The 224933-nt window shown below is 75.4% G+C and carries 200 protein-coding genes, 1 tRNA gene, 4 pseudogenes and 1 riboswitch (1 of these 206 running past the window's edge); of the genes and pseudogenes, 121 read left to right on the forward strand and 84 right to left on the reverse strand.

Annotated elements, in window-relative coordinates:
* Positions 1-411 precede the first annotated feature (411 nt).
* From ACFY0O_RS11955 to ACFY0O_RS11970, 4 genes are all read left to right on the forward strand, one after another.
* Positions 412-1554 carry an amidase domain-containing protein gene (locus ACFY0O_RS11955; RefSeq protein ID WP_388945869.1) on the forward strand — a complete coding sequence of 381 codons (1143 nt, stop codon included), beginning with the start codon at positions 412-414 and terminating at the stop codon, positions 1552-1554.
* Between the two features lie 259 nt (positions 1555-1813).
* The gene (locus ACFY0O_RS11960; protein ID WP_388945871.1) at positions 1814-3229 is read left to right on the forward strand and encodes a family 2B encapsulin nanocompartment shell protein; all 1416 of its coding nucleotides are present in this window, start codon (positions 1814-1816) and stop codon (positions 3227-3229) included.
* 105 nt (positions 3230-3334) lie between these two features.
* On the forward strand, positions 3335-4675 hold the full coding sequence (locus ACFY0O_RS11965) for a family 2 encapsulin nanocompartment cargo protein terpene cyclase (RefSeq protein WP_388945874.1): 1341 nt from the start codon (positions 3335-3337) through the stop codon (positions 4673-4675).
* Positions 4676-4692: 17 nt separating this feature from the next.
* Complete coding sequence (locus ACFY0O_RS11970; RefSeq protein WP_358897363.1) at positions 4693-5562, forward strand: geranyl diphosphate 2-C-methyltransferase; 870 nt, start codon at positions 4693-4695, stop codon at positions 5560-5562.
* A gap of 97 nt (positions 5563-5659) precedes the next feature.
* Here ACFY0O_RS11970 and ACFY0O_RS11975 read toward each other — a convergent pair whose 3' ends face one another.
* The 11 genes from ACFY0O_RS11975 to ACFY0O_RS12025 all read right to left on the reverse strand — a co-directional run bounded on the left by ACFY0O_RS11975 (position 5660) and on the right by ACFY0O_RS12025 (position 17319).
* Complete coding sequence (locus ACFY0O_RS11975) at positions 5660-6754, reverse strand: M20 family metallopeptidase (RefSeq protein ID WP_358897381.1); 1095 nt, start codon at positions 6752-6754, stop codon at positions 5660-5662.
* A 74-nt stretch (positions 6755-6828) separates the two neighbouring features.
* Entirely contained in the window at positions 6829-7947 is a 1119-nt protein-coding gene (locus ACFY0O_RS11980) for an LLM class flavin-dependent oxidoreductase (protein ID WP_388945878.1), read from the reverse strand.
* Positions 7948-8003: 56 nt separating this feature from the next.
* The gene (locus tag ACFY0O_RS11985; RefSeq protein ID WP_388945880.1) at positions 8004-9374 is read right to left on the reverse strand and encodes an NtaA/DmoA family FMN-dependent monooxygenase; all 1371 of its coding nucleotides are present in this window, start codon (positions 9372-9374) and stop codon (positions 8004-8006) included.
* Positions 9375-9394: 20 nt separating this feature from the next.
* Positions 9395-10513: an LLM class flavin-dependent oxidoreductase gene (locus tag ACFY0O_RS11990; RefSeq protein WP_388945883.1), complete on the reverse strand. Its 1119-nt coding sequence runs from the start codon at positions 10511-10513 to the stop codon at positions 9395-9397.
* Between the two features lie 115 nt (positions 10514-10628).
* Positions 10629-11939 carry an MDR family MFS transporter gene (locus tag ACFY0O_RS11995; RefSeq protein ID WP_388945886.1) on the reverse strand — a complete coding sequence of 437 codons (1311 nt, stop codon included), beginning with the start codon at positions 11937-11939 and terminating at the stop codon, positions 10629-10631.
* On the reverse strand, positions 11939-13033 hold the full coding sequence (locus tag ACFY0O_RS12000; protein WP_388945889.1) for a PLP-dependent cysteine synthase family protein: 1095 nt from the start codon (positions 13031-13033) through the stop codon (positions 11939-11941). Before ACFY0O_RS12000 ends, ACFY0O_RS11995 begins: the two co-directional genes overlap by 1 nt.
* Positions 13034-13668: 635 nt before the next feature.
* Positions 13669-14205, reverse strand: coding sequence for a hypothetical protein (locus ACFY0O_RS12005; protein ID WP_388945891.1), 537 nt, complete (start codon positions 14203-14205; stop codon positions 13669-13671).
* Between the two features lie 88 nt (positions 14206-14293).
* Positions 14294-14809: a universal stress protein gene (locus tag ACFY0O_RS12010; protein ID WP_388945894.1), complete on the reverse strand. Its 516-nt coding sequence runs from the start codon at positions 14807-14809 to the stop codon at positions 14294-14296.
* Positions 14810-14977: 168 nt separating this feature from the next.
* A complete protein-coding gene (locus ACFY0O_RS12015) occupies positions 14978-15115 on the reverse strand; it encodes a hypothetical protein (RefSeq protein ID WP_388945897.1) in 138 nt (45 codons plus the stop codon).
* Positions 15116-15197: 82 nt separating this feature from the next.
* Entirely contained in the window at positions 15198-16571 is a 1374-nt protein-coding gene (locus ACFY0O_RS12020) for an ATP-binding protein (RefSeq protein ID WP_388946691.1), read from the reverse strand.
* A 70-nt stretch (positions 16572-16641) separates the two neighbouring features.
* Positions 16642-17319: a response regulator transcription factor gene (locus ACFY0O_RS12025; protein WP_388945900.1), complete on the reverse strand. Its 678-nt coding sequence runs from the start codon at positions 17317-17319 to the stop codon at positions 16642-16644.
* 137 nt (positions 17320-17456) lie between these two features.
* On the opposite strand from ACFY0O_RS12025, the gene ACFY0O_RS12030 reads away from it, so the two are divergent.
* The 3 genes from ACFY0O_RS12030 (at position 17457) to ACFY0O_RS12040 (ending at position 21314) form a co-directional block, all read left to right on the forward strand.
* On the forward strand, positions 17457-18095 hold the full coding sequence (locus ACFY0O_RS12030) for a hypothetical protein (RefSeq protein WP_388945903.1): 639 nt from the start codon (positions 17457-17459) through the stop codon (positions 18093-18095).
* Between the two features lie 237 nt (positions 18096-18332).
* Positions 18333-20426: a SpoIIE family protein phosphatase gene (locus ACFY0O_RS12035; RefSeq protein ID WP_388945906.1), complete on the forward strand. Its 2094-nt coding sequence runs from the start codon at positions 18333-18335 to the stop codon at positions 20424-20426.
* A 9-nt stretch (positions 20427-20435) separates the two neighbouring features.
* Entirely contained in the window at positions 20436-21314 is an 879-nt protein-coding gene (locus ACFY0O_RS12040) for an FAD binding domain-containing protein (RefSeq protein ID WP_388945909.1), read from the forward strand.
* Here the strand turns inward: ACFY0O_RS12040 and ACFY0O_RS12045 are convergent.
* On the reverse strand, positions 21311-23014 hold the full coding sequence (locus ACFY0O_RS12045) for an AMP-binding protein (protein ID WP_388945912.1): 1704 nt from the start codon (positions 23012-23014) through the stop codon (positions 21311-21313). The two genes, ACFY0O_RS12040 and ACFY0O_RS12045, sit on opposite strands and share 4 nt — an antisense overlap.
* A gap of 96 nt (positions 23015-23110) precedes the next feature.
* Here ACFY0O_RS12045 and ACFY0O_RS12050 point away from each other — a divergent pair, with 96 nt between their 5' ends.
* The 4 genes from ACFY0O_RS12050 to ACFY0O_RS12065 all read left to right on the forward strand — a co-directional run bounded on the left by ACFY0O_RS12050 (position 23111) and on the right by ACFY0O_RS12065 (position 26971).
* The gene (locus ACFY0O_RS12050; protein ID WP_388945914.1) at positions 23111-23737 is read left to right on the forward strand and encodes an alpha-ketoglutarate-dependent dioxygenase AlkB; all 627 of its coding nucleotides are present in this window, start codon (positions 23111-23113) and stop codon (positions 23735-23737) included.
* 4 nt (positions 23738-23741) lie between these two features.
* The gene (locus tag ACFY0O_RS12055; protein WP_388945917.1) at positions 23742-24695 is read left to right on the forward strand and encodes a tellurite resistance/C4-dicarboxylate transporter family protein; all 954 of its coding nucleotides are present in this window, start codon (positions 23742-23744) and stop codon (positions 24693-24695) included.
* Between the two features lie 124 nt (positions 24696-24819).
* Complete coding sequence (locus tag ACFY0O_RS12060) at positions 24820-26037, forward strand: RNA ligase (RefSeq protein WP_388945920.1); 1218 nt, start codon at positions 24820-24822, stop codon at positions 26035-26037.
* Between the two features lie 4 nt (positions 26038-26041).
* The gene (locus ACFY0O_RS12065) at positions 26042-26971 is read left to right on the forward strand and encodes an AAA family ATPase (RefSeq protein WP_388945923.1); all 930 of its coding nucleotides are present in this window, start codon (positions 26042-26044) and stop codon (positions 26969-26971) included.
* Between the two features lie 83 nt (positions 26972-27054).
* Here ACFY0O_RS12065 and ACFY0O_RS12070 read toward each other — a convergent pair whose 3' ends face one another.
* Positions 27055-27567 carry a hypothetical protein gene (locus ACFY0O_RS12070; RefSeq protein WP_388945926.1) on the reverse strand — a complete coding sequence of 171 codons (513 nt, stop codon included), beginning with the start codon at positions 27565-27567 and terminating at the stop codon, positions 27055-27057.
* Positions 27568-27795: 228 nt separating this feature from the next.
* Here ACFY0O_RS12070 and ACFY0O_RS12075 point away from each other — a divergent pair, with 228 nt between their 5' ends.
* Together ACFY0O_RS12075 and ACFY0O_RS12080 are read left to right on the forward strand one after the other, a co-directional pair.
* A complete protein-coding gene (locus ACFY0O_RS12075) occupies positions 27796-28170 on the forward strand; it encodes a YbjQ family protein (RefSeq protein WP_388945929.1) in 375 nt (124 codons plus the stop codon).
* Between the two features lie 151 nt (positions 28171-28321).
* Complete coding sequence (locus ACFY0O_RS12080; RefSeq protein WP_388945931.1) at positions 28322-31768, forward strand: endo-alpha-N-acetylgalactosaminidase family protein; 3447 nt, start codon at positions 28322-28324, stop codon at positions 31766-31768.
* A 23-nt stretch (positions 31769-31791) separates the two neighbouring features.
* Here ACFY0O_RS12080 and ACFY0O_RS12085 read toward each other — a convergent pair whose 3' ends face one another.
* Entirely contained in the window at positions 31792-32391 is a 600-nt protein-coding gene (locus ACFY0O_RS12085) for a short chain dehydrogenase (RefSeq protein WP_388945933.1), read from the reverse strand.
* Positions 32392-32504: 113 nt separating this feature from the next.
* Here ACFY0O_RS12085 and ACFY0O_RS12090 point away from each other — a divergent pair, with 113 nt between their 5' ends.
* Positions 32505-33371 (forward strand): LysR family transcriptional regulator, encoded by an 867-nt coding sequence (locus ACFY0O_RS12090; protein ID WP_388945936.1) that lies wholly within the window; start codon positions 32505-32507, stop codon positions 33369-33371.
* Positions 33372-33471: 100 nt separating this feature from the next.
* Positions 33472-34107 carry a class I SAM-dependent methyltransferase gene (locus ACFY0O_RS12095; RefSeq protein ID WP_388945939.1) on the forward strand — a complete coding sequence of 212 codons (636 nt, stop codon included), beginning with the start codon at positions 33472-33474 and terminating at the stop codon, positions 34105-34107.
* Here the strand turns inward: ACFY0O_RS12095 and ACFY0O_RS12100 are convergent.
* Together ACFY0O_RS12100 and ACFY0O_RS12105 are read right to left on the reverse strand one after the other, a co-directional pair.
* A pseudogene (locus tag ACFY0O_RS12100) lies at positions 34102-34911 on the reverse strand (helix-turn-helix domain-containing protein); the annotation flags it as partial. The gene ACFY0O_RS12095 and the pseudogene ACFY0O_RS12100 sit on opposite strands and share 6 nt — an antisense overlap.
* Before the next feature lie 246 nt (positions 34912-35157).
* Positions 35158-36114, reverse strand: coding sequence for a DMT family transporter (locus tag ACFY0O_RS12105; RefSeq protein ID WP_388945942.1), 957 nt, complete (start codon positions 36112-36114; stop codon positions 35158-35160).
* Between the two features lie 29 nt (positions 36115-36143).
* Between ACFY0O_RS12105 and ACFY0O_RS12110 the strand changes: the two genes are divergently transcribed.
* From ACFY0O_RS12110 to ACFY0O_RS12130, 5 genes are all read left to right on the forward strand, one after another.
* A complete protein-coding gene (locus ACFY0O_RS12110) occupies positions 36144-37625 on the forward strand; it encodes a PLP-dependent aminotransferase family protein (protein ID WP_388945945.1) in 1482 nt (493 codons plus the stop codon).
* Positions 37626-37924: 299 nt separating this feature from the next.
* Positions 37925-38836, forward strand: a complete 912-nt coding sequence (locus tag ACFY0O_RS12115; protein WP_388945947.1) for a nitroreductase/quinone reductase family protein — start codon at positions 37925-37927, stop codon at positions 38834-38836.
* A 112-nt stretch (positions 38837-38948) separates the two neighbouring features.
* A complete protein-coding gene (locus ACFY0O_RS12120; RefSeq protein ID WP_388945950.1) occupies positions 38949-39428 on the forward strand; it encodes an LAETG motif-containing sortase-dependent surface protein in 480 nt (159 codons plus the stop codon).
* A gap of 8 nt (positions 39429-39436) precedes the next feature.
* Positions 39437-40099, forward strand: a complete 663-nt coding sequence (locus ACFY0O_RS12125; RefSeq protein WP_388945953.1) for an RNA polymerase sigma factor — start codon at positions 39437-39439, stop codon at positions 40097-40099.
* Positions 40096-40599: a hypothetical protein gene (locus ACFY0O_RS12130; protein ID WP_388945956.1), complete on the forward strand. Its 504-nt coding sequence runs from the start codon at positions 40096-40098 to the stop codon at positions 40597-40599. Before ACFY0O_RS12125 ends, ACFY0O_RS12130 begins: the two co-directional genes overlap by 4 nt.
* A 7-nt stretch (positions 40600-40606) precedes the next feature.
* Here ACFY0O_RS12130 and ACFY0O_RS12135 read toward each other — a convergent pair whose 3' ends face one another.
* Both ACFY0O_RS12135 and ACFY0O_RS12140 read right to left on the reverse strand, forming a co-directional pair.
* A complete protein-coding gene (locus tag ACFY0O_RS12135) occupies positions 40607-41620 on the reverse strand; it encodes a DUF2278 family protein (protein WP_388945959.1) in 1014 nt (337 codons plus the stop codon).
* A 118-nt stretch (positions 41621-41738) separates the two neighbouring features.
* Entirely contained in the window at positions 41739-42191 is a 453-nt protein-coding gene (locus ACFY0O_RS12140) for a MarR family winged helix-turn-helix transcriptional regulator (protein WP_388945962.1), read from the reverse strand.
* 193 nt (positions 42192-42384) lie between these two features.
* Between ACFY0O_RS12140 and ACFY0O_RS12145 the strand changes: the two genes are divergently transcribed.
* The 4 genes from ACFY0O_RS12145 (at position 42385) to ACFY0O_RS12160 (ending at position 46607) form a co-directional block, all read left to right on the forward strand.
* Positions 42385-43605: an MFS transporter gene (locus tag ACFY0O_RS12145; RefSeq protein WP_388945965.1), complete on the forward strand. Its 1221-nt coding sequence runs from the start codon at positions 42385-42387 to the stop codon at positions 43603-43605.
* Between the two features lie 74 nt (positions 43606-43679).
* On the forward strand, positions 43680-44123 hold the full coding sequence (locus tag ACFY0O_RS12150) for a heme-binding protein (RefSeq protein WP_388945967.1): 444 nt from the start codon (positions 43680-43682) through the stop codon (positions 44121-44123).
* An 87-nt stretch (positions 44124-44210) separates the two neighbouring features.
* Positions 44211-45848: a family 20 glycosylhydrolase gene (locus ACFY0O_RS12155; protein WP_388945970.1), complete on the forward strand. Its 1638-nt coding sequence runs from the start codon at positions 44211-44213 to the stop codon at positions 45846-45848.
* A gap of 165 nt (positions 45849-46013) precedes the next feature.
* Complete coding sequence (locus tag ACFY0O_RS12160) at positions 46014-46607, forward strand: hypothetical protein (RefSeq protein ID WP_388945972.1); 594 nt, start codon at positions 46014-46016, stop codon at positions 46605-46607.
* Positions 46608-46628: 21 nt separating this feature from the next.
* Here the strand turns inward: ACFY0O_RS12160 and ACFY0O_RS12165 are convergent, their stop codons facing one another.
* Positions 46629-47444 (reverse strand): endonuclease, encoded by an 816-nt coding sequence (locus tag ACFY0O_RS12165; protein WP_344157577.1) that lies wholly within the window; start codon positions 47442-47444, stop codon positions 46629-46631.
* Positions 47445-47661: 217 nt separating this feature from the next.
* Between ACFY0O_RS12165 and ACFY0O_RS12170 the strand changes: the two genes are divergently transcribed.
* Complete coding sequence (locus tag ACFY0O_RS12170) at positions 47662-48228, forward strand: DJ-1/PfpI family protein (protein WP_388945975.1); 567 nt, start codon at positions 47662-47664, stop codon at positions 48226-48228.
* A gap of 59 nt (positions 48229-48287) precedes the next feature.
* Here ACFY0O_RS12170 and ACFY0O_RS12175 read toward each other — a convergent pair whose 3' ends face one another.
* Complete coding sequence (locus tag ACFY0O_RS12175; RefSeq protein WP_388945978.1) at positions 48288-49100, reverse strand: glutamate ABC transporter substrate-binding protein; 813 nt, start codon at positions 49098-49100, stop codon at positions 48288-48290.
* Between the two features lie 219 nt (positions 49101-49319).
* Here ACFY0O_RS12175 and ACFY0O_RS12180 point away from each other — a divergent pair, with 219 nt between their 5' ends.
* From ACFY0O_RS12180 to ACFY0O_RS12210, 7 genes are all read left to right on the forward strand, one after another.
* Positions 49320-50432 carry a hypothetical protein gene (locus ACFY0O_RS12180; protein ID WP_388945980.1) on the forward strand — a complete coding sequence of 371 codons (1113 nt, stop codon included), beginning with the start codon at positions 49320-49322 and terminating at the stop codon, positions 50430-50432.
* A gap of 75 nt (positions 50433-50507) precedes the next feature.
* A tRNA-Arg gene (locus tag ACFY0O_RS12185) sits at positions 50508-50580 on the forward strand.
* Positions 50581-50691: 111 nt separating this feature from the next.
* On the forward strand, positions 50692-51843 hold the full coding sequence (locus ACFY0O_RS12190) for a gala protein (RefSeq protein ID WP_388945983.1): 1152 nt from the start codon (positions 50692-50694) through the stop codon (positions 51841-51843).
* The gene (locus tag ACFY0O_RS12195) at positions 51840-53678 is read left to right on the forward strand and encodes an ankyrin repeat domain-containing protein (protein WP_388945986.1); all 1839 of its coding nucleotides are present in this window, start codon (positions 51840-51842) and stop codon (positions 53676-53678) included. The genes ACFY0O_RS12190 and ACFY0O_RS12195 overlap by 4 nt, the downstream gene beginning before the upstream one ends.
* Positions 53675-54874: an AAA family ATPase gene (locus tag ACFY0O_RS12200; RefSeq protein WP_388945989.1), complete on the forward strand. Its 1200-nt coding sequence runs from the start codon at positions 53675-53677 to the stop codon at positions 54872-54874. The genes ACFY0O_RS12195 and ACFY0O_RS12200 overlap by 4 nt, the downstream gene beginning before the upstream one ends.
* Positions 54875-54876: 2 nt before the next feature.
* The gene (locus ACFY0O_RS12205) at positions 54877-56082 is read left to right on the forward strand and encodes a VWA-like domain-containing protein (protein WP_388945992.1); all 1206 of its coding nucleotides are present in this window, start codon (positions 54877-54879) and stop codon (positions 56080-56082) included.
* A 119-nt stretch (positions 56083-56201) separates the two neighbouring features.
* Complete coding sequence (locus tag ACFY0O_RS12210) at positions 56202-56744, forward strand: TerD family protein (protein ID WP_388945994.1); 543 nt, start codon at positions 56202-56204, stop codon at positions 56742-56744.
* Positions 56745-56884: 140 nt separating this feature from the next.
* Here ACFY0O_RS12210 and ACFY0O_RS12215 read toward each other — a convergent pair whose 3' ends face one another.
* On the reverse strand, positions 56885-57514 hold the full coding sequence (locus tag ACFY0O_RS12215; protein WP_358893211.1) for a TetR/AcrR family transcriptional regulator: 630 nt from the start codon (positions 57512-57514) through the stop codon (positions 56885-56887).
* 184 nt (positions 57515-57698) lie between these two features.
* On the opposite strand from ACFY0O_RS12215, the gene ACFY0O_RS12220 reads away from it, so the two are divergent.
* The 4 genes from ACFY0O_RS12220 to ACFY0O_RS12235 all read left to right on the forward strand — a co-directional run bounded on the left by ACFY0O_RS12220 (position 57699) and on the right by ACFY0O_RS12235 (position 60255).
* Complete coding sequence (locus ACFY0O_RS12220; RefSeq protein WP_388945997.1) at positions 57699-58748, forward strand: phosphatase PAP2 family protein; 1050 nt, start codon at positions 57699-57701, stop codon at positions 58746-58748.
* Complete coding sequence (locus ACFY0O_RS12225; protein ID WP_388946000.1) at positions 58745-59617, forward strand: DMT family transporter; 873 nt, start codon at positions 58745-58747, stop codon at positions 59615-59617. Before ACFY0O_RS12220 ends, ACFY0O_RS12225 begins: the two co-directional genes overlap by 4 nt.
* Positions 59614-59919, forward strand: coding sequence for a hypothetical protein (locus tag ACFY0O_RS12230; protein ID WP_388946003.1), 306 nt, complete (start codon positions 59614-59616; stop codon positions 59917-59919). The genes ACFY0O_RS12225 and ACFY0O_RS12230 overlap by 4 nt, the downstream gene beginning before the upstream one ends.
* Before the next feature lie 69 nt (positions 59920-59988).
* The gene (locus tag ACFY0O_RS12235; protein ID WP_388946006.1) at positions 59989-60255 is read left to right on the forward strand and encodes a GlsB/YeaQ/YmgE family stress response membrane protein; all 267 of its coding nucleotides are present in this window, start codon (positions 59989-59991) and stop codon (positions 60253-60255) included.
* Positions 60256-60258: 3 nt separating this feature from the next.
* On the opposite strand, the gene ACFY0O_RS12240 is transcribed toward ACFY0O_RS12235, so the two are convergent.
* Together ACFY0O_RS12240 and ACFY0O_RS12245 are read right to left on the reverse strand one after the other, a co-directional pair.
* Positions 60259-61044 carry a DUF2182 domain-containing protein gene (locus ACFY0O_RS12240; protein WP_388946009.1) on the reverse strand — a complete coding sequence of 262 codons (786 nt, stop codon included), beginning with the start codon at positions 61042-61044 and terminating at the stop codon, positions 60259-60261.
* The gene (locus tag ACFY0O_RS12245) at positions 61045-61650 is read right to left on the reverse strand and encodes a DUF1326 domain-containing protein (RefSeq protein ID WP_388946012.1); all 606 of its coding nucleotides are present in this window, start codon (positions 61648-61650) and stop codon (positions 61045-61047) included.
* A gap of 166 nt (positions 61651-61816) precedes the next feature.
* Between ACFY0O_RS12245 and rraA the strand changes: the two genes are divergently transcribed.
* From rraA to nadE, 7 genes are all read left to right on the forward strand, one after another.
* Positions 61817-62326: a ribonuclease E activity regulator RraA gene (gene rraA, locus ACFY0O_RS12250; protein WP_388946014.1), complete on the forward strand. Its 510-nt coding sequence runs from the start codon at positions 61817-61819 to the stop codon at positions 62324-62326.
* Between the two features lie 86 nt (positions 62327-62412).
* Positions 62413-64056, forward strand: coding sequence for a peptide-N4-asparagine amidase (locus ACFY0O_RS12255; protein WP_388946017.1), 1644 nt, complete (start codon positions 62413-62415; stop codon positions 64054-64056).
* A 27-nt stretch (positions 64057-64083) separates the two neighbouring features.
* Positions 64084-65751, forward strand: coding sequence for a serine/threonine-protein kinase (locus ACFY0O_RS12260; protein WP_388946020.1), 1668 nt, complete (start codon positions 64084-64086; stop codon positions 65749-65751).
* Between the two features lie 59 nt (positions 65752-65810).
* Positions 65811-66722, forward strand: coding sequence for a phytoene/squalene synthase family protein (locus ACFY0O_RS12265; protein ID WP_388946023.1), 912 nt, complete (start codon positions 65811-65813; stop codon positions 66720-66722).
* Between the two features lie 157 nt (positions 66723-66879).
* Complete coding sequence (locus tag ACFY0O_RS12270) at positions 66880-68106, forward strand: sensor histidine kinase (protein WP_388946693.1); 1227 nt, start codon at positions 66880-66882, stop codon at positions 68104-68106.
* On the forward strand, positions 68103-68708 hold the full coding sequence (locus ACFY0O_RS12275) for a response regulator (RefSeq protein WP_388946026.1): 606 nt from the start codon (positions 68103-68105) through the stop codon (positions 68706-68708). Before ACFY0O_RS12270 ends, ACFY0O_RS12275 begins: the two co-directional genes overlap by 4 nt.
* Before the next feature lie 124 nt (positions 68709-68832).
* Positions 68833-69681, forward strand: coding sequence for an ammonia-dependent NAD(+) synthetase (nadE, locus tag ACFY0O_RS12280; protein ID WP_388946029.1), 849 nt, complete (start codon positions 68833-68835; stop codon positions 69679-69681).
* 7 nt (positions 69682-69688) lie between these two features.
* Here nadE and ACFY0O_RS12285 read toward each other — a convergent pair whose 3' ends face one another.
* Together ACFY0O_RS12285 and ACFY0O_RS12290 are read right to left on the reverse strand one after the other, a co-directional pair.
* The gene (locus ACFY0O_RS12285) at positions 69689-70465 is read right to left on the reverse strand and encodes a transglycosylase SLT domain-containing protein (RefSeq protein ID WP_388946032.1); all 777 of its coding nucleotides are present in this window, start codon (positions 70463-70465) and stop codon (positions 69689-69691) included.
* 393 nt (positions 70466-70858) lie between these two features.
* Complete coding sequence (locus ACFY0O_RS12290; RefSeq protein ID WP_388946034.1) at positions 70859-71830, reverse strand: dihydrodipicolinate synthase family protein; 972 nt, start codon at positions 71828-71830, stop codon at positions 70859-70861.
* Positions 71831-71901: 71 nt separating this feature from the next.
* Between ACFY0O_RS12290 and ACFY0O_RS12295 the strand changes: the two genes are divergently transcribed.
* The 4 genes from ACFY0O_RS12295 (at position 71902) to ACFY0O_RS12310 (ending at position 76294) form a co-directional block, all read left to right on the forward strand.
* Positions 71902-72912 carry a LysR substrate-binding domain-containing protein gene (locus ACFY0O_RS12295; protein WP_388946037.1) on the forward strand — a complete coding sequence of 337 codons (1011 nt, stop codon included), beginning with the start codon at positions 71902-71904 and terminating at the stop codon, positions 72910-72912.
* Between the two features lie 82 nt (positions 72913-72994).
* On the forward strand, positions 72995-74080 hold the full coding sequence (locus ACFY0O_RS12300) for an S-(hydroxymethyl)mycothiol dehydrogenase (protein ID WP_358893228.1): 1086 nt from the start codon (positions 72995-72997) through the stop codon (positions 74078-74080).
* Positions 74081-74196: 116 nt separating this feature from the next.
* Complete coding sequence (locus ACFY0O_RS12305; RefSeq protein ID WP_388946039.1) at positions 74197-75510, forward strand: alpha/beta fold hydrolase; 1314 nt, start codon at positions 74197-74199, stop codon at positions 75508-75510.
* 19 nt (positions 75511-75529) lie between these two features.
* Positions 75530-76294 carry a PIG-L deacetylase family protein gene (locus tag ACFY0O_RS12310; protein WP_388946042.1) on the forward strand — a complete coding sequence of 255 codons (765 nt, stop codon included), beginning with the start codon at positions 75530-75532 and terminating at the stop codon, positions 76292-76294.
* 111 nt (positions 76295-76405) lie between these two features.
* On the opposite strand, the gene ACFY0O_RS12315 is transcribed toward ACFY0O_RS12310, so the two are convergent.
* Complete coding sequence (locus tag ACFY0O_RS12315; protein ID WP_388946045.1) at positions 76406-77026, reverse strand: SMI1/KNR4 family protein; 621 nt, start codon at positions 77024-77026, stop codon at positions 76406-76408.
* 30 nt (positions 77027-77056) lie between these two features.
* The gene (locus ACFY0O_RS12320; RefSeq protein ID WP_388946047.1) at positions 77057-78190 is read right to left on the reverse strand and encodes a hypothetical protein; all 1134 of its coding nucleotides are present in this window, start codon (positions 78188-78190) and stop codon (positions 77057-77059) included.
* A gap of 297 nt (positions 78191-78487) precedes the next feature.
* Here ACFY0O_RS12320 and ACFY0O_RS12325 point away from each other — a divergent pair, with 297 nt between their 5' ends.
* From ACFY0O_RS12325 to ACFY0O_RS12345, 5 genes are all read left to right on the forward strand, one after another.
* Positions 78488-79474: an NADPH:quinone oxidoreductase family protein gene (locus ACFY0O_RS12325; protein WP_388946049.1), complete on the forward strand. Its 987-nt coding sequence runs from the start codon at positions 78488-78490 to the stop codon at positions 79472-79474.
* On the forward strand, positions 79471-80661 hold the full coding sequence (locus ACFY0O_RS12330; protein ID WP_388946051.1) for an acyl-CoA dehydrogenase family protein: 1191 nt from the start codon (positions 79471-79473) through the stop codon (positions 80659-80661). The genes ACFY0O_RS12325 and ACFY0O_RS12330 overlap by 4 nt, the downstream gene beginning before the upstream one ends.
* Entirely contained in the window at positions 80658-81806 is a 1149-nt protein-coding gene (locus ACFY0O_RS12335) for an acyl-CoA dehydrogenase family protein (RefSeq protein ID WP_388946054.1), read from the forward strand. Before ACFY0O_RS12330 ends, ACFY0O_RS12335 begins: the two co-directional genes overlap by 4 nt.
* Positions 81807-81957: 151 nt before the next feature.
* The gene (locus ACFY0O_RS12340) at positions 81958-82326 is read left to right on the forward strand and encodes a tyrosinase family oxidase copper chaperone (RefSeq protein WP_388946057.1); all 369 of its coding nucleotides are present in this window, start codon (positions 81958-81960) and stop codon (positions 82324-82326) included.
* Between the two features lie 27 nt (positions 82327-82353).
* Entirely contained in the window at positions 82354-83217 is an 864-nt protein-coding gene (locus ACFY0O_RS12345) for a tyrosinase family protein (protein ID WP_388946060.1), read from the forward strand.
* Positions 83218-83277: 60 nt separating this feature from the next.
* Here the strand turns inward: ACFY0O_RS12345 and ACFY0O_RS12350 are convergent, their stop codons facing one another.
* Positions 83278-83565: a chaplin gene (locus ACFY0O_RS12350; RefSeq protein WP_388946062.1), complete on the reverse strand. Its 288-nt coding sequence runs from the start codon at positions 83563-83565 to the stop codon at positions 83278-83280.
* Between the two features lie 94 nt (positions 83566-83659).
* Positions 83660-83983: a hypothetical protein gene (locus ACFY0O_RS12355; protein ID WP_388946065.1), complete on the reverse strand. Its 324-nt coding sequence runs from the start codon at positions 83981-83983 to the stop codon at positions 83660-83662.
* A 143-nt stretch (positions 83984-84126) separates the two neighbouring features.
* On the opposite strand from ACFY0O_RS12355, the gene ACFY0O_RS12360 reads away from it, so the two are divergent.
* Positions 84127-85581 carry a carboxylesterase/lipase family protein gene (locus ACFY0O_RS12360; RefSeq protein ID WP_388946067.1) on the forward strand — a complete coding sequence of 485 codons (1455 nt, stop codon included), beginning with the start codon at positions 84127-84129 and terminating at the stop codon, positions 85579-85581.
* On the opposite strand, the gene ACFY0O_RS12365 is transcribed toward ACFY0O_RS12360, so the two are convergent.
* A complete protein-coding gene (locus ACFY0O_RS12365; RefSeq protein ID WP_388946070.1) occupies positions 85559-86977 on the reverse strand; it encodes an alpha/beta hydrolase in 1419 nt (472 codons plus the stop codon). The genes ACFY0O_RS12360 and ACFY0O_RS12365 overlap by 23 nt on opposite strands.
* Positions 86978-87243: 266 nt before the next feature.
* Here ACFY0O_RS12365 and ACFY0O_RS12370 point away from each other — a divergent pair, with 266 nt between their 5' ends.
* The 3 genes from ACFY0O_RS12370 to ACFY0O_RS12380 are packed head-to-tail and all read left to right on the forward strand — an operon-like array spanning position 87244 to position 90475.
* Complete coding sequence (locus tag ACFY0O_RS12370) at positions 87244-88125, forward strand: alkaline phosphatase family protein (RefSeq protein ID WP_388946072.1); 882 nt, start codon at positions 87244-87246, stop codon at positions 88123-88125.
* Positions 88126-88127: 2 nt separating this feature from the next.
* Positions 88128-89390: an MFS transporter gene (locus ACFY0O_RS12375; protein WP_388946075.1), complete on the forward strand. Its 1263-nt coding sequence runs from the start codon at positions 88128-88130 to the stop codon at positions 89388-89390.
* A gap of 56 nt (positions 89391-89446) precedes the next feature.
* Positions 89447-90475, forward strand: a complete 1029-nt coding sequence (locus tag ACFY0O_RS12380) for a TolB family protein (RefSeq protein ID WP_388946077.1) — start codon at positions 89447-89449, stop codon at positions 90473-90475.
* A gap of 93 nt (positions 90476-90568) precedes the next feature.
* On the opposite strand, the gene ACFY0O_RS12385 is transcribed toward ACFY0O_RS12380, so the two are convergent.
* Positions 90569-91255 carry a GNAT family N-acetyltransferase gene (locus ACFY0O_RS12385; protein ID WP_388946080.1) on the reverse strand — a complete coding sequence of 229 codons (687 nt, stop codon included), beginning with the start codon at positions 91253-91255 and terminating at the stop codon, positions 90569-90571.
* Between the two features lie 140 nt (positions 91256-91395).
* Here ACFY0O_RS12385 and ACFY0O_RS12390 point away from each other — a divergent pair, with 140 nt between their 5' ends.
* The 3 genes from ACFY0O_RS12390 (at position 91396) to ACFY0O_RS12400 (ending at position 94287) form a co-directional block, all read left to right on the forward strand.
* On the forward strand, positions 91396-92202 hold the full coding sequence (locus ACFY0O_RS12390; protein WP_388946082.1) for an alpha/beta fold hydrolase: 807 nt from the start codon (positions 91396-91398) through the stop codon (positions 92200-92202).
* 107 nt (positions 92203-92309) lie between these two features.
* Positions 92310-93563 carry an MFS transporter gene (locus ACFY0O_RS12395; RefSeq protein WP_388946085.1) on the forward strand — a complete coding sequence of 418 codons (1254 nt, stop codon included), beginning with the start codon at positions 92310-92312 and terminating at the stop codon, positions 93561-93563.
* A 46-nt stretch (positions 93564-93609) separates the two neighbouring features.
* Positions 93610-94287, forward strand: coding sequence for a (2Fe-2S)-binding protein (locus tag ACFY0O_RS12400; RefSeq protein WP_388946088.1), 678 nt, complete (start codon positions 93610-93612; stop codon positions 94285-94287).
* A gap of 53 nt (positions 94288-94340) precedes the next feature.
* On the opposite strand, the gene ACFY0O_RS12405 is transcribed toward ACFY0O_RS12400, so the two are convergent.
* Together ACFY0O_RS12405 and ACFY0O_RS12410 are read right to left on the reverse strand one after the other, a co-directional pair.
* Positions 94341-96110 carry a S8 family serine peptidase gene (locus tag ACFY0O_RS12405; protein WP_388946091.1) on the reverse strand — a complete coding sequence of 590 codons (1770 nt, stop codon included), beginning with the start codon at positions 96108-96110 and terminating at the stop codon, positions 94341-94343.
* A gap of 374 nt (positions 96111-96484) precedes the next feature.
* Positions 96485-97852, reverse strand: coding sequence for a cation:dicarboxylate symporter family transporter (locus tag ACFY0O_RS12410; protein ID WP_388946095.1), 1368 nt, complete (start codon positions 97850-97852; stop codon positions 96485-96487).
* A 156-nt stretch (positions 97853-98008) separates the two neighbouring features.
* Here ACFY0O_RS12410 and ACFY0O_RS12415 point away from each other — a divergent pair, with 156 nt between their 5' ends.
* Positions 98009-99838 (forward strand): ATP-binding protein, encoded by a 1830-nt coding sequence (locus ACFY0O_RS12415; protein ID WP_388946695.1) that lies wholly within the window; start codon positions 98009-98011, stop codon positions 99836-99838.
* Positions 99835-100539, forward strand: coding sequence for a response regulator (locus ACFY0O_RS12420; RefSeq protein WP_388946098.1), 705 nt, complete (start codon positions 99835-99837; stop codon positions 100537-100539). Before ACFY0O_RS12415 ends, ACFY0O_RS12420 begins: the two co-directional genes overlap by 4 nt.
* Here ACFY0O_RS12420 and ACFY0O_RS12425 read toward each other — a convergent pair.
* Both ACFY0O_RS12425 and ACFY0O_RS12430 read right to left on the reverse strand, forming a co-directional pair.
* Complete coding sequence (locus ACFY0O_RS12425; protein WP_388946100.1) at positions 100494-101342, reverse strand: tyrosinase family protein; 849 nt, start codon at positions 101340-101342, stop codon at positions 100494-100496. The genes ACFY0O_RS12420 and ACFY0O_RS12425 overlap by 46 nt on opposite strands.
* Positions 101342-101737, reverse strand: coding sequence for a tyrosinase family oxidase copper chaperone (locus ACFY0O_RS12430; protein WP_388946103.1), 396 nt, complete (start codon positions 101735-101737; stop codon positions 101342-101344). Before ACFY0O_RS12430 ends, ACFY0O_RS12425 begins: the two co-directional genes overlap by 1 nt.
* A 297-nt stretch (positions 101738-102034) precedes the next feature.
* Here ACFY0O_RS12430 and ACFY0O_RS12435 point away from each other — a divergent pair, with 297 nt between their 5' ends.
* Positions 102035-103426, forward strand: a complete 1392-nt coding sequence (locus ACFY0O_RS12435) for a glutamate decarboxylase (RefSeq protein ID WP_388946106.1) — start codon at positions 102035-102037, stop codon at positions 103424-103426.
* 235 nt (positions 103427-103661) lie between these two features.
* Here the strand turns inward: ACFY0O_RS12435 and ACFY0O_RS12440 are convergent, their stop codons facing one another.
* Complete coding sequence (locus ACFY0O_RS12440; RefSeq protein WP_388946108.1) at positions 103662-106118, reverse strand: Helicase associated domain protein; 2457 nt, start codon at positions 106116-106118, stop codon at positions 103662-103664.
* A 97-nt stretch (positions 106119-106215) separates the two neighbouring features.
* Positions 106216-107883 carry a sigma-70 family RNA polymerase sigma factor gene (locus ACFY0O_RS12445; RefSeq protein WP_388946111.1) on the reverse strand — a complete coding sequence of 556 codons (1668 nt, stop codon included), beginning with the start codon at positions 107881-107883 and terminating at the stop codon, positions 106216-106218.
* Between the two features lie 209 nt (positions 107884-108092).
* Between ACFY0O_RS12445 and ACFY0O_RS12450 the strand changes: the two genes are divergently transcribed.
* Positions 108093-109187: a hypothetical protein gene (locus tag ACFY0O_RS12450; RefSeq protein WP_388946114.1), complete on the forward strand. Its 1095-nt coding sequence runs from the start codon at positions 108093-108095 to the stop codon at positions 109185-109187.
* Positions 109184-110248, forward strand: coding sequence for a PfkB family carbohydrate kinase (locus ACFY0O_RS12455; protein ID WP_388946117.1), 1065 nt, complete (start codon positions 109184-109186; stop codon positions 110246-110248). Before ACFY0O_RS12450 ends, ACFY0O_RS12455 begins: the two co-directional genes overlap by 4 nt.
* Here ACFY0O_RS12455 and ACFY0O_RS12460 read toward each other — a convergent pair.
* Positions 110157-111419: a serpin family protein gene (locus ACFY0O_RS12460; protein ID WP_388946120.1), complete on the reverse strand. Its 1263-nt coding sequence runs from the start codon at positions 111417-111419 to the stop codon at positions 110157-110159. The genes ACFY0O_RS12455 and ACFY0O_RS12460 overlap by 92 nt on opposite strands.
* A gap of 178 nt (positions 111420-111597) precedes the next feature.
* Between ACFY0O_RS12460 and ACFY0O_RS12465 the strand changes: the two genes are divergently transcribed.
* Together ACFY0O_RS12465 and ACFY0O_RS12470 are read left to right on the forward strand one after the other, a co-directional pair.
* Complete coding sequence (locus ACFY0O_RS12465; RefSeq protein WP_388946124.1) at positions 111598-112680, forward strand: dihydrodipicolinate reductase; 1083 nt, start codon at positions 111598-111600, stop codon at positions 112678-112680.
* Entirely contained in the window at positions 112677-113156 is a 480-nt protein-coding gene (locus ACFY0O_RS12470; protein ID WP_388946127.1) for a carboxymuconolactone decarboxylase family protein, read from the forward strand. Before ACFY0O_RS12465 ends, ACFY0O_RS12470 begins: the two co-directional genes overlap by 4 nt.
* 67 nt (positions 113157-113223) lie before the next feature.
* Here the strand turns inward: ACFY0O_RS12470 and ACFY0O_RS12475 are convergent, their stop codons facing one another.
* A complete protein-coding gene (locus ACFY0O_RS12475) occupies positions 113224-114879 on the reverse strand; it encodes a GMC oxidoreductase (protein WP_388946130.1) in 1656 nt (551 codons plus the stop codon).
* Positions 114880-114994: 115 nt separating this feature from the next.
* Complete coding sequence (locus tag ACFY0O_RS12480; protein WP_388946133.1) at positions 114995-115504, reverse strand: DUF4352 domain-containing protein; 510 nt, start codon at positions 115502-115504, stop codon at positions 114995-114997.
* 120 nt (positions 115505-115624) lie between these two features.
* A riboswitch (cobalamin riboswitch) is annotated at positions 115625-115763 on the forward strand.
* A gap of 42 nt (positions 115764-115805) precedes the next feature.
* On the opposite strand from ACFY0O_RS12480, the gene ACFY0O_RS12485 reads away from it, so the two are divergent.
* The 3 genes from ACFY0O_RS12485 to ACFY0O_RS12495 are packed head-to-tail and all read left to right on the forward strand — an operon-like array spanning position 115806 to position 118632.
* The gene (locus ACFY0O_RS12485; protein ID WP_388946135.1) at positions 115806-116795 is read left to right on the forward strand and encodes an ABC transporter substrate-binding protein; all 990 of its coding nucleotides are present in this window, start codon (positions 115806-115808) and stop codon (positions 116793-116795) included.
* Positions 116792-117817, forward strand: coding sequence for a FecCD family ABC transporter permease (locus ACFY0O_RS12490; RefSeq protein WP_388946138.1), 1026 nt, complete (start codon positions 116792-116794; stop codon positions 117815-117817). Before ACFY0O_RS12485 ends, ACFY0O_RS12490 begins: the two co-directional genes overlap by 4 nt.
* Positions 117814-118632 (forward strand): ABC transporter ATP-binding protein, encoded by an 819-nt coding sequence (locus ACFY0O_RS12495; RefSeq protein ID WP_388946141.1) that lies wholly within the window; start codon positions 117814-117816, stop codon positions 118630-118632. Before ACFY0O_RS12490 ends, ACFY0O_RS12495 begins: the two co-directional genes overlap by 4 nt.
* Positions 118633-118686: 54 nt before the next feature.
* Here ACFY0O_RS12495 and ACFY0O_RS12500 read toward each other — a convergent pair whose 3' ends face one another.
* The 5 genes from ACFY0O_RS12500 to ACFY0O_RS12520 all read right to left on the reverse strand — a co-directional run bounded on the left by ACFY0O_RS12500 (position 118687) and on the right by ACFY0O_RS12520 (position 124042).
* Positions 118687-119067 carry a VOC family protein gene (locus tag ACFY0O_RS12500; protein WP_388946144.1) on the reverse strand — a complete coding sequence of 127 codons (381 nt, stop codon included), beginning with the start codon at positions 119065-119067 and terminating at the stop codon, positions 118687-118689.
* A gap of 133 nt (positions 119068-119200) precedes the next feature.
* Positions 119201-120811 carry a N,N-dimethylformamidase beta subunit family domain-containing protein gene (locus tag ACFY0O_RS12505; RefSeq protein WP_388946147.1) on the reverse strand — a complete coding sequence of 537 codons (1611 nt, stop codon included), beginning with the start codon at positions 120809-120811 and terminating at the stop codon, positions 119201-119203.
* Positions 120812-120897: 86 nt separating this feature from the next.
* Entirely contained in the window at positions 120898-121737 is an 840-nt protein-coding gene (locus tag ACFY0O_RS12510; protein ID WP_388946150.1) for a sugar phosphate isomerase/epimerase family protein, read from the reverse strand.
* Complete coding sequence (locus ACFY0O_RS12515; RefSeq protein ID WP_388946155.1) at positions 121734-122891, reverse strand: dihydrodipicolinate synthase family protein; 1158 nt, start codon at positions 122889-122891, stop codon at positions 121734-121736. The genes ACFY0O_RS12510 and ACFY0O_RS12515 overlap by 4 nt, the downstream gene beginning before the upstream one ends.
* Entirely contained in the window at positions 122888-124042 is a 1155-nt protein-coding gene (locus ACFY0O_RS12520) for a Gfo/Idh/MocA family protein (protein ID WP_388946158.1), read from the reverse strand. Before ACFY0O_RS12520 ends, ACFY0O_RS12515 begins: the two co-directional genes overlap by 4 nt.
* Before the next feature lie 203 nt (positions 124043-124245).
* On the opposite strand from ACFY0O_RS12520, the gene ACFY0O_RS12525 reads away from it, so the two are divergent.
* Together ACFY0O_RS12525 and ACFY0O_RS12530 are read left to right on the forward strand one after the other, a co-directional pair.
* On the forward strand, positions 124246-125322 hold the full coding sequence (locus ACFY0O_RS12525; RefSeq protein ID WP_388946161.1) for a LacI family DNA-binding transcriptional regulator: 1077 nt from the start codon (positions 124246-124248) through the stop codon (positions 125320-125322).
* Positions 125319-126119, forward strand: a complete 801-nt coding sequence (locus tag ACFY0O_RS12530; RefSeq protein WP_388946164.1) for a sugar phosphate isomerase/epimerase family protein — start codon at positions 125319-125321, stop codon at positions 126117-126119. The genes ACFY0O_RS12525 and ACFY0O_RS12530 overlap by 4 nt, the downstream gene beginning before the upstream one ends.
* Here the strand turns inward: ACFY0O_RS12530 and ACFY0O_RS12535 are convergent.
* The 4 genes from ACFY0O_RS12535 to ACFY0O_RS12550 all read right to left on the reverse strand — a co-directional run bounded on the left by ACFY0O_RS12535 (position 126107) and on the right by ACFY0O_RS12550 (position 129606).
* Positions 126107-127093, reverse strand: coding sequence for a hydroxyacid dehydrogenase (locus tag ACFY0O_RS12535; RefSeq protein ID WP_388946697.1), 987 nt, complete (start codon positions 127091-127093; stop codon positions 126107-126109). The genes ACFY0O_RS12530 and ACFY0O_RS12535 overlap by 13 nt on opposite strands.
* 922 nt (positions 127094-128015) lie before the next feature.
* Positions 128016-128315: a hypothetical protein gene (locus ACFY0O_RS12540; RefSeq protein ID WP_388946167.1), complete on the reverse strand. Its 300-nt coding sequence runs from the start codon at positions 128313-128315 to the stop codon at positions 128016-128018.
* Positions 128316-128648: 333 nt separating this feature from the next.
* Positions 128649-129107 (reverse strand): hypothetical protein, encoded by a 459-nt coding sequence (locus ACFY0O_RS12545; protein ID WP_388946170.1) that lies wholly within the window; start codon positions 129105-129107, stop codon positions 128649-128651.
* Between the two features lie 7 nt (positions 129108-129114).
* Positions 129115-129606 carry a hypothetical protein gene (locus ACFY0O_RS12550; protein ID WP_388946171.1) on the reverse strand — a complete coding sequence of 164 codons (492 nt, stop codon included), beginning with the start codon at positions 129604-129606 and terminating at the stop codon, positions 129115-129117.
* A 310-nt stretch (positions 129607-129916) separates the two neighbouring features.
* Here ACFY0O_RS12550 and ACFY0O_RS12555 point away from each other — a divergent pair.
* The 5 genes and pseudogenes from ACFY0O_RS12555 to ACFY0O_RS12575 all read left to right on the forward strand — a co-directional run.
* Positions 129917-130288 (forward strand): annotated as a pseudogene (locus ACFY0O_RS12555) (DUF6000 family protein); the annotation flags it as partial.
* A gap of 77 nt (positions 130289-130365) precedes the next feature.
* Positions 130366-130551, forward strand: a complete 186-nt coding sequence (locus ACFY0O_RS12560) for a DUF6000 family protein (RefSeq protein WP_388946698.1) — start codon at positions 130366-130368, stop codon at positions 130549-130551.
* 157 nt (positions 130552-130708) lie between these two features.
* Complete coding sequence (locus ACFY0O_RS12565; protein ID WP_388946700.1) at positions 130709-131884, forward strand: glycosyltransferase; 1176 nt, start codon at positions 130709-130711, stop codon at positions 131882-131884.
* Positions 131885-132058: 174 nt separating this feature from the next.
* Complete coding sequence (locus tag ACFY0O_RS12570; protein WP_388946173.1) at positions 132059-133009, forward strand: aldo/keto reductase; 951 nt, start codon at positions 132059-132061, stop codon at positions 133007-133009.
* Positions 133006-133974 (forward strand): D-2-hydroxyacid dehydrogenase family protein, encoded by a 969-nt coding sequence (locus ACFY0O_RS12575; RefSeq protein WP_388946176.1) that lies wholly within the window; start codon positions 133006-133008, stop codon positions 133972-133974. Before ACFY0O_RS12570 ends, ACFY0O_RS12575 begins: the two co-directional genes overlap by 4 nt.
* A 56-nt stretch (positions 133975-134030) precedes the next feature.
* Here ACFY0O_RS12575 and ACFY0O_RS12580 read toward each other — a convergent pair whose 3' ends face one another.
* Both ACFY0O_RS12580 and ACFY0O_RS12585 read right to left on the reverse strand, forming a co-directional pair.
* A complete protein-coding gene (locus ACFY0O_RS12580) occupies positions 134031-134912 on the reverse strand; it encodes an ABC transporter permease (RefSeq protein WP_358893274.1) in 882 nt (293 codons plus the stop codon).
* Positions 134909-137623: an alpha/beta fold hydrolase gene (locus ACFY0O_RS12585; RefSeq protein ID WP_388946177.1), complete on the reverse strand. Its 2715-nt coding sequence runs from the start codon at positions 137621-137623 to the stop codon at positions 134909-134911. Before ACFY0O_RS12585 ends, ACFY0O_RS12580 begins: the two co-directional genes overlap by 4 nt.
* Positions 137624-137770: 147 nt before the next feature.
* On the opposite strand from ACFY0O_RS12585, the gene ACFY0O_RS12590 reads away from it, so the two are divergent.
* The 3 genes from ACFY0O_RS12590 to ACFY0O_RS12600 all read left to right on the forward strand — a co-directional run bounded on the left by ACFY0O_RS12590 (position 137771) and on the right by ACFY0O_RS12600 (position 140281).
* Positions 137771-139333 carry an ATP-dependent DNA ligase gene (locus tag ACFY0O_RS12590; RefSeq protein ID WP_388946180.1) on the forward strand — a complete coding sequence of 521 codons (1563 nt, stop codon included), beginning with the start codon at positions 137771-137773 and terminating at the stop codon, positions 139331-139333.
* A gap of 41 nt (positions 139334-139374) precedes the next feature.
* A complete protein-coding gene (locus ACFY0O_RS12595; RefSeq protein WP_388946183.1) occupies positions 139375-140046 on the forward strand; it encodes a helix-turn-helix domain-containing protein in 672 nt (223 codons plus the stop codon).
* Between the two features lie 67 nt (positions 140047-140113).
* The gene (locus tag ACFY0O_RS12600; protein ID WP_388946186.1) at positions 140114-140281 is read left to right on the forward strand and encodes a DUF6126 family protein; all 168 of its coding nucleotides are present in this window, start codon (positions 140114-140116) and stop codon (positions 140279-140281) included.
* A 64-nt stretch (positions 140282-140345) separates the two neighbouring features.
* Here ACFY0O_RS12600 and ACFY0O_RS12605 read toward each other — a convergent pair.
* The 3 genes and pseudogenes from ACFY0O_RS12605 to ACFY0O_RS12615 all read right to left on the reverse strand — a co-directional run.
* Positions 140346-140579: pseudogene (locus ACFY0O_RS12605) on the reverse strand (DUF6629 family protein); the annotation flags it as partial.
* 97 nt (positions 140580-140676) lie between these two features.
* Positions 140677-140892: pseudogene (locus ACFY0O_RS12610) on the reverse strand (DUF6629 family protein); the annotation flags it as partial.
* 15 nt (positions 140893-140907) lie between these two features.
* Positions 140908-142470: an MFS transporter gene (locus tag ACFY0O_RS12615; protein WP_388946187.1), complete on the reverse strand. Its 1563-nt coding sequence runs from the start codon at positions 142468-142470 to the stop codon at positions 140908-140910.
* Positions 142471-142705: 235 nt separating this feature from the next.
* Between ACFY0O_RS12615 and ACFY0O_RS12620 the strand changes: the two genes are divergently transcribed.
* From ACFY0O_RS12620 to ACFY0O_RS12630, 3 genes are all read left to right on the forward strand, one after another.
* On the forward strand, positions 142706-143473 hold the full coding sequence (locus ACFY0O_RS12620) for a hypothetical protein (protein ID WP_388946190.1): 768 nt from the start codon (positions 142706-142708) through the stop codon (positions 143471-143473).
* A gap of 86 nt (positions 143474-143559) precedes the next feature.
* The gene (locus ACFY0O_RS12625; protein WP_388946192.1) at positions 143560-144300 is read left to right on the forward strand and encodes a hypothetical protein; all 741 of its coding nucleotides are present in this window, start codon (positions 143560-143562) and stop codon (positions 144298-144300) included.
* Positions 144297-144545, forward strand: coding sequence for a hypothetical protein (locus ACFY0O_RS12630; RefSeq protein WP_358893282.1), 249 nt, complete (start codon positions 144297-144299; stop codon positions 144543-144545). The genes ACFY0O_RS12625 and ACFY0O_RS12630 overlap by 4 nt, the downstream gene beginning before the upstream one ends.
* 80 nt (positions 144546-144625) lie before the next feature.
* Here ACFY0O_RS12630 and ACFY0O_RS12635 read toward each other — a convergent pair whose 3' ends face one another.
* Both ACFY0O_RS12635 and ACFY0O_RS12640 read right to left on the reverse strand, forming a co-directional pair.
* A complete protein-coding gene (locus ACFY0O_RS12635) occupies positions 144626-145129 on the reverse strand; it encodes a gluconokinase (RefSeq protein WP_388946702.1) in 504 nt (167 codons plus the stop codon).
* Between the two features lie 105 nt (positions 145130-145234).
* Complete coding sequence (locus ACFY0O_RS12640; protein ID WP_388946195.1) at positions 145235-147136, reverse strand: ABC transporter ATP-binding protein; 1902 nt, start codon at positions 147134-147136, stop codon at positions 145235-145237.
* 146 nt (positions 147137-147282) lie between these two features.
* Between ACFY0O_RS12640 and ACFY0O_RS12645 the strand changes: the two genes are divergently transcribed.
* A complete protein-coding gene (locus tag ACFY0O_RS12645) occupies positions 147283-149283 on the forward strand; it encodes an AMP-binding protein (RefSeq protein WP_388946197.1) in 2001 nt (666 codons plus the stop codon).
* A gap of 18 nt (positions 149284-149301) precedes the next feature.
* Here ACFY0O_RS12645 and ACFY0O_RS12650 read toward each other — a convergent pair whose 3' ends face one another.
* Positions 149302-151107, reverse strand: coding sequence for a GNAT family N-acetyltransferase (locus tag ACFY0O_RS12650; protein ID WP_388946200.1), 1806 nt, complete (start codon positions 151105-151107; stop codon positions 149302-149304).
* A 106-nt stretch (positions 151108-151213) separates the two neighbouring features.
* Between ACFY0O_RS12650 and ACFY0O_RS12655 the strand changes: the two genes are divergently transcribed.
* A complete protein-coding gene (locus ACFY0O_RS12655; RefSeq protein ID WP_358893286.1) occupies positions 151214-151636 on the forward strand; it encodes a DUF350 domain-containing protein in 423 nt (140 codons plus the stop codon).
* 11 nt (positions 151637-151647) lie between these two features.
* Here ACFY0O_RS12655 and ACFY0O_RS12660 read toward each other — a convergent pair whose 3' ends face one another.
* The 3 genes from ACFY0O_RS12660 to ACFY0O_RS12670 form a co-directional block, all read right to left on the reverse strand.
* Positions 151648-152871 carry an acyltransferase gene (locus tag ACFY0O_RS12660; RefSeq protein ID WP_388946203.1) on the reverse strand — a complete coding sequence of 408 codons (1224 nt, stop codon included), beginning with the start codon at positions 152869-152871 and terminating at the stop codon, positions 151648-151650.
* Positions 152872-153053: 182 nt separating this feature from the next.
* The gene (locus ACFY0O_RS12665) at positions 153054-153734 is read right to left on the reverse strand and encodes a response regulator (protein WP_388946206.1); all 681 of its coding nucleotides are present in this window, start codon (positions 153732-153734) and stop codon (positions 153054-153056) included.
* On the reverse strand, positions 153731-155131 hold the full coding sequence (locus ACFY0O_RS12670) for a sensor histidine kinase (protein ID WP_388946209.1): 1401 nt from the start codon (positions 155129-155131) through the stop codon (positions 153731-153733). The genes ACFY0O_RS12665 and ACFY0O_RS12670 overlap by 4 nt, the downstream gene beginning before the upstream one ends.
* A gap of 106 nt (positions 155132-155237) precedes the next feature.
* Here ACFY0O_RS12670 and ACFY0O_RS12675 point away from each other — a divergent pair, with 106 nt between their 5' ends.
* Together ACFY0O_RS12675 and ACFY0O_RS12680 are read left to right on the forward strand one after the other, a co-directional pair.
* Positions 155238-156179 carry an AEC family transporter gene (locus ACFY0O_RS12675; protein ID WP_388946211.1) on the forward strand — a complete coding sequence of 314 codons (942 nt, stop codon included), beginning with the start codon at positions 155238-155240 and terminating at the stop codon, positions 156177-156179.
* A gap of 49 nt (positions 156180-156228) precedes the next feature.
* On the forward strand, positions 156229-156624 hold the full coding sequence (locus tag ACFY0O_RS12680) for a hypothetical protein (protein ID WP_388946214.1): 396 nt from the start codon (positions 156229-156231) through the stop codon (positions 156622-156624).
* Here ACFY0O_RS12680 and ACFY0O_RS12685 read toward each other — a convergent pair.
* The 4 genes from ACFY0O_RS12685 to ACFY0O_RS12700 form a co-directional block, all read right to left on the reverse strand.
* On the reverse strand, positions 156578-157744 hold the full coding sequence (locus ACFY0O_RS12685) for a trypsin-like peptidase domain-containing protein (RefSeq protein ID WP_388946216.1): 1167 nt from the start codon (positions 157742-157744) through the stop codon (positions 156578-156580). The two genes, ACFY0O_RS12680 and ACFY0O_RS12685, sit on opposite strands and share 47 nt — an antisense overlap.
* A 100-nt stretch (positions 157745-157844) precedes the next feature.
* Entirely contained in the window at positions 157845-159389 is a 1545-nt protein-coding gene (locus tag ACFY0O_RS12690) for an FAD-binding oxidoreductase (RefSeq protein WP_388946219.1), read from the reverse strand.
* Positions 159390-159502: 113 nt separating this feature from the next.
* The gene (locus tag ACFY0O_RS12695; RefSeq protein ID WP_388946221.1) at positions 159503-160114 is read right to left on the reverse strand and encodes a class I SAM-dependent methyltransferase; all 612 of its coding nucleotides are present in this window, start codon (positions 160112-160114) and stop codon (positions 159503-159505) included.
* A gap of 44 nt (positions 160115-160158) precedes the next feature.
* The gene (locus ACFY0O_RS12700; RefSeq protein WP_388946704.1) at positions 160159-161727 is read right to left on the reverse strand and encodes an IucA/IucC family protein; all 1569 of its coding nucleotides are present in this window, start codon (positions 161725-161727) and stop codon (positions 160159-160161) included.
* Positions 161728-161881: 154 nt separating this feature from the next.
* Here ACFY0O_RS12700 and ACFY0O_RS12705 point away from each other — a divergent pair, with 154 nt between their 5' ends.
* Both ACFY0O_RS12705 and ACFY0O_RS12710 read left to right on the forward strand, forming a co-directional pair.
* Positions 161882-163417, forward strand: coding sequence for an IucA/IucC family protein (locus ACFY0O_RS12705; protein WP_388946224.1), 1536 nt, complete (start codon positions 161882-161884; stop codon positions 163415-163417).
* Positions 163418-163571: 154 nt separating this feature from the next.
* Positions 163572-164363 (forward strand): GntR family transcriptional regulator, encoded by a 792-nt coding sequence (locus tag ACFY0O_RS12710; RefSeq protein ID WP_388946227.1) that lies wholly within the window; start codon positions 163572-163574, stop codon positions 164361-164363.
* 38 nt (positions 164364-164401) lie between these two features.
* On the opposite strand, the gene ACFY0O_RS12715 is transcribed toward ACFY0O_RS12710, so the two are convergent.
* Positions 164402-166603 carry an MMPL family transporter gene (locus tag ACFY0O_RS12715; RefSeq protein WP_388946230.1) on the reverse strand — a complete coding sequence of 734 codons (2202 nt, stop codon included), beginning with the start codon at positions 166601-166603 and terminating at the stop codon, positions 164402-164404.
* A gap of 280 nt (positions 166604-166883) precedes the next feature.
* Here ACFY0O_RS12715 and ACFY0O_RS12720 point away from each other — a divergent pair, with 280 nt between their 5' ends.
* From ACFY0O_RS12720 to ACFY0O_RS12735, 4 genes are all read left to right on the forward strand, one after another.
* Positions 166884-168092, forward strand: a complete 1209-nt coding sequence (locus tag ACFY0O_RS12720) for a sensor histidine kinase (protein ID WP_388946233.1) — start codon at positions 166884-166886, stop codon at positions 168090-168092.
* Positions 168089-168757 carry a response regulator gene (locus ACFY0O_RS12725; RefSeq protein WP_388946235.1) on the forward strand — a complete coding sequence of 223 codons (669 nt, stop codon included), beginning with the start codon at positions 168089-168091 and terminating at the stop codon, positions 168755-168757. Before ACFY0O_RS12720 ends, ACFY0O_RS12725 begins: the two co-directional genes overlap by 4 nt.
* Before the next feature lie 138 nt (positions 168758-168895).
* Positions 168896-169198: a hypothetical protein gene (locus tag ACFY0O_RS12730; RefSeq protein WP_388946238.1), complete on the forward strand. Its 303-nt coding sequence runs from the start codon at positions 168896-168898 to the stop codon at positions 169196-169198.
* Positions 169198-169539: a hypothetical protein gene (locus ACFY0O_RS12735; RefSeq protein WP_388946241.1), complete on the forward strand. Its 342-nt coding sequence runs from the start codon at positions 169198-169200 to the stop codon at positions 169537-169539. Before ACFY0O_RS12730 ends, ACFY0O_RS12735 begins: the two co-directional genes overlap by 1 nt.
* Positions 169540-169546: 7 nt before the next feature.
* Here the strand turns inward: ACFY0O_RS12735 and ACFY0O_RS12740 are convergent, their stop codons facing one another.
* The gene (locus ACFY0O_RS12740; RefSeq protein WP_358893301.1) at positions 169547-170284 is read right to left on the reverse strand and encodes a hypothetical protein; all 738 of its coding nucleotides are present in this window, start codon (positions 170282-170284) and stop codon (positions 169547-169549) included.
* 61 nt (positions 170285-170345) lie between these two features.
* Positions 170346-171653: an MFS transporter gene (locus ACFY0O_RS12745; protein ID WP_388946705.1), complete on the reverse strand. Its 1308-nt coding sequence runs from the start codon at positions 171651-171653 to the stop codon at positions 170346-170348.
* 128 nt (positions 171654-171781) lie between these two features.
* Here ACFY0O_RS12745 and ACFY0O_RS12750 point away from each other — a divergent pair, with 128 nt between their 5' ends.
* Complete coding sequence (locus ACFY0O_RS12750; protein WP_388946244.1) at positions 171782-172879, forward strand: AI-2E family transporter; 1098 nt, start codon at positions 171782-171784, stop codon at positions 172877-172879.
* 42 nt (positions 172880-172921) lie between these two features.
* The gene (locus tag ACFY0O_RS12755; protein ID WP_388946246.1) at positions 172922-173167 is read left to right on the forward strand and encodes a DUF6158 family protein; all 246 of its coding nucleotides are present in this window, start codon (positions 172922-172924) and stop codon (positions 173165-173167) included.
* 86 nt (positions 173168-173253) lie between these two features.
* On the opposite strand, the gene ACFY0O_RS12760 is transcribed toward ACFY0O_RS12755, so the two are convergent.
* Complete coding sequence (locus ACFY0O_RS12760) at positions 173254-174588, reverse strand: tetratricopeptide repeat protein (RefSeq protein WP_388946249.1); 1335 nt, start codon at positions 174586-174588, stop codon at positions 173254-173256.
* Between the two features lie 161 nt (positions 174589-174749).
* On the opposite strand from ACFY0O_RS12760, the gene ACFY0O_RS12765 reads away from it, so the two are divergent.
* Positions 174750-176105, forward strand: a complete 1356-nt coding sequence (locus ACFY0O_RS12765) for a M64 family metallopeptidase (protein WP_388946252.1) — start codon at positions 174750-174752, stop codon at positions 176103-176105.
* Between the two features lie 374 nt (positions 176106-176479).
* Complete coding sequence (locus ACFY0O_RS12770) at positions 176480-177805, forward strand: hypothetical protein (RefSeq protein ID WP_388946255.1); 1326 nt, start codon at positions 176480-176482, stop codon at positions 177803-177805.
* A 356-nt stretch (positions 177806-178161) separates the two neighbouring features.
* Here the strand turns inward: ACFY0O_RS12770 and ACFY0O_RS12775 are convergent, their stop codons facing one another.
* From ACFY0O_RS12775 to ACFY0O_RS12785, 3 genes are read right to left on the reverse strand one after another with little or no spacing between them, the layout of a single operon-like run.
* Entirely contained in the window at positions 178162-179202 is a 1041-nt protein-coding gene (locus tag ACFY0O_RS12775) for an NAD(P)/FAD-dependent oxidoreductase (protein ID WP_388946258.1), read from the reverse strand.
* Positions 179199-179732: an isoprenylcysteine carboxyl methyltransferase family protein gene (locus ACFY0O_RS12780; protein ID WP_388946707.1), complete on the reverse strand. Its 534-nt coding sequence runs from the start codon at positions 179730-179732 to the stop codon at positions 179199-179201. Before ACFY0O_RS12780 ends, ACFY0O_RS12775 begins: the two co-directional genes overlap by 4 nt.
* Before the next feature lie 52 nt (positions 179733-179784).
* The gene (locus ACFY0O_RS12785) at positions 179785-180867 is read right to left on the reverse strand and encodes a type III polyketide synthase (protein ID WP_388946261.1); all 1083 of its coding nucleotides are present in this window, start codon (positions 180865-180867) and stop codon (positions 179785-179787) included.
* Between the two features lie 89 nt (positions 180868-180956).
* Here ACFY0O_RS12785 and ACFY0O_RS12790 point away from each other — a divergent pair, with 89 nt between their 5' ends.
* On the forward strand, positions 180957-181811 hold the full coding sequence (locus tag ACFY0O_RS12790; RefSeq protein ID WP_388946264.1) for a UbiA family prenyltransferase: 855 nt from the start codon (positions 180957-180959) through the stop codon (positions 181809-181811).
* A gap of 23 nt (positions 181812-181834) precedes the next feature.
* Here ACFY0O_RS12790 and ACFY0O_RS12795 read toward each other — a convergent pair whose 3' ends face one another.
* Entirely contained in the window at positions 181835-182872 is a 1038-nt protein-coding gene (locus tag ACFY0O_RS12795) for a PHP domain-containing protein (protein ID WP_388946266.1), read from the reverse strand.
* Between the two features lie 102 nt (positions 182873-182974).
* Between ACFY0O_RS12795 and ACFY0O_RS12800 the strand changes: the two genes are divergently transcribed.
* Positions 182975-183397: a YjbQ family protein gene (locus ACFY0O_RS12800; protein ID WP_388946268.1), complete on the forward strand. Its 423-nt coding sequence runs from the start codon at positions 182975-182977 to the stop codon at positions 183395-183397.
* A 44-nt stretch (positions 183398-183441) separates the two neighbouring features.
* Here ACFY0O_RS12800 and ACFY0O_RS12805 read toward each other — a convergent pair whose 3' ends face one another.
* Together ACFY0O_RS12805 and ACFY0O_RS12810 are read right to left on the reverse strand one after the other, a co-directional pair.
* Positions 183442-184200, reverse strand: a complete 759-nt coding sequence (locus ACFY0O_RS12805) for a VOC family protein (protein WP_388946708.1) — start codon at positions 184198-184200, stop codon at positions 183442-183444.
* 106 nt (positions 184201-184306) lie between these two features.
* Positions 184307-184858 carry an HPP family protein gene (locus tag ACFY0O_RS12810; RefSeq protein WP_388946271.1) on the reverse strand — a complete coding sequence of 184 codons (552 nt, stop codon included), beginning with the start codon at positions 184856-184858 and terminating at the stop codon, positions 184307-184309.
* Positions 184859-185134: 276 nt separating this feature from the next.
* On the opposite strand from ACFY0O_RS12810, the gene ACFY0O_RS12815 reads away from it, so the two are divergent.
* Positions 185135-185629 (forward strand): hypothetical protein, encoded by a 495-nt coding sequence (locus ACFY0O_RS12815; protein WP_388946273.1) that lies wholly within the window; start codon positions 185135-185137, stop codon positions 185627-185629.
* 16 nt (positions 185630-185645) lie between these two features.
* Positions 185646-186620 (forward strand): N-acetylglucosamine kinase, encoded by a 975-nt coding sequence (locus ACFY0O_RS12820; RefSeq protein ID WP_388946275.1) that lies wholly within the window; start codon positions 185646-185648, stop codon positions 186618-186620.
* Positions 186621-186787: 167 nt separating this feature from the next.
* Here ACFY0O_RS12820 and ACFY0O_RS12825 read toward each other — a convergent pair whose 3' ends face one another.
* Positions 186788-187201: a peptidase inhibitor family I36 protein gene (locus ACFY0O_RS12825; RefSeq protein WP_388946277.1), complete on the reverse strand. Its 414-nt coding sequence runs from the start codon at positions 187199-187201 to the stop codon at positions 186788-186790.
* A complete protein-coding gene (locus ACFY0O_RS12830) occupies positions 187194-188162 on the reverse strand; it encodes a hypothetical protein (RefSeq protein ID WP_388946280.1) in 969 nt (322 codons plus the stop codon). Before ACFY0O_RS12830 ends, ACFY0O_RS12825 begins: the two co-directional genes overlap by 8 nt.
* Positions 188163-188330: 168 nt before the next feature.
* Here ACFY0O_RS12830 and ACFY0O_RS12835 point away from each other — a divergent pair, with 168 nt between their 5' ends.
* The 4 genes from ACFY0O_RS12835 to ACFY0O_RS12850 all read left to right on the forward strand — a co-directional run bounded on the left by ACFY0O_RS12835 (position 188331) and on the right by ACFY0O_RS12850 (position 194326).
* A complete protein-coding gene (locus ACFY0O_RS12835; protein WP_388946282.1) occupies positions 188331-191201 on the forward strand; it encodes a hypothetical protein in 2871 nt (956 codons plus the stop codon).
* Between the two features lie 42 nt (positions 191202-191243).
* Entirely contained in the window at positions 191244-192209 is a 966-nt protein-coding gene (locus tag ACFY0O_RS12840) for an isopenicillin N synthase family dioxygenase (protein ID WP_388946285.1), read from the forward strand.
* A gap of 63 nt (positions 192210-192272) precedes the next feature.
* Positions 192273-192806, forward strand: coding sequence for a GNAT family N-acetyltransferase (locus ACFY0O_RS12845; protein WP_388946288.1), 534 nt, complete (start codon positions 192273-192275; stop codon positions 192804-192806).
* A 158-nt stretch (positions 192807-192964) separates the two neighbouring features.
* Complete coding sequence (locus tag ACFY0O_RS12850) at positions 192965-194326, forward strand: FAD-dependent oxidoreductase (protein ID WP_388946290.1); 1362 nt, start codon at positions 192965-192967, stop codon at positions 194324-194326.
* A gap of 75 nt (positions 194327-194401) precedes the next feature.
* Here ACFY0O_RS12850 and ACFY0O_RS12855 read toward each other — a convergent pair whose 3' ends face one another.
* On the reverse strand, positions 194402-194863 hold the full coding sequence (locus ACFY0O_RS12855; RefSeq protein ID WP_388946292.1) for a hypothetical protein: 462 nt from the start codon (positions 194861-194863) through the stop codon (positions 194402-194404).
* Between the two features lie 223 nt (positions 194864-195086).
* Here ACFY0O_RS12855 and ACFY0O_RS12860 point away from each other — a divergent pair, with 223 nt between their 5' ends.
* The 10 genes from ACFY0O_RS12860 to ACFY0O_RS12905 all read left to right on the forward strand — a co-directional run bounded on the left by ACFY0O_RS12860 (position 195087) and on the right by ACFY0O_RS12905 (position 208098).
* A complete protein-coding gene (locus tag ACFY0O_RS12860; protein WP_388946295.1) occupies positions 195087-195749 on the forward strand; it encodes an NADPH-dependent F420 reductase in 663 nt (220 codons plus the stop codon).
* A gap of 109 nt (positions 195750-195858) precedes the next feature.
* Entirely contained in the window at positions 195859-197382 is a 1524-nt protein-coding gene (locus tag ACFY0O_RS12865) for a VWA domain-containing protein (RefSeq protein ID WP_388946709.1), read from the forward strand.
* Between the two features lie 110 nt (positions 197383-197492).
* On the forward strand, positions 197493-199268 hold the full coding sequence (locus ACFY0O_RS12870) for a glycosyl hydrolase family 18 protein (RefSeq protein ID WP_388946298.1): 1776 nt from the start codon (positions 197493-197495) through the stop codon (positions 199266-199268).
* 34 nt (positions 199269-199302) lie between these two features.
* Complete coding sequence (locus ACFY0O_RS12875; protein ID WP_388946301.1) at positions 199303-199899, forward strand: HutD family protein; 597 nt, start codon at positions 199303-199305, stop codon at positions 199897-199899.
* Positions 199900-199976: 77 nt separating this feature from the next.
* The gene (locus ACFY0O_RS12880) at positions 199977-200750 is read left to right on the forward strand and encodes a carbonic anhydrase (protein WP_388946304.1); all 774 of its coding nucleotides are present in this window, start codon (positions 199977-199979) and stop codon (positions 200748-200750) included.
* Positions 200751-200827: 77 nt separating this feature from the next.
* Complete coding sequence (locus ACFY0O_RS12885; RefSeq protein WP_388946307.1) at positions 200828-201700, forward strand: RNA polymerase sigma-70 factor; 873 nt, start codon at positions 200828-200830, stop codon at positions 201698-201700.
* An 85-nt stretch (positions 201701-201785) separates the two neighbouring features.
* On the forward strand, positions 201786-203057 hold the full coding sequence (locus ACFY0O_RS12890) for an SGNH/GDSL hydrolase family protein (RefSeq protein WP_388946310.1): 1272 nt from the start codon (positions 201786-201788) through the stop codon (positions 203055-203057).
* 159 nt (positions 203058-203216) lie between these two features.
* Positions 203217-204176: a PLP-dependent cysteine synthase family protein gene (locus ACFY0O_RS12895; RefSeq protein ID WP_388946312.1), complete on the forward strand. Its 960-nt coding sequence runs from the start codon at positions 203217-203219 to the stop codon at positions 204174-204176.
* A gap of 98 nt (positions 204177-204274) precedes the next feature.
* The gene (locus ACFY0O_RS12900) at positions 204275-206833 is read left to right on the forward strand and encodes an ATP-grasp domain-containing protein (RefSeq protein WP_388946315.1); all 2559 of its coding nucleotides are present in this window, start codon (positions 204275-204277) and stop codon (positions 206831-206833) included.
* Positions 206830-208098 carry an MFS transporter gene (locus ACFY0O_RS12905; RefSeq protein ID WP_358893330.1) on the forward strand — a complete coding sequence of 423 codons (1269 nt, stop codon included), beginning with the start codon at positions 206830-206832 and terminating at the stop codon, positions 208096-208098. The genes ACFY0O_RS12900 and ACFY0O_RS12905 overlap by 4 nt, the downstream gene beginning before the upstream one ends.
* Positions 208099-208182: 84 nt before the next feature.
* On the opposite strand, the gene ACFY0O_RS12910 is transcribed toward ACFY0O_RS12905, so the two are convergent.
* The 3 genes from ACFY0O_RS12910 to ACFY0O_RS12920 all read right to left on the reverse strand — a co-directional run bounded on the left by ACFY0O_RS12910 (position 208183) and on the right by ACFY0O_RS12920 (position 210118).
* A complete protein-coding gene (locus tag ACFY0O_RS12910; RefSeq protein WP_388946318.1) occupies positions 208183-209085 on the reverse strand; it encodes a carbonic anhydrase in 903 nt (300 codons plus the stop codon).
* 140 nt (positions 209086-209225) lie between these two features.
* Positions 209226-209456: a DUF6296 family protein gene (locus tag ACFY0O_RS12915; RefSeq protein ID WP_388946321.1), complete on the reverse strand. Its 231-nt coding sequence runs from the start codon at positions 209454-209456 to the stop codon at positions 209226-209228.
* Between the two features lie 32 nt (positions 209457-209488).
* A complete protein-coding gene (locus tag ACFY0O_RS12920) occupies positions 209489-210118 on the reverse strand; it encodes a hypothetical protein (protein WP_388946323.1) in 630 nt (209 codons plus the stop codon).
* A gap of 190 nt (positions 210119-210308) precedes the next feature.
* On the opposite strand from ACFY0O_RS12920, the gene ACFY0O_RS12925 reads away from it, so the two are divergent.
* Positions 210309-210956, forward strand: coding sequence for a MerR family transcriptional regulator (locus tag ACFY0O_RS12925; protein WP_388946326.1), 648 nt, complete (start codon positions 210309-210311; stop codon positions 210954-210956).
* Between the two features lie 39 nt (positions 210957-210995).
* On the opposite strand, the gene ACFY0O_RS12930 is transcribed toward ACFY0O_RS12925, so the two are convergent.
* Positions 210996-211616: an L-threonylcarbamoyladenylate synthase gene (locus ACFY0O_RS12930; RefSeq protein WP_388946329.1), complete on the reverse strand. Its 621-nt coding sequence runs from the start codon at positions 211614-211616 to the stop codon at positions 210996-210998.
* Between the two features lie 176 nt (positions 211617-211792).
* Between ACFY0O_RS12930 and ACFY0O_RS12935 the strand changes: the two genes are divergently transcribed.
* Genes ACFY0O_RS12935 through ACFY0O_RS12945 form a run of 3 tightly spaced genes read left to right on the forward strand, consistent with a single transcriptional unit; the run spans position 211793 to position 215735 of the window.
* Complete coding sequence (locus ACFY0O_RS12935) at positions 211793-213235, forward strand: Ig-like domain-containing protein (RefSeq protein WP_388946711.1); 1443 nt, start codon at positions 211793-211795, stop codon at positions 213233-213235.
* Positions 213232-214545 carry an MFS transporter gene (locus ACFY0O_RS12940; RefSeq protein WP_388946331.1) on the forward strand — a complete coding sequence of 438 codons (1314 nt, stop codon included), beginning with the start codon at positions 213232-213234 and terminating at the stop codon, positions 214543-214545. The genes ACFY0O_RS12935 and ACFY0O_RS12940 overlap by 4 nt, the downstream gene beginning before the upstream one ends.
* A complete protein-coding gene (locus ACFY0O_RS12945) occupies positions 214542-215735 on the forward strand; it encodes an anhydro-N-acetylmuramic acid kinase (RefSeq protein WP_388946332.1) in 1194 nt (397 codons plus the stop codon). The genes ACFY0O_RS12940 and ACFY0O_RS12945 overlap by 4 nt, the downstream gene beginning before the upstream one ends.
* 38 nt (positions 215736-215773) lie before the next feature.
* Here ACFY0O_RS12945 and ACFY0O_RS12950 read toward each other — a convergent pair whose 3' ends face one another.
* The 3 genes from ACFY0O_RS12950 to ACFY0O_RS12960 form a co-directional block, all read right to left on the reverse strand.
* Positions 215774-216559: an SDR family oxidoreductase gene (locus ACFY0O_RS12950; protein ID WP_388946335.1), complete on the reverse strand. Its 786-nt coding sequence runs from the start codon at positions 216557-216559 to the stop codon at positions 215774-215776.
* A gap of 79 nt (positions 216560-216638) precedes the next feature.
* Entirely contained in the window at positions 216639-217217 is a 579-nt protein-coding gene (locus tag ACFY0O_RS12955; RefSeq protein WP_388946338.1) for a TetR/AcrR family transcriptional regulator, read from the reverse strand.
* A 33-nt stretch (positions 217218-217250) separates the two neighbouring features.
* Entirely contained in the window at positions 217251-219158 is a 1908-nt protein-coding gene (locus ACFY0O_RS12960) for a hypothetical protein (RefSeq protein ID WP_388946340.1), read from the reverse strand.
* A gap of 291 nt (positions 219159-219449) precedes the next feature.
* Here ACFY0O_RS12960 and ACFY0O_RS12965 point away from each other — a divergent pair, with 291 nt between their 5' ends.
* From ACFY0O_RS12965 to ACFY0O_RS12975, 3 genes are all read left to right on the forward strand, one after another.
* Entirely contained in the window at positions 219450-220919 is a 1470-nt protein-coding gene (locus tag ACFY0O_RS12965) for a multicopper oxidase family protein (protein ID WP_388946342.1), read from the forward strand.
* Positions 220920-221066: 147 nt separating this feature from the next.
* On the forward strand, positions 221067-224264 hold the full coding sequence (locus tag ACFY0O_RS12970) for an amidohydrolase family protein (RefSeq protein ID WP_388946344.1): 3198 nt from the start codon (positions 221067-221069) through the stop codon (positions 224262-224264).
* A 63-nt stretch (positions 224265-224327) separates the two neighbouring features.
* A protein-coding gene (locus tag ACFY0O_RS12975) for an alpha/beta hydrolase (protein ID WP_388946347.1) crosses the window boundary here: on the forward strand, positions 224328-224933 show its start. The gene runs 909 nt beyond the window's last position; the window shows 606 of its 1515 coding nt (coding positions 1-606); its start codon is at positions 224328-224330; its stop codon lies beyond the right edge, outside the window.

The raw sequence follows: 224933 nt of genomic DNA on the forward strand, positions 1-224933 counted from the left end.
GGACCGGCGCGAGCGCCCGCAGCCGCCCCGCTCCCGCGCGGCGGCGCCGGCGCGCCCCCGACCCGCTCCTGCGGCCCGCCGAGGCCGCTGCGCCGGGGTCCGCGGGCGCGCGTCTGCCCCGAGACCGCCCTCTTCCGCCCGTATCGTGCCTGGCCACTGCGGATGCTCCCTCTTCCGTGCTTTCCCGGACACCCTAGATGCATTTGCTGTGAGCCGTTCCAGGTGCCCACGGCCGGCGCCCCCCGGGCCCGAGTGCCCTTCCGCCGTGCCGAAGCGGAGTAGGAGGGCTGTGCCGCCGAGCGGTTCCTACCGGGCATCCGGTGACAAAGCGGAACGCGGCGAATCGGTCGGCTAGTTGTGCGAAAATTCCGTCCTCCCGGTCTGTGTGGACCGGGTGACAAGGGGAAAACAGTGATACCTAAGAGGTTCAGGCCCGCCGCCATCGCGGCCCTGACCGTGGCCCTGGCGTCCGGGGGCTTCTTCGCCTACTCGGCGAACGCCGTCTCCGGCCCCGTAGCGGCCGACCAGGCCACCACCGATGCCTTCGGCCGCCTCGCGGACGACGTGCTCTCGCAGCGCACCCAGGCACTCGTCGACGGCCAGACCGTGCGCCACGGCCACGGCCAGGGGGGCAAGAAGAAGGCCCGCATGTCGGACGGGCTGAAGAAGGAACAGGACACGGCGATCCAGTCGCTGCGCGACCGCAAGACCCGGCTGGCGCAGCTGGGCGAGGTCTACAGCGGCGCCGACACCAAGGTGACCGTCGACCGCGCCACGGTGACCGGGGGCAAGGCGACCGTCCAGGTCACCGAGCAGACCACGCTCACCTACAAGAAGGTGCGCGGGGACGAGCCGTCCACGACGGACTTCACGACCCGCTACGAGCTCAGCCTCACCGGCAAGAAGGGCGGTGACTGGGAGCTCCAGACGATCAAGTCCCAGGAGAACGGCCCCGTCGCGGTCAACGAGCCCGTCGCCGCCAAGGCGGCCGTCGTCACGGACGACGGCAACCAGTACCCGGACGGGACGCCCGCGGCCACCACGTACCCGGCCACGGCCAAGCCCAAGACGCTGACCGGCGGCGCGTACAACTACACCGCCATGGCGCAGTACGCGGAGAAGTACTGGAGCAACTACAACCCGGCGTACCGCAAGTTCAGCGGCAACGGCGGCGACTGCACCAACTTCATCAGCCAGGCACTGAACGCGGGCGGATGGAAGCCGGTACCGGGCACCTCGACGGACTACCGCAACTGGTGGTACGACGGCAGCCGCCAGTCGGATTCCTGGGTCGGAGCCAACGAGTGGGCCTGGTTCACGCTCTCCAACCAGCGGGCGGCCAACCTGGCCAACGTGTACCAGCTGGACGTCGGCGACATCCTGCAGGCGGACTTCAACCGGGACGGGTCCAAGGACCACTCCATGATGGTGACGTACCGCAGCAAGGCCGGAATGCCTTACCTGACGTACCACTCCACCAACACGTACCGGAAGTCGCTCGCGAGCATCCTGGCTTCTTACCCGAGCGCCAAGTACTTCGCGTACCGCACCTGACGGACTGCCCCGACGGGCACTCCCGGGCCCCTCCCGCCGCGCGACCAGCGCGGAGGGAGGGGCCTTTTTTCGCGCCCGCGGCCGAAACCATGCTGGTCGGTGCCGCAAACATCCCGCCGAGAAAGATCACTGCATCGAAGTAATGCCCAGGGCATTTCAAGGTCCACTGGGCGAAGCGGCCGTTACTGTTCCTCAGGATCTGGACGGATTCCCGGATATTCATCCCCTTTTTCCGGTATTACGAAGGAGAGCTCGTCCGATGACCATCGACACCAGCCCCGAAGCGCAGCTGCAGGAGCCTCCCCAGCAGCAGAGCCTCAGCACGGCCGCCGCCCGCAACCTTGCCACCACCACCAAGTCCGCCCCGCAGATGCAGGAGATCACCTCCCGGTGGCTGCTGCGGATGCTCCCCTGGGTGGAGACCAAGGGCGGCACCTACCGGGTCAACCGCCGGCTGAGCTACACCGTCGGCGACGGCAGCATCGACTTCGTCCAGGACGGCGCCAGCGTCCGGGTGATCCCCCAGGAGCTCGGCGAACTCGCCCTGCTGCGCGGCTTCGACGACGTCCAGGTACTGACCGCCATCGCCGACCGCTGCGTCCAGCGCGACTTCCGGGCCGGCGAGGTCCTCGTCGAACGCGGCACCCCCGCCGACCAGATCCACCTCATCGCCCACGGCCGCATCAGCCAGACCTCCGTCGGCAAGTACGGCGACGAGGTCGCGGTCGCCGTCCTCGCCGACGGCGAGCGCTTCGGCGAGAACGCCCTCCTCGACGCCGACGCCACCTGGGACTACACCGCCACCGCCGACACCCCCGGCACCCTGCTCACGCTCTCCCGCGCCGAGTTCGCCGCCGTCCTGGCCCAGGCGCCCCACCTCCAGGAACACATCCGGAAGTTCAGCTCCCTCCCGCTCCAGCGGCAGAACCGCCACGGCGAGGCCGAGATCGCCATGTCCGCCGGCCACACCGGCGAGGCCGAACTCCCCGGCGCCTTCGTCGACTACGAGCTCAACCCCCGCGAGTACGAACTCTCCGTCGCGCAGACCGTCCTGCGCGTCCACACCAGGGTCGCCGACCTCTACAACGGGCCGCACAACCAGACCGAGGAACAGCTCAGGCTCACCATCGAGGCGCTGCGCGAGCGCCAGGAGCACGAGCTGATCAACAACCGGGAGTTCGGCCTGCTCCACAACGCCGACTTCAAGCAGCGCATCCAGACCCACTCCGGCCCGCCCACCCCGGACGACCTCGACGAGCTCCTGTGCCGCCGCCGCGGCACCCGCTTCCTCTTCGCCCACCCGAAGACGATCGCGGCGATCGGGCGCGAGTTCAACGCGCGCGGCCTCTACCCGGACCACGTCGACCTCGGCGGACAGCAGGTGCCGGCCTGGCGCGGGGTCCCGATCCTGCCCTGCAACAAGATCCCGATCACCAAGGAGAACACCAGCTCCATCCTGGCGATGCGCCCGGGCGAGGACAACCAGGGCGTCATCGGCCTGCGCCAGACCGGCCTGCCGGAGGAGTACGAGCCGGGCCTGTCCGTGCGCTTCATGGGGATCGACGAGCGGTCGATCATCTCCTACCTGGTCTCCACCTACTACTCCGCCGCGATCCTCGTGCCCGACGCGCTCGGCGTGCTGGAGAACGTGCAGATCGCCCGCAGGCGCGACTAGTACCTGCCGCCGCCCGAGGCCACGACGGCCCGAACCTTCCCGGGGCCGACCCCGCGCGCCCGGGAGCCGGGCCGGCCCAGACCCCACCCCACCAAGGAGCCACGGATGCCCGATCCCGGGCCTTCCCCCTTGCAGCCGGGCCCGCCCGCACCGGCGGCCCGCTTCGGGGCCCCGGCCCTCGCCGACGCCCTCGCACCCGTCCGCGCCGACGGCGCCGCAGCGGCCGCCGCCGTCCTCGCACGGGCCCTGCCCTCCCGGCCGGTGCTGCCCTTCGGCACCGCCCCGGCGCCCGAGGCCCAGGCCCCCGACCCGCCCGCGCCCGCCGAGGCCGCCCACTCGCCGGCCGCCCTGGAACGGATCCTGCGCGGCCCCGCCGGCCTGGGCACGGAGGCCCTGCACTGGGCCCGGCCCGCGCCGCCCCCGGCCACGGCCGAGGCCCCCGCCGCGCCGGAGCCCCCCGCCCCGGCGGAGATGCGGCCGATCCCCGGCCTCTACCACCACCCGGTACCCGAGCCCGACCCCGTCCGCGTGGCGGAGCTCAGCCGCCGGATCAAGGCGTGGGCCGTGGACGAGGTCCAGGCGTTCCCCGCGGAGTGGGAGGACCAGTTCGACGGCTTCTCCGTCAGCCGCTACATGGTCGCCTGCCACCCCGACGCGCCCACCCTCGACCACCTGATGCTCGCCGCCCGGCTGATGGTCGCCGAGAACGTCGTGGACGACGCCTACTGCGAGGACGGGGCCACCGGCCCCGACGTCGGCGGACTGCTGCTGATGGCGCACACCGCCCTCGACCCGGTCCACACCACGCAGGAGTACCGGCCGGCGTGGGAGGAGTCCCTCTCCTCCGACGCCGCCCGCCGCTCCTACCACTCGGCCATGGGGTACTTCACCCGCCTCGCCACCCCCGCCCAGGCGGACCGCTTCCGGCACGACATGTCCCGGCTGCACATGGGGTACCTCGCCGAGGCGGCCTGGGACGCCACGGAGTACGTCCCGGAGGTGTGGGAGTACCTGGCGATGCGCCAGTTCAACAACTTCCGCCCCTGCCCCACGATCACCGACAGCGTCGGCGGCTACGAACTCCCGGCGGAGCTCCACGCGCTGCCCGCCATGCAGCGGGTCATCGCACTCGCCGGCAACGCCACCACCCTCTCCAACGACCTCTACTCGTACATGAAGGAACTCAAGAGCCCCGGCAAGCACCTGAACCTGCCGGTGGTCCTGGCCGAGAAGGAGGGCCTCTCCGACAAGGAGGCCTACCTCAAGGCGGTCGAGGTCCACAACGAGCTGATGCACGAGTTCGAGGCCGAGTCCGCCGCGCTCACCGCGGCCTGTCCCGACCCGCGCGTGGCCCGCTTCCTGAAGGGCGTGGCCGCCTGGGTCGACGGCAACCACTACTGGCACGCCTCCAACACCTACCGATACACCCTGCCCGATTTCTGGTAAACGAGGGGACCTGTTCCATGACCAGCACCGTCAGCACCACCCCGTTCATCCCCGCTCCCGCGACGCCCTACCAGGGCGACATCGCCCGCTACTGGAACGAGGAGGCCAGGCCCGTCAACCTGCGCCTCGGCGACGTCGACGGCCTTTACCACCACCACTACGGCATCGGCGCCGTCGACCACGCGGCCCTCGGGGACACCGCGGACAGCGAGTACGAGAAGAAGCTGGTCGCCGAACTGCACCGGCTGGAATCGGCGCAGGCCGAACTCCTCCTGGACCACCTCGGCACCATCGGCCGCGACGACACGCTCGTGGACGCCGGCTGCGGCCGCGGCGGCTCCATGGTCATGGCCCACCAGCGCTTCGGCTGCAAGGTCGAGGGCGTCACGCTCTCCGCCAAGCAGGCCGAATTCGGCAACAACCGCGCCCGGGAACTCGGCATTGAGGAATCGGTTCACTCCCGGGTCTGCAACATGCTCGACATGCCCTTCGAGACCGGTCAGGCCGCCGGTTCCTGGAACAACGAGTCCAGCATGTACGTGGACCTGCACGACCTGATGGCCGAGCACTCCCGCGTCCTCGCCGTCGGCGGCCGCTACGTCACCATCACCGGCTGCTGGAACCCGCGTTACGGCCAGCCCTCGAAGTGGGTCTCCCAGATCAACGCCCACTTCGAGTGCAACATCCACTCCCGCCGCGAGTACCTGCGCGCCATGGCCGACAACCGCCTCGTGCCCCAGGCCGTGATCGACCTGACCCCCGACACCCTCCCCTACTGGGAGCTGCGGGCCACCTCCTCCCTGGTCACCGGGATCGAGGAGGCGTTCATCGAGTCCTACCGGGACGGGTCCTTCCAGTACGTCCTGATCGCCGCCGACCGCGTCTGACCCGCCGGCCCCGCAGGCGGCCGCCGACAGCCGACCGACGGCCGCCGCACACGGACGCCGGGCCCGTCACCGACGGGTCCGGCGTCAACACGCGAGATCAGCCGTCGCGCAGCGCGGCCACCAGGCCCGCGACGAGGTGAGCCCGCTCGGCCATGGAGTCGATCAGCACGTACTCGTGGTCGGCGTGGGCGCCGCCGCCGACCGCGCCCAGGCCGTCCAGCGTCGGAACGCCCAGCGCGGCGGTGAAGTTGCCGTCGCTGCCGCCGCCCACCGCCCGGCCCTCGATCCCGGGCAGCAGCCGCTGCGCCACGGCGAACAGCCCGGCCGCCGCCGACTCGGGCATCGGCGGGCGGGTGATCGACCCCTCCACCGTGATCCGCGCCCCGGGCAGGTGCGGGGCCAGCGCCGCGAACGCGGACTCCACGCGCTCGCGCTCCTCGTCCGACTCCACGCGGACGTCCACCACGACGGTGGCCTCCGCGGGGACGACGTTCTCCAGGGTGCCCGCGGCGGCCACCGTCGGGGTGACGGTGGTACCGGCCGCGGGGCGGCCGAACGCCGCGATGGCCAGCACCTGGTGGGCCGCCTCGACCAGGGCGTTGACCCCGGCCGCCGGCTCCAGACCGGCGTGGGAGGCCCGGCCGGCGATCGACACCCGGAAGGCGCCGCAGCCCTTGCGTCCCGTCTTGAGGCCCCCGCCGTCGGCGGCGCCCTCCAGCACCAGCACGGCGCCGCAGGCCAGGGCGCGCTCCTCCAGCAGGGCCCGGGAGGAACGGGAGCCGACCTCCTCGTCCGCGGTCATCAGGATCTCGACGCCCGACCGGTCGGCCAGCGTCGCCAGTCCGTGGACCGCCTGCACGATCCCGCCCAGCATGTCGAACACCCCGGGGCCGGTCACCCGGTCGCCGGCGACGGTGAACGGCCGCCGCTCCAGGGTGCCCAGCGGGAACACCGTGTCGTGGTGGCCCAGGATCAGCACCCTCGGCTCGCCGCCGCCCGACCAGTGGACGTGCGGACCGGCCTCGCTCTCGACCAGCACCGCGTGGCCGCCCAGACGGTGCTCGATGACCCCCGCGACGGCTTTCGCCGACGCCGCGAGGGCCTCCACCTCACGGGACGGGGACTCGACCTCCACGAGCGTGCGCAGGTCCTCGATCATCGCGTCGACGCTCACCCCGGCGTCCGTCTGCATCGTCACGTGGCACAGGGTAGCCCTCCGTGCGCGGCGGCGGAGATCCGGTCCGGGACCCGGACGGGGCCCGGACCTCAGCGGCGGCTCCACTCCCGTGCCAGCAGACGGTACGAGCGGACCCGGTCGGCGTGGTCGTGCGTGATCGTGGTGATCAGCAACTCGTCGGCCCCGGTGGCCTCCTGGAGCCGTTCGAGGTGGTCGGCCACGGTCTCCGGCGCGCCCACGAACCGCGTCTCCACCCGGTCGGCGACCAGCGCGTGGTCGTCCGCCGACCAGTCGGCGGTCAGCGCGCGCGCCTGTTCGGGGGTGGGGAAGGGGATGGCGCCCTCGGCGGTGCGGATGCTGCGCACCCAGGGCGCGTACCCGGCGGCCAGCTCCCGCGCCCCGGCGTCGTCGGGGGCCACGACCACGTCGGCCGAGACGCTCACGTACGGCCGGTCCAACCGCGCCGACGGCTTGAACGCGGCCCGGTAGGCCTCCACGGCCTCCAGCACGGTCGCGGGGGTGACGTGGTAGTTCGCCGCGAAGGGCAGGCCGTGCCGGCCGGCGGTCTCCGCGCTCTGCCCGCCGCTGCTGCCCAGGATCCACACCTCCACCGCGGCGCCCGCACCGGGCACGGGGCGTACCGCGATCCCCTCGGCGGAGCGGTAGTCGCCGCGCAGCAGCGCGAGCACGTCCTCGACCTGCTCCGCGTAGTCCTGCGGGCGGGCCCCCGGCAGGTTCAGCAGCCGCTGCCGGAGCGCCACCGCCGGGTGGCCGGCCAGCCCGGCGAAGGAGAAGCGCGGGGGGATCCGCAGACCGTTCGGGGTGTACCCCACGAAGGGCTCGGAGCCGGCCGGACGGGGCTCCGGGGCGCCCGCCGAGCGCCCCAGGCCCAGGTCGAGGCGGCCCGGGTGGAGGGCGTCGACCAGGCCGAACTCCTCCACCGTGGACAGCGCGGTGCGGTGCCCGAGCTGGACGGCGCCCGAGCCGAGCCGGATCGAGGAGGTGGCGGAGGCCGTCAGCGCGAGGAGCACCGCCGGGGAGGTCCCCGCGACACCGGGGTTGAGGTGGTGCTCGGCGAACCAGTAGCGGGCGTAGCCGAACCGCTCGGTCTGCCGGGCCAGGTCGACGCTGTGGTGCAGGGCGTCGGCGGCGGAGGAGCCGGAGGGGACCGGGACGAGGTCGAGGACCCCGAGGGGGACGCGGTGCACGGGCGGGGTCTCCTTGCGGGCGGGGTGACGAGGGGCCGGGGTCGGGGCCGGGGAACTCATGGAGCGACGGCCTCCGGCAGGCCGAGGCCGAGGTGTTCGCGCAGGGTGGTGCCCTCGTACTCGGTGCGGAAGACCCCGCGTTCCCGCAGCAGCGGGACGACGGTGTCGGCGAAGCCCTCCAGCCCGTCCGGGGTCAGGTGCGGGACCAGGATGAACCCGTCGGCGGCGTCCGCCTGGACCAGCTCGTCGATCGAGGCGGCGACCGTGGCGGGCGAGCCGACGAAGGTCTGCCGGGCGGTGGTCTCGATGACCAGCTCCCGGATGGAGAGGCCCTTGGCCTCGGCGAGCTCCCGCCACTTCCGGGCGGTGGCCAGGGGGTCCCGGTACATCCGTACGCTCGCCCGGCCCAGCGCGACGGTGTTCTCGCCGGGCTCGGGGTCGACCTCGGGCAGCGGCCCGTCGGGATCGTAGCCGGACAGGTCCCGGTTCCATACCTGCTCCAGGTGGGCGATCGCGGTGGCCCCGCTGACCTGGAGGCGGCGTACCTCGTGGGCGAGTTCGCGGGCCTCCGCGTCGGTGTCGCCGAGGACGAAGGTGGCGGCGGGCAGGATCAGCAGCTGCTCGGGGCGGCGGCCGTACCGGGCGAGGCGCCGCTTGACGTCGGAGTGGAAGGCGCGGCCCTCCTCCAGGGTCCCGTACCGGCTGAAGATCGCGTCCGCGTGGGCGGCGGCGAACTCCCGGCCCTCGTCGGAGTCGCCCGCCTGGAAGACCACCGGCCGCCCCTGGGGGCCGCGCGGCACGTTGAACCGGCCCGCGATGTCGAAGTGCTGTCCCCGGTGCGCGAAGGCCCCGGCCCGGGCGTCGCGCAGGAAGGCGCCGGTGGCGGGGTCGGCGGCGATCTCGGTGCCGTCCCAGGAGTCGAACAGCTCGGTGGCGGTGGCCAGGAACTCCCGGGCGCGGGTGTAGCGGTCCTCGCGGGGCAGGAAGCCGCCGCGCCGGAAGTTCTCGCCGGTGAAGGCGTCCCAGGAGGTGACCACGTTCCAGGCGGCGCGGCCCTCGGACAGGTGGTCGAGGGTGGCGAACTGGCGGGCCACCTCGTAGGGCTCGTTGAAGGTGGAGCTGATGGTGCCGGTCAGGCCGATCCGGTCGGTGACGGCCGCCAGCGCGGCGAGGACGGTGAAGGTGTCGGGCCGGCCGGCCACGTCCAGGTCGTGGATCCTCCCGCCCTGCTCGCGCAGGCGCAGTCCCTCGGCGAGGAAGAGGAAGTCGAACCCGGCCCGTTCCGCGGTCTTGGCGAAGCGCACGAAGGAGTCGAACTCGATGTGGCTGCCGGCCGCCGGGTCGCTCCACACGGTGGTGTTGTTGACCCCGGGGAAGTGGGCCGCGAGGTGGATCCGCTTGCTGCGCTCGCGCGGTCGGGTGCTCATGGTGTCCTTCCGTGAACGCGTCAGGCGGGGGTGGTGGCGTACCGGTTGGCCGGGCGGTCCAGGCCCAGCAGTCCGCGCAGCGAGGGGGCCCCGTACGCGCTGCGGAAGGCGCCCCGCCCGCGGAGTTCGGGCACCAGGCCGCGGGTGATCAGCGGGAGGTCGTGGGCGACGACGGCCGGCCGCAGCCGGAACCCGGTCAGGCCCTCCGCCCGCCACCGCAGCAGCAGGTCGGCGAGGCCGGCCGGGGTTCCCGTGAAGACGGCCGCGTCGGTGGGGGCCGGCTGCCCGGCGAGCGCGTCGAGGCGCGCCCGGCGGGCGGCGGCCGCCGGGGCGTGTCCGTCCAGGAAGACGGTGAGGTCGGCGAAGACGTGCGGCGAGCGCGCGGCGTCCACCGCCGCACGGGCCTCCTCCGGGTCGCGCGGCGTGACGTACACCAGGTCCACGGGCCCGTGGCCGGGGGCCACCGCGCCCGCGGACGCCGTGACCAGGGGCTGGCCCTGCGGCGGCCGCGGGGTGATCGACGGGCCCCGGACGCGGAAGTGGGGCCCGACGAAGTCGACGTGGTGCAGTTTGGCCCGGTCGAGGAACCGGCCCGTGGCCACGTCGCGGATCTCGGCGTCGTCCTCCCAGCTGTCCCACAGCCTGCGGACCACCTCCACGTGGTCGGCGGCCTCCCCGGCCAGCTCGCCCACCGGGACCGGGAAGCTCCGGCGTCCGAAGTGCGCCGCCTCGTGCGCCAGGGCGGAGGTCTGCACGCGCAGCCCCGCCCGGCCCCGGCTGACGTGGTCGAGGGTGGCGATGGCCTTGGAGACGTGGAAGGGCTCGGTGTGGGTGGCCGTCACGCTCGGGACCAGCCCGATGTGCCGGGTCAGCGGGGCCACCCGGGCGGCGGTGAGGACCGCGTCCAGCCGCCCGCGCACCTGGTCGGTGCGCTCGTCGGGGGCGGCCGCCGCGGCGGACTGGAGGGCCAGGGAGTCCTCGAAGGTGACGAAGTCGAGCAGTCCCGCCTCGGCCTCGGTGACGAGGTCGGCCCAGTACCGGGCCGTGAACAGTTCCGCCGGACGGGCACCCGGCTCGCGCCAGGCCGCCGGATGCCAGCCGGCGCCGTCGAGGGCGACGGCGAGGTGCAGTTCGGACATGCCCACGACGCTACGCGGACGGTGTGTACCGTACAACGACCGTGGTGTTGCAGGCATTTGACGGCTTTGTTGCACCCGTGCCCCGGCAGGGGAGCCTGCCGGGGCACGGACGGCCTCAGGCGCTCACGGTCTCCCGGGGCAGCGGCCCCGGCGCGGGCGCGGCCAGGCGGCCCGTGCGGTGCAGCCCGTACAGCGCGGCCGTGCAGCCGAGCCCGAGGGCGAACAGCGCCAGCCAGGGCAGCGCCGACATCCCCGCCGCGCGGGCCGCGTCCAGCGCCGCCCCCGTCAGCAGGTTCCCCAGCGCGATGCCCACCCCGCAGACGGTGTTGTACAGCCCGTAGTGCGTGGCGACCAGGCGGTCCCCGGAGAGGCGGACGATGGTGTCCATCTCGAAGGGGTAGGCGATCATCGTCCCCACCGCCAGCAGCAGCGCCGACAGCGCCGGCGGCACCGCGGCCAGCAGCCGCGTGGCCGTCACCGACTCCGCCGCCGGCAGCGCCGTCGCGGCCAGCAGCGGAAGGAAGGCCGCGCCCATCGCGAACAACCCCCAGGCCAGGGCCCGTCCGGGCTCCATCCTGGCCTTGCACCAGGCCGTGACCCGGGTCTGGAAGAGGATCGTGCTCAGCCCCGAGACGGCGAACAGCACCGCGACCGCCGCCGTGCCGAAGCGGCCCTCGCCACCGATGCGGCGGACCTCCAGCGGCAGCGCCATGTACACCTGGAAGCTCATCACGTACGAGCCGATCATCGCCACGGAGAACAGCAGGAACGGCCGGTTGCGCAGGATCCCGCGCCACTGCGCCAGCACCCCTTCGCGCTGCTCCGGGGCGGGCCGCTCCGGGGAGTCCGCGCCGCGCCGCTGCGGCAGGGCCCGGATCTGCACCAGGCTCAGCACCGCGAAGATCCCGGCCGCCACCAGGCAGGTGACGCGGAAGTCCACGCCCGTCAGCACCATGCCGACCAGCGGGCCCAGCAGGATCCCGGCCTGGTAGAAGACGTTGAACAGGGCGAAGGCCTCCACCCGGCGCTCGCCCGCGTCGGCCGCCAGGTAGGCGCGGCTGGCCGGGTTGAACAGGGCTCCGGCGAGGCCCGTCGCGGCGGAGGCGGCGATCAGCGCGGGCACGGAGTCCACCAGGCCGAGCGTGGCGAACCCGGCGACGCGCAGCACCAGCCCGGCGACGATCATCGGCTTGTAGCCGAGCCGGTCGGCGAGGGTGCCGCCGATCAGGAACATGCCCTGCTGGCTGAAGTTGCGGACGCCGAGGATCAGCCCGACCGTCCAGCCCGCCAGCCCGAGCGGGCCGGCCAGATGGGTGGCCAGGTAGGGCATGAGCATGTAGAAGCCGAGGTTGATGGTGAACTGGTTCACCATCAGCAGCCGCACGCTGCGCTCGTACGTGCGGACCTGCGCGAGGGTGCCCTTCATCAGGCGGACACCTTTGCGGCGGCCAGGGTGAGCGGGTCGACCACGGCGGTGCAGCGGGTCCACCGCGTGACCTCCTTCTCGTCCAGCCGCCCGATCGTGTCGGGCTCCGGGGCCGGCGGGGAGTCGAGCAGGCCGTGGGCGGCGCAGTAGTCGTCGTCGTAGACGGTGCCGAGGTAGCGCTGGGGGCCGTCGGGGAAGACGGCCGCGATCCGGGTCTCCGGGGGCAGGGTGCGGGCCAGCCAACCGGCGACCAGGGCGACCGCGCCGACGCTCCAGCCGCCGGTCGCGTAGTGGGAGGAGGCCAGCTCGCGGCAGGTCCACACCGCCTCGCCCGGGGCGACCCAGTGGACCTCGGAGAACTGCTCGTAGGCCACGTTGCGGGGGTAGATGCTGGAGCCCAGTCCGCGCATCAGGCGGGTGCGGGCGGGCTGGCCGAAGATGGTGGACCCGACGGTGTCGACGCCCACCACCTTGAGCTCCGGGTAGAGCTGGCGCAGGACGCGCGAGAGGCCCGCCGAATGGCCGCCGGTGCCGACGCTGCACACCAGGACGTCGATGTGGCCCAGTTCGGCGGCCAGTTCGAGGGCGAGGGGGGTGTAGGCGGTGGTGTTGTCCGGGTTGTTGTACTGGTCCGGGCACCAGGAGCCGGGATGCCTGCCCAGCAGTTCGGTGACCCGGTCCCGGCGCGCCTGCTGCCAGCCGCCCGTGGGGTGGGGCTCGGAGACGACGTCGACCCGGGCCCCGTACGCGGTCAGCAGCCGGGTCATCGACGGTTCCAGGCCGGGGTCGGTGACCAGGGTGACGGGGTGTCCGTAGACCATGCCGGCCAGCGCCAGGCCGAGGCCCAGGGTGCCGCTGGTGGACTCGATGACGCGGGCTCCGGGCTCCAGGTCCCCCCGGGCGCGGGCGCGTTCGACCATGTGCAGGCCGGGGCGGTCCTTGATGCCGCCGGGGTTGAAGCCCTCCAGCTTCGCCCAGAAGCCGCGCCCGGCGGGGGACAGGGGCTCGGAGACGCGCAGCAGGGGGGTGTTGCCGACCAGTCCGGACAGGGTGGTGCGGACGGGAGGGGTGACGTCGGTGGCCGAAGAATGCATGGTTCCGCTCTCGTGTGGTGGGGCGTCGGAGGTGGCTCTCGGGAAGAGTCGTGCCGTGGCAGGGCGGGGTTCCCCGCAGGGTGTGCGTCGGGCCCCGCGCCCGGGCGTACGGGAGCGGCCTAGAGCCGCCATCGACAGACGGCGGTCAGGACGGAACGTCCGGAGCGGGCCCGGGCGGGCCCCGCGGCGGCGGGGGTACCGGGCCCCGGGACCGCCTGGTACCGGGCCGCCGCGGCGGTCGGGGCGGTGCCGGAGCGGGTGGGAGGGGCCGGGTCGGAGGGGGAGCAGCCGAAGCCGTGGGCCGGGTCGGGGTGCGGGTGTCCTGCAGCGCCCGTGGGCGCGGTCTGGAGCACGGCTCGAGCGGCTGACGAGCCGTCCGCGACGTGCGGATCCGCCGGGGAGGCGCAGGAGGGGGCGGTGCACAGCAGGACGGCGAGCAGGGGGACGAGCAGCGCCCTGAGGCGGGTCGTAACAGGATGAAACGGGCGCGGTCGGGGGTGGGTGGGCACAGTTCCTCCGTGCGGCGGGCGCCCCTCGGCCCGGGACGGGCGGGAGCGGCGGCGGGGATCGCTGGGGGACGGCTCCCGTGCGGCACGGCTCTGCGTGCGGGGGTGCCGGCGGCGTGATCCCGGGCCCTATACGCGCAGGACGGCGGAGCTTCCCGTGAGCGGCGGGGCGGCGCCGGCGGGGGACGCGGCCACACGGTCCGTACCGGGGCCGGTGGGAGCGGCCGCCGGGGCGCAGTGCGCGAGGGGGGCCGCCGGGGCGGTCGGGGCGTCGACGGCGTGGGCGGTCCGGGGCGGCAGGGGCGCGCACTCGTGCACCGGGTGCGCGGGGTCGTGCCGCCCGACGGCGGCCCCGCCGACGCCGGCCGGGGCCGAGGGCGTGCGGCTGGTTCGAGGCGCGTCGGCCCGGAGAGCGGGCCCGGTCGTCGTCGCGGTGCCGGACGGCGGTGTGGCGGCGGGGCTCGTGGTGTCGCCCGGGCCCGCCAGGTGGGCCGGGGCCGTGACGGCGGCCAGGACGCCGGCGGTGGAGTGGTCGGTCGTGCTGTGGGAGCCGCCCGTGCCGTGGGCGCAGACCAGGGCCAGGAGCAGCAGGGCCAGCCCGAGCAGCTGCGCCAGGCCCGCGCGGGAGCGGGCCCGCGGAGTGCGGGGGGACCGGGCTGTGACCACGGCGTGATCCTAGCGTTCCCGCCGCGTGATGACCGGACGCGAATCGGACAATCCCCGACCGGGTTCCGGCGGGGCCGGGCCCCGCGCGTCAGGGGTGCAGTTCCCGCGCGTCCAGCGGGATCCGCCAGGCGTTGCGCCGCCGTACGGCGTGCAGTTCGGCCTCCAGCGGGCTCGGGGGCACGGTGAGGACGGGGCAGGGCGCGTGCGCCAGGCAGTACCGGGCCACCGACGGGCGCAGGGCGCCCAGCAGTCCGCCGCGCCCTCCGGCGCCGACCACCAGCAGGTCCTCCGCGTCCCGTACGGCGTCGACCAGCGCGGCCCCCGGAAGGCCCCGTACCACCTGCCCCGCCAGGGTGACGCCCGGTCCACCCGGGCCGAAGGCGGCGTCCAGGGCCTCGCGCAGCCGCTCGACCGCCGCCGCCCGGCACTCGGGGAAGGGGGAGCACACGCAGGAGGTACGGCTGCCCAGGCCCCCGCCCGGAGCCTGCCAGGCCAGCACCGCCCACAGCTCCGCACCCCGCAGCCGGGCCTCGGCCGCGGCCCGGTGCAGTGCCGTCAGACTCCCCGGCCCGCCGCTCACTCCCGCCACCACGCGTCGCCGCACCGCCGCTCCTCCCCAGCCGCCCGCCCGCCGGGATCCGGCGGGCCGTGTCCGGGTTCCATTCAACGGCAGGCCCGGCCCGACGGGCCGTCAGCGGCCCGTATGGAACCGGGCCCGGGGCGTCAGGATCCCGTCAGGAGGCCGGGGAGCATCCCCCTCGGGCCGGCCGGCTCAGGCCGGCTCCGGGGTGGCGCGCACCAGGACGAGGGAGCCCTCGTAGGCGGCCCGCGTCCGCAGGCGGCCGTGGCGGGCGTCCCAGGCGCCGGAGGCCAGGTCGCCGCGCAGCCGCTCGTCGAAGCGTTCCCGCACCCCGTCGTCGACGAAGCTCCACGCCGAGCAGGCCTGGCGGGCGGCGGGGGTCCTGCCCGCCCCCGCGCGGTGGGCTGCCCCGTCAGTCCGTCGCGGCGCCCGGCGGGAGGGCCGGGAGGCGCAGGACCAGGCGGGCGCCCGCGGCTGAGGGCTCGGCCGTGAGCGTACCGCCGTGGTGGGCGGCCAGGTCGCGGGCGATGGCCAGACCGAGGCCGGCGCCGCCGTGGTCACGGCTGCGGGCGTCGTCGAGCCGGGTGAACCGTTCGAAGACCCGCTCCCGGTCGGCGGACGGGATACCGGGGCCGTCGTCGCGGACCTCCAGGACGGCGGTCCGCGCCTGGGGCGGGCCCGAGGTGCGCAGCGCGAGCTCGACCCGTCCGGAGGCGAACCGCTGGGCGTTGTCCAGCAGGTTGGTCACCACCCGGTTCAGCCACAGTTCGCTGCCCTCCACCACGACCCCGTCCGGGGCGTGGACGCGCACGGGGACCCGGTCGCCCAGCCGCGCCTCCACCGCGTCCCGTACCAGGGCGCCCAGGTCCAGCCGGACGGAGGCCGCGGGCTGGGCGGCGTCGAGCCGGGCGAGCAGCAGCAGGTCGGAGCAGAGCCGCTCCAGCCGGTCGGTGTCCTCCAGCGCCCCGCTGATCAGCTCCGGCCACAGCTCGGGGTCGCGCACCGCCAGGGCCACCTCAAGCTGGGTGCGGAGCACGGTCAGCGGGCTGCGCAGTTCGTGCGAGGCGTCGGCGATGAACTGGCGCTGGCGGATCCCGGAGGACTCCAGCCGGTCCAGGGTGGTGTTCATCGTCCGGGCCAGCCGGGCCACCTCGTCCCCGGTCGGCGGCACCGGGACCCGGCGGTGCAGGTCGCGGTCGCTGATCTCGGCGACCTCCGCGCGGATCGCCTCGACGGGCCGCAGCGCGCGGCCGGTGACCCGCCAGGTCACCAGGGCCACGAGCGCCAGCAGCAGCGGCCCGCCGACGACCAGCGCGGCGGTGGTGGTGTCGTCGGCGGCGTCCACGTCCCGCAGCGAGGTCCCGACGTAGACGGACACCAGCCCGTCGGGCGTCTGGGTGGTCACCTGCACCACCCGCTGGCGGTGCTCGCCGCCGAGCGGGCGGATCCGCCAGGTGTGGAACACCGTGCCGGGGCGCTGGGCCCCGGCGGCGGGCCCCAGCGCGGGCAGGCCCGCCAGGTTGGGGGTCGCGCGCAGCACCCGGCCCCGGGCGTTGACCACCTGGACGAAGTCGGCCCCGTGCAGCGGCGCCCGCATCCGGTCGAGGCGGCCGCCCGCCGCGAGCTGCGCGACCGCCACCGCCTGCTCCTCGGCGTCGCGCTCGGCGTTGCGCAGCATGCCGGCCCGGAGCAGCCCGAGCAGCGCCACGGAGGCCACGGCCAGCGCGACGGCCACCACCGCGACGGCGCCCGCGGTGGCCCGCGCGCGGACCGTGACGGGCCGCAGCCGGCGCAGGCGCGACCACAGCCGGTGCGGCAGGGCCTTCAGGGAGCGGGGGGCGCGCCCCGCCGGGAGCTCAGCCACCGTCGGCCGCCAGCCGGTACCCGACGCCCCGCACGGTCTCCAGGGCGGACCGGCCGAAGGGGGCGTCGATCTTCCGGCGTACCGCGCTGACGTGCACCTCGACCACGTTCGGATCGCCGTCGAAGGCGCTGTCCCACACCTGTTCGAGGATCTCCCGCTTGGGCACCACCTCGCCGGGGCGCCGGGCCAGGTACTCCAGCACCGCGAACTCCCTGGCCGTCAGCCGTATCTCCGTCTCGCCCCGCGAGCACAGGTGGCGGGCCGGGTCCAGCAGGAGGTCGCCGAGGAGGAGGGTCTGCGGGCCGCGCCGGCCGGTGCGGCGGCCCAGGGCGCGCAGCCGGGCGACCAGGACCAGGTAGGAGAACGGCTTGGAGAGGAAGTCGTCGGCGCCGGTGTCGAGGGCCTCCGCCTCGTCGTACTCGCCGTCCTTGGCGGTGAGCATCAGGATGCCGGCCTCGTTGCCGGCCGCGCGCAGCCGGGCGCACACCCGGTAGCCGTTGAGGCCGGGCAGCATGATGTCGAGCACGATCAGGTCGTAGTCGTGCTCGCAGGCCATCCACAGCCCCTGCGGGCCGTCGTGGGCCACGTCCACCGAGAAGCCCTCGGACCGCAGGCCCCGCTGCAGGGCCGCGGCCAGCCGCCTCTCGTCCTCCACCACCAGTACGCGCATGCCGACCAGGGTCTCAGGCCCGGCGGGCGGATTGCTGAAGAGGTCTTCAGCGGGCTTCAGGTGGGCTTCAGCATCACCTCGGCAGGCTCTGCGACGAGCCGGGTGCGGTGCCCGGCGGTCTTCCGAGGAGTCCCGCCATGTCAGAGTCCTTCCCGCAGCCCGAGCAGCACCCCGAGTCGCAGCCCGAGCCGCAGCCCGAGGCCGGGGCCGGTGAGGGCACGGCCGGGCGCAAGGGCCGCCTGGCCCGGGTGTCCCGCGTGGTGCCCCGTGGCGCGGGCGCGCGCTGGGCGGTGGCCGGGGCGGCCGCCGCGGTGATCGTGGGTGGCGGGGCCGCGGCCGTGGCGGTCGCGGGCCACCACCACGGCCACGGCGGGCCGATGGCGAAGGACGGCCGCCCGGGCTGGTCCGTGCCCGACCACGAGGGCGGTCACGGCGGCGGCCACGGCGGTCACGGCGGTCGCGGCGCCCAGGGCGAGCGTCCCCACCCGAAGAACCCGAAGGTGCGCGACGGCGCCGCCGGCGTGGACGGGGAGTTCGGGAAGAAGGGCGCGGCGGCCCCCGCCCCGCTGCCCGCCCTGCCGATCGACCAGGCCGCGCAGAAGGCCGCGGCGGCCGTACCCGGTGGCAAGGTGGAGGCCCTGCGCGCCGTCCCGCAGCAGGGCGGCGGCAGCTCCTGGCGTGCCGTGGTCCTCGGCCCGGACGGCGTCCGCCACGCGGTGACCCTCTCCGGCACCGACGGCACCCCCACCGCGAACACCCCCCTCACCAAGGGCTGACCGGGCCCGCCCAGGCCCGCCCCGCCCACGCTGCCGTGGTTCCGGCCGCCGCGGCCCGGGGCGCCGTGGGGCCGGGCACGGCCGGGCCCCCGTCCGCCCCGCCCCCCAGGACCGCGCGACGTATCGGTGTCCGCGCGCCCCGGGGGCCGGTGGGGCCGGGGGCGCGCAGAATGAAGGAGGTCCTCCGCCGCGCCGGCGGTCGGCCACTCGGCGTGCCCCGGGCAGAGGAGGCCACTCGTGCCGTCGGACCAGCCGGGGGGCGCGCGGGCACCCGGGCCGATCCGGTCCGAGCCGGGGTCGCTGCTGGAGCACGTGGCCGTCGCCGTCCTCGGCCTGGACGCGGCCGGACGGGTCCGCTACTGGGGCCCGGGCGCGCAGGACCTCTTCGGGTACGAGGCCGCGGCCGCGCTGGCCCGGCCCGCCGCCGCCCTTTTCCCCGTGCCGCCCGAGGGGCCCGGCCCCGCCGAGCGGCTGGTCGAGCGGGCCCTGGCCCTGGGCTACTGGCGGGTCCGGCTGCCCGTCCTGCACCGGGACGGCACCGTCGTGGACTGCGGGTTCCGCGTCTTCCCCGTCACCGGCTCCGACGGCCCCGAGGGCACGGTGGTCATGGCCCTGGCCAGCAGGAGCGAGGAACTCGACCGGGTCAAGACCAACCTCGCCTTCCTCGACGCCCTCTTCGAGACCTGCCCCATCGGCCTGGTGATGCTCGACGAGGAGCTGCGCTACGTCCACCTCAACCAGGCCCTGGCCGACATGGACGGCATCCCCGTCGCCGACCACCTCGGCCGCGACACCGCCGAGATCATGATCACCGCCGACGGCGGCGAGTTCCGGCGGATGCTGCGCGCCGTCGCCGACGAGGGCCGCCCGCTGGTCGGCGTCCTCATCGGGATGCGCACGCCCGGCCGTCCCGACGTGGACCAGGTGCGCTCCGTCAGCCTCTTCCCGCTCAGCGGCGCGGCCGGCAGCCGGCCCGGGGTCGGCGGCCTGCTGGTCGACGTCACCGACCGCGAACGGGCCCTGCTGGAGGCAACCGCCGCCCGCCGGCGCCTGGCCCTGCTGGACCGGGCCGGCGCCCGCATCGGCACCACCCTCGACCTCGGCACCACCGCCCGCGAGCTCGTCGACGTGGTCATGCCGGAGTTCTGCGACGGCTCCGTCGTCGAGCTGGTCGAATGGATGTACCCCTCCGAGGCCTTCGATCCCGCCCTGCCCCTGATCACCCGCCGGATCGCCTCCGGCACCGTGCTGCCGCCGCCCGCCGCCGAGCTGCTCGCCGCCCTGGACCGGGTGACGTACCCGCCGGGCTCCAGCATCCACCGGATGCTGAGCACCGGCCGCCCGCTGTGCGTCCGCGTCGACGAGGAGTTCGCGGCCCGGACCGTCGGCCACCGGGACCTCGCCCGCCAGCTCCTCGACAGCGGCGTGGGCTACGTCCTCATCACCCCGCTCATCGCCCGCGGCCACGTCCAGGGCATCACCGTCTTCGGCCGTTCCGCCGCCCGCCCCGCCTTCACCGACCAGGACCTCGGCCTCGCCGGCGAACTCGCCTCCCGCGCCGCCCTGTGCCTGGACAACGCCCGCCTCTACAGCCGGGTCCAGGACATCTCCCTCACCCTCCAGCGGGCCCTGCTGCCCACCGCCCCGGACGCGACCGCGCACGTGCGCGTCGCCCACCGCTACCTGCCCGCCAGCCGCGCCACCGAGGTCGGCGGCGACTGGTACGACGTGATCGCCCTGCCCGACGGCCGGGTGGCCCTGGTCGTCGGCGACGTCATGGGACACGGGGTGCCGGCCGCCGCCTCCATGGGCCGGCTGCGCATCACCGCCCGCGCCCTGGCCCGGCACAGCCCCGAGCCGGAGGGGCTGCTCGCCGAACTGGACGCGGCCGCCCAGGACGCCGGCATCGAGCTGGCCACCTGCCTCTACGCCGTCTACGACCCCCGCACCGGCTCGGCCCGCGTCGCCAACGCCGGCCACCCCCCGCCGCTGGTGCGCCACCCCGACGGCACCGTCGAAACCCTCGGGGACGTCCTCGGCGTCCCGCTCGGGGTCGGCGGCGTCTCCTTTCGCTCCACCCGGACCGAACTGCCCGACGGGGCCGTCCTGGCCCTCTACACCGACGGCCTCGTCGAGGCGCGCGGCCAGGACATCGACGCGGGCCTCGACGCCCTGCGCGCCGAACTGGCCCGGGCGTCCGGGCCCCTGGAACACGAGGCCGACCGCATCCTGGCGGCCCTGCTGCCCGACGGGGCGACCGACGACACCGTCCTCGTCCTCGCCCGGCTCCGCCGGGCCCGCGACGGGGACGCCGAGCCGTACGAGGATTGAGAGGCGGACATGGAATTCCTACGCCCCGCGGACTGGCGGGAGGCGCTGGAGGCCAAGGCGGAGCACCCGTCGGCCGTGCCCATCGCCGGCGGCACCGACGTGATGGTCGAGATCAACTTCGACCACCGCCGGCCCGAGTACCTCATGGACCTCAACCGGATCGCCCTGCTCCACGAATGGGAGACCGACGGGGACGCGGTCCGCCTGGGCGCCTCCGTCCCCTACACCCGGATCATCGAGCAGCTCCGCGGCCCCCTGCCCGGTCTCGCGCTCGCCTCGCGCACCGTGGCCTCCCCGCAGATCCGCAACCGCGGCAGCGTCGGCGGCAACCTGGGCTGCGCCTCGCCCGCCGGGGACGCCCACCCCGCGCTGCTCGCCGCCGGCGCCGAGGTCGAGGCCGAGTCCGTGCGCGGCACCCGGACGATCCCGATCGACGCGTTCTACACCGGGGTCAAACGCAACGCCCTCGCCCCCGACGAGCTGATCAAGACCGTCCGCGTCCCCGTCGCAGACGGCCCCCAGCAGTTCTCCAAGGTGGGCACCCGCAACGCGATGGTCATCGCCGTGTGCGCCTTCGGCCTCGCCCTGCACCCGCGCACCCGCTCGGTCCGCACCGGCATCGGCTCGGCCGCCCCCACCCCCGTCCGGGCCCGCGCCGCCGAGGAGTTCCTGGACGCGGTGCTGGCGGAGGAGGGCCTGTGGGACTCCCGCGCGGCCCTCGCCCCCTCGGTGGTGCAGCGGTTCGGCGACCTCGCCGCCGCCTCCTGCAACCCCATCGACGACGTCCGCGGCACCGCGCGCTACCGCCGCCACGCGGTCGGCGTCATGGCCCGCCGCCAACTCCGGTGGACCTGGGAGGAGTTCCGCACCGGTCAGGACCGGTCCTAGACCCCTTCCGGGGCCCCTTCCAGCAGTCGGGCGGCCATCGCGCGCATCTCCACCTTGCGGATCTTGCCCGTGACGGTCATGGGGAACTCGTCCACCACGTGCACGTAGCGCGGGATCTTGAAGTGGGCGAGCCGGCCGGCGCAGTACGCGCGCACCGACTCGGCGGTCAGCGGCTCGGCCCCCTCTCGCATGCGCACCCAGGCCATCAGCTCCTCCCCGTACTTGGCGTCGGGGACGCCGATGACCTGGACGTCCAGGACGTCCGGGTGGGCGTGGAGGAACTCCTCGATCTCGCGCGGGTAGAGGTTCTCGCCGCCCCGGATCACCATGTCCTTGATCCGTCCGGTGATGCTCAGGTAGCCGTCCGCGTCCATCACCGCGAGGTCGCCGGTGTGCATCCAGCCCTCCCGGTCCACGGCCTCGGCGGTCTTGTCCGGCTCCCCCCAGTAGCCGATCATCACCGAGTAGCCCCGGGTGCACAGCTCGCCGGGGGTGCCCCGGGGGACCGTCCGGCCGGTCTGCGGATCCACCACCTTGACCTCCAGGTGCGGGCCCACCCGTCCGACGGTGGAGACCCGCCGCTCGACCGAGTCGTCCGCGCGGGTCTGGGTGGACACCGGCGAGGTCTCCGTCATGCCGTAGCAGATGGACACCCCGGTCATCCCCATCCGCTCGATGACCTCGTTCATCACCTCCACCGGGCAGGGCGAGCCCGCCATGATCCCCGTCCGCAGGCTCGACAGGTCGTACCCGTCGAAGCCGGGCGCGGCCAGCTCGGCGATGAACATGGTCGGCACCCCGTACAGCGAGGTGCACGCCTCGGCCTCGACCGCCGCCAGGGTGGCCGCCGGGTCGAAGGCCGGGGCCGGGATCACCATCGCCGCGCCGTGGCTCGTGCAGGCCAGGGCGCCCATGACCATGCCGAAGCAGTGGTAGAAGGGCACCGGCACGCACACCCGGTCCGCCTCGGTGTAGCCGCACAGCTCGCCCACGAAGAAGCCGTTGTTGAGGATGTTGCGGTGGGAGAGGGTGGCGCCCTTGGGGAAGCCGGTGGTGCCCGAGGTGTACTGGATGTTGATCGGGTCGTCCGGGTGCAGGGCGGCCGCGGCGCGCGCCAGCAGCGCGGGATCGCCCCGGCGCCCCCCTTCCAGCAGCGACTCCCACTGCGGCCCGTCGAACAGGACCGTGAACTCCAGGTCGGGGCAGCGCGGCCGGACCTCCTCGACCATCCCCGCGTAGTCGGAGGTCCTGAAGCGCTCCGCCGCGACCAGCAGCCGCGTCCCGGACTGGTTCAGCACGTACTCCAGCTCGTGCGAGCGGTACGCCGGGTTGACCGTGACCAGGATGGCCCCGATCTTCGCGGTGGCGTACTGCACGAGCGTCCACTCGGCGCGGTTGGGCGCCCAGATGCCGACGCGGTCCCCCTGGACGATCCCGAGGTCCAGCAGCCCGAGGGCGAGGGCGTCCACGTCGGCGGCCAGCTCGCGGTACGTCCAGCGGCGGCCCGCCGCCACGTCCACGAGGGCGTCGCGGCCGGGGAAGCGCCGCGCCGTCCGGTCGAGGTTGTCCCCGATGGTCTCCTCCAGGAGCGGGACCTCCGTGCTCCCGGAAGCAGAACTCGACGCGACGGACACACGTACCTCCTGGGCGGATGGCCGGGATGGCGGGAGCGCCCGGCTGGTGGCCCGGCGCCCGCCCATGATCGCCTCCCCGGGCCCGTCCCGCCAGAGCCCCGCCCCGGTATTCACCCACCGGTAAATCGAGCACCCGTTCGAACAGGGGAGTAGGCTGGAACCATGCACGCACTCCAGGGCTCCCTCTTCGACCAGACCGACGAGATCCGCCTCGGCCCCCTCTCGCCGCTGGAGCGCACCGAGCTCGGGGCCGGGGCCTGGGTCGACCGGCTCCCCGGCTGGCTGACCGGAGCCGACGCCCTGTTCGAACACCTCGCCGCCGAGGTGCCCTGGCGCGCCGAGCGGCGCCGGATGTACGAACGCGAGGTGGCGGTCCCCCGGATGCTGGCCTTCTACGGGGCCGGCGAACCCCTCCCGCACCCCGTCCTCACCGAGGCCCGCGAGGCCCTCGGCGCGCACTACGCCCCCGAGCTCGGCGAACCCTTCGTCACCGCCGGGCTCTGCCTCTACCGCGACGGCCGCGACAGCGTCGCCTGGCACGGGGACCGCAACGGCCGCTCCGCCACCGAGGACACCCTCGTCGCGATCCTCTCCGTCGGCGACCCCCGCGACCTCGTCCTGCGCCCCCGCGACGGCGGCCCCACCCTGCTGCGCCTGCCGCTCGGCCACGGCGACCTCGTCGTGATGGGCGGCTCCTGCCAGCGCACCATGGAGCACGCCGTCCCCAAGACGGCACGCGCCGTCGGCCCCCGCATCAGCGTCCAGTTCCGCACCCGCGGCGTACTGTGACCCCATGCGCCGGAGCCCCCTGCGGAACCGGTGGGCCGCCCTCCCGCCCGCCGCGGGCGGGGCCGTCATGGCCGCCGGGATCCTCTCCGTCGGCCTGGACCTGACCGGCCACAGCCTGCTCTCCCTCATCGCGCTGGCCGTCTCCTGCGCCCTCTGGCTGCTCCTGGCCGCCGACTTCGCCGTCCGGCTCGCGACCGACCGCCGCCGCTTCCGCGCCGAGGCCGACACCCCGGCCGCCCTCACCGCCGTCGCCGCCACCACCGTCCTCGGCACCCGCCTCTGCCAGCTCGGCCGGCCCGACGCGGCCGCCGCCCTGCTGGTCCTGGCCGCCCTGGTGTGGCCCGGACTGCTCCTGTCCGTCGTCCGGCACTGGCGGCGCCGGATGCCCGGCGTGGTCTTCCTCGGCTGCGTCGCCACCCAGGGCCTCGCCGTCCTCGCGGCCGCCCTGGCCACCGTCCACGGCCTCGACTGGCTCGCCCGCGCCGCGCTGGCCTGCTTCTGCCTGGGCGTCCTGCTGTACGTCCTCGCCCTGCGGCACTTCGACTTCCGCGAGGTGCTCCGGGGGGCGGGCGACCACTGGGTCGCGGGCGGCTCCCTGGCCATCACCGCCCTCGCCGGGGCGAAGCTCACGGCCTCGCCCGCCGGATCCGCCGCACCGGTGCACACGGCCCTGCGCGCCGCCACCCTGACCGCGCTCGGCCTCTCCCTCCTCTGGTACGCCGTCCTGCTCACCGCAGAGCTCCGCAGCCCCCGCCCCCGCTACGACATCCGGCGCTGGTCCACCGTCTTCCCCCTCGGCATGACCGCCACCGCCTGCCTCACCACCGCCGCCGCCACCGGCCCCGCACGGCTGCGCCCGCTGGGGGAGGTGCTGCTGTGGATCGCCGTCGCGGCCTGGGCCCTCACGTCCGCCGCCTTCCTGCTCTCCCGCCGCCCGGGCCGCCGCGGACCCGTCTGACCCCGTGCCCCGCCGGCCCGCCGCCGTGTCACAGCCCCGCTACAGGCCGGTGACCAGTCGTAATTGAGTACCGGGCCGCCCTTCCCGCCGGTGAGAATGATCCGACTCGAACCGGGAGGAACCCATGAGCCAGGACCGCCTGACTCTCCATGACCTGCTGCCCGCACAGGCACTGGCGCAAGCCGTCGACGCCGGGCACGTGACCCGCAAGCGGCACCCCGAACTGCCGCTGTCCATCTACACGTACACGCGCGCCGCGCAGTACGAGCGGGTCTGGAACCAGGTCACCGTGCGCTGCCGCGGCCTCGTCGCCGACGACGCCACGGGAGCCGTCGTCGCGCTGCCGCTGCCGAAGTTCTTCAACGTCGGCGAGCACGTGTCGGGCCAGCCGTACGCCCCCGCCCTCCCCGACGAGCCGTTCGAGGTCTACGACAAGGTCGACGGCAGCCTCGCCGTCGTCTTCCACTACGCGGGCCGCTGGCACGTCGCCTCCAAGGGCTCCTTCGTCAGCACCCAGGCCACCTGGGCGCAGCGCCACCTCGACGCGTGCGACACCACGGCCCTCGTCCCCGGCACCACCTACCTCGCGGAGATCCTGTACCCGCAGAACCGGATCGTCGTCGACTACGGCGACCGCCGGGACCTCGTGCTGCTGGCCGCCTTCGAGCTGACCGGCGCCGAGGTGCCGCTGGCCGAGGCCGCCGCGCACTGGTCGGGCATCGGATCCGTGGTGAAGGTGTGGCCGGCCATGCCGCTGCCCGAACTCCTCGCGCTCACCGAGTCCAACACCCTGCCCGGCGGGGACCAGGCCACCGGCATGGACGCCGAGGGCTTCGTCCTGCGCTTCGCCTCCGGCGTCCGCGCCAAGGCCAAGCTCTCCGAGTACGTGCGCCTGCACAAGCTGCTCACCGGCGTCACCGAGCGGGACGTCTGGCGAAGCCACGGCATACAGCGCTTCGCCGGGACCGCCGCCAAGCGCCTGGCGCAGGGCCTGGGCCTGTCCCTGGCCGAACTCGGCGGCATCCGCTCCCGGGGCGGCCGACCCCTGGACGCGCTGCTGGAGCAGGTGCCCGACGAGTTCGACACCTGGGTGCGCGAGGTGATCGCGGGCCTGGAGGAGGAGTTCGAGCGCCGGGAACGGGAGATCGACGACACCTACAAGCGGTTCGAGCACCTGGCCGGCGACCGGGCCGCCTTCGCCCGGGCCGTGCGCGAGGTGCCCGACGGCGACCTGCGGGGCGCCCTGTTCATGCGACTGGACGGCCGCACCACCGAGCTCGTCACCTGGCGGGCCGTCCGGCCGGCGACGGCCGATCCCTTCACCACCGACGAGGAGAACTGACACCGTGTCCGAAGAGTCCGAACTCCCCGTGGTCCACGTCATGACGGGGTTGCCGGCCTCGGGCAAGACCACCGCGGCCCGCGCCCTCCAGGCCGAGGCCGGCGGCCGGATCCGCCGGGTCAACCTCGACGACCTGCGGGCCATGCTCGACGTGCCCGACCCCGAGCGGGGCCGCTCGTACAAGCGTGAGCAGACCGTGCTCGCCGTCCAGGACGCGGCGGTCGTGGCGGCCGTCGCCGACGGCTTCGACGTGGTCGTCGACAACACCCACCTGACCTCGCACATCCCCAAGCGGCTCAAGGCGGCGGTGGCCGGCCGGGCCACCTTCGTCGTGCACGACTTCACCGACGTGCCCGTGGAGGAGTGCCTGCGCCGGGACGCCGCGCGGGAGCGGCCGGTGGGCGAGGAGATCATCCGGATCCTGGCCGACAAGCACGCCAAGGCCCGCAAGGGCGGCTGGCGGCTGACCGCGGAATGGCTCAACGACCAGCCCCAGGTGCGGCCGTACGTCGCGGACCCGGCACTGCCGGACGCCGTGATGTGCGACATCGACGGGACGCTCGCCCTCACCGGGGACCGCGGCCCGTACGACTTCTCACGCTGCGAGATCGACCTGCTCAACGCGCCGGTACGGCACGCCCTGGACGCCTTCCGGCGCGGCGGCGACCGGATCGTGCTGCTGTCGGGGCGCGGCGAGGAGCACCGGCCGCAGACCGAGTCCTGGCTGCGGGCGCACGAAGTGCCCTACGACGAGCTGTGGATGCGCGCGGCGGGCGACACGCGCCGCGACGACGTGGTCAAGGCCGAGCTGTTCGACGCGCACGTGCGCGAGCGCTACGCGGTCCGGGTGTCGCTCGACGACCGGGACCGGGTGGTGGCCGTCTGGCGCCGCATGGGCCTGCCCACCTGGCAGGTGAACTACGGGGACTTCTGACCCCCGGAGCACGGCCCGCCGCCGCGCACGCCGGTACGGGAGCGGCGGGCGCGGCGGCGGGGAGGGGCTCAGCGGCTGCGGTGTCAGTCGCGGCACCAGCGGACGCGGTTGAGGTCCTTGACGTAGCGGGCCGAGACCCAGTCGTGCTCGTAGCCGTCGCGGTCCCTGCCGTCGCGGGCCTTCTTGCGGCCCTCGCCGTCGCCGCCGTCCCCCCAGTCGCCGCGGTCGTCGCGGTCGTCGTCACCGGGGTCGATGAGGTACCAGATGTCGTTCCCGGCGACGTTCTCGCCGCGGGTCTTGCACTCCAGGGCGAGGGTCTCGCCCGGGTACACCTTGTACTGCAGGTGCGAGTGGGTGGTCGGCCTGCTGCGCACGCTCAGCGGGCCGCGCGAGACGACCTTGCCCACGGAGTAGCGGTGCTTGCCGTAGTCGTCCTCGTCGTAGTCGTGGCCGTCCCTCCCGTCCTTGGGAGCGTGGTACCGGGCCGCGCCCTGGGCCGCCGGGCCCTGGTCCGCGACGGCGGCACCCCCGCCGACCAGGCCGAGCGCCAGGCTTCCGGCGGCCAGGGCGAGGATGGTCCTGGTGGACTTGGGCATGAGCGGCTCCTCTGGAAAGACTGCCGTCCGGCCGCGTTGCGCGCCGGGCGCGGCGGCCCGGCGGCCGCCAGGGACGACTATGACGAGGGGGGCCTGCGGGGCTCCCGGCGGCGCGCCGCTGTTTAGCCCGATATGCCCAATCCGTTCCGCTGGTGTGCGGCCGGCCGGCGTCGGGGCGCGCAGGTCCAGCGGATGCGGGCGGCCGCGCCCGGCGCCACAGTGGGGCGCATGGGTATCGAAGACTACGGAGGCGGCCCCGGCGCCCGGGAGACCGGTGTCCTGGTCGTCACGACCAACGACGTCCCCGGCTACCGGGTCGAGCAGGTCATCGGGGAGGTGTTCGGGCTCACCGTGCGCTCCCGCCACCTCGGCAGCCAGATCGGCGCCGGCCTGAAGTCCATGATCGGAGGCGAGCTCAAGGGCCTCACCAAGACCCTGGTGCAGACCCGCAACCAGGCCATGGACCGGCTCATCGAACAGGCCACGGCGCGCGGCGCCAACGCGGTGCTGATGATGCGCTTCGACGTCACGGACGCGGCCGACGTGGGCACCGAGGTGTGCGCGTACGGAACGGCCGTCGTCCTGGTCCCCGCCGGGGGCTGATCGGTAAGTCCAGGAGGCGGCGGCGCTTTGTCCATGGGCCCGGACGCCCGGGGTCCGCAAGCTGGCAGGCCAGTGAGCGGACCGCCGCGCTCCGGAGGGAGTCGTGCGGTCCCCCCGTACGTGCCAGGAAGCGCCGACTCCCGGAGGCCCGATGCGCACCCCCCTCTGGCCGGCCGCAGCCGCGGTCGCCGGTCTCCTCGCCGCCCTCTGCGCGCCCGGCCCCGCCGCGGCGGTCCCGGCCGCCGCCGCGCCCGTCACGATCGCCTCGGCCGAGCTGTCCGTCCGCGTGGACCCGGCCTTCCCCCGCGTCGTCGACTACACCCGGCGCGCCACCGGGGACGTGCTCCACGGCAACGAGGACCCCCTGAGCACCGTCCTCGTCAACGGCACCGCGTTCACCCCCGCCGTCACCTCCGTCCCCTCCGCCTCCGGCGTGGACTACACGATGGCCTTCTCCGGGGTGACCGTCCGGTCCCGGATCTCGGTGACGGGCCCGGTCGTCGAGTTCCGGGTCACCGCCGTCGAGGACACCCCCGCCCTGCGCGTGCACAGCTTCGAGATACCCGAGCACACCCTCGTCAGCGTCCGCAGCGACCAGCCCGGCGCCGCGCTGGCCACCGCGACCATGCACACCGCCACCACCGGCACCGGGGACACCTTCACCCCGGTCACCGCGTCCACCCCGGTGGACCCCGCCGCCAGGACCGTGATGTACGGGCTCCTGAACACCGGACGGCTGGCCGCCGCCATCGACTCCAACGCCCTCTACGACACCCCCTCCGGCGGCACCGCCCGCGAGAACGGGCGGATCGGCGAACGGGTGACCGACCACGGCACCTACCGCCGGGCCGGCCTGTGGAGCGGAGCCTGGCTCTACCGGGCCCAGGGCGCCGCCGACACCGACACCGAACCCCTGCCCTACGTCCGGGTCGCGATCACGGCCGACCGCAACGCCGACTCCGTGGTCGACTGGCAGGACGCCGCCGTGGCCTACCGGGACATCTGGACCCCGCCCACCGGCTGGCAGGACACCGCCCGCCGGGTCGTCCAGCGGATCCCGTTCAACTTCGCCTCCCAGGCCACCCACCCCTTCGACCGGACCCTCGACGAGACCAAGCGGGTCAGCCTCGCCACCGACGGCCTCGGCCAGTTCGTCCTGCTGAAGGGGTACGCCTCCGAGGGCCACGACTCGGCCCACATGGACTACAAGAACATCGGCGCCAAACTCGGCGGCGCCCAGGGCCTGAACGCCCTCACCACCGCCGGCCACGCCTGGAACGCGGACTTCGGCGTACACATCAACGCCACCGAGGAGTACCCCGTCTCCGCCACCTTCGACCCCGCCCACCAGAGCGGCGGCCTCGGCTGGGACTGGCTCGACCAGTCGTACTACGTCGACACCCGCAAGGACGGCCAGTCGGGGGAGCGGCTGAAGCGCCTGGCAGACCTCAAGGCCGCCGCGCCCGGCCTCGACTTCCTCTACGTCGACGTCTGGTACGGCGACGGCTACGTCTCGCGCAAGCTCCAGCGCGAAGTGGCCGGCCTCGGGCTCCAGCTCGCCACCGAGTTCCCCGACACCCTCACCGAGCAGTCCCTCTGGCACCACTGGGCGGCCGACGTCGACTACGGCGGCAGCGACCTCAAGGGCGTGAACTCCACCATCGCCCGGTTCATCGCCAACCACGCCAAGGACGACTGGATCGCCCGCCACCCCCTCCTCGGCGGCGCCGAACTCACCGCCTACGAGGGCTGGCAGGGCAAGGCGGACTACCCCGCCTTCCTGAACACCACCTTCGGCACCGACCTGCCGACCAAGTACCTCCAGCAGTCCCCGATCGTGAAGTGGACCACCGACACCGTCACCCTCGCCGACGGCACCACGGTCACCGGCGCGGGGGGCACCCGCCGCATCACCACCGCCGGCCGCACCGTCCTCGACGGCCCCGCCTACCTGCTCCCGCGCGACGGCAAGCTCTACCACTGGAACGACACCGGCGGCCCCACCACCTGGACCCTGCCCGACGGCTGGCGGACACCCACCCTCCACCGCCTCACCGACACCGGCCGGCAGCTCGTCGGCCCCCTGACCGTCGGCCCCGGCAACCGGGTCACCATCGACGCCGCCGCCCGGACGGCGTACGTGGTCACCGACGGCGCCGCCCCCGCGCAGCCCGACCCCCGCTGGGGCGAGGGCACCCCGGTCGCGGACCCCTCCTTCAACGCCGGGAACCTCGCCGCCTGGACCGTCACCGGGACCGGAGCCGCCGTCACCCGCAACGACCGCGGGCAGAGCGAGCTCACCTTCGCCCCGCAGACCGCCCCGACCGTCTCCCAGCGCCTCACCGGCCTGGCCCCCGGCACCTACGCGGCCTCCGTGTGGGTCTCCACCCCGGCCGGCCGCACCACCACCCTCGCCGTCACCCCGGCGGGCGCCGCCGACGCGGAGTCCGTGTACGCGGACTCCTCCCCGCTGACCGACGGCCTGGGCGGCAGCGAGAAGAACGGCACCACCATGCAGCGGATGAAGGTCCTCTTCGACGTACCGGCGGGACAGACCACCGCCCTCCTCGCCCTGTCCGCCGCCACCGGCCCCGGCACGGTCCGGCTGGACGACGTACGCGTGGTGCGCTCCGCCCGCACCCCGCTGGGCGGGCACACCTACGCCGAGGACTTCGAGAACGTGGACGCCGGCTGGGGCCCCTTCGCCTTCGGCGGCGCCGGCGGACAGGCCACCGACCCGCGCACGCACATCGCCCAGCGCAACGCCCCCTACACCCAGGCCGGCTGGAACGGAAAGCTCGTCGACGACGTGATCGGCGGGCAGAACTCCCTCAAATCGCACGAGGAACGCCCCGGCCTGGTCTACCGCACCCTCCCGCAGACCCTCCGGTTCACCCCGGGCCACGCGTACCGGGTCGGCTTCCGCTACGAGAACGGCTTCGCCGGGGACTACCGGTTCGTCACCGGCTCGGGCACGGCCGAGACCGCCACGGCCCTCGGCCAGGCCCGGACGGCCACCGCCTTCACCCAGACCTTCACCGCCGGCGCCGACGCCTGGATCGGCATCCGCAAGGTCAGCGCGGAGAGCTCCCACAACGAGGCCGACCTCATCCTGGACGACCTCACCGTGGACGACCTCGGCCCGGCCGGAGGCGGTGAACTCCTCGTCCCGCAGAACAAGATGAGGGTCAGCGCCGTCGACAGCCAGGAGACGGCGGGGGAGGACGGCAGCGCCGCGAACGTCCTCGACGGCAAGGCCGCCACCCTCTGGCACACCCAGTGGTACGCGGCCACCGCACCGATGCCGCACGAGATCACCCTCGACCTCGGCGCCTCCTACCGCGTCTCGGCCCTGCACGTCCTGCCCCGCCAGACGCAGAGCAACGGGCGCATCGCCGACTACCAGGTGTTCACCTCCGCCGACGGGGTCACCTGGGGCCCGGCCGCCGCCTCCGGGACCTGGCCCGACGGCACCGCCCCGCAGGACGCCGCCTTCGCCCCCCGGGCCGCCCGCTACGTCAAGCTCCGGGCCACGCGGGAGGTGAACGGGAACCCCTGGACCTCGGTGGCCGAACTCAACGTCGGCTACCGCCCCTGACGCCCCCGGGGTCCCGGTACCGCTCAGTGGATCCGGTATACCTGGCCCGTCTGCGCCCCCTCGACCGACCGGACGTAGGCCGTCGCCGCGCGGGCCGCGGGGACGGCCTCCATCCCGGCGAAGAAGGGGCCGTAGGCGGGCAGGGACTCCTCGACCACCGTCGGGCTCACCACGTTGATCCGCTGCGGCGGCAGCTCGACCGCCGCCGCGCGCACGAAGGCCTCGACCGCGCCGTTCGCCGCCGAGGCGGCCGCCCCGGCCACGATCGGCTGCTCCGTGAGGATGCCGCTGATCAGCGTGAACGAGCCGGTCGGGGCCACGTGGCGGGCGCCCTGGCGGACCAGCTCGATCTGGCTCAGCGCCTTGCCGCGCAGCGTCGCCGCGAAGTCGTCGGCGGTCAGCTCGGACAGCGGGCGGAACACCGCGTCACCGGCCGCGACCGCCACCGCGTCCAGCGGGCCCGCCTGGGCGTACAGGCGGGCCACCTGCTCCGGGTCCGTGACGTCGGCCACCAGGTCGCCGCCGGAGCGGCCCACTCCGAGCACCTCGTGCCCGCGCGCCGCGAGCGCCTTGTGCACCGCGGTGCCCAGCGTGCCGCCCGCGCCGACCAGCAGAATCCTCATCCCGACCTCCGGAGATCCCTCGTCCGGGGGAACCTCCCCCGGACACCCCCGACGTTATGGACCGCGGCGGCCGTCCGGAAATGCCGTCTGGGCAGCGACTATGCTCCCCAGGCATGGACGATGTGGAACTGCGGCACCTCAGGGCGCTGGACGCGGTCGCCGAAGCGGGCACGGTCACCGCCGCGGCGGCCCGCCTGCACATGACACAGCCCGCCCTCTCCCGGACCCTGGCCCAGCTGGAGGCCCGCGTCGGCGTCCCGCTCGTGGACCGCTCCCCGCGGCACCTGGCCCTCACCCAGGCCGGCACCACCCTGCTCGGACACGGCCGCGCCATCCTCTCCCACCTCGACGCCGCCCTCGCCGACACCCGGGCGGTCTCCCGCCCGTTGCGGCTCGGCTACACCTGCGCCGTGCTCGGGCAGCAGACCGTACCGCTGCTGCGCACCTGGCGCCGGACCCACCCGGGCACCCCGCTCGACGTGGTCCGGCGTGACAACGGCACCGCCGGCCTGGCCACCGGCGAGACCGACGTCGCCGTGCTGCGCACCCTCCCCGACGACCCCCGCCTCCGCAGTGAGGCCCTCTACACCGAGGACCGGGTGGCCGCACTGCCCGACGACCACCCGCTCGCCGGCCGGGACGCCGTCCTGCTGGCCGAGCTCACCGCCGCCCCACAACTGCCCCTGGTCGTATGGCCCGAGGCCGGCACCGCCTCACCGGAGCTGTGGCCGCCGCAGGCCCGCCCCGCCCGGACCGTGGAGGTCGGCAACGTCGACGAGTGGCTGAACCTCATCGCCACCGGCGGCGCCTTCGGCGTCGCGACGGCCGGCACCGCCGAGAGCCACGGCCACCCGGGCGTCCGCTTCCTCCCCGTCTCCGACGCCCCGCCCGCCACCGTCTACGTGTCCTACCCGCACCACCCCACGCACCCGGGGACCCCCGAGTTCCTCACGGCGGTCCGGGAGGCCGTATCCGGCTGAGCCCCGTTCGGCGTTCACGGTACGCGCGGCCCGCGCGGGGGGCATCCTGCGCCCAGAGGCCCGGAGCACCGGGGGACGACGACGAGAGGCAGGCCGCACGATGACCGGTCGCAAGACCGCCGCAGAGGTGTTCGACGCGCTCGCGGGGCGCTACGAGGAGGCGTTCGGGACCATCCCCGCCCAGCGGGAGGCCCTGGAATGGCTCACCCGCCGACTGCCCCGCGGGGCCCGCGTCCTCGACGTCGGCAGCGGCACCGGACGCCCCACCGCCGAGACGCTGGCCCGCGCGGGATACGCCGTGACCGGCATCGACGTCTCGGCGGAGATGGTCGCCCTCGCCCGTACCCGGGTCCCCGGCGCCCGCTTCGAACAGGCCGACGTCCGCAGCTACGCACCGCCCGGCCCCGGCGGCTTCGACGCGGTCTGCGCCTTCTTCCCGCTGCTGATGATGGACCGTCGGGAGATCGCCGCCTCACTGGAGCGGATGGCCTCCTGGACCGCGCCCGGCGGCTACCTCCTCGTCGCCACCGTCCCCGGCGACATCGACGCCCTCGACATCGAGTTCATGGGCCACCCGGTCACCGTCAGCAGCCTCTCCGCCGAGGAGTACCGGCACCGGATCGAGGCGGCCGGGCTGGAGGTCCTGCACCACGAGACCTCCCTCTACCACCCCTCCGGCGGGCTCGCCGACCCCGAGGAGCACCTCTTCTGCCACGCCCGACGGCCCGCGGCCTGAGACCCGCAGCGCCTGCTGGGCACGGAACCGCACCGGGGCCATGCCCACCCGGCGGCTGAACAGCCGGCTGAAGTAGGCGGGGTCCTCGTACCCGACCCGGCGGGCTATGCCCGCCACCGGCAGATCGGTCCGGGCCAACAGTTCCTTGGCCCGGCTCACCCGGATTCCGAGCAGGTACTCCTTGACCCCCTCCCCGGTGCTGCGCCGCACCGCCGCGCGCAGCTCCGGCAGCGGCATGCCCAGCCGGGCCGCGTGCCCGGCCACCGGGATCGGCAGCAGCGCGTCCCGGGCCAGCGCGTCCACCACCGCCTCACCGCGGCGGGACACCTCGGCCCGGGCGTAGCGCAGCGCCACCAGCAGCGCGTGCACCTGCGCCGCGGCCTCCACCTCCAGCAGCGGCCCGCCGCGCCGGGCGGCCCGCACGATGCCGTCGACCACGTGGCGCACCCCGGTGGTCCCGCTCAGCGGGACCACCGGCCGGTCCGGGGTGATGTAGCCGAGGTCGGTGTACGCGGCGACGGCGGCGCCCGTGAAGTCGACGAAGCACTCGTCCCAGCCGCCCTCCGGGTCGGGGGCGTAGTGGTGCTCGACCCCCGGCACCAGCCACAGCAGGGCGGGCGCGGCCACCGGGCGCGGCGGCCGCCCGCCGTGGCCGAACCAGCCGCGGCCGCGGCTGAGGACGACGGCCACGTGGTGGCCGAGGACCCGGGGCCCGACGGTCGGCAGCGCCCCCTGCTGCACGCCCACCCCCAGGCAGACCAGGCCGAGCCGGCGGTGGACCGGGGCGGGGGAGAAGTACCGCATCCAGCTGCTGTACGCGGGCTGCGGGGCCGGGGGAGTGCGCGGCGGCGTCGGCATCTGCGGATTGTGATCCACCCCGCCGCCCCCGACAAGAGCCCCCCGCGGCGGCCGCGCCGACCGGCCCCCCGCGCAGCCCCCGATCCGGCCCCTGGCCGTGGCACAGGAGCCGCCCGGTGCCCAAGTCCGGCGCCCGCCCGAGGTGGGCCCCGGCCCGGGGTTCCGGCGCCGGCCTGGGGCGTCGGCACCTCCTCAAGGCCCTTCCGGCTCCGGGGCGTTGCGCAGGCCCGCCGTCAGGCCGGTGATCACCACCGCCAGGCCCAGCCATACCGCCGGGCCCGGTACCCCGTCGCCCGTCAGCGCCCCCGCCCCGGCCGCCGCGAGCGGCGCGACCCCCGTCAGCAGGCCCGCCCGGCCGGAGCCCACGGCCGCCACCGTGCGGTACCAGAGCAGGAAGGCCACCGCGGTGACCAGGACCGCGAGGTAGCCCACCGCCGCCCACTGCGCCGCCCCCAGCTCCGTCACCGCCGACGGCGGCTCCGTGAACACCGCCAGCCCCGCCAGCATCACCGCCCCCATCCACACCGCGTGCACGGACACCCCCCACGCCCCGTGCCTGCCCAGCACCGGCACCGCGAGCAGGGTGAACCCCGCCTCGCAGGCCAGCGCCAGCGCGGCCCAGCCCACCCCGGCGGCATCCGTGCGCCCGCCCCCCTCGACCAGCACCGCCCCGGCGACCACCACCGGCGCCGCCAGCAGCACCCGGCGGCTGGGCCGACGCCCCTCCAGCAGCGGACCGACCACCCCGAGCAGCACCGGAACGGAGGCCACGGCGACCGCGATCACCGCCGGCTCGGCATGCGCGACCCCCCGGACCACGGCCACGTTGAACAGCACCAGCCCGGTCGCCGCAACCCCCGCCAGCCACAGCCACTCCCGCCCCCGGGGCCGCGGCAGCGGGACCCCGGCGGCCCGGGCCAGCAGGACGAGGATCAGCGCCGCGGCCGCGTAGCGCACCGCCTGGGCGGTGAACAGCGGGGCCTCGGCCAGCGACCGCGAGACGGTGACGCTGCCGCCGACCAGGACCATGCCGGCCACACCGGGCGCCAGATCGCGGACCGGGCCGGGGACGGAGACACGGACGCGGGCGGCCACGGGGGCCGCCGCGGCGGGGCGTGCGGGGGAGGCGGACGTGCTCATACGGCTCATACGGACCAGCCTGGCGGCACAATGGTCCGGTGAGCAGGTCCAAAGAACCACCCCGGAACAGGTCCATAACGGCCCCGGACCACCAGGCCGGCTCCGACTTCCTCCAGCTCGACATCGGCCGGGCCCCCGCCGGCGGCCGCACGGAGTGGCTGGCCGGCCGGCTGCGCGCCGCCATCGCCGACGGCACCCTGCCCGTCGGCAGCCGGCTGCCCGCCAGCCGGGTCCTCGCCGCCGAACTGCGCGTCTCCCGCGGCCTGGTGACGGAGGCCTACCAGCGGCTCGCCGAGACCGGCCAGGTGGCCGGCCGCGGCCGGGGCGGGACGGTGGTCGTCGCCGCCCCGCCGGCCGCCCCCGCCGCCCCGGCCGCCCCCGCCCCGCGCGGCGGCCCGGTCGACGCACTGCGCGCCCTGCCCTGCCGGATCGACCTCTCGCCCGGCGTGCCCGACCTCACCGCCTTCCCCCGCACCGCCTGGCTCCAGGCCGAGCGGCAGGTGCTCGCCGCCCTCACCGCCGCCGACTTCGGCTACGGGGACCCGCAGGGCGCGCCCGCCCTGCGCGCGGCCGTCGCCGGATGGCTGGCCCGCAACCGGGGCGTGCGGGCCGACCCCGGCGAGGTGGTGGTCGTCGCCGGGGTCGCCCAGGCCCTCTGGCTGCTCGCGGGGGTCCTGCCCGGCGCGGGCGTGCTCCGGGTGGCGGTGGAGGACCCCGGCTCGCTCGGGGCCCGGCAGCAGCTGGAGCACGGCGGGCTGGACACCGTGGGGGTGCCGGTGGACGCGGCGGGCCTCGACGTGGCCGCGCTGCGGGCGAGCGGCGCCGGGGCGGTCCTGCTGACCCCGGCGCACCAGTTCCCGACCGGGGTGGTGCTCGACGGCGAGCGCCGCCGGGAGCTGCTGGCCTGGGCGGCGGACGGCGGGCTCGTCCTGGAGGACGACTACGACGCCGAACACCGCTACGACCGCGCCCCCGTGCCCGCGCTGCGGGCCCTGGCGCCGGAGTCGGTCGCCTACGCGGGCAGCGTCTCCAAACTGCTCGCGCCCGCGCTGCGGCTGGGCTGGCTGCTGGCCCCGCGCCGGCTGCGCGACGAGGTGGTGGAGGCCAAGCGCCACGCCGACCTCGGCAACCCGGTCCTGGCCCAGCTCGTGCTCGCCCGGCTGATGGACTCGGGCGAACTGGAACGCCACCTGCGCTTCGTCCGCCGACGCCACCGCCGCCGCAGGGACGCCATGCTCGGCGCGATCGCCCGCCACCTCCCCGGCGCCCGCGTGCACGGCGCGGCGGCGGGCCTGCACCTGATGGTCACCTTCGACGGCGCGGACTTCCCCGACACGGACCTGGCCACCGCCGCACTCGCCCTCGGAGTCAAGGCCCACCCCCTGTCCTGGCACCGGCTCACCCCCGGCCCGCCCGGCCTGATCCTCGGCTACGCGGCCGGCCCCGCCGCCGAGACCGAGGAGGGCGTCGCGCTGCTGGGCCGGGCCCTGCGCACCCTCACCCAAGATCATCGGCGTTGACACGGCCGCGCCGGACGCGTCTAATGGCGGACGGTGTCGCGTGACTCCGGCCAAAGAGCAGTGGGCCGGCCGGAGATCGGGCGAAACACCCTTCACTTCAGGGGACCGCCATGAACAGGCCATCCACACCCCGTAGTTGACCCGGAGCCCGAGCCGTACGCACGGCTCCCGCTCCGCGCTCCGGCCGCCGCGCCGCAGCGCCCCTTCTTCCCCGCGCACCCGCGCGTTCCCGCGTACGCCGCTCCGACGCCCCCAACGGGCGTCGACCGGCGTGCCCAGCCCTGCCTGGAGACCCACCCGTGCCCACGCCCACGTCCTTCAACCAGTCCGTCATCGAGGAGTTCCGGACCCGCCGGGGCAAGGTCGGCGGCCCCTTCGAAGGCGCCGACCTGCTCCTGCTGACCACCACCGGCGCCCGCTCCGGCGCCCCGCACACCACCCCGCTCGGCTACGTCCGCCACGGCGACGCCCTGCTGGTGGTGGCCTCCAACCTCGGGGCGCCCAGCCACCCCGCCTGGTACCACAACCTCCTCGCCCACCCCCAGGTGCGCGTGGAACTCGGCGCCGACGCCTTCGAGGCCCTCGCCGTCCCCGCCGAAGGGGCCCGGCGTGCGGAACTCTTCGCGGAGGTCCTGCGCACGGCCCCCGGATTCGCCGAGTACCAGGCGCGTACCGACCGCCTCCTGCCCGTCGTGGTCCTGGATTCCGCCGCCCCCGACGGATGGCGGTCCCCGGGCGAGGTCCGCACCCTGGCCGACAAGATCCTGGAGGTCCACACCTGGCTGCGGGCACAGCTCGGCCACGTGAGCGCCGAGACCGAGGCCCACTTCGCGGCCCGCGCCGCCCACACCGGGCCGGGCCGGCCGCCCGCGCCCGGGCTCGGGCTCCAGATACGCCAGCGCTGCCTGGCCTTCTGCCAGGCCCTCGCCTTCCACCACGCGGGCGAGGACGGGCACGTCTTCCCCGCGACCCTCGCCCACCACCCGCACCTGGCGGACACCTTCGAGCGGCTGCGCGAGGAGCACCGCACGGTCGCCCGGATCCAGGAGGAGCTGGTCACCCTGCTGGCCGGGCTGGAGATCGCCGATCCCGAGCGGTTCCGCGCCCGACTGGCCCGGATGACGGCCGAGCTGACGGCCCACCTCGACCACGAGGAGGAGACCCTGCTGTCCCTGCTGGCCGAGGTTCCGTGGCCGCCGCCGCGCCCCTGACGGACGGCGCGGAAAGTTTTTCGGGAGCGGCGGCAACCGATCGGCCCGTCGCGCGTCGTGCGGGGGTGAAGGGCGGAGTTCCGCGTCCTCGAACCGACCGTGGAGATGCACCGTGAAGAACCTGAAGCGCGTTCCCCAGTCCGCCCGCCGGGCGGCCGCCGTCGCTGCCGCCGCCGGGGCGGTCGTCGCCCTCGGCGGGCCGGCCTTCGCCGCGCAGGGGGCTTCCGCCACGCCCGCCCCGCCCTCCGCCTCCGCGGCGCCGCACCCGGTCCCCTCGCAGCCGGCCAACGGGCAGCCCACCGCGGTGCCTTCGCACCCCGGCGGCAGCGCCACGCCCAGCCCGGCCCCGACCCACCCGGGCGGCGGCAAGCCCTCGGCCGTGCCGTCCCTGCCGCCGGGCGCCACCCCCAGCCCGTCCGTCTCGCAGCCCGGCAGCCCCCAGCCGTCGGCGGCGCCCGCCTCCGGTGAGGGCTCCGAGCTCGCGCATACTGGGTCCTCGGCGACCACCGTCGCCCTCGGCGCCGGAGCGGCCGGGCTCGTCGCCGTGGGCGCCGGAGCCCTCTACACCGTGCGGCGCCGCGCCGGCAACTGAGGAACCCCGTGCTCGTACTCGCACCGTCCGCCGGCCCCGCCGTGCCCGCATCCCCTCGGGCACGCCGGGGCTGGTGGCGGTGGCTCACCCGCCGCGACACCCCCGCCCCGCCGGCCGGCCCCGGCGCGCGCCCCCACCCGTACACCTACGGCACGGCCGGCCGGGACCCGGGCGACACCGCCCCCGCGCCGACCGTGACCGAGCTGTACCACGCCCACCGGCTGTCCATGGTCCGGCTCGCGGTGCTCCTCGTCGACGACCTGGGCACCGCCGAGGACGTGGTCCAGGACGCCTTCACCGCCCTCTACCGCCGCTACGGGGAGCAGATCGCGGAGGTGGACAACGCCCTCGGCTACCTGCGCACCGCCGTGGTCAACACCGCGCGCTCCGTGCTGCGCCGCCGCCGCACCGCCCGCGCCTGGGTCCCCCCGGTCACGGCCGACGTGCCCTCCGCCGAGGCCTCCGTCGTCCTGGACGAGGCCCACCGCGAGGTCCTGGCGGCGCTGGGCCGGCTGACCCCGCGCCGCCGCCAGGTGCTGGTGCTCCGGTACTGGGCCGACCTCAGCGAGGCGGAGATCGCCGAGACCCTCGGCATCAGCCGGGGCTCGGTGAAGTCGAACGCCAGCCGCGCCCTGGACGCGCTGGAACGGATTCTGGAAGGACGGGTATGACCGCCGAACGCGCCGTGGAGCGCCGGCTCCGGGAGGCCCTGGAGGCGCGGGCCGAGGAGGTGACCGTGCGCTCGCTGCGCCCGGCCGACCCGCCCGGCCCGCACCGCGCGGCGCGCCGGGTCCGGCTGCGCCGCTCGGCCTGGGCCTTCGCGGGGCTGTCCGGGCTGGCGGCGGCGGCCCTGGCCGGCTACCTGGTCCTGGGCCCCGACGAGGCGCCGGTCCGTCCGGTCCCGCCCGCCGCGCCGCCGGAGCTCACCCCGGTCCCGACACCGACCCCGAGCCCGCCGTCGGGCCCGTCGCCCTCGGCGGTGCCGTCGGTGCCGCCGTCGCAGAGCCCGGGCCCCCGCCTGACGCCGACCCCGAGTCCGGCGCCGCCCTCGGGCCGTCCGGCCCGGCCGACTCCGCCGGCCACGCACGGCCCGGCCCAGGGCTCGGCCGTGCCCTCCCGGGCCTCCGGCGGGCCGACGGCGTTTCCGAGCCCGCCGCCCTCGAAGGGGTAGCGGGCGGTCAGAAGGTGATCGTCCGGCCCTCGGCGGAAGCCTGCCGGGCGGTGTAGGCCACGCCGTGCACCTTGAGGCCCGAGGGGTCCAGGAGGGTGATGGTGCCGCCCTGGTCGCCGAGCCGGAAACCGCCGCCCTCGCCGGCGTCGACGGTGAGCGTGGCGCCCGCCCCCAGCTTCCGGGCGGGCAGCGGGAGCGGGTGCCCGCCCTCGTCGGTCAGGCGCCAGCCGGTGAGGTCCAGCGGGACGGCGGAGGTGTTCAGCAGCGTCACGGTCCCCGCCCGCGGCGCCGGTCCGCCCGGGTTGACCAGGGCGGCGATGACCGTCAGGGGTGCCTCGGCGCCGGCCAGCCGCTCCGGGGAGCCGGGGATCGCGTGGCCGGTGACGGGGTCGGTGTGCCACTTCTGGGACTGGAAGGCGAGGAACACCGCGACCCACCGGTCCTCGGCGGGCAGGTGGAAGAGCAGACCGCCGTCCTGCCAGACCCCGTCCTGCGGCTCGAACCCCTTGCTGTTGCCCTGGTTCATGTGGATCTCGTGCACGCCGTCGGAGGGCTGGAAGCCGAACTCCGAGTCCTTCTTGCCGGGCTCGGGGCCGAAGCGGTCCCCGAAGACGTACAGGGCGATGGCGTGGTCCGCGATCGCGCGCTGGACGTAGTGGTCGAACAGGTCGGACAGGTCGTTGTCGACACCCGGGAGGTCCGGGGGCAGCACCCGCATGGCGGCGGGGTCGAAGAGGTTGCCGCGGACGAAGTCGAGGGCCGCGCCGCCCGCCTGGCCGTCCAGGTGCTTCCAGCCGCTGCCCGCCGCCGGGAGCCGCTGCGTCAGCGGATGGCGGAAGTCGTCCACGACCACGTACATCAGCTCGTGCGGCGCGACCTTGGAGCGGACGTTGACGGCGGCCCGGTAGTGGGTTCCGGCGTCGTCGAGGAGGTGCACCTCGTAGTGCGGTGAGTTGGTGCCTCCCTCACGATGCCGTTCGACGGCCCGCGCGGCCAGCACTCCGTAGTTCCCCAGGGGCATGCGCCATCCTCCAACACGCTCGGTTCGCCGGACCGCTCCTCAGCCTCGCAGCCGGGCCGCGCGCGCCGTAAGCCGCCGACCGGACGAAAGCCCGGCGGCGGGCGGGCGCGCAGGCCCGCTAGGCGCGCAGGTTCTCGACCGCGGTGACCAGCGGGGCCAGCTCCGGGCGGCCGGCCGCCTCGTCGAGGGCCTCGCGCAGGGCGGCGGCGTTGGTGGGACGGGCCTGGGCCAGGAGGTCCAGGCCCGCCTGGCTGACGTCGGTGTAGATGCCGCGCCGGTCGGTGTCGCACAGGTAGCGGTTGAGCAGGCCGCGGTCCTCCAGCCGGCTGACCAGCCGGGTCGTCGCGCTCTGGCTGAGCACCACGGACTCGGCGACCTGGTGCATCCGCAGGTGGCCGCCCGGACCGTCGTGCTGGCGGCTGAGCACGTCCAGCAGGGAGTACTCGCGCACGCTCAGCCCGTGGCCCGCCTGGAGGGCCCGCTCCAGGTGCGCCTCGATCCGGCCGTGGAGGAGGGAGAGGGCGCACCAGCCCTGGGCGAGGGGGATCGGGGCGCTGTCCGTGGCCGTCATGGGGTCCTCCGTCGTCAAGCCGTACGCGTACCGCGTGCGCGTGCGCGTACCGCCCAGGATAGGCGACCCGCGCAATAGCCCGCGTTTGCATTTATCCCGCGTCTGCAATTAATGTGGACGACTGTAAACGGCCGACACAAGATCCTGGCCGGTTTCCCCCAACTGTCCCCCCCACCCCGAAAGGCCGCACGTCATGCCTCTCGCGCTCCTCGCCCTCGCCATCGGAGCCTTCGGGATCGGCACCACCGAGTTCGTGATCATGGGCCTGCTACCCGAGGTCGCCGCCGGGTACGGCGTCTCGATCCCGACCGCGGGCCTCCTCGTCACCGGGTACGCCCTCGGCGTCGTCCTCGGGGCCCCGGTGATGACCGTCCTCGGCACGCGCGTCCCCCGCAAGCGGATGCTGATGCTGCTCATGGCCCTGTTCGTCGCCGGCAACGTGCTCTCCGCGCTCGCCCCCGCCTTCGGGGTGATGCTCGCGGGCCGGGTCGTCGCCTCCCTCGCCCACGGAGCCTTCTTCGGGATCGGGGCGGTCGTCGCCGCCGGACTCGTGGCGCCCGAGCGCAAGGCCGGAGCCATCGCCATGATGTTCACCGGCCTGACCGTGGCCAACGTGGTCGGCGTCCCGCTCGGCACCCTCGTCGGCCAGCACCTCGGCTGGCGCGTCACCTTCCTGGTCGTCGCCGCCCTCGGCGTCCTCGGCCTGCTCGGCATCGCCCGCCTGGTCCCCGAACTGCCCCGCCCCGAGGGCGTACGGATCCGCCACGAACTGGCCGCCTTCCGCAACGTCCAGGTGCTGCTGGCCATGGCCATGACCGTCCTCGGCTTCGGCGGCGTCTTCGCGGCGATCACCTACATCACCCCGATGCTCACGAACGTCGCCGGCTTCGCCGACACCTCCGTCACCTGGCTGCTGGTCCTCTTCGGCCTGGGCATGGTCGCCGGCAACCTCGTCGGGGGCCGCTTCGCCGACCGGGCCCTGATGCCGATGCTGTACGTCTCCCTCGGCGCCCTGTCCCTGGTCCTGGCCGCCTTCACCCTCACCGCCCACAGCAAGGCGGGCGCCGCCGTCACCGTCGCCCTCATCGGCGCCCTCGGCTTCGCGACCGTCCCGCCGCTGCAGAAGCGGGTCCTCGACCAGGCCTCCGGAGCCCCCACGCTGGCCTCCGCCGTCAACATCGGCGCCTTCAACCTGGGCAACGCCCTCGCCGCCTGGCTCGGCGGCCTGGTCATCAGCGCCGGCTTCGGCTGGACCGCACCCAACTGGGTCGGTGCCGCCCTCGCCGCCTCCGCCCTGGTCCTGGCCCTCGTCTCCGGCGCGCTGGAACGCCGTACGCACCGCCGCGCGGCGGCCGGGAGCCGCGTCGTAGCGGCCGGAGCCCCCTCGGCCACCCCCGCACCCGCCCACCACTGACCCGCACGATCCCCGGAATCCCCCGGATCCCCCCGGATCCCCCTTCGATCCCCCCGCAACAGGAGCGCACCGCAATGTCCCGTACCACCACCCGGACCGCCATCTCCCCGCTGACCACCGAGGACGCCGAACTGCTCGTCACCGCGGCCCGCACCGCCGCCGAGGCGGCCGGGGTCGCCGTCAGCGTCACCGTCCTGGACGCGGGCGGCCACCCGCTGGCCTTCCGCCGCGACGACCGGGCCGTCCTGATCTCCGGCGAGACCAGCACCCGCAAGGCCTACACGGCCCTCCAGCTCAACGCCCCCACCGCCGCCCTGACCGAGGCCGTCCTGCCCGGCGGCCCCTTCCACTCCCTGCCCACCGCCCTCGACCGGCCGCTGCTGTTCATCGCGGGCGGCCTCCCGGTCCACCGCGACGGCCACCTCGTCGGAGCCGTGGGCATCGGCGGCGGCGCCCCCGAGCAGGACCACGGCTTCGGCGAGGCCGCCCTGGAGGTCCTGTCCCGCGCCCTCGCCTGACTCCGCCGGGCCCGGGGCATCCCCCCTCCGCTCCGGGTCGCGCACACGGCTCCCCCGTGCCAACTTGGTACGGGGGACCGGTGCATCATGCGGAAGACGAACAGAAGGCTCCGAAGAGGACGGACCATCGCGACGGCAGCGGCCGCCGCCCTGGTCTCCTTCGCCGTACCGGCGTGCTCCGCCGGGGCCGAGGAGCACGGCGCCGCTCCCAGCACCACCGCCCCGCGGGGCGCCACGAGCCCGGCCGCCGGCACCTCCGCCACCCCGACCCCGCCGCCGGCCTCCTCGTACCCGCTGTCCACCGCCCCGCGCACCGTCCCGTCCGTACGGGAGCACACGCCCGCCCAGGGCCCCGGCTGGAAGCCCACCCCCGCCGCGCGGGTCCTCGTCGCACCGGCCGACAGCGCCGCCCTCGCCGACGAGGGCCGGCTGCTGGCCGGTGAACTCCACCTCGGGTACGCCGAATCGGACCAGCAGGGGCCCGGCGACGTACGGCTCGCCCTCGGCGCGAAGGGCTCCGGCCCGCCCGAGTCGTACACCCTCACCGTCGAAGGCGGCCGGGTCACCGTCACCGGCCCCGACGAGGCGGGCGTCTTCTACGGCACGCGCACCCTCAAACAGGAGATACGCGGCGCCGGTTCGGCCCCCGAGGGCACGGTGAAGGACGCCCCGGCCAAACCGCAGCGCGGGCTCAACCTCGACATCGCCCGCAAGAACTTCACCCCCGCCTGGATAGAGGACCGGCTGCGCGAGATGGCCGACCTCAAACTCAACCAGCTCGGCCTGCACTTCTCCGACGACCAGGCCTTCCGGATCGAGTCGGACACCCACCCCGAGATCGTCTCCACCCCGCACCTCACCAAGGTCGACGTACGGGAGATCACCGCCCTCGCCGCCCGGCTGCACATCGCGGTCGTCCCCGAGATCGACTCGCCCGGCCACCTCGGCGCCGTCCTGCGCGCCCACCCGGAGCTCCAGCTGCGCGACGCGGCGGGCCGGGCCGTCAAGGGAGCGGTGGACATATCCAACCCGGCGTCGGCGAAGCTGGTGGACGACCTGCTGCGCGAGTTCCTGCCGCTGTTCCCCGCCGGGTTCTGGCACCTGGGCGCCGACGAGTACCAGGCACTCGTCGTCAGTGACCCGCAGGCCTCCTTCCCGCAGCTCGCGAAGGCCGCGCGGGCCCGCTACGGGGCCACGGCCCGGGTACGGGACCTGGCGACCGGCTGGCTGAACGACCGGGCGGCGGTGGTCCGTCCCTCGGGCAAGGCCCTCAAGGCGTGGAACGACGGGATCTTCAAGGGCGGGGTCGCCCAGGCCGCCCCGGACATCCAGGCCGAGTACTGGACCGGCAAGGAGAACGGAGTCCGGCCCCCGGCGGAGTACCTGGCCGCCGGCCGCAAGGTGGTCAACCTCAACGACGAGTACCTCTACTACGTGCTCGGCGAGCCGAACCAGTTCACCTACCCCACCGGCAGGCGGATCTACGAACAGTGGACCCCGCTCGTCCTGCACGGCACCGCCGCCGTCCCGGCCTCGTACGACGCCCAGATCCTCGGCGCCCGCCTCGCCGTCTGGTGCGACCTGGCCGCCTCGCAGACCCCGGCCCAGGTGGCCGCCGGCATCCGGATGCCCCTGGCCGCGCTCTCCCAGAAGCTCTGGGACCCGCGCCCGCCGCAGGCGCCCTGGACCGGGTTCCAGGCCCTCGCCCAGCGGCTGGCCCCCTGACCGGCGCCCGCTGAGCGGTCACGCGCGTCCGGCGCGCGGGGCCGGAGGTCCGCGCTCCGCAACAAGCCGATCCCGGCCCGGTGACGAATCCCTTCCGGCCGTCGCCCGGCCGGATCCCGGCGGCTACGGTCTGCGCGACGGCGGAACTCGCAGAGGGAGCGGACCATGAGAGCGGTACGGGGGCAGACGGCCATGGCCGTCCTCGCGGTGTGCGGGATGCTGGCGCTGAGCGCCTGTCAGAACGGTGACGACCCGGCCGCCGCGCCGGACGCCAAGCCCAGCGCGGCCGCACCGGCGGGGCCCACCGCCACGACCGCCGTGCCGGCCCCCTCGAAGACCGGGGCGGCGCCCAAGCCCTCGCCTACCGCCACCCCGCCGGGGAAGGTACCGCCCACGCCGGCCCCGCCCTCCGGGACACCCTGCGGCCCGGACGGCAGGAAGCCTGTCGCGCCCGACACGATCGCCGTGCAGCGCTACACGCCCGAGGGCGGTATGACCAGCCTCATCGTCCAGCACGGCACGTACGGCTGCCCCGGTCGCTTCGAACCGGCGGGCCCGTGGACGTACATCCCGATCTCGGAGACCGCCGAGATCACCGCGACGGCGCCGATCCTGCCCTCGGAGGTGATGGGCAAGCCCATCTCCACCAGCGAGCTGACCGGCTGGCTGGACACCCACCCGGACAAGGGCCTCCCCTTCCGCTACCACCTGAACGCGGAAGGGGTCATCGACACCCTCAACGAGATCTACGTCAAGTAGCCGCCGAGCCCACCGGGGCGTCTACCAGATGGAGTTGACCCACTCCGGGTGGTCGATGAACGGGTTGCGGTTGTGCTGGTAGGTGTCGAAGATGACCTGGTTGCGCCGCTTCTCGAAGGCGTCCGGCGGGTCCATCTGGTTCCACTGCTTCAGCAGGCTGATCCGGCCGAAGAGGGGCGCCGTGCCGTTGTTGACCTTGTCGTTCATCTCCAGGTCGGGGAAGCCGTCGCCGCCCTCGTAGCGCACGGCCATGTAGAGCAGCATGCGCGCGACGTCGCCCTTGACCGCGTCCCGCGGTTCGAAGGAGTCGGCGTCGGTGTAGCTGCCGGGGGCCTCGGCGACCGGGCTGCCGCCCATGTCGAAGTCCTTGTTGCCGCGGGTGCTGTTGACCGTGACGTCCTCGGGACGCAGGTGGTGCAGGTCGGTGCCGGGGCCGGTGGCCGTGCCGAAGTCGCCGTGGCTCTTGGCCCAGACGTGCTCGCGGTTCCAGTCGTCGACGCCGCCGCCGTTGGTGTTCTTGGACTGGGAGCGGCCCGAGTACACCAGGATGACGTTGTTCGGGTTGGCGGGGTCCTGGTCGGTGACCTTCAGGGCGTTCCACACGCCGTCGTACGTCACCGTGGACTGGTTCTTGATGATGTCGTGCAGCGCCGTCTTCAGCGCGGCGCCGGTCTTGCCCGCGGCGGGCGCGTAGTAGTCGTCGACGCTGGTCGCGGCGGCCGCGGCGCGGGGAGCCGCCGCCGTCCGCTGGGGGCCCGCCGTGGCGGTGGCCGGTATGAGGAACAGCGCGGCGGCCGCGAGACCGGCGGCCCAGGGGGCCGTACGGGAGATTCTCATGACGTGGGGGATACCTCTCCACAAGCACCGTCCCCGCCCTGGCAGTTGGCGGGGTGTCGGGTGGCGAAGCGAGGCTCACATTGTCATGTATCGAACAGGTTAAAACCATGTGTCGGACAGGCGCGCGGCGGGGTTTCCCGGATCGCGGCGCTGGGCACGGTAGGCGGTGCCCCGAACGGCCCGGCCGGCCGTCGACAGCGCCCCCCTGGAGCAGCCCATGCCAGTGAAGATCCTCATCGTGACCGGCGACGCCGCGGAGTCCCTGGAGGTCCTCTACCCCTACCAGCGGCTCCGGGAGGAGGGGTACGAGGTCCACATCGCGGCCCCCGCGCGCAAGAAGCTGCGCTTCGTCGTACACGACTTCGAGGAGGGCTTCGACACCTACACCGAGAAGCCCGGCTACACCTGGCCCGCCGACCTCGCCTTCGCCGAGGTGGTCCCCGAGGAGTACGCGGCCGTGGTCGTCCCCGGCGGGCGCGCCCCGGAGTACCTGCGCAACGACCCCGAGGTGCGCCGGATCCTGGCCGCCTTCGCCGGGGCCGACAAGCCCATCGCCCAGATCTGCCACGGCCCGCTGATCACCGCCGCGAGCGGGGCCCTCGGCGGGCGGACGGTCACCGCGTATCCGGCGCTCGAACTCGACATGCGGGCCGCCGGCGCCGAGTTCCGGGACTCCGAGGCCGTGGTCGACGGCACCCTGGTCTCCGCCAGGGCCTGGCCCGACCACTCCGCCTGGATGCGGGAGTTCCTGACGGTGCTGCGCGCCAAGGCGCCGCTGGCGTAGGCGCGCGGGCAGGCGCGAGGGGCCCCGCCGGATCCGGCGGGGCCCCTCGCGCCTGGGTGTCAGCTGCCCGTGGTGACGCGCGGGGCCGGTTCGTACTTGTAGTTCGCCTGGCCGAAGTTCTTCTTCACGGCCGCCTCCCAGGAGCCGTCCGAGACCATCTTGGTGAGCGCCGCGTTGATCTTCTTCTGGAGCGCGGAGTCGCCCTTCTTGAGGCCGATGCCGTAGTTCTCGTTGCTCAGGTTCAGCCCGACCAGCTTGAACTTGCCCTCGTTGCCCTTGCGGGCCGCGTACCCGGCGAGGATGGAGTTGTCGGTGGTCATGGCGTCCACCAGGTTGTCCTGGAGGGCGACCAGGCACTCCGAGTACCCGCCGAGCTCCAGCACGCCCGCCTTCGGGGCCAGCTTGCTGCGCACGTTCTCCGCGGAGGTGGAGCCGCTCACCGAGCACAGCCGCTTGGTGTTGAGGTCCTCGGGCTTGGTGATCGTGTTGTCGTCGGCGCGGACCAGCAGGTCCTGGTGGGCGACGAAGTAGGGGCCCGCGAAGTCGACCTGGGCGCGGCGCTTGTCGTTGATCGTGTAGCTGGCCGCGACGAACTTGACCTCGTTGTACTGGATCAGCAGTTCCCGGTCGTTGCTGTAGACCTGCTTGAACTCGATCTCGTTCGCCTTGTACCCGAGCTCCTTGGCGACGTACGTGGCCACGTCGACGTCGAAGCCGGTGAACGTGCCGTCGGGCTCGCGCATGCCGATGCCCGGCTGGTCGAACTTGATGCCGACCGAGATCGGTTCCTTCTTGGCTTCACCGCCACAGCCGGAGGCGGTGGCGGCGAGGGCGATCACTGCGGCGACCGCGCCGGCCTTGGGAACCTTCATGTGCTGCTCTTTCCTGGGGGAACGCGGAACCACGGGGAAGCTCGCGGAAGCGTGGGGGGACGTGCGGAACCGCGGAGGCGCGAGGGCACGTGTATGAGGAAGCTAGGAGGGTGACGGGCGCAGCGTCACTGCATCTGAGGAAAACTTGAGGATAACGATCCGGTTCCGCCGCAGATCCTGCGGCGGAACCGGATCGGAGCCGAAGAAGGGGGCCGGTGTATGGCAGCGGGCGGGACGACGGGCGCGGCGCGGGTCGAGGGGAACACCCTGTTGCTCGGCGACGGGGTGCGTATCAGGTTCATTCGGACACTTCGCCTCCCGGAGTCGGGGACCCACGCGCTCCCGCCGGGGCTCGGGGAGTTCCCGCTGCGCCGGGTCGAGGACTATCCGGACACGGTCCCCGCGGAGTGGCGGGCCAAGGGCGGCGTGATGCTGCCGGTGTACCTGCGCGAGGCGATGTGGCTGGCCTTCGGCGGCTCGACGGAGCCGGCCGCGCTGCAGGTCGGGGTCGGCAAGGTGTGCGCCGTCTCGGGCAGGCCGTGGACGGGTCGGCTGGCGCGCGACCCGCAGAACTACGTGGTGCTGCCCCGTCAGCCCTGGCTCGACGGGATCAACTCGGGCGACGGGACGGTCCGCCAGTTCGTCGCCGTCCCGCTCGGCCTCGGCGCCACCGTCGAGGGACAGGTCACCGGCGAGGAAACCACGGGCGGGGTGCAGCTCCAGGCGTTCCCGCTGGAGCCGGACGCCCTGGCCGCCTGGCGCGAAGCCAACCGCCCGCGCCCCGACCGCCCCCGCTTCGGCGGGGCGCCGCCCGCGCCCGGATCGGCGCCCGACGCCTACGGGGCCGCGCCGACCGGCGGCTACGGGTTCCCGCCGCCCGCGCCGATGGCGATGGCCGCCCCGGGCGCCGCGCCGGCCCCGCCCCCCGCCCGGCGGCCCGCCGCCCCGGCGATGGGGCTCGGCGTCGGCGGGTCGATGCGCCAGGAGGTGTACCGCGACGACCGGAAGCCCTCCGCCTGGGCGGACACCCCGGCCGCACGGGTCTTCGTCCACCTGGTCACGCCGCCCGAGTGGCGCCGCATCACGGGCGAGGACGCCCCGCCCTCGCCCGTGGACCGGGCCGTCTACAGCAAGGCGGGGCTGCCCTGGTACGACTACTACGACGAAAGCGGAACCGACCTGCCGGCCGCCGGACCGCTGGAGCAGGTCAAGCCGGTGGGCGACTGGCTCGGCGAGGACCACACGCCCTGGGCGCCCCCGGCGCCGGGCCAGGTCAAGCACCTCGGCAACGCGCCGCGTCCCGGTGACCCGGTGCAGGACGGCGACTGGTAGCCGAGCGGCGGAGCGGCCGGACAATTCAAACTGGTGATCGATTTTCGGCCGTCCGGCCGCTATGATCACCGCAGCAAGGCCGTAGCGCAGAGGTCGTCGCGCCCAAGCATCGAGCTGGAGGACGTCGGTTCGAATCCGACCGGTCTTGCGCCTCTCTTTCCCGCCATGACGGCACGGCGCGCACCGCCGTGCCGTCATGGCGGTCGTACCCCAAGTTGCTCGGTCGCCGGAAGCCGGCGAAGGAACCGGTGGAGTGGTGATGACACGGCCGACGCCCGTACGGTGCCCCGCGATCGAGCACCCGGACCTGCCGCTCGCCGACCCGGCGGCCCTGGACCCGCTGCTCGCCCGCCTCGCACAGGACCACCCCGTCGAGACCGACGAGACCTTCCCCCTCGGCACCCTGCGCGCCGACGGCCGCGTCGACCTGTGCAAGCAGGGCCTCGGCCCCGCCGGAGCCGCCCGGCTGCTGCCCGCGGCCACCGCCTCCCCGCACGCCGCGCACCTCCTGCTCGGCACCAACTCCATCGCCGACGAGGGCGCCCGCACCCTCGCCGCCGCCCTCACCGCGGCCGGCCCCCAGCACGGGCTGCACACCCTCTACCTCGGCTGCAACCGCATCGGCCCCGACGGCCTCCTCGCCCTCGCCGCGGCCCTCGCCGAGGACACCGGCGTCCGCGCCCTCTGGCTCAAGCGGAACCCGCTGCACGAGGACGGCGCCCGGACCCTCGCCGCCCTGCTGCGCCGCAACACCGCGCTGCGCACCCTCGACCTGGTCAACACCGGCGTCACCGCCGACGGCGTACGCCTCCTCCTGGACGCCCTGCGCACCCGCGAGACCCCCCTGGAGCGGATCTACCTCGGCGGCAACGGCCTCACCGCCGAAGCGGCCCCGCTGCTCGCCGCCCTGATCCGCGACGCCGGGGTCCGCGAGCTGTACGTCCCCGCCAACCACCTCGGCGACGAGGGCGCCGCGGTCCTCGCGGCCGCCGCCGCCGCAGCCGGCCCCGCCCGCCCGGTGCGCCTGGGCCTGGGCGGCAACGGCATCGGCGTGGCCGGAGCCCGCGCCCTGGCCGACGCCCTCGGCGGAATCGAGTCCCTCGACCTCGGCCGGGTCCTGTCGGAGCGCAGCCTCGGCTCCACCGGCAACGCCACCGGCGACGAGGGCGCGTACGCCCTGGCCGACGCCCTGCCCGGCAGCCCGCTTCGCCGCCTCGAACTGCGCCACACCGGCATCACCGGCCGCGGCGCGAAGCGCCTGCTGGCCGCCCTGCCCGAGGACAGCCCCCTGGAACACGTCGGCCTCGGCCCCGGCACCCCCCGCCGCCTCAAGCGCTCCTTCGCCGAGCGGCTGCCCCCCGCCCGTCCCGGCCACCCCGACCTGCGGGCGATCGGCAGCGTGTACCGGTGAGCGCGGCCGGCGAGCGCCCCCTCGCAGACCTGCCGCCCGGCGCCCTGCCCGACGCGGACGCCGCCTCCTGGCAGCGCGTCCGCCGCTACGCCGTACCCCGCTGGATGATCGAGCGGTCCGGCGCGCACCGCCAGGCCGGGGACTGGCGCGCCGCCTGCGCGGCCGCCGGCGTCGAGGTCGCCTTCGACCTGCCCGCGCCGGCCGCCGCGTACGGACCGGCCGTCGCCGCGGCGGTGGAGGAGGACCTGCTCCACCTCGTCCCCGACCTGGTGCGCTGGCACCTGCCCCGGGTGCTCGGCGGCCGCAGCGTGCTGGCCCCCAGCCGCCGCGTCGTCCTGGCCCGCTACGGCCGGGACGACGATGCCCCCGCCCTGTACGTCACCACCCGCGGCATGGTCGACGGCCCGCAGCGGCTGCGGCTGCACTGCACGCCGGTCGACCCGGCGCGCAAGCACCACGCCTACGGGGGCTGGATCACCGAGGACTGGACCCTGGCCCGCTGGTTCTGGGACTCCCGGCACACCGCCGCACTCCGCTCCAGTGCCGGGCCCGCCGGCCGCCTCCCCTTCTTCCACGCCGACGGCACCCCGCTCGGCGCCGACGCGCTGCCCTCCGCCGAGCCCGCCCCCGGCGACCGCGCCGCCCGCACGGAGTGGGCCGCCGAGCTCTACCGGCGCGGTGACCTGGAGGGCGCCTTCGCCACGGCCGGGATCGAGCTGGACCTGTCCCCCTTCGAGCGGCGCGGCCACCTCTACCCCAGTCACGACGCCCGGGAGGCGCTGGAATCGACTCCGCTGGAGCCGGTCCGGCTGGCCGAGGAGTTCCGCCGCCTGACGGCGGCCGGCGCGGGGGAGCGGTTCCGCTTCTCCCCGCACTGGCGCGCCCTGCTCCTGCTGGAGCCCGCGGCGGGGAGCGGCCTGCGGCTGCGGCTCGTCGACCCCCAGGCGGTGGGCGACGTCACCCGGCTGCCCGGCTACGTCTGGCAGCCGCTGCCCGCCCCGTACCTGGTGCGCTCCGGCCGGACCGCCCCGCACGAACTCCATCCGCTCGTCGCCGGGGCGCTGTTCCCCGGAGCCGGCCCGGCCTCGGGACCGCCCGGCCCCGCTCTGCCCCGGCCCGTGCGGGTGCGCTGCGCCGGAGCGTGGCACGAGGTGCGTTCGCGCGGCGGCGTACTCGAACTCCCGCACACCGCCGAGGAGCAGCAGCGCGAGCGCGCCATGCGCGCCTTCGGCGGGGCCATCGCGGGCTGCTTCGCCGTGCGCGAGGCCTGGAGCACCGGCGCGGGCCGCCTCCCGCGCGCCCTGCGGGCCGAGCGGCGCGAGCTGTTCGAGCGCGTCCAGCACGGCGACACCCCCGGCGTCCTCGCGCTCCTCGACGCGGGCCTCGACCCCCGGGCGCGCAACGGGCGCGGCCAGGGCCTGCTGCACCTGCTGCCCTTCGTACGCCACGAGGAGTTGCTGCCCCGGCTCCTGGAGGCCGGACTCGACCTGGAGCAGCAGGACGACTCCCGCCGCACCCCGCTCCAGTGCGCCGTCCAGAACGGCGGCACCGCCGCCCTGGTCCGCGCCCTCCTCGCGGCCGGCTCCCGCACCGACGTGGTCGACGACATGGACCTGTCGCTGGCCCAGGTGGTGCGCCGCTACAAGCGGGCCGACCTCTCCTTCCTCAAGCGGCTGGTGGAGGAACGCCACCCCGACCTCGGCTCCGGCGAGTACGACGAGTTCATGGACGAGCGCGAGGAGTGGGAAGAGGACGAGGAGTACGACGACCACGACGGCTACGCGGCCATCGGCGACCCCACGGGTCCCGTCGGCGGCGGGGCAGGGGAAGCATGACCACCGCACCGACGCGGCCCGCGCCCGCGCTGGCCGCCGCCGACGCCCTCAACGCCCGGCTCGGCGCCACCCGTACCGAACCCGCCGCCAACCCCCAGCTGGAGGCCCTGGCCCTCGCGGTGACGGCCAATCAGCCCGTCCTGCTGTGGGGCGAGCCCGGCATCGGCAAGTCGGCCGGCATGGAGCGGCTCGCGGCCGCCCTCGGGGTCCGGCTGGAGACCGTCATCGCCAGCGTCCACGAGCCCTCCGACTTCGCCGGGCTGCCCATCGTCGGCGACGACCCCGCCACCACCGGCGTGCCCATGGCTCCGCCGGACTGGGCGGTGCGCCTGGCCCGCACCGGGCACGGCCTGCTCTTCTTCGACGAGCTGTCCTCCGCCCCGCCTGCCGTCCAGGCCGCGCTCCTGCGCGTGGTCCTCGAACGCCGCGTCGGCAGCCTCGAACTGCCCGCCTCCGTACGCATCGTCGCGGCGGCCAACCCGCCCTCCAGTGCGGCCGACGGCTGGCACCTCAGCCCGCCGCTCGCCAACCGCTTCGTCCACCTCGACTGGACCCACGACGCCCGTACGGTCGCCCGGGGCATGGCCGGCACCTGGCCGGAGACGGCCCTGCCCGCCGTCGACCCCGCCAAGGCCTCCGGCGCGGCCGCCCGCGCCCGCGGCGTGATCTCCGGCTTCCTCACCGCCCGCCCCGGCCTCGTCCACCACATGCCCAACGACGCCGAGGGCCGCGGCCGCGCCTGGCCCTCCCCGCGCACCTGGGAGATGGCCCTGCGCCTGCTGGCCACCGGCTACGCGGCCGGCGCCGGCCGGGAGGCGCTGTCCGCCGCGCTCACCGGCGCCGTCGGCGACGGCGCGGGCCTCGAACTGCTGGCCTACCTGGAGCACCTCGACCTCCCCGACCCGGAGAAGGTGCTGGCCGACCCCGACGCCTTCGCCCTGCCCGAGCGCGGCGACCGCCAGCTGGCCTGCCTCATCGCGGTCGTGGCCGCCGTCCAGGGCGAGCCCACCCGGCCCCGCTGGGAGGCGGGCTGGACGGTGCTGGCGAAGGCCGTCGACGCGGGCGTGCCCGACGTGGCCGCGCGGGCCGCCGCCGACCTGGCCGCGATGCGCGACCTGTCCTGGCCCGTACCCGCCGGGATCGACGCCTTCGTGGAACTGCTCCAGCTGGCCGGGGCCCTGCCCGGCGCCCGCTGACCGTGGACCGCCCCCTGGACCGGGCCAAGCTGCTCGCCGCCCGTTACGCTGCGGCCGAATCCCGGCCCTACCTGGCCTCCGCCCTGTACGCGCTGACCGTCGTTCCCTCCCCGGGGCCGACGGGGGTGGCCACGATGGGCGTCGACCGGCACTGGCGCTGCTACGTCTCGCCCGCGTTCGTGGAGCGGACGCCCGTGCCACAGCTGGCCGGCGTGTGGATCCACGAGGTCGCCCACCTGCTGCGCGACCACCACGGCCGGGCCGACCGCCTCCCCGCCGCCGACCAGGGCGATCCAGTGCGGATCAACATCGCCCAGGACTGCGAGATCAACGACGACCTCCTCGCCGACGGGCTCGCGCTGCCCGAGGGCAGGATGGAATTGGCCCGCTTCGGCCTCCCCGCGGGCGGGCTGTTCGAGGGCTACCTGCCCGCCATCCCGCACACGCCGCCGCACGCGCACGTGGACTGCGGCTCGGGAGCGCACGGCGTCCCCGCGCCCTGGGAACTCGGCGCGGCCGACGGCGCCGCCCGGATCGGCCCGACGGAGGCGCAGGCCCTGCGCCGGACCACCGCGCAGGCCGTCCGCGCCCACCGGCGCGGCCGGGGCCGCGGCAGCGTCCCGGGTGGCTGGGAGCGCTGGGCGGAACAGGTGCTGGAGCCCGTCGTCGACTGGCGGCGCGCCCTCACCGGGGCGGTACGGGAGGCCGCGGCCTGGGCGGGCGGCGCCGTCGACTACACCTACCGCCGCCCGTCGCGCCGCACCCCCGCGCTGGGCGGCCGGGTGGTGCTGCCGAGCCTGCGCCGGCCGCTGCCCCGGGTCGCGATCGTCGTCGACACCTCCGGTTCCATGGGGGACGAGGAACTCGCCGCCGCGCTGGGCGAGGTGACCGGGGTGCTGCGGGAGGTCGGCGTCGGCGGCAACCGGGTCGCTGTCCTCGCCTGCGACGCCGACGTACAGGCCGTCAACCGGGTCACCAGCGCCCAGCAGGTGACGCTCGCCGGGGGCGGCGGCACCGACATGGGGGTGGGCATCGCGGCCGCGCTGGACGCGCCGGACCGGCCGCAGATCGTCGTGGTCCTGACCGACGGCTTCACCCCCTGGCCGGAGGGCTCGCCGCCCTGCCGGGTGATCGCCGCGCTGATCGGGGCGGACGCCCCGCAGCCGCCGGACTGGGTGGAGACCGTACGGGTGGCCCCGGCGGGCTGACCCGCGAACTGGCCGGTTGTGTACGGTGGTTCCGCCGGTGATCGGCAACCCGTGACAGCATGGCCGGGCCGGACACGCGGGGGACACGGCCCGCGGCGGCCGAGCGGAGGGGGAGTCCGGTGACCGGAGTACGCAAGAGCCTGGCCAAGGTGGAGATATCCCTGCGCTGGGACCCCAGCCCGGCCGGATCGCCCCCGCACGACCTCGACCTGGTCGCCGGGGTCTTCGGGGCCGCCGACCCGCACGGGCAGCCGGTCTACCTCGTGCACTTCGGCAGCCGCGCCCCCGACGGCACGATCACCCTCGACCGGGACAGCCGCGACGGGCGGGGCTTCGGCTGGGACGAGGTGATGACCCTCGAACTGGACCGGCTGGCCCCCGAACTGGTCCGCGTGGTGGTCGGGGTGGTGATCCAGGACCCGGGCCCGGCGGGTACGCCCGGCCGTACGGTCTTCTCCGCCGTCGCGGGCACGGGGCTGCGGATCCGCGAGGGCTACACCGACCTCGCCACCGGCGACTTCACGGAGCTCGCCGGGGCCACGTCTGCCACCGTCGCCGCGTTCACCCGCGACGGCGGGGGCGGCTGGACCCTGGACGCCCGGCCCCGCGGCTTCGACGCGGACCCGCAGGAGTACACCCGGCTGATGGGCGCGGCGGCCTAGGACGATTCCGGACCGGACGGGGCGGCGGTCCCCCTGCTCGGGAGGGCCGCCGACCCGTCCGGGTGGCGCGCTGCCGCCGTCCCCACGAGGCAGCGCGTGGCGGGTCGCCGTCCGGTCATCGTGAACGGCGGCCCACCGGTTCAGGTGGCCGGTCGGTCCCCCGGGCCGATGCCCAGGGCCGGCAGCAGGGCCGCGTCGACGAACCGGACCAGGTAGTCGGCGTCCGCGTAGCGCCCCTCCAGCACCGGCCGGATCCGCAGGACGCCCATCAGCTGCGCCGGCAGGAACTCCACGGCCGGGTGGTCCGCGGCGATCTCGCCCCGTGCCACGGCCCGCTCCACGATCGTGTCGAAGGCCGCCAGCTCCGGCTCGACCAGGGCCTCGCGCAGCGCGCGCTGGAGCTCCTCGTCGCTGAGCACGGCGTTCCCGAGGGCCTGGGTGAGGCGGGTGTCGCGCCCGGAGGTGCCGGCCGCGATCCGGGCCGCCTCGCGCAGGTCGCCCGCCAGGTTCCCGGTGTCCACGTCGGCCAGCGTCCGCTCGCCGCGCCGCGCCCGGCTCGCGCGCAGGGCGGCGGCGACCAGCTGGGGCTTGGTCTTCCACTGCCGGTAGAGCGTCGACTTCCCGCAGCAGGCCCGCGCGGCCACGCCCTCCATGGTGAGGGCCTCGTAGCCGTGCTCGCGCAGCTGGTCCAGGACGGCGTCGTAGAACTCCTGCTCACGCTCCGGGCTGATCTTGGAGCGGCGCGCGGGGGCCTGCGGCGTGGACGTCATGGGCTGCGGCTCTCCTCGTGAGCTCACGGGCGGTGGGTCGTGCTCCCGAGTGTAAGCCCCCGGAGGCTTATCGCTACACCATCGTATCGATACGCCAATGTATCGATACACTGGCGTGTCGATCGGAATCGGTCCGACCGAAGCGACCGCATGCCGCTCCACCCGAAAGAAGTGAGACCGGGGGATGACCTCCCACACCACACCCGGCCGGCCGACCGCCCCCGCGGGCGGGGCCCGGCGCCGGCTCATACGCGAGCTGCTGCTCGTCGCGGGCCTGTTCGCCTTGTACAAGGCGGGCCGGATGCTCTCGACGGGCCGCACCGAAGAGGCCCACCACAACGCCGTCCGGGTCTGGGACGCCGAGCGCGCCCTGCACCTGCCCGGCGAAGGGGCCGTACAGCGGCTGCTGCTCCACTCGGACGCCGCCGTCCACGCCGCGAACACCTACTACGCGGCCGTGCACTTCCCGGCGACCGTGCTCTTCCTGGTCTGGCTGTACCTGCGCCGCCCCGGGCACTACCTGTGGACCCGGCGGGTGCTCGCCGTGCTCACCGGCGCCGCCCTCGCCCTGCACCTGTCCTTCCCGCTCGCCCCGCCGCGGATGCTGGAGGCCGCGCACCTGGTGGACACCGGGCAGGTCTACGGGCCCACCGTCTACCGGGCGGCCCCGGACGCCGACACCATGGCCAACCAGTTCGCGGCCATGCCCTCCCTGCACTTCGGCTGGGCCCTGATGCTGGCCCTCGGGATGATCGCCGCGACCCGCTCCCGGTGGCGGGCCCTGTGGCTGCTGCACCCCCTGGTCACGCTCCTGGTGGTCGTGGGCACCGCCAACCACTACTGGCTCGACGCGATCGTGGCCACCCTCCTCCTGGGCGCGGCCCTCCTGGCCATCCCGCGCCCGCTGTCGGATGCCGCCGCACCCGCCCCGGCCCCGGCAGCCGCGCCGACGGCGGCGCCGCGCCCTGCGGCAGCCGCCCCGGTGCCGGCCGCCGCTCCCGCCGCGGGGGTACCGGTGCCCCCCGACGCGGCCGCCGTCACCACGGGCCGATCCGCACCCGCCCCGTTCCCCGCCCAGGGCCCGTTCCCGGCCCCGGCGGCCCCGATCCAGGCCTCGATCTCGGCCCCGGCCCCGGCCGCAGGCGGCCCGCGGCCGTCGGGCGAGGCCGGGCGGGATGTCGGGGAGCCGGGCCGCGCCGTACCCCTTCCCGTGACCGCCGGAGGCGACCGGTGAACGCCACTCTGCTCGCCGTCGCGCTCTGCCTCGCCTCCGCCGTCACCTACGCGGCCGCCGCCGTCGCCCAGGAACGGCTCGCCCGCCGGGCCGTCGCCCGCTCCGCCCGCGACCTCCTCGGCAACGGCGCCTGGTGGTGGTCGGCCGGGCTGAACGCCGCCGCCGCGCTGCTGCACGCCGCCGCCCTGCGCTACGGACCGCTCACCCTGGTCCAGCCCCTCGGCGCCCTCACCCTCGTGGCCGCCGTCCCGCTCGGGGCGCGCGGCGCCGGCCGACGCGTCGCCGCCACCGAGTGGCGGGGCACCCTGGCCACCGTCGTCGGGCTCGGCCTGCTGCTGCTCCCCGCCTCCGGCCCGGCCCCCGACGACACCCTCAGCGTCGCCGAGGCCCTCACCGTCTCGGGCGCCACCCTGGCCGTGATCGCCCTGCTCACCGCCCGCAAGGACCCCGGCCCCGGCCTGCGGCACGCCACCGCCTCCGGACTGGCCTCCGCCGTGGCCTCCGCCCTGACCCAGACCGTCACCGTCGCGGGCGGCCGCGGCGGCTCCCTGCTCAGCGCCCGGGTGGTCACCGTCGCGCTGCTCGTCGTGGTCTTCGCGGTCGGCGGCATGCTGCTCTCGCAGCGGGCCTACCGGGGCGGCCTCGGCGCCCCGCTCGCCGTGGTCAACCTCTCCAACCCGCTCGCCGCCGCCCTCATCGGCATGGTCCTGCTCGGCGAACGCCTCCACGGCGGAGCCTTCGGCATCGTGCTCGCCGTCGCCGGAGCCCTCGCCGCCGGCCGGGGCGTCCTGCTGCTGACCCGGACCGCGCCCGGCCCCGCCCCGACTGGCGAAAGCCACCCCGTTCCGGTCGGCCACGTGACAGCATGACCACCATGGCCGACCGCTCGTACCTCTCCCTGTGGTCCAGGAACTCCGTGCTGTCCATCGGCTCCGTGGGCTCGGTGCTGTCCGTGGGTTCGGTGGGCAGCGTGCTGTCCGTCGGCTCCCTCGGCTCCGCGCTCTGCGCCGGCTCGGCGGCCTCCTGGCTGAGCGCCGGCTCCGCCTTCTCGGCCCGCTCCGCCCTCTCCCTCTTCTCCTACCGTTCCCGCGGCGGTCTCGCGGTGGCCGGCATCGGCGCCGTGACGGCCGCCGCCCTGATCACCGCACGGCGGCGAACCAGCCGCGGCTGAGAACCGCCGGCCCCGCGCCTGCGTCCTCCTCACCGAAGAGACGCGGAACAACGAGCGGAGTGAACGACCATGGGCATCATCGGCTGGATCGTCCTGGGCCTGCTGGCCGGAGGCATCGCCAAGATCCTGCTGCCCGGCCGGGACCCCGGCGGACTCATCGGAACCACCCTCATCGGCGTCGCGGGCGCCTTCATCGGCGGCTGGCTCTCCGCCACGTTCCTGGACCGCCCCATCCAGAACCACTTCTTCGACCTCGCCACCTGGGGCTCCGCCATCGCGGGCTCCCTCGTCCTGCTCATCGGCTACCGCATCCTCTTCGGCAACTCCCGCGACTGACGGTCACATGGGCATGCCCGGCGCCATGTGCAGCCCCGGCACCAGGCCCGGCACCAGCCCCGGGTTCCAGGGGACGAAGCAGGCGTAGCCGATCAGCGCCACCCCGAGCACCAGGCTGAACGCCTTGCCGTGGCGCCAGACCTTCTCCAGGAAGACGGCGCAGGCCAGAGCGGCCATCCAGACGAGGTTCATCACGCCGACCGCGACCAGGACGGCCATCAGGCCCCAGCAGCAGCCGACGCAGTAGGCGCCGTGGTGGAAACCGGTGCGCAGGTCGCGCAGCGGCCCCGAGCGGTTGCCGAAGTGCAGGAGGAAGCCGAGCGGCGAGCGGCAGTGGCTCAGGCAGCGGTCCTTGAGCGGGGTCACCTGGTACAGCCCTGCCCCGGCCAGCACCAGGGCGCCGACCCACGGCGCGGCGGCCGGTGCCCGGGCCGCGAGCTCGCCACCCGCCCAGGCGGCGCCGAAGGCGGCCAGGCCGAAGGCCTCCCACGCGCAGAGGTATCCGAGGACCAGGCCCGTACTGCGGGCGGCGCGCACCCACCCGGCCGAGCGGGCGCGCAGCGTCCGCAGGTACAGCGAGACGAAGGGCGCGACCGCCGGCAGCATCATCGCGGCCATCATCAGCCCCCACAGGGCCAGGAACCCCCACAGGCCCTGCCCCATGGTGCCCGGCCCCGGCGCCATCCCCGACGCCCCGCGCACCGTCAGGAGCCAGGCCAGCGCCGCCGCCGCGAGCAGGGCCGCCCAGCTCGCCGGGGCGACGGTCCGCCGGGCGAGCGCTGTCGCCATTCAGGCCGCCCAGGAGAACGGTGCCGAGAAGGCGTTCTTCCCTTCGTTCTCGAAGGCGAGGCCGAAGGCGTTCACCCGCGACCTCGTCGCCGTCCCGGCCGCGAGGGTGTCCGCGGGGAAGCCCACCCCGCTGACCCGCACGCCCTTGCCGGTCGAGTCCAGCGGAGACACGAAGTCCTCCACCTCCAGCTCGATCGCGTCGCCGATCCTCACCCGGTGACGCCGGCCGTCGTCGACGTATTCGATCCGGGCGGACTCCAGCCCGAGCATCTCGCCGACCAGCGGGCGCAGCCCCTCCATCGGGCCGCCCCGGCCACCGGAGAAGACCGCCCCGAGCGCCTCCGCCTGCTCCGGCGAGGCCGCCTCGTCCATGAACATGCCCATGCGCCAGTTGCCCTCGCTCATGAGCTTCGGGGTGTCCGCCACGACGGCGACCGTCAGGCCGTCCACGGCGACGTCGTCGATCCGGCCCGCGTCGATGTGGAAGGCCAGGACCACCTGGCAGCGGTCGGCGTCGGCCGGAGCCGACAGGCCCGAGGTGGCGCAGGGGCACACCATGTCACAACCGCAGTTCTCGAAATACGTCCCCTCGATCCGCCATGCCATCGGAAGCTCCTTCCTGAGGCACACCTCTGCGATCCATTCTCCGCTCGCGGCGAACACCGGGCAACGCCCGGCGGAGGCGGCGGCCGCCGTACCGGCCCTCGGGCCGCGCCGCATACGCTGGGCCGCGCACGGCGCGACCCACGAGATACGAGGAGCTCCCCGTCAGATGAGCGTCACCCTCCCCCCGCCACCGCCGGGGGTACCCCCGATCCCCACCGCCGACCTCTACGACGAGCACGGCGAAAGCCTCGGCATCTGCACCACCGCCTTCCGCGCCATCGGCGGCCGCCGCCTCTTCGCCGGACCGGTGCGCACCGTCCGCTGCCACGAGGACAACGCCCTGCTGCGCGAACTCCTCCACACCCCCGGCGACGGCGCGGTCCTCGTCATCGACGGCGGCGGCTCGCTGCGCACCGCACTCGTCGGCGACCTCATCGCCGGCGCCGCGCAGCGCTCCGGCTGGGCCGGACTGATCGTCAACGGCGCGGTCCGCGACAGCGTCGCGCTGGGCGGGCTCGACCTGGGCGTGCAGGCGCTCGGCACCTGCCCCCGCAAGAGCGGCAAGACCGGCGAGGGCGCCGTGGACGAGCCCGTCACCATCGGCGGGGTCACCTTCCGCCCCGGCGACACCGTGTACGCGGACGACGACGGCGTCGTCGTCCTGCCCGCCGGCTGACCCGCCCGGCCCGGGGGCGAGATCGCGCCAGGACCGGACCACCGGGCCTGGCGGCCGGGACCGGGGAGCCGCTTCACTGCGGGCCCATGAGACGACACAGGATCATGGGCCTGCTCGGCGCGCTCACCCTCGCCGCGGGCACCCTGGCCGCCGCCGCCGGACCCGCGGCGGCCACCCCCGCCCCGGTCTCCGCCGGGCCCGCGGACACCCCGCCCGCCGAGTTCGGCACCGACTGGCACGACCCCCTCACCGCCGCCCCGCCCGTCGAACACCCCGGCACCACCTCCTGCCGGGTCACCCTCGCCGAGGCGCAGTTCCGCGACTTCACCCCCTACCGGGGCGAGTACACCCCGCCCGCGGGCTGCGGCCGCGCCGACTGGGCCAAGGTGGTGCTGCGCCTCGACGGCAAGGTCAAGGGCCGCCAGTACGACCGCCTCGGCCACCTCGCCGTCGGCGGCGTGGAGATCCTGAGCACCTCCACCCCCGAGCCCTCGCCCGAGGGCATCGAGTGGTCCGTGGAGAAGGACGTCACCCGCTACCGCGACACCCTCGCCCGCCCGCAGCCCGTCGAGATGCTCATCGGCAACGTCGTCGACGACACCTACACCGGCGTCATCGACGTCAAGGTCACCCTCACCTTCTACGCCGCCGAGGGCCGCACCCGCCCCGCCCCGGCCCCCGACCGCGTCCTGCCGCTCACCACCCCGGCCGTCACCACCCCGCGCAACACCGAACGGATCCTCGCCGAGGTCTACGCCACCGGCTCCGGCGGCGGCTGCGAGGAGTTCTGGTACCTGACCGTCCCCGACGCGGCGCCCTACTCCTGCAAGGCCGCCGACGGCCCCTACCGCGAGGTCCGCGTCTCCGTCGACGGACAGCTCGCCGGACTGGCCGCCCCCTTCCCGACCGTCTGGACGGGCGGCTGGTCCAACCCCTTCCTCTGGTACGTCACCCCCGGCCCGCACGCCTTCGACGTCCAGCCCGCCGTCTACGACCTCACCCCCTACGCCGCCCTCCTCAACGACGGCCGCCCGCACCGCGTCGAGGTGGCCGTCGCCGGGGTCCCGGCCGGCCAGAGCGGCTGGAGCACCCCCGCCAACCTGCTGCTGTGGCAGGACCGGGGCCGCGAGGTCGTCAGCGGGGCCCTCACCCGCCACGAGGAGACCGCCCCCACCGGCTCCTCCCGCTGGACGCCCGCCGCCCCCGGCGGCGAACACCGCCTGGACACCGACGGCGCCCACCGCCTCACCACCGCCGGGTACCTCGACACCTCCCACGGCCGGGTCACCACCACCGTCACCCGGGCCGTGGGCAACACCTCCGCCCACCGCTGGACCGACGGCGAGAACCGCGACGCCCTCACCGCCTCCTGGAACGACGAGGAGAGCGTCACCCGGGGCGCCACCACCACCCGCACCACCCGCGTCTACACCATGGACGGCGAGACCACCCTCGGCGCCGGCGACCGGCTGCGCACCGTCCTCTCCCTGGGCGACCGCGCCGACACCGTCACCCTGCGCGGCGGGCACCAGACCGGCCGGACCCGCCTGGACGACCGGTACACGGGCGACGCCTCGTACACCGCGAACGTCCCGCGCGACCAGCGCCACGCCGTCGGCACCACCACCGCCCGCTACCAGCTGTACGGGTCCGAAATCGGCGGCGGCTGTTACGACCGTACGGTGTCCACCGCGCAGGGCTTCCTGACGGCGGACCGGCGCCGCTGCTGACACGGGCGCCCTCTACGATGACCGGCCATGGACACGAGTGAGGCCGGCAGACGGCTGGTCGACGGCCGTTTCGAACTGATCGCACCCCTGGGCGCCGGAGGCATGGGAACGGTGTGGCGCGCCCGCGACATCGCCCTGCACCGCGAGGTCGCCCTCAAGGAGGTGCGCCCGCCGGACCCGGCTTCCGAGGCCGCCAACCCCGGGCTCTCCGACCAGATGCGCGAACGGGCCGTGCGCGAGGCCCGGGCCCTGGCCCGCCTCGCGCACCCCGGCGTCGTGACCATCCACCACATCGTGGAGCCCGCGCCCGGCACCGACGGCCACCCGTGGATCGTGATGGAACTGGTCAAGGGCGGCTCCCTGCACGACCGGCTGGCCGACGGCCCCCTGCCGGTCGCCGACGTGCTGCGGCTCGGGCTCGACGTCCTGTCCGCGCTGCGCGCCGCGCACGCCGAGGGGGTCCTGCACCGGGACGTGAAACCGGCCAACGTGCTGCTGCGGCCCGACGGGGCCGCCGTACTCACCGACTTCGGCATCGCCGCCCTGGGCGGGGCCACCGCCCTCACCTCCACCGGGGTCCTGATCGGCTCGCCCGAGTACATCGCCCCCGAACGGGCCCGGGGCGAGGAGGGGCTGGCCGCCTCCGACCTGTGGTCGCTGGGCATGATGCTGTACGTGGCCGCCGAGGGCACCCATCCGCTGCGCCGGGCCACGAGCCTCGCCACCGTCGTCGCCGTCCTCGACGACCCGATCCCGGCCCCGGTGCGCTCCGGCCCGCTGGGCCCCGTACTGGAACGGCTGCTCGTCCGCGACCCGGCCGTACGCCCCGACGGCGCCGCACTGGAAGCCCTGCTCCGCGCCGCGAGCACCGCTCTCACCTCCGGCGGGAGCCCGGCCGCCCCCGGCGCCCCGGCGGCCCCGCCCGCGTACGCGCCCCCGCCGTACGACACCCGGCCCTTCGCCCCCGGCGGCGGCTCCCCCTACGGCGTCACGGCCCCCGTCACCCCGGCCCGCGGCCGCCGCCGCCCGGTTCTGATCGGCGCCCTCCTCGCCGTCGCCCTCACCGGCGGCGCCATCGGCCTCGTCCAGGCGTTCCCCGGCGGCGGTTCCGGCGCCACGGGCACCCACGCCGATGGCCCCACCACCGGAGCCCCCGCCACCACCGGCGGCGCGGCCCCCGGCAGCGGCGCCAGGGCCACCCCGGCGACCGTGCCCTCCGGCCGGCCGAGCAGCCCCGCCGCCGCTGCCAAGGGCAGCCTGCTCACCCCCGCCAACGTCCGCACGGCGCTCGACGCCTTCAAACAGCAGACCGGGACCACCGCCTTCGTGGAGATGACCGTCTACGAGGGGTACGTGCTCGCCTCCGTCCCCACCGCCCCCGGCGCGGACACCTACGACCGCTACGAGTACCGCGACGGCCAGGTCAAGCGCGACGGCCCCGGCGGCCGGATCGACGACGCCAAGGCACTCATCGACATGGCGGCCGTCAACTGGGACGCCCTGCCCGGCCTCCTCGACAAGGCCCAGCAGGAACTCGGCGTGACCAAGCCGACCTCCCGCTACGTCATCGTCGAACCCTGGCTGTTCGACGGCGGATCCACCTCCGTGCGGCCCTACCTCAACGACGAGTACGGCCGCGGCGGCTACCTGTACGCCGACGCCCAGGGCAACGTCAAGAAGGTCTACCGCTCCTGACATCGTGTCCCCGTACCGCCGCACCCGGTACGCGGACGTTTCAAGGGAGCACGCACACCATGCCCAGCTGGCGCACCACCCTCACCCGGGCCGGGATCACCGGCCCCGGGCTTCGGGACGACTACACCCGGGCCGCGCGCACCGTGCTGCGCCGCGACCCCGCCCGCTTCGTCACCCTGCGCCTGCTCGCCGCACCGCCCCTCGTGCCCCGGCTCGCGGCGGGCCTGGCCTTCATGAACCTCGTCGACGACGTGGCCGAGACCGGCACCCCGCGGCAGCGGAGCGCCGGCCTCGCCGAGCTGACCGCCCGCACCACGCGGGCCCTGGAGACCGCCGACAGCCCCGACCCGCTGCTGCGCGCGTACGCCCACGCCGTCCGCTCCAGCGGGCTGCCCGCCCACTGGATCACCCGCTTCCTCGACGGCGCGGCCACCGCCGAGGCCGCCTTCGACGGGTTCGGCACCGAGGAGGACTTCCAGGCCTACCTCGACGCCTACGCCTGGCCCGGGGTCCTGGTCTTCACCGGGCTCCAGTACCCGGGCGGGCCGGACGCGGCGCAGGCCGCCGGCTGGCGCACCTTCGTGGACGCCGCCCAGCGCGTCGACTTCCTCGCCGACCTGGCCGGCGACCTCGCCGAGGGCCGGCTGTGCCTGCCCCGCGCCCGCCTCGCCGAACACTCCGTGACCCGCGCCGACCTCGAAGGCGCCCGAGACACCCCGGCCGTCCGCGCCCTCCTCGCCGCCGAATGCCGGCTCGCCCGCACGGCCCTGACCGCCGCCGACGACGGGATCCTCGACCTCACCGCCCCCGGGCTGCGCCCCGTGGTCGCCGCCATGACCGAGCTGATGGGCCACCAGCTGGCCGCGGTGGAGCGGGCCGGGACGGGCGTCCTGCGCAAGGACGTCGGCTACGGCCTCGCGGCTCCGGCCGGCACCCTGCTGCGCGCACTGCGCCGCCGCCGGGCGTCCTGACACCGGCCGTTGTGACATTCGTACTGCCCAGGACCGTACGGGCGGCTCTGCCACCGGCCCCGTCCCCGTCCCTAACGTGGTGGTCATGACAGAGAAGCTCTCCTCGCCGCCCCTCCTGACGGACGGCGCGGCGGTGGAACGGGAAGCGGGAACGGACATGCGGGACGCGTGCGGGAGCAAGGACGACTGGAAGGCCGACTGGCCCGCCCGCAAGGCCGCCTGGCGCGCGGCGGAGAAGGCCCGCAAGGCGCGCGGCGAGGCCCCCGACTACGGCCGCGGCCCCATGGGCCCGCCCAACGCCTTCACCCTCCTGCCCTGGCTGCTCCTCGGCATGGGCGCCGTCTCCAACCTGGTCCACGGCCAGACCTCCAACCCCTGGATCGGGGCCGTGGGCCTGCTGGCCTTCAACTCCCTCTACGTCACCATCACGTTCCGGGCCTTCGACCAGCACGCCCGGCAGGCCCCCGCCACCCGCTGGTGCCTGGTCGCCCTCGGCGCCGTCACCTGCGCCCTGGCCGGCGCGTACGGGGACAGCTGGCTGCTGTTCTTCCCGCTGTTGGGCCTGGCCGCCGGAGCGGTGATCCGGGGCCGCCGGCTCGGCCAGGTGATGTTCGGGATCAGCGCCCTCGCGGGAATGATCGGCGGACTGCGGGAGGGCTGGGGCGCCATCGGCATCGTCTACGGGACCTTCCTCTCCGGCATGGTCACCGCGGCCATCCTCGCCCTGTCCGAGACGGTGAGGGAACTGCGCGACACCCGCCAGGAGCTGGCCCGGGCCGCCGTGGACCAGGAGCGGCTGCGCTTCTCCCGCGACCTGCACGACCTGCTCGGCCACACCCTGTCGGTGATCGTCGTGAAGTCGGAGGCGGCCCGGCGCATCGCCCCCCGCGACATGGAGGCCGCCATCGGCCAGGTCCGCGACATCGAGACCGTCGGCCGCCAGGCCCTCACCGAGATCCGCGAGGCCGTCACCGGCTACCGCGAGGCCAGCCTGGCCGCCGAACTCGACCGGGCCCGGGGCGCGTTGAGCGCCGCCGGCATCGAGCCCCGGGTGCGCCGGTCCGGTCCCCCGCTGGCCCCGCAGACCGCCGCCCTGCTGGGCTGGGTGGTCCGCGAGGCGGCCACCAACGCCGTCCGCCACAGCGGGGCCGCCGCTTGTGACATCGAGGTGCAGGGCGGCCCGGAACGGGTCCGGCTGGTGATCACCGACGACGGGCGCGGCGTAGGCTCGACCCCGCCGGGCAGCGGACTGACCGGCCTCGGAGAACGCCTCGCGGCCGCGGGCGGCACGCTCACCAGCGGCCCCGTACCGGGCGGCGGCTTCCGGGTCACCGCCGAACTCCCCGTGGAGGCGGCCGCGGAAGGGGACGAGGGGACCGGATGATCAGGCTGCTGCTGGCGGAGGACCAGGGGATGATGCGCGGCGCCCTGGCGCTGCTGCTCGGGCTGGAGGAGGACATCGAGGTGGTGGCGCAGGTGGCCGCCGGGGACGAGATCGTGCCCGCCGCCCTTGAGGCCCGGCCCGACGTGGCCCTCCTGGACATCGAACTCCCGGGGCGCAGCGGCCTCGACGCCGCCGCCGAGCTGCGCACGGCCTGCCCCGGCACCCGGGTGCTGATCCTGACCACGTTCGGCCGCCCCGGCTACCTGCGCCGGGCGATGGAGGCGGGGGCCGCCGGGTTCCTCGTCAAGGACGGGCCGGTGGAGGAGCTGGCCGCCGCGGTCCGCCGGGTGCTGGCGGGGGAGACCGTGATCGACCCCTCGCTCGCGGCGGCCGCGCTCAGCGCGGGCCCCAACCCGCTGACCGCGCGCGAGGCGGACGTGCTGAACGCCGCCGTCGACGGGGCCACGGTCGCCGACATCGCGGCCCGGGTGCACCTGTCGGAGTCGACCGTGCGCAACTACCTCTCGGGCGCCATCGGCAAGACCGGCACGCGCAACCGCATGGAGGCCGTCCGCGCGGCCCGCCGCCAGGGCTGGCTCTGAGGCACGGCCGGGGCGGCGGGGCCGCCTGGGTAGGGTGGGGGCCAGACACCAGACCGTCGAACGGGACGCGGCTGTCCGCCGACGGCGCGGACGGCGCGGACACCGCCGAGAACGAGGAGCAGACGTGAGCGAGCCGGCGTCCATCGCCCTGCAGCAGGAGATCGCCCGGGAGCTGGAGGTCGCCGAGGCCTTCGACGCCGAGCGGGAGATCGAGCGCCGGGTGGCCTTCCTCGCCGAGCGGCTGACCTCGACGGGCCTGCGCTCCCTCGTCCTCGGGATCAGCGGCGGCGTGGACTCCACCACCGCGGGCCGGCTGTGCCAGCTCGCCGTCGAGCGGGCCCGCGCGGCCGGGCACGACGCCCGCTTCTTCGCGATGCGGCTCCCCTACGGGGTCCAGGCCGACGAGCACGACGCCCAGCTCGCCCTGTCCTTCATCCGCGCCGACCAGGTCATGAGCGTGGACATCCGGCCCGCGAGCGACGCCGCCCTGGAGGCCGCACGGGCCGCCGGCGTGGAGTTCCGCGACGCCCACCACCAGGACTTCGTCCACGGCAACATCAAGGCCCGACAGCGCATGATCGCCCAGTACGCGGTGGCCGGCGCCCACGACGGCCTGGTGGTCGGCACCGACCACGCCGCCGAGGCGGTCTCCGGCTTCTTCACCAAGTTCGGCGACGGGGCGGCCGACCTGGTCCCGCTGACCGGCCTGACCAAGCGCCGGGTGCGCGCGGTCGCGGACGCCCTGGGCGCGCCCGCCGAGCTGGTGTGGAAGGTTCCCACCGCCGACCTGGAGACCCTCGACCCGGGCAAGGCCGACGAGGACGCGCTCGGCGTCACCTACGACGACATCGACGACTTCCTGGAGGGCAAGCCGGTCGACGCGCAGGCCTTCGAGACGATCGTCCGCCGCTACCGGCTCACCGACCACAAGCGCCGGCTGCCGATCGCCCCGGGGCACGCCGCGGCTCGGTAGTCGGGGCTCAGTAGGCGCCGTTGACGTTGTCGATCGAGCCGTAGCGGGCGGCCGCGTAGTTGCAGGCGGCCGTGATGTTCGCGACGGGGTCGTAGGAGTCCATCGCCGTGCCCGCCACGTGGTAGGCCCGGAACGTGGGGTCGATCACCTGGAGCAGTCCCTTGGAGGGGATGCCGGCCGCGGCGTTGGAGTCCCAGTTGTTGATGGCGAGGGGGTTGCCGGAGGACTCCCGCATCACGTTGCGGTGGATCCCGGCGTAGGTGCCGGGGATCCCGTGCCTGGCCATGATGTCCAGCGACTGCCGGATCCAGCCGTCCAGGTTGTTCGCGTACGTCTTCACGGCGGCGGGCGCGGCGGCCGGCTGGGCGGCGAGGGCGGTGGCCCGGGCGGCGGCGGCCTTCGCGGCCCCGCCGAGGGTCAGCTTGAGGCCGGGGCGGATGACGGCGGGATTGGCGCCGATGGCTTCGCGATTGGCTTCGTAGAGGGCCTGCCAGCCGCCGCTCACGGAATGCTCCGACGCGATCTTCGCCAGGGTGTCGCCGCCGACCACGGAATAGATCATGGGGGCCGCCGCCTTTTCCGCCGCCGGCTGGGCGGCGGGCTCCGCGGCGGGAAGCGCCAGGGTGTGCGCGGCGGGTGCCGCGGCCGGCTGCGCGACGGCCGCCCCGGCCGTGGTCGAGCTGATCAGGGGGAGGGCGAGGGCCGCTCCGCCCGTGCCGGCGAAGGCCAGCTTACGGGCGATCTTGTGCTGCTTCGGCCGGCGGTGCTTACCCGATGCGGGCATGGCGCATTTCCTCACGTGCGGGTGCGGGGAAGTCCCGGGGTGCGGCCGCATTCGGCACTGGACCACCGGGAATGAGGGTGACCGTAGGCGAGCGTGAGGGGCCGGACAAGACGCGAATTCCCCCCGGAGATCGACTTCCGGCGGACCGCCCGCCAAACGACCTTGGAAAACTTCTCGGGAAATCCGGGTTTCCCTTTCCGGGAAAAGGGAATCGACCCTTCCGGGGAAATTGATGTTGGCCCGGCGGGTGTGGCTCACATCACGGCCCCGCCGGGCCCCTCGCTCCCGTTCTCAATACGGGCAATTCACGGGCCGATGCCGCCGATTGGGGCGAGCCGCGCGAGAGTTTGAAAACCTCCTGAATGTGAATGAATCGGGCGCGCTCCGGTGAGCTCAGAGCGCGGCCAGCTCCTTCAGGGCGGCCGTCACCGCCGCCTCGGACGCCGGCAGCATCGGAAGCCGTACGTCGGGCGTCGGGATCCGGCCCTGCGCGTACAGCACCCCCTTGACCACCCCCGGGTTCGGTTCCGTGAAGAGGGCCGCCGAGAGCCGCGCCAGCCGGTGGCCGAGCTCCCGGGCCCGCGCCGCGTCGCCCTCCCGCCAGGCCCCCGCCAGCTCCGCGAACCGCTCCGTCGCCAGGTGCGCCGACGCCAGGATCCCGCCCCGGGCCCCGAGGGCGAGCAGCGGCGACACGTACACGTCGTCCCCGGCCAGCACCGCGAACCCGTCCGGCAGGTCGCCCAGCAGCGCCACCGTCTCCTGGTCGATCCCGCCGCCCGCGTACTTCACCCCGGCCACCCCGGGCAGCGAGCCCAGCTCCCGCAGCGCGGCCGCGTCCAGCGGCTGCCCCGTCCGGTAGGGGATGTGATAGACGATCAGCGGAACCGGGCTCACGGCGGCCAGCCGCGCGAAGTGCGCCAGCACCCCCGCCGCCGAGGGCCGGACGAACGAGGGGACGGTCACCAGCGCGGCCCCCGCCTCCGGCCACCGTGCCAGCCGCGCCAGCGCGAGCTCGCTCGCCCGGGTCCCGCTCGCCCCCGCCCCCACCGTGAGCGGCGCGCCCCGCTCCCGGCAGACCCGCGCGCAGACCTCGGTGACCAGGCCGCGCTCGTCCTCCTCCAGGGCGGCCGCCTCGGCGGTGGTGCCGAGGGCGACGATCCCGGCGGCGCCCGCGTCGAGCACCTCGTGCGCGAGGGCCTCCAGGGCCCCGGCGGCGACGTCCCCGCCGCGGGTGAAGGGGGTGACGAGGGGGACGTGGATCCCGTCGAGGCCCGGGACCGCCGCCCGGTCCGCCGTGTGTCGCGTGGGCCGCGTGGGCCGCGTGTGCTGCTTGTGCTGAGCGTGCTGCTCCGTGTCCTGTCGCATGCCCCAGAGCCTCGCCCGCCCCGAGCGCCGAATCCAGTTCACATTTCTTACGTGATCCGTAAGCTGAGCCGATGCTCGACGTACGCCGCCTGCGGCTCCTGCGCGAACTCGCCCGACGCGGCACCATCGCGGCCGTGGCCGAAGCCCTCGCCTACAGCCCCTCCGCCGTCTCCCAGCAGCTCGCCGTCCTGGAGCGCGAGGCCGGACTGCCGCTGCTGGAGCGCACCGGCCGCCGGGTCCGGCTCACCCCGGCCGCCCAGAACCTGGTCGGGCACGCCGAGGCGGTCCTGGAGCGGCTCGAACAGGCCGACGCCGACCTCGCCGAGGCCCGCAGCGGCCTCGCCGGGGTGCTGCGCGTCGGGGCCTTCCCCACCGCCACCCGCGCCCTCGTCCCCGCCGCCCTGGTCCACCTGTCCCGGCGCCACCCGGCACTGGAGCCGATGGTCCACGAGACCGACCCGGCGGCGGTCGCGCACGCGCTGCGGGCCGGGGAACTGGACGTGGCCCTGGTCCACGAGTACGACTTCGTCCCCGCGCCCGCCGAGCCGGGCCTCGCCACCCGGCCGCTGTACCAGGAGGCGATGTACCTGGCAGCCCCGGCCCCTGGCTGCGCCCCGGTCCCGGCAGCGCAGCCGTGGGCGGAGCCGGACGCGGGCCCGGAGGCCCGAACGGGATCGGCGGCGGTCGCGCCCGAGGCCGGCGCCGGCGCCGACCAGGGCGCGGTGCTGCGGGCCCACCGGGACGCGCCCTGGATCACCGCCACCCCCGGCACCCTCTGCCACACCATGACCCTGCGCGCCTGCCAGGCCGCCGGGTTCACCCCGCGGGTCCGCCACCGCATCGACGAGTTCGCCACCGTCCTCGCGCTGGTCGCGGCCGGTCAGGGGGTGGCCGTCGTCCCCCAGCTCGGGATGGCCGGCCCCCCGGACCCCGGCATCGCCCTGACCCGCCTGCACATGGAACGCCGCACCAAGATCGCCTTCCGCAGCGGGTCCGGCGCCCACCCCGCCGTGACCGCCTTCGCCGCCTCCCTCCAGGCCTGCGTACCGCCGGATCTGGCCGCATCGCGCGCCGCTCTGTGACACAACTCCCGTACGGCGCGCCGCCCGTGTACGTTCGGTGATCCAGACCGATCCGACCGGATCCGACAGAACGGGGTACGACGTGACACATCGCGTACGAGGAGTCATCGCGCGGAGCAAGGGCGCACCGGTGGAGACGACCACGATCCTCGTGCCCGACCCGGGCCCGGGCGAGGCTCTGGTCAAGGTCCAGGCCTGCGGGGTCTGTCACACCGACCTGCACTACCGCGAGGGCGGCATCAACGACGAGTTCCCCTTCCTCCTCGGCCACGAGGCGGCCGGCGTCGTCGAGTCCGTCGGCCCCGACGTCACCTCCGTCGCGCCCGGCGACTTCGTCGTCCTCAACTGGCGCGCGGTGTGCGGCACCTGCCGGGCCTGCAAGCGCGGACGCCCCTGGTACTGCTTCGCCACGCACAACGCCACCCAGCCCATGACCCTGGAGGACGGCACCCCGCTCTCCCCGGCGCTCGGCATCGGGGCCTTCGCGGAGAAGACCCTCGTCGCCGCCGGCCAGTGCACCAAGGTCGACCCGGCCGCCTCGCCCGCCGCCGCGGGCCTGCTGGGCTGCGGGGTGATGGCCGGCCTCGGCGCCGCCCTGAACACCGGCAACGTCGGGCGCGGCGACTCGGTCGCCGTCATCGGCTGCGGGGGAGTGGGCAACGCGGCCGTGGCCGGCGCCCGGCTGGCCGGCGCGTCGAAGATCATCGCCGTGGACCTGGACGACCGGAAGCTGGAGTGGGCGCGCGGCCTGGGCGCCACCCACACCGTCAACGGGCGCGCGCAGGACGTGGTCAAGGCGATCCAGGAGCTGACCGGAGGCAACGGCGCGGACGTGGTCATCGAGGCCGTCGGCCGCCCCGAGACCTACCAGCAGGCCTTCTACGCCCGCGACCTGGCCGGCACCGTCGTGCTGGTCGGCGTGCCCACCCCGGAGATGAAGCTCGAACTCCCGCTCCTCGACGTCTTCGGCCGCGGCGGCGCCCTGAAGTCCTCCTGGTACGGCGACTGCCTGCCCGAACGCGACTTCCCCCTGCTGATCGACCTCTACCTCCAGGGCCGGCTCGACCTCGACGCCTTCGTCTCCGAGACCATCCCGCTCGACGGGGTGGAGGAGGCCTTCGCCCGCATGGAGCGGGGCGAGGTGCTCCGCTCGGTCGTCGAGTTCTGACCGGGTGACGCCGCGGCCGGTTCCGTAGACTCGGCCGGACCGCACACCTCCGCCCGCCCCGGCCGCACCCCGTCCGGGGCGGGCGGAGGTCCGCTCCCACACCCCAGGGGCCGTCCGTGACCCGCCAGCGCAGCCACAGCTACCGCCAGCCCGGTGTCGTCCTGACCGACCACCACTTCACCGTGCCGCTCGACCACGCCCGCCCCGACGACGGGGAGCGGATCGAGCTCTACGCCCGTGAGGTGGTGGCCACCGGCAAGGACCCCGAGCGGCTGCCCTGGCTGCTCTACCTGGAGGGCGGCCCCGGCTTCGGGGCCCGGCGCTTCACGGGACGCCAGGCCTGGCTGGAGCGGGCGCTGGCCGACTACCGCGTCCTGCTCCTCGACCAGCGCGGCACCGGCCGCTCCACCCCCGCCAACCGGCAGACCCTGCCCCTGCGGGGCACCCCCGAGCAGCAGGCCGAGTACCTCGCCCACTTCCGCGCCGACTCCATCGTCCGCGACGCCGAGCACATCCGTCGCGCCCTCACCGGAGGCGCCCCCTGGACGGTACTCGGCCAGAGCTTCGGCGGGTTCTGCGCCACCCACTACCTCTCCACCGCGCCCGAGGGCCTCACCGCCGCCCTGATCACCGGCGGCCTGCCCTCCCTGGACGCCACCGCGACCCAGGTGTACGAGGCCGCGTTCCCGCGCATCGAGCGCAAGAACCTCGCCCACTACGCCCGCTACCCCATGGACGTGGAACGCGCCCGCCGCATCGCCGCCCACCTCGCCGAGCACCCCGCCCGACTCCCCGGCGGCTACCGGCTCACCGCCGAGGCCTTCCAGTCCCTCGGCCTGCTCCTGGGCTCCGGCGACGGCAGCCACCAGCTCCACTACCTCCTGGAGGACGCCTTCGTCACCACCGCCGCCGGCCCCGCCCTCTCCGACGCCTTCCTCGAAGCGGCCCTCCCCCACCTCTCCTTCGCCGGCCACCCCCTCTACGCCCTCCTCCACGAGTCCATCTACGCCCAGGACCCCGCCACTCCCACCGGCTGGGCCGCCGAGCGGGTGCGCGCCGCCCACCCCCGATTCGACGCCGCCAAGACCCTCGGGGGCACGGAGCCCCTCCTGTTCACCGGTGAGACCATCCACCCCTGGCACTTCACCGCGGACCCCGCCCTGGCCCCCCTGCGCGAGACCGCCGGCCTCCTCGCGGCCCGCACCGGCTGGCAGCCCCTCTACGACCCGGAGCGTCTGGCCGCCAACGAGGTCCCGGTGGCGGCCGCCGTCTACCACGACGACATGTACGTCGACACCGACCACTCCCTGCGCACCGCCCGCACGATCCGCGGCCTGCGCACCTGGGTGACGGACGAGTACGAACACGACGGCGTCCGCGCGGGCGGCCCCCGCGTCCTGGACCGCCTGCTCGCCCTCCTGGAGGAGTAGTTCGCCTATGGTTCGACGCATGACCGAACAAGCTGATCAGCAGGCGCCCTTGCAGCCGATGCCGACCGACTGGAAGCGCGCGCTCGCGGTGGTCGCCCACCCCGACGACCTGGAGTACGGCTGCGCGGCGGCCATCGCCCACTGGACGGACGGCGGCCGCGAGGTCGCCTACGTGCTCGCCACCCGGGGCGAGGCCGGGATCGACGGGGTGGCGCCGGACGAGTGCGGCTCCCTGCGCGAGGCCGAGCAGCGGGCCAGCGCGGCCGTCGTCGGCGTCTCCACCGTGGAGTTCCTCGACCACCGCGACGGAGTCGTCGAGTACGGCCCGGCCCTGCGCCGGGACATCGCCGCCGCCATCCGGCGCCACCGCCCCGAGCTGGTGATCACCCTCAACCACCGGGACACCTGGGGCGGAGCGGACGGCGGCGGGAACTGGAACAGCCCCGACCACAAGGCCGTCGGCCGGGCCGTCCTGGACGCCGCCGGGGACGCGGGCAACCGGTGGATCTTCCCCGAGCTCATCTCCGAGCAGGGCCTGGAGCCCTGGGACGGCGTGCGCTGGGTGGCGGTGTCGGGGACCACCACGCCCACGCACGCGGTCGAGGCGGAACCCGGGCTGGAGCGCGCCGTGCACTCCCTCCTGGAACACAAGGCCTACATCGCGGCGCTGACCGACCAGGACCCGCAGGAGTACGTCCGGAACTTCCTGACCGGCAGCGTCCGACAGGCGTCGGCCCGGTTCGGGGGCGTCCCGGCGGTCGCGTTCGAGGTCTTCCCCCGTTGACCCGTTGACCGTGCCCACCTGGACTGACGATCCGTCAATTCCGGTGGTTCCGGGGGCCGGTGCGCGGTGATCGACCCAGGCCGCCCGCCGGCCCCCGCACTCAGGAGGGGTCTAAGAGGCGGCCCCCGGTATGCGCAGGGCGCGGAAGCCCGCGTACTCCGCCCGCATCAGGTCGGCGAAGGAACCGTGGCGTACCGGGCCGGAGCCGCTCCAGGAGGAGTACCGGTACGCCGCCCACTCGCCGTCGGCACCGATGTCACCGGGGTCCAGGAGCAGCCAGGTCTGGTCCCCCGCCAGGGAGATCTGAACGGCCCGGTTCCACCTCGCGCTCTCGTACTCCTCGCGCTCCCCCTCCTCGTCGCCGTCTTCGCCTTCGTCCTCTTCTTCTCCGTCTTCGTACGCGGCTTCGTCCAGGTCCTCCGCTTCCCACAGCGTGAGCTCCTCGTGGGCGGACGCCGTCATCTCCCGCAGCAGACCCACCTCCGCCGCCGGTGCGAGCAGTTCCACGAACTCCCCGGCCCACCGCCACCCGTCGGTGACCTCCAGGAAGGCGCGGTAGGAGGGCGGCAGCGGGGCCCCGAGCCGGGTCTCGAGCGCGGCGATCGCCTCCGGCGCCGCCGGATCGAAGCCCAGCCGGCCGAACGGCGGCCGCGCGGGGTCCCCGGTCCGCCCGGCGGCGTCGCGCTCGGCGCTCCAGGTGCGCAGGAAGGGTTCCCATTCGTGGATCTTCATGCTGCCGATGGTGCCGTACGCCACTGACAACTACGTGGGCTCGTACGCCTGCTTCGCCGCGCAGGTCCAGATCACCGGCTTCAGCGTGCCGGCGGCGTTGGCGGCCGCGCCGCCGACCCGGCCGTCGTCGGCGGCCGACGCGGCGGCGCTGGCCTGGTTCGCGGCCAGCCGGGGCAGGGCCAGCACGGGGCCCGTGCCCGGCCACAGCTGCGCCTGGTCGGGGAGGGTCTGCTCGTCCGGGTGGAACTTGGCGGTGCCGACGGACACGTTGGTCGTCGGGCTGATCGCCTCGAAGGTGCCGTACGGGTGGGTCCCCAGCGTGCCGGGGAACGAGGCGGGCCCGGTGTGGGGCGGGGTCCAGACCGCCGGGGTGAACCGGTAGGCCATGCCGAGCCAGTCGTAGCCGACGATGCGGCCGCTCTCGTCCAGGTCCTGTACGTAGCTGTCGTGTCCGGTGGGGGCCAGGGCCCTGGCGGGTCCGCCGCCGGCGGGCCAGAGCACCGGGTAGGTCCCCTCCCGGTGCTCGCCGGTCTCCGGGACCTCGTAGTCCTCACGGGCCATGCCGAGCACGTCGCCCTTGCCGTTGATCCCGGTGACCAGGTCGATCCTGGTCCCGGGGGCGGCGTCGGCGGGCACGGTCAGGTCGCGGACCTTCCGGCCGTCCTTCCACACGACGCCCAGCCCGCTGCGGTCGCGCGAGACGACGTACCCGGCGTCGTTGACGTCGGCGTCGTCGGACACGAAGTCGCTCCCGGGCAGCCGGGTGACCGCGGCGTCGCCCGCCCGGTAGGTGAAGAGGTAGCCCTCGGCGCCGTAGACGGCGCCCACCATCAGCCCGCCCTTGTTCACGGCCAGCAGCGCGCCCGCCGGGGTGGCCTCGGGCAGGGGGACCTTGTGGAGCCGGGTGCCGGTCCAGTAGACGGGCCTGCCGCCGGAGCGGCCGACGGACAGGTTGCCCGTGCCCAGGCCGAGGACCATCTCGGCCTGCGGGTTGCCCACCTGGTAGCCGCCGGACCCGATCGAGCCGAGGACCTGGATCCGGGGCGTGCAGGCGGGGGCCGCCGCGGCGGGTCCGGCGGCGGTGGCCAGGCCGGCCAGTGCGAGGGCGGCCGTCGCCGCCGCGACGGTGCGGCGGGTCCGGGTGCGCGTGCGCGTGCTGTTCATGGTGGTGTTCCCCCCGTGGTGTGTGCCCGTGGGGTGGACGCGCCCCGGAACGTTCGGCTCCGGGGCAGGTACCCCACGCTGCGTCATATGCCCTGGGAAAGGGGCGTGTCGATGCTATCCACCGGTGCTCCCGTTCACCCGCCGGTCGTGCGTTTGATGATCGGAAAATACGTCCGGCCCAGGCGGAGGCGGCGCCGCCGCCCGGTCCGCCCCCTTCCGCCAAGGGTTCCCAAGGTGTCAAGCGACCGCTTAGTATGCCGCCGAGCGTGGTTCCTCGACGGCGGCTGGAGGCCCCGGATGCAGGCATGGCGAGTACACACGACCGGTGAACCCCGCGAGGCCATGCGCCTCGAGGAGGTCCCCGAACCGGTACCCGGCGAGGGCGAGGTCAGACTCAGGGTGCTCGCCGCCAACGTCAACTTCCCCGACGCCCTCCTCGCCCGGGGCCAGTACCAGATCCGCCCCCCGCTGCCCTTCACCCCCGGCGTCGAGGTCTGCGGCGAGACCGAGGACGGCCGGCGCGTCCTCGCCAACCCGAGCCTGCCGCACGGCGGGTTCGCCGAGTACGTCACCGCCCCCGCGCACGCCCTGCTCCCCGCCCCCGGCTCCCTCGACGACGCCGAGGCCGCCGCCCTGCACATCGGCTACCAGACCGGCTGGTTCGGCCTCCACCGCAGGGCCCGCCTGCAGAGCGGCGAGACCCTCCTCGTGCACGCCGCCGCCGGCGGGGTCGGCAGCGCCGCCGTCCAGCTCGGCAAGGCCGCCGGGGCCACCGTCATCGGGGTCGTCGGCGGCAAGGCCAAGGCCCGCACCGCCGAGGGGCTCGGCTGCGACCTCGTCATCGACCGCACGGACGAGGACCTCGCCGGGATCGCGGCCCGGGTCAAGGAGTTCACCGGCGGCCGCGGCGCCGACGTCGTCTACGACCCCGTCGGCGGCGACGCCTACGCCGCCTCCGCCAAGTGCGTGGCCTTCGAGGGCCGCATCGTGGTCGTCGGCTTCGCCGGCGGCACCGTCCCCGCCCCGGCCCTCAACCACGCCCTGGTCAAGAACTACGCCATCCTCGGCCTGCACTGGGGGCTGTACGCCGCCAAGGACCCCGCCGCCGTCCTCGCCTGCCACACCGAACTCACCCGCCTCGCCGACCAGGGCGCGATCACCCCCCTGGTCAGCGAACGTATCCCGCTCGCCGGGGCCGCCGACGCCGTCCAGCGCGTCGCCGACGGCACCACCACCGGCCGGCTGGTCGTCGTGCCGTCCCTCCCGGACGGCGGCGCCCGATGACCCTCACCGCCGGGGAACTCCTCGCCCGCACCCGGGACCTGCTCGCCGCCCACCCGCCCGGCGCCACCGCCCCCGCCGACTTCCTGCGCGCCCGCTTCGACGCCGGCCTCGCCTGGGTCCACTACCCCGAAGGCCTCGGCGGCCTCGGCGCGCCCCGCACCCTCCAGGCCGTCGTGGACGGCGAACTGGAGGCGGCCGGCGCCCCCGACAACGACCCGCGCCGGATCGGCATCGGCCTGGGCATGGCCGCGCCCACGATCCTCGCCTACGGCACCGACGAGCAGAAACGCCGCTTCCTGCGTCCCCTGTGGCTGGGGGAGGAGGTCTGGTGCCAGTTGTTCAGCGAGCCCGGAGCCGGCTCGGACCTCGCCGCCCTCGGCACCCGCGCCGTCCTCGACGAGGAGGCCGGGGAATGGGTGGTCGACGGCCAGAAGGTGTGGACCTCCAGCGCCCACACCGCCCGCTGGGCCATCCTGATCGCCCGCACCGACCCCACCCTCCCCAAACACCAGGGCATCACCTACTTCCTGTGCGACATGCACGCCCCCGGCGTCGAGGTCCGCCCGCTGCGCCAGATCACCGGCGAGGCCGAGTTCAACGAGGTCTTCTTCACCGGCGTCCGCATCCCCGACGCCCACCGCCTGGGCGCCGTCGGCGAAGGCTGGGCCGTCGCCCGCACCACCCTGATGAACGAACGCGTCTCCATCGGCGGCATGCGCCTCCCGCGCGAGGGCGGCATGATCGCCCCCGTCGCCGCGGCCTGGCGCGAACGCCCGGAGCTGCGCACCCACGCCCTGCACCAGCGGCTGCTCGGCCTGTGGGTGGAGGCCGAGGTCGCCCGCCTCACCGGCGAACGGCTGCGCCAGCAGCTCGCGGCCGGCCAGCCCGGCCCCGAGGGCAGCGGGATGAAGCTCACCTTCGCCCGCCTCAACCAGGAGATCAGCGGCCTGGAGGTGGAACTCCTCGGCGAGGAGGGCCTCCTCTACGAGGACTGGACGATGCGCCGCCCCGACATCGTCGACTTCACCGGCCGCGACGCCGGATACCGCTACCTGCGCGCCAAGGGCAACAGCATCGAGGGCGGCACCAGCGAGATCCTCCTCAACATCGTCGCCGAACGCGTCCTCGGACTGCCCGCCGAACCGCGCGACGACAAGGACACCCCCTGGAAGGACCTCGCCCGATGACCGCACTGCCGCCGCGGCCGGGCCACCCGGCCCCCCGCGCCCCCATCGACCTGCTCTACTCCGGCACGGAGGACGAACTCCGCGCGGCCGTACGGGCCCTGCTCGCCGACCGCTGCGCCCCCGCGGACGTCCTGGCCCGCGTGGAGACCGGCCGCCCCCACGACCCCCGGCTGTGGCACACCCTGGCCGCGGAGATCGGCGCCGCCGGACTGCTGGTCCCCGAGAAGCTGGGCGGCGCGGGCGCCGGCCACCGGGAGGCCGCCGTGGTCCTGGAGGAGCTGGGCCGGGCCGTGGCCCCCGTCCCGTACCTGACCGGCTCCGTCCTCGCCACGGAGATCCTGCTCACCTGCGCCTGCGACGGCCCCGAAGCGGCGGACCTGGTCCGCGAACTCGCGGCCGGGCGCCTCCTGTGCGTGCCCGCCCTGCCGCTCACCCTGGCCCCCGGCGCGCCCCTGCCGGCGCCGCTGCACGACGCCGGGGGAGGGGTGCTCAGCGGCACCGTCACCTCCGTCGCCGACGCGGTGGCCGCCGACGTCCTGCTGGTCCTCGCCGACACCGGGCTGCACGCGGTTCCGGCCGACCGGGCTGTCCTGCGGCCGGTGGTCCCGCTCGACCTGACCCGTCCGCTGGCCACCGTCACCCTCGACGCCGCCGCCGGAACCCGTCTCGCCGACCCCGCGACGGCCCGGGCGGCCGTGGCCGGGGCCCTGCTGTCCGGGGCGGGCCTGCTGGCCTCGGAACAGCTCGGGCTGGCCGAGTGGTGCCTCACCGAGACCGTCGCGTACCTGCGCGGCCGCCACCAGTTCAACCGCCCCGTCGGCTCCTTCCAGGCCCTCAAGCACCGCCTGGCCCGGCTGTGGCTGGACGTGGCCTCCGCCCGCGCGGCCGCCCGCGCCGCCGCCGACGCCCTCGCCACGGCCGCCCCGGACGCACCCCTGACGGTGGCCGTCGCCCAGGCCTACTGCTCCGGGGTCGCGGTCCGCGCGGCCGAGGAGTGCGTACAGCTGCACGGCGGCATCGGCATGACCTGGGAACACCCCGCCCACCTCTACCTCAAGCGCGCGAAAGCCGACTCCCTCGCCCTCGGCACCGCCGGCCACCACCGAGGCCTGGTGGCCGACTTCGCCGAACTCCCGTCCCCGTAGCCGCAGGGCCGCCCCACGCGCCGGAGCGGCCCTTCACGGCCCCGCCGGCGTGTGGGGCGACGGGCGCGCAGCGGAACCCCCCGCACAGGTGACCTCTTCCCGCCGCTCCGCGTTAGACCCCCGTACGCGGACCACCGAGCGAGGGAGACCCATGCACGTCAGCGCCAGCGCCACCCGCACCCGCCGCGCCTTCCTCCGTTCGGCGTTCGGCGCGGCCGCCCTCGCCGGTACCGCCGCCGCGCTGGCCCCCGTGCTGCGTGCCCGCCGCCCCCGCCAGACGCTCGGCCCGGCCCCGCTCACCGAGGAGACGTACCGGGGCCGGCACATCAGCGTCGACCCGGCCTCGGCGGCGGTCCGCATCGACGGCCGTCCCCTGCACGTCATGCGCCGGGCCGACGGCAGCTACCTCAGCGCGGTCAACCACTTCCAGTCCTTCGACACCCCGCTGGAAGCGGCCCGCGCCGCCGTCGACGAACTCGGCACCACCCAGCTGGCACTGGCCGCCCCGCACCACGGCTGATCGGCCGGGAGAAGGAGGACCCCCGCGGTGTACACCCGGCAGAACCAGAAGAACCTCACCGGCGCGCAGAAGAAGCGGTTCACGTCCGCGCTGCTGGAACTCAAGCGCGACGGGACCTACGACGAGTTCGTGCGCACCCACGGCACCTATTTCGTGCCCGACCGGGACACCAAGCGGCGGGTGGGCCACATGTCCCCGTCGTTCTTCCCCTGGCACCGCAGCTACCTGCTGGAGTTCGAGAAGCGGCTGCGGGCCGTGGACCCCCAGGTCTCCATCCCCTACTGGGACTGGACCGCCGACTCCAGCCCCGTCTCCTCCCTGTGGGCCGAGGACTTCCTCGGCGGCACCGGCCGGGAGGGCGACCTGCAGGTGACGACCGGCCCCTTCGCCCACCGGTACGGGAACTGGACGATCACCGAGGGGGTCAGCGAGGCCCCGTTCCTCACGCGCAACCTCGGGCGGCCGGGCAACCCCGTCTCCCTGCCGACGGCCGCCGAGCTCAAGTGGGCGATCGACGACCCGGTCTACGACTCCTCACCCTGGAACTCCACCACCGGGGGCGGGAGCTTCCGCAACAAGCTGGAGGGCTGGGCCGCCCCCAAGAGCGAGCGCTGGCGCAACCACAACAAGGTCCACCAGTGGATCGGCGGTCACATGACGGGCGCCACCTCCCCGAACGACCCCGCGTTCTGGCTGCACCACGCCTTCGTGGACCTCATCTGGGACCGCTGGCAGCAGCGCCACCCCGGCTCCGGCTATCTGCCGGCCGCCCCGCTGGAGCTCGGCGACCTCCAGCGCGGCCGGGTGATCTCCCTGGACGAGCCGATGCCCCCGTGGGACGTCACCCCGCGCGAGATGCTCGGCCACGGGGGCGTCTACCGCTACGAATGACAGGGGAAAGGCCCCCGCCGTCGGGCGGGGGCCTTGTCGCCGGTCAGGCGGGGGAGGCGATCACTCGCCGTAGCTGCCGCCCTCGGTGTGGTGGCCGCCGCCGCCGCCCGAGGCGTTGACGCAGGTGTTGCCGAAGGCCGGGTTCAGCAGGGCGATCACGTTGACGGTGTTGCCGCACACGTTGACCGGGATGTGAACCGGAACCTGAACGACGTTGCCCGACAGGACACCGGGGGAGCCGACCGCCGCACCGTGCGCTCCGGCATCGGCGACGGCCAGACCGGCGCCGGCGGCCATGGTGCTACCGGCGACAGCGGTGATGGCGAATGCCTTCGCGATACGCGACATCAAGATCTCCTCGTGAGATGTGGGCGCCGCATCCTTTGCGGCATTTGACATGGCGTACAACGCGGAGGGGGCCGAGTGGTCACGGTCCGCAGGGCTAGCCGGGGAGAGAAAAACGGACAGAGGCGAAGGAGGGCCGGACCGGACTGACCGCTTCCGGCCGCATTACCGCCACCAGCGGGCCCTTGCAGTGCGGTTCGCGGTACAGGGACGCGACGAGCGGCGTCTGGTTCGTGACCGCGCGCCCGCCGCCGCCCGCCGCCTCCACGCAGCCCTTCGGGGAGGTCACGCCGTGGACGCGGTCGTCCTGGCCCACGTACTGGAATCCGGGTCCCGCGGCCTGCGCCGCGCCGGCCGTCGCCGACAGCAGGGCGCCCAGGACCAGGGCGGCCGCGGCGGGGGTGATGAGGTTCGCTCGCATGCCGGTCCAACCCGGCGCGCCCGGGGGCCGGTCACGCCTTGTCACTCTCCGGACGGTTGTGCGACCGTGCTCGCAACGCCCGGAAGCGGAACCGGGCCAGAGCGGAGCCCGGACGCGGACCGGGCCGACCGAGGAGAGCGCGGATGAGCACAGCGGGCGGCGCCCACCGGCCCCGGGCCGGCACCGGGCACGGAGTCGTGGAGGGGCGCTGGGAGGCCGGCGGCACCGCCGTGTTCCGAGGCGTCCCGTACGCCGCCCCGCCCACCGGCCCCCTGCGCTTCGCCGCCCCGCGGCCCCCGGACGCCTGGGAGGGCGTGCGCGACGCGGGGGCGTTCGGGCCGACCGCTCCGAAGGTGCCCTACCCGCCGGCCTTCGCCGCCCTGCTGTCCGACCCGGAGATCCCGGGCGAGGACTGCCTCACCGTCAACGTCTGGACCCCGGACCCGGCGCCCGGGGCCCGGCTGCCGGTCATGGTCTGGATCCACGGCGGCGCCCACACCCGGGGCTCGTCCGCCGTCCCCGTCTACGACGGCTCGGCCTTCGCCCGTGACGGGGTCGTGCTGGTCTCGTTCAACTTCCGGCTCGGGGTCCTCGGCTACGGACTCTTCCCCGACGCCCCGGCCAACCGGGGCCTCCTCGACCAGATCGCCGCCCTGGAATGGGTCCGCGACAACATCGCCGCCTTCGGCGGGGACCCCGGGCGCGTCACCGTCTTCGGGGAGTCCGCCGGCGCGATCAGCATCGGCGCCCTTCTGGCCGCCCCCCGCGCCGCGGGCCTCTTCGCCCGGGCCGTGCTGCAGAGCGGAGCCCCCGAGGCGCTTCCGCGCGACCAGGTCCGCACGATGGTCCGGCGGATGGCGGCCCGGCTGCGGGTCCCCGCCACCGCCCGGGCCTTCGAGGGGGTGGGCCTGCACACGCTGCTCGCCGCCCAGGAGGCGGCCATGCGCCGCTCCTCCCCGGTGCTGGGCGGCCCCGCCTTCGGGCTGGTCATCGACCCGGACACGCTCCCGGCCGACCCCTTGGAGGCCGCCGCGTCCTCGGACGTGCCGCTGCTGATGGGCTGGACCGCCCAGGAGCACCGGCTGTGGCTCGCCCCGACCGGCGGGGGGCGGCTGCTGGACCGGCTCGGGCCGCTGGCCGTGGCGTACGGGCAGCTGCGCGGGGGCAAGGACCGGGCCGCCGTGCGGGCCCTGCGCGCGGCGCTCCCGGACCTCTCCCCGGCCGACCTCGCCGGGCACCTGGTCACCGACCGGCTGCTGCGCGACCCCCTGCGCCGGATCGCCGCGGCCGGGCGGCCGGCCCCGAGCCACCTCTACGAGTTCCGCTGGCCCAGCGGGCTGCCCGGTCTGGGCGCCTGCCACGCGCTGGAGCTGGGCTTCGTCTTCGACACCCTCGCCCTGCCGGAGTCCGCCTGGCTGGCCGGGCCGGACGCGCCGCAGGCCCTCGCCGACGAGATGCACCGGGCCTGGGTCGGCTACGCCGCCACCGGGGACCCCGGCTGGGCCCCGTGGGACGGCAACGGCCCGCCGAAGGTGTTCGACGGGCCGGAGCCGGAGGCAGTGCGTGCGGAGGCTGTTACTCCACTGGTCCTTCCATGACCTTGCTGATGAACTCGATCGGTCCCTCACCCATGTTCGGCACATAGGTCTTGGCGTTGTGCTCGCCGCCAGGGATCACCCTCAGCGTGGTGTGGATGGGGCCCTTGGTGTAGGTGGAGACGAACTTCTGCACATCGGGAAGGGTCTTCTTGTTGTTCTCGTTGTCGCCGACCTGGAAGGCCAGGTAGACGTCCGGAGCACCCTTCTTGTCGATGAGCTGCTTGGCGAGCACCTCGGGGTTGTTCTCCGCCTTCTCCTTGTCGAAGCCCTTCCACAGCGGGGAGTCGGGCACGATGTCGGGGCCGGAGCAGATGGCGGCCTTGAACTTCTCGGGGTACTTCAGTACCGCCTTGAGGCTCGCGAAGCCGCCGGTGGAGGAGCCCATGAAGGCCCAGCCGTCACGCGACTTGACGGTGCGGAAGTTCTCCCGTATCAGGTCCGGGACGTCGTCCGTCAGCCAGGTGCCCATCTTGGGCTGGTTGGGGATGTCGGAACCGTCCCAGTAGATGCCCTTGTCCGGCTCGGGGTTCAGCACGGGCATGGCGAGGATGAACGGCTTGCTCTTGCCCTCGCTGTACCACTTGCTGATGCTGGCCTGCAGCTTGAGGTCCGTGCCCATCCAGTAGTTGACCGGGTAGCCGGCGCCGCCGGGCAGGGCGATCATGACCGGGAAGCCGCTCTTGGCGAACTTGGGGTCGTTGTACTCCTTGGGAGCCCAGACCCACACCTTGCCCTTGAACCCGGACTTCTTCCCGTCCAGGTCGGTCACCGCGACGTGGGTGCCGTCCGAGAGGGTCGAGGCGTTCTTGAACTGGGCCGTGGGGTTGGTGGGCATCGACATCTTCGAGTTCGGCGCCTGCTTGCCGCCCGCCTGGCCGCCGCCACCGGGCTTGCCGAAGGACACGGCCTCGCCCTTGTCGCTGAACGGCGGTATCTCGAAGTACGCCATGACACCGGCGCCGATGCCGGCGAGGGCCAGCACGGTGACGCCCGCGATGATCCACTTCTTCGCCTTCGACTTCCGGCGCGGCGGCTCCTCGTCGTAGGGAGGCTCGTACCGGCCGTACTGCTGCTGCTCGTAGCGCTGCTGCTCGTACTGCTGCTGCTCGAAACGGGGCTGCGCCTGCGTCGGCGCCTCGTAGCCGTACTGGTCCTGCCCGTACGGGGGACGGCCGCCCTGCTGCGGCCGGCCCTGCTGGGGGCCGCCGTATCCGGGGCCGCCGTAGGGCTGCCCGCCCTGCGGGGGCTGCCCCTGGGGCGGCTGGGGCCGGCCGCCGCCCTGGGGGGCGTACGGGGGCCGCCCGCCCTGCTGCTGACCGTAGGGCGGGCGCGGCGGCGGGTTCTGACCTTCCGGCCTGTACGGCGGCTGGTACTGGCCGTCGGGTGAGTACGACATGTGCGGTGGCTCTCCGGCTGTTGCTGGCCCCGTCGCGGGGAGGACTGCTTCCGTTCGAATGATGAACGATAGTGCCTCGGGGTTCCCTATTTTTCCTTTTCTTGACGCTCCAGGGGGTAGTGCGTTGCCCATCGCCGGGAGGGCGCACGGAGTTCCCCTGCTGTTACCCGCGCGTCCCTGGCCCATGCACATGCCCCTGGGTATGGTGCGTCCGCGCCGCCACCCCCAAGACCCCCATGTGCCCGGAGGTACCTCCCGTGTTTGGCATGACCATTTCACGGCCTCGCCGCAAGACCGCCCTCGCCACCGCCTTCGGCGTCACCGCCGCCGGCGCCGCCCTGTGGGCCGGCCTCGGCAGCGCCCAGCCCGCGCACGCCGCGGGCCTGCCCGCCCCCGACCACACCGTCGTCGTGGTCTTCGAGAACCACGCCTACAACCAGGTCATCGGCAGCTCCAGCGCCCCCTACATCAACTCCCTCAAGGCCGGGGGTGCCAACCTCACCCAGTCCTTCGGCATCACCCACCCCAGCCAGCCCAACTACATGCAGCTCTTCTCGGGCTCCAACCAGGGCGTCACGGACGACAGCTGTTACACCCCCGGCTTCAGCTCCGCGCCCAACCTGGCCTCCGAGCTGATAGCCGCCGGCAAGAGCTGGGGCAGCTACAACGAGACCCTCCCCAGCCAGGGCTCCACCACCTGCTCCAGCGGCAAGTACGTCCGCAAGCACAACCCCTGGTTCGCCTTCTCCAACGTGCCCACCAGCACGGCGAAGACGATGGCCCAGTTCCCGACGGACTTCACCACCCTGCCCAAGGTGTCCTTCGTCGTCCCGAACCTCTGCAGCGACATGCACGACTGCTCCGTCGGCACCGGCGACACCTGGCTCAAGAACAACCTCAAGGCCTACGCGGACTGGGCCAAGACCCACAACAGCCTGCTCGTCGTCACCTTCGACGAGGACAACCGGCTCGCCGGCAACCAGATACCGACCGTGCTCTACGGCCAGCCCGTGACCCCGGGCGCCACCTCGGCCACCACCTACAACCACTACGACATGCTGCGGACCCTGGAGGGCCTGGCCGGGCTGACCACCCACGCCGGGAACGCCGCGACCGCCAAGGACATCACGGGGATCTGGGCTTCCTGACCATGTACGTCGCGGACAGTCGCGGAACCCCCGCGCCCGCCGTGGCCCCCGAGACGCCGGCCGTCGCCCCGGGCACCAGCCCGGGGCGGCGCGCCGCCCTCGCCCCCACGGTGCTCGCCCTGGGCACGGTCAGCCTCATCACCGACGTCTCCTCCGAGATGGTCACGGCCGTGCTCCCCCTCTACCTCGTCGCCGGACTCGGGCTCACCCCGCTCGGCTTCGGCCTCCTCGACGGGGTCTACAACGGCGTCAGCGCCCTGGTCCGCCTCACCGGCGGCCACCTCGGCGACCGCCTCGGCCGCCACAAGGCGCTCGCCGGCATCGGCTACGGCCTCTCCGCCCTGTGCAAGCCGCTCCTGCTGCTCGCCCACACCCTGCCCGCCATCGGCGCCGTCCTCGCCCTGGACCGCACCGGCAAGGGGCTGCGCACCGCCCCGCGCGACGCGCTGATCTCCCTGGCCGCCGCCCCCGAGGACCGCGGCCGGGCCTTCGGCGTGCACCGGGCCATGGACACCGCGGGCGCGCTCATCGGGCCGCTCCTCGCGTTCCTGATCCTGCGCGGCGCCGCCGACGGCTACGACGCCGTCTTCACCGTCAGCGCCTGCGTGGCCGCCCTCGGCGTCCTGGTGCTGGTCCTCTTCGTACCCGGCCGGCGCACCGCACCCGCCCCCGACGCCGCCCCCGTCTCCCTGCGGGCCTCCCTCGGCCTGCTGCGCCGCCGGGACCTGCGCCGCACCGCCCTGTGCGCGCTGCTGCTGGGGCTGTGCACCGTCAGCGACGCCTTCGTCTTCCTGCTGCTGCAGAAGGCCACCGGGATCGCCGACCGCTGGTTCGCGCTGCTGCCGCTCGGCACCGCCGCCGCCTTCTTCCTCCTCGCGATGCCGCTCGGCCGCCTCGCCGACCGCGTCGGCCGCCGCCGGGTCTTCCTCGGCGGGCACCTCGCGCTGCTGCTCGCGTACGGACTGCTCCTCACCGGCGCCCAGCACCCGGCCCTGCCCTACGCGGTCCTCCTGCTGCACGGCGCCTTCTACGCCGCCACCGACGGCGTGCTCATGGCCGAGGCGGCCGGAGCCGTACCCGAGGAGCACCGGGGCGGCGGGCTCGCCCTCGTCCAGACCGGCCAGGCCCTCGCCCGCTTCGCCGCCTCGCTCGGCTTCGGCGCCGCCTGGACCGTCTGGGGCGCCCGGCCCGCGCTCGCCGTGGCCGCCGTCCTGCTCGCCGTCGCCGTCGCCGGCTGCGCCCGGCTGAAGCCAGACGGGACCTGACCCCGGCCGCCGCCCGCACCACCGCATCCCCCACGAGAAAGACCGAAGGCCCCCACATGACCCTCCAGCGCCGGATCCTGATCCTGGTCACCGCCGTCGTCCTGCTCGCCGCCGTCGGCGTGATCGCCGTGGTCCGCGCCGGGTCGCGGGCCGACGAGAAGGACCAGGCCCGGCCCGGCGGCCCGCGGATCACCCCCGGCGCGGTCTCCCTCGCCCCGGGCGACGGGGGCCGGCGGATGGTCTTCCGGAACATGGCCTGGGGCCCGCACCGCGACGAGCTCGCCTCCGTCCCGGCCGCGGCCCCCGACGGCCCCCGCACCTCCTCCGGGGTGAAGTGCCTGCGCTTCCACGCGGCCTCCGGCACCGGCATCTGCCTGCGCTCCGAGAAGGGGGGCGTCCAGGAGAGCTACCGGGCGGTCGTCCTCGACGCCGGCCTCAAGGAGGTCGCCTCCCGCCCCCTCGCCGGAATCCCCACCCGGGCCCGGGTCTCGCCGGGCGGCCGTCTGGTGGCCTGGACGGTCTTCGTCGGCGGGGACTCCTACGCCGGCACGAACTTCTCCACCCGCACCTCCCTGCTCGACCTGCGCACCGGGAAGTACGACGCCTCCCTGGAGGACTTCACGGTCCTCATGGACGGCAAGACCTACCGGAACGCCGACGTCAACTTCTGGGGGGTGACCTTCGCCGCCGACGAGCAGACCTTCTACGCGACCCTCGCCACCGGCGGCCGCACCCACCTGGTCCGCGGCGACCTCGCCGCGCGCACGGTGACCGTCCTGCGCGAGAACCTGGAGTGCCCCTCGCTCTCCCCGGACGGGACCCGGCTGGTCTTCAAGAAGCGGGTGCCCGGCCTGCCCGAGGACGCCCCCTGGCGGCTCCACGTCCTGGACCTGGCCACCATGAAGGAGACCCCGCTCGCCGAGGAGCGCAGCGTGGACGACCAGGTGGTGTGGACCGACGACCGGACCGTCGTCTACTCCCTGCCCGGGGACTTCGGCGCGGACCTGTACTCCGTGCCGGCCGACGGCCGCGGCGCCGCGACCCGGGTGACGGCATCGGCCCTCGCCCCGGCCTTCCTCGGCTGAGCGGCCGGGGAAGGGGGGGACGAGGGCCGGGGGTCCCGCGGCGCGGGGCACCGCGGGACCGTGGATCCGGGCGGGTGGGAGCCCGCAGGACCGTTACGCCGGAATCAGCGTCTTGCGCCGGCGCCTGCGCGGCGCCGCCGCCGACATGCGCAGCTCGATGATCGAGCGGACCGTGGGCCACTCCTCGTCGAGGATCGAGTAGAAGGCCGTGCTGCGCACCGCTCCGTCCAGCCCCCGCGAATGGGCCCGGCGGACCCCTTCGCAGGTGAAGCCGAGACGTTCCATCGCGGCCCGCGAGCGCCCGTTGCGGGCGTCCGCCCGCAGCGAGATGCGGCGCACGCCCCAGGTCTCGAAGGCGTGGCGCAGCATGAGCAGCTTGGCCTCGGTGTTGATGCCGGTCCCCTGGGCGGCCGGGGACAGCCAGGTGTTCCCGATCTCGGCCGCGTCCGGGATCGCCGTCGCGGGATCCCCGAAGGGCACCCCGGGTACGGCGGGCCAGACCAGCGGCCCCTGCCAGTAGTCGAGTTCCAGGAACCGGGTCGACCCGACCACCCGCCCGTCAGAGGCTCTGACCACGGCGAACGCAAGGGATCGACCCGCTGCCTGATCAGTGAGGGCACGGTCGATGTACTCGTGGGACGCCTGCAACCCGTGCGGCACGGGAGTGAAGGCGTAAGTCGTACGATCCTCGGCACCGGCCACGGCCAGGGCCTCGGTGTGGTGGGGGGCGAGGGGCTCCAGCCGCACGGAGCGGCCGGCGAGGAGTACGGGTACGGGCACGGAGCCTTCGGTCCTTCTGGGCGGTGGGGTGGTTGCACAGTCTGCGTCCCTGACGTCACCCCCCGCGCAAAACGCGGGTGAAAGGCAACGGGCTGTCAGGTGAACGCGAGTGGCTCAATGTAGCCCCTTAGGGTCCTCTCATGAACCCCCTATTTGGCAATGGCGCAAAGTGTGTTTTCGATGACTTTGGTCCGACGGACGGGGCGCCCGTGATCCTCGTCCACGGACACCCGTTCAACCGCTCGATGTGGGCCCCGCAGACAGCTGCGCTGGCCGCGGCCGGGTATCGCGTGATCGCCCCTGACCTGCGGGGATACGGGGAGAATCCGGCGACGGAGGAGAAGACCCCGCTCTCGGCCTTCGCCGACGACCTGGCCGGGCTCCTCGGCGACCTGGGTATCGAACGGGCGGTCGTCGCAGGAGTGTCCATGGGCGGGCAGATCGCGATGGAGCTCAGGTTGCGCCACCCGGGTCTGGTGCGGGCCCTCGTCCTCTCCGATACCTCCCCCGTTCCGGAGTCCGGGGAAGGCGCGGAACTCCGCCGGAGGACCGCCGAGCGGCTTCTTGCGGAGGGGATGGATCCGTATGCCGAAGAAGTCATTGACAAGATGCTGGCGCCCTACAACGTCACCGGCCAGCCGGAGTCGGCCGCCCGGGTCAGCGCCATGATGCGGGCCACCGACCCGCGGGGCGCCGCCGCGGCCCTGCGCGGCCGGGCCGAGCGCCCCGACTACCGGCCCGTGCTCGCGGCCCTGCCCCCCGAGGTGCCCTGCCTGGTGCTGGTCGGCGCCGACGACGTCTACACGCCGGTCGCGGAGGCCGAGGCCCTCTGCGCCCTCGTTCCGCACGCCCGGCTCGAGGTGGTCGAACGGGCCGGACACCTCCCGGGGGTGGAGCGGCCGGAGGCCTTCAACCGGGCGCTCCTGGAGTTCCTCGGCGGCCTCTGAGGCCCTCGGTAGCGGGCCGTGCGGGTCGTGCGGGCGCCGAAATGGCCCATCTGACAGACCGGTGACCGGCCCATGGCGGCGGGCCGCTTCGGTGATCCAATGGAACGGTGACGATACGGTTCCTGCCCGCGCCCGGCGCGCCCCGCCGCCTGGCCGCCGCCCAGTTGAGCAACTCCGTCGGCGACGGCGCCTACTACGTGTGCTCCGCGCTCTACTTCACCCGCGTGGTGGGCCTCTCGCCCGCCCAGATCGGCCTCGGCCTGACCCTGGCCTGGGCGGTCGGCTCCGTCGCCGGGGTGCCGCTGGGCGCCCTCGCCGACCGCCGGGGGCCGCGCGGCACCTCGGTGCTGCTGGCGCTGGCCACCGCCGCCTCGGTGGCCTCCTTCCTGTTCATCCGGTCCTTCCCGGCCTTCCTGTGCGCCGTGGTCCTCTACGCCGTCTCCCAGTGCGGGCTCGCCGCCGCCCGCCAGGCCCTGCTCGCCGGCCTGGTGCCCCCGCGGGAGCGCACGGGCGTCCTCGCCCACCTCCAGTCCACCCTCAACGCCGGACTGGCCCTCGGCGCGGCCCTGGGCGGCCTCGCCCTCGGCGCCGGCACCGAGCGGGCCTACCTCGTGGTGTTCGCCCTCGACGCGGCGAGCTTCCTGGTCTGCGCCGCCGTGCTGCGTGCTCTGCCCCAGGTCGGGCCCGCCCCCGGCCGGGCGGCCGGGGAGCCGCGGCTGGCGGTGCTGCGCGACCGGCCGTACGCCCTGGTCACGCTGCTCAACGCGGTCCTGCTGCTGCGGATGCCGCTGCTGAGCCTGGCGATCCCGCTGTGGATCGCCGAGCGCACCCAGGCCCCGGGATGGCTGGTGTCGGCGCTGTTCGTGCTGAACACCCTCGCCGTGATGCTGTTCCAGGTGCGCCGGGCCCGGCCCGTCACCGGCCTGGACAGCGCCGGGCGGGCCCTGCGCGTCTCCGGTGTTGTCATGGCCCTGTCCTGTGCGGTGTTCGCCCTCTCGGCCCTGCCGTCCTCGGGGTGGGCGGCGGCCGCGCTGCTCGTGGCGGGCGCCCTCCTGCTGTCCGACGCCGAGATGCGGCAGTCGGCCGGGTCCTGGCAGATCGGCTTCTCGCTGGCCCCCGCCGACCGGATCGGGCAGTACCAGGGCTTCTTCGGGACCGGGGTCCCCGTCGCCCGGACCCTGGGCCCACTGCTGCTGACCTCCCTGCTCCTGCTGTGGGGGATCCCCGGCTGGCTGCTGCTCGGCGGGCTGCTGCTGGCGGCCTCGTTCGCCATGGGCCCGGCCTCCCGCCGGGCCGGGGCCAAGGCGCGGGGCGAGGGCGGCCGGGCGCCCGCCGGGGCGGCCTCGCCCGGGCTCTCCTGACCCCTCCCGGGGCCGGGGCGGCGCGGGCCCCTGCGATCATGCGGGGATGGACTTCGAGGACGTACTGGCCGGGCTGGCCGCCGTCGGCCCCTTCTTCACCGTCCCGTACGGCCCGGAGCCGCCCGGACCGGGGTTCCGGCCGCTGACGGAGCTCTACGGGGAGCACCTGGGCCCCTACGTCGCCGAGGTGGGCCGGCGGATCCGCTGCGGACCGGACCGGGTGGCCGCCTCGACCGCGCAGTTCGGGATCGTCTCCCGGCTCTGGTCGCTGGGCCTGGGCTGCGCCGCACTGGGCGGGCGGGTGCCGGACCTGGCCCCCGACCGGGTGTGGTGGCGGCTGCCCGAAGCCGGTTCGCTCCAGCTGTGGCTGCCCGCCCCGGCGGCCGTCCTGCCCGCGGCGGCGCTGGGGGAGACCGTGCTGGGCAACCTGGCCGTGCTGGACTCCGCGCTGCGGCGGGGGTACGGGGTCTCGGAGCGGGTGCTGCGCGGGAACGCCGCCTCCGGGCTCGTCGGGTCCCTGCGCGTCCTGCTCGACCGGGTGCCGGGGGACACCGCCGTGGAACTGGCCGCCGCCCTGCTGGCCGAGGGCGGGGCGCTGGCGGGCACCGGGGAGTTCGTCCACGAGGAGGGCCTGGGGGTGGCCTTCGTCCGCCGCAGCTGCTGCCTCTACTACAAGGTGCCCGGCGGCGGGCTGTGCGGGGACTGCGTCCTGCGGACCAGGTAGCGCGAAGGGCCGCCGGGAGGTGTCCCCCCGGCGGCCCCCGTGCGCGGCCCCGACTAGAAGGTCAGGTTCCAGGAGTCGATCTTGCCGGTGTCGCCGCCGGCGTTGTCGTTCACCCGCAGCTTCCAGGTGCCGTTCGCGACCTCCGAGGAGGCGTTGACGGTGTAGGTCTGGTTGATGTTGTCGGTGCTGCCGCCGGCCCGGTTGTGGACCGTGTAGACGGTGCCGTCGGGGGCGACCAGGTCGACCTTGAGGTCACCGATGTAGGTGTGGACGATGTTCACGCCGACCTTGAGGGTGGCCGGGGCGTTGCCGGTCACGCCGGCGACGGTGATCGGGCTCTCCACCGTGCTGTTGTCGGCGATCGCGAAGTCCGCGGTGTTCTCGAAGTACTTGCCCGCGGGCGGGGTGGCGCCCACCGCCTTCAGGGCGTCGACCTGGCCCTCGCCGAAGAAGGAGTTGTTGGCCGTGGTGCCGGTGCAGCGGCCGTCCGCCGGGCAGGCGATGTCGTTGGCCTGGGTGGCCAGCTTGTCGCGGATCTGCGCCGGGGTGATGCCCGGGTTGGCGCTCGCGATCAGCGCGGCGACGCCCACCACGTGCGGGGTGGCCATCGAGGTGCCGCTCTTGGTGCCGTACTTGCCGCCGGGCAGGGTGGAGTAGACGTCCTGGCCGGGGGCGGCGACGTCGATGACGCCCTGGCCGAAGTTGGAGAACGAGGCCTTGGTGGTGCCGGTGCCGTTCGCCGCGACCGTGACCACGCCCGGGAGTTCGGTCGGGATGTCCAGGCAGGCGTTGGTGATGGTGCGGGTGACCGGCGTCGAGTCGTTGGGGCTCGCGGTGTCGGTGCTCTTGTGGGCGAGGTCGTAGTTCTCGTTGCCCGCCGCGGCGACCTGGAGCGAGCCCTTGCCCTCGGCGTACTCCTGGGCGCGCTTGACGCCCTCGATGATGGCGGCCTGGTCGATGTTGTCCGGGCAGTTGAACTGCCACGGGTCGGTGTAGTAGCTGTTGTTGGTGACCTTGAAGCCGTGGTCACCGGCCCACACGAACCCGCAGATGGTGTTCTCGGCGAAGAAGAACGAGTTGCCCGGCTCCGCGACGCGGACCGCGGAGATCTTCACGCCCGGGGCCACGCCGACGACGCCCTTGCCGTTCTTGGCGGCGGCGATGGTGCCCGCCACGTGGGTGCCGTGCGTGTCGACGTCACGCCAGGCGCCGGCCCGGGTGTCGGGCTTGCCGTAGGCGCAGGAGACCGAGTCGGCCGCGTTGAAGTTCGGCGCCAGGTCCTGGTGCTGGTCGTCCACACCGGTGTCGAGGATGCCGACCTTGACCGACGCGGAGCCCGGGTTGACGGCCCAGGCCTGGTCCGCCTTGATCTGCGTCATGTCGGCCCGGGCGGGCTCGCCCGCCGGGGTGGTGGCCTGCGCCGGGTTGGCGGGCAGCGCCGGGTTGTAGGCGTCGGCGGGCACGTCCGAGGTGCGGGTCGCGCCGACCTGCTGGACCCCGCTGACGCCGCGCATCGTGGCGGCGAAGGAGGCCGAGGAGGAGTGGGCGACGACGACGCCGATCTGGTCGAAGTACGAGAAGACCGTGCCGCCGTTGGCGGTGACGGCCGACCGGACCGCCGAGCTGTCGCCAGGGGCGGTGATCACGAGGTAGGCACGGGTGCCGGCAACCCAGGTCGCACTCTGGGAAGAAGCCGGGGCCGAGGCCTTGGGGGCCTTGGGCGCCACCGCGACGGCGGAGCCCGAGGGGCCGACGGGAGCGGTGCCGGCGAGCGCGGCGGGGGCTCCGAGGGTGAGGGCTGCGCCCAGGGCGGCAGCCACCACCAGGGCACGTCGAGGTCGACTGGATATGTGGGGTATCAAAACGTCCTCCGATGACCCGGCGCTGGTGCTGGTGGCACCTACCGGGCCGTACGAAACGAGTGGTGGACGCAAGATGTCAGACGCGCGGCCCCGTAGGGAAGTACCTTTTGCAGCGCTCGACTTGAGACGCGGTGGCCGAAACCCGATGGCCGGTGGCCGGTGTGGGCGTTCCGCTCCCCTTCGCCGGACTTGTGCCGCCGTGCGGCCCGTTGGGTGCGGAGGGTACGGCTCCGGCCCGGCGCCGCGAGGAGGGGCGGCGCCGGGCCGGGGGGCCGGCCGGGCTGGGCACCGTGGGGGAGAGCCCTGCCCGGCCGGCTCGCGGGGTGCGCCGGTTCTCAGGCCGGCACACCGTCCTTGGGGCCCGCCGAGGGGCCGGGCAGGGCGGCCGGGGGATCCGCGGCGGCGGGCGCGTGGCCGTCGTCCACGAGCACGGCCTCGTCGAAGGGCAGCCGTCCCGCGAGGACTTCTCCAGCCCGCTCGCGGTCGAACTCCTTCGTCCACGTACCGATGAGGACCGTGGCCACCGCGTTGCCCGCGAAGTTCGTCAGGGCCCGCGCCTCGCTCATGAAGCGGTCGATGCCCACGATCAGGCCCACGCCGTCGACCAGCTCCGGCCGGTGCGACTGCAGGCCGCCCGCCAGGGTGGCCAGCCCGGCCCCGGTGACCCCGGCCGCGCCCTTCGAGGCCACGATCATGAACAGCAGCAGGGACACCTGCTCGCCCAGGGCCAGGGGCTTGCCCATGGCCTCGGCGACGAACAGCGAGGACATCGTCAGGTAGATGGCCGTGCCGTCCAGGTTGAAGGAGTAGCCCGTGGGCACGGTGATCCCGGTGACCGGGCGGGACACGCCCAGGTGCTCCATCTTCGCGATCAGCCGCGGCAGCGCCGACTCCGAGGAGGAGGTCGACAGGATCAGCAGGAACTCCCGTCCCAGGTAGCGCAGCAGCGCGAAGATGCCGACGCCCGTGCACAGCCGCAGCAGCGTGCCCAGGACCACGATCACGAACAGCAGACAGGTGGTGTAGAAGCCGATCATGATCACAGCCAGGGACTTCAGCGCGTCGATCCCGGTCGCCCCGACCACCGCCGCCATCGCCCCGAAGGCGCCCACCGGCGCCGCCCACATGATCATCGCCAGCACCCGGAAAACCAGCTTCTGCACGTGCCCGATCCCGCGCAGCACCGGCTCGCCCGCCGGGCCCATCGCCTGGAGCGCGAACCCGCACAGCAGCGCCACCAGCAGCGTCTGGAGCACCTGGCCGCCGGTGAAGGCCGAGACCAGGGTGGTCGGGATGATCCCCAGCAGGAACTCGGGCGTGCTCTGCGCCCCGCCCGCCTTGGCCTGGGCCTCGCCCGCGTGCCGGGCCGCCTCCGTCAGGTGCAGCCCGCTGCCGGGCTCCAGCAGGTTCCCGACGACCAGCCCGATGGCCAGGGCCACCGTGGACATCACCATGAAGTAGCCGAGGGCGAGACCGCCGACTGCCCCCACCTTGGCGGCCTTGCGGACCGAGCCGATCCCCAGCACGATCGTGCAGAAGATCACCGGCGAGATCATCATCTTGATGAGGTTGACGAAGCCGGTGCCCAGCGGCTTCAGCTCGACGGCCGTACCGGGCGCGGCGAAGCCGACGGCGATGCCGAGCAGCACCGCGGCGATCACCGCGATGTAGAGGTAATGCGTTCTGTCGCGTCTGGCGGCCACGTTCGCCTCCCGGTCGTGAATGCGTTCCGGGAGACCATCGCCCACCCTGTGACCCCGGTCACCCTTGCGTTCATTGAGTTCACGGCCCGGTGCACACTGAGCGCCATGTTCCGCTTCGTCCGCCCGCCCCGCAGCCTCGCCGGCCAGCTCTTCGCCATGCAGGTCCTGCTCGTCGCCCTCGTCGTCGCCGGCTGCGCGGTCTTCGCGTACGCGACCGCCCGCGGCCAGGCCGAGGACGCCGCCCGGCGCCAGGCCGGGGCCGTAGCCCGGGCGGTCGCCGACTCACCGTCCGTGCGGGCGGCCGTACGGGACGCGGGGCGCACGGGGACGGACCCCTCGGCCGCCCTCCAGCCGTACGCCGAGCAGGTACGGGCGGACGCCGGGGTGGACTTCGTGACGATCATGGCCCCCGACGGGCGGCGCTGGACCCACCCCGACCCGCGGCGCATCGGCGAGCGCTACCTCGGCAACACCGCCCGGGCCCTGCGCGGCGAGACCTTCGGCGAGACCTACACCGGCACCCTCGGCCCGTCCATCCGCGTGATCACCCCGCTCACCGGGCCGGGCGGCGACGTCGTCGGGCTGGTCAGCGCCGGGATCACGATCCGCGCCATCAGCGCCCGGCTCGCCGAGCAGCTGACCGCCCTCGCCTGGGTGGCGGCCGGGGCCCTGGCCCTCGGAGGCATCGGCACGTACGTGGTCAACGCCCGGCTGCGCCGCCACACGCACGGGCTGGACGCCGCCGGGCTGAGCCGGATGTACGACTACCACCAGGCGGCCCTGCACGGGGTGCGGGAGGGGCTGCTGCTGCTGGACGGCCACCGCAGGATCACGCTGATCAACGACGCGGGCCGGGAGCTCCTGGGCCTGTCCGGGGAGGTCACCGGCACCGGCGTGGACGCCCTCGGTCTGCCCGCGCCGCTCACCGGCGCCCTGCTCGCCGACCGGCCCCGGGTGGACGAGGTGCACCTGACGGCGGAACGGGTGCTGGTGGTCAACAGCTCGCCGGTGGCGGGCGGCGGCCGCCGCGGCACGGTGGTCACCCTGCGGGACCACACCGAACTCCAGGCCCTCACCGGGGAGCTGGACCACGAGCGGGGCTTCACGCAGGCGCTGCGCTCCCAGGCCCACGAGGCGGCCAACCGGCTGCACACCGTGGTCTCCCTCATCGAACTGGGCCGCAGCGAGGAGGCGGTGGAGTTCGCCACCGCCGAACTGGAGCTGGCGCAGGCCCTGACCGACGAGGTGGTCACCGCCGTCGGCGAGCCGGTGCTGGTGGCCCTGCTGCTCGGCAAGGCCGCCCAGGCGCACGAGCGGGGCATCGAGCTGCACGTCACGCCGGACAGCGGCGCGATCGAGACCGGCCCGGGGCTGCCGCCCGCCCGGGACCTGGTCACCGTCCTCGGCAACCTCGTCGACAACGCCCTCGACGCCCTCACCGGCGTGCCGGGCGGCCGGATCGCCGTCACGGTCCGCCGGGACGGCGACGGGCTGCTGCTGCGGGTCGCGGACAACGGGCCCGGGCTGCCGCAGGGAGTGGACGTGTTCCGGCGCGGCTGGTCCGGCAAGGGCGAGGGCCGCGGCCTGGGGCTGGCCCTGGTCCGCCAGGTGGCCCACCGGCACGGCGGCTCGGTGGAGGCCGGCGGCACCCCGGCGGGCGGCGCGGCCTTCACGGCCCGCCTGCCTTTGCCTCCGGCGGGAGGAGCGGGGCCGGGCGGCGTGCGGCGGCTGCCGGGTCGGGACACGGGCCTGCCGGACCCTGCGGGCCCCGAGGCCGGCCGTCCCGGTGGGGCCGCCGCCGTCCCAGGGGCCCGCTCGCCGCGCGACGCGGAACGGCTCCGCCCCGACGGGGCGCCCCGGGCGGGCCGCACCTCCGCCCGGGCGGGGGAGTGCCCGCCGTCCGATACGCCGGGTGCGGCCGGCACCGCCGCCCGGGCGGGCGGGTGTCGTGTGCCCGGTACGCCCGCCGCGGGGGGCGCCGTATGAGCGGGCCCGTGCGGGTGCTCGTCGTCGAGGACGATCCCGTCGCCGCCGACGCGCACGCGCTCTACGTGGGCCGGGTGCCGGGGTTCACCCCGGTGGCGGCCGTGCACACCCTCGCGGAGGCCACCCGGGTGCTGGAGCGCACCCGGGTCGACCTGCTGCTGCTCGACCTCACCCTGCCGGACGGCAACGGGCTGCGCTTCGCCCGGGCGCTGCGCGCCGCCGGGCATCCCGCCGATGTGATCGCGGTGACCTCGGCGCGGGACCTGGCCGTGGTCCGCGAGAGCGTCTCCCTGGGCGTCGTGCAGTACGTGCTCAAGCCCTTCGCCTTCCCCACCCTGCGCGAACGGCTGCTGCGCTACGCGGAGTTCCGGGCGGCGGCCGCGGGCGAGGCCGTGGGGCAGGACGACGTGGACCGGGCCCTCGCCGCCCTGCGCGCCCCCGCCGCCGCCCCCCTGCCCAAAGGGCTCAGCGCCCCGACCCTGGACCGGGTCGCGGCGCTGCTGCGGGAGGCCCCCGAGGGGCTGACCGCCGCGGGGGCGGCCGGGGCGGCCGGGACCTCGCGGATCACCGCCCGCCGGTACCTGGAGCACCTGGTGGACACCGGTCGCGCGGACCGTGCCCCCCGGTACGGCCAGGTCGGCCGCCCCGAGCTGCACTACCGCTGGCGGGCGGCGGAGGCGGGCTCGGTGTCGAAGGTGTAGAACTTCCGGTGGTCGAGCATGTCGGCCGGCGTCACGTCGTTCCAGGGGCGCATGGTGTCGCGCAGGTCGACGACGTTCGGGGTGCCGGCGGCGGGCAGGTAAGGCGAGTTCGGGTTCTTCGCCTGCCAGTCGGCCCACAGCTTGTCCACGAAGGCGTGGTGCATCCAGAACACCGGGTCGTTCGGGGAGACTCCGGTGCCCATCTGGCCGCCGACCCACACGTGCACCCGGTTGTGCAGGTTGGCGCCGCGCCAGCCCTCCAGGTGGTTGCGGAAGCCGTTCGAGGCGCTGTTCCACGGGGCCATGTCGTAGACCGGCATCGCGAGCACCGCGTCCACCTCGGCGCGCGTCGGCAGCTGGGCCACGCCCTCGCCCAGCGCGCGGCGCAGGTAGGAGCGGCCGTCCACGCGGACCGAGATCTCCCACTTGCCGGTCGCGTAGGCGAACGGGCCGTCCATCACCTGTCCGTCCCGGGCCCGGCCGGTGCCGCCGAGGAAGTCGGCGGCCCACAGGGAGGAACGGGTGGTGCGGTCGGCGGTCCAGTCCCAGTACGGGATCGAAACGCTCTTGTCCACCGCCTGCAGAGCAGCCTCGAACTCCAGCAGAAACCGGCGGTGCCACGGGAGGAAGGAGGGGGAGCGGTGGCCGACGCGGTCGCCCGAGTCGGTGTCGCCCATGATGAACCCGTTGTGGGTCGTCACGAAGCGGTCGTAGCGGCCGGTCCGCTTCAGTTCGAGCAGCGCGTTGGTGAAGGCGCGCTTCTCCTCGGCGGTCAGCGCGGCCTGGTTCTTGCGCACGGTCATCACATGCCGCCCATCTGCATCGGGGCCAGCTGGGAGCCCTGGAGTTCGCGCACGGCGGCCCGGGCGAGCGAGGTCGGGTCGGCATACGTCTCGTAGTGGTTGACCACGCTGATCCAGGTGCCGTCGGCGTTCTGCATGACGTGCAGCTCGCGGCCGTCTATCCGGACGCTGGGCATCGCGGCGCCGCCGTGGTGGCCGCCGTGGTGGCCGCCGCCCGAGGCGGGGGATATCTGGATGCGGCGGCCCAGGTACACCTCGTCGACGGTGCCGGCCGGGGTGGTGGCCGCGGCGCGCGAGTCGGTGGCGGCGGCGTGCGCGGTGGCGCCCGCGATGCCGAGGACGGTGAGAGCGCCGGCGGTGGTGCCCAGGGCCTGCCGGCGGGTGATCTTGTTCATGGCCGAAGAACTATCAGCGGCCGAAAGGGAGTTGACCGGAATCCGGACATCGGCGGATAAGTTCTATGAAGAACCAATTAAATGATCTTCCTGTCCGGACCGGCTCCGGTGGCCCGGACGGGAAGATCTGCGGCAGGAATACTACCCGACGGTAAGTTTTTCGGTCCGATGGTACGCATGTGGAGGGGGTCACGCTCTGGAGTCGGCCGGAAGCGGTGCCGGAATCCGCCATTCCCGATCGGCCCTCAAGCGCCCCTGAAGTCTGATTTGTTGCTTTTGACGCCCTATAGTCCCGATATGCCTCTCCATCAGACGAAGGACACGCGCACCGAGGAACCCGGCACGGACGTCTTCGCGTCCGCCCTGAGCGGCCAGGTCCTGCCCAAGTACCGGATGCCCGAGGACCACTCGTCCTCCGAAGTGGTCTACTCGCTCCTCCACAACGAGCTCCTCCTCGACGGCAACGCCGCCCAGAACCTCGCCACCTTCTGCACCACCTGGTCGGACGACGGCGTGCACCGGCTGATGAACGAGTGCCTCGACAAGAACATGATCGACAAGGACGAGTACCCGCAGACCGCCGAGATCGAGGCCCGCTGCGTCAACATCCTGGCCGACCTCTGGAACGCCCCGGCCGGCACGACCGGCACCGGCTGTTCCACCACCGGCTCCAGCGAGGCCGCCATGCTCGGGGGACTCGCCCTCAAATGGCGCTGGCGGGCCCGCCGCAGGGCCGAGGGCAAACCCGCCGACCGCCCCAACCTGGTGTGCGGGCCGGTCCAGATCTGCTGGGAGAAGTTCGCCCGCTACTTCGACGTCGAGCTCCGCCAGGTCCCCCTGGAACCCGGCGCCACCGGGCTGCGCCCCCATCAGCTCGCCGCCCACGTGGACGAGCACACCATCGGGGTCGTCGCCATCCTCGGCGTCACCTACACCTGCGACTACGAGCCCGTCGCCGAGCTCGCCGCCGCCCTCGACCGGATCCAGGAGGAGCACGGCTGGGACGTCCCCGTCCACGTCGACGCCGCCAGCGGGGGCTTCGTCGCCCCCTTCCTCCACCCCGACGTGGTCTGGGACTTCCGGCTGCCGCGCGTGGCCTCCGTCAACACCTCCGGCCACAAGTACGGGCTCGCGCCGCTGGGCGTCGGCTGGATCGTGTGGCGCACCGCCGACCTGCTCCCCGCCGAGCTGGTCTTCGACGTGGACTACCTCGGCGGGGACATGCCCACCTTCGCCCTCAACTTCTCCCGCCCCGGCGGCCAGGTCATCGCCCAGTACTACCTCTTCCTGCGGCTGGGCCGGGCCGGCTACCGCCGCGTCCAGCAGGCCTGCGCCGACACGGCCCAGTACCTGGCCGGCGAGATCGAGGGCCTCGGCCCCTTCACCCTGCTCTACGACGGCCGGGGCGCGCTGCCCGCCGTCTCCTACACCCTCACCGATCCGGGCGGGGCCGGGTTCAGCCTCTACGACCTCTCCGACCGGTTGCGGATGCGCGGCTGGCAGGTGCCCTCGTACCCGCTCCCGGCCGACCGGGAGGAGACCGTCATCCAGCGGGTCCTGATCCGGCACGGGGTGACGCGCGACCAGATCGCCCTGCTGGTCGAGGACATCCGCCGGGCCGTGTCCCACCTGCGCGCCGTCCCGCAGCTCACCCCGGCCACCCCCGGCCGCTCGGGCTTCCACCACTGACGCCCCCACCGCGCGCGACCGGTGGCACCCCGTGCCGGGGCGTGCCCCCGGCACGGCGTCGGCGCCCCCGGGCCGGTACCTTCCCAGTTGTCCGGGGGCGGCGGGGGCCGTGTCCCGGGGCGGCAGTGGCGCCTCGGCTCGTGCCGTGGGCCCGTACGGGGCCCGGCGCCGTGTCCGGGCGCGGCACCGGGCTCGGGCCGTAGTGTCGGATCGGCGGCGTCGCGGGGCGGCCGGGTCAGCCCGGCGGGGTCGGCCAGCGCATTCCCAGTGCCGTCAGCGCGGCCACCCGTTCCGGGGCCAGGCCCGCCGCCCGGGAGCGCTGGTTGGCGATCCACGAGCCCAGCCGCAGCTCCTGCCCGCCCACCCGCTCCACATGGGTCCGCGGCACCCGCAGGTGCCCCTCGCGGGCGTGGAAGTGCCGGGCCGCCTCCAGGTGCGCGGCCCAGGCCTCGGCATGGCTGAGCCGCGGCGGCGGCCGTTCCGCCTCCGCGGCCGGGGCCAGCCCCAGCGCGTGCTCCAGCAGCCACCGCTGCGCCCAGGCGAGCCGTTCCCAGCCCAGCCGCTGGGCCCGCACCCACAGCCCCAGGTCCTCGCCCTGGACCACCACCCGCCCCGGCCCGGAGGGCACCGTGCCGCCCGCGTCCAGGTGTGCCCGGGTCAGGTGGAAGCCGCGCTGCCAGCCGATGTCCCAGGCCGGGCACCAGGCCGGGTCGATCTCGTCCAGGGCGTCCCGGCGTTCCTGCGCGAGCGCGCCCGGGCCCTCGCGGCGGGCGGCGGCCCGGTTGTTCTTCATCCACACCCCCACCGGCACCCCGTGCCAGGTGGCGTCCACCGGCGGCAGCAGGTGCCCGTGCTCGGCGGCCCAGGCGCGGGCCGCGGCGAGCCCCTCCTCGAAGGCCACGTCGAAATGGCTCCACACCATGCCGAGTTCGTCGAGCTCCCGCGTCCGCTCCCGGCCCAGCGCACCGCGCCGGTAGGTGCGCCGCGCGTCCGCGATCCACTGGCCGAGCGGGAACCCGGCCAGGGCGGCCGGCCACTGCGGGTCGTCCGCCGGGACCCGGAACGCGAACGGCACCTTCAGGTCCCCGGCCGTCGCCGCGTAGACCCGGGCCGCTTCCGCCCCGCGCCGCCACCGCGTGTGCTCCGGGTTGAGCACCCGCAGCCGGATGAAGGCGGCCAGCAGCGCCGGATCGCGCGGTGTGGAGAAGCTCAGCAGCGCCCGCGCCCCTTCGCCGGGCCCGGCCGACGTCGCGGCCGCCGCCGGGGCCTTCGCCGCCGCGCTCGGGGCCTGCGGCTGCGCCAGGGCCTCCACCAGCCGCGAATCGTGCGCCCGCAGGGCCTCCAGGAGCCGCGCGAGGTCCCCGTACGCCCGCGAGGTCAGCATCGACTCCGGCGACTCGCCCGGCCCCAGCAGCACCGGCACCACCAGCGAGGCCACCTTCCCCTCGCCCGGCCGGATCCGCAGCGCCCGCCCGACCGCCTGCACCAGGTCCGGCATGGAACCGCGGACGTCCGCCCAGAAGACGGAGTCGCACTCCTTGGTGTCCACCCCCTCACCGAGCACCCGGACGCTGCCGAGGAAGGCCTTGTCCGCCACCCGGTCCGCGGCGAACGCCTCCAGCACCCGCCGCCGGTGGGCCGCCGTGTGCTGCCCGCACAGCCAGTCCGCCCACACCGTCCGCGGGTACACCGGATGCGGGCTCCGGCTCGCCGCCCGCATCCGGGCGGCGACCGCCGGCAGCCCCGCCGCGAAGGCCTCCGCCTCCTTCGTCAGGTGGTGGAACACCAGCGTCCGCCGGAAGCCCTGGTCCGCCGCGGCCTTGACCAGCGCCGCCTGGAGCGCCGCGAGCCGCATCCCGCGCACCCGGTCCGAGCGCCCGTCCGCCCCCAGCAGCACCGCCGACTGGAACCCCGGATCGCTGACGTCCACGCACACCACCCGGTACGGGGCGCAGATCCCCCGGTCGATGGCCTCGGACAGCGACAGGGTGTGGCAGCGGGAGCCGAACGGCCCCTCCGGGTCGTCCTCCATCGAGGCGACCAGCTCGCCCCGCCCGCGCGGCTCCCGGCCGCCGCCCGGCTCCTCGTCCTCCTCGTCGGACTCGTCGGCCTCCTCGCCGTCGCGCCACACCCGTGGGGTGGCCGTCAGGTACAGCCGCCGCAGCGAGGGGATCCGCGCGTTGTCGTGCACCACGGCCCAGGGCTTGCCGATCCGGCCCGAGGTCCGGTGCGCCTCGTCGACCACGACCAGGTCCCAGGACGGCAGCCCGGCCAGGTGCGCCCGTTCGATGGTGCCCAGGCCCAGCGAGGCGTACGTGGCGAACACCGTCACCCGCTCCAGCGGCTCGGCGCCCCAGCGGGCCAGGACGCGCGGATCGGTGGTGGTGGGCACCCCCACGTCCTCACCGCGCAGCGAGCACACGGCCAGGGCCCGCCCGGTGCGGCCGCCCTCCCGCCAGGCCGCGACGGTCTGCACGAGCAGGTCCAGGGAGGGCACCAGGACCAGGACCCGGCCGGCCCGCAGTTCCTCGGAGGAGCCCACGGCGACCAGCGACTTCCCGGACCCGGTGGCCATGATCACCTGGGTCCGCAAGCCCCGCGGGGGCACCCGGCCGTCGGGGGGCAGCTGGAGGGCGCGCACGACGGCATCGACGGCCTCGCGCTGATGGGGCCGCAGCTCCTTCCTCGGCACGCACCTCACCCCCGCCCGCTCTCTGACCTGCTCCTCGGCCTCCAGCCTCTATCTTGCCCGGATTCTGAGTCAAACAGGAGGACGCGGGGCGGGCCCGTCAGCCGCGCGCGCCGAAGTTCTGCGTCCACCACGGGCCGCCGGCCCCCGGGTGCATGCCGACGCCGATGTCCTTGAAGGAGCAGTTGAGGATGTTCGCCCGGTGCCCCGGACTCTTCATCCACGAGTCCATCACGTCCTGCGCCGTCTGCTGGCCCCTGGCGATGTTCTCGCCGTACGTGGACCAGCGGTACCCGGCGGCCGTCGTCCGGTCGCCCGGGCCCGCGCCGTCGGGGTTGGTGTGGTCGAAGAAGCCCCGCCGGGCCATGTCGTCGGAGTGGCCCTGCGCCGCCCGGTCCAGCTGCGCGTCCTCCTTGAGCGGACCGCAGCCGGCCGCTGCCCGCTCGGAGTTGACCAGGGCGATCACCTGCCCGACCACCCCCGCCGGGGCGGGCGCGGGGGCGGGCGGCGCGGGCTTCGGCGGGTTGCTGCGGGCCGGCTCGGGCGCCGGGGCCGAGGACTTCGAGCTGCTCGACGAGGGCGACGGCGAGGCCGAGGCGGAAGCCGAGGCGGAGGAGGAGGGCGAGGCCGAACCGGAGGGTGAGACCGAGGCGGAGCCGGAGGGCCGCGCGGAGGCCGTGTCCGGCGCGGAGAGCGCGGCCAGGGGCGAGGCGGGGGTCGCACCGCCCGCCTCACCACCCTTGTCGCCGGGCGTCGTCAGGTAGACGAGTCCGCCGCCCGCCACGCACGCGGCGATCACCGCCCCGCCGATCGCCCGGCGGCGGTTCTGGCGCCGCTTGCGCTGCGCCCCGCGGCCGCCGGACGGGTCACCGGGACCAGTGTCCCCGCCCTTGCGCCGGGCGGCCCGCCCCGGCCCGGACACCACCGGGCTCAGCTGCGTGGCCGCGTCGGCGAAGGCCACCGGGGCGGTGTTCGCCGTCACCGCGGCCCGGACGCCCGCCGTCAGCGCCGCCGCCACCGGGACCAGCGCCAGCCCGGCCAGCAGCCCCTCCGCCGGCATCAGCCCGTTCCACAGCCCGGAGCAGCGCAGGCACTCCCGGGCGTGCCGGGCGATGCGCTTGCGCCACAGCGGGGAGGGGCGGCCGTCCCAGGTGCCCGTCATCGCGCGGATCTGGTCGCACGGCGGCTGTGCCTCCAGGGCCCGCTCCACCACCCGCGCCGACTCCAGCTGCGCCTTCATCCGCTGCACCCGTACCGCCGTGTGCTGCGGGGTCAGCTCCAGGGCCGAGGCCACGTCGGCCCGGGTCAGCTCACCGGCGCACTCCAGCCACCACAGCGACAGCAGCGCCCGGTCGTCGGGCTCCAGCCAGCGGGTGGCGCGGGCCGTCTCCCGGCGCTGGCCCGACAGCTGGAGCTTGACCACCGTCAGGTCGGCGAAGTCGGCGCCGGGGTCGGCCAGGTCCTGCGCCTCCTCCAGGCCGCCGGCCCCGGGCGCGCCGCTGCGGGACTGCCAGTGGGCCCGTATCCGGTTCATGGTGATGGCCACCAGCCAGGACCGGAAGTTCTCGTCGGCGTGCAGGGAACCCAGGCCGTCGAGCGCCCGCAGCATGGTGTCCTGCACGACGTCGTCCACGTCCACGGAACCGTTCAGGGCCCGGCCGACGATGTTGTAGACGAGCGGCAGGTGGGTGCCGACCAGCTCGTCCTGCGCTCGGGGGTCGCCCGCGCGGGCCGCTGCCACCAGCTCTGCCGTGTGCTGTGTACTCATGTGAACTTCCCTGTCCGTACCGGCGGTCGATGATGTCCGACAACTGGGAGACCGTCGAGGGGGGCACCGATAACACTTATCCGGAAGAAGTTTTTATCCGGAGGAAGATCTCCGGTGCCAGCCGGGTCCCGGATGTGTAAGGTCTGGACCAATAAGTTCCCGTGCACGATGCCGAGTTCCCCCCGGGGAACGTCCGGGAGGGCCCGCCCGTGTCCCTGCGTCCGTACGAGGTCATAGCCGCCCAGCGCCTGCTCCCGGTGCTGCGCAGCGCCGAGGCCGACGAGGCCGTCCGCACCGTGCGGACCCTGCTCGCCGCCGGCTGCCGCGCGGTGGAGCTCACCACGTCCACCCCCGGCTGGCCCGGGGCCGTGGCCCGCGCGGCCGCCCTCGCCGACGCGCTGGGCCGCCCGGCGCTCGTCGGCGTGGGCACGGTCACCACCGCGGCCGACGCCGGGACGGCCCTCGACGCCGGGGCGGGCTTCCTGGTCTCCCCGTACCCCGCCCCCGAGGTCCGCGAGACCGCCGCACGGCGCGGGGCGGCCTTCGTGGAGGGCGGGTTCACCCCCGGCGAGATCGCCGCCGCGGTCCGCCGCTCGGGCGCCGCGAAGGTCTTCCCGGCCCACGTCGGCGGCCCGGAGTTCCTCCGCTCCCTGCGGGCCGTCCTGCCCGGCGCCGTGCTGATCCCGACCGGCGGCATCGCGCCGGGCGAGGTCCGCGACTGGCTCGCCGCGGGCGCGACCGCCGTCGGCATCGGCAGCGGCCTCCCGACGGACCCGGCGGAACTCGCGGCCCTGTTCGCCTCCCTGGCGGCGTACCCGGCCGCGTCCGCACCCGGCGCCGGTCCGGCCCGCGCCCTCGGTCCCGGGCCCGCTGCGCCCCGCGAGACCGCGGCCGGGCCGGGCGCCCCGGCGGTGTCCGCCGACCGGGGACCCTCCGCGCACCGAGCCGGTCCGGCGGCGCCGGTCGGTTCCCGCGTACCGACCGAAGGGCCCGCCGGGGCCGGCGGGGGCTCGCCCCCGCCGGCCCCGGGACCGACCGTCCCGGCCGGAGTCCCGCACCTGCCGCTCACGGACCGCGCGCCGCGACGTGACCGGCCGACCGGGCCGCAACCCCGCGCAGCCGGGCCCGACGGCCCACGCGCCTCCGCGCCGGATCCAGGACGGGACGCGCGGGACGGGGACGCCTCCGTACCGCCCGATCGCCCGGCCGGGCCGGAGCCCCGCGCAGCCGTGGCCGGCGGCGTGCGGTCCTGCGCGCCGGAGGCCGTGGCCGGCGCCGTACCGCGCAGGGAGGTGCGGCCATGACCGCCTCCCGGGAGGGCGGCCGGTACGACGTCCTCGTGCTCGGCGAGGTGCTCGTCGAGGTCCACGCCGACGTCCCGCTGCGCGAAGCCGCCGACGGGAGCGCCGCCCGGATCTCCTACTCCGGCGACGCCCTCAACGCCGCTGCCGCCGCCGCGGCGGCCGGAGCCCGTACCGCGCTGCTCGCGGTCGTCGGCGAGGACGAGCTGAGCGTCCCGCTGCTGCGCCGGGCCGCCGAGCTGGGCGTGGACGTCTCGCACGTCCACCGCGCCCCCCACCCCAACGGCGCCTACCTGCTCAGCGCGGACACCGGCGGGGAGCGCGAGTTCGTCTACTGGCGCACCCGCAGCGCCGGATCCACCCTCTCCCCGGCCCATGTCGAGGCCTGGCGGGAGCTGCTGACCGCGGCCGGGGCGCTCGTCACCGGCGGGATCGCCGGCGCGCTCTCCCCGACCAGCCGCGCGGCGGTGCTCGAAGCGGTCCGCACCGTCCACGGGGCCGGGGGACACGTCACCTACGACCCCAACTTCCGCCCCCGGCTGACCGGACGGGCCGAGGCCCGCTCCCTGCTGGCGGCGGTGGCCCCGCTGACCGGCCTGCTCAAGACCTCCTGCCCGGCCGACGCCCTCGCCCTCGTCGACACCGACGACCCCCGCACCGCCGCCGCCCGCTACCGGGCACTGGGCGCCCGCGCCGTCGCCGTCACCGCCGGGGCCGGCCGGCTGCTCCTGGACGAGGGCACCGCGGCGGCCCACCACGCCGTCCCGGTGAACCCCGATCCCGTGGACGCCACCGGCGCCGGGGACTGCTTCACCGGCACGGTCACCGCCCGGCTCGCCCTGGGCGACCCCCTCGCGGAGGCGGTGGCCCACGGCGTCGCCGCGGCCTCCCTGTCGGTGTCGGGGCGCGGCGGCACCGGCCGCGTCCCCTCCTTCGCGCAGACGGCGGCGCTGGCCGCGACGCTGGGCCCGCCTACCCCTCTTCCGCCCAGGCCTCCTCTTCCTCCCTCAGCTTCTCCTCCAGGGTCTTCTCCGGCGGCGCCTCGTACGGGAGCGGATCGCTGACCCAGCCCGCCGCCAGCACCAGCCGCGAGGCGCGGTGCACGGCGAGGAAGCCGAAGGGGCGGTCGAAGCGCGCCTCGACCCGGCGGGTGCGGTAGCGCGGGCGCGCGGGCGCGGCGCAACCCACCGCCAGGCCGACGGCGGTGACCGCCGCCGCCTCGAAGCCCTCCGCGTGGAACCGTGCCACCGCCGCCTGCCGAGCCGAACCGATGGCCAGGGGTTCGGAGCTGACCCCGGGGAAGTGGCCGCGGCTGTCGTCACACGCCGCCGCCAGACCGAACAGCCGGGCCCGCTCCAGGAGGTCGTGCTCCGCCCGTACCTCGAAGGCGGGGGTCTCGACCACGAGCCGGGGCTCGGGCGTCAGCGCCGGCTCCCGGGTGATGGTGAGGCCGGGACCGGGGCGGCCCTCCGGGAGCAGGCTCGCGGGGGTGAGGGGCCGGGCGCGGGTGACGGCCGCGATGCCGGTGGTGAGGACCCCGCCGGGTGCGGCTCCGGGTTCGCCCAGCACGAGGTGGACGTCCACGCCGGTGTCCCCGACCACCTCCAGCAGGGTCACCGCCCCCTGCCGTCCTTCCGCGACCGCGGCCCGGTCCGGCAGGGCCGTGGTGCGGTGCAGCATCTGCAGGGGCTGCCCGGCCCAGGGGCCTTCGGACGGCTCGCGGGGCCATGCGGAGAACGGCCGGAGCCACTGCGTCTTGAGCGCGAGGGCCGAAGCCAGCACCAGCTTCGTGCCGTCCGGCCCCTCGGTCAGCGTGACCGGCATCCGCTTGACCAGCCCGCCCGTGCGCCGGTCGGCCCACGCGTCCAGCGCCTTGCCGTCGGCCGCCGCGTCGCCGCTGAGGGCCCCGTGGCCCCCCGGCGCCAGCTGCTCCCGCCAGGCGGTCTCCAGCGGCAGGTCCGCCCGGGTCCACAGGCCGGTCGCGGCTCGCAGCCCGCGTATGCCGTCCAGTGCGGCCAGCAGCTCCCGCGCCGCCCCCGCCGCCCGTTCGGCGGGCAGGCCCAGGGCCTCCGCCAGCTCCGCCCGGGCCGGACCCGCCGCCCCGTCCGCGAGCGGGGCGAGCAGCGGCCAGACCCCGGCCGCCGTGAAGACCGTACCGGCGTCACCCCCATGGGCTTCGGCCCAGCGCGCCGTGAGCCGGTTGACCGCCCGTACCGTCGAATTCCTCATGCTCATGCCGGGGGAGCGTACGGGGCGGGCGGCACCCTGCCGAATCCTTTCTCCGCGCCCGGAGCCGCGCCGGAGCCGCAGGCGGACCCGTGCCCTGACCCGCACCGGAGCCGCGGGTGGACCGGTCCGAAAATCATCCTCCGCGCCCCTGGGCTCCTCCGCGCCCCGTCGCTACCCTCCGCGCATGATTCCCACGGTGGTCTGGGGCACGGGCAACGTAGGCCGCGCGGCGATCCGCGCCGTCGAGGCCCACCCGGCGCTCGAACTCACGGCAGTCATCGTCCACAACCCCGCCAAGGTCGGCCGCGACGCGGGCGAACTCGCCGGGCTCGACCGCCGGCTGGGGGTGGCGGCGACCGACGACATCGGGGCGGTGCTCGCGGCCCGCCCGGCCGCCGTCGTCTACGCGGCTTCCGGCGACGTCCGCCCCGACGACGCCCTCGCCGACATCACCCGGGCCGTCGCCGCCGGCGCGGCCGTCGTCAGCCCGGCCCTCTACCCCCTCTACGACCACCGCAGCGCCCCGCCGGAGTTCCGCGACCCGGTGCTCGCGGCGATAGCGCGGGGCGGCGGCTCCCTCTTCGCCTCCGGCGTCGACCCCGGCTGGGGCAATGACGTGCTCCCGCTGCTGCTGAGCGGACTGGGTACCGAGGTGGACGTGATCCGCTGTCAGGAGATCTTCGACTACTCCACCTACGACCAGCCCGACTCCGTCCGCTACCTGGTCGGCATGGGCCAGCCCATGGACGACGTGCCGATGATGCTCCTGCCCTCCGTCCCGACCATGGTGTGGGGCGGGCAGATCCGGATGATGGCCCGCGCCCTCGGCGTCGAACTCGACGACATCCGCGAGACCTCCGACCGGCGCGCCCTCGACACCACGGTCACCACCCCCACCATGGGCGCGTTCGAGGCCGGGACCCAGGGTGCCATCCGCTTCGAGGTCCAGGGCATCGTCGCGGGCGAGCCCCGCATCGTGATCGAGCACGTCACCCGCATCCACGCCTCCTGCGCCCCCGACTGGCCCTCCCCGCCCGACGGAGGGGCCGGCGCCCACCGCGTCGTCATCGAGGGCCGTCCGCGCATCGAGGTCACCGTCGAGGCCACCGACGAGGGCGAGAACCGCTCGGCGGGCGGCAACGCGACCGCCGTCGGGCGGCTGGTAGGCGCCATCGACTGGCTGGTGGAGGCGGAGCCCGGGCTCTACGACGCCCTCGACGTCCCGCTGCGCCCCGCAGTCGGCAAACTCGGAAGGAAACAGCCATGAGGATCGACGTTCCCGACGGCCGGCACCCCATCGAGTACGTATGGGGCGACCTGGTCCCCGGCATCGGCACGGCCGCCGCCAACTTCTCCCTGTCCGTCTACGCCCACACCACCCTGGGCCTGCGCGAGTTCGAGGCGGCCCGGCTGCGCGTCGCGCAGATCAACGGATGCGTCTTCTGCCTCGACTGGCGCACCGACCGCGACGGCGAGAAGGTCGAGGAGGACTTCGCCGACGCGGTCACCGAATGGCGCACCACCAAGGCCTTCGACGACCGCACCCGGCTCGCCGCCGAGTACGCCGAGCGCTACGCCCTGGACCACCACAACCTCGACGAGGAGTTCTGGGAGCGGATGACCGCGCACTACAGCCAGGTGGAGATCGTGGAGCTGAGCATGAGCATCGGCTCCTGGCTCGCCTTCGGCCGGCTCAACCACGTCCTGGGCCTCGACAGCGTCTGTGTCCTGCCGGGCAGCTGAACGGAGCCGGGGCCGGCCGGGGCGCGTGCTGCGCCCGGCCGCCCCCGGTGACCGTGACCGTCCCGCGTCACAGGTCGGTGGCGATGATCTTCTCGATGTTCCGCTCGGCCAGGGCCGTGATGGTCACGAACGGGTTGACGCTGGTGTTGCCGGGGATCAGCGCCCCGTCGATGACGTACAGGCCCGGGTGGCCGTGCAGGCGGCCGTAGTTGTCGGTGGCCTTGCCCAGGACCGCGCCGCCGAGCGGGTGGTAGGTGAGGTGGTCGCCCCAGATCTTGTTGGTGCCGAAGAGGTCGCTGCGGTAGATCGTCCCCTCCTTCGCGTTGATCTTGTCGAAGATGGTCTTCGCCATGTCGATGGACGGCTGCTTCCAGGCGGTCTGCCAGTTCAGCTCGACCTTGCCCGTCGCCGCGTTCCAGGTGAACTGGGCGCGGTTGGGGTTCTTGGTGATGGAGAGGTAGAACGAGGCGTAGGTTTCGATGCCGGTGGGCAGCGGTGCCACCTCGGCGAAGGCGCCGCCCGCGTCCCAGTTGTCGATGCCCCCGCAGGGGATGGACGCCTGGACCTTGCCGGTGGGGTCCCACATGTGGTTCGCCCGGCCGCACATGACGTTGCCGTTGTCCCCCCAGCCCTTGCCGATCTCGTCGTTGAGCAGCGGCAGGGCCCCGGTGGCCTTCAGCCGGACCAGGAGCTTGCTGGTGCCGACGCTGCCGGCGGCGAAGAACACCCGGTCGGCGGTGACGGTCTTGACGGAGACGACGTCGCCGGTGGTGTTGAGCTCCTCCATGGCGACCGTGTAGCCGCCACCGTCCGAGGGGGAGACGGTGGTGACCCGGTGCAGGGGGGAGATGGCCACCTTGCCGGTGGCCCGGGCGGCGGCGAGGTAGGTCTTCTGGAGGGACTTCTTGCCGGCGTTGTTGCCGTAGAGGATCTCCCCGTCCACGGCGGACTTGGGGACGGTGCCGGCCACCTCCTGCTTCATGTAGTCCCAGTCGTAGACGTCCGGCACGAACACGAAGGGGAAGCCGGAGCGCTGGGCGTGCTTGCGGCCGACGCGGGCGAACTGGTAGCAGTCCACCGTCTCGAACCAGTTCGGGTCGATGAGCCCGACCCCGAGCCCGGCGTTGGCGCGGGGGTAGTAGGTGGAGTACATCTCCTCGGCGTCCACCGTGGGGAGGATGGCGGCGAAGTTCTGCCGCTTGGGGGTCACCGCCATGCCACCGTTGACGAGCGAACCGCCGCCGACGCCGCGCCCCTGGTAGACGATGATCCCGCCCATCTCCTCGGCGTCGAGGATGCCCGTGTACTTCGGGACGTCCTTGTCGATGGGGAAGCCGAGGAAGTTGCTCAGCGGCGCCTTCGTGCGGGTGCGCAGCCAGAAGGAGCGGTAGTCGGGCTTGGTGGTGTTGGCGAAGATCTTGCCGTCGGTGCCCGGGGTGTCCCAGGCCATGCCCATCTCGATCATGCGCACGTTGACACCGGCCTGGGCGAGCCGCAGCGCGGCGACGGAGCCGCCGTAGCCGGTGCCGATGACGAGGGCCGGGACATGGTCCCCGGACGCGAGGGGAGGCTGGGCGGCGGCGGTGCCGGTGGCGGGATTGGCGCGGGCCGGGAGGGTGTTGACGCTGAGGGCCATGGCCCCCAGAAGAGAACCGGTTCCAGCGATGAATCCACGTCGGGAGACACCCTTGGACACCTTGCTGTGCAGGTCTTTGTCGTTCATGTGGCGTTCCTCACTCTCGACGGAGTGGGAACAAGTTCTACTGGCGGGTGCCTGCTAAGTCACTAGATACGTCGAGGTAATTTCCGGCCGGTTACGGCAGGGATCACGACAGGGATCACGACAGGCTCCAGTGGGCGACGTCGTCGCCGAGCCCGGCGTCCAGGGCGAACTGCACCGCCGCCGGGCGGGCTTCGGCCGGCAGCCGGAAGACGACGTAGCCCGTGGCCGACCCGCCCGGGGCGAGGGAGAGGGTGCCGGGGAGGGCCGGGCCCGCGTCCGTGGCGGCGCTCAGGCCGGTGAAGCGCCGCCCGGTGGTGTCCAGGAGGTGCGCGGCCGGGGCGGGGGAGTCCGCGTAGGGCGCCGTTCCGGTGTTCTCCAGGCGCAGCTCCACGGCGACCAGCCGGTCGGCCCCGGGCGCCGGCGCCGGGCCCGCGGGGTCGACGACCCGGGTGAGGGTGACGTCGAGCCGCTCGCCGGGGCGGTCGCCGTCGAGGGAGACGGTCTCGCCGGAGCCGCCGGTGCCCGCGCCGAGCAGCAGCGCCGCGAGGGCGGGGACCAGGAGGAGACGGGCGGTCCTGACCACGCGCCGGGGACCGCCGTGGCCCGTGTGGCTGCCGTGACGCATGGCCGACCTCCTCCACACCTCCCCTCGCCGCCCACGATCCTCCGTGAGGCCCGCTCCCGCCACCGGCGGCGGCATCGGTTCGGGGCCCCTTGGGCCGCTCTGTGGGGCAAAGGTGGCATCTGGCAGACTTGGCCGGGTTGTCCCGGGCGGTGCAGGACAGGAAACCGGTGCGAATCCGGTGCGGTCCCGCCACTGTGACCGGCGACCCCGTCCGCGGGGTCCCGGGAGTCAGACACTGACGTACCGCCTCTTCACTTCTTCACTTCGACCGGGGACGAGGATCCCCCGGAGAGGCCTCACCATGCCGCGTTTCCGCGCCGCCCCGCGCCCGCTCACCGCGCTCGCGCTCCTGCTGTCCCTGACCGCGTGCGGCGGTCCGCCCGGGGAGGAGCGGGCCGCCCCCGGGGCCCGGCCTGCGCCCGGGTTCCCGTACACCGTCACCAACTGCGGCGTCAGCAGCACCTATCAGGCCCCGCCCGAGCGGGCCGTCACCATGAACCAGCACGCCACCGAGCTCCTGCTGGCCCTCGGCCTCCAGGACCGGATGGCCGGCACCGCCTACCTCGACGACGCCGTCCTCCCCGCCTACCGGAGCGCCTACGAGGGCGTCAAGGTGCTGGCGAAGGAGTACCCGTCGAAGGAGGTGCTCCTCGCGGCCGACCCGGACTTCGTCTACGGCGGCTACTCCAGCGCCTTCGACAAGGGGCAGGGCCGGGACCGCGAGGGGCTGGCCCGGTCCGGGATCAACTCGCGGCTCAGCGTGGAGTACTGCACCCCGGGCAGCGTCGGGCTCGCCCAGCTGAAGACCGAGATCACCGAGGTCGCCCGGACCTTCGGCGTGCCCGAGCGCGGCACGGCCCTCGTCGAGGACGAGCAGCGCCGGATCGACGCCGTCACCGCACGGGTCAAGGACCGGGCCCGCCCGACCGTCTTCGTCTACGACTCGGGCGAGGCCTCCGCCTTCACCTCCGGCGGCAAGGGCATCGGCAACGAGATCGTCTCACTGGCCGGGGGGACGAACGTGTTCGCCGACCTCCAGGACACCTTCGGCGACGTGCCGTGGGAGGAGGTCATCGAGCGCAGGCCCGAGGTCGTCCTCATCTACGACTACGGCGGCACCCCCGTGGAGGCCAAGAAGCAGCGCCTGTTGAACGATCCGGCGCTGGCGGAGGTTCCCGCGGTGAAGAACCGCAGGTTCGTCGTGCTGCCGCTGTCCTCGGCCGTCCTCGGCGTGCGCGTCGCCGACGCGGTCGAGTCCCTCGGCCGCCGGCTGCACCCCGACGCCCCGTGACCGGGCGCCGCCGCACCGCGGCCGTCCTGGTGCTCCTCGCGGCCGCGCTGGCCGGCTCGATGGTGGCGGGGCTGGCCCTGGGACCCGTCCGCATCGCCCCCGGCCGGGTCCTCGACGTCCTGCTGGCCGGGCCCGGGGCGCGCGGCGGGGCCTTCGCCTCCATCGTGTGGGACGTGCGGATGCCGCGCGTGCTGCTCGGGGCCGTGGTCGGCGCCGGGCTCGCCGTCTGCGGCGCCGTGCTCCAGGCCCTCGTCCGCAACGCGCTCGCCGACCCCTTCCTGCTGGGCGCTTCCTCGGGCGCGTCGGCGGGGGCGGTGGCCGTCATCGTGCTCGGGGTGGGAGCGGGGAGCGCCGTAGGGCTCCCGCTGGCCGCCTTCGCCGGCTCCCTCGCCGCGCTCGTCGCGGTCTACGCCCTGGCCCGGCGCGGCGGGACGATGACCACCGCGCGGCTGATCCTGGCCGGGGTGGCCGTGCAGTACGTCCTCTCCGCCCTGACCAGCCTGGTCCTCGTGCTGTCCGCGCACCCCGACCAGCTCCGCTCCGTGCTCTTCTGGACCCTGGGCGGCCTGGGCGGGGCCCGCTGGGACGAACTCGCCCTGCCGGCCGCCGCGCTGCTCGCCGGCACCGCCCTGCTCGTCGCCCTCGCGCGCCCCCTGGACCTGCTGCTCGCGGGGGAGGAGGGGGCCCGCACCCTCGGCCTGGACACCGGCCGCTTCCGGGCGGCCGCGTTCGTCCTCACCTCCCTGGTCGTCGGGGTGCTGGTGGCCTACAGCGGGGCGATCGGCTTCGTCGGGCTGATGGTTCCGCACGCCGCCCGCACGGTGGTGGGCGCCGGGCACCGGGCGCTGCTGCCCGTCTGCGCGCTCGCCGGGGCGGTCTTCCTGAGCCTGGCCGACCTGCTGGCCCGCACCGCGGCGGCCCCTGGGGAGATACCCGTCGGCGTGGTCACCGCGCTGGCCGGCGGGCCGTTCTTCCTGTGGATGCTGCGCAGGTCCACTCGGGCCGAGGGGGTGGCCGGATGACGGGGCGTCCGGTGGAACTCTCGGTCGAGGGGCTGCGTTACGAGGTCGACGGGCGGAAGCTGCTGGACGGGATCGGCCTCACCGCCCGGCCCGGCGAGACGGTCGGGGTCGTCGGGCCGAACGGCAGCGGCAAGACGACCCTGCTGCGCTGCGTCTACGGCACCCTGCGGCCCAGCGCCGGCCGGGTGCTGCTCGACGGGGCCGACGCGTCGGCGCTGGGCGTCAAGGAGCGCGCCCGGCGGGTGGCGGTGGTCCCGCAGGACGCGGAGGGCACCTTCGGGCTGACGGTCCGCGAGGTCGTGTCCATGGGGCGCGGCCCGCACAAGAGGTTCTGGGAGCAGGACGGCCCGGACGACCGGCTCCAGGTCGTGCGGGCGCTGGAGACCGTCGGCCTGTCCGGGCTCGCCGGGCGCCGCTTCGACGGGCTCTCGGGCGGGGAGCGGCAGCGCGCGCTCGTCGCCCGCGCCCTCGTCCAGGAACCGGGACTCCTCGCCCTGGACGAGCCCACGAACCACCTCGACATCCGCTACCAGCTGGAGGTCCTGGGGCTGGTCCGCCGGCTTCCCGTGACCAGCCTGCTCGTCCTGCACGACCTGAACCTCGCCGCGTCCTTCTGCGACCGGCTGTACGTGCTGGCGGGCGGCCGGGTCGTGGCCCAGGGCCCGCCGGGGGAGGTGCTCACGGAGGAGCTGCTGGCGGAGGTCTACGGGGTGGCCACCCGTATCGCCGTCCATCCGGCGACGGGCGCTCCGAACATCGTCTACCTCCCGGAGCGGCCCGCCGGCCCCACCCCTCCGGCCGGGCCGGCCGGCTGAGCTCCCCGGGCAGGGCCCACGGCGTGGTGCGCCGCGGGCCCTGCGGGGTGCGCTTCAGCCGCCGTAGGGGCGGGTGATGATCTCCATGGCGTGTCCGACGGGGTCCAGGAAGTAGACCCCGCGCCCGCCGTCGTTGTGGTTGATCTCGCCCGGCTGCTTGCGGTGCGGATCGGCGAAGTACTCGACGCCGGCCGCCCGGATCTTCTCGAAGGAGGAGTCGAACTCCTCCTCCGAGACGAGGAACGCGTAGTGCTGCGGCGTGATGGACTCGGCGGGGATGGCCGCGAAGTCCAAGGTCACCCCGTTCCCGGTCTCGACCGGGATGAACGGGCCCCACTCCGGGCCCACTTCGAGACCGAGGATGTGTGCCAGGAATGCGGCGGACTCCCGGTTGTCGCGGGAGTGGACGATCGTGTGGTTCAACTGGACGGACATGTGTGAATGCCTCCACAAGGCATCTCACGGCACCTCCATGCCTCACCCGGCCGGTGACCGGCACGCGATGCCGCCGCCTTGATCCTAAGCACTCGACCCGCCTCCGGTCCACCGAGATCGAGCCCCGCCGGGATCACGAACCTCCGTACACCGCCTTGACGTTGTCCCGCGCCGGGTGCGTGCGCCCGGCCGGGCCCGCGGCGAAGGCACGCAGCAGGTTCTCCGTCACCCGGGTGGTCAGCGCGCCGGCACGGGCGTCCAGGCCGTGGTTGGCGCCGCTGCGGCCGTCACCGCCGGCGTCCAGGGCCTCGACCCAGCGCATCGTGCCGGTGGCGAAGACCCCCGCCCCGCTCGGCACGGTGTAGTACGCCGTGTCCTGATGGCTCGGGCGGCCCTCGCACACCACCGGCGAGTGGGCCAGTATCTCGATCGGACGCGGGGTCGGAAAGCCCGTGTCGACCTTGTCGTACTCCACGCCGACCAGGTGCGCGAAGCCCTCGCCCGCCTTCACCCCCGTCCCCTCGAACAGCCAGTGGTCCGGGTTCGTGACCACGTAAGGGGCGTCCACCGGGTAGCCGTCGTAGATCACCCCGAGCAGCGAGCTCTCCGGGTCGGCCCCCGGCGCCGACCGGAAGTCGACGGTCGCGGGATGCCCCCGCTTGAAGCCGGGGTCCTGCTCGTAGGAGGACTTGTAGCAGACCACCGTACGGTCCGGGCCCAGCTCGGAGGGCTCCAGCCGGATGCGGCGGAAGCAGCAGTTCGCGCCCAGTATCGCGATGTTGCTGCCCGTGTCCCGGGCCGCGGTGACGTGCGCGCGCTGCTCCGGAGACCAGTACTCGTCGTGGCCGAGGGACAGCACCGCCGCGGCCCCCTCCAGCAGCCGCCGCTCGCGCGCCACATCGGTGGTCGTGGCGTACGCCAGCGGTATCCCGAGGCGCTCGGCGAGGGCTATCAGCGGCGCCTCGTACACCAGGAACAGCCCCGCCCCGTCGTCGTAGTCGTACGGCCGGTCGAAGGTCACGGACAGCGAACGCGAAGCGTATCCGCCGCTGGGGCCGTCGTAGCTGCCGTAGCCGCCCCAGCGGTTGTACGCCTGCCAGGTCGCCACCGCGTTGACGATCACCGTCCGTCCCGCCGAGGCCGCCGAGCGGACGGTCACCGGCACGAACCGCTGCCCCTCCCCGCCCTGTGCGTCCAGCCGCAGCAGGTAGCAGCCCTCCGGCCACCCCTTGGTGTCGACCGCGGCGGTACGCGGCCACCGGGTGCGCACCATACGGGTGCCGGACTCCACCGTGTGCTCGGGCTGACGGACCCCGGGCAGCGCCTCGGACCGCCACACCAGCCGCGCCCGGGCCCCGCCGTACCAGCCCATCCGGTAGGCGGATACCGTGAACCGCGGGGCGGTGGTGGACACGTGCAGTCCGAACGACTCCCCGGGCAGCACGCTCACCCGGTCCGCGAACCCCTCGATGGCCCGGGCGGGTCCGGCCTTGGTGATGCGCCAGTCGGCGTTGCCCGGCCGGGCGTTCTCCGCCTTCACGTCGAAGCCGCCCGGACCCGGCTGCGGCGTCGGCTCCTTGCCCGTGCCCTTCCCCCTCAGAGTGGCCCCGCTCGCCCCGCCCCCACCGCTCGCGCAGCCGGCGACCGAGCCGAGCCCGGCGGCGGTGGCCGTCCCCGTCGCGATGGCGAGGAACCGCCGCCTGCCGGTGCCCTCGGGGCCCCCGGGTATCTGCTCCTGATCCATGCGGGCACGCTATGACACCCCCTCCCGGCCGCCCCGCACCACCCCACCACGAACGCACCCCGCACCCAGGCCGCCTGCGGCCCCGTTCACTCGACGTGCTCCCGGTAGCGGGCGATCACCTCCCCCAGCACCTCCCGGCCGTCCCGCGCCCACAGGCCCGGATGGAAGATCTCCACCTCCACCGGCCCCCGGTATCCGGCCCGGTCGGCCAGCTGCCGGAAGGACCGCAGGTCGACGCACCCGTCACCGAGCTGCCCCCGCCCCAGCAGGACGCCCTCGGGAAGCGGAGTCACCCAGTCGGCCACCTGGACGGAGACGATCCGCCCGCCCGCACCGGCCCGGCCCAGATCGGCGGCCAGCCGCTCGTCCCACCACAGGTGGTAGGAGTCGGCCACCACCCCGACCCGCTCCGCCGGGAACTGCTCGGCGATGTCCAGGGCCTGCCCCAGCGTGGAGACCACGCACCGGTCCGCCGCGAACATCGGATGCAGCGGCTCGATCCCCAGCCGCACCCCGTGCCCGGCGGCCCACGGAACCAGGTCACCCAGGAACCCGGTGATCCGCCTCCGCGCCTCCGCGAGATCCCGCTCGCCCTCCGGCAGCCCGCCCGCGACCAGGACCAGGACGTCAGCCCCCAGCTCGGCCGCCTCCTCGACGGCCCGGCGGTTCTCCTCCAGCGCGGCCGCCCGCCCGGCGGGATCCGAAGCGGTGAAGAACCCGCCCCGGCACAGGGAACTGACGCGCAGCCCCGCGGCGGCGACCAGCCGCGCCGTCTCCCGCACCCCGAACCCGCGCACCGGATCCCGCCACAGCCCCACCGCCCCCACCCCGGCCGCCTCGCACCCGGCCACCAGCTCGGGCAGCGACCACTGCCGCACGGTCTCCTGGTTCAGGCTGAACCGGGCCGGAGCCGCCGGCCCGGTCATCCCGGCACCCCCCGTTCCGCCAGGAGCCGGCGCATCCGGCCCTCGGCGCGTTCCGGATCGGGAAACAGGCCCAGCAGGTCGGCCAGTTCGTACGCACGCGCCAGATGGGGCAGCGAACGGGCCGACTCCAGCCCGGCCGGCATCGTGAAGTGCTCCTGATACCCCGCCAGCCAGGCCAGCAGGACCACACCGGTCTTGTAGAGAGGGGTCGGCGGGGCGAACAGGTGCCGTGCCAGTACTACCGTCGGGTCCAGCAGGGCCCGGAAGCCCCCGGGATCCCCTCGGTCCAGGGCGAGCGCCGCCCGGGCGGCGATGGGGGCGATGGGGCCGAAGATCCCCAGGAGCGCGTCGCTGGCCAGCTCCCCGTCCCCGGCGATCAGCTCCGGATACCGGTGGTCGTCTCCGGTGTAGCAGCGCACGCCCGCCGGGAGCCGGCGTCGCAGCTCCTTCTCCCGCTCCGCGTCCAGCAGCGAGATCTTCACGCCGTCCACCTTCCGCGGATGTTCGGCGACGATCTTCACGAGTAGGTCGGCGGCTTCGTCCAGGTCCTGATGGCCCCAGTACCCGGCGAGCGCCGGATCGAATACCGCTCCCAGCCAGTGCAGTACCACCGGCCGCGAGCTCTGCCTCAGCAGCGCCCCGTACACCTCCAGGTAGTCCTCGGGACCGCGGGCCGCCGCGACCAGGGCGCGGGAGGCCATCAGGACGGCTCCCGCCCCGCAGCCCTCGACATGAGCGAGCTGTTCCTCGTAGGCGGCCGTGACCGCGGCGAGCGAGTGCGCGCGGCCCGCGGGCAGCTGATCGGTACCCGCTCCGCAGACGATCCGGCCGCCCACCGCCCGGGCCTCCTGCGACGAGCGGCGGATCAGCTCCGCCGCCTCCGGCCAGTCCAGCCCCATGCCCCGCTGTGCGGTGTCCATGGCCTCCGCCACGCCGAGCCCCAGCCCCCACAGCCGGTGCCGGAAGCCCAGGGTGGCCCCCCAGTCGACCACCGGGCCGCCGCCCGGCGCGGCGCGTGGGGCCGCGGCCACATGGGCGGCCGCGTAGAGGACACGACTGCGGGCCGGGGCGGAGCCGAACGCGCCCAGCGGAGCGGCCGACGGCCGGTACAGCCGCCATCCCCCGTCCTCGGAGGGGAGCCGGATCCCGTTCACAGTGTCACCTCCGGTACCGGAAGCCGCCGCCCCTCGGCGCAGGACCGCAGGCCGAGCGAGGCCAGTTGTACTCCCCGCGCCCCGGCGAGCAGGTCCCACCGCCAGGGCTCGTCGCGTACGACATGACGCAGGAACAGCTCCCACTGGGTCCGGAACCCGTTGGCCGGCGGCCCGTCGTCCGGCACCTCCTGCCACTGCGCCCGGAAGGGCTCGGCCGAAGGCCGGTCCGGATCCCATACCGGTCTCGGGGTGGCCCCCCGGTGCTGGATCCGGCAGTTCCTGAGCCCGGCCACGGCCGAGCCGTGCGTCCCGTCCACCTGGAACTCCACCAGCTCGTCGCGGTGCACCCGCACCGCCCAGGAGGAGTTGATCTGTGCCACGGCGCCGCCCTCCAGCTCGAAGGTGCCGTACACGGCGTCCTCGGCCGTGGTCTCGTACGGCCGGCCCTCCTCGTCCCACCGGCGGCCGATGTGCGTACGGGTCAGGGCCTGCACCGTCCTGACCCGGCCGAACAGCTCGTGCAGCACGTACTCCCAGTGCGGGAACATGTCGGCGACGATGCCCCCGCCGTCCTGCGCCCGGTAGTTCCAGGAGGGCCGCTGGGCCGGCTGCCCGTCGTCCCCTTCGAAGACCCAGTAGCCGAACTCCCCCCGGACGGAGAGCACCCGGCCGAAGAAGCCGTCCTCGACCAGCCGCCGCAGTTTCAGCAGGCCCGGCAGGAACAGCTTGTCCTGCACCACGCCGTGCTTGACCCCGGCCGCCGCGGCCAGCCGGGCCAACTCCAGTGCGGCGGAGAAGCCGGAGGCCGTCGGCTTCTCGCAGTACACGTGCTTCCCGGCCGCCAGGGCCGAGCGCAGGGAAGCCTCCCGGGCACCGGTCACCTGGGCGTCGAAGTAGACCTCCACCTCCGGATCGGCCAGGACCGCCTCCAGGTCCGTGCTCACATGCTCCAGGCCGTGCCGCTCGGCGATGGCCCGCAGGGCGGGCCCGCGGCGCCCGACCAGCACCGGCTCCGGCCACAACAGCGTGCCATCCCCGAGGTCCAGCCCGCCCCGCTCGCGCAGCGCTAGCACGGAGCGGACCAGATGCTGGCGGTACCCCATACGCCCGGTCACGCCGTTCATCGCGATCCTGATCGTCCTGCGTTCCATGATGACCTTCCTCCGGTCCGTCGCATCGTCTGTGAAAGCGACAGAAAGCGCTTTCTGCCTTTCACGGTAGGTCTTCCGATCGCGTCTCTTCAATTACCCGATCGAGTGATGGAAAGCGCTTTCTGAATCGGGCATCATGGAGGCACGGAGCAGATCGGACGAGGGCCCGCGGCAGCCGCGGGCCACAGGGGGAGGGGATCCCGATGGCAGTGACGCTTGCGGAGGTCGCGGTACGCGCGGGGGTCTCGCCCGCCACGGTCTCGCGGGTATTGAACGGCGGCTATCCGGTGGCCGGGGACACCCGTACCCGGGTGGAGCGGGCCGTCGAGGAGCTCGGCTACGTCGCCAACGCCCCCGCCCGAGCCCTCGCGGCCGCCACCTCCGACCTCGTCGGGATCCTCGTGCACGACATCGCCGACGGGTACTTCGGGATCCTCGCGAGCTCCCTGCAGAGCGCCCTCGACCCCGCCGGCGGGGGCGGTCCGCGCCGACTGGCCGTCGTCTGCAACACCCAGGGCGCTCCCGCCGCCGAGACCGCCTACCTCACCCTGCTGGAAGGCCAGCGCGCCGGAGGCGTCGTCCTCACCGGCGCGGCCACCGAGGACCCGGAGCACACCAGCGCCCTCGCGCAGCGGGTGGCCCGCATGGCCGCCGCCGGCACCCGAGTGGTCCTCTGCGGGCGCCCGCCCGTGCCGGTGCCCTCCGCCCTGCCCGTCGCCACCGTCGAGTTCGACGACCGGGGAGGCGCGTTCCGGCTCGCCGACCACCTCCTGACGCTGGGCCACCGGCGGATCGCCTACATCGCCGGCCCACCCGGGCAGAGCACCACCCGCGAGCGCCTCGCCGGACACCAGGAGGCCCTCCGGCGGCACGACCCGGCCCTGCCCGAAGCCTGCGCCCCCCTCACCGTCCGCGCCGGGTTCGAGCGCTCCGCCGGCTATGACGCCACCCGCGAGCTCCTGCGCAGGGGAGAGCCCTTCACCGCCGTCGCGGCAGTCAACGACACGGCCGCCGCCGGCGTCGCCGCGGCACTGCGCGAAGCGGGGCTGCGCATACCCGAGGACGTCTCGGTCACCGGCTTCGACGACCTGCCGTTCAGCCAGGACACCGCCCCCGCCCTCACCACCGTCCGGGTGCCGCTGCGCGAGGCGGGCGCGCTCGCCGCCCAGCTGGTGACCGGCCGCCGGCCCCTCCCGCCGGGAGGCATCACCACCCTGCCCACCGAACTCATGGTGCGCGCTTCGACCGCGCCGCCACCGCCCGCACGGAGGACGCCGTGAAGTACGCCTTCTCCACCCTCGGCCTGCCGGGGACCCCGCTCGCCCGCAGCGCCGCCCTGGCCGCCGGGCACGGCTACCAGGGCCTCGAACTGCGCGCCCACCCCGAGGAGCCGCTGCACCCCCAGAGCCCGCCCGGGGACCGGGCCGCCGGGCTGCGGACCCTCAACCGCGCCGGCGTGCGCGTCCTCGGGGTGGCGGGCTACGCCAAGGTGGCGGCGCCCGGCGGTGACGAGCCGGTCCTCGGCGAACTGAGGTCCCTGGTCCGGCTCGCCGCCGACCTCGAAGCCCCCTTCGTCCGGGTCTTCCCCGGCGGAGTGGGCCTGCCCGGGGCGCAGGCCGACGGCAACGCCGTACGCCGCCTGCGGGAAGCCGCCCCTTACGCCGAGCGCAACGGTGTCCGGATCCTGCTGGAGACCCACGACTCGCACCGCACGGCGGCGGCCGCCGCCCGCGTGCTCGACGCCGTCGGCCACCCGGGGGCCGGCGCCCTGTGGGACGTACTGCACACCTGGCTCGGAGGGGAGGGGCCGGACGAGTCGAGACGCAGGCTCGGGCCGCATCTGGGCTACGTGCAGGTCAAGGACGTGGCGTCGGCCGACGACCTGACCCCGGTCGGGCTGGGCGCGGGCGTGCTGCCGCTCGCCGGAGCGGTGGCCGCCGCCCCGGCCGACGGGTGGCTGTGCTGGGAGTACGAGAGACGTTGGTACCCCGAGGTGCCCGAGCTGACCGGCCCCCGGCTCATCCGCGGCCGCGAACACCTCGAGGAGTTGGTGGCCCATGCCGGTCAGGCCGAGTAGGACAGCCGGCCCGGGTCCACCGGGTAGCGGAAGCCGACTCCCTGCGCGTACCGCTCCAGCTCCTCGACCGCCGCCACCGCCAGCCGGTCCAGCTCTCCGCCCAGCGAACCCGCCACATGGGGGGTGAGCAGGACGTTCGGCAGGTCGTACAGCGGGGATCCGGCGGGCAGCACCTCCGGTTCGGTGTGGTCGAGGACGGCGCACAACCGCCCGGTGACCAGCTCCCGCGTCAGCGCCGCCGTATCGACGAGGGAGCCCCGCGCGGTGTTGATCAGCGTGGCGCCGTCCGGCATCAGGGCCAGCCGGGAGGCGTCCAGCAGACCACGGGTGCCTGGCAGCTCGGGGGCGTGCAGGCTCACCACGTCACTGCGGCGGAGCAGTTCGTCCAGGCCGCAGGCCTCGCCGCCCAGGGAGGCGAGTTCGGCGGGGTCGGCGTACGGGTCGTGCACCAGGACCCGCAGGTCGAACGGGCGCAGCAGCTCCAGCACCCGCCGGCCGGTCCGGGAGGCGCCGACGAGTCCGACGGTCCGCCCGTAGTTGCCCGCCTCCGGGTAGCGGACCAGGGGGTCGACCGGGCCGCGCGCGGTCCGGTAGGCCCGGGCGGCGTCCAGGACCCGCTTGTTGGAGAACAGGATCGCGGCGAGCGTGTACTCGGCGACGGGCAGGGCGTTCGCGGCGGCCGCGCTGGAGACCAGTAGGCCGCGCTCCCAGCAGGCGTCGGTCACGTGCCCCTTGACGCTTCCGGCGGCGTGCACGACGGCCCGCAGCCGCGGCATCCGGCGCAGCGCTTCCGCGTCCAGGGCCGGACAGCCCCACCCGGTGAACAGCACCTCGGCGCGGGCGAGCCGGCCGCCCAGCACGGCGCCGGGCCGCGTGAAGTCGGTGAGCAGCAGCTCGGGGTCCACATCGGCGACCCGGACCAGCTGGGCCAGGGCGGGGCCGCGGAGGACGGCCGCCCGGGTGTCCGGACTCATCGCCAGCACCGTGGCGGGCCGGGCGGAGACGGCGGAGCTGGTCAATCGGGCCTCTCCTGCGGTGGAACCCGGCCGCCCGGGGCACGGAGGCCGCAGCCGTGAACGGAAGGGGGTGGGGACGATGCTCACAGAGCCCGGCGGGACAGGGGCGGCGACACGGGGCGCCGGGCCCGTGGTTCACCCGCAGGCCTGAGCGGGCCGCGCGAGCGCGGGAGTCCGGGCCACCGGCGGCGCCGCGTGGTAACCCGGTCCCGTCGGCCCGTCGGCCCGTCGGCCCGTCGGCCCGTCGGCCCGTCGGCCCGTCGGCCCGTCGGCCCGTCGGCCCGTCGGCCCGTCGGCCCGTCGGGCGGGCGTCGTGCGGGCGTCGTGCGGGCGTCGTGCGGGTGGGAGTGTGGCCCTGTGGCTCCGGTGCTGTTCATCCGGGGCGGTCGAGGTGGCGGCGCCGCAGGCAGCATCGATGAGTGCCCGGCCGCAGCGCTCAGGGGGCGAGGGTGGCGGCCGCAGTTCCGGTCAGCCGGTGCCCGTCCCTCCCGGGCCGCCTCCGTGAAGCGGGTGTCGCCGAGGGTGTGGCGGGCGGCCCGTTCGATCCGGGCCACGTCCGGGTGCGAGCGGTCCGGCAGCCCCGGCCCCCGCGCTGGCCGCGAGCAGGCGCGCCGCGTGCGTGTAGTCGCCCCGGCGCAGGGCCAGTCCGCGACCCCGACCAGCACCTGCGCGATCAGCCGCGCATGTCCCGCCCTTCACAGGCCGCCGCACGGTGTGCGCGGGCCTCGGCCAGGGTCGTCGGCGAGGTAGCCCAGCAGGTCGTGCGTCACCGCCAGGACATTGCCCTGCAAGGCGTCACCGCCCAGCAGCGCCGTCGCCGCGGCCAGCTGCCGGCGCGCCTCCACCGCCTCGCCGCGCCACCGGGCGAGTTCCGCCCGCGTCAGCGCCAGTTCGGGCAGCGGATCCGTTCCGCGTGCCGCTGCGCCTCGGCGAGCGAGGCCGCGCAGGCTTCCTCGTCACCGCGCAGCCAGTACAGCTGGGCCTGCCGCGACCGCATCTGGACCACCGCGATCGCCTGCTCCAGGTGCTTGCACGCGCCCGCGAACCCGCGGCGCACCGCGATCCGCTCCGCCAGCTCGGTCTGCGCGAACGAGATCCCGAACCGCTCGCCCAGCGCCCGGAACTCGGCGAGCGCCTGCTCCAGGTACGCGTCCGTGTCCCGCCCCCCGTGGCCCAGCATGATCCGCATCTTGCCCAGGTGCAGCCGCCCCAGCGCCCGTACCCAGCCGGTCGGGGTCGCCGATGAGGCGCGCAGACCATCAGGGTGGCGTGGACGCCCGGGTCGGGATGTCCGGCGAGCCGATGCGGAAGGTGGGTGATCAGGTCGTCGGTGAGGTCCGGGCGCAGGGCCACGGTGGAGCGCCTGCGGTGGGCGAAGAGCGCTGTACCGGCTCCGGCGGCGGCGCGGGGTGACGCGCGAGGCCGTCCGGCACCGGGTCGAGGGGGACCGGGCGCGGTAGGGCATCCGACAAGGCGGGATTCCCTTCCGAGACGGACGTTGCGGGAATGGGCGTCAGGTGGCGCGGGAGTTGCGCAGGAGCCAGGGCGTGGGGTGGGGGGAGGTGACGAGCTCCTTGTGGACCGTGTCCCCGGGCAGCGGGACGACCAGCCAGAGGCCGGGAGGGAAGAAGCGGCCCCTGGTGTGGGCCAGGCCTCCGTAGACCGAGCGGAGGAAGGCGGGGACCGCGTCGCGGGGGACGTCGTGGAACTCGACGTGGTCCACCGCGATCCTCGCGTCCCCCTCGGGGTGGAGGCGCACGCAGACCTGGGGCGTGCCGTCGAGTTCGACGAACGCCTCGTGCGGCAGGGTGCCGTCGGGGTCGAGGGCGGTGAAGGGGTCGGCGGCGGTGCGGCGCGAGGTGCGGTCGGCGCCGATGTCCTCGGTGACCGTCGCCGTCCGGCGGTACTCCTCGGCGATCTCGCGTATCGCGCGGACGGCCGATTCCGTCGTCGGGAGGTGGGGGTGCTTCATGAAGTGATCATGGCCCATGAGGGCCGGGCACGGGGCCGTGCAGGCGGGCCAGGTGGACGGTGATGTCCGCGACGATCCCGACCGTCGGCGGGACCATCCGTGCGATCCGCTCGAACACCCGCTCCTGTTCCGTGGCCGGAAGCATCAGATAGGCCGAGACGGGGGAGAGGTGGCCCAGTAGTCGCGGGCGTGACCGTCGTACCCGGCGGGTGCGCCGTCCGGGGTGGGGGCCTCGTCGCTCTCCAGGAAACGCTGCCCGCGCGGCGCGGACGGTCTCCTCCACGTCCGGGTCGGCCAGGTGCACCGGCCCGCCGAAGCAGGCGAACACCCCGCCCCGGCCGCAGCAGGGCGGCCACGCGGGGCTACCGTCCGGCCGCGTCCAGTGCAGCGCCTCCGCCGCGTACACGGTGTCGTTCCGCTCGCCGGGGCGCAGCTCTTCGAAGGCTGCCCGCACGGTGCGGACCGTCGGCGGGACGTGGCGGCGCGGCTCGGCGAGCATGGCCGGGCCGGGTTGACGGCGAAGCCGCGGGTGGCCTTGCCCGTTCCGGCGCCGATCTCCAGGGCGGTCCGGACCGGCCGGCCGGCGTACGCGACGACCAGCCCGGCCAGCGCGTCCGGGTAGCCGGGGCGGAAGCGCTCGTGGGCGGCCGTCCTCGCCCCGAAGGGCAGCCCGCGATCGGCCGCATCGGACATGTGGGACATCCCGGCACGGGAGCGGTGGCGGCGCCCGGGCGAAACCGCGTGGCTTCGCGGCGTCCCGTCGGCGAGACTGCGTGGACGGTCCGCCGGTGCTCCGGAGAGGAGCCTCCATGACGTCTCTGTCCTTCGAGGACATCGGCTACCGCGTCCTGTTCGGGCGCTACGTGACGCGCACCGACTCGGACCACCCGCGCTACCTCGAACTCAACGGCGGCCGCCTCCTGCGGCCCGGCCGGTTCCACGCCGCACGTTTCGCACGCGCCCTGATCGAGGACGCCGCCGCCGTCACCGACCCGGAGCTGGAAGCGCTCCTGGACCACGGCTGGCGCCCACGGCTCACGGCCGCCTGGCTGATCGGCGTCGACCGGCGGACCTCCTTCCGCGAGCGCCTGGCCGGCCTGCTGCTGGACAGCGAGACCTGCTACGCGGGCGCCGGCTACTGCTTCGCCCTGGCCCGCTTCGGCACGCACGCGGACGCCCGGATCCTCACCGCCTACCTCGACCGCTACCTGCCCCGCACCGACCTCGTGTACGACCAGCCGGAGCCCTCGGCGCCCTCCTGCGCCTCGACGCCCGCCTCGGCGCCGACCGCGCGGCCCGCTTCACCGCGCCCGACGGACTCTGGGACCGCTGGGTCCGGGCCCGGTCCTACCCGGACGACCGGCCGTACCCCACCCCGGTCGAACTGCGCCGCTGGACGGACCTCGCGTGCGAGTTCACCGACGCGTGGAGCCGCGCCCGGTAGGGGGCCGGTAGGGGATCGGTCCGCCGGAGCGAAACCGGCGCCCGACCCGATCCACGGGGCATCCCGAGTTGGTCCTGCGGGAGGACGAGCCGCGCGGGCCCGCGGGCGGGGCGGCCCCGGAGGGAGGTGTTCCCGTAGGGACAGTAGGGTGGGCCGGGTGAACCTTTCTTCCGCGCTTCCGCGTTCCTTCCGGCTGCTCGTCACGGGTGGGGGCACCGGCGGCCACACCTATCCCGCCCTGACCGCGATCCGTACCCTCCAGGGCCGACTCGCGGCCGCCGGCGGCACGCTCGACGTGCTGTGGATCGGCACCGCCGACGGCCTGGAGGCGCGCGTCGCGCCGGCCGAGGGGATCGCGTTCAAGACCGTCGCCACCGGCAAGATCCGGCGTTCGGCGAACCCGCTGAAGATGCTGTCGGCCGCGAACATGAAGGACATGGCGAAGGTCCCGCTCGGCGTGGCCCAGGCCCGGGCCATCGTCTCCGAGTTCGAGCCCGACGTGGTCCTGGCCACCGGCGGCTACGTCGCCGTGCCCGCCGGCCTGGCGGCCCGGCTGTGCAAGCGGCCGCTCGTGCTGCACGAGCAGACCGTGCGCCTCGGCCTCGCCAACCGCAAGCTCGCCGGGTCCGCCACGCGCATCGCCGTGTCCTCGGAGTCCTCCCTCCCGCTGCTCCCCGCCGAGGTCCGCGAGCGCGCGGTCGTCACCGGCAACCCGGTCCGCCCCGAGGTGCTGTCCGGGCACCCCGACAAGGCCGTGCACGCCCTGAACCTCGTCGGGTTCGACCGCCGCCTGCCCACCGTCTACGTCACCGGCGGCGCGCAGGGCGCCCAGCAGATCAACGGTGTGGTGCGCGAGGTGCTCCCGTGGCTGCTGAGCCACGCGAACGTGATCCACCAGTGCGGCCCGGCCAACGTCGACGAGCTGCGCTTCGCGGCCGCCGGGCTGGACCCGGTGCTCGCGGGCCGCTACCACGTGACCGGCTTCGTCGGACCCGAGCTGCCCGACGTGCTCGCGCTCGCCGACATCGTGATCTCCCGCTCCGGCGCCGGCACCCTGGCCGAGCTGACCGCGCTGGGCAAGCCGGCCGTGTTCGTCCCGCTGGCCACCTCGGCCGGCAACGAGCAGGCGCACAACGCCCAGTACCTGGCGGACGCGGGCGCCGCCGTCGCCCTGCTCGGGGACGTCACCGCGCACGGCCTCGCCGAGGCGGTCGGCCCGCTCCTCACCGACGCCGGCCGGCGGGCCCAGATGGCCGAGCGGGCCCGGGCCTACGGACGGCCGGACGCCGCCGAGCGGCTCGTCGACGTGCTGCTGGCCGCCGCCAACGGCTGATCCGGGAGCACAGCGAGCGCAGGGGCGCCGCCGGCACCGGGCCGGCGGCGCCCCTCCCCGCTGTCACACGGTGTTCACGCCCCAGGGTCGCCGGCCCCCTCCGCAGACCGGACGGTATGCCTAGACTGGCCGTTCGTCGATCATGCAACCGATGAGTGTGGAGGACGGTCCCGCATGCGCTATCTCCCCCTGGGCAGTTCAGGTCTCCTGGTCTCCGCGGTAGGCCTCGGCTGCAACAACTTCGGCGGCCGCCTCGACCTCCAGGCCACCCGGGCCGTCGTCGACGCCGCCCTCGACGCCGGGATCACCCTGCTCGACACCGCCGACATCTACGGCGGCCAGGGCGGCTCCGAACGCCACCTCGGCCAGGCCCTCAAGGGCCGCCGCGACCAGGTGGTCCTGGCCACCAAGTTCGGCTACGACGGGGTCGACATGGGCTACGGTCCCGCCGCCGGCGCCCGCGGCGGCCGCGGCTACATCCGGCGCGCCGTCGAGGAGTCCCTGCGCCGCCTGGAGACCGACCACATCGACCTCCTCCAGCTGCACAGCCCCGACCCGGCCACCCCGATCGCCGAGACCCTCGCCGCGCTCGGCGAGCTCGTCGCCGAGGGCAAGGTCCGCTACCTCGGCCACTCCAACTTCAGCGGCTGGCAGCTCGCCGAAGCCGCCCACACCGCCCGCGAGACCGGCGCGGTGCCCTTCGTGTCGGCGCAGAACGAGTGGTCCCTCCTGCAGCGGTCGGCCGAACGCGAACTGGTCCCGGCCGCCCGCCACTACGGCCTGGGCGTCCTGCCGTACTTCCCCCTCGCCAACGGCCTGCTCACCGGCAAGATCCGCCGCGGCGCCCCCGTCCCGGCCGGCTCCCGCCTCGAAGGCCGCGACAACTACCTCACCGAGGAACGCCTCGACACCGTCGAAGCCCTGGCCGCGATCGCCGAGAAGCACGACCGGACCGTGCTGGAGCTCGCCATCGGCTGGCTCTCCGCCCAGCCCGGCTGCGCCTCCGTCATCGCCGGCGCCACCTCCGCCGAGCAGGTACGCGCCAACGCGGCCGTCGCCGACCGCCCCCTGGACGCGGAACTGCTGGCCGAGATCGACGCCGTCGCCCAGGCCCACGCCGGATGACCGCACCCCTGCGCTGCGCGGTGCTGGACGACTTCCAGGGGGCGGCCACCACCCTCGCGGACTGGTCGCCCGTCACCGCGCGGGGCGTGGAGGTGGTCTCCTACCCCGACCACCTCGCCGACGAGGACGAACTCGCCGCCCGCCTGGCCGACTACGACATCCTCGTCACCCTGCGCGAACGGGTCCCGTTCCCCGCCGGCCTGCTGGAGCGGCTGCCCCGCCTCAAGCTGCTCGTGGCCAGCGGCATGCGCAACTCCGTCATCGACCACGCCGCCGCCGCACGCGCCGGAGTCACGGTGTGCGGCACCGCCAGCTCCTCCACCCCGCCCGTCGAACTCACCTGGGCCCTGCTCCTCGGCCTGGCGCGCGGGATCGTCACGGAGAACGCCGCCCTGCGCGCGGGCGGCCCCTGGCAGCAGACCGTCGGCGCGGACCTGTACGGCCGCCGCCTCGGCCTGCTGGGGCTGGGCAGGACGGGCAGCCGGGTGGCCCGGATCGGGCTCGCCTTCGGCATGGAGGTGACGGCCTGGAGCCAGAACCTCACCAAGGAACGCGCCGAGGCCGAAGGGGCCGTCCTGGCCCCGTCCAAGGAGGCGCTGCTCGCGGGCAGCGACTTCGTCTCGGTCCACCTCGCCCTCGGCGAGCGTACCCGGGGGCTGATCGGGGCGGCCGAGCTGGCCCTGATGCGGCCGACCGCCTACCTGGTCAACACCTCCCGCTCGGCGATCGTGGACCAGGCGGCCCTCCTCGACGCGCTGCGCACCGGGCGGATCGCGGGGGCCGGCCTCGACGTCTTCGACACCGAGCCGCTGCCCGCGGACGACCCGCTGCGCACCGCCCCGAACCTCCTCGCCACCCCGCACCTCGGCTACGTCACCCGGGCCAACTACGCCACGTACTACGGGGAGGCCGTCGAGGACGTCCTGGCCTTCCTCGACGGCGCGCCCGTACGCGTCCTGCCCTGAGCCCGGACGCACCGAGGGCCCTCCCGGCGCGCGCCGGGAGGGCCCTCGGTGCGTCCTCAGGACACGATGTCCTTGCGGGAGAAGCCGCGGAACGCGAGGGCGAACAGCACCAGCGCGTACGAGACCGACACCACCGCCCCCTTGGCCATCCCGCCCCCCTCCAGCTGCGGCTGGAGGGCGTCCGCCCAGGCGAACTGCCAGTGCGCGGGCAGGAACTCCCGCCACGACCCGAGCGCCGTCACCGCGTCCAGCACGTTCCCCACGATCGTCAGCCCCACCGCCCCGCCGACCGCGCCCAGCGGGGCGTCGGTCCGCGTCGACAGCCAGAACGCCAGCCCGGCCGTGACCAGTTGCGAGACGAACACGAAGGCCACGGCCAGCGCCAGCCGGGGCACCGTGTCCCCGGCCGGAAGGGCCCCGCCCGCGGGCAGCTTCAGCGGCCCCCACCCGTACGCCGCCGTGCCCGCCGCCAGCGCCACCACCGGCAGCAGCACGATCGCGGCGAGGCTGAACCCGAGTGCCACCACCAGCTTGCTCCACAGCAGCCGGGCCCGGGGCACCGGCGAGGCCAGCAGGTAGCGCAGCGAGGACCAGCTCGCCTCCGAGGCCACGGTGTCCCCGCAGAACAGGGCCACCGGCACCACCAGCAGGAAGCCGGCCGACACGAACAGGCAGGTCGCGGCGAAGTTCGCGCCGGAGGCCGTGGCCGTGTCGATGAAGCTGACCCGGCCGTCGTTCCCGCCGCGCCCGTCGTCCGCCCCGCCCACCGCGAAGGCGATGATCATGACGAACGGCAGTGCGGCCAGCACCCCGCCCATCACCAGCGTCCGACGCCGGCGCCACTGCCGCAGCGCCTCCACCCGCAGCGGCAGCGTCCGCCCCGGCCGGTAGCCGGGCGCGGTCTCCTCGGCGGGGGCCGAAGCCCGTACGGCGCTCATGCCGCACCTCCGATCAGGGTCAGGAAGGCGTCCTCCAGCCGGCGGTGCGGCCCCACCGCCGTCACCGGCAGCTCCAGCCGCACCAGTTCGGCGATCAGGGCGGCGGGCGCGGCGCCGTCGAGCCGGACGAGGAGCCCCTCGTCGGCGGCCACCACCGAGGCGACGCCCTCCAGCGCCGCGACCTTGCCCACGGCCGCCTCGTCCACCGGCTCCGCCAGGGCCACCAGCAGGGTGTCCCCGCCGCCGGTGATCTCGGCGACCGGCCCGGCCTGCACCAGCCGTCCGCGGTCCATGACCACCAGGTGCGTACAGGACTGCTCCACCTCCGCCAGCAGGTGGCTGGAGACGATGACCGTCCGCCCGGCCGCCGCGTAGCGGATCATCACGTCGCGCATCTCCCGGATCTGCGGCGGGTCCAGACCGTTCGTCGGCTCGTCCAGGATCAGCAGGTCCGGCAGCCCCAGCATCGCCTGGGCGATCGCGAGCCGCTGGCGCATGCCCTGGGAGTACGTGCGCACCGCGCGCTCCAGGGCGTCGCCGAGCCCGGCGATCTCCAGGGCCTCCGCCAGGTGCGCGTCCTCGGCGGGACGGCCGGTGGCCTGCCAGTACAGCTCCAGGTTGGCCCGGCCGCTCAGGTGCGGCAGGAACCCGGCGCCCTCCACGAACGCCCCGACCCGCGACAGCACCGGCGCCCCGGGCCGGATCGCGTGCCCGAACACCCGGATCTCCCCGGCGTCCGGCGTGATCAGCCCCATCAGCATCCGCAGCGTGGTGGTCTTCCCCGCCCCGTTGGGCCCCAGCAGGCCCAGCACCTGGCCCCGCTCCACCCGGAAGGACAGGTCCCGCACGGCGTAGCGGTCCTGGGACTTCGCGTAGCGCTTCGTCAGACCGGTGATGTCGAGCGGAACGCCGGCCAGCTCCGGCTCCGGCGGCGCCGCGGCCGCCCGGCTCCCGCCGCTGCGGCGGATCCCGAGCAGCGCGGCGGCCAGCGCCACCGCGCCCAGCGGCAGCCACCAGATCCAGCCGGGCAGGCCCGCGGTGGCGGTCCGCACACCGGCGGCGACGGGCACCTGGAGCGGCCCGTCCACCGAGACGGTGTACGCGGCCGGCTCTGCGGGGGACGCGTAGCCCAGGTCGGTGGCCGCGACCACCAGCCGCAGCCGGTGCCCGGCCTGGAAGGCGTGGTCCACGGCGGGCAGCCGCAGCCGCACGCTCCGGCCCTGCCCGGCGTCCGTCACCCGGACGGGGGCCACGAGCTGGCTCGGCAGCACCTGCTGGCGCCCGTCGGGCCCCACGTCGTACAGCTTGCCGAACAGCACGGCCGAACCGTCCGCGGCCGTCGACCTCAGGTTCAGGGTGACGGTCGGGGTGCCGGTGACCCGGACCTCCCCGTCCAGCGGCTCCGACTCGAAGCGGGCGTGCTGCCCGGGGAAGTCCAGGGAGAACCCGGTCCCGAGCGCGGCCAGCTGACCGCCCATCCCGGGCAGCGCCGACAGGGCCGGCGGTGCCCCGCCCGCCGGGTTCTGGAAGGTCTGCTCACGCCCCGCCAGGGTGTACGGCCGCGGATCCGCCGCCAGCCCGGGATAGCGGTCGCCGCTCGCGCCGCGCACCATGATCCGCCCGTCGGTGGAGTCGACCCCGCCGGTGCGCGTGACGCGGAAGGCCGGGCCGGTGTCCACCCCCTCGCCACCCTTGAGGTAGCGGTCGAACCAGGCCCGGACCCGGGACTCGACCCGGGCCGACTCGCGCATGCCGCCGTCGTGCCCGCCCGCCGCCCAGTCCACGGCCACCGGCGCGCCGTTCGCGGCGATGGCCCGGGCCATCGCGTCGGCCTGGTCCAGCGGGAACAGCGAGTCGTCCTGCCCCTGCACGATCAGCGCCGGCACCTTGATCCGGTCGCCCACGGCCGAGGGGCTGCGCCGCTCCAGCAGCTCCCGCGCCTCGGCGTCGGGCTTCCCGGCCACCGCGACCCGCTCGTACATGGCGCACAGCTGCGGCTCGAACCGTCCGCAGCCCGGCGCCGCCGGGGGCCCCGCCGCGCGGGCCGGGCGGCCCGCCTGCTGGAGGCCGTCCGCCGCGCCGCCGGTGAAGAAGATCCCGGCCCAGAGCTTCTTGAACACGCCCTGCGGGAAGAGGGCGTCCGCGAGGTTCCAGTAGGTGATCTGCGGGGCGATCGCGTCCACCCGCCGGTCGTACCCGGCGGCCAGCAGCGCCACGGCCCCGCCGTAGGAGGCGCCGGCCACGCCCACGCGCGGGTCGCCGGCCGCGTCCAGCCGTACCTCGGGGCGCCGGGCCAGCCAGTCGACCAGGGCCGAGACGTCCTTGACCTCGTGCTCGGGGTCGTTCAGCCCGATCTTCCCGCCGGAGCGGCCGAAACCGCGCGCCGACCAGGTCATGACCGCGTACCCGTCGCGGGCCAGGCGTTCGGCCTGGGCGCGGACGTCGTCCTTGCTGCCGCCGAAGCCGTGGCCGAGGAGGACGGCCGGACGGCGCCGCCCGGCGTCCCCGGCCGTGAAGAAGGAGGTGTCGATGCCGGCGGAGCCGTCCGCGTCCGTACCGGGCATCCGCAGGACCTGGTCCTGGCGGTGCACGGCCGGCCCGTCCCCGGAAGCGGCCGCGGCCGTCCAGGTGCCGGCGCCCGCGAGCACCGCGAGGGCGGCGGCACCGGCGAGCAGGCGGTCCCGGGGCCGCCGGGGGAGTCGGAGCTTCATAGGGGAACCCTAAAGCCCGTGATCCCCTTCCCCGAGCTCCCTCAGGGGGAGCCCGGCCCCTTCTCGAGGCGTACCCGCGCGGCCCCGCGTACCGCGCCCGCGGTATCCGGGCTGCGGACCGGCCCCGGCGGCGGCAGGATGGGGCGCATGCTGCTGGCCGAGGTCGCGCGCGTGTCCCGGGAGGTCGCCGAGACCTCCGCCCGGTCGCGGAAGACCGCCCTGCTCGCGGAACTCTTCGCCGCCGCGCCCCCCGACGAGGCCGGGCTCGTCATCGCCTACCTCTCCGGCCGCCTCCCGCAGGGCCGCCCGGGCGTCGGTTGGCGCACCCTGGCCCAGGACACCGCGCCCGCCGCGCAGCCCTCCCTGACCGTACGGGGCGTCGACGCGGCGGTGACCGCGCTCGCCGCCGTCTCCGGGCCGGGGGCGCAGGCGGAACGGCGCCGGATCGTCGCCGCCCTGCTGGGCGCCGCCACCGAGCCCGAGCAGCGGTTCCTGCGCAGCCTGCTCTCCGGGGAGGTGAGGCAGGGCGCGCTGGACGCGGTGGCCCTGGAGGGGGTGGCGGCCGCCGCCGGGGTGCCGGCGGCCGCGCTGCGCAGGGCGGTGATGCTGGACGGCTCGCTGCCCAGGGTGGCGGCGGCGGTGCTGGCCGAGGGGGCCGGGGCGCTGAGCGGGGTGGCCCTGCGCGTCGGGCAGCCCGTCCAGCCGATGCTGGCCGGGACCGCCCGCTCGCTGGAGGACGCCCTGCGCGCGCTCGGGCCGTGCGCGGTGGAGGAGAAGCTCGACGGGATCCGGGTCCAGGTCCACCGGGAGGGCGGGGCGGTCCACGTGTACACCCGCTCGCTGGACCAGATCACCGCCCGGCTGCCCGAGGTGGTCGAGCTGGCCCTGAGCCTGCCGGGGGAGCGGTTCATCCTCGACGGGGAGGTCATCGGGCACGACGCCGCCGGGCGGCCGGTCCCGTTCCAGGAGATCGCGAGCCGCGTCGGCTCCCGGGTGGACGTGGACGCCGCCCGGCGGACCCTGCCCGTCAGCGCGTTCTTCTTCGACGTGCTGGCCCTGGGCGACCGGGTCCTGCTGGACCTGCCGGTGCGGGAGCGGTACGCCGCCCTGGCCGGCCTCGTCCCCGAGGCCGCGCGGGTGCGCCGGCTGGTGGTGGAGGACCCGGCCGCGCAGGGGCGGCGGGCCGAGGAGTTCCTCGCCGACACCCTGGAGCGGGGGCACGAGGGGGTCATGGCCAAGGGTCTCGGCTCCCCCTACGCGGCGGGGCGGCGCGGCAAGCAGTGGCTGAAGGTCAAACCCGTGCACACCCTCGACCTGGTGGTGCTCGCCGCCGAATGGGGCCACGGCCGCCGCACCGGCCTGCTGTCCAACCTGCACCTGGGCGCCCGCGCCGCCGACGGGACCTTCGCCATGCTGGGCAAGACGTTCAAGGGGCTCACCGACGAGATGCTGCGCTGGCAGACCGGGCGGCTGCGCGAGCTCGCCGTGGAGGACGACGGGTTCACCGTGCGGGTCAGGCCGGAACTGGTCGTGGAGATCGCCTACGACGGCCTCCAGCGCTCCCCGCGCTACCCGGCCGGGGTGGCCCTGCGGTTCGCCCGGGTCCTGCGGCACCGCCCCGACAAGGGGCCGGGGGAGGCCGACACGGTGGAGACGGTGCTGGAACAGCGCCGCGGCGGACCCTCCGGGCCGGATTTGCCTCAGAGGTAAGGAAGATTGCCAGTAGGGCAAGATTCTGGCTCAATCGGGGTATGACCCCCCGTCCCGAGGAACCCTCGGACACCGAGGCTCCAGGGGCCCCGGAGGCCCCGCGCACCCCGCAGGCCCCCGGCGCCGCGGAGCTGCCCGCCGTGGCCCCGCAGCTGCGCGAACTGCGCCGGCGCGCCGGACTCACCCTGGAGGCGGCCGCCGCCAGGGCCCGGCTCTCGCCCGCGCACCTGTCGCGGCTGGAGACCGGCCGGCGCCAGCCCTCGCTGCCGCTGCTGCTCGGACTCGCCCGCACCTACGGCACGACCGTCTCCGAACTGCTCGGCGAGACCCAGGGCGTCGCCGATCCCATCGTACGGGCCGGCGGCCCCGGGGCCCGCGAGGCCGACGGGTGGACGTACTGGCAGGCCGGCGGCTCCGGACGGGGCATGCAGGCGCTGCGCGTGCACGTCCCGCCGGGGCGCGGCCAGGGCGAACTGGTGCGCGTGCATCCCGGGGAGGAGTGGCTGTACGTGCTCAGCGGCCGGCTGCGGCTGCACCTCGGGGAGGCCGAGCACCTGCTGGAGCCGGGGGACAGCGCGCACTTCGACTCGCTGACCCCGCACCGGATCGGCACGGCCGGCCCCGGCGGGGCGGAGCTGCTGTTCGTCCACACGCTGCTGCAGAGCAGCCTCGCCGGGGTGTGCCTCGGCGGCACCGCCCCGCACCATCCCTGACCTCCACCACCCCCCCCGACCTCCACCAGCCCACGAGCCACCCGTCATGCCGTCCGAGGGAGAGCACATGTCCACCACGCCGTCCGAGCAGAAGGCCCCGCGCGGCGTCTTCCGGCGCTTCGAGTCCAAGTTCCCGCGCGGCCTGGTCATCCGGCTGGTCGCCTACCTGTTCGTCGGTCACCTCTTCGCCTTCTTCGTCTACCTGCTCTTCGTCCTGGGCGGCCGGAACCAGTGACGGGCGCCGCCCGCCGGACCCAGCCCAGCACCAGCAGCGAGGCCACCGCCGCGAAGGCGCACCAGGTGGAGGCGAACTCCAGCCGCCACAGCGCCGCGCACACCGCCGCCCCCGCGCCCAGCACGGCCCCCAGCAGCCGCAACAGCCGGTCCCCGGAGAGCAGCAGGGAGCCCAGGGTGGCGCACAGGTACCCGGCCAGGACCAGCGGCGCGTACGGCACGTCCACCGCGTAGCCCACCACCCGCCCCCGCACCTCGGCGGAGGGCGGCCGCACGGCCAGGCAGTACGCGAGCACCACGGCGGCGGCCAGGCCGACGGCCGCCGGCCCCCATCGGCCGGCGCCGCGGCCCCGGCGGGGCGGCGAGCAGCACCCCGAACGCCACCCACACCGGCAGCACGGGCAGCGCGATCACCGCCCAGGCCGTGGTGGCCGGACCGCAGCCGCCGCCCGCGTCCCACACGGCGGCCTCGACCAGTTGGTGCGCCCCCAGCAGCAGCGGAAGCGCGGCCACGGGCAGGTCCCGGGCCCGCCGCACCCGCGCCAGGCACACCACCCCGACGGCAGCCACGGCCGACCCCGCCGCCAGGTCCGCCGACGCGCTCCAGCACACCGGAGGCCTCCGCGCTCAGGGGGCGGCTCTGCGGCGGTCCTCCGCCCCGTCCGGGTGCTCCAGTGGAGGGGAGCCCACCGCACACGAGGTCCGGCACTCCGGATGGCAGGCCCCGGCCGAGGGGGAGCGCACGGTCGCCCACGCCAGGACCGCGCCGGCCGCCAGCAGCCCCGCGCACCAGGCCATCGCCCGCCCGTAGGCCGCGTCGAAGGCGCCGGCCGACAGGTAGGAGTCCGGGCCCATCCCGGCCAGCAGCGGCAGCGCCGCCACGGCCAGCAGCCCCGCCGCCCGGGCGGCGGCGTTGTTGATGCCGCTGGCCAGGCCCGCCCGGCCGGGGTCCAGCGAGGCCAGCACGGTCGCGGTCAGCGGCGCCACCAGGGTGGCCATGCCCGCGCCGAGCACCACCATGGCGGGCAGCACGTCCCGCACGTACGAGGCGTGCGGCCCCACCCGCAGGCTCAGCAGCATCCCGGCGGCGCACAGCAGCGGCCCCACCGTCAGCGGGATCCGCGGCCCGATCCGCTCGCCCAGCGCCCCCGCGCGGGCCGACAGCAGCAGCATCAGGACGGTGGTCGGCAGCAGCGCGGCCCCCGCGCCGAGGGCCGAGTACCCGGACACCACCTGGAGCTGGAGCACGACGAGGAAGAAGAACCCGCCGAAGGCCGCGTACACGCACAGGGTGACCAGGTTGACGGCCGTGAACTGGCGGGAGGCGAACACGTCCGGCGGCACCATCGGATCCGGCCGCCGCCGCTCCGCGTACACGAACGCGGCCGCCAGCAGCACCCCGGCCACCCCCGCCCCGACCACCGCCCCGGTCGCCGAGCGGGCCTCGATCAGGGCGTACGTGATCAGGGCCAGGGCGGCCGCCCCGAGCACCGCGCCGAGCACGTCGAACCGCCCGCCGGCCTGCGGATCCCGTGACTCCGGTACGTGTCTCAGCGCCACCGGCACGCACAGCGCGGCCACCGGCACGTTCAGCAGGAACACCCACCGCCACCCCGGCCCGTCAACCAGCCAGCCGCCGAGGAAGGGCCCCACGGCCGCGCCGACCCCGCCGAACCCGGACCACAGCCCCACCGCCCGGGCCCGGTCGTCGGCCCGGATCGAACCCTGGATCAGCGCGAGCGACCCGGGGGTCAGCAGGGCCCCGCCGACACCCTGGAGGGCCCGGGCGCCGATCAGCACCCCGGCGTTGGGGGCGATGCCGCACAGCAGGGAGCCCACCGCGAACCACACCACCCCGAGGACGAAGACCCGCCGCCGCCCGAACCGGTCGCCGAGCGCCCCGCCGACCAGGATCAGCCCGGCCAGGGTCAGCAGGTAGGCGTTGACCGTCCACTGGAGCACCGCGAGATCGGCGCCGAGGTCGCGCCCGATGCGGGGGAGCGCGACGTTGACCACCGTCGAGTCCAGCAGGGCCATCGCGGATCCGAGCACGGTGGCCAGCAGCACCCACCGCCCCCGTGCGGACCGCAACGCCACCCCCGGCGCGGCCGCGCCGCCGGAGGCGGCGGCCGCGGGCGGCGACGGGGACGTACCGGGGCCGGGCACGGGTTCACCGGGTAGGGCACTCATCCCTCCAGGCTGACCCGCCCGCCCCCGAAGGTCCAGCGGGCACGGCCCCGCGGCGCCCCCGGAGGGCTTGGGACGGCCTCGGACATGGCGCGGCAGGCGGTCTTGCGAGGGGCGCCGGGGTACCCGCTCCGACAGGCCGCCGCCCGCCCCGCATTCGGGTGGCGGGCGGCAACGCGTCCGCGCGTTCCCCGCGACCTGCCCGGCGGGCCGCGCGGGCCGACGTACCGTGCCGGGCATGACGCCGCAGATCGAGGCACTCATGCGCACCGCCGACCCGGACGCGGTCTGGGCGGTCGGCTCGGCGGACAGCGTGCACGCCGCCCGCCCCGGCCCGCCGGGCGACTGGGACACCCCGCTCACCGCCGACGCCCTCACCCCGGCCCTCGCCCTCTGGCCCGTCCTCGGCACCCTGGTGGCGGAGGGAGAACTGGCCCTCCACACCCCCCTCACGGCCTACGGGCTGCCGATCGCCCCCGGATCGCCCGCCGGGACCACCACCCACCAGCTCCTCACGCGCGGCGACGGCCCCGCCGCCCCCGCCGCCCTCACCCGTCTCGCCGAACGGCTGGGCGGCGCCCCCCTCGGCGACTGCGCCACCGGCCGGATCTGGCAGCCCCTCGGCATGACCCGCACCCGCCTGGACGACGGCGTCCTGCACACCACCCTGGCCGACCTCGCCCGGTTCCTGCGCCACCTGCTGTCCCCGGCCGGCCACCCCGTCCCCCGCGCCTGGACCGCCGAATCCCTGCGCATCCGCACCGGAGAGCTCACCCCCGCCCGGGGCCTGCTCTGGCACCCCGCGCCCGCCGGGGTGTGGGCCCACCACCCCCCGTCCGGCCCCGGACCCGCCCTGTGGATCGCCCCGCGCCGGGGCCGCTGGGCCGTCCTGCTCCCGGGCCCCGCCGCCGGATCCGGCTCCCGGCTGCGCACCGCCTTCCGGGAGGCCGCCTTCGCCCACGAGGACCTCACCGAACCGGCCCTGACCGGCGGCCCACCCTCGTAGCGCAGTCGGAGCGCGCCGCTCGCGGGGCCGACGTACGGTGGCGTCAGCCGCCTGAACCCGCCGTACACAGCCCCCGCGAGGAGCCCATGTCCGACGCCGTGACCGCGCCGGCCACCGACCCGGACGTCGACGCGCTCGACGCCCTGTGCCGGGAACTGGCCGAGGCCGCAGACGCCGTGGGCGAAGCCGCCCGTTACGCCTCCGGGCTCGCGTTCGGCGCACGCCTGCCCGCCGGGGCCCTCGTGGCCCGCAGCAGCCGCCGGCGCCGCGCCTGGCGGACCCTGCTGCGCACCCTCACCGACCCGGCCGGCCTCGGCTGGGCCCCGCGCGGGCGGGGGGTGGCCCGCGCCGGATGGTTCGCCGGGATCCTGACCCGGCGGGAGAGCCTGGCCGTCAGCGCGGCCGTCTGCGGACTGAAGGCCCGGATCCGGGTGGCGACCGCGGGCCGGCCCGAACTCCTCGCGGACCCCGGCTGCGCCGCCGTGCTGCGGGCCGTGGACGGCGGCCGGCAGGCCGAAGCCGCCCGCGCCTTCCGGCAGATCCTGCGCGAGCGGGGCACCGGCCCGGCCTTCACCCTGCTCGCCCCGGCCTTCGCGGACATCCTCGCCTGGCACGCGCTGACCGACGAGAACCCCTTCAACGACCACGCCGGCTGGCAGGTCGCCACCGGACGCGCCGTCACCGCCGAGCCGCTGCTGGGCCTCGGCGCCGCCGTACGGGCCTTCTGCGCCCGCGAACCCGGCGGCGCCGGCCGAAGCACCCCCGGGGAGCCCGGCACCCCCGCCGACCACGGCCGCACGTCCCCGTCCTCCCGGAGCAACCCGTGACCGACTGCCGTCCCCCGCGCCCCGTCCCGTCCGCACCCGCCGACGGCCTGCGCGGCCACTGCGCCGTCCTGCGCGGCCACGCCCGGCGGCTGCGCGCGGGTGCGGCGGCCCTGGAGTGGCACGGCCCGCAGGCCGACGCCCTGCGCGCCGAGGTGGCCGCCCTCGCCGACCGCTGCGCCCGCGCGGCCGACGGCTTCGCCCTCGCGGCGGCCCAGCTCGAAGGCCCGGACCCCCGTCGGTCCTGACCGCCCCGCCGGTCCGGGAGACCCTGGGGCACACCGGACGCGTCACCCGCCGACGGAGCCCGCTCCGGCCGGGCGGTCCGTCAGGGGGCGGCTCCCGTGTCTCCCGGCGGGCGCAGGGCGGCGAGCGCCCGGGCGGTGATCTCCTCCGGGGTGCCGCAGACCTCGACGGTGAAGCCCGGCTCGTCCGGCCGGAGCGGTTCGAGGGCGGCGAACTGGGAGTCCAGCAGGGAGACGGGCATGAAGTGCCCCGACCGGGCGGCCATCCGGGTCTCGATCAGCGGCCGCCGCCCCGTGAGGTGCACGAACACCACGGAGGCTTCCGGTGCGGCGGCCCGCAGCCGGTCGCGGTAGGCCCGCTTGAGGCAGGAGGCGGCCACCACCCCGCCCTCCGCGCCCCGGCCCCGGACCCACACGCCCACCGCGTCCAGCCAGGGCCACCGGTCGGCGTCCTCCAGCGGGATCCCCGCCGACATCCGGGCCACGTTGGCCGCCGGGTGGAAGGAGTCCCCCTCGGCGTACGGGACGCCGAGGGCCTCCGCGAGGAGCCGGCCCACGGTCGACTTGCCCGTGCCGGCCACGCCCATCACCACGATGACGCCCTGGGGGTCCACGCCGTACCTCGCCCTTCTCGCCGCCGCGCTGCCGGGTCCCACTCAAGCGCACCCCCGGCCGTGCCGTGCCGCCGGGGCTCAGCCCGTCGCGGCCGTGCCCCGCGTCGCGAACTGGGTGCGGTACAGCTCCTCGTAGCGCCCGCGCGCCGCCAGCAGCTCGGTGTGGGTGCCGCGTTCGACGATGCGGCCCTCCTCCACCACCAGGATCAGGTCGGCGGCCTGCACGGTGGACAGCCGGTGCGCGATCACCACCGCCGTCCGCCCGGCCAGGGCCTCGGCCAGGGCCTCCTGGACGGCCGCCTCGGAGGTGGAGTCCAGGTGGGCGGTGGCCTCGTCCAGGATCACCACCCGCTGCCGGGCCAGCAGCAGCCGGGCGATGGTCAGCCGCTGCCGCTCACCGCCCGACAGCCGGTAGCCGCGCTCGCCGACCACGGTGTCCAGGCCGTCCGGGAGGGAGGCGACCAGGCCGTCGAGGCGCGAGCGGCGCAGGGCCTCCCACAGCTCCTCCTCGGCCGCCTCGGGCCGGGCCAGCAGCAGGTTGGCCCGTACCGACTCGTGGAAGAGGTGCCCGTCCTGGGTGACCATGCCGAGCGTGTCGCGGATCGAGTCGGCGGTGAGGTCGCGCACGTCGATCCCGCCCAGGCGGACCGCGCCCGCGTCGGCGTCGTAGAGGCGGGGCAGCAGCTGGGCGATGGTGGACTTGCCGGCGCCGGAGGAACCGACCAGGGCGACCATCTGGCCGGGTTCGGCCCGGAACGACACCTCGTGCAGCACCCGCGTGCCGCCCCGGGCGTCGAGGACGGCCACCTCCTCCAGGGAGGCCAGCGAGACCTTGTCGGGGGAGGGGTAGCCGAAGGAGACCCGGTCGAACTCCACCGCCACCGGGCCCTCCGGCACCCGGCGGGCGTCAGGCTTCTCGGCGATCAGCGGCTCCAGGTCGAGGATCTCGAAGACCCGCTCGAAGCTGACCATCGCACTCATCACCTCCACGCGGGCGCCGGCCAGCGCGGTCAGCGGGGCGTACAGCCGGGTCAGGAGCAGGGCCAGGGCGACCACCGAGCCCGCCTCCAGGCTGCCGCGCAGGGCGTAGTAGCCGCCCAGGCCGTAGACCAGGGCCAGGGCCAGCGCCGAGACCAGGGTGAGGGCCGTGATGAACGCCGACTGGGCCATCGCCGTACGGATGCCGATGTCCCGGACCCGGGCCGCGCGGGCCGCGAACTCGGCCGACTCGTCGGCGGGCCGCCCGAACAGCTTGACGAGGGTGGCGCCGGGCGCGGAGAACCGTTCCGTCATCTGCGTGCCCATCGCCGCGTTCAGCGCCGCGGCCTCCCGCTGCATCCCGGCCATCCGGGTGCCCATCCGGCGGGCCGGCAGCACGAACACCGGCAGCAGCGCCAGGGCCAGCAGGGTGATCTGCCAGGAGATGCTCAGCATCACCCCCAGCGTCAGCAGCAGGGTCACCACGTTCGACACCACCCCGGACAGGGTGTTGCTGAACGCCCGCTGGGCCCCGATCACGTCGTTGTTGAGCCGGCTGACCAGGGCGCCCGTCCGGGTCCTGGTGAAGAAGGCCACCGGCATCCGCTGGACGTGGTCGAAGACCGCCCGGCGGAGGTCGAGGATCAGGCCCTCGCCGAGGGTCGAGGAGAGCTTGCGGGTCAGCAGCCCCAGCCCCGCCTCGGCCACCGCGATCACCGCGATCAGCAGGGCGAGCCGGGTCACCCGCCCGGTGTCGCCGTCGCCGCCCGCCTTCGCGCCCTGAACGATCGCGTCCACGATCCGGCTGGCCAGCAGCGGGGTGGCCACCGCCAGCAGCGCGCCCACCACGCTCAGCAGCAGGAAGAAGGTCAGCCCGCGCCGGTGCGGGCGGGCGAAGGCGGCGATCCTGCGCAGGCTCGCCGCGGAGAAGGGGGGCCGGTCGCCCTGCTGGGCGTTGATCGCGCTGTGCAGCGAATGCCAGGCGGTGACTTCCATGTCCATGACCCCACGGTAGAACCTCGACCAAACTTCAGGTCAAGGCACCGGTGCAGGACCACCCGCCGGGGCAGGCCCGGTCAACTCCCGCTGACCGGAGGGATTTCCGCGAACGCCCGGCCCGCTGCGGGCACGGTGGCATCATCGGGGGAATGACGCAGGCATCGTCCTCCGCCGGCTCCGGCCGGCCCGCCGCCGACACCGTCCTCGAGCGCTTCGAGCAGTGGGCCCGCGACACCCCCGGGGCCCCCGCCGTCATCACCCCGGCCGGCCCCCTCTCCTACGCCGGACTCGACACGGCCGCCAACCGGCTCGCCCACCACCTCCGCGCCCGGGGCCTGCCCGACGGCGCCCGCATCGCCATCGCCCCCACCCGCCGCGAGGAGACCGTCGTCGCCCTCCTCGCCACCCTCAAGGCGGGCGCCGCCTACGCCCTCGTCGACCCCGTGGACACCCGCACCGCACGCGTCCAGCTCACCGCCCTGGCACCCGGCCTGCTCCTCACCGACGCCGCCGGCGCGGCCCGCCTGGACCAGGGCAAGGGCCTGCCGGTCCTCCGCACGGACACCGAAGCCGAAGCGATCGCGGCCCGGCCCGGCCACCCCCCGGCCCGCGCACCGCGGGCCGCCCCGGCCGCCCTGCTGTTCACCGCGACCGCCGTGCCCCGCCCCGTCCCCGTCGGCCACGCCCTGCTGCTCGCCGCCCACGAGGCCTGGGCCCAGGTGGCCCGGCTGACCTCCGAGGACCGCCACCTGTTCACCGGCGGCCCGGACCTCACGCCCTTCGCCGCCGGCTGGACCCGCGCCCTGTGCGCCGGAGGCGCCCTGGTCCTCCCCGACGGCCCCGCCTGGAAGCCCGGCGAGATACCCGAAGCGGTCTCGGAGTACGAGGTCGGCGCGCTGCACACCGACCCCGGCGGCGCCCTGCGCCTCCTCGACCGCGGCCTCGACCCGGCCGGCGCCGCCCGCCGGGGCCGGCGCGAACCCGCGCCGCGGCTGGCGGCCCTGCGCCTGCTCACCGTCACCGGCGACCGGCTCTACCTCGACCAGCAGACCGCCCTCCAGGACCGGCTCCGCCCCGGCGCCCGCGTCCTGTCCGTCTACGCCCCCGCCGAGGCGGCCGGCGCCGGCACCTGGTTCGAACTGCCGCAGCTGCCCCGCCTCCTGGACGCACCCGAACGGATCTGCCCGCTCGGCACCCCGTTCCCCGGCGGCAGCGTCGAACTGCGCGCCGGGGAGCTCCACCTGACCCCGCCGGGCGGCGGCGACGCCCTGACCACCGGGGACCTGGCCGTGCTCCGCCCGGACGGGCTGCTGGAGTTCGCGGGACGGCTGCGCGACCGGATCACCCTCGCCGACGGCAGCCCCCTCGACCCGCACCCGGCCGAGTCCGCGCTCCGCAGCCACCCGGGCGTCGGCGCGGCCGTCCTGGCCCCGGTCGGCAGCCGCGGCAACACCCGGCTCGTCGCCTACGTCGCCCCGCCCCCCGACGAACCCGGCCGGGAGGGCGGCGGCGCCCGCCCGGACGTCGAGGGGCTCCGCGAACACCTCGCGGGCCGCGTGCCCGCCGCCGCGCGCCCGGCCCGCCTGGTCCACCTGCGCACCCTGCCCCGCACCCGGGCGGGCCAGGAGGACCGGGCGGCGGTACCGCAGCCCGTGGCCGCGGGCGCCCGGCCCGCGGGCAGCGGCAAGTACGGGGCGGTGGCGGGCGGGGAGGTGCCCGGCTGGTTCGGCTTCGGCTGCGCGGCGGTACCCCTGGCCGTGGTCACCCTGTTCGCCACCGACCTGATCTGGCCCGGCTCCACCGACCTCACCGGCGTGCCCCGACCGTGGTCCACCCTCTTCTTCGTCCTCTACCTCTTCGAGTGCGCGGCCTTCGCCGCGGGCCTGCTGTTCCTGTTCGCGGGCCGCCGGCGGATGGTGCGCCCCGGACCCGGCCGGCGCCTGACGACCGCCGCCCACCTGGCCGCGGCCTACCTGCTGCTGGCCTGGTGGCCGCAGGACAACCTCTACCGGCTCGCCGCCAAGCACGACTGGCCGCGCCAGGCCGCCCTCGTCTACACCTTCAACGTCCCGCTGATGATCGCCGGACTGATCGTGGCCGTCCACCTCACCCGCCGCCCCGCCGCCCCGCCCGCCGACTCCGACCGCTGACCCCGACCGCTGACCCCGCTACCGGGCGCCGAAGACCTCGCCCAGCGCCCGGGCCCGCTCCCGGACCAGCACCTCGGCCGCGTCCAGCACCTGGAGGCTGTGCGCGGCCACCAGCACGCCCAGCCACGGCGCCGGGTCGAACGCCCCCGTCGGGATCGTCGGCACGAACACGGCCCCCAGGGCGGCGCAGTCCCGCGCCAGGCCGCCGCACACCTCCTCCAGCTGGGCCTCCGGCAGCCGGGCGCCGAGCTCCACCCGGTCCGCGATCCGTACGAGGTGCCCCGCGCCCCGCACCGCGTCGAGCCGGGCGGCCACCATGAACGCCACCGACGGGCCGGTGAGCCGCATGTTCGCCTCGGTCGGCGCGAGCCGCCCCGCCGCGTCCACGACGAAGTCCACGTCGAACCAGCCCCGGTGGCCGGCCGCCGCCAGCTCCCGGCCCACCGCCGCCCCGAACTCCAGCAGCGGCCCCTCCAGGCGGGCGGGCACCACCCCGGGCCCCACCGTGGCACCGCGGTATCCGCCGTCGGCCACGTCCATCAGCGCCGCCCCGACCCGGTGCGGGCGCCCCGCACCGTCCACGAACCCGTCGTAGGTCAGATCCCGCGGCGCGTCCGCGTCCGCCGGGCCGTGCACGTACTCCTCCACCAGCAGCGGGCCGCGCGGCAGCCGCCCCCGCAGGGCCCGGACCCCGCCGGGCGCCCGGAGCGGACCGGGCGTCACCAGGGTGGTGCCCGAACCCCCGACACCGTGCTCCGACTTGAGAACGGTGCTCTCCCCCGCCCGGGCCCGCGCCGCCGCCCGCCGGACCGCCGCCCGACGGGACCCGGCCCGCCACTGCGCGGGCAGGGCCACCCCCGGATGGCCCCCGCCCGCCAGGATCCGGGCGAACAGGGCGTGGGCCGCGGACTTCGACTCGTACCGCAGCGCCTCCGGCCGCCACGGCACACCGGCGAGCCGCGCGTAAGGCTCCGTCAGCCCCCACGGCACGAGCGGCAGCCCGCACCCCCGCACCCGCCCGGCCAGCGCCGGCCGGGCCAGCACCGCCTCCGACAGGCCCGGCCCCCGCCCGGCCAGCCCGTCGTACACCTCCACCTCCCGCCCCCAGCCCAGCGCCCGCCCGACCGCGCCGGCCCACCAGCCGGGCACCGGCCCCGGCAGGACCAGCGCCGCCGGAAGGGGGCTGTAGAAGGCCGCCAGGCAGGAGTAGTCCCGCGCCGCCCGCCGCCCCGGGCCGAGGGAGGCGTCGGCGAACTGGGCGTTGAACTCTCCCACGTTGCCCACGTGCACCGCCGCGCCCCCGCCCGTCCAGGCCCGCGCCCACCCGGCGAGCGGGGCGGGCGCCACCGCGAACCGGACCAGCCCCGGCGGTGAGCCCGCCGCCGGGACGGCGCCCATCGCCCGGTAGAACCCCGCCGCGTGGGGGTCGGCGTCGATCAGCAGCCGCCGGAAGCCCAGGTCGGCCGCCCGCCGCACGGCGTCCCGGTACAGCAGCCGCCCCACACCCCGGCCGATGGCGGCGGGCTCCACGAACAGCAGCCCCAGCCGCGCCGCCCGGGACCCGTCGGCCTCCCCGCCCCCGTCGGTCCCGTCGGTTCCGTCGGTTCCGTCGAGGTCCTCCAGGGAGGTGACGCCCAGCAGTCGCCCGCGCCCGTTCTCGGCCACCACGACCCGTCGGAGCGCGAGCTCCTCCTCCCCGACCCGCAGCTGGGGCGCGCACGCCGCGAGGAACTCCGCGCCGTACCCCCAGTGCGCCTTGGACCGCCTGACCAGCGCGGTCAGCGCCGCCGCCTCCCCGGGCCGCGCGGGCCTCGCCTTTGCCATCTCCTGACCTCCCCATGGTCCGGGGCCGGGCCGTGCGATAGATTCGGCCTCCCCACGGCACGTCCTTGGCCCATCCTCGTCCACCCCGCGTCAGACAGGCCCCTCAATGAGCGACATCGTCAACGGACTTGGCCGTACGACCGCCTACGGCGCCGTCGGACTGGTCCTGCTGGTCCTCGGCATCGTGCTGGTGGACGTGCTGACCCCCGGGAAGCTGCCCAAGCAGATCTGGGAGGAGCGCAACCGCAACGCGGCCCTGCTGCTCAGCTCCGCGCTCCTCGGGATCGGCGGCATCGTCTTCACCTCGATCTGGACGACGTACGAGGACTTCGGCAAGGGCCTGCTGTCCACGGCGGCCTTCGGCCTGCTCGGACTGGTCCTGATGGCCGTGGCCTTCCTGGTGCTGGACCTGGTGACCCCGGGCAAGCTCGGCGCCATCGTGGTCGACCCCGAGCCGCACCCGGCCGTCTGGGTCACCGCCTGCTGCAACCTCGCGGTCGCCGCAATCGTGGCCGCCTCCATCGCCTGACCCCCGGCCGGCTACGCCAGCCCCAGCGCGAACACCCCGAACCCGGCCGCCAGTAGCCCCGCCACCGCCCCCCGGGCCGCGGACCCCCGCCGCCCGGGCTCCGGCGCCACCTCGAACCGCCGCGCATACCGGGCGATGGCCACCAGCAGCACCGCGAACACCGGCAGCCACAGCAGCCGCGCCGCGATCCACGCGGGCCCGTCGGGCGCCGTCGTCAGCCCGGCCACCGCCCCGCCGGAGAAGGAGGCGGGCACGGCCGCCGCCAGCATCGCCGTCTGGTGCCAGCACAGCACCGTCATCGCCGACAGGTTGACCACCACCACCGGCGCCCACAGCGCCGGCCGGGCCAGCAGCCGCGCCAGCCGGTCCCGCAGCAGGATCGCCGCGCCCGACTGCGCCGAGGCCAGGGCCAGGACCAGCAGCGACGGCGGATGCGAGTTGGTCCGCGCCGCGCCCGGCACGCCCACCATCGAAGCCGGGTAGTGGAACACCGCCAGCAGCACCGCGAACAGGGCCGTCCCGCCCGCCAGCAGCAGCCACGCCCCGCGCCGGCCGATCCGCCGCTCACCCCACGAGACGCCCAGCTGATAGGCGAACAGCCAGCCCGGCAGCACGTTCAGCAGGGAGAGCCAGGACGGCACCGAGCCGGTGAACGGCCCGTACCGCAGGAAGTCCACCACCGCCACCGACACCAGCAGCGGGGCCGCCGCCCACCCGCCCAGCCGGGCCGCCGCCCGGACGCAGTACGGGGTCAGCGCCGTCACCACCGCGTACACCCCGACGAACCACAGCGGCTGGACCACCAGGGTCGCCCCCGTCCGCAGCGTGGCCTCCGGAACCCCGGCCGCGTACAGCACCGGCGCGGCCAGCGCCCACACCGCCGTCACCCCCAGCACCGGCCGCCCCAGCCGCACCATCCGCCCCTTCAGCCAGGCCCCGGTCGAGCCCGTCCGGCGGCGAAATGAGAGCACCGAGGCGTAGCCGCCGACCAGGAAGAAGACGCCGAGCATCTGGAGCACCCAGCTCGCCGGGGCGAGGGCGCCGACGGCCGACAGCGGACTGGCGTTGTGCAGTCCGCCCCCCGCGTCCACGGTGAACCCGCCGAGCAGCCAGTGCCCGGTCGGCACCGCCAGCAGCGCCAGCGCCCGCAGCCCGTCGACCGCCCGGTCCCGGTGCGCCGGCGTCCCCCGGTCGATCCGCTCGGCGGCCCGCCGCAGCGCGGCCGGCGCGCTCATCGGCCCTCTCCCCGCGCGATCGCGGCCGGCGCGTCCGTGCCCGTCGTCCTCCCGAAGCGGCGCATGACCTGTCCCCTCTCTCTCCTCGTGACGGAGAGGAAGGTAGGAAGCAGGTACCCGGCCGCACGTCGGACCGGGGAGCCAAGCCGGAGGTCATACCCCGGTAGGGGGTGGAGGAGGAGCTACGCGGAGTCGCCGGGACGGACCAGCCCCGCCTCGTACGCGAAGATCACCGCCTGCGCCCGGTCGCGCAGGTCGAGCTTGCCCAGTACCCGCCCGATGTGGGTCTTGACCGTCTGCTCCGCCAGCACCAGGTGCGCGGCGATCTCCTGGTTCGACAGTCCCCGCGCGATCAGCTCCAGCACCTCCGTCTCGCGCGGGGTCAGACCGTTCAGCCGCAGCGCCGGATCCTTGCGCGGGGCCGGACGCTGCCGGACGAAGTCCGCGATCAGCCGGCGCGTCACCGACGGCGCAAGCAGCGCCTCCCCCGAGGCCACCACCCGGACCGCCGCGATCAGGTCGGCGGGCGGGGCGTCCTTCAGCAGGAACCCGGACGCGCCCGCGCGCAGCGCCTCGTACACGTAGTCGTCGATGTCGAAGGTGGTCAGCATCAGCACCTTCGGACGGTGCGTCACCCCCGGCGGCGGCTCCAGGACCTCCCGGGCCGCCGAGAGCCCGTCCAGCTCCGGCATCCGCACGTCCATCAGCACCACGTCCGGGTGCGCGGTCCGCGCGAGCCGCACGCCCTCCCGCCCGTCGGCGGCCTCGCCCACCACGTCGATGTCGGCCTGCGCCGACAGCAGCGCGGCGAACCCCGCCCGCACCATGGCCTGGTCGTCGACGATGATCACTCGGATGGTCAACTGGAGTCCTCGGTCCGGGAGGTCAGCGGCAGCCGGGCGGCGACCCGGAAACCGCCCTCGGGCAGCGGGCCCGTGTCCAAGGTCCCGCCGGTCAACCGTACGCGCTCGCGCATCCCCACCAGTCCGTGCCCCGTCCCCGCGCCCCCGCCCTCCAGCGCCTCCACCGGCTCCGGCGCCGGGCCGTTGACCACCAGCACGAGCACCTCGCCGGCCCCGCCCCCGTCCCCGCCGGAGTGCGTCACCGACACCCGCACCCGCGCCCCCGGAGCGTGCCGCACCACGTTCGCCAGGGCCTCCTGCACGATCCGGTACGCCGACAGGTCCACCGCCGGGTCGGTCCGCGCCGCCTCCGCCACGCCCGAGGCCAGGGACAGCTCCACCGGCTGCCCGGCCCGAACGGTCGCCTCGACCAGCTGCTGGATCCGTGCCACCCCGGGCTGCGGCGCCCGCTCCCCGCCGCCCGCGGCAGCGCCCGCGCCCCCGCCCTCGGCCCCGTCCCCGCGCAGCACCGTCAGCAGCCGCCGCATCTCGCCCAGCGACTCGCGCGCGCTCGCCGCGATCGCCGCGAACTCCTCGCGCACCGGCTCCTCCATCCCCGGCAGCCGGTACGGCGCGGAGTCGGCCTGGACCGTGATCACCGACATGTGGTGGGCGACCACGTCGTGCAACTCCCGTGCGATCCGCGCCCGTTCCTCAAGCAGGGTGCGCCGCGCCCGCTCGGCGCCGCTGATGCTCTCCTGCTCCGCGACCCGCTGCCGGGCGTCGCCCAGCCCGCGCAGCGCACCGGTCAGCGCCAGCACGACGCCGGCCAGCACGAACAGCAGGGCCGCCGTGTTCGTCACCCCGTCCGGCGCGGCGAAGCCGAGCACCACCCCGGCCGCCCCCGTCGCCAGCCACACCCCGACCAGCGTCCGGACCGGCTCCCGCAGCCCCAGGCAGACCATCAGCACCAGGTACCCGACGATCTCCATCGGCGGCCACGGCCACGGACGCCCCGCCACCCCGTCGGCGAAGCCCAGCAGCACCGCCCCGACCACATCGGCGGCCAGCACCGCCGCCCAGGCCGGCACCGGCCGGGTCACCGCCAGCAGCAGCGGCACCGCCTGCACCACCCCCAGCGCCCCCGCCCACCCGCCGCCCAGCCGGTAGTCGTTGGTCAGCACCGTGATGGTCACGGGGAGCAGCACCACCACGAAGACGCCGGCGAAGGCGAAGGGCAGCAGCCGCTGCCAGCGGCGGGGCGCCCGGGCCAGCAACGGCTCGCCGGGCCGGGCGGGGGTGCGCAGCGCCACGGCCAGCCCGGCGAACCGGCCGGCGCCCGCGCGCTGCTCCCCGCTACCGCCCGGCGCCGCCTGGGACTTACGGGCACGGCCGGGGAAGCGCGGTGTGAACCTCATGATCCGCCAGCCTATGCGCAGGGGCGTCCGGAAGGGGCGACGACGGGGGCGGATAGGCTGCACGCCGTCGGACAACGCCGTCCGGCGCGACCGGGGGAGCCGTGGCATGGGCGGGGCAGCCGCACTCGAGAAACTGGTGCCGGTCCTGCTGGCCTTCGGCGGCGGGGTCCTGCTCGCCCGCCGCAAGACCGTCCCGGCGGAGGCCTCCAAGGCCTTCTCCGACTACGCCTTCCTCTTCGCCGTCCCCTGCTACCTCTTCGGCAACATCTACGCCGCCGACCTGGGCGCCCTCTTCGACTGGCGGGCCATCGGCGGCTACGCGGCCGCCGCCGCGCTCGCCGTGCTCCTCGTGGCCCTCGGCGCCTCCGCCTACGGGGTGCGGGAGCCGCGGGCGGTGGCGCTGCGGGTGATGGCCGGGGTCCAGGTCAACACCGCCTACTTCGCCGTCCCGGTCTTCATCACCTTCTTCGGCACGGCCGCCCCGATCTTCCCGGTGCTGCTGTTCCAGGTGTGCGTGCTCTCCCTCGTGGTGATCGCCCTGATGGAACTGGGCCGCGCGGACGGCGGCGGACCCGGGGCCCGCGTCTCCCGGGCCCTGGCCGCCTCCCTGGCCACCCCGCTCGTCCTGGCGTGCAACGCGGGCATCCTGCTCAACCTGCTGTCGGTGCACGTCCCCAAGGTGCTCCTCGACGGTGCCTCGTTCGTCGGGGACAGCGCCTCGCCGGTGGCCCTGTTCGCCCTCGGCCTGCACCTCGGCGGCGCGGGCCTGGACGTCCGGGGCACCACCCGGGAGGAGGCCGCCCTGATCGCCTTCAAGTGCCTGGGCTTCCCGCTGCTGGCCTGGGCGGTGTGCGCGGGCCTCTTCGGGGTGCGGGGCCACTGGCTGGCCTACCTCGTCCTGATCGCCGCGATGCCGACCCCGCAGAACCTGTTCATCTTCGCCCAGCGCTACGACATCGGCGTCGACCTCTCCGCCTCCGTCGTGATCAAGAGCTCGGTGGTCTCCCTGCTGCTCCTGCCCCTCTGGCTCCAGACGGTCGCGGCCTAGGAGCGGCTGCGGCTCGTTCCCCCCGGGGGCTCCGCTCGTTGAGCCGGGCATGGAGCTGCTGCCGATGATCGCGGCGCCGGGGGTCGGCGAACGGGCCGACGCCGCGGCCGATGCCGCCTGCCACCTCTACGACGCCGTCGCCCCCTGGAGCGCGGGCGGGCCGGGCGGGTGGAGCCGGACCGCCGCCGAGGACGCCGCCGAGACGATCGAGACCACCGCGCACGCCCTCGCGCACATCCACCCGCGCGCCGAGGTCATCCTCGCGCCCGTGCACGCGGCCCTGGCCGACCTGCGCCGTCAGCTCGAACTGCCCCCGGCCGACCCGCTGAGCGCCGAGGGGGCCCCGGTGGCCCCCCGGAGCGTCGGCAACCCGCGCCGGACCCGCTGGGTGCGGGTGCTCACTCCGCCCGCACCCCGGCGACCGCCGACTGGTACAGCTTCCTGATCTCCGCGCCGAAGTAGGCGCTGTACGAGGTGTCGGCCGTGGGCCCGCCGGTCTCCCAGCCGCCGATCACCCCCACCACGTCCCCGGTCGAGGTGTCCTCGTCGAAGCGGGTGATGAACGGGCCGCCACTGGTCCCGCCCGGGTAGCCGGTGCAGTCGATCCGCAGGAACGATCCGGGGCTCCCGGGGTCGGTGCTGGTGAACTTGGTCGTCTTGTTGACGCAGGCGCGCGGGCGCGGCGAGGGCGCGGGGTGGCCGATCAGGAGGACCTTGGGGTGGTTGAAGGTGGCGCCGGTCACCAGCCGGTTCGCGCCGACCACGTCCTCGACGTCCTCCCCGTCGGCGTCCGGGCCGACCTGGGCGAAGGCGACGTCGAGGGTGGCGGCCTTCGCGGCGCCCTCGGTGCGGTAGCGGGAGGCGATCCACACCTTCGACTTGCCCGCCGCGTCCCGCAGGACCGGGAACATGCCGTACGGGCGCGGGTTGGCGCGCGTGTACTGCGGGACGAAGGCCACCTGGCGGGTGTCGCTGCCGAGCAGGCAGTGCGCGGCGCTGAGCACCATGTTCCGGCCGGGGGAGGAGACCACGCTGGCCGTGCAGAAGTAGGCGCCGGCCCCCTTCATGACGAACATCCGGCCGACGACCGGGATCCCGTCGAAGTCCTGCCCCACCCCCGGCGCGGCGGACGGGATCACCGGCGCGGGCAGCGGGGAGGGGACCGTGGTCGGCGCCGGGACCGCGGGCACCGGGGCGGGCAGGGTGCTCGCCGCCGGTACGGGCACCGGCACCGCCGACGCCGCCGCGGCGGAGGCGGCGGGCTCGGCAGGGGCGGCGGGGGCCGAGGGGGCGGCGGAGGGGACGGCCGCGGGCGGGGCTGCCGGTGCCGGTGCCGAGGTCGGGACGGGGGCCGGCGCGGGGGCCGGGGTCGAGGTGCCGGGCGTCGGCGGGCCGGGGACGGGGACCGCGGCGGCCATCCGCTCGGGGGTCCAGAACGCGGCGGCCTCCCGCGCGGTCCAGTGCCCGGCCGAGGCCTCGGCGGTCCCGGTCTCCAGACCGGGCAGCGGCCCGCCCGGCAGCAGCAGGGCGGCGGTCGCCGCCGCGAGGGTGAACGTACGCAGCATGTCTCGTTCCTGTTCGTGACGGCCCGGCGGGCCTGACGGGCTGACGGTCTGACGGTCTGAGGGGCTGAGGGTCCGGCGGTCGGGAGGCAGGGACGGGGGTTCAGACGGCCTGGGGGAAGCGCAGCAGCCGGTCCGGGTCGTAGGCGCGCCGGACCCGCTCCAGGCGGGGGAGGTTGGGCCCGTAGTAGGCCTCGCGCCAGCCGGCCAGCTTCGGGTCGGCGTAGTTCTGGTAGGCCCGGCCGCCCGCCCACGGCCGCAGGGCCCGCCACAGCCCGTCGAGCCACTCCTGGTGCCGGGCCGTCTCGGCGGCGGTCGCGGACGGCGGCCAGTACGCGAGGTACTGGGCCAGGAAGGCGCTGTCACGGTGGACGAAGGCCGTCGCCCCGGCCGGCACCCGGTTCACCGCCCCGCCGCACACCCCGTCGAACTGGACCACGCCCAGGCCGCCCGGCGGTACCGCCCGCCCGTACCGTCCGACGGCGTCCAGGACCGCGCCGACCGCCGCGTCCGGCAGCCCGGGCCCGTCCCAGAAGTCCGAGCGCGCCGCGTACGAGTCCCGGCCGAGGAGGCCGCGCGGGTCCCGGCCGGGCAGCCGCCCCGGCAGCCGGCACCGCTCGGGTCCGCCGTCGGGGCAGCCCGCCATGGCCCGGACGGTCTCCCCGTAGCTCCGCACGGTGATCCAGGAGTCCCGGGGCCCCCGCCCCACCAGCCCCGCCAGCCGGTCCAGTTCCCGTTCCAGCTCCGCCCGCCCGTCGAGGCACACCGCCCGGACGGCCAGGGCGGCGGCGGACCCGGCCTCCACCGTGAACTCGGCCTGGCTCCAGAAGGGGTCCGGCAGCGCGGCGAGCCAGCGCTGCCAGCCGCGCACCACGGCCGCCGCGTCCGCGTCCGGCCAGTGCAGTTCGGCGAAGGCGGCGTCCCCGACGGGATGGGTGCGCAGCCGGAACTCGGTCACCACCCCGAAGTTGCCGCCCCCGCCGCCGCGCAGCGCCCAGAACAGCTCCGGGTCCCGGTCGGCCCCGGCCTCGCGGACCACCCCGTCCGGGGTCACCACGCGCGCTCCGGTGAGCCGGTCGGAGGTGGTGCCGTGGGCCCGGGAGGCGAGGCCCAGGCCGCCGCCGAGGGTGAGCCCGGCGATGCCGACGGAGGGGCACAGCCCGGCGGGGACGCCGAGGCCCCGCCCGGCGAGGGCCGCGTGCACGTCGGCCAGCCGGGCGCCCGCGCCGACGCGCACCTCGTCCCCCTCGACCGAAACCCCCGCCATGGCCCCGACGTCGACGACCAGCCCGGCCTGCACCGTGGACCAGCCCGCGTAGCCGTGCCCGCCGCCGCGCGGCACCACCCGGGCGGCCGAGCGGCGCGCGAAGTCCAGGCACACCGCCACGTCACCGGCGTGCGCCGGATAGGCGACGGCCGCGGGGGCCACGGAGTCGAAGCGGGGCTGGAACAGCTGCCGGGCCTCGGCGTAGTCCCCGTCCCCCGGAAGGACCACCCGCCCGTCCAGCGCCCGGGCCAGCGCCCCGAAGTCCGGGCCGGCCGCGGCGCCCGTGCGCCGGGCCCGGGCCCGGCCGGGGGAGCCCGCTCCGGCGGCTCCGAGCACGGCGGCGGCCGCCCCGGTGAGCGCCCGGCGACGTGTAATCTTCATACTTCCTTCCTGCCACCGCCCGCCGCGATCGGGGCGAAGGCGGGCCCGCCGGAGCCGAGTTGTCCCCCGAACGGAGGACAGCGCGCGGCGCCCGCCACCGGGCTCACGCCCCGTCAGGACCGGGGCGGCTTGCGGGCCAGGGCGAAGCCCTGCGGCCCCCGCTCCCGTTCGTCCGGCTCCCGGACCACACGGGCCACCTCCGCCAGCCCGGCCTCCGCCAGCTCCCGGGCGACCAGCCCGGGATCCGCCCCGTGCGCATGGCCCTCCCCGGCGGCCTCGAAGGCGATCAGGGCGTATCCGCCGGGGGCCAGCACCCGGGCGAACTCGGCGAAGAGGGCCGGGAGTCCCTCCACCGGTGTGTGGGCGGTCCCGTACCAGGAGAGCACCCCGCCCAGCGTCCCGTCCGCCACGTCCAGTGCCGCCATCGGGCCGACCTCGAACCGCAGCCCCGGATACGTCCGCCGGGCCACCGCCACCATCGCCGGCGAGAGGTCGACGCCGAAGGCCCGCACCCCGCGCCGCTCCAGGTACGCCGTCACGTGCCCCGGCCCGCAGCCCACGTCGGCGACGGCCCCGCCCGCACCGCGCGCGTACGCGGCGAAGGCGTCCAGCACCGCCCGGTCCAGCGGCCGCACCGGCGGCTCGTCCCGGGGCGGCCCGGCGTGGTCGACGGCGACGCGGGCGGAGGGCACCGGTATGGCACCGGGACGCGAGGTGGCTGTCATGCTCCCGCACACTAGCGCCGCCGAGCCGGACGGTGGCCGGGGCCTCAGTCCCCGGCCAGCGGGCTCGGCAGCTGCGTCCACTGGTCGCCCGGTACGCCCGGGCTGAGCCGCATCAGGGTCAGGGCCTTGACCGGGAGCGGGCCCCGCAGTGCCCGCGCGTCGGCGGTCGCGGGGAGGGCGTCCAGGCCCGCCGCCAGTGCCGCCCCGAACGCCCGCCGCGAGCCCGCCGTCGCGGCGAGGGCCCCGGCCGCCAGGGAGCCGAACATCTTGCGCCGCAGCACCGTCTCGTCGTCCGTCACCAGCCGGCCCGACAGCGGGGGCACCGGCAGGCCGTGCCGGGCCAGCCGGGCCGGGCTGATCCGGATGTCGGCCAGGTCGCGGTAGACCAGCCGCAGCGGGGTACCGTCGGCGGCCAGGACCACCAGGAGGTTCTGGCCGTGGGCCTCCAGCGCCACCCCGAGTTCCAGCACCCGCAGGCACACCGACAGGGCCAGCCGGGCGAACCGGGCCTGCCAGTCGGCCGACCGGGCGAGCCGGGTGCCGGCCAGCGCCGCCACGGGGACCACCCGTTCGCCGGCCCGCGCGTAGTCCTCCGGGGCCTCGCGGAGCACCGCCGCCAGGTCCGGGCTGTAGGCGGTGGCCGCGCCCAGGGTGCGGGTGACGTGCAGCCGCCCGTCCAGCCGCTCGGCCAACGCGTGCGCGAACGCCGAGACCACGGCGGCCGTCTCCACGGAGTAGGCGGAGATGTCCCGCACGGAGGAGGTCAGCCGGGTGCTCAGGGCCGTCTTCACGTGGGCGCCGCCCGCCGCCGGGGCGAGGGTGCGCAGGGCCATCAGCGGGTGGGCCGCCGGACCCGGCAGCACCTCCTCGCCCTTGAGCACGTGCTCGGCCTGCCACGGGTGCACCGGGACCAGGATCCGGTCCCCGTCGCGCAGCTCCCGCGGCCAGTCCCCGGAGACCAGGCACTCGCGCTCCCGTACTCGGACCAGCCCGAGCTCCACCAGCGGCCCGTGCTCCGGCGCGTACGCCAGCTGCTCGGCCACCGAGAACCCCGGCCGGGAGCGGCAGTTCGGGTGGTAGGGGTGCCCGTCGACCACCCGCTGCTCCCACTCCCAGGTGGTGCCCGGCTCGGCCCGCTCCCCGGGCGGCTGCCCGGCCCGGGACAGGGCGAGGGAGGCGGTGCTGTCGTCCAGTTCGGCCGCGAAGGAGGCGAAGGCCGCCCCCAGCGGGCCGGCCGCGCCGTGCGGCACCCGCAGCGCCGCGACGAGCCGGGCCGCCTGCCGGTACGCCCGTCCGTCCAGCCTCACCTCGGTGACGTGGGCGTCCGTGGCGTAGGGGTCCGGGCGCGGCCCCTCCAGCAGGGCGCCCCCGGCCAGGCGCAGCCGCAGGGAGTCCGGCCCCAGCTCCCGGCCCACCACCCAGGGCAGCGGTTCGAAGGCCAGCGCCCGCCAGAGCCGGGTCAGCACGGCCGAGCGCGCGCCGTCCAGCGCGGCCTCGTACGCGGGCCCGAGCCCGGGCCGTACGCCGGCCAGCGCGGCGGCGACCGCCTCCTCGGCGGTGCCCGCCGGGGAGGGTCCGGGGTAGGGCGGGGGAACGTGCGTGCTGCGGTCCAGGGTCCTCTTCCTTTCGGATCGCTTCGACCGAGAGGTCTACCCGGTGATCAGGTCATCATCCCGGATACTGAAGATCACGGCCGGTGGTCCCGCACCCGGACCCCGGCGCCCCGGAGCTCCCACGCACCGGAGCACCCACGTTCCGAAGCCCCGAATGGATCCAGTGGACCTCAACGCCGCCGCCGACGCCTATGCCGCCGCCCCGCTCCTGAACTGCCTGCTGCGGGAGGTGACCGACGCCGAGGGCGGGCGGGTCCACCGGCTGCGCGGCAGCGGCCGGCTCCTGCGGGTCGCCGGCGGCCGCCGCCCCGCGGACCCCGAGCTGTACACCGCGGCCGGCTGGCACCCGCTCAGCCACGCCGAACTCGTCAAGCTCACCGCCGACGAGCTGCTGCGCCACACCGGCGTCCCCAACGACGAGCTGCCGGTGGAGATGGCCGACAGCCGTGACACCGTCGCCGCGCTGCTGGCCGCGCGGGCCGCCGCCGAGGTGCCCGAGGACCCCTACGTGCGCTCCGAGCAGGCCCTGCTCATGGGCCACCCGCACCACCCGGCCCCCAAGACCCGGGGCGGGGGCCCCGCCGCCGGGTGGCTGCCGTACGCCCCGGAGGCGCACGCGCGCTTCCCGCTCGTGATGCTGGCGCTGCGCGAGGACCAGGTGGCCGAGGAGGGCGGGGCGGCCGCCGGGGAGGCGGTGGACGCGCTGGCCGGGATCCTCGACGGGCCCCGTCCGCCGGCCGGCTACCGGGCGCTGCCGGCGCACCCCTGGCAGCTCGACCTCGTCGCCGGCCGCCGGGAGGTGCGCGAGGCCCTCGCCGACGGGCGTCTGCTGCGGCTCGGGCCGACCCGGCTGCCGGTGTGGCCCACCGCCTCGATCCGGACCGTGCACGCGGCCGGCCGGGACGCCGACCTGTTCGCGAAGTTCAGCCTCGACGTCCGCATCACCAACGACGTGCGCCGGCTGTGGCGCCACGACCTGCTCAAGCTGCGCCGTACCGACGCCGCCGTGGAGGAGGCCTTCGCCGACCTGCGCCGCCGTACCGGCGCGCGGGCGGTGTGGCTGTGCGACCGGGGCTACCGGACCGCCGCGTTCGCCTTCGAGGAGCTCGCCGTCCTGGTCCGCGACGGGCTGCGCGGGCGGGTGGAGCCGGGGGCGACCGCGGTGCTGTGCGCGGCGCTCGCGGAGGGCTTCCCCGGCAGCCCGCTGGAGGGCGCGGCCGATCCGGAGGACTGGTGGCGGGCGTACCTGCGCCAGGTCGTCCCCCCGGTGCTGGACCTGTTCGCGCGGCACGGGATCGTGCTGGAGGCGCACCTGCAGAACTGCCTGGTGGCCGTCGACGGCCGGGGGACGCCCGTACAGGCCCTCTTCCGGGACGCGGAGGGGGTCAAGCTCCCGCAGGACCTGCCGCGCGCGGCGGCCTGGGAGCGGCTCGTGTACTGCCTGGTCGTCAACCACCTGGCGGAGGTGGCAGGAGCCCTGGCCGAACACCGCCCGGAGCTGGCGGGCCGGGTGTGGCCGGCGGTCCGTGAGGAGTTCCTGCGCTACGACGCCGAGCACGGCCTGCCGGAGATCGCCCGGCTCCTCGACGCCCCCGCGCTTCCGGCCAAGACCAACCTGCTGCTGCGGTGGACCCGGGCGGACGGCGCCGACGCGCGCTACCTGGAACTGCCCAACCCCCTGCGCGGATAGCCGGCAGGGGGCGGCGGACCTGGGGCGGGGCGGGCGGGCCGGGATCCGGCCAAGGTGCGTCCGGAGGCCCGGACCCCGTGGAGAAAGGTATAGACCAATGCTAGGTTGGGCGGACAGACCGCGCAGTCCTTGACCACCCGTCAGAGGAGAAGCCATGCCCTCCCCTTCGCGGGGCGGCGGCCCCGCCGCCATGCCCAAGTACCAGCGGATCGCCGCAGCACTGCGGGACGAACTCGACCACGCCGCCCGGACCACCGGAGGCAGACTGCCCTCCGAACGCACCCTCGCCGCCCGCTACGAGGTCAACCGGCAGACCGTCCGGGCCGCCCTCCAGGAGCTGCGGGCCGACGGACTGGTGGTGACCGGCCGGCGGGGCACCCGGGCCGCCCCGCCCCCGGCGGCCCCGCGCCCGGACCGGCCCGCCGCCCGGGCGGGCGCGCAGCCGCCCCCGTACGCCGCCCCGGGTGCCCGGGGCCCGGTCCGCCCGGTCCGGGCCCGGCTCGGCCTGGTCACCGTGCCGCCCTCGCTCGCGGCGCTGCTCGGCATGGGCGGCGGGGAACGCACCCTGGTCCACCACCACCGCGTGTACGGCGCCGACGGCCGCACCCTCCAGCACACCGTGACCTACCTCTGCCCGGACACGGTGGCCCGCACCCCGGAACTCGCCGCCTACCTGGAACGGCCGTCCGCCGCGGAGGAGGAGGACCTGCGGCCGCTGCACCGCTGGCTGGAGCGGGCCACCGCCCGGGGGCGCACCGCCGAGACCATCACCATGACCCGGACCAGCCACCCCGCCGGCGCGTCCCCCGCCTGCGGGCTCTCGGTACGCCGCACCGTGCACGACGCCTCCGGCCGGCTGCTCGCCGTCACCGACCTGGCCTTCCCCGCCTGGGACCGGGTCACCTTCCACCGCGAGCCCGAGGCGATCGCCTTCCGCGTCAGCTGACGGCGCGCCGGCACGGGGTCCGGCCGGGACACCGGTCGTCAGCCGACCGGCACCCGCCCGGGCTCCGCCCGCACCGGCTCCCCGCCCGCCGCCTCGGCACGAGGCCGCACCGGCCACCACAGGGAGCGGCCCAACAGGGCGGCCAGGGCGGGGACCAGGACCACCGACAGGGCGAAGGCCGACAGCAGGATGCCCACCGCCGTGGCGAAACCGGTCTGCTGGAGGCCCGGTTGCGGGCTGACCGCCAGGCTGCCGAAGGAGGCGGCCAGCACCAGGCCGGCCGTCGCGACGGCCGGGGCCGTGTGCCGCACCGCACGGCCCACCGCCGCCCGCGCCGGACCGGGACGTTCCATCTCCTCCCGGATCCGGTCGGCGATCAGGATGTTGTAGTCGGTGCCCAGCGCCACGACGAACAGGAACAGCACCAGCGGCAGCGTGAAGTCCACCCCGGGCCGCCCCAGCCCGTGCTGGAACACCAGCGTCGCCGCCCCCAGCGTGGCCGTGAACCCCAGCCCCACCGCCAGCATCAGCACCACCGGCGCCAGCAGGCTGCGCAGCAGCACCAGCAGGATCAGCGCGATCAGCGCCGCCGCCACCGGGAAGATCACCTCCAGGTCCTCGCCGACCGCCACCGCGATGTCGGCGAACACCGCCGCCGTACCCCCGACGTGCGCCTCGGTTCCGGTCGGCACGTGCGCCCGTACGGTCTCCCGCACCGGACCGGACACCAGGTCGCGGGCCTGCTGCCCGCCCGGTTCGGCCGTCAGCAGCAGGTCGATGCGGGCGGCGCCGCGGTCCGCGCTGAGCACCGCCGGGGTCACCTGGCCGACCCCGGGCACCCGCGCCAGCGCCCCCGCCAGCCCCGCCACCCGCTCGGCGGTCATCGGGCGCCCGTCCCCGGCCTTCACGAACACCGTCGCCGGATCCGAGACCCCGGCCGGCATCGAGCGGGCGATCTCCTCCGCCGTCCGCACGGCCGCCGTCCGCTCACCGCCCGCGCCGCCCTGCCCGTAGTCCATCCGCACCCCGGACGCCCCCGCCGTCAACGCCCCGAGGACCAGCACCGCGCCCACCACCAGGGCCACCGGACGCCGGGCGACCAGCTCGCCGAGCCGGCCCGCCGCACCCGCGCGCGGCGCCCGCCGCAGGGACCTCGAGGGCCAGAACATCCGCCGGCCCGTCACCGCCAGCAGCGCCGGCATCAGCGTCAGGCTGCCCAGCAGCATCACCAGCACCGCCACCGCGATCGCCGGCCCCAGCACCCGGAACTGGCCGAAGGAGGCGATCCCGAGCGTGGCGAACGCCGCGACGATCGTCAGCGCCGCCGAGGTGACCGCCGTACCCACCCGGCCCGCCACCTCGGCCGCCGCCTCCCGGCCCGACTGCCCGGGATGGGCGCGCAGCTGCTCGCGGAAGCGGAACAGCAGGAAGAGGAAGTAGTCGATCCCGATGCCGATCAGCACCACGTTGATCAGCCCGGGCGTGGACGGGGCCAGGTCGATCCCGGTCAGCAGCGCCGCGCCGACCACCGCGCCCATCGCCGCACCACCCACGATCGTCACCGTCACCAGCGGCAGCAGGGCCGCCGCCAGACTGCGGAACACCAGGACGTGGAGCAGCACGATCAGTCCGGTCATCGCGAGGCCGACGACCAGGGTGCGGGTCTCCTCCGCGTCGACCGTGTCCACGGTCGTGGCCAGCCCGCCCGTGAACCCGGTCCGCAGCCCCGCCTCCTGGAAGGCGCCGCGCGCCTGCTCCCGGAAGGCCCGGTAGGTGCCCTGCACCCCCGGATCCTGCGGATTGCCCGTCAGCTCCACCGGGACCAGCCGGAAGGCCCGGTCCGGCGCCGTCGCCCCGGCCCCGATCCGGGGCACCTGGGAGTGGTCCTGCACCAGCGGCGGATCGTCCTTCGTGCGCGGCATGACCACCCGCTGGCGGCCCAGCCGCCCGGCCACCTCCGCGATCCGCCGCTCGTCGGCGGCCGTCAGCGCCGCCCCGTCCGTACGGGCCACCAGCACGGTCAGCGGGTCGGCGTCCGGCCGCACCCCGAAGTCCTCCTCGGCGATCCGCAGCGCGGCCGCCGAGTCGTAGCTCTCCGGCAGGAAACCGGCGTCGCCGGGTTCGGTTGCCCGGTACACGAACGCCTGGCCCAGCATGGCCAGCGCGATGCCCACCACCGCCCAGACGGCGATCACCTTCCACGCGTGTCTCGTCGAACATCCCGTCAGGGCGCGGATCACTTCTCTCCTCCGGTCTCTGCGAAGCCCCGCCGGCACGGTCACCGGCGGGTCTCCAGACCATCAGCCGCCCGGACCCGGCGCGTCGGGGCGCGGGAGGATCCGCACCCCGGGACCCCGGTCCGGGCCGCCGCCCGGACCAGGACTGAGGTCCTGGCCCGCTCCCCGACCCGAGGCCGCTGCCCCGACCAGGGCGTTTTGCCAGAATGGAGCTCCGCGGGGCGACCGCGCACCGCCCCGGACCGGCCCGGGCGGGAGCGGTCCGCGGAGGAGGCGGGATCCGATGGGCACGCGCGCCGAGCGCCTGGAGTGGACGCGGGGCGACGGACTGGTGGCGGTGGGGGCGGCGGCCACCGACCTCACCGGGCTGTCCCTCAGCGCCGTGGTGGACGGGACCCCCTTCACGGTCACCGGCGCGCTCGGACTGGTCCTGGCCGCCCTGACCCTCCTGTTCCGGCGCCGCCACCCGCTCCCGGTGCTCGGCGCCGTGCTCGCCCTGGGCCTGGTGGTGAACGTCGCCACCCCTGCGGCGCCGCACTTCGGCCTGACCCTGACCGTGGCCCTCTTCACCGTGGCCCGCCACTGCCGGCCCGCCGCGGTCGCCGCCGCCGGCCTGGCCACCGTCCCGCTGGCCGCCGTCGGCCTGGGCGGCTCCCCGCTCCCCTCGGGCGTGAACCTCCTCACCAACGCCGTCGCCGCCGCCCTGGTCGTCGGCGCCGCCGTCGCCGCCAACCGCTGGCAGCGGCAGGCCGAGGCCAACCGGTTGCTGCTCGCCGAACGCGCGGTGGCCGAGGAACGCCGCAGGATCGCCCGCGAGCTCCACGACATCGTCGCCCACCACATCACCACCATGCAGCTGATGGCCGGCGGCGCCCGCGTCAGCCTGGAGCACGACCCCGGCGCGGCCCGCGAAGCCCTCGTGACCCTGGAGGCCTCCGGCCGGATGGCCCTGGGCGAGATGCGCCAGCTCCTCGACGTCCTGCGGGCCGGGGAGGAGGCGGAAGCCGCCCCGCCCGCCCCGCAGCCCGGCGCCGACGACCTCCAGCGGATCGTCACGGAGTCCCGGCTGGCCGGGATGGACACGGAGTTCACCGTCCTCGGAACGGTCCGCCCGCTCCCGCCCACCGTCGGCCTGACCGTCTTCCGGGTCGTCCAGGAGGCCCTGACCAACGCCCGCAAACACGCCGGGAACGCGAACGCCCGGGTCCGGCTGACCTACCGGCCGCAGGAGGTGTCGGTCGAGGTGTGCGACGACGGCCCCGGCGACGGGCCGCCGCGCCGCACACCCGCCCGGCCGCGGACCGGCCCCGGTGGGTACGGTCTGATCGGCATGCGCGAACGCGTCGCCCTGCACGGCGGCACCCTGGAGGCCGCCCCCCGCGAGGACGGCGGCTTCCGCGTAGCGGCCCGCCTCCCGGCCCCGGCCGCCGCCGCGGCCCCGGCCGCCGCCGCGGCCCCGGCCGCCGCCGAAGGAGAGGACCACCGCCGATGATCCGCGTACTGATAGCCGACGACCAGCCGCTGGTGCGCCGCGGCCTGAGCCTGATCCTGGGGCCGCACCCGGACGTCGAGGTGGTCGGCGAGGCCGGCGACGGCGCCGAGGCGGTCTCCCTCGCCCGGGAACTGCGTCCCGACGTCGTCGTCATGGACATCCGCATGCCCGTCCTCGACGGGGTCCGCGCCACCGAGGAGCTGGCCCGGGTCCACCCCGCCTCCCGGGTCCTGGCCCTGAGCACCTTCGACATGGACGAGTACGTGGTCGCCGCCCTGCGCGCCGGCGCCCACGGCTTCCTGCCCAAGGACGTCTCCCCGGAGGAGCTGATCGCCGCCGTCCGGACCGTCCACACCGGCGAGGCCGCCGTCGCCCCGAGGCTGCTGACCCGGCTCCTCTCCGCCTACGTACGCACCCCCGCGCGCGAACCCCGGCCCGCCCCGGCCGCCCCCGCCGGACTCACCCCGCGCGAGCTGGAGATCTGGCGGCTGCTCGCCACCGGCTCCGACAACGCCGAGATCGCCGCGGAACTGGACATCAGCGTCTCCACCGTCAAGAACCACCTCACCGGTGTCTTCGGCAAGCTGGGCGTCCGCGACCGCGCGCAGGCGGTCATCGCCGCCTACGAATCGGGCCTGGTGGAGGCAGAACGGAGGAGCACTTGATCACCAACTGCCCCCACACGGCCCGATTTCCCCGGCAGGGGAGGCTCTGACCTGCCCGAACACGGGCCGATTCACCCGTGCGGAGGAGGCGCCACCCATGGCACAGTGCCTGGAGCGCAACCTCCGGAAGGAGCCCCCATGCCTGACCCGCGCCCCGCGCCGCCGCTGCTGTCGGCCGCGCCCGAGTGCCGGACCGAGCCGGGCCCGCTGCCCGACTGCCCCCGCTGCGCCGCCCCGCCGGAGCGGATCTCCTGGCGCCAGCGCCCGGGCGAGCCGGTGGTCCTGGTCTTCGACCCCTGCGGGCACCGCCACACCTCCCCGGCCCCGCCCCTCCTCGCCGTCACCCCCCTCCCGCCGCCCCGTGCCGGGAGGGCCCGCGTGACCTCGTATCCTGCATCCGAGCTCACCCACGAGCGGCTTCGACGAACGGGAGAACCCTGATGGACGTGCAGCACTTCGAGCGGATCACCGCGTTCATCGAGGCGCGGCTCATGCCGCTGTTCGACGCGGAGACCGGAAGTGAGCGCGGCTTCGCCATGGACGACACCTCCCGGGCCCTGCGCGCGCTGCGCAACAGCGTGCTCGAGGCCTCCGCCGTCAAGGGGCTCATCGCCACGCGGGAGACGGCCGAGCCGCTCGTGCGCAAGGTCATCGACCAGTCGGTGGAGCACCACTGGGACGTCCTGCGCGGCATCGCCCGCCAGTGGGAGGACCACGCCGACTTCCGCAAGGAGTTCAAGCGCCACGCCTGGGAGCTCGACACGGCCCCCGCCTCCGCCTGACCCCCCCTCAGCGGCTGGGCGCGCCGCCGAGCCAGTAGCCGATCCGGCGCTCCAGCCCGCTCCAGCGCCGGTCGTGCCGGTAGGCGCGCCGCAGGGTACGGGCCCGGGTCCGCGGGCGCCGGCCGTAGAACCGGCGCGCCCACGGGGACGCCGGCCGGGCCAGCCGCACCGCCGCGATCAGCGCGATCAGCGGCACCACCACCCCGAACACCGCGAGCCGCGGCTTGCCCTTGAACAGGGCCACCACGGCCAGCAGCAGGTTGAACAGCACGGTGAGCGCGAGGAACAGACGGTTCTCCAGCTGGTCCTCGCTCAGGCCGTCCACGCCCAGCGGCAGGAACCCGCACAGCAGCAGTCCCGCCAGGGCCGAGGTCATCACCACCACCTCGACGCTGAGCGTGCCCTCCTCGCTCCAGTAGACGTCGCTCAGGTGCAGGATCAGCGCGAACTCGTCCAGCACCAGGCCCGTTCCCATGCCGAACAGCACGGCCGCCACCCACGACCCCCACCCCGAGCGGCCCCCCGCGATCGCGGTGAAACCGCCGACGGTCATCAGGATCACCCCGGGCACGCAGTGGTGGACGTGCAGACCGCCCGGGGTGACGTTGCGGAAGGGACCCTTCCCGGCCCGGATCATCCGGGTGATCATCCGAGTGGCCAGGAAGGTCACGACGAACGCGGTCAGGGCCAGGAGCAGGGGCAGCTTCCCCGGCTCCAGGATGTTGCGGTACCACCAGTCGCCCATGCCGTCACCCTCGCGGCGCGGGCCGCCCCGCGCACCACGGGGACCGCCGTTCGGGCGCCGCTCAGACCGGCGTGCCCGCCGGGTCCGCCTCCGGGGCGGCGCCCTCCGCGGCGGCCGCCTCCCGCGCGGCCCGGCGGCGCAGCGCGTCCTCGTCGGTGTCCGCGTTGTACGAGATCAGCTTCGGCAGCAGCGCCGCCAGCAGGGCCACCGAGGCCACACAGGCCAGGCCGCCGCTCCAGAACGCCGGCCGGGTCCCCGTCCAGCCCGCCATCGTGCCCGCCCGCACCTGGCCCAGCTGCGGCCCGACGCTGTACGAGAGCACCTCGATCCCCGCGAGCCGCCCGCGCAGCTCCTCCGGGATGGTCTGGTTCCAGATGGTGGAGCGGCCCAGCGCGCTCAGCATGTCGCCGGCGCCCGCCGCCGCCAGGCATACCAGCACCAGCCAGACGTTCGAGAACCAGCCCGCCGCGGCGATCGCCAGCCCCCACGCGGCCGCCCCGAACACCACCAGCAGCCCGTGCCGCCGTACCCGCGACACCCAGCCGCTGGTCAGCCCCAGCACCAGGGAACCCACCGCGCCCGCCGCGTACATCAGGCCCAGCGCCCACTCGGCGTCGAGCTCGTCCGCGAGGAACGGGAAGATCGTGTTCGGGAAGGCGAAGAACATCGCCGCCAGGTCCACGGCATACGTCCCCAGCAGCACCGGCCGGCTCCACGCGTACCGCGCCCCCTCGGCGATCGAGCGCAGCGAGGGCCGCTCCGCACCGCCCACGGGCGGCGCCGGGCGCAGCCGCGCGCACAGCACCACCGAGACGGCGAAGCCCATGACCGTCACCGCGTACGCCGACGCGTAGCCGAAGTACGCGACGACCACCCCGGCCAGCGCCGGTCCGGCGATCGCCCCGGCCTGGTAGCGCAGCGCGTTCAGCGCGGCGGCGGCCGTCAGCTGGTCGTGCGGCACGATCCGCTGCATCAGCGAGTCCAGCGCCGGCCGCTGCAGCCCGCTCAGCGCCGACACCCCGGCCGCCACCACGTACAGCGGCCACAGCACCGGATCCGGCAGCAGCGCGTTCACCAGCAGCACCAGCGCTAGCACCCCGAGCCCGGCCTCGGTCAGCAGGATCAGCCGCCGCCGGTCCACCGCGTCCGCGAGCGCGCCCCCGTACAGCCCGCACACCACCAGCGGCACCAGCTCCACCGCGCCCATCGCACCGACCGCCAGCGGCGAGTCCGTCAGGTGCTTGATCTGCAGCGGCAGGGCGATCATCGCCATGAACGAACCGAAGTAGGTGACCGTGCCCTGGAAGAAGAGGAGCCGGAAGTCACGGCTGGAACGCCAGGGGGACAGGTCGGGCAGTACGGAAGACAGACGGGAGCTACTCACAACGCGCCATCGTGCGGGCCTGCCGCGCCGTCCGGCAACGCATTTTCCCCCCGGACGGGTCAAAACGGCGTCCGGCGCGTGGCACGGCCCCCCGCCGGTGGCACCCATGGACCATGCCGCCGGTGTCCCCGTTCCTGCGTACGGCAGCGTCCTATGCGTGGCGCCTGCTGGTGGTGGGGGCTGCCGTCTACGGGGTCTTCGTGGTCCTGGGCCGCTTCCACGAGATCGGCGTCGCCCTGTTCCTCGGCCTGGTGATCACCGCGCTGCTGTCCCCGCTGTCGCGGCGGCTGGCCGTGCTGGTCCCGCGCTCCCTCGCGGTGGCCGTCAGCCTCGTCGGCAGCACGGTCGTCCTGCTCGGCGTGCTCGCCCTGGTCGGGGAGGCGGTGGCGGGGGAGAGCGAGACCCTGGTCAGGGAGTTCCGCGAGGGCCTCGTCAGCATCCAGAAGTGGCTGGAGCGTCCGCCGTTCCGGCTGAAGTCGGAGGCCCTCGCCGACATCCAGTCCCGTATCGCCGACTACCTCTCCTCCCACCGTGCGACCCTGCTCAGCACGGCCGTCAGCGGTGCCGGGCACGTGGTGCAGGTGCTGACCGTCCTGGCGCTCGCGGTGTTCTCCTCCGTCCTCTTCCTGCACGGCGGCGACCGGCAGTGGGCCTGGTTCTGCGCCCAGCTGCCCGAGGGGGCGCGCGAACGGGTGGGCGTCGCCGGGCGCGCGGCCTGGCGCACCTTCACCGGCTACACGCACGGGATCGTGCTCGTCGCGGGCACCAACGCGGCCCTCGTCGGGCTCGCCCTCTACCTCCTCGGGGTCCCGCTGGCCCTCCCGCTGGCCCTGCTGGAGTTCTTCGCCGCCTTCGTCCCCCTGATCGGATCCCCGGTCGCGCTGGCGATCGCCGCGGTGGTCGCGCTGGCCGCGAAGGGGCCGGTCATCGCGGGGGTGGTGGTCGCCCTCATCGTGGTGATCGGCCAGATCGAGGGCCATCTGCTGCATCCGCTGGTGATGAGCTGGGCGGTGGCGCTGCACCCGCTGGTCGTGGCCGTCTCCGTGGTCGCGGGGGCCATCGCGGCCGGGGTGGTCGGCGCGGTGGTCGCCGTACCGCTGGTCTCGGTGACCTGGTCGGTCCGCACCGCGCTGCGCGCCCACGCCGCGGCGGCCGAGCCCCTGCCGCCGCCCGAGCCGCCGCCCTTGGCGGGGTCCGGGCCGGACGGCTGAACCGGCGCGGGCCGTCTACCGTAGGACGTGGAGGTGGTTGCCATGGCAGAGCGCTCCGGCGGAGCGGCGCCGCGGAGTCTCGGGGACGACCGGTTGCTGAAGGAACTGGAGACCATCCACCGCACCCGGCACGAGACCCTGCTCCACGGTTCGGACGACGCGCTGGCCACGCATACGCAGCGGCTGAAGGAACTGGAGGACGAATACCTCCGCCGGCACCCGCAGCGCGCTCCCGCCTCGGCCCGCACCCGCGAGGGCGCCCGAGCCCGTGCCTCGGGCGAGCCGTAGGGGTTGGCCCGGCCGGGGCGCGGGGTCTGGGGCGGAGCCCCAGGGAACGGGGCGGGTAGGGGACCGCTCCGCGCAGCGGCGGGGCCTCAGCGGAAGGCGGGGGCCGCCGGGGCCGGCCCCAGGGTGGTGGTGCCGGGGGCGGCGCGGTGCCCCAGCCCCGTCCGGTAGGCGTCCAGCGCCGCCTCGGTACGGCCCGCCCTCCGCAGCAGATCCCCCAGCAGCCGGCACAGGTCCGCCAGGTCCCCGCCCGCCCCGCTCCGCTCCAGCAGCGCCAGCGCCCGTACGTAGTGCTCCTCGGCCGCCTCCGGCTCCCCCCGCTCCTCGGCGATCAGCCCCAGCAGCCGGTGCGCCCCGCCCGCGTGCACCGCGCCCGGGTCCGAGCCCTCCGCCAGCAGCCCCGACACCAGCTCCGCCGCCTCCTCGTAGCGGCCCAGCCGGCGCAGCACGTCCGCCAGCTCCACCTCCACCTGCGCCGTGTACAGCGCGGCCCGGCGGGCCGTGAGCATCTCCCGGGCGATCCGCAGCTCCCGCTCGGCCGCCGCCAGTTCCCCGTGCTGCGCCTGGACGTAGCCCCGCATCCAGTGGCAGTGCGCCAGATCGGTGCGCAGCCGCAGCTGCCGGTAGACGGCCTGGGCCTTCGCCAGTGACGCGTCGGCGTCCGCCACCCGCCCCTCGGCGAGGAAGGTACGGGCCACCTGCCGGTGCATCCCCGCCACCAGGGCCGGGTCGGCGACCTGGGGGGCCAGGGCCAGCGCCAGTTCCGCCGCGTGCGCGGCGCGGGCGTGGGCGCCCATGTCGATGTACGGGCCGATCACCGCCGAGTACAGCAGCACCAGCGCCTCCGGATCGGCGAGCCCGCCCGCGTTGAGTCCGTCGATGGCGGACTCCAGCAGGTAGCAGGCGTACCGCAGTTCACCGGCCAGCAGGTGCGCGACTGCCCGGCCGCGGATCGGCCGCGCCCGGCGGGGGAGCGGTTCGCCGGACAGGAGCTGCTCCGCCGCCTCGAAGTGCCCGGCGGCCTCGGTCAGTTCCCCCGCCTCCAGCGCGCAGTCGCCGAGCCCCAGCAGGGCCTCCGCCCGCTCGTCGGCCAGCCCGAGCCGCTCCGCCTCCGCGAGCAGCCGGCGGAAGTGGTCCGCGGCCTCCCGGGCCGAGCCCGTGGCCAGGGTCCGCTGGGCGTCGGTCAGGGCCAGCCGCAGTTCCGTGCCCAGGGAGGCCGGCCGTCCGGTGGCGAGTTCCTCGTAGGAGGTGCCGAGCCGCCCGGCGAGGAACCGCAGCGCCGTCTCCGAGGGCCGCACCTTCCCCGCCTCCAGGGTGGACACGTACGCCGGGGTGTACGCGGGCTCGGCCAACTGCCGCTGCGTCAAACCGCGTTCACCGCGCAGCCGCTGCACCCGGCGTCCGATCTCGGACGGTTCGTCCATGAACTCCCCCTGTTGTCCACGAGGTTTCCTCAACTCCCCAGTATCCGGCGGGAGCAGGCCATTGCGCACGCCCTCGGGCGCCCTCTAGTTTAAGCAGCCGGTTCAGCAGAGTTAACCCTGCACTTAACCCCCCTCGACTTCCTGCCCCGGCGGAGGACTTCATGAAGAGAACCGCCCGAACGGCCCTGCGTGCGACGCTCGCGGCCGTCTGCGCGAGCGCCGCCCTCCTGGCCGCTTCGGCCGTACCCGCGACGGCCGCGCCGCCGCCCGGCCCGAGCGCCCGTCCCGGCGTCGAGGCCGAGATACCCGGGCCGGAACACGGCGGCGAAGCCGGATCCGGCCGCACCCGGGTCCCGGCCGCCGGCCGCGCGAAGGCCGCGCCCCGCCTCTCCGAGTCCGCCCGGGCCGCGGACGGGCAGGTCACCAAGACGGTCGACAACGGGCCCGTCTCCGACCGGCTCGACGTGGTCTTCGTCGGCGACGGCTACACCGCCGCCGAACTGGACCGCTTCCACGCCGACGTCCGCGCCAAATGGGCCGAGATCACGGCCGTGGAGCCCTACACGACCTACCGCGACCTGTTCAACGTGTGGACCGTGGACGCCGTCTCGGCCCAGTCCGGGGTCTCCGGCGACCCGGGCCCGGACGCCGTCCGCGACACCGCGCTCGGCTCGTACTTCTGGTGCGAGTCCATCGAGCGGCTGCTGTGCGTGGACCAGCCCAAGGTCGACGCGTACGTGGCGAAGGCGCCCGCGGCCGACCTGGTCGTCGTCCTCGCCAACAGCGCCAAGTACGGCGGCGCCGGCTACAACGAGCCCAGCCCCACCCTCGGTTACGAGGGCATCTCCACGGCCTCCGCCGGCCACCCCAAGTCCGGCCAGGTCGCCATCCACGAGACCGGCCACTCCCTCGGCAAGCTCGCCGACGAGTACTTCTACCCCGGCGTCCCCGACTACGAGAAGTACACCGGCCCCGAGCCCGCCGACCCCAACACCTCCACCCTGGACGCCGGCGCGATGGCCGCGCAGCGCGCCAAGTGGTACCGCTGGCTCGGCGAGACCTCACCGGACGGGGGGACCGTCGGCGCCTACGAGGGCGGCGGCTACTACGTGACCGGCCTCTACCGGCCCACCGACAACTCGATCATGCGGGTGCTGGGCAAGCCCTTCAACCTGCCCGGGGTGGAGGCGATGATCGCGGGGTTCCAGCGGCATGCCCGCCTGGTCACCCCGCTCACCCCCACCGACCGGACCCTGCGGCTGAGGAACACCGCGAAGGCCGCCGTTCCGCACCTGGCCTCCGCCGACGGCCGGCAGCCGACGGTCCGCTGGTACCTCGACGGCCGCGAGCTGAAGCGGTTCGCGGGCCGGACGGAGGTACGGGTCGCCGAACTGTGGCTGCTGGACCTGCGCACCCACAAGCTGTCGGTGACCGCCGAGGACCGCACCCCCGCCGTCCGCGACCCGGAGATCGCCCGGAGCCTGTCCTCGACGGCGACCTGGGACGTCCGGCTCTAGGGCCGCCCCGCCCGGCACGCACGCCGGCTGAACGAGTCCCCTCCCCGGGCCGGATCCGCTCCCGCGTCCGGCCCACGGGGCGGCGCGCCGGACACCGTCCGGCCGTCCCTCGGTCGGCGGGGAGGGCGTGGCGACGCGGCCCGGGGGTGGGGCCAGGGGCCGCCACTGTGCCCGGCCCGCTACCGCGCGGGCCGTCTCGGTCCCGGGGTGTCCGGTCCCACGCCCCGGACGCGCCGGGGCGCCCCCCGTTTGCCCGCCCCGAATGGCGCAGTGCGGGCCGGTGCCGCTCAATGTCACCAAGCGTGCGCTTCCCATGACGCACGATGACCGGCGTGCGATGCGTAGACCCGCGCGTCGGCGAGACGGAGCTTTCCATGAATGACCCCAGCACCCTCGCGGCGGCGAACCACGGCGACCGCGACGGCGTCCCCACCCCCACCCCTGAACCGACCGCCGACCCCCACACCGAGCCCTTCGCCTCCCCAGCCCCCCTCGAACCCCCCGCCCCCGCGCTCCACGCCTCCCCGGCCGTACACCCGGCTCCCGCCGCGGAGCCCCCCGACGCCCCCCGGCCCCCCAGGGCCGCGGACCCGGACGACCCGGCGGCCGGGCCCGCACCGCGGCCGGAGCTCCACCCCCTCCCCGAAGCCGCCGGCCCCGACCCTCGACCCATAGCGGTGTCCCCGCTACCGAACGCGGGGTTCCATACCGACCGCCGGCCCGCTCTCCAGGAGGCCCCGGCGGCCGACCCGGCCCCCGCCCCGCACCCCGAGCCGCTGCGCACCCTGCTGGAGACGGCCGCGACCTGCCGGCCCGTCGAGGAGGTCACCGCGCTGGTGGGGCTCCTCAAGGACTCCGGCCGGCTCGCGAACCCCGGGCACGACGCCCTCCGCGCGGCCGCCGTCGCCCGACCGGTCGAGGAGGTCCGCCGGATGGTCGCCCTGCTGGGCGAGCACCCCGACGAGGAGGCCGAGGCGGACATCGCCCTGCGCGCGGCCGCCATCGGCCGGCCCATCGAGGACGTGGCCCTGCTGGCCACCATCCTCGACCCGGAAGGCCCCGGCGCCGCCCCCGAGCCCGGCCCGGACGCCGCCCCCGCGGGCAGCCCGGCGGCCCGGACGGCGGCCACCGCGGACCCGGCGGCCCAGGCGGCGGACCCGGCCGCCCGGCCCGACCAGCCCGACCGGCCCCCGGCCGGGGCCGCGGCACCTCCGCCGGATCCCGCCCCGCAGCCCCCGCCGGTCCGTGCCACGGTCCCCGTTCCCGCCCCCACGGCGGCCGACGCCGTCGCGGCCCGGGCGGCCCGGCGCGGGGGAGTGCTGGGCCACGTACTGCGCTGGCCCACCGCCGCCGCCCTGCTGTTCTGCGGGGTGCTGCACCTGCCGGGCAACCTCGCCCAGCCGCCGGAGCCCGGCCGGCTGGTGCCCCTGGCGGTGGCCCTGCTCTGCCTGCCGCTCGGCGCCCTCCTCGCCGTCCGGGACACGCCGGCGGTGTGGCGGGGGGCGGCGGTGGCCACGCTGGCCGTGGTCGCGCTGCACATCGTGGGCGGCGTCGCGTACTTCAACCCCCTCGACGGCACCCTCGGCGCCCCGTACCCGTGGGCCGGCGTCGCGACGGTACTCGCCGCCGGCACGGCAGCGATCCTGTCCGGCGTCGCCCTGACCTACCGCCCGCGCCCCCGCACCGACGAAGGGGCCTGACCCCGGCGAAGGAGCCCCCCGGCCGCGCCCGGCCGGGGGGCTTCTTCCCCGTATCCAGGCAGCCCCCGCACCATGCTGATCAGGGCCGGCCCCGCTCGACGGCACCCCGCCGGTTCCCGCCGGCGCGTCGTCCACCCCGGACCGCAGCCGGTCGGCCGTGCCGTCGCCGGCCGCGGCGGCCGCGCGGGCGAGGATCCGTACGGCGGCCAACGCGGCCACCCGGCCAGGGCCCCGGCCGTCCGGCGGGTCACAGCCGCGTCCCCGGCATCCGGCAGCAGTCCCGGCAGAGCGTCCGAGGCCCCGGGAACCCCGGCCGACGGGACGAGCTCGCGCCCGGCACGGCCGGCCCCGGCCGCCTACCGCGCCAGCAGGTTCACCGCCCCCGTGAACGCCCGCGGCATCCGGGCCGCCAGCGGGACGATCCGCCCCGCCAGCGGGGCCCGGCGGCGGGCCCACAGCAGGGCGGAGGTCAGGGTGCGGTAGGCACGCGACAGGTCGCGCCAGGCCCGCTCGTACTCCTGCGGCCGGCCCGCGCGCACGCAGCGTACGAGTTCCCCCGCCGCCGACACCGCCAGGGTCAGCCCCTCCCCGGTCAGCGCGTCCACGTACCCCGCCGCGTCCCCCACGAACAGCACCCGCCCCGCCACCCGGGTCCGCGCCCGCTGCCGCAGCGGTCCGGCGCCCCGCACCCCCGTGCCCCGGCCGGGCGGTGCCGGCAGCCGGGCCGTCAGCAGGGGGAAGCGGGCCAGCTGCACGTCGAACGGGGCCTGCTCCGAGGTCAGTACCGCCACCCCGATCCGGTCCGCCCCCAGCGGGGTCACGTACGCCTCGGCGCCCCGGGCCCAGTACACCTCGACCAGGTCGCTCCACGGCTCCACCGCGTAGTGGCGGCGCAGCCCGTACCGGGCGGCGGCGGTGCGTCCCGGCGCGGCCGGTACCGCCAGGCCCAGCCCGCGCCGCACCGGCGAGTGCAGTCCGTCCGCCGCCACCAGGTAGCGGGCCGTCAGCCCGGCCGCCCACACCCGCCGTCCGTCCTGGCGGACCTCCCCGGCACGCCGCGCGAGGACCCGTACGCCGAGCGCCGCCGCGCGGTCGGCGAGCGCGGCCTGGAGTTCCGTACGGCTCCACCCGCGCCCGGGGCCGGAGCGGAAGAGCGCCTCCGCGCGCAGCCCCGTCGCCCCGTCCACATAGCCGATCCCGTGGAACGGACGGCCCGTCACCGCCACGCCCAGCTCCTCCAACCGCCGCACCGCGCCCGGCATCAGCCCCTCCCCGCAGGCCTTGTCGATCGGCGTGGGCCGCGGTTCCAGGACCACCACCTCCAGTCCGGCCAGCGCCCCGTGGATCGCGGTCGCCAGCCCGGCCGGGCCGCCGCCCGCCACCAGCAGGTCGATCACCGCACCAGGCCCAGCAGCGGATCGGCCGTCCGGGCGTACGTGAGCGCGGCGTTCTCGCAGCGGATCCGCACCCGCAGCAACAGGGCGTTGAGCAGGGTGAACGCGAGCGCGGTCACCCATGCCGTGTGCACCAGCGGCAACGCCAGCCCCTCCAGTACGACCGCCGCGTAGTTCGGGTGCCGCAGCAGCCGGTACGGCCCCGCCGCCACCAGGGGCAGCCCGGGCACCACGATGACCCGGGTGTTCCAGCGCGGGCCCAGGGACAGGACGCACCACCAGCGCAGCCCCTGCGCCGCCGCCACCACCGCGAGCGCCGGCCAGCCGAGTGCCGGCAGGAAGGGCCGGTGCACGGCCTCCGCCGCGCAGCCCGCGAGCAGGGCGACGTGCAGGGCGACCATGGCCGGGTAGTGGCCGCGGCCGTACTCCCGGCCGCCGCGCGCCAGGCTCCAGCCGGCGTTGCGCCGGGCCGTGGCCAGCTCGGCCAGCCGCTCCGCGGCGACCACCGCGAGGAGGAGGAAGTACCAGGCCAGCGGGGTCGAGGGGGTCAGGGTCTGGAGGGACGGCAACAGCGGCATGGGCACCTCACCAGCGCAGCAGGACGAGTTCGGAGGCGAAACCCGGACCGAAGGCGAGCATCAGCCCCGTCGATCCGGGCGCGGGCGGCCCGGCGGTCTGGACGGCGCCGAGGATGTGCAGGACGGACGCGGAGGAGAGGTTGCCCACGGTCGCCAGCGAACGGCGGCTCGCCGCGAGGGCGGCCCCGGGCAGCCCCAGGGAGCCGGCCAGTACGTCGAGGATCCGGGGGCCGCCCGGGTGGCAGATCCAGACGTCGACGTCGGCGGGCTTGAGGTCGTGCCCGGCCAGGAAGGACTCGACCTCCTCCACCACGTGCAGCCCGACCAGCTCGGGCAGCTCCCGGCCCAGCACCATGCGCAGGCCCCAGTGGCCGATGTCCCAGCCGAGGAGGTGCTCGGTGCCCGGGTAGAGGCGCGCCCGGGCGTCCAGCACCCACGGCCCGCCGGCCCCGGCCCCGGCGTCGGCATCGGCGTCGTGGAGGGGGTGCTCCGCCCCCACGGCGACCAGGGCCCCGCAGCCGTCGCCGAAGAGGGCGCCCGCCACGAGGTTCGCCATCGAGGTGTCGGCGGGCTGGAGGGTGAGCGAGCACAGCTCCGTGGACAGCAGCAGCGCGGCCTGCCCGGGGCGGCCGGCCAGCTGCTCGTGCAGCATCCCCAGCCCCGCGGCGCCCGCCGCGCAGCCCAGCCCGAACAGCGGGACGCGCCGTACGCCGGGCCGCAGCCCCGTGCGGGAGGCGAGGCGGGCCTCCAGGGACGGGGTGGCGAGCCCGGTGACGGTGGTCGACACCACGAGCCCGATCTCCGGCGCCGCCAGGCCGGCCCCGTCGAGGGCCCGGCCGACCGCCTCGGCACCGAGCTCCAGGGCCGTCCGGACGAAGAGGGCGTTGGAGGTGCCGAAGTCACCGCCGGGGCCGTAACGTTCCAGCGGCTGCGCGAGGTGGCGGAACCCGACCCGCGCGGAGGCGTGCACCCGGCGCAGCAGGGCCGCGTCGGCGCCGGGCGGCAGACACCGCACCAGCGCCTCCGTGATCTGGGCCTGCGGATACCGGTGGGGCGGGAACACGCTGCTCACCGACAGGACACGGGTCATTGGCCCAACATAGGGAAGAACGCCGCCAATCGGGCAGAAGCGCGCGAAGGCGGGCATTTCTTACCGCCGTCACGGCGTAGCGTGACGCCGTGCCCGTCCGCTCTCCCGCCTTCCCCCTACCGACGGTCCCGGTGGCCGGCCTGCTGCGGTCCTGCCACCCCCTCCCGGCCGCCGCCGTCACCGTCTTCGCCGCCGTCCTCGCGGCCGCCGCCGGGCGCGGGGCTGCCGGCACGGCCCTGACGGCGGGCGCCGTCGCGGCCGGGCAGCTCTCGGTGGGCTGGTCCAACGACCGCCTCGACCTGCGGCGCGACCGGGCCGCGGGCCGCCGTGACAAACCGCTGGCCACGGGCGGGGTCCCGGCGGCCGCCGTGACCGCCGCCGCCCTCACGGCGCTGGCCCTGTGCGTACCGCTGTCCCTGGCCGCCGGCCCGGCGGCGGGGGCCGCGCACCTCACCGGGGTGGCGGCCGCCTGGGCGTACAACCTCCGGCTCAAGGGCACGGCCGCTTCCTGGCTCCCGTACGCCCTGGCCTTCGGCCTGCTCCCCGCCTTCGTCACCCTCGGCCTGCCCGGCGCGCCCTGGCCGCCGCCGTGGCTGACCGGGGCCGCCGCGCTGCTCGGCGCGGGCGCGCACTTCGCCAACGTCCTGCCCGACATCGCCGACGACCTCGCCACGGGCGTCCGCGGCCTGCCGCAGCGGCTCGGCCCGCGCGCCTCGGCGGCACTGGCCGCCCTCCTGGTCCTCGGCTCGGCGGCCCTCCTGGTCCTCGGCCCGTCGGGGCACGCCACCCCGTACGGCCTGACCCTCCTGGCCCTGACCGCGGCCCTGCTCCTGGCCACGGCCGGGGCGCCCGGCCGGATCCCGTTCCTCGGCGTCCTGACGGTCGCGGCCGCCGACGTCCTGCTCCTCCTGACCCGCAGCGCCGCCCAGGCCACGCCCTGGTGACACCCCCGCCCGGCCCCGCGCCCCTACGCCGGAGGCCGACGGGTGTGTGTCCAGGTCAGGAGGGCGTCGGCCGGCCAGGTGTTGACCACTCGCTCCGGGGGGACCCCGCACTCCACCGCCCGGGTGCAGCCCAGGATCTGCCAGTCCAGCTGGCCCGGGGCGTGGGCGTCGGTGTCGATCGCGAAGAAGGCGCCCGCGTCGACCGCCAGCCGCAGCAGCCGCCGGGGCGGGTCCAGACGCTCCGGGCGGCTGTTGACCTCCACGGCCGTCCCCGACTCCGCGCAGGCCGCGAACACGGCCTCGGCGTCGAACGTGGACTCCGGCCGCGTCCGGCCCGTCACCAGCCGGCCCGTGCAGTGCCCGAGGACGTCCATCAGCGGATTGCGCACCGCCGCCAGCAGGCGCCGGGTCATCGCCGGCGCCTCCATCCGCAGCTTCGAATGGACGGACCCCACCACCACGTCGAGCCGCTCCAGCAGCTCCGGCTCCTGGTCGAGCGAACCGTCGAGCAGGATGTCGCACTCGATCCCGGTGAGCAGCCGGAACGGCGCCCACCGCTCGTTCAGCTCCGCCACCACCTCCAACTGCTCGCGCAACCGCTCCGGCGACAGGCCCCGGGCGACCTTCAGGCTCGGCGAGTGGTCCGTCAGCACCGCCCACTCGTGCCCGAGCCCGGCCGCGGCCCGGCCCATCGCCTCGATCGGACTCCCGCCGTCGGACCAGTCCGAGTGCAGGTGGCAGTCCCCGCGCAGGGCCGCGCGCAGCGCCACCGCGGCGGGGTCGGGCGGCGGCCCCTCCGGCATCGCCGCGGCCTCGTCCTCCAGCACCCGCAGGTACTGCGGGACCTCCCCGAGCAGCGCCTCGCGCACCACCTGGGCGGTCTTGGGCCCGATGCCCTTGACGGCCTCCAGCGTCCCGGCGGCGGCCCGCCCGGCCGTCTCCGCCTCACCCATCCGGGTCAGCGCCGACGCCGCCGTCCGGAAGGCCCGGACCCGGTACGTGGGGGCCTGCGCACGCTCCAGCAGGAAGGCGATCCGGTCCAGCGCGGCCACCGGGTCCATGGGCACCTCCTCACGCTGCCAGTGTCCCAACGCACCCGGGCGGCGGCGAACGCGCGGCGGCGCACCGGCGTACCGGCGGCCGGGTGCGCGATCATGGACGGCATGTCCGACCGATTCGCCACCCGCGTCCTCGACCTGACCACCGGCCGCGCCGAGACCGTCACCGACCTGACCCGCGCCTGCGAGCGCTTCCTCACCGAGGAGGCGGCCGGCCGCGACGGCCTCCTCAACGTCTTCGTCCCGCACGCCACCGCCGGCATCGCGGTCATCGAGACGGGCGCCGGCAGCGACGACGACCTGCTCGTAGCCCTCCGCGACCTGCTCCCGGCCGACGACCGCTGGCAGCACCGCCACGGCTCCCCGGGCCACGGCCGCGACCACGTCCTGCCCGCCTTCGTACCCCCGCACGCCACCCTGCCGGTCGTCGGCGGCCGGCTCCAGCTCGGCACCTGGCAGTCGGTCTGCCTGGTCGACACGAACAAGGACAACCCCGACCGCCAGGTCCGCCTCACCTTCCTGGGCTGACCCCCGACCACTCCAGCGTTCCCGCCCGCGACAGGGCGTGGGCGTCAGGCCGGCTCGGCGGTTTCCGGAGCCGTGACCCGTTCGGTGAGGGTGAACAGGGCGCCGTCCGGGTCGCGCAGCATGATCGAGCGTTCCCGGTCGTCCGTCGTGACCACCGAGACGGTCCGGCCGCCGAGTTCGAGGGCCGCCTCCACCGCCGGTTCCAGCTCCGGGACGCGGAAGTGGACGTGCCAGCGGGGCCGGGTGTGGGGGGTGTACGCGCCCACCTCCACCGGGCCGCTGTCCAGGCGGGCGACCGGCTCGCCGCCCTGGCGGAGGACGACCTGCTCCTCCTCGTAGGAGACCTCGCAGCAGCCGCTGCGGCCCGTGGCCCACTCCAGCACCTCCCCGTAGAAGAGGGCCGCGTCGAAGGCGTTGCGGGTGCGCAGCTCCAGCCAGGCGGGTGCCGGGCCCAGGCCCACGCGCCAGCCCGCGGTGACCGGGCCCTGCCAGATCCCGAACACGGCGCCGTCGGGATCGGCGACCAGTGCCGCCCGGCCGCCGCCGGGGAAGGAGACGGGGCCCACCGCGACCGTCCCCACCCGCTCGCGGATCCGGGCCGCCGCCACGTCGACGTCGTCGACGGCGAAGTACGGGGTCCAGGCCACCGCCACGGCCAGATCGCCCGCCAGCGCCCCGATCCCCGCGACCGGCACGCCGTCCTGCACGGCCACCGAGAACGCCGAACCGAACCGGGCCGGACGGAAGGTCCACCCCACGACCGCGCCGTAGAAGCGCTGGGAGGCCTCCAGGTCGCGGGCCATCAGGCTCACCCAGCAGGGGGCCCCGAACACGTCCCTCGTAGAAATCTCCACGGACAAGGAGTAGCGCCGGGCCCCCTCCGTGCGGCGCAGGCGCGCCCGCAGGTCATCACCACCAGTAGGCGGGGTACCTCGGGGCGGTGCGGCGGATGCGGGAGCCGGCGTAACCGGTGAGGACCAGCAGGACCGTCGAGCCGAACAGCAGCGGGACGAACCGGGCGGGCGCCGGGGACTGGAGCACGGTCACCACGGCCGTGGCCACGGCGGGCGAGTGCGGGGTGCGGGCCAGGGTCAGCAGGGCCAGGGTGAGCCCGGCGGCGAGGGCCGCCGCCCAGGCGGAGCTTCCGGCCGCGGCGAGCACCGTGTAGCCACAGGCCGCGCCGATCAGGTGGCCGACGATCACCCCGCGCGGCTGGGCCAGGGGCAGGGTGGGCGCGCTGTGCACGAGCGCGGCGCTGGCGGCGAGCGGGGGTATGAGCACCGGCTCGTGTATCGCCGCGCCGATGGCGACGAGGGCCAGCAGGACCGTCGTGGCGGCGCTGACGCTGTGGAAGGCCGCGACCGCGCTGGGCCGGGGCGGGGCACCCGGCGCCGTTGCGGGCGGGACGGGCGGGACGGGAGTGGCGGGCGCGGTGGGCGTACTGGTGGTCGCGGTAGGCATGCGGGAGCAGGATTTCGGTGCGGGGCCGGGGCCGGGGCAGGGAGGTCGGGCGGCCCACCCGTCACGGTGGTCGACCGGAGGGCGGGGCCGCGCGGCCGACGCGTGTGCGGCCGACACGATCCGGACATAACTGTATCGGCCACGCGTACCCCGTCCGGCAGCGGGGGTGGACGCCGGTCCCCCGGGAGGGGGGACGGCGGCGAACCGCGGCGGCATGGGCGACGTGATCGTGTATGACTGCGAAGGCACGCCGAAAGCAGGGAAGGACCGGCCCGCATGACGACCCCACCCCGTCCCGCCGGGGTCCTGACGGACCTCGACGCCGTGATCGCCGAAGCCCCCGAGGACTCGACCGGAGCCCTGTGGCGGCTGACCGGGGCCGGGCGCGCACTCGACTCCAACCTGGTCCGCCTGCTCCCCGGCGCCGCCATCGCCGAGCACACCGAGCCCCTCCTCGACGTGCTGCTCGTCGTCGTGGCCGGCGGCGGCCGGCTCGAGACCCCGGACGGCCCGCACGCGCTGCGGCCCCACGCGGCGTGCTGGCTCCCGCGCGGCACCCGGCGCTCCCTGACGGCCGGGCCCGGGGGCCTGGCGTACCTGACGGTGCACACCCGCCGCCCGGGCCTGGGCATCGCCCCCGCCCCCGCCCCCGATGACGAGGGCGGCGAACCGGCCTGCCTCCTGAACCGGGTCTGTCCCGCCTGCGGCCGCCCCGCCACCGAGGCGGCGGCCGCCTACTGCTCCCGCTGCGGGACGGAACTCCCTGACTAGGGGGGAGGGCGGACCGGTGGCGGGCGGCGGCGGACTGGTGCTGGGCATCGACGGCGGAGGGTCCGGGGTGCGGGCGGCGGTCGCGGTCGCGGCCGGGGGCCCCGTGCTGGCCACGGCTTCGGACGGGGCGGCCAACGTGCGGTCGGTGCCGGAGCCGGTGCTGACCGAGCGCCTGACCCGGGTCGTGGGGCGGGTGCTGCCCCCGGGCCGCCCGGCGGACCTGGTCTCCGTCGTCGCCGGGTTCGCCGGGGCCGGGATCCCGGGCCGGGCGGGCGACGCCGGGCAGCGGGTGGCCGCCCGGGCCCTGCGCACCGCCCTGGCCCGCCACGGCTGCTCGCCCGCGCACGTCCGCGTCGCCGCCGACTCCGAGGCCGCCTTCGCCGCCGCCCCGGGCTGTCCGCCGGACGGCCTGGCGGTGATCGCCGGCACGGGCGCGGCCGCCACCCGGATGCGCGGCCACCGCCTCGCCGCGACCGCGGACGGCTGCGGCTGGCTCACCGGGGACGAGGGGAGCGGCTTCTGGATCGCCCGCGAGGGCGTGCGCCGGGCGCTGCGCGCGCTGGACGGGCGTGGTCCGGGGACCGTGCTGGTGGCCCGGCTGGCCGAGGCCTTCGGGAGGCCCGCCCCCGACCCGCCGTCGCTCCGCTACGCCCTCGTCGACGGGGCGCTCGACGCGGCCGCGCCCGTCCGGCTGGCCCGCCACTGCCCGGTGGTGGTCCGGGCGGCGGCCGACGGGGACGCGGTGGCCGTGGCGATCCTCGACGGGGCCGCGGACCTGCTGGCCGGGAGCACGGCGGCGCTGCGGCCCCGGCCCGGCGAACCCCTGGTGACGGTGGGCGGCCTGCTCGGCCCGAGGGGGCCGTTGCTGGAGCGGTTCACGGACCGGGTGGCCGGCTGGGGCCTGGTGCCGCACCCGGTCGAGGACGGCCTCGCCGGCGCGGTCGCCCTGGCCCGCGCGGCCTGCGCACCCGGGGCGGGCCCGAGCGGCTGACCGTCCCTGGCCGCCTGTCCGCCCGTCTGCCTGTTTGTCCGCCCGTCCGCCCGTCCGCCCGTCGCCCGTCCGTCCGTCCGCCCGTCCGCCCGCCCGTCCGCGCGGACGGACGGACGGCCGCCGGGGCCCGCCGCCCAGTAGGGCGGCGGGCCGTCGGCCGCGCGGGGTCAGAAGCCGCAGTTGGTCACCCACTTGTGGGAGGAGATCCGGTCGTTCCACTCCCACGGGATGTTGCCCGCCGAGCCGTTGGGGGCGCAGGTCGAGGCCCCGCCGTAGTTGATGTCCTCGTACACCCGGACGTCGCCCAGCGCGCCCGAGTAGCCGTTGTTCCACCAGGACGAGGCCCGGTCGTTCATGTTGAAGTTGCCGCCGGCGCCACAGGTGCGCCAGTCGGCGTCGTTGCCGCTCCAGCCGCAGGCCGGACCGCCCCGGTTGGTGTCCGCCCACACCCAGTAGTTGCCGTCGGCCGCCACGCCGGAGGCGTCGGCCGGGGCGGCGGTGGCGGTGCCCAGCGTGCCGGGGAAGACCAGCAGGGGCAGGGCGAGGGCGCAGGCCAGCATCGTCGTACGGAACTCAACCACGGGAACCTCCGGATGATGTCGTTCGGTCGTACTGGGACACGACGCGCTCCGCGGTCGGGAGCGCGGCGTTCTGGAGCCGGCGGCCGAGGGTGATGTCGTCCTGGTGACGCGTTCGGACTTCCTCCCCGTAGGCCCGGTCCAGAGCTTGGGAGACCCGGCCCAGCCCGGAGCTGGTCGCACAGGTCGCTTCGGTGACCGCCAGCGCGGTCTCGGCGGCGTCGGCCCGGTCCGGCGGGAGCCCCTCGGCGAGGGCGGCCGCCGCCTGCCGGGAATCGGCCGGGGAGGCGTAGGGCCGGCCCGCCTCCGCCATGCAGGCCGCCCACCGGCCGACCGCCTCCGCGTACCGGGCGTCGCTGCGCACCCGCTCCTCCTGGGCGGGCCGCAGGTTCATCGTGACGACCTTGACGCGGAACCAGGCGGGCAGGTCCCCGTAGAGGGTCCGCTGCGCCCGGGCGATGCACCCGTTGGTACTGGCCGTCAGGGTCATCCCGGTGGGCGCGGTGGCCGACAGGCCCGTGGGGGAGGCGCCCATCAGCGCGGTCCGGGCGGCCGCGCGCTCGCGGGCCGGGAGCCGGTGGAACCAGAGCTGGTTGGGGTCGGCCGCCCGGGCCTCGGCCTCGGCCCGCTCCGCCCGCCCGCCGTATCCGTGGGCGCGGGCCCAGTCCACGTCGTCCACCCCGTACGGGAAGGAGCGCGCGGCCCCTTCCTCCCGCACGGGTTCGGTCACGGCGTACGTGAACCCCCGCGCCGCCATGCAGCGGCTGATCAGGATCTGCTCGGCCCGGGCCAGGACGCGGGACTGGCCGGCGGTCGGCTCGGCAGCGGAGGCCCGGTCCACCGCGGCGGCCCGCTCGGCCGACGGGGCCCGCCCCCGCTCCGGAGCCCCGCCGTCAGCGCAGCCGGCCAGGGCCAGCGCGGCCGTCAGGGCCACCGCCACCGGGGCCGTTCGTCCTCGCCTCATCCGTCGCGACCCCCTCCGAGGGTGTGGGCGCCGCCCTGCGCGGCCCGCCGTCCGACACAGGTGTAGCCGCCCGGCGTTGTTCGCCGTCGGCGCCCTGGAACTGAACAAACAATTGCTGAACAATCCACCCCGGCAGGTCCAAAACGGTCCCGGGGGAAGGGGCGGCGCATGGCACGCAAGGAACGTCCGCTGGAAGGGGAGGACGGGCCTCTGCTGGAGTTCGCCACCGCCCTGCGCCGGCTGCGCCACGAGGCCGGCTCGCCCCCGTACCGCGACATGGCCGAGCGCGCCCACTACTCCGTCGCCACCCTGTCCGGCGCCGCCGCCGGACGCCGGCTGCCCAGCCTCGACGTGACCCTCGCCTACGTCCGCGCCTGCGGCGGGAACGCGGACGCGTGGGAACGCCGCTGGCACGCGGCGGCCGTGGAACTGGCGGCGGACGGCCCCGGACCGGGGCCCGCCGGTGCCGACGCCGCGGGGGCGACGGCCGCGCAGGGGCTCCCGTACGTCGGCCTCGCGCCCTTCCGGACGGAGGACGCGGCCCTCTTCTTCGGGCGTGAACGCCTCGTGGAGGACCTCTTCACCGCCCTGACCCGGCACCGGGTGGTCGCCCTCGTCGGCGCCTCCGGGGCCGGCAAGTCCTCCCTCCTGCACGCGGGCCTGCTGCCCCGGCTGCACGCCGACACCCCAGCCCGCGAAGTCACCGTCCTCACCCCCGGCCCGCACCCCCTCGACCGCGCCCGCCGCGCCCTCGGCATCGACCGCCCGGAGCCCGGCACGGACCCCGCCGCAGCCCCCGGTACGGCCGAACGGGTGGTGATCGTCGACCAGTTCGAGGAGGTCTTCACCGTCTGCGCCGACCCCGACGAGCGCTCCCGGTTCGTCACCGGACTCGTCGCGGCGGCCCGGCGCCCCGGCTCAGGCTGCCGGGTGGTCCTCGGCGTGCGCGCCGACTTCTACGCCCACTGCACCCGCCACCCCGAACTCGTCGACGTGCTCCGCGAGGCCCAGGTCGTCGTCGGCCCGATGAGCGCCGCCGAACTGCGCCGGGCCGTCGTCGAACCCGCCCGCCGGGCCGGACTCACCGTCGAGGGCGGCCTCCAGGCCACCCTCGTCGCCCACGCGCACGGCCAGGTCGGCGTCCTGCCGCTGCTCTCGCACTCCCTGCTGGAGACCTGGCGCCGGCGCCGGGGCGCGGCCCTCACCCTGGACGGGTTCCATGCCGCCGGCGGCTTCGAGGGGGCCCTCGCCCAATCCGCCGAGGCCCTGTACGACTCCATCTCCGCGCCGCAACAGCGCCTGGCCCGGCAGGTCTTCGTGCACCTCATCGCCCTCGGCGAGGGCACCGAGGACACCAAACGGCCCGTCGACCGGGTGGAACTGGGCCAGGACGCCGACACCCGCACCGTCCTCGCCCGGGCGGCCGCCCTGCGCCTGCTCACCCTCGGCGACGGAGCCGTGGAGCTCACCCACGAGGCCCTCATCCGGGCCTGGCCCCGGCTGCGCGGCTGGCTCACCGACGACCGCGAGCGGCTGCGCCGCCACCGCCAGCTCGCCGACGCCGCCCGTGCCTGGGAGGCCGTGGGCCGTGACCCCGGAGCGCTGCTCCGCGGCGCCCCGCTCGCCCTGGCCCGTGAACTCACCGCCGACGGGGGCCCCGTCCTGACCGCCGCGGAAGCGGAGTTCCTGGCCGCGGGCGCCGCCGCCGAGGCCGCCGCCGGGGACTCGGCCCGCCGCCGCACCCGCCGGCTGCGCCTGCTGGTCGGCGCGCTCGCCTGCCTCGTCGTGGTGGCGGCCGTCGCCACCGGCAGCGCCGTCCGGGCCGAGGACGAGGTCACCCGCCAGCGCAACGAAGCGGTCGCCCAGAACCTCGCCGAGACCTCCGCCGACGTGGCCGCGGCCGAACCGGGCCTCGCGGTACAGCTGGGCCTGACCGCCTACCGGCTCTCGCCGACGGCCCGCACCCGCGACGGCCTGCTGTCCGCGCTGATGACCTCGCTGCCCGCGCACGGCAAGGAGGTCGTCGCCGTCGCCTACCGCCCGGACGGCCGCCAGCTCGCCACCGCCGGCGGGGACCGCACCGCCCGACTGTGGCGGACCCGGGGCAGCGGCCGGCCCGACCCCGTGGCCACCCTCGGCGGCGAGGGCGCCCCGCTGCGCGCCCTCGCCTACCGCCCGGACGGGCACACCCTGGCCACCGCCGCGGCCGACGGGGCGGTCCGGCTCTGGGACGTCACCGACCCCGCCCACCCCGCCGTCACCGCCGGGCTCCCCGCGCGGGAGGCCGACGTGCGCGCCCTCGCCTTCAGCCCCGACGGCCGCACCCTGGCCACCGCCGGAGCGGGCGGCGGCGTCCGCCTGTGGGACGTCACCGACCCCGCCGGCCCCGCCGAGACCGCGACCGTCCGGGGGCACCGGGACACCGTCCGCGCGGTGGCCTTCAGCCCCGACGGGCGCACCCTCGCCACCGGCGGCGAGGACACCACGGTCCGGCTGACCGACGTCGGCGACCGCACCCGGCCCGAGCCGCTGGCCGTCGTCGGCGGCCACGACACCGCCGTGTTCTCCGTGGCCTTCGCCCCCGACGGCCGCACCCTCGCCACCGCCTCGGGCGGCCGCACCCCGGTCCGGCTGTGGGACCTGGCCGAGCCGCGCCGCCCCGCCCCGCTCGCCACCCTGACCGGGCACACCGACGTCGTCGGCGGGGTGGCCTTCGGCCCGGACGGCCGCACCCTGGCCAGCGCGAGCGACGACCGGACGGTCCGGCTGTGGAGCGTGGCCCGCGGCGCCCGCCCGTCCCCGCTCGCCACGCTGACCGGCCACGTCACCGCCGTCGGTTCCGTCGCCTTCAGCCCCGACGGGACCGTTCTGGCCTCGGGCGGCTACGACAGCACCCTGCGGCTGTCCGCGACCGACCTCGACCACGCCCTGGCCGGGGCCTGCGCGCACACCGGCCCGCGGATCACGCGCGCGCAGTGGGCCTCGTACATGCCCCATCTGGACTACTCGCCGCCGTGCAGCGGCCTCGAACGCCCCTGAACCCCTACTGTTCCTCACGTCCCCCCGCGGAAGGCACCCTCCATGGCGAGTTCCCAGGTCCCCGTCATCGATCTCGGCCCGTGGCGCTCCGGCGGCCCCGCCGCCCGTGCCCGGATCGCCGCCCGGGTGGACGAGGCCCTCCAGGCGGCCGGTTTCCTGCTGGTCACCGGCCACGGGGTGGACCCCGCCCTGCCCGCCCGGATCCGGGAGGCCGCGCGGTCCTTCTTCCGGCTGCCGCCCGAGGTGAAGCAGCCGTACGCCGTCAGCGTCGGCGGGCGAGGCTGGCTCGGCCCCGGCGCCGAGGCCAACAGCTACGCCGAGGGGACGGCCTCGCCCCCCGACCTGAAGGAGTCCTGGTCCTTCGCCGCCGACGAGCCCACAGGGATGCCCTCGGTGGACGCCGAATGGTTCCGGCCGAACACCTGGCCCGCCGAGGTACCGGGCCTGCGGGAGCCCGTGACCGCGTACCTGGGGGCCATGCGGGCCCTCTCCGACGAGCTGCTGGAGCTGCTCGCGGCCGCCCTGACCCTGCCCGAGGACCACTTCACCCGCCACACCGGCCACCCCACCTGGGGGTTCAACCTCAACTGGTACCCCGGAGCCGAGACCGTCGGGGAGCCGCTGCCCGGCCAGTTCCGGATCGGGCCGCACACGGACTTCGGCACGGTCACCGTCCTGGACCGCGAGGCGGGCGCGGGCGGCCTCCAGATCCACACCGACGCCGACGGCTGGCAGGACGCCCCGTACGACCCGGCGGCGCTCACCGTCAACATCGGCGACCTGCTGGCCCGCTGGACCGGCGACCGCTGGCGGGCGGGCCGCCACCGGGTCCTGCCGCCGCCCGCGCACGCCCCGGCGGAGGAACTGGTCTCGCTGGTCTACTTCTACGAGTGCGACGCCCACACCCGCGTGGAGTCCCTGCCCGCCCCGGTGGGCCGGGTGGCGCACGAGCCGGTCGACTCCCACGCCTACCTGCGCGCCAAGCTGGACCAGATCACCGTCGGCTGACCCGGACCGCCCGCCGGGCCCCCGATTACCCCTGGTGGGGGCCGGTTCGGCAGGATGGGGGGCATGACCGAGATCCGCACCCCCCGCCTGCTCCTGCGCCGCTGGTCCGACGACGACCTCGTCCCCCTTTCGGAGATCACCTCGGACCCCGACGTGATGCGCTGGATCGGCGACGGCTCCGTCCTCGACCTGGACGGCGCCGCCGAGGCCATCGAGCTCTGGGAGGAGGAGTGGGACGACGAGGGCTTCGGCGTCTTCGCGGTCGAGCTGCTGGCCTCCGGCGAGCTGATCGGCGCCGTCGGCCTGTCCGCCGCCGACGACCTGCCCGAGACCCGCCACCAGGTACAGGTCCTCTGGCGCCTCGGCCGGCCCTTCTGGGGGCACGGCTACGCCTCCGAAGCGGCGCAGGCCGCGCTGGAGTTCGCCCTCCAGGACCGAGGCCTGGACCGGGTGGTCGCCGTCAACCGGGTCGGCAACGAGGAGTCGGCCAACGTGATCCGCAAGCTCGGCATGGCCCAGGACGGCGAGGCCGCCGACCCCGCCACCGGAGCGCCGGTCACCCTGTACAGCATCGACCTGACCGAATACGCGGGCTGAGCCGGGCCGGAGTCAGGGTTCGGTCAGGCAGAAGTCGGGCTTTGGCATGTCATAAGATCGCCTTATGGGGGCATAAACGGGAGGCGGGTACGGGGTTAGGGTGGCCTTAGTTTAGGGTTTCCTTGATCAGTCAGATTGTCGGTCGAAGGGAACCCACCATGCCTCGCCCCCTGCGGGTAGCAATAGTCGGCGCCGGCCCCGCCGGTATCTACGCGGCCGACGCGCTGCTGAAGTCCGAGGCCGCCGCCGACCCCGGTGTGTCCATCGACGTCTTCGAGCGCATGCCCGCCCCCTTCGGCCTGATCCGCTACGGGGTCGCCCCCGACCACCCCCGCATCAAGGGCATCATCACCGCCCTGCACCAGGTCCTCGACAAGCCGCAGGTCCGCCTCTTCGGCAACGTCGACTACCCCGGCGACATCTCCCTCGACGAGCTGCGCTCCTTCTACGACGCCGTGATCTTCTCCACCGGGGCCACGGCCGACCGCGCCCTCTCCATCCCCGGCATCGAGCTCGACGGCTCCTACGGCGCCGCCGACTTCGTCTCCTGGTACGACGGCCACCCGGACGTCCCGCGCACTTGGCCGCTGGAGGCCGAGAAGGTCGCCGTCCTCGGCGTCGGCAACGTCGCGCTCGACGTGGCCCGCATCCTCGCCAAGACCGCCGACGAGCTGCTGCCCACCGAGATCCCGCCGAACGTCTACGACGGCCTCAAGGCCAACAAGGCCCTGGAAGTCCACGTCTTCGGCCGCCGCGGCCCCGCGCAGGCGAAGTTCAGCCCGATGGAGCTGCGCGAGCTCGACCACTCGCCCAACATCGAGGTCATCGTCAACCCCGAGGACATCGACTACGACGAGGGCTCGATCACCACCCGCCGCTCCAACAAGCAGGCGGACATGGTCGCCAAGACCCTGGAGAACTGGGCGATCCGCGACACCGGCGACCGTCCGCACAAGCTGTTCCTGCACTTCTTCGAGTCCCCGGTCGAGATCCTCGGCGAGGACGGCAAGGTCGTCGGCCTGCGCACCGAGCGCACCGAGCTCGACGGCACGGGCAACGTCAAGGGCACCGGCGAGTTCACCGACTGGGACGTCCGGTCCGTCTACCGGGCCGTCGGCTACCTCTCCGACGAACTGCCCAAGCTTCCCTGGGACGTCGAGTCGGGCACCGTCCCGGACGAGGGCGGCCGTGTCATCGAGGCCGGCGGGCACATGGCCTCGACCTACGTCACCGGCTGGATCCGGCGCGGCCCCATCGGCCTGATCGGCCACACCAAGGGCGACGCCAACGAGACCGTGGCCAACCTCCTCGAGGACCACGCCCGGGGTCGGCTCCTCACCCCCGCCGCCCCCGAGCCCGAGGCGGTCGAGGCCTTCCTCGCCGAGCGGCAGGTCCGTTACACGACCTGGGAGGGCTGGTACCGGCTGGACGCCGCGGAGAAGGCGCTGGGCGAGCCGCAGGGCCGCGAGCGCGTGAAGATCGTGGAGCGCGAGGAGATGCTCGGCGCGAGCGGCGCCTGAGACACGGCCCGGGACACCGCCCGGGCCACCGGTGGGCCCGCTTCGGCGGGCCCGCCGGCGCGTGCGGGAGCGGGATCAGTCCCGGATCGAGGTGATCTTCCGGGTCGCCAGGTCGGCCTGGACGTGGAGCGTGGTCGTGGTGTTGCCGCTCCAGGTCAGGGTGACGGCGGCGTTGGTCTTGCCCATCCCGCTGTCGACGGAGGTCACCTTCCACTTCAGCGGCACGTTCTGCGCGCGCAGCACCCCGTTCGCGTGGTTGGCCTCCTCCCACTGCCTCAGCTCCCGCTGGAGGGGCTCGGAGAGGTAGAAGGCGCGCAGTTGGTCCGCGGTCCGGCCGTCGCCGTCGTAGACCGCGTCGATGTAGGAGCCGTAGAAGTCGGCGATCCGGGTGAACGCCCCTTCCGGGCTGCCGGAGACGGACGGCGGCGCGGCGGCCGTGGCCGAGGTGCCGGAGACGAGGCCGAAGGAGAGGGCGGCCGCACCCGCCGTGGCGGCGAGGGCGACGGACGTGGCGCGCTTGGTCGGGAACTGGAGCATCGGTCGGTACCTTTCCCCTGATCACGTGCTGCTGCCGGTACGGTCCCCGGCTGCCCCGGAAGACGGGGAAACAACGCCAACGGGTTCTCCTTGTCCGGGAAATGGCGAGATTTCGCCCGTACGGGCGATCTGTGCACCCGGGTCCGGGCGGCGGCGGAATGCGGTGGGCGGGCCGGAGGTTGCCAGGGACGCGATATCCGACTCCGTACGCACTGGAGAGCTCATGAAGATCGGCATCATCGGCGCCGGCAACATCGGCGGCAACCTCACCCGCCGGCTCACCGCCCTCGGACACGAGGTACGCGTCGCCAACTCCCGCGGCCCCGAGACCCTGGCCGCCCTCGCCGAGGAGACCGGGGCCACCCCGGTCACCGTGGCCGAGGCGGCTCGCGGCGCCGAGATCGTCGTGGTCACCGTCCCCTTCAAGAACGTGCCCGACCTGCCCGCCGGACTCCTCGCGGAGGCCGCGGAGGGCTTCGCCCTCATCGACACCAACAACTACTACCCGCGCGAGCGCGACGGCCGCATCGCCGCCGTCGAGGACGAGGGCCTCACCGAGAGCCGCTGGACCGAACGCCAGCTGGGCCACCCGGTGGTCAAGGCCTTCAACGGCACCTACGCGATCGACATCCTGGAGCGGCCCCGCCCCGCCGGCGACCCGGACCGCATGGCCCTGCCCGTCGCCGGTGACGACGAGGGGGCGAAGAAGGCCGTCCGCGCGCTGATCGACGAGCTCGGCTTCGACACCGTCGACGCGGGCGGCATCGACGACTCCTGGCGCCAGCAGCCCGCCACCCCGGTCTACGGGCTGCGCGGGGGAGTCGAGGAGGTCACCCGCGCCCTGGCCGAGGCCTCGCCCGAGCGCACGCCTGAGTTCCGCGGCTGAGGACTCCCGGGGGCGGCGGCTCGGATCCGGATCCCGCGGTCCGGGCCGCCCGTCCGCGTTCGGCTGCCCGCGGGCGGCGCCACCGGGCAGACTGTGCGGCGTGACGACAATGAGCAAGGGAGCCAACCTGCCGGTCGCGGCAGCCTCCGTCAGAGCCGTGCTCGGCTGGTCCGCCGGGCCGGGCGTACCCGACGTGGACGCGTCCGCGCTGCTGCTGGCCGGCGGCGGACGGGTCCGCTCCGACGGTGACTTCGTCTTCTACAACCAGCCGAGGCACGCCTCCGGCGCCGTACGCCACGCCGGCAAGCGGCCGGGAGCCGACACCGTCGAGGTCGACCTGGCCGCCCTGGAGCCGGACGTGGCGCGGGTGTTGCTCTGCGCCTCCGCCGACGGCGGCACCTTCGGCCACGTCCCCGGGCTCCACCTGCGGCTGCTCGACGCGGTGTCGGGAGCCGAGGTGGCCCACTTCCCGATCGAGGCCGGGCCGGAGACCGCCCTGGTCGGCGGGGAGCTCTACCGGCGGGCCGGAGGATGGAAGTTCCGGGCCGTCGGCCAGGGGTACGCGAGCGGCCTCGCGGGACTGGCGACGGACTACGGCATCACGGTGGACGACACCCCGCCGACGCCGCCCGCGCCGACGCCGGCTCCCGCCCCGGCCCCGGCCCCCCGCCGAGCCCCGGCCGCCGCACCCCCTCCCGCCCCGGCCCCGGCACGGCGTACGGCTCCCGCCCCGGCCCCGGCCCCCGCACGGCATACGGCTCCCGCCCCGGCCGCGACCCCCACCCCAGCCCCCGCGCCGGCATGGGTCGACGCTGCCGCCGCCCCGGCTCCCGGTGCCGCTCCCGCCCCGGTCGAGCCCGTCGTGCGCCTGGTCAAGGGCGAGGAGTGGCTGCCGCCGGAGATGCGCGGGAGGCTGTCCCTGCGCAAGGAGCAGGTGGCCGTCAGCCTCCGCAAGGCCGGCGCGCCCGACGTCACCGCCCGCGTCGTCCTCGTCCTCGACGCCTCCGGGTCGATGAGCACCCTCTACTCCCGAGGCACCGTGGCGGGCGTGGTGGAGCGGATGGCGGCCGTCGCCGCGCAGTTGGACGACGACGGCGAGATGCAGGCCTGGACCTTCGCCACCAACCCCGCCCGGCTGCCCGACCTCGCCATCGGCGACCTCCCGGAGTGGCTGCGGCTGCACGTGCGCGTCGGCCAGATGGGCGTCTTCGGCCGCAGGAAGCCGCCCAAGGGCCTGGTCCCGGGCCAGGTGGACATGCGTCAGGTCGGCTTCCAGAACGAGGAGCAGAAGGTCATCGCCGAGGTGCGCGCCTTCGTCCGCGCCCACCCGGTGCCCGCGCCCACCCTCGTCCTGTTCTTCTCCGACGGCGGGGTCTACCGCAACGCCGAGATCGAACGGGAGCTGCGGGAGGCCGTGGAGGAGCCGGTGTTCTGGCAGTTCGTCGGCCTCGGCCGGGCCGGCTTCGGCGTGCTGGAACGCTTCGACACGATGCCCGGCCGCCGGGTCGACAACGTCGGCTTCTTCGCCGTCGACGACATCGACCGGATCCCGGACGCCGACCTGTACGACCGGCTGCTGTCGGAGTTCCCCTCCTGGATCCGCGCCGCCCGGCAGGCGGGCATCCTGCGCTGAACGCCCGGCTCCCGGCGGGGCGCGGACCGGTCGGACCCCTTGACCCGAAGCTGGTCCAGACCAATCATGAGGCGTCCGCCCGTTCGCTCGCGCCCCACCGGGAGCCTTCGTTGAGACTGCGTCAGCATGCCTTCCGCCGCTTAAGCGCGGCCTGCGCCACCCTCGTCACCGCCGCCGGACTGCTCGCCGCCGTCGGCGCCGGGCCCGCCCAGGCGGCCACCCCCTACGCGGCCACCCCACTGCCCGCGCACGTCTTCGCCCCCTACTTCGAGGCGTACTCCTCCGACAGCCCCGCCGACCTCGCGCAGAAGTCGGGCGCGAAGTACCTGACGATGGCCTTCGTACAGACCGAGGCCAAGGGCTCCTGCACCCCCTACTGGAACGGCTCCACCCAACAGCCCGTCGCCGACTCCGTCTTCGGCGCCGACTTCGCCGCGATCCGGGCCCGCGGCGGCGACGTCATCCCCTCCTTCGGCGGCTACGCGGCCGACAGCGGGGGCACCGAGATCGCCGACAGCTGCACCAGCGTCGACTCGATCGCCGCCGCCTACCAGAAGCTCGTCACCACCTACGACGTCAGCCGCCTCGACATGGACATCGAGGACAAGTCCCTGACGAACAAGGCCGGTGTCGACCGCCGCAACCAGGCGATCAAGAAGCTCCAGGACTGGGCCGCCGCCTCCGGGCGCCCGCTCCAGATCTCCTACACCCTCCCCACCACCACGAGCGGACTCGCGAGCAGCGGACTGGCGGTCCTCAAGAGCGCCAAGGCCGCCGGAGCCAGGGTCGACGTGGTGAACCTGATGACCTTCGACTACTACGACGGCGCCACCCACGACATGGCCGCCGACACCCGCACCGCAGCCACCGGCCTCTACGACCAGCTGGCCGCCCTCTACCCGGACCGGACCCCGGCGCAGCTGTGGGGCATGATCGGCGTCACGGAGATGCCGGGCATCGACGACTACGGCCCCGCCGAGACCTTCACCACCGCCAACGCCACCGCCGTGTACGACTGGGCGGTCTCCAAGGGCATCAACACCCTCTCCTTCTGGGCCCTCCAGCGCGACAACGGCGGCTGCCCCGGCACCGGCGGCTCCGACACCTGCTCCGGCATCGCCCAGGACCCCTGGTACTTCACCCACGCCTTCGCCCCCTTCACCGGCGGCGGCGGGCCGGCCGCCGACGACTTCTCGGTCTCCGTCGCCCCCGGCTCCGCCTCGGTGACCCCGGGCGCGAGCACCACCGCCACCGTCTCCACCCAGGTCACCTCCGGCGCGGCCCAGCCCCTCGCGCTGACGGTCTCCGGCGCGCCCGCCGGGGTCACGGCCACCCTCACCCCCGACGCGGTCACCGCCGGCGCCACCGCCAAGCTCACGGTCGCCGCCTCGGCCACGGCGGCCCCCGGCACCTACCCGCTGACCGTCACCGCCGCCGGGAAGACCAGCCACGGCGCCGCCTTCACCCTCACCGTCTCGGGCCCGGGCGGCGGCAGCGGCGCCCTCGTCAACGGCGGCTTCGAGAGCGGCGCCCTGGCCCCCTGGGCCTGCGAGAACGGCGGCTCGGTCGTGACGGCCCCGGTCCACGCGGGCACGTACGCCGTCCAGGCCAACCCCGACTCCGCCCACACCGGCGAATGCGCCCAGACCCTCACCCTGGCGCCCCACACCGCCTACGCGCTCAGCGGCTGGGTCCAGGGCGGCTACGCCTACCTGGGCGTCCGCGGCGGGGCCAGCGCCAGTACGTGGACCAGCGCGACCGGCTGGACCAAGCTGACGGTGCCCTTCACCACCGGCGCCTCCGGAACCGTGACCGTCTACCTCCACGGCTGGTACGGGCAGGGCCCGGTCCGCGGCGACGACTTCGCCGTGAACCAGGCGGGCTAGTCTCGGCCTGAACCCCGAGGGAAGGAAACCCCGCATGCCCGGCCCCGCCGCCATCCGGATCCTGCGCGCCGCCGACCGTACGGCGGTGCCCTGGAAGAACGGCGGCGGGGTCACCCGTGAGATCGCGGCCGAGCCCGAGGACGCGGGGACGGCGGACTTCGGCTGGCGGGTCAGCCTCGCCGAAGTCGCCGCCGACGGCCCCTTCTCGGAGTTCCCCGGCGTCGACCGCACCCTCACCCTCGCCGAGGGCGCCGGCATGGACCTCACCGTCGCGGGGGAGCCCCGGCGCGTCGACGAGCGGTACGCGCCCTGCGACTTCCCCGGGGACGCGCCGACCGGCTGCCGGCTGCTGGACGGGCCCGTGGTGAACTTCAACGTGATGTACCGGCGCGGCCGCGTCCAGGCGCACACCGCCGTCGTCCGGGGCTCGCTCCCCCTCTCCGCCCCGCCGGGTACCACCCTCCTGGTCGTCGCCCTGGACGGCCCGGCCCGGCTCGACCACCCGCAGGGGCCCGTCGAACTCGGCCCGTACGACGCCGTCTTGCTGACAGGCCCCCCGGCGCCGTGCGGGGTCCGCACCGCAGGCCGGACGGCCGTCGTCGCACTTCGGACGTCCGGCACGGGGGATTGAGCCGGGGCCGGAGGGGTTTCGGACAACCGTCCCCGCACGCTTGGGTCAAGGGCCGGTAAAGCGCCATGCTGGCGCCCATGTCTTCGAACATGCACGCGTCGAACGCGCACACGTCGAACACCGATCCGGTACGCGAGGGGGCCGCGCCCAGCCGGCGCGCCCTGCTGCGGACCGCCGTCGCCGGTACGGCCGCCGCCGGATCCGTCCTCGCCCCCGGCCCCGCCTTCCCCGCCTCCGCCGCCCCGCAGCCGGGCACCGCCGACCGCCCCACCACACCGCAGCAGGCCCTGCGCGAACTGGAAGCCGGCAACCGGCGCTGGCGCACCCTGCGCGAGCAGCACCCGCACGAGTCACCGTCGACCCGGCTGCGGCTCGCCACGGGACAGCACCCCTTCGCCGTCGTCCTCGGCTGCGTGGACTCCCGCGTCCCGCCCGAGCTCGTCTTCGACCAGGGGCTCGGCGACCTGCTGACCGTCCGCTCGGCCGGCGAGGTCCTGGACGAGGCCGTGCTCGGCAGCATCGCCTACGGGGTGCTGGAACTGGCGATCCCCCTGGTCCTGGTCCTCGGCCACCAGTCCTGCGGAGCCGTCGGCGCCGCCGTCCACGCCGACGAGACCGGCGGCCGGCTGCCCGCCCACATCCAGTACCTGGCCGACCAGATACGCCCGTCCATCGACCACGGACAGCAGGGCGACGCCCGCGTCGCCGCCACCATCGACGCCCACGCCCGCCGCACCCGCGACCGGCTCGCCGCCGAACCCGATCTGGCCCGCGCGGTATCCGCCGGCCGGCTCGCCGTCGCCGCCGCCCGCTACGACCTCCGCGACCAGCGGGTCCGCACCCTCTCCTAGAGCCTCGAACCCCAACTCCCCACCGCCCGGCGGCCCCCGGGGCGCCGCGGGCACGGGGCCCCGTGCAGAATCGAGCGGTGACCGCGACCGAACCCGAGACGGACCCCTTCGACGAGCACCGAAGGCTGCTCTTCGCCACCGCCTACCGCATGCTCGGCACCGTCAGCGACGCCGAGGACATCGTCCAGGACGCCTGGCTGACCTGGCACAAGGCCGACCGCTCGGAGGTGCGCCACCCCAAGGCGTACCTCGTGCGCACGGTCACCAACCTCTCCCTGAACCGCCTCACCTCCGCCCGCGCCACCCGGGAGGAGTACGTCGGCCCCTGGCTCCCGGAGCCCCTGCTCACCTCGCCCGACGCGGCCCAGGACCAGGAGCTCGCCGAGAGCGTCTCCATGGCGATGCTCGTCGTCCTGGAGACGCTCTCCCCCCTGGAGCGGGCGGTGTTCGTCCTGCGCGAGGTCTTCGGCTTCTCGCACGCGGAGATCGCCGGCTTCCTCGACCGCGAGGAGCCGGCCGTCCGGCAGGTCTCCTCCCGCGCGCGCAAGCACGTCGCCGCCCGGCGGCAGCGCTTCGACACCGACGCCGCGGAGCGCGAGCGGGTCACGGAGCGCTTCCTGACCGCCTGCGCCGGGGGCGACATCAACGCCGTCCTGGCCATGCTCGCCCCCGACGTCACCGCCTGGTCGGACGGCGGCGGCAAGGTCACCGCCGCCCGCCGCCCGCTGCACGGCCCCGACCACGTGGCCCGCTGGCTGTTCGGCGTCCTCGCCAAGCCCGCCAACGCCGGGGTCACCGTCACCCCCGCCCTGGTCAACGGGGAGCTCGGCATCCTCGCGGAGCTGGACGGAGCACCCACCGCCGTGCTCACCTACGACCTGGACAACGGCCTGCTCCGCAACCTCCGCATCCAGGTCAACCCGGACAAGCTCGCCGGCCTGCGCCGCTGACGGACCGCCCGGCAGGAGGGTCGGAGTCCCGAAAAAACATCCGGCCCTCCTGTCACATCCGCATGCCGCCGCGCGTCAGGGTGGTGTGAACAAGAACAAGATCGCTCTCGTCGCCCCGCTCGCCGCCGCCCTCCTGGCCGCGGCCGCCACCACCGCCACCCCCGCCGCAGCCGCGTACGGCAGCCCCTGGCACAGCGCCTGGGGCGCCTCCCCGCAGGCCCCCACCCACACCGACTGGTTCCCCAACTGGTCCGAGGAGGGCTTCCGCGACCAGTCGGTGCGCCAGGTGATCCGGGCCGGGGCCGAGGGCGGCGAGCTGCGCGTCCGCCTGTCCAACGCCTACGGCAAGACCCCGCTGCGGCTGACCGGCGCGACCGTCGCCAAGAGCGCGGGCGGCGCCGCCGTCCGCCCGGAGACCGTCCGCACGCTGCGCTTCGGGGGCTCCGGCTCGGTGACCCTCGCGCCCGGCGCGGAGCGCTCCAGCGACGCCGTCGCCCTCCCCGTCCAGGCCTTCGAACAGCTCACGGTCACCTTCTGGTTCCAGGGCCCCACCGGCCCCGCCACCTTCCACAACGTCGCCATGGCCACCTCCTTCCGGGCCGCCGGCGACCACCTGCGCGACTCCGCCGCGGACGCCTTCTCGGCCCCGGGCGACCAGAGCTTCTCCTGGTACTACCTGGCCGGCGTCGACGTGAAGAACCCCGCCGCCCCCGGCCCGCGCCGCAACGCGGTCGTCACCTTCGGGGACTCCCTCTCCGACGGCTTCGGCGCGACCCCCGGCGCCGACCGCCGCTACTCCGACGCCCTCGCCGCACGCCTCGCCGCCCAGGGGGCCGCACGGCCGGTCCTCAAGGCGGGCATCGGCGGCAACAAGGTGCTCACCGACTCGCCCTGCTTCGGCGAGAGCGCCCTGAACCGCTTCCGCCGCGACGCCCTCGGCCGCCCCGACACCGGCACGGTGATCGTCCTGGAGGGCACCAACGACATCGTCCAGCCCGACGGGGTCCAGGACCGCTGCACCACGGGACCCCGGGTCACCGCCCAGCAGATCATCGCCGGGTACCGCGAACTGATCCGCGAGGCCCACGCCCGCGGCGTCCGCATCATCGGAGGCACGATCCCGCCCTACGGGGACTCCGGCTACTGGACCGCGCAGGGCGACCAGGTGCGCGCCGAGGTCAACCGGTGGATCCGCACCAGCGGCGCCTACGACGCCGTCGTGGACTTCGACCGCGCGGTGGCCGACCCGGAGCACCCGGAGAAGCTCAAGGCCGAGTTCGCCTTCGCCGACCGCCTCCACCTCAACGACGCCGGCTACCGGGCGATGGCCGGGGCCGTCGACGTCAACTCCCTCTAGCAGCGCCTCTAGCACCAACGGGACAGGCCGGGCACCGCAGCGGGTGGTGCGCGAGCGAGGCTCGAGTTCCCCGCGAGCCGGGCACCAATCGCGCACCACCGCCGCTGGCTACTTTGCGAAGGACCGCCCGCACGTCCAGCACCAAAAAGGGGGAGGCACGTGAACAACGCGCTCACCACCCGCCGCATCGCGGCTTCGTTCGAGGATCTCGTCGGCGACACCCCGCTGCTCCGCCTCCAGCTCGACGGCCTGCCCGCCACCGCCCGGGTCCTCGCCAAGCTGGAGTCCGCCAACCCGCTGTCCAGCATCAAGGACCGGGCCGCCCTCTTCATGCTGCGGGCCGCCGAGGAGTCCGGTGCGCTGGTGCCCGGTGCCACCGTCATCGAGTCGACCTCCGGCAACACCGGCATCGCCCTGGCCGCGCTCTGTGCCTCCCGCGGCTACCGGTGTCTGATCGTCCTGCCCTCCAACGCCTCCAACGAGCGGGTGCTGACCCTGCGCATGCTGGGCGCCGACGTCGAGTTCACCGACCACACCCTCGGCTTCCGGGCCTGCGTCGAGCGCGCCGAGGAGCTGCACGCGCTGATGCCCGGCTCCTGGTACGCGCGCCAGCACGAGAACCCCGACAACGTGCGCGCCCACTACGAGACGACCGGGCCCGAGATCTGGCGCGACTCCGGCGGCCACGTCGACTACCTGGTGTGCGGGATCGGCACCGGCGGCACCATCACCGGCATCGCCCGCTACCTGCGCGAGCGCAACCCCGACCTGAAGGTGGTCGCCGTCGAGCCCTCCGGCTCCGCGCTGCTCTCCGGCGGCGAGCCGGGCCCGCACCGCATCCCCGGCCTCAACGGCGGATTCATCAGCCCCGTCACCGACGTCCACCTCATCGACGAGGTGATCGCGGTCGACGACGCGGACGCCGCCGCCACCACACGCGCCCTCGCCGCCCGCACGGGGCTCCTCGTCGGGATCTCCGCGGGTGCGGCCGCGTACGGCTGCCTCGAACTCGCCCGCCGGCACGACCTGTCGGACGCGGTCGTGGCGACCGTGTTCGCCGACAGCGGCGAGCGCTACCTCAGCTGGTGGCCGCCGGCCGAGCCCGCCGGCCGGCCCTGACCGCCCGGCCGGGCCCCGCCCCCCACCGTCCGCACCCCGACGCCCCGCCCGAGTACGAGCCCGAAATTCCCTGCCGCCGCAGGGGGAGAAGAGAGCGAATGAACCCCGAGCGCACCCTGCTGCTCGTCGGTGGAACCGACGAGACCGTGCAGAAGGCCCACGACCTGGGGCTGAACGTGCTGCTCCTCCAGCACCCGACCAAGGTGAGCGAGCTGCAGAACCGGCTCGCCGCGGCCGTGGAGGTCGTCGACTTCACCGAGTGGTCCCTCGTCGAGCCCCTGGTGCGGGCCTGGCACGAGAGCCCCGGTTTCGCCGCGGCCGTCTCCCTCACCGAGCCGGGACTGGAGAACGCGGGCCGGATCAACGACCTCTACGGGCTCGGGGGCACCGGCTACGAGGTCACCGCCCGGATCCGGGACAAGGCCGCCATGCGCCGCTACGTCGCCGAGCACGACCCGGAGCACGCGGTGGGCGCCCGCTCCCTGAAGACCCGTGAGGACCTGGACGCCTTCGGCGCCTCCTACGGCTTCCCCTTCATCGTCAAGCCCGTCGACGCCACCGCGAGCATCGGCGTCATGCGGGTGCGGGGACCCGAGGACGCCGACCGGGTCTGGGACGAGGTCACCCGGCTGTCGGGCACCCGCACCGACCGGGTCTCCTCCCTCTTCGTCCTCAAGGACTTCCTGATGGAGGAGTTTCTCGACGGCCCCGAGTTCAGCGTCGAGTCCTTCAGCTTCGCCGGCCGCCACGTGATCGTCACCATCACCGAGAAGTTCACCTCGGACGGCCACTTCGCCGAACTGGGCCACGCGGTCCCCGCCCGCCTCTCCGAGGCCGACGACGCGGCGATACGCGAGGGCATACGCGGCTTCCTCGACGTGATGGGCATGCGCGACGGCGTCTGCCACACCGAGGTCCGCCTCACCGCCAAGGGCCCGCGCGTCATCGAGGGCCACAACCGCATCGGCGGCGACTCCATCCCCGAACTGGTGCGCAGCGCCTTCGGCGTCGACCTGGTCACCCTCGCCGTCGGCCACCCCTTCGGCCTGGTCGAGGAGCTGCCCGACCGGCCGCAGGCCCACGGCGGGGCCGCCGTGCGCGCCCTGGTCGGCACCCCGGGCACCACCGTCGAGGCCGTCGCCGGGCTCGACGTGGCCCGCGCCGCCGAGGGCGTCATCTCCGTCACCGTCGGCGCCAAGCCCGGCGACGGCGTGCGCGTGCTCACCGACAACTGGGACCGGCTCGGCCTGATCGCCGTCTCCGCCGAGGACACCACGGCCGCGATCCGCCGCGGCGCCGAGGTGATCCGCGAGCACATCCGCATCACCCTGGCCCGCCCCGACGGCACCACCGTCCTCGCGCAGCCCTCCGAGATCGCGCCCCGCCAGAACCTGCTGATCATCCACCGCAACCCGCTGGAGCCGTTCCCGTACCGCTCCTGGCTGCCGGACCACACCGGCGACATCGTGGTCCTCGCCAACCGCGAGAAGATCGAACTCGCCGGCGAGAAGGTCCCCGACGGCAACCTCGGCTACACCCGCCTGGAGGTCCACGACGACTTCGACTCCCCGGAGTTCGAGGCCCGGGCCCTCGAACTGATGGCGGAGCACCACATCACCGGCGTGACGGCGCTGCACGAGGGGGACATGGACCTCGCCGCCCGGCTGCGCCAGCGCTTCGGCCTGCGCGGCCCCTGGAACGACGACGTCAAGCCCTTCCGCGACAAGGCCCTGATGAAGACCCGCGCCCAGGCCTCGGGCATCGAGGTCGCCGCCTGGGTCCAGCCCCGCACCGCCGACGAGGCCCGGAGCTTCGCCGAGGCCGAGGGCTTCCCGCTGGTCTTCAAGGAGCGCAGCGGCTTCAACGCGATCGGCCTGCGCATCCTGCGCGACGAGGCCTCCCTCGAGGAGACCCTGACCGAGGCGTACGCGGCCGGCGAGCGCGACGACGTCCTGCTGGAGGGCTTCGTCCCGGGCCGCATGTGCCACGTCGACGGCGTGGTGCGCGACGGCCGCGTCGCGATGGCCTGGCCCTCGCAGTACCAGTACGACCTGTCCTCCTTCGCCTCCGACCCGGGCCCGCGCATCGACCTCACCCTCGACGAGGACGACCCGGTCACCCCGCGCCTGCTCGACCTCGCCGAGCGGGTCCTGGCCGCCCTGGCCCCCGAGGGCTCCCGGCTGCGCGACCACGCCTTCCACATGGAGGTCTTCCTCACCCCCGACGACCGCCTGGTGCTGTGCGAGATCGCCTGCCGCCCCGGCGGCGCCAAGATCCGCGAGGTCTTCCACAGCCTCTTCGGGGTGCACCTGGGCGAGTACGCCGTCCGCGCCGACGCCGGGCACCCGCTCCACGAGGCCGTCCGCACGGGCGAGGACCCGGCCGGGCTGCCGCGGCCGCGCCACATGGCCGGCCAGCTGCTGATGATGAAGCGGCCCGGACTGGTGCGCGAGCTCCCGGCCGTCCCCGACGAGCCCTGGCTCGACGGGTTCTGGCTCTACGCCGAGGAGGGGCAGGTCATCGCACCGGCGTCCGGCTCCTCCGACTTCCTGGCCGCCGCCGTGGGCACCGCACCGAACCGCGCGGAGTGCGAGCGCCGGCTGCGCGAGCTCGGTGAGTGGGTGCGCGAACACAGCGTGATCGGGGAGGCGTCATGACGGGGGCCCGCCTGTCGGCGAAGACGCGGTACATGCTGGGCATGGTGGTCGACGCCACCGGCGCCGGCATGTACCTGCCGCTGTCACTGCTGTACTTCCACCACGTGACGAAGCTGCCCCTGACCCAGGTGGGCACCCTGATGACGGCCGCCGCCGTGATCGGCCTGATCAGCAACCCGGCGGCGGGCGTCCTGATCGACCGGTTCGGCGCCAAGGCCGTCGTCACCGGCGGGTACCTGCTGCGCGCCGCGGGCTTCTGCACGTACCCGCTGGTGGACAACGGCACCACGATGTTCTGCGTGATCCTGCTGGTGGCGCTGGGCGACACCTCGTTCCCGCCGGCCATCCAGTCGTTCATCGCCGAGTTCGTCAAGGGCAACGAGCGGGACAAGCTGCTCGCCGCGCAGCGCAGCCTGCGCAACGCCGGGCTGGGCGTGGGCGGTCTGATCGCGGGCGGGGTGCTGGCCCTGGGCAGCGACGCGTTCTACTACGTGATCGTGTTCTGCACCGCGGCCGGGTACGTGCTGGCCGCCGTCTGCTTCGGGTCCATCCCGATCCCGCGGACGGCGCCCGGCGCGGGGGCTCCCCGGGTCTCCCGCAAGGGCGGCTACCGCCTGGTGGCGCGCAACCGGCCCTTCCTGGCCCTGACCCTGCTCAACGTGCCGACCGCCTTCGGCTACACGGTGCTCGCCGTCGGCATCCCGGCGTACGTCACCCAGGACCTCGGCGCGTCCACCTCGCTGGTCGGCGTCCTGTACGCGGTCAACACGGTCGGCATCGCGCTGCTGCAGATCCCCGTCACCCGGGCGCTCGTCGCCTTCCGCCGCTCCCGTGCGGTGGCCCTGGGCGCGGCCGTGTTCGCGGCCTCGTTCGTGGTCTTCGCCGCCCTCGCCGCGGTGGGCGACAACTCCGTCATCCTGGTCGGCATCTTCGCCGCGACGGTCCTGTTCACGGCGGGCGAGCTGCTGCACGGCGCCACGGCCTCGGCGCTGTGCGCGCAGGCCGCGCCCGAGGAGACGCGGGGCCGCCACCTGGCCGTCTACCAGCTCTCCTGGGCGGTGCCCAGCGCGCTGGCGCCGGCCGTCCTGACGGCGCTGCTCACCCTGTCGCCGACGGCGATGTGGCTGGTCCTCGCGGTGGGCGCGACGGTCTCGGCTTTGGGCGTGCTGCGCCTGGAGCCCAGGCTGCCGCGGGAGGCGGTGTACCCGGCCCCGAAGCCCGTGCAGAACGCCCCGGCCGACCCGGTGCGGGCGCAGCCGGCCTGACGCGGCCGCTCGCCGGAGCCCCCTGCCGTACCGCTTTCCCGCGGTCCCGGCAGGGGGCTCCGGCGTTCCCGGCCGCGGGACCCGTCAGGAGGGGAGGCCGGTGGGCACGGGGTTCTCCGTGGGCAGGCCGGTCCCGGAGGGCGTCGCGCTGCCGCCGGGGGAGGTGCTCGCGGAGGGCGTCAGGGTGCCGGCGGGCGTCCCGGAGGGCTCGGGCGTGGTGCTGGCGGTGGCGGCCGGCAGGGCGCCGGTCAGGATCTCCACCCTGCCGGTGTCGAGGGAGTAGTAGCCGCCGGCCACCGCCAGGGTGCCCTTGCGGACCAGCGGGGCCAGGTCGGCGTTGGTGCGCAGTGCGTCGGCGGTCAGCCGGACCTGGGCGCGGACCATCCGGTCCACCGGGTCCGGGCCGCCCTCCTTGACCGCCTGCTCGTACGCCGGCCGCAGGGCCTTCGCGAGCGCCTCCAGGTTCCCCGGCAGGGGCTTCCCGTCGCGCGCGGCCTTGTACGCGGCGTCGATCGCCCCGCACCGCTGGTGGCCGAGCACCAGGACCAGCGGGGTGGCGGAGGTCATCGGCCCGTACTCCACGGAGCCGGTGACCACCGGGTCCACCGCCTGCCCGCCCGTGCGCAGGACGTAGATGTCACCGAGCCCGGTGTCGAACAGCAGCTCCGGGGCCACCCGCGAGTCGATGCAGGACAGGACCACCGCGAACGGGGTCTGGCTCTGGGCGACCAGCTGACGGCGCGTGGGGTCCCGGTCGGGGTGCTGGAGGCTGCCGTCCACCCACCGCCTGTTGCCCTCCATCAGCCGCGCGTAGGCGGCGGCCGGTGTGCTCGTCGCGGGGTTGGGCGCGGCGGGCTCGGGACGGCCCCCGACCCCGCCGGCCGGGCTGGTGGCCGTCGCCGTGCAGGCCGAGAGCGTGCCCACGGCGAACGCCGCCAGGCCGCCGGCCAGCAGGGCCGTGCGGCGCGGCACTCCTGCGCTGTCCATCGCTTTCCCTCCGGGGTCGCCGAACGGCTCCCGTACGGGGGCCCAGGTGACCATCGGACGGGGTGCGGGCGCGCGGCGGGCGCAGGCGCGAGGGGGAGCGGCCGGGTTTCGCACCGTCGGCCCACACGGCGCGGGGCCGCTCAGGAGGGCAGCGGGCGCGCCGTCACGGAGTGGGACGGGGCCTGGTGGCCGCCCGTGGCCAGCATGCGCACCTCGCCCCGGTCGCTGATCTCGGCGCGCACGATCCCGGTGGCGTCCGCGTAGACCGGATGCCCGCCGGGACCGGTCGCCTGGGTGCGGTCCACGACCACGGTGTCCTCGCCCGTCCCGGCGCCGCCGGGGAACCTCAGCTCGTAGCGTCCCGTGCTCATGTCTCCATCGTGGGCCGCTCCCGCCCGCCCCGCTATGCGGGAGCGGCGCAGATCACGTCGTACGGGCGTCCGATGGAGAGGGTCAGCTCCATGGGCTCCGTCGTGCCCGCCGGGCACTGCTCCTTCTCCTTGACCAGGTCGAGCACCTTGAAGGCGTCGTGCCCGGCGGTCGCGCAGGCCACCTCCTGGGCGGAGGAGGAGACGCAGTCGCCCTTCACCAGCTGCCCGCCGCCGGCCCCCGCGTCCCCGGGGTGGTCGCCGGAGAGGTTGCGGCCGCACACCGTGTGGGTGGGGATGCCGCCGCCCTTGGAACCGTCCTTGGAGGAGCCGTACGACACGGACACCCGGATCATCAGGTCCGTCCCGGCCGGGCACTGGATCGACCCGGGCAGGATCCCGGCCGAGGTCACCTCCAGCGCCTTGAAGGTGGCGCCCGACTCGTCGCAGCCCATCGCCCGGTAGCCGTCCGGCGTCTGCTTGGGGTCGGGGCCGCCGCAGTCGCCGACCTTCCAGGACCCGCCGCCGCCCTTCGAGGACGAGGAGGACCCGGACCCGCCGTCCTTGCCGCTGCACGCCGCGGTGAGCGCGAGGCTCAGTCCGAGCGCCGCCACGAGGCCGGCCCGCCGGGCGGCGGTGCGTCGGGTACTGCCGTGCTGGAACATCGTTCTCCCTATCGTTTCGGTGCTCCGGCGGCAGCACCCCCGTGGCCGCCGCCGGCCCGTACTGGGCATGTCGGACCAGATGACTCCGTACGTGGCGGAGACGGGGCCTCCGGATGGTGCGGGTCGGATAGCGTGACGGTCCAACAGGGTGTGATGAGATAGTGGCGCTATCCAAGGGAAGGCGCAAGGGATGCGGCTGTCGGAGTTGAGCGAACGCAGTGGCCTCTCCACCGCGACCATCAAGTACTACCTGCGGGAAGGCCTGTTGACACCCGGCCGCCGGATCAGCGCCACCACCGCCGACTACGAAGAGGCCCACCTGCGCCGACTGCGCCTCGTCCGCACCCTGCTCCAGGTCGGCGGACTCTCGGTGGCGGCGGCGCGGGAGGTGCTGAAGCACGTGGACGACGACTCCCTGGGCCGGACGATGCGGCTGGGCGCCGCCCTGTGGGCGCTGCCCCACCCGCCGGCACCGGACGCCGCGCAGGACGAGGCCCTGGCCACCGCGCGCCGGGAGGTCGACCGGCTGCTGGAGGAGGTGGGCTGGGAGAGCGCCCGCGAGCTCGCCCCGCTCAACCCGGACCACACGTCGCTGGTCGAGGCGGTCGCCTCGCTGATCCGGCTGGGCTACCCGTGGGACGCGGACATGATGGCCCCCTACGCCCGGATGATGCATCAGGTCGCGGTCCACGACCTGGACTTCGTGGAGACCTACCCCTCGGAGGCGGAGCGGGTCGAGGCGGCCGTGGCCGCCACCATCCTCATCGAACCGATCGTGCGGGCCATGCACCGCATCGCCCAGCAGGAGGAAACAGTCCGCCGCTACGGGATCAACTGACGGGCGCACCGGGCCCGCACGGCGCGGGCCCGGCGGCGGCTACTCGAAGCGGCTGGTGTCGCCCGCGCCCCGGCGGATGATCTCGGCCTCGCCGGAGGAGAAGTCGATGACGGTCGTCGGCCGGGTCCCGCAGTCCCCGGAGTCCACGACGGCGTCCACCACGTGGTCGAGCCGCTCCTTGATCTCCCAGCCCTGGGTCATCGGCTCCTCCTCGCCGGGCAGCAGCAGGGTGCTGGAGAGCAGCGGCTCACCCAGCTCCTCCAGCAGGGCCTGGGCCACCAGGTGGTCGGGGATCCGCACGCCGACCGTCTTCTTCTTCGGGTGCTGCAGCTGGCGCGGCACCTCCGACGTGGCCTTCAGGATGAACGTGTAGGCGCCCGGGGTCGACGCCTTGATCGCGCGGAACACGTCGTTGTCCACGTGCACGAACTGCCCCAGCTGCGCGAAGTTCTGGCACACGAGCGTGAAGTGGTGCTTGTCGTCGAGCTCGCGGATCTGCCGGATCCGTGCCAGGCCCTCCCGGTTGCCCAGCTGGCACCCCAGCGCGAAGCAGGAGTCCGTGGGATATGCGATGAGCGCGCCGGAGCGGATGCTGTCGGCCACGCCGCTGATGGTGCGCCGCTGAGGGTTCTCGGGGTGCACGTCGAAGTACTTCGCCATCCGCCGAGCCTACGGGACGGGGACGGAGCCGTTCCGCTCCACCCGCCCCTGCTCCGTCCGGGTTCACTTGCGGTGCCCGTTCGGCCGCAGGACCGAGCGTACGATCATCGGTCCGTCTTCCTGTCGCTTTGATGCTCCCATCCGGCACGCACGACGACTGGGAGGGCCGCGTGGCTATGTCGCGCAAGAAGGCGTGGACCACGGCGGCCGCGGTGACGGGAGCCCTGCTCGCCGTCGCCGCCGCACCCGGCCGCACCCCCGGCACCGAAGCCCCGGGGGAGCCCGGAGCGCCCGCCGCGCCGGACGCGGCGGTCACCCTGGTCGTCGGACGGGCCCTGGACGCGCGGGCCCTGGACCGGGGCCCCGCCCCCGCCGCCCGCTGGTGCGCCGCCCCCGCCTTCGCGAGCGGCCCGTGCGGCACCTGGCACGAGCAGCGGGTACGGGCCACCGCCCAGGGCGCCGCCGACCTCCTGTGGAACCCGGCCCTCGGCAGCACCGGCACGCTCCCCACCGACGCCGGCGGCCCGTTGGAGATCTCCCTCGCCCACGCCGAGGCCGGCCGCCTCACCGACGTGACCGTGCACGACGGACACGGCCGCCTGCTCGCCGGGGAGGTCGCCCCCGCCGGCGGCCGCTGGCACAACACCGAACCCCTGCGCGCGGGGGAGGCCTACACCCTCCGGGTCGGCGCCCAGGACGGCGAAGGCCGCCCCGTCGGGGTGACCCTCGCCTTCCGCACCGCCCTCCCCACCGGTGAAGGGGGCCGCCTCACCGCCGAGTTCGGCCCCCGCCCCGGCACGTACGGGGCCGGGGAGATCGTCACCGCCGAACTGAGCCACCCCGTGCCCGCCGACGCCCCCGAACTGCGCGCCCGCGTGGAACAGGCCCTCCAGGTCACCTCCGAACCCCACGTCGAGGGCGCCTGGCACTGGGTCGACGACGCCACCCTGCACTTCCGGCCCCGCACCTACTGGCCCGCCCACACCGTCGTCCGCGTCCGCAGCGGCCTCGACGGAGTCGCACTCGGCGACCTCGGGTACGGAGGTCCCTCCGAGCCCCTGGAGTTCACCGTCGCCGACCGGATCGAGGCCGTCACCGACTCCGCCGCCCACGAGATGACCGTCCGCCGCAACGGCCGGACCATCCGCACCATCCCGGTCACCACCGGCAAGGCCGGCTTCCTCACCCGCAGCGGCATCAAGGTCGTCCTCGGCAAGGAGGCCAAGGTCCGCATGCGCGGCGACACCGTGGGCATCCAGAAGGGCACCAAGGAGTTCTACGACCTGCCCGTCCTCTACGCCACCCGGGTCACCTGGAGCGGCGAGTACGTGCACGCCGCGCCCTGGTCGGTCGAGGCGCAGGGGGCGGAGAACGTCAGCCACGGCTGCACCGGCATGTCCACCGAGGACGCCGCCTGGTTCTACGAGACCGTCCGCGAGGGGGACATCGTCGAGGTGGTCAACAGCGGCGGCGACCGGATGTCCCCCTTCGACAACGGCTTCGGCGACTGGAACGTGGACTGGCGGACCTGGCTGGCCGGCAGCGCCCTCACCCCCGCCTCCGCCCACCCCGCCCCGCGCACGGACGCCGCCGCCTCCCGGCTCGACCCGACGACGTGACCCCCCTCGGGCCGCTCCCCGCCGCGCCGCCGGCCCCGCCGGCGCGCCGGGTGCTGCTCGCGGGGGCGGCCGGGAACTTCGTCGAGTGGTACGAGTTCGGGGTCTACGGCTGCTTCGCCACCGTCCTCGCCGACCGGTTCTTCACCCCCGCCCCGGGCGCCGGGTCGACGGGCGCCGGCCCGCTGCTCGCCGTGTACGCCTCCTTCGCGGTGGCCTTCTTCCTGCGCCCCGCCGGAGCCCTGCTCTTCGGCCGCCTCGGCGACCGGATCGGCCGCCGCCCCGCCCTGATGCTGTCCGTGGGCCTGATGACCCTGGCCACCACCCTGATCGGCCTGCTCCCCACCCGGGACGCGGCCGGCGCCGCCGCGCCCTGGCTGCTGACCCTGCTGCGCGCCCTGCAAGGGCTCAGCGCGGGAGGGGAGTTCGGCGGCGCGGTGGCCCTGATGACCGAACAGGCACCGCCCGGCCGACGCGGCCGCCACGGCGCCTGGCAGTCCTTCACCGTCGCCCTCGGCCTCCTCGCCGGCGCCGCCACCGCCGCCCTCCTGGCCTCCGCCCTGTCCCCCCAGGCCCTCGCCGCCTGGGGCTGGCGCGTCCCCTTCCTCTTCTCCCTCCCCCTGGGCCTGACGGCCCTGAACCTCCGCAGGAACCTCCCGGACCTCCCCGGCACCGCCGCCCGCGCCACGGAGCCCGGCCCCGCCGAGGTGCTCGGCGGGGCCGCCGCCGCCCGGGCCGTGCTGCTCGGCATCGGGCGGATCATGGGCTGGTCCGCCGCCGGGTACACCTTCCTCGTGGTGCTGCCCTCCTACCTCCAGGCCACCCTCGGCGCCTCCCTCCGCGAGGCCCTCACGGCCACCGCCCTCGCCAACCTCGGCTTCGCCGCCTCGATCCTGCCCGCCGGGATCCTCAGCGACCGCGTCGGCCGGCGCCCCGTCATGCTCGCCGGAGCCCTCGCCGTCACCCTCCTCGCCCTGCCCCTCCTGCACCTCCTCCAGGACCCGGCCGCCCCGGCCCCCGCCCGGGCCGCCGCCGTCTGCGGCGCCGGCGCCGCCGTCGGGCTGCTCGCCGGGCCGGGACCCGCGATGCTCGCGGAGATGTTCCCCGGCCACGTCCGCTGCACCGGCCTCGGCGTCGCCTACGCCCTCGCCAACGCCGTGTTCTCCGGCTGCGCCGGCCTCGTCATCACCGCCCTGACCGCCGGAACGGGCGACAGCGACGTCCCGGCCTACTACGCCGCCGGCGCCTGCGCCCTCAGCGCCCTCGCCCTGGCCGGGCTGCGCGGCGACGACCACCGCCGGGCCCTGCGGTGAGGGTCGTCGGCCTGATGTCGGGCACCTCGTACGACGCCGTCGACGCGGCCGCGGCCGCCCTCACCCTCCAGGACGGCGGCGAAACCCTGCACCTGGTCCCGCTCGGCATGGTCAGCGCCCCCTACGAGGACCCCCTGCGCGCCGGGCTCGCGGCCGCCCTGCCGCCCGCGCCCACCACCCTCGCCGACGTCTGCCGCCTCGACACCCTCATCGGACGGGCCTTCGCCGGCCTGGCCGCCCGCGCCGACCGCGAACTGTGCGGGGGCCGCGCCGAACTGATCGCCTCCCACGGCCAGACCGTCTACCACTGGCGCGGCGGCGACCGCGTGCACGGCACCCTCCAGCTGGGCCGCCCCGCCTGGATCGCCGAGGCCACCGGACTCCCCGTGGTCGCCGACTTCCGCCCCGGGGACGTCGCGGCCGGCGGCCAGGGCGCGCCCCTGGTCGCCCTGATCGACCTGATGCTGCTCCGCGGCCGCCCCGGCACCCCCGCCGCCCTGAACCTCGGCGGGATCGCCAACGTCACCGCCCTGCCCCCGGCCGGGCCGCCGACCGCCTTCGACACCGGGCCCGGCAACGCCCTCCTCGACGCCGCCGTCACCGAACTCACCGCCGGGCGACTCCGGTACGACCAGGACGGCGCGCTCGCCGCCGCCGGCCGGGTCCACCCGCCCCTCCTGCGGCGCCTGCTGGCCGAGCCCTACTACCGGCTGCCCGCCCCCAAGACCACCGGCAAGGAACTCTTCCACCCCGGCCACCTGCGCGCCGCCCTCGACGGCCTCGGCCCCCTCACCCCGCCGGACCTCCTCGCCACCCTCACCCGGCTCACCGCCCGCACCGTCGCCGACGCCCTGCGCCCGCTGCGCGTCACCGAGGTCATCGCCTCCGGCGGCGGCACCCGCAACCCGGTCCTCATGCGGATGCTCCGCGAGGAACTCCCCCCGCACACCGCCCTGCTGGGCTCCGACGCGCTGGGCCTGCCCGCCGCCGCCAAGGAGGCCTACGCCTTCGCCGTGCTCGGCTTCCTCACCCTCCACGGGCTGCCGGGCAACGCCCCCGAGTGCACCGGGGCCGAAGGTCCCCGGGTCCTGGGCTCCCTCACCCCTGGCCGCCGGCCCCTGCGCCTGCCGCCCACCCCGCCCCGCCCCCCGATCCGGCTCACGGTCGGCCCACCGCGCCGCCGAGAGTGACCGGGACGATCGTCCCGGCCCCGTGCCCGGGCCGCCGGTCAGACCGTCTTGACCATCCCGCCGTCCACGACGTAGTCCGCGCCCGTGACGTTGCCGGCGACGCCGGACAGCAGGAAGACGATCACCGACGCGACCTCCCGCGCCTCGGTCAGCCGGCCGGTGGTGAGGCCGAAGTCCGCCGGGAGGCGCTCCAGGAGGACGGAGTGCTCGACCCCGGCGGCCTCGGCCACGAGCCCGCCGAACTCCGCCGGGTCCTCCCAGACGGCCGTTCGGGTCGGTCCGGGGGAGACGGTGTTCACCCGCACCCCCACCGGCCCGAACTCCTCGGCGAGCGACTTCGTCACCGCGCCCAGCGCCGCCTTGGCCGCGCTGTAGGCCACCGGCCCGGTCGCGGGCAGGCGGGAGCAGACCGAGGAGACGTTGACGACGGCGCCGCGGCGCTCGGCCAGTCCGGGCAGGACGGCGCGGGTCAGGCGCACCGCGCTCATCAGGTTGAGGTCCAGGTACCGCGCCCACTGGCCGTCGTCGCTGTCCAGGAACCCGGTGAGCCCGCCCTCCGGGTCGCCCCCGCCCACGTTGTTCACGAGCAGGTCGACCGCGCCGAGTTCGGCGTGCGCGGCGTCCGCGAGGGCGGCCACCCCGGCGGCGGTGGCCAGGTCGGCGGCGACCCCGCGGGCGCCGGAGGCGGCGAGCTCCGGCGTGACCGTGCGGGCGGCGCCGACGACGCGTACGCCCTCCTCCACCAGCAGCCGTACCGTGGCGAGGCCTATGCCCCGGCTCGCGCCGGTGACGATCGCGGTCTTGTCGTGCAGTCCGAGCTTCATGGTTCCCCAGTTCTTGAGCTACAGGTACAAAACATGGGCATGGGGAGCCCGCCCCGTGCGGGGCGGGTCCGTGAGGGCGTCAGAGCGAGTCGACGGTGGCCTCGACCGCCAGGGAGAGGCGCTCGGGGCCTTCGGCGACGCGTGCCAGCAGGCGCAGCCCGACGGCCGTGCTCAGCAGCATGCTGCCGACCGCGCGGGCGTCCCGCTCCGGTGAGATCTCCCCGGAGCGCCGGCCCTCCTCGACCAGCGCCCGCAGGGCTTCCTCCGTCCGGTCGAACATCCGCCGTACCAGGTCGGCGGCCACGTCGTCGGCCCCGGCCAGTTCGGCGGCGGTGTTCACCGCCATGCAGCCGCGCCGGTCCGGATCGGTGAGGTCCATCTCCACGAGCATCCGCAGGGCGGCCCTCAGCCGGTCCTTCACGGGGCCGTCCCCGCCCAGCAGTTCGATCACGGCCAGCGCCTGGCTGTCGCGGTAGCGCCGCAGGGCCAGTTCGAACAGGGCGTGCTTGCTGCCGAAGGCGTGGTACAGGCTGCCCTTGCCGATGCCGAGCGCGTCGACCAGGTCCTGCGGGGTGGTGGCGGCGTAACCCTGCCGCCAGAACACCTGCATGGCCTGCTCGACGGCGGCTTCAGGATCGAACTGCTTCGGCCTTCCCATGATCGTGATTCAACATCATTCTGTACCCTCGGGTCAACTACGGGCCCTCGGGGGCGTCTCCGCCCCCCTGCCCTCCTGCGCGCCGAGGGTCAGCAGCACCAGGGCGTCCGTCCACCCCAGCGGAACGACGGCCTTCGGCTGCCCCGTCGCGTCCACCGTCTCCGGCAGCTCACCCAGCAGGTTCCGCCGTTCCAGCACCCAGTCGAGCACCGCGCCGCCCTTGGCGCGTTCGCCCGAGGAGGCCCAGGCCAGCGCGAAGAACGAGGTGCTCGCCGTCCAGGTGACGTCCCCCCACCGGGTGTCGGGGTCGCTGCCCGGCACCAGCCCGCCGTTGGGCCGCCGCAGCTCCCGGTAGGTGTCGTCGAGCGCCCGGGGCAGGTCCGCGGGCGCCGTGTTGAACGGGGGCGCCATGAACGCCGCCGCGCTGTCGCGCCCGTGCAGCCCGTCCGCGGTGCGCCCGTAGCCGAGCGGGGCGAACCGCTTCGCGATGGCCGCCTCCAGCCGGCCGGCGGCCTGCGCCCAGCGCCCGGCGTCCGCGTCCCGGCCCAGTTCCCGGGCGAGGTCGGAGGCGGCGTTCAGCCCGGCCAGCAGCGGGGCCGCGGTACCGATGTTCGCCGTCGTGGTGGGCAGCTCCCAGTAGTCGGGGGAGGCGGGCGGCAGTCCCTGCGCGTCCAGTGAACCGGCGGCGAAGTCGGCCGCCTTCGCCAGCGCCGGGTACAGGGCCCGCAGCCGCTCCGCCCGGCCCGCCTCCGGCGCCGTCCGGTACCACTGCCAGGCGGCCCAGGGGACCCAGCCGTCGGCGTCCAGCTGCCACTGCCGGGCGTCGGGCGGCCCCGACCCGTCGAGGCGCGTGCGGGCCTCCCAGGTGCCGTCCGGCCGCTGGGTCCCGGCGTTGTAGCGCAGGATCCGGTACGCCTCCTCGTCATGGCCCGTGCGCGCGAACGCGGCCGCGGCGAAGGCGGAGTCCCGAGGCCAGGAGAAGTCCCAGAACGGGTACCAGGCCGCGGCGAAGGCCCCGTTGGGCCGCAGCAGTGCCCGCATCGACAGCAGCGCCCGCTCGGCGGCCTCCCGCCGGGGCCCCGAACCGCCGGGGACCGTGCCCGAGGCCAGCCAGCGCCGGGACCCGGCGATCTGCGCGAGGGCCCCCGGGTCGTCCGCGCCGACCACCCGGGACTTCGACGCGCCCGCCGGCAGGTACCGCCACCGCCCGGACGGCAGCTCCAGCACGTTGCTGCCCGGCACGTAACGGGCGCCGACGGCGAAGGCCGGCTCGACCGCCTCCACCGCCCCGCCCCCGTCGGCGAGCAGTCCCGCCGTGCGCGCCGGCTTCAGGGAGGCGGGGACGTAACAGGCCTCCACCTCCCCGCACCGCTCCGGCCCCGACGGGTTCACGTAGAACGCGAACCGCCCCCCGCCCTCCCGCCAGCCGCCCCCGTCGTACAGGGAACCGGCCGGGGCCCCCGCCGTGTCCCCCCGCGTGCCGTACCAGACCACCGGCTTGCCGTCGGCCGTCGCGGCCTGCGCGAACAGCCAGTAGCGGGTGCCCGGCCGGACGGCGGCCGACAGCGGCACCTCCACCCAGCCCGCGCCCGGCCCGCCGAGGGACGCCAGGTCGACGGCGGCGTCCGCGACCGCGGACCCCGGGTCGTCCCGCACGGCACGGACCTGCACCCGCACCCGGCCGGCCGCCGCCGAGCCGTTCAGGTACAGGCTCACCCGCTCCAGCCGGGCGGCCGCGGTGGTGAACTCCTGGGCCCCGGCGTTCCCGGTGCCGATCGCGGCCAGCGCCGCCGCGTGCCCGGCCTGCCGGTCCGGGGCCGCCCGCCGGGCCCGGGCGGGGGGCCCGCCCTCGGCGGTCGCGGCGGCCGCGCCGTCCGCCGCGTGCAGCAGAGTCGTGAGCAGGGCGGTGGCCGCCAGAACGGACCCGGTGCGCATCATCACGAAATTGCCTCCACAGTGACGAGCCGTCAGAAAGCCTGGCAGAGCGCGTGGACGGCGCTATTCATCCAATATCTCCGGCCCGGCCGCCACGTTGGTCCCGTGTGCGCGCACCACGCGCGGGACATGCCGCGAAGTCCCCCGTTCGGACGCACCCCTTCACCGGTCCTCCACAGCCGCACCAGCGGCACACCACCGGCGTCGCGCACTCTCTCCTCGTCCACCACCGCACACCAGTACGCCCACCAGTCCGACCGGCACGCCAGGCGCCGGGCCAGTACCCACGGGGGAACAGTGATCACTCGACGGACCGCACTCAAGGCAGGCGTCGCGGCCACCAGCATCGTCGGCACCGGCGGCATGCTGCTGCCCGTCGTGAACGCCACCGCGAAGGAGCCCGCCCGCGCCGCCGCGGCCGAGCTCGACGCGGCCGGCATAGCCAAGTTCACGCAGAAGATGCCGCTGCCTCCGGTCCTCTCGCCCTACTTCTCCACCAGCACCACCAGCTACTACCGGATGACCCTCAAGGAGGCCACGAAGGAGATCGTGCCGGGGCTGAGCACCCCGCTGCGCACCTTCAACGGCTCCTTCCCCGGCCCGGTCATCAAGGCGGAGTCCAACCGCCGCGTGGTGATCAAGCAGACCAACAACCTGGCGGTCCCCACCTCGATCCACCTGCACGGCGCCCACGTCCCCCAGGACAGCGACGGCTCGCCGATGGACCTCATCCCGGCCGGCGGCGGCACCAAGACGTACACGTACCCCAACACCCAGCCGCACGCGAACCTGTGGTTCCACGACCACGCCCACCACATGGAGTCGGAGAACGTCTTCCGCGGCATGACGGGCACGTACATCCTCACCGACGACGTCGAGCGCCGGCTGCCCCTGCCCGCCGGCCAGTACGACGTGCCGATCTCGCTGCGCGACGCGCGCTTCCTGGAGAGCGGCGAACTCGTCTACGCCATGGGCGACTTCATGAAGCGCAACGTGGTCCTCGCCAACGGCAAGGCCTGGCCGTACTTCGAGGTGGCCTCCCGCAAGTACCGCTTCCGCCTCACCAACACCTCCAACCAGCGCTTCTTCGACCTGTCCCTGGCCGACGACTCCGAGCTGGTGCAGATCGGCACCGACGGCGGCCTGCTGCCGGCCCCGTACCGCACGAACGTCGTCAAGATCAGCCCCGGCGAGCGCGCCGACGTGGTCATCGACTTCTCCCGCTACCCCGTCGGCACCGTCATCGAGCTCCGCAACAAGGACATCGCCCCCTTCGAGTCGTCGGACGTCGTCGGCAAGGTGCTCCAGTTCCGCGTCACCCGCACCGCCCCGGACCACAGCTCCGTCCCCGAGCGGCTGCGCACCCTGCCCGAGCTGGGCACGGCCACGGTCAACCGCGACTTCGACATGCACATGGACGAGGCCCCCGGCGGCAGCGCGTACATCAACGGCAAGACGTTCGACATGGACCGGATCGACACCGAGATCGCCTACGGCGCCACCGAGATCTGGACCGTCACCAACAGCAACAAGATCGCCCCGCACAACTTCCACATGCACCTGGTCCAGTTCCGGGTGCTGGAGCGCAACGGCCGGCCGGTCACCTCCGGCCCCGAGACCGGCCTCAAGGACACCGTCCCGCTCAAGCCGGGCGAGACCGTCAAGCTCCAGGCCACCTTCACCGGTTACCGCGGGACCTACGTGTACCACTGCCACCTGTTCGACCACGGCGCGATGGGCATGATGGCCAATATGCGCATCTCCTGACGCCCTCCACCCCGCATATCCTCACCCCGGCGGACACGGGCCCGCCGGGGTGAGCCCGTGTCCGGGGCCGTTGCCCGGGCGGGGTCCCCCTCGTTCGGCAGGCCGACGGGACCGGCGGGCGGAACCGGGGGAGCGGAGGGCGGCCGGATGCGGATCGCGCGCAGGACGGTACTTCAGGCGGCTTCGGCCGGAACGCTGACGGCGCTGCTCGGACAGCCGCGGGCCGGGGCCGAGCCCGCCGCCCCCGGCCGGGACCCGGCGCAGGAGAGCGCCACGGTCCGGTTGCGGTTCACCCGGACGACCAACGGCGCCGCCACCGCCACCCCCTCCCTGGACCGCGTGGTCGCCGAGGTCCAGGGCGTCCTGTGGTCACTGCCCCGCGACGGCTCCCCGGCGACCCGGCTCACCCCCTCCGACCTGGAACCCGGCCGGCCCGTCCTCTCCCCGGACGGCAGCCGGGTCGCCCTGTGCGCCTACCGCGGCGGGAACTTCCACATCTGGGTGATGCGCGCCGACGGCACCGGACTGCGCCGCCTCACCGACGGCCCCTTCGACCACCGCGCCCCCGCCTGGTCGCCCGACGGCCGCAGCCTCGCCTTCTGCTCCGAGCGCGGCGGCGACCCCGTCGCGGGCAGCCCGTACCGGATCTGGACCGTGGCCCTCGGCGACGGCGGCCTGCGCCGCCTCACCGGCCTGCCCGGCCAGGACGGCCCGGAACAGGGCGGCGCCTGGGAGGACTTCGACCCCGTCTTCACCCCCGACGGCTCCCGCGTGCTGTTCGTCCGCGCCACCCCCGTCGGGGACGCCCTCACCGGCCGCACCCTCGCCTCCGCGGCCGCCGACGGCACCGGCCCCGTCCGCACGGAGCACACCGCCGCCGAAGGCAGCCTGCTGGCCCCCGCCCTCTCCCCGGCCGGACGCACCGCCTGGCTCTGCGCCACCCCCGGCCCCCGCAAGGCCGAGCACCTGACCCTCTACGCCGACGGCCGCCCCGTCCCCCTCGACGGCGACCTCGCCCCGGCGCCCCCGCGCTGGCTCGGCGAGGACCGGCTGCTGGTCACCCTCGACGGGCGCTTCCGCGCCCTCCGCCCCCACCGCGACCGCACCGGCGAGGAGATCCCCCTCGACGCCACCCTGGAGCTCGCCCGCCCCCGCTACCGGGTCAAGGAGTACGCCCTGGAGGCCGAACGCCCCCTGCCCGTCCGCGGGATCCACCTGCCCGCCCTCTCGCCCGACGGCCGCAGCGTGGCCTTCGCCGCCCTCGGCGCCCTCTGGACCGCGGACGTCACCGGGGGAGCCCCGCGCCGGATCCTCCAGGCGAAGACCACCGCCTACCCCCAGAACCCGGTGTGGAGCCCGGACGGCCGGGCCCTGCTCTGGACCGACGACCGCGACGGGCTCAACACCGTACGCCGCCGGGAGCTCGCCGACGGCCGCGAGAGCGTCCTGTCCCCGCCCGGCCGGGTCTACGGCTCCCTCTCCCCGGACGGCACCCGCCTCGCCGCCCTCGACCTCTCCGGCCGGCTCTCCGTCCGCGACCTCGCCACCGGCACAGAAACCCCGCTCGTCACCGCCCTCGGCGGCGGCGGACTGCCCAGCCCGCCCAGCTGGTCGCCCGACGGCCGCCACCTCGCCCTCTGCGACCGCAACCGGCTCAGCCGCCGCTTCCGCGAGGGCTACAACCTGATCCGGATCGTCGACACCGCCACCGGCGCCGCCCGCCTGCACGCCCTCGCCCCCCACGCCTCGCTCTCCGACCGCTACGCCTCCGGGCCCGTCTGGTCCCCCGACGGCCGCTTCCTGGCCTGCGTCAGCGAGTCCGCCCTCTGGCTGCTGCCCGTCACCCCCGACGGCACCCCCACCGGGGCGGCCCGCCGCCTCACCGACGAGAGCGCCGACCACCCCTCGTGGTCCGGGGACTCCCGCACCCTGCTCTACCAGTCCGCCGGCCGGCTGCGCCTGCTGCCCCTCGACGCCGACGGCCGCCCCGCCGGAGCACCGCGCACCGTCCCCGTCGCCCTCACCCACCGCCGCCCCACGCCCGTCGACACCGTCGTCCACGCCGGACTGCTGTGGGACGGCACCGGCACCCCGCCCCGCGCCGACGTCGACGTCCTCGTCAGCGACGGCCGCGTCACCGCCGTCGAGCCCCACCGCCCCGGCCGCCGCGCCGCCCGTACCGTCGACGCCTCGCGGGGCACCGTCCTGCCCGGCCTGTGGGACGCCCACGTCCACCCGTACCCCTACACCTACGGCGCCCGCCAAGGCGTCCTCCACCTCGCCTACGGGGTCACCACCGCCGTCTCCCTCGGCGGCTCCGCCTACGAACAGGCCCGGCTCCGCGAGGACGTCCGGGCCGGCCTGCTCGCCGCGCCCCGGCTGCTGGCCGGCGGGGAACTCCTCGACGGCTCCCGCGTCGCCTACAGCATGGGCCGCGCCCACCGCACCCCCGAGGGCTTCACCCGCTCCCTGGCCCGCGCCGCCGCCCTGGACTGGGACTTCGTCAAGACCTACGTCCGCGCCCCCTACGCCGCGATGGAGGAGGCCGCCCGCTTCGCCCACGAACGGCTCGGCGTCCTGTCCGGCTCCCACCTGTGCGCCCCCGGCATCCAGTCCGGCCAGGACCTGACCACCCATCTGATCGCCACCGAACGCGCCGAGTACGGCCACGGAGCCACCCCCGGCGGCCACACCGAGGAGGACACCCTGGAGGTGTACACCCGCGGCCGCTTCGACCTGATCGCCACCCCCTTCACGGCCTTCCCGCTCATCGGAGCCGACCCCTCCCTCGTCGCCGACGCCCGCGTCACCCGCCTGATGCCGCCCTGGGACCTCGCCGCCCTCAAGGCCGCTGCCACCCAGCCGCCCACCCCCGACCAACTCGCCGCCATGGAACGGGAAGTGGGCGTCTACCGCGCCGTCCTGGCCGACGGCGGCCGGGTCGCCCTGGGCACCGACGCCCCCCTCACCCCCGTCGGCCTCCACCTCCACCTCGCCCTGCGCGCCCTGCACCGCTACGGCCTGTCCCCGGCCGAGGCCCTCACCACCGCCACCCGCACCCCGGCCCGCGTCTTCGGCGCCGACGACCGCCTCGGGACGGTCGAACCCGGCAAGTACGCCGACCTCACCCTCGTCGACGGAGACCCCTTCACCGACTTCGACGACCTGGTCCGCGTCCGCGCGGTCCTGCGCGCCGGCACCCTCCACGAACGCGGCGCGCTGGAGACCGCCTTCCCCGCCCCCGCCCCGGCGGCCCCCGCCCCAGCCCCGGCCGCCTGGCACGCCGTCCGGCACCAGATGCAGCGGGACGCCTGCTGCAACAGCCCCTCCCGGTACGGGGGTTAGCCCCACCCGCGGCCACCGGGCCGCCGGATGGGGGCCCGGCCCCCGACCGGCGAGGCTTGCCCCATGACGACGCACCGCACCCACACCCTCCTGCTCGCCCTCGCCACCGCGACCGCCCTGACCGCGGCCGCCGCACCCGCCGCCTCCGCGGCCCCGGGGGCGGCCGCCGGCCCCCGCGCACCCCGCCTCGACTGGCGCCCCTGCGCCAAGCCCGGCGGCCCCGCCGCGCAGGAGTGCGCCGACCTCCCCGTCCCCCTCGACTACGCCGACCCGTCAGGCCCGCAGATCAGCGTGGCCGTCTCCCGCGTCCGCAGCGACCGCCCCGCGGCCCGCCGCGGCACCCTCGTCGTCATCCCCGGCGGGCCCGGCGGCTCCGGCGTCCAGCGGCTGACACAGAAGGGCGCCGCCCTGCAGAAGGAGCTCGGCGGCACGTACGACCTCGTCGCCTTCGACCCCCGGGGCGTCGGCGGCAGCACCACCGCGCACTGCGGCATCGCCCCCGAGGACCGCTACCTCACCGCCCTGCGCTCCTGGCCCGGCCCGGACGGCGGCGTCAGCGGCAACCTCGACCGCTCCCGGCGCGTCGCCGAGGCCTGCGCCGCCAACGGCGGACCCGTCCTGCGCAGCCTCACCACCGCCAACGAGGTCCGCGACCTGGACCGGCTGCGC

This window comes from Streptomyces sp. NPDC001594, assembly GCF_042893675.1.
Taxonomy (GTDB): Bacteria; Actinomycetota; Actinomycetes; order Streptomycetales; family Streptomycetaceae; genus Streptomyces.

Bases quoted from the DNA above. Each gene is read 5' to 3' on its own strand.
- ACFY0O_RS12695 (WP_388946221.1), bottom strand. From the start codon at position 160,114: ATGACAGCCACCTCGCGTCCCGGTGCCATACCGGTGCCCTCCGCCCGC.
- ACFY0O_RS12955 (WP_388946338.1), bottom strand. From the start codon at position 217,217: ATGGGAAGGCCGAAGCAGTTCGATCCTGAAGCCGCCGTCGAGCAGGCC.
- ACFY0O_RS12600 (WP_388946186.1), top strand. From the start codon at position 140,114: ATGTCCACCACGCCGTCCGAGCAGAAGGCCCCGCGCGGCGTCTTCCGG.
- ACFY0O_RS12105 (WP_388945942.1), bottom strand. From the start codon at position 36,114: ATGAGCCGTATGAGCACGTCCGCCTCCCCCGCACGCCCCGCCGCGGCG.
- ACFY0O_RS12150 (WP_388945967.1), top strand. From the start codon at position 43,680: ATGTCCCGTACCACCACCCGGACCGCCATCTCCCCGCTGACCACCGAG.
- ACFY0O_RS12095 (WP_388945939.1), top strand. From the start codon at position 33,472: ATGACCGGTCGCAAGACCGCCGCAGAGGTGTTCGACGCGCTCGCGGGG.
- ACFY0O_RS12950 (WP_388946335.1), bottom strand. From the start codon at position 216,559: ATGAAGCTCGGACTGCACGACAAGACCGCGATCGTCACCGGCGCGAGC.
- ACFY0O_RS12165 (WP_344157577.1), bottom strand. From the start codon at position 47,444: ATGAGAATCTCCCGTACGGCCCCCTGGGCCGCCGGTCTCGCGGCCGCC.
- ACFY0O_RS12645 (WP_388946197.1), top strand. From the start codon at position 147,283: ATGACGCAGGCATCGTCCTCCGCCGGCTCCGGCCGGCCCGCCGCCGAC.
- ACFY0O_RS12265 (WP_388946023.1), top strand. From the start codon at position 65,811: ATGCCCAGCTGGCGCACCACCCTCACCCGGGCCGGGATCACCGGCCCC.
- ACFY0O_RS12180 (WP_388945980.1), top strand. From the start codon at position 49,320: ATGGCAGCGGGCGGGACGACGGGCGCGGCGCGGGTCGAGGGGAACACC.
- ACFY0O_RS12040 (WP_388945909.1), top strand. From the start codon at position 20,436: ATGGAATTCCTACGCCCCGCGGACTGGCGGGAGGCGCTGGAGGCCAAG.
- ACFY0O_RS12740 (WP_358893301.1), bottom strand. From the start codon at position 170,284: ATGGGCGACTGGTGGTACCGCAACATCCTGGAGCCGGGGAAGCTGCCC.
- ACFY0O_RS12845 (WP_388946288.1), top strand. From the start codon at position 192,273: ATGACCGAGATCCGCACCCCCCGCCTGCTCCTGCGCCGCTGGTCCGAC.
- ACFY0O_RS12275 (WP_388946026.1), top strand. From the start codon at position 68,103: ATGATCAGGCTGCTGCTGGCGGAGGACCAGGGGATGATGCGCGGCGCC.
- ACFY0O_RS12145 (WP_388945965.1), top strand. From the start codon at position 42,385: ATGCCTCTCGCGCTCCTCGCCCTCGCCATCGGAGCCTTCGGGATCGGC.
- ACFY0O_RS12830 (WP_388946280.1), bottom strand. From the start codon at position 188,162: ATGAGGCGAGGACGAACGGCCCCGGTGGCGGTGGCCCTGACGGCCGCG.
- ACFY0O_RS12730 (WP_388946238.1), top strand. From the start codon at position 168,896: ATGCCTGACCCGCGCCCCGCGCCGCCGCTGCTGTCGGCCGCGCCCGAG.
- ACFY0O_RS12055 (WP_388945917.1), top strand. From the start codon at position 23,742: ATGCGCCGGAGCCCCCTGCGGAACCGGTGGGCCGCCCTCCCGCCCGCC.
- ACFY0O_RS12675 (WP_388946211.1), top strand. From the start codon at position 155,238: ATGGGCGGGGCAGCCGCACTCGAGAAACTGGTGCCGGTCCTGCTGGCC.
- ACFY0O_RS12705 (WP_388946224.1), top strand. From the start codon at position 161,882: ATGGATCCAGTGGACCTCAACGCCGCCGCCGACGCCTATGCCGCCGCC.
- ACFY0O_RS12525 (WP_388946161.1), top strand. From the start codon at position 124,246: ATGGCAGTGACGCTTGCGGAGGTCGCGGTACGCGCGGGGGTCTCGCCC.
- ACFY0O_RS12625 (WP_388946192.1), top strand. From the start codon at position 143,560: ATGTCCGACGCCGTGACCGCGCCGGCCACCGACCCGGACGTCGACGCG.
- ACFY0O_RS12690 (WP_388946219.1), bottom strand. From the start codon at position 159,389: ATGAAGATTACACGTCGCCGGGCGCTCACCGGGGCGGCCGCCGCCGTG.
- ACFY0O_RS12580 (WP_358893274.1), bottom strand. From the start codon at position 134,912: ATGAGCGCCGTACGGGCTTCGGCCCCCGCCGAGGAGACCGCGCCCGGC.
- ACFY0O_RS12220 (WP_388945997.1), top strand. From the start codon at position 57,699: ATGACCTCCCACACCACACCCGGCCGGCCGACCGCCCCCGCGGGCGGG.
- ACFY0O_RS12415 (WP_388946695.1), top strand. From the start codon at position 98,009: ATGCAGGTCCTGCTCGTCGCCCTCGTCGTCGCCGGCTGCGCGGTCTTC.
- ACFY0O_RS12070 (WP_388945926.1), bottom strand. From the start codon at position 27,567: ATGCCCAAGTCCACCAGGACCATCCTCGCCCTGGCCGCCGGAAGCCTG.
- ACFY0O_RS12080 (WP_388945931.1), top strand. From the start codon at position 28,322: ATGCGCACCCCCCTCTGGCCGGCCGCAGCCGCGGTCGCCGGTCTCCTC.
- ACFY0O_RS12800 (WP_388946268.1), top strand. From the start codon at position 182,975: ATGTCCGACCGATTCGCCACCCGCGTCCTCGACCTGACCACCGGCCGC.
- ACFY0O_RS12155 (WP_388945970.1), top strand. From the start codon at position 44,211: ATGCGGAAGACGAACAGAAGGCTCCGAAGAGGACGGACCATCGCGACG.
- ACFY0O_RS12460 (WP_388946120.1), bottom strand. From the start codon at position 111,419: ATGAGCATGAGGAATTCGACGGTACGGGCGGTCAACCGGCTCACGGCG.
- ACFY0O_RS12160 (WP_388945972.1), top strand. From the start codon at position 46,014: ATGAGAGCGGTACGGGGGCAGACGGCCATGGCCGTCCTCGCGGTGTGC.
- ACFY0O_RS12735 (WP_388946241.1), top strand. From the start codon at position 169,198: ATGGACGTGCAGCACTTCGAGCGGATCACCGCGTTCATCGAGGCGCGG.
- ACFY0O_RS12330 (WP_388946051.1), top strand. From the start codon at position 79,471: ATGACCCTCACCGCCGGGGAACTCCTCGCCCGCACCCGGGACCTGCTC.
- ACFY0O_RS11975 (WP_358897381.1), bottom strand. From the start codon at position 6,754: ATGCAGACGGACGCCGGGGTGAGCGTCGACGCGATGATCGAGGACCTG.
- ACFY0O_RS12865 (WP_388946709.1), top strand. From the start codon at position 195,859: ATGAGCAAGGGAGCCAACCTGCCGGTCGCGGCAGCCTCCGTCAGAGCC.
- ACFY0O_RS12430 (WP_388946103.1), bottom strand. From the start codon at position 101,737: ATGAACAAGATCACCCGCCGGCAGGCCCTGGGCACCACCGCCGGCGCT.
- ACFY0O_RS12905 (WP_358893330.1), top strand. From the start codon at position 206,830: ATGACGGGGGCCCGCCTGTCGGCGAAGACGCGGTACATGCTGGGCATG.
- ACFY0O_RS12520 (WP_388946158.1), bottom strand. From the start codon at position 124,042: ATGGAACGCAGGACGATCAGGATCGCGATGAACGGCGTGACCGGGCGT.
- rraA (WP_388946014.1), top strand. From the start codon at position 61,817: ATGAGCGTCACCCTCCCCCCGCCACCGCCGGGGGTACCCCCGATCCCC.
- ACFY0O_RS12465 (WP_388946124.1), top strand. From the start codon at position 111,598: ATGATTCCCACGGTGGTCTGGGGCACGGGCAACGTAGGCCGCGCGGCG.
- ACFY0O_RS12375 (WP_388946075.1), top strand. From the start codon at position 88,128: ATGTACGTCGCGGACAGTCGCGGAACCCCCGCGCCCGCCGTGGCCCCC.
- ACFY0O_RS12590 (WP_388946180.1), top strand. From the start codon at position 137,771: ATGCTGCTGGCCGAGGTCGCGCGCGTGTCCCGGGAGGTCGCCGAGACC.
- ACFY0O_RS12750 (WP_388946244.1), top strand. From the start codon at position 171,782: ATGCCGCCGGTGTCCCCGTTCCTGCGTACGGCAGCGTCCTATGCGTGG.
- ACFY0O_RS11990 (WP_388945883.1), bottom strand. From the start codon at position 10,513: ATGTCCGAACTGCACCTCGCCGTCGCCCTCGACGGCGCCGGCTGGCAT.
- ACFY0O_RS12545 (WP_388946170.1), bottom strand. From the start codon at position 129,107: ATGAAGCACCCCCACCTCCCGACGACGGAATCGGCCGTCCGCGCGATA.
- ACFY0O_RS12355 (WP_388946065.1), bottom strand. From the start codon at position 83,983: ATGCGAGCGAACCTCATCACCCCCGCCGCGGCCGCCCTGGTCCTGGGC.
- ACFY0O_RS12130 (WP_388945956.1), top strand. From the start codon at position 40,096: ATGACCGCCGAACGCGCCGTGGAGCGCCGGCTCCGGGAGGCCCTGGAG.
- ACFY0O_RS12840 (WP_388946285.1), top strand. From the start codon at position 191,244: ATGGCGAGTTCCCAGGTCCCCGTCATCGATCTCGGCCCGTGGCGCTCC.
- ACFY0O_RS12290 (WP_388946034.1), bottom strand. From the start codon at position 71,830: ATGCGACAGGACACGGAGCAGCACGCTCAGCACAAGCAGCACACGCGG.
- ACFY0O_RS12755 (WP_388946246.1), top strand. From the start codon at position 172,922: ATGGCAGAGCGCTCCGGCGGAGCGGCGCCGCGGAGTCTCGGGGACGAC.
- ACFY0O_RS12365 (WP_388946070.1), bottom strand. From the start codon at position 86,977: ATGTCGTACTCACCCGACGGCCAGTACCAGCCGCCGTACAGGCCGGAA.
- ACFY0O_RS12500 (WP_388946144.1), bottom strand. From the start codon at position 119,067: ATGTCCGTCCAGTTGAACCACACGATCGTCCACTCCCGCGACAACCGG.
- ACFY0O_RS11960 (WP_388945871.1), top strand. From the start codon at position 1,814: ATGACCATCGACACCAGCCCCGAAGCGCAGCTGCAGGAGCCTCCCCAG.
- ACFY0O_RS12935 (WP_388946711.1), top strand. From the start codon at position 211,793: ATGTCGCGCAAGAAGGCGTGGACCACGGCGGCCGCGGTGACGGGAGCC.
- ACFY0O_RS12860 (WP_388946295.1), top strand. From the start codon at position 195,087: ATGAAGATCGGCATCATCGGCGCCGGCAACATCGGCGGCAACCTCACC.
- ACFY0O_RS12085 (WP_388945933.1), bottom strand. From the start codon at position 32,391: ATGAGGATTCTGCTGGTCGGCGCGGGCGGCACGCTGGGCACCGCGGTG.
- ACFY0O_RS12725 (WP_388946235.1), top strand. From the start codon at position 168,089: ATGATCCGCGTACTGATAGCCGACGACCAGCCGCTGGTGCGCCGCGGC.
- ACFY0O_RS12815 (WP_388946273.1), top strand. From the start codon at position 185,135: ATGACGACCCCACCCCGTCCCGCCGGGGTCCTGACGGACCTCGACGCC.
- ACFY0O_RS12915 (WP_388946321.1), bottom strand. From the start codon at position 209,456: ATGAGCACGGGACGCTACGAGCTGAGGTTCCCCGGCGGCGCCGGGACG.
- ACFY0O_RS12215 (WP_358893211.1), bottom strand. From the start codon at position 57,514: ATGACGTCCACGCCGCAGGCCCCCGCGCGCCGCTCCAAGATCAGCCCG.
- ACFY0O_RS12970 (WP_388946344.1), top strand. From the start codon at position 221,067: ATGCGGATCGCGCGCAGGACGGTACTTCAGGCGGCTTCGGCCGGAACG.
- ACFY0O_RS12655 (WP_358893286.1), top strand. From the start codon at position 151,214: ATGAGCGACATCGTCAACGGACTTGGCCGTACGACCGCCTACGGCGCC.
- ACFY0O_RS12045 (WP_388945912.1), bottom strand. From the start codon at position 23,014: ATGGGCGGGCGCCGGGCCACCAGCCGGGCGCTCCCGCCATCCCGGCCA.
- ACFY0O_RS12855 (WP_388946292.1), bottom strand. From the start codon at position 194,863: ATGCTCCAGTTCCCGACCAAGCGCGCCACGTCCGTCGCCCTCGCCGCC.
- ACFY0O_RS12360 (WP_388946067.1), top strand. From the start codon at position 84,127: ATGAGCACAGCGGGCGGCGCCCACCGGCCCCGGGCCGGCACCGGGCAC.
- ACFY0O_RS12285 (WP_388946032.1), bottom strand. From the start codon at position 70,465: ATGCCCGCATCGGGTAAGCACCGCCGGCCGAAGCAGCACAAGATCGCC.
- ACFY0O_RS11970 (WP_358897363.1), top strand. From the start codon at position 4,693: ATGACCAGCACCGTCAGCACCACCCCGTTCATCCCCGCTCCCGCGACG.
- ACFY0O_RS12260 (WP_388946020.1), top strand. From the start codon at position 64,084: ATGGACACGAGTGAGGCCGGCAGACGGCTGGTCGACGGCCGTTTCGAA.
- ACFY0O_RS12785 (WP_388946261.1), bottom strand. From the start codon at position 180,867: ATGACCCGTGTCCTGTCGGTGAGCAGCGTGTTCCCGCCCCACCGGTAT.
- ACFY0O_RS12245 (WP_388946012.1), bottom strand. From the start codon at position 61,650: ATGGCATGGCGGATCGAGGGGACGTATTTCGAGAACTGCGGTTGTGAC.
- ACFY0O_RS12900 (WP_388946315.1), top strand. From the start codon at position 204,275: ATGAACCCCGAGCGCACCCTGCTGCTCGTCGGTGGAACCGACGAGACC.
- ACFY0O_RS12765 (WP_388946252.1), top strand. From the start codon at position 174,750: ATGAAGAGAACCGCCCGAACGGCCCTGCGTGCGACGCTCGCGGCCGTC.
- ACFY0O_RS12570 (WP_388946173.1), top strand. From the start codon at position 132,059: ATGCGCTATCTCCCCCTGGGCAGTTCAGGTCTCCTGGTCTCCGCGGTA.
- ACFY0O_RS12140 (WP_388945962.1), bottom strand. From the start codon at position 42,191: ATGACGGCCACGGACAGCGCCCCGATCCCCCTCGCCCAGGGCTGGTGC.
- ACFY0O_RS12875 (WP_388946301.1), top strand. From the start codon at position 199,303: ATGCCCGGCCCCGCCGCCATCCGGATCCTGCGCGCCGCCGACCGTACG.
- ACFY0O_RS12510 (WP_388946150.1), bottom strand. From the start codon at position 121,737: ATGACCGGGCCGGCGGCTCCGGCCCGGTTCAGCCTGAACCAGGAGACC.
- ACFY0O_RS12650 (WP_388946200.1), bottom strand. From the start codon at position 151,107: ATGGCAAAGGCGAGGCCCGCGCGGCCCGGGGAGGCGGCGGCGCTGACC.
- ACFY0O_RS12635 (WP_388946702.1), bottom strand. From the start codon at position 145,129: ATGGGCGTGGCCGGCACGGGCAAGTCGACCGTGGGCCGGCTCCTCGCG.
- ACFY0O_RS12710 (WP_388946227.1), top strand. From the start codon at position 163,572: ATGCCCTCCCCTTCGCGGGGCGGCGGCCCCGCCGCCATGCCCAAGTAC.
- ACFY0O_RS12685 (WP_388946216.1), bottom strand. From the start codon at position 157,744: ATGCTGCGTACGTTCACCCTCGCGGCGGCGACCGCCGCCCTGCTGCTG.
- ACFY0O_RS12670 (WP_388946209.1), bottom strand. From the start codon at position 155,131: ATGAGGTTCACACCGCGCTTCCCCGGCCGTGCCCGTAAGTCCCAGGCG.
- ACFY0O_RS12850 (WP_388946290.1), top strand. From the start codon at position 192,965: ATGCCTCGCCCCCTGCGGGTAGCAATAGTCGGCGCCGGCCCCGCCGGT.
- ACFY0O_RS12230 (WP_388946003.1), top strand. From the start codon at position 59,614: ATGACCACCATGGCCGACCGCTCGTACCTCTCCCTGTGGTCCAGGAAC.
- ACFY0O_RS12335 (WP_388946054.1), top strand. From the start codon at position 80,658: ATGACCGCACTGCCGCCGCGGCCGGGCCACCCGGCCCCCCGCGCCCCC.
- ACFY0O_RS11965 (WP_388945874.1), top strand. From the start codon at position 3,335: ATGCCCGATCCCGGGCCTTCCCCCTTGCAGCCGGGCCCGCCCGCACCG.
- ACFY0O_RS12660 (WP_388946203.1), bottom strand. From the start codon at position 152,871: ATGAGCGCGCCGGCCGCGCTGCGGCGGGCCGCCGAGCGGATCGACCGG.
- ACFY0O_RS12350 (WP_388946062.1), bottom strand. From the start codon at position 83,565: ATGTCGCGTATCGCGAAGGCATTCGCCATCACCGCTGTCGCCGGTAGC.
- ACFY0O_RS12380 (WP_388946077.1), top strand. From the start codon at position 89,447: ATGACCCTCCAGCGCCGGATCCTGATCCTGGTCACCGCCGTCGTCCTG.
- ACFY0O_RS12835 (WP_388946282.1), top strand. From the start codon at position 188,331: ATGGCACGCAAGGAACGTCCGCTGGAAGGGGAGGACGGGCCTCTGCTG.
- ACFY0O_RS12620 (WP_388946190.1), top strand. From the start codon at position 142,706: ATGACGCCGCAGATCGAGGCACTCATGCGCACCGCCGACCCGGACGCG.
- ACFY0O_RS12805 (WP_388946708.1), bottom strand. From the start codon at position 184,200: ATGGCCCGCGACCTGGAGGCCTCCCAGCGCTTCTACGGCGCGGTCGTG.
- ACFY0O_RS11985 (WP_388945880.1), bottom strand. From the start codon at position 9,374: ATGAGCACCCGACCGCGCGAGCGCAGCAAGCGGATCCACCTCGCGGCC.
- ACFY0O_RS12880 (WP_388946304.1), top strand. From the start codon at position 199,977: ATGTCTTCGAACATGCACGCGTCGAACGCGCACACGTCGAACACCGAT.
- ACFY0O_RS12535 (WP_388946697.1), bottom strand. From the start codon at position 127,093: ATGAGTCCGGACACCCGGGCGGCCGTCCTCCGCGGCCCCGCCCTGGCC.
- ACFY0O_RS12910 (WP_388946318.1), bottom strand. From the start codon at position 209,085: ATGGACAGCGCAGGAGTGCCGCGCCGCACGGCCCTGCTGGCCGGCGGC.
- ACFY0O_RS12000 (WP_388945889.1), bottom strand. From the start codon at position 13,033: ATGCATTCTTCGGCCACCGACGTCACCCCTCCCGTCCGCACCACCCTG.
- ACFY0O_RS12090 (WP_388945936.1), top strand. From the start codon at position 32,505: ATGGACGATGTGGAACTGCGGCACCTCAGGGCGCTGGACGCGGTCGCC.
- ACFY0O_RS12930 (WP_388946329.1), bottom strand. From the start codon at position 211,616: ATGGCGAAGTACTTCGACGTGCACCCCGAGAACCCTCAGCGGCGCACC.
- ACFY0O_RS12485 (WP_388946135.1), top strand. From the start codon at position 115,806: ATGCCGCGTTTCCGCGCCGCCCCGCGCCCGCTCACCGCGCTCGCGCTC.
- ACFY0O_RS12550 (WP_388946171.1), bottom strand. From the start codon at position 129,606: ATGCTCGCCGAGCCGCGCCGCCACGTCCCGCCGACGGTCCGCACCGTG.
- ACFY0O_RS12615 (WP_388946187.1), bottom strand. From the start codon at position 142,470: ATGAGTGCCCTACCCGGTGAACCCGTGCCCGGCCCCGGTACGTCCCCG.
- ACFY0O_RS12295 (WP_388946037.1), top strand. From the start codon at position 71,902: ATGCTCGACGTACGCCGCCTGCGGCTCCTGCGCGAACTCGCCCGACGC.
- ACFY0O_RS12455 (WP_388946117.1), top strand. From the start codon at position 109,184: ATGACCGCCTCCCGGGAGGGCGGCCGGTACGACGTCCTCGTGCTCGGC.
- ACFY0O_RS12420 (WP_388946098.1), top strand. From the start codon at position 99,835: ATGAGCGGGCCCGTGCGGGTGCTCGTCGTCGAGGACGATCCCGTCGCC.
- ACFY0O_RS12050 (WP_388945914.1), top strand. From the start codon at position 23,111: ATGCACGCACTCCAGGGCTCCCTCTTCGACCAGACCGACGAGATCCGC.
- ACFY0O_RS12760 (WP_388946249.1), bottom strand. From the start codon at position 174,588: ATGGACGAACCGTCCGAGATCGGACGCCGGGTGCAGCGGCTGCGCGGT.
- ACFY0O_RS12795 (WP_388946266.1), bottom strand. From the start codon at position 182,872: ATGGACCCGGTGGCCGCGCTGGACCGGATCGCCTTCCTGCTGGAGCGT.
- ACFY0O_RS12075 (WP_388945929.1), top strand. From the start codon at position 27,796: ATGGGTATCGAAGACTACGGAGGCGGCCCCGGCGCCCGGGAGACCGGT.
- ACFY0O_RS11995 (WP_388945886.1), bottom strand. From the start codon at position 11,939: ATGAAGGGCACCCTCGCGCAGGTCCGCACGTACGAGCGCAGCGTGCGG.
- ACFY0O_RS12480 (WP_388946133.1), bottom strand. From the start codon at position 115,504: ATGCGTCACGGCAGCCACACGGGCCACGGCGGTCCCCGGCGCGTGGTC.
- ACFY0O_RS12325 (WP_388946049.1), top strand. From the start codon at position 78,488: ATGCAGGCATGGCGAGTACACACGACCGGTGAACCCCGCGAGGCCATG.
- ACFY0O_RS12175 (WP_388945978.1), bottom strand. From the start codon at position 49,100: ATGAAGGTTCCCAAGGCCGGCGCGGTCGCCGCAGTGATCGCCCTCGCC.
- ACFY0O_RS12240 (WP_388946009.1), bottom strand. From the start codon at position 61,044: ATGGCGACAGCGCTCGCCCGGCGGACCGTCGCCCCGGCGAGCTGGGCG.
- ACFY0O_RS12135 (WP_388945959.1), bottom strand. From the start codon at position 41,620: ATGCCCCTGGGGAACTACGGAGTGCTGGCCGCGCGGGCCGTCGAACGG.
- ACFY0O_RS12595 (WP_388946183.1), top strand. From the start codon at position 139,375: ATGACCCCCCGTCCCGAGGAACCCTCGGACACCGAGGCTCCAGGGGCC.
- ACFY0O_RS12340 (WP_388946057.1), top strand. From the start codon at position 81,958: ATGCACGTCAGCGCCAGCGCCACCCGCACCCGCCGCGCCTTCCTCCGT.
- ACFY0O_RS12320 (WP_388946047.1), bottom strand. From the start codon at position 78,190: ATGAACAGCACGCGCACGCGCACCCGGACCCGCCGCACCGTCGCGGCG.
- ACFY0O_RS12235 (WP_388946006.1), top strand. From the start codon at position 59,989: ATGGGCATCATCGGCTGGATCGTCCTGGGCCTGCTGGCCGGAGGCATC.
- ACFY0O_RS12390 (WP_388946082.1), top strand. From the start codon at position 91,396: ATGAACCCCCTATTTGGCAATGGCGCAAAGTGTGTTTTCGATGACTTT.
- ACFY0O_RS12315 (WP_388946045.1), bottom strand. From the start codon at position 77,026: ATGAAGATCCACGAATGGGAACCCTTCCTGCGCACCTGGAGCGCCGAG.
- ACFY0O_RS12470 (WP_388946127.1), top strand. From the start codon at position 112,677: ATGAGGATCGACGTTCCCGACGGCCGGCACCCCATCGAGTACGTATGG.
- ACFY0O_RS12255 (WP_388946017.1), top strand. From the start codon at position 62,413: ATGAGACGACACAGGATCATGGGCCTGCTCGGCGCGCTCACCCTCGCC.
- ACFY0O_RS12680 (WP_388946214.1), top strand. From the start codon at position 156,229: ATGGAGCTGCTGCCGATGATCGCGGCGCCGGGGGTCGGCGAACGGGCC.
- ACFY0O_RS12435 (WP_388946106.1), top strand. From the start codon at position 102,035: ATGCCTCTCCATCAGACGAAGGACACGCGCACCGAGGAACCCGGCACG.
- ACFY0O_RS12585 (WP_388946177.1), bottom strand. From the start codon at position 137,623: ATGAAGCTCCGACTCCCCCGGCGGCCCCGGGACCGCCTGCTCGCCGGT.
- ACFY0O_RS12060 (WP_388945920.1), top strand. From the start codon at position 24,820: ATGAGCCAGGACCGCCTGACTCTCCATGACCTGCTGCCCGCACAGGCA.
- ACFY0O_RS12310 (WP_388946042.1), top strand. From the start codon at position 75,530: ATGACCGAACAAGCTGATCAGCAGGCGCCCTTGCAGCCGATGCCGACC.
- ACFY0O_RS12200 (WP_388945989.1), top strand. From the start codon at position 53,675: ATGACCACCGCACCGACGCGGCCCGCGCCCGCGCTGGCCGCCGCCGAC.
- ACFY0O_RS12030 (WP_388945903.1), top strand. From the start codon at position 17,457: ATGTCAGAGTCCTTCCCGCAGCCCGAGCAGCACCCCGAGTCGCAGCCC.
- ACFY0O_RS12770 (WP_388946255.1), top strand. From the start codon at position 176,480: ATGAATGACCCCAGCACCCTCGCGGCGGCGAACCACGGCGACCGCGAC.
- ACFY0O_RS12190 (WP_388945983.1), top strand. From the start codon at position 50,692: ATGACACGGCCGACGCCCGTACGGTGCCCCGCGATCGAGCACCCGGAC.
- ACFY0O_RS12920 (WP_388946323.1), bottom strand. From the start codon at position 210,118: ATGTTCCAGCACGGCAGTACCCGACGCACCGCCGCCCGGCGGGCCGGC.
- ACFY0O_RS12425 (WP_388946100.1), bottom strand. From the start codon at position 101,342: ATGACCGTGCGCAAGAACCAGGCCGCGCTGACCGCCGAGGAGAAGCGC.
- ACFY0O_RS12640 (WP_388946195.1), bottom strand. From the start codon at position 147,136: ATGGACATGGAAGTCACCGCCTGGCATTCGCTGCACAGCGCGATCAAC.
- ACFY0O_RS12370 (WP_388946072.1), top strand. From the start codon at position 87,244: ATGACCATTTCACGGCCTCGCCGCAAGACCGCCCTCGCCACCGCCTTC.
- ACFY0O_RS12495 (WP_388946141.1), top strand. From the start codon at position 117,814: ATGACGGGGCGTCCGGTGGAACTCTCGGTCGAGGGGCTGCGTTACGAG.
- ACFY0O_RS12400 (WP_388946088.1), top strand. From the start codon at position 93,610: ATGGACTTCGAGGACGTACTGGCCGGGCTGGCCGCCGTCGGCCCCTTC.
- ACFY0O_RS12540 (WP_388946167.1), bottom strand. From the start codon at position 128,315: ATGCTGGGCCACGGGGGGCGGGACACGGACGCGTACCTGGAGCAGGCG.
- ACFY0O_RS12575 (WP_388946176.1), top strand. From the start codon at position 133,006: ATGACCGCACCCCTGCGCTGCGCGGTGCTGGACGACTTCCAGGGGGCG.
- ACFY0O_RS12170 (WP_388945975.1), top strand. From the start codon at position 47,662: ATGCCAGTGAAGATCCTCATCGTGACCGGCGACGCCGCGGAGTCCCTG.
- ACFY0O_RS12270 (WP_388946693.1), top strand. From the start codon at position 66,880: ATGCGGGACGCGTGCGGGAGCAAGGACGACTGGAAGGCCGACTGGCCC.
- ACFY0O_RS12475 (WP_388946130.1), bottom strand. From the start codon at position 114,879: ATGAACGACAAAGACCTGCACAGCAAGGTGTCCAAGGGTGTCTCCCGA.
- ACFY0O_RS12720 (WP_388946233.1), top strand. From the start codon at position 166,884: ATGGGCACGCGCGCCGAGCGCCTGGAGTGGACGCGGGGCGACGGACTG.
- ACFY0O_RS12505 (WP_388946147.1), bottom strand. From the start codon at position 120,811: ATGGATCAGGAGCAGATACCCGGGGGCCCCGAGGGCACCGGCAGGCGG.
- ACFY0O_RS12810 (WP_388946271.1), bottom strand. From the start codon at position 184,858: ATGCCTACCGCGACCACCAGTACGCCCACCGCGCCCGCCACTCCCGTC.
- ACFY0O_RS12925 (WP_388946326.1), top strand. From the start codon at position 210,309: ATGCGGCTGTCGGAGTTGAGCGAACGCAGTGGCCTCTCCACCGCGACC.
- ACFY0O_RS12445 (WP_388946111.1), bottom strand. From the start codon at position 107,883: ATGAGTACACAGCACACGGCAGAGCTGGTGGCAGCGGCCCGCGCGGGC.
- ACFY0O_RS12025 (WP_388945900.1), bottom strand. From the start codon at position 17,319: ATGCGCGTACTGGTGGTGGAGGACGAGAGGCGGCTGGCCGCGGCCCTG.